We start from the raw sequence: 225,347 nt of genomic DNA on the forward strand, positions 1-225,347 counted from the left end.
AGCGCGCGCAAGGTGGTCAGCCAGTCGGTGGGCAGCAGTTCCTTGGCCTGGGCGTAGCCGTTGCCTTGCACCGGGGCGCCAGGGTCGAGCTGTTCGCGGATGCCTCGATGAATCCCGGCCAGGATCGCAGCAGCCGCCAGGTAGGGGTTGGCGTCGGCACCGCAGATGCGGTGTTCGATATGCCGGGATAGAGCCGGGCCACCGGGCACGCGCAGGCTGACGGTGCGGTTGTCCACGCCCCAGGTGGCAGCGAGCGGCGCATAGCTGTTGGTTTGGAAGCGTCGATAAGAGTTGGCGTTGGGGCAGAACATCAACAGTGAATCGAGCAAGGTACTGAGCATGCCGCCCACGGCTTGGCGCAGCAGTGGCGTGCCGTCGGTCGCTTCACTGGCAAACAGGTTATTGCCCTGGGCATCGGCCAGGCTGACGTGCATGTGCATGCCGGTGCCGGCCAGGTCGTCGAACGGCTTGGCCATGAAACAGGCGGTCATTCCATGTTTGTGCGCCACGCCCTTGACCAGGCGTTTGTAGCGCACGGCTTCGTCCATCGCCTGCAGCGCGTCGGTGCGGTGTTCGAGGGTGATTTCCACTTGGCCCGGCGCGTACTCGGAGATAGCTGTGCGCGCCGGAATCCCTTGCAGTTTGCAGGCGCTGTAGAGGTCGGCAAGAAACGGCTCGATCTGCTCCAGTTCGCGCAGGCCGTAGACTTGCGTCGAACGCGGGCGATTGCCATCCACATCCCGCGCCGGTTGCGGGCGGCCGTTGCTGTCAGGCTTTTGGTCGAGCAGGTAGAACTCCAGCTCCGCCGCCATCACCGGGTAATAACCGTCGGCCTTGAGCGCCTCGATAACATTGGCCAGCAGGTGCCTGGGGTCGGCCACGGTGGCGGGCAGGCCTTCGGTGGGGTGCATGCTGACCTGCACCGCTGCGGTGGGGATCAAGCGCCATGGCATGCGCTGCAAGCTGCCGCTGATCGGGTAGGCGCGGCAGTCAATATCCCCCACCTCCCAGACCAGCCCGGAGTTTTCTACGTCATCGCCATTGATGGTCAGGCCGAGGATGGTACTGGGCAGAGGCCGGCCACTTTCGTACACCGCCAGCAGTTCGTCGCGGTGCAGCAGCTTGCCGCGCGGTACGCCGTTGTTATCGAGGATAAACAGCTCGAACATTTCAATGTCGGGGTTCTGTTCAAGGAAGGTCTGGGCTTCATGCAGGCTGGCAAAAACACTCATGGGAATTCTCATACGTTTGCGTCAGGCAAGCGCGCAGGCGCCGCCGGGCAGATGCGCACAGGTGCGCGTCATCCTTGGGGTAGATCAACGTAGGAGAGAGGTATCTGGCGGGCGCGCGTGTCGGCAATGGAACAAGGCCCAGAACGCAAGCGCAGACGGCAATGTCGCGGTGTGAGTGTCGGGGCAAGCGTGCATGCGCGGTCCACAGTGATAGAGAGACTGAAGCGTCACACGCGAGGATACGCGAGTAAATTCAGGCTTGATGGAGTTTGGTTGCAGTTTGGCTAAACATTCTGTCTGGAGGAGCGAGCTTGCTCGCGAAGATCGTTAACGATAACGCGGATGCCTGGTTCACAGCGGCGCACACAGCTTTTTCGCGAGCAAGCTCGTTCCTACCAAAAACGGGCATTATGGCTGCTTCAACCGAGCCCCAAGGATTCGACTCCATGAAAGCGCCTCTGGCCCTCTGTGTACTGGCAAGCCTGGCCAATGTCGCCCAGGCCGACACCGCTGCATCTCGCCTTGACGACGTGATTGCGCGCGGCACCCTCACCGTGTGTACCACCGGCGACTACAAGCCTTACACCTCGCTGCGCAGCGACGGCGGCTATGAAGGTATCGACATTGCCATGGCCGAGTCCCTGGCCAAGAGCCTCAACGCCAAAATCAACTGGGTGCCCACCACCTGGAAAACCCTGATGCCGGACTTTCTGACCCAACGCTGCGACATCGCGGTGGGCGGAATTTCCGTGTCGTTGGAACGTCAGAAAAAAGCCTTCTTCAGCCAGTCTCTCGGGGTCGATGGCAAGATCCCACTGGTGCGCTGCGCCGATGTGCAGCGCTACCAGACGGTGGAACAGATCAACCAGCCCCAGGTGCGAGTGATCGAGCCCGCCGGTGGCACCAATGAAGTGTTTGCCCGTGCGCACCTGGGCCAGACGCAGATTCGCCTGCATGACAACGTGACGATTTTTGATGAACTGCTGGCGGGCAAAGCCGATGTGATGATTACCGACGCCAGCGAGGCGCGTTATCAGCAGAAGCTCAAGCCTGGGTTGTGTGCGGTCAACCCGGAGCAACCGATGCAGTACAGTGAAAAAGCGTTTTTGTTGCCGCGCGATGATGTGGCCTGGAAGAGTTACGTGGATCAATGGTTGCATTTGAGTGTGGCGACGGGGGCGTATGCGGGGATTGTGGGGCAGTGGTTGGCTGCGCCTTGAATGTGGCCCCCGCGATCTAAATGTGGGAGCTGGCTTGCCTGCGATAGCTATAAGTATCTACACAACGCTGTAACGGTCGACGGTAACCACGATGCGAAGCGAGTCGCTCTTGATCTTGATCTGCTTTTGATCTCAGGCGCCCCGTTAAACCACGCTGGCCGTAATTCGACAGTGATTTGGGGGGTAAACCGGCAGGGATGCCGGTTTAGCCGCCCCGCGCCATGGATGGCGCGTGGCGGCGCCCCCCCAAATCACTGGCGGATTACGGGCACACCGAGCCTAAGCGAGGTGCCGAGTGGTGGGGCAAGAGCCCTTTGGTTACTTTGGGGCTCTTTTCCAAAGTGACCCGCCGTCAGGGCGGAACCCTAGGTGGCCGTTACCGCAGGAATGGATATGTACACAATCCACGGTGTTGACTGTCAGGCCGTCTTCGCAGGCAAGCCAGCTCCCACATTTGAATCGCGGGGCATCAGGTAGAAAGGCGTCGGCTGGCGGGCCGTCATCGCGGGCAAGCCAGCTCCCACATTGGGATCCTGGGGCGTCAGCCCGGTCCTACGCCTTGATCAACGCTACAAACGCCGCACACGCAGCGCTGCGATACGCGCCCTTGCGACTCAGGAGTGCCGCGGTGCGCTGCGGCAACGGTGGATTGATCACCACGGCATGCAGGCCTGCCTGGGCCTCGGCCAGTGCGCGGGGCAGGATGGTTGCCAGGGGCGTGCTGCGCACGATTTCGATGATCGCGCTGATGGAGTTGGCCTCCATGGCAATCTGCGGTTTAACCCCTTGTTGGTGGCAGTAGTCGTCGATATAGCGGCGGGTGGCGAAGCCTGTGTTCAGTAGCACCAGGGGCTGTTCGAGCCAGGCTGGTTGTGTGCGTTCTGGATGGCTGGCACTGACGACCAGGCTCAGCTCTTCGACAAACAGCGCCTCACAGTCGATCTCCAGCCCATGCTCGCCGGTAAAGCCGATGCCGATATCCAGCAGGTCCTCGCCCAGGGCGGCTTCGATGCGGTCTTGGGTCAGTTCCTCAATGCTCAAGGTGATGCCGGGATACAACGCATTGAAGCGTGCCAGCAGCGGGCCGATCAGGTAGGCGGTGAAGGTCGGCGTCATGGCCAGGCGCAAATGCCCCCGGCGCAGGTCCTGCACGTCATGTATGGCGCGGGTGCCGGCCTGTAGATCCTGCAAGGCCAGCCGCGCATAACGCACATAGGCCTGCCCCGCGTCGGTCAGGCTGACACTGCGCCCGGAACGGTCCAGCAGTGGCGCGCCCAGGCTTTCTTCCAGTTGCTTGATCTGTTGCGACAAGGTCGGCTGCGACACGTGCAGCGCCTCGGCGGCACGCGTGAAATTGCGATGCTCGGCAACGGCCAGCAAGTAACGGATATGACGCAACAGCATGGGCAGCGCTCCAACTATAGGCATGACTTATAGAAAGCATAATAAACCGGTCTTGGACGCTATAACCGAAAACTTCCATCCTTGCCCCATCAGCGACGCAAGGAGAACCACCATGCAGCATCTCATCGACGGCTTTCGCAAATTCCAACGTGAAGCCTTTACCCCTCGCAGTGACTTGTTCAAACACCTGGCGACCACGCAAAACCCCGGCACCTTGTTCGTGTCCTGCTCTGACAGCCGCGTAGTCCCCGAGCTGTTGACCCAGCAGGAACCCGGTGACCTGTTCGTCATCCGTAACGCCGGCAACATAGTGCCGTCCTACGGCCCGGAACCGGGAGGCGTGTCGGCCACAGTCGAATATGCCGTAGCGGTGCTGGGCGTCAGCGACATTGTGATTTGCGGGCACTCGGACTGCGGTGCAATGACTGCAATTTCTACCTGCAAATGCCTGGACCACCTGCCCGCCGTGGCCAACTGGTTGCGCCATGCCGAGTCGGCCAAGGTGATCAATGCAGCCCGTACGCATGCCTCGGACGCTGCCCGCCTGGATGCCTTGGTGCGCGAAAACGTGGTCGCCCAACTGGCTAATCTCAAGACCCACCCTTCGGTCGCCCTGGCGCTGGAACAAGGCCGGATGAACCTGCATGGCTGGGTGTACGACATCGAAACCGGCGGCATCGACGCTTTGGACGGGCACACCGGGCGCTTCGTCTCCCTGCTCGACCACCCCAGCACCCGCGCCCACGCCGCCTGAACCTTATTCAACCCAAGAGGACGTCACCATGTTGCAATCCCAATTCGCCCAAACCCCACGCCTGGCCCTGGCCGACACCGTTATCGACCTCAAGGCACGCAAAAACCTGTCGTGGCAGGACCTCACCGACGGCACCGGGCTGAGCCTGGCATTCGTCACCGCAGCCCTGCTCGGCCAGCACCCGCTGCCCAAGGAGGCGGCCGACATCGTGTGCGGCAAACTCGGCCTTGACGAGGACGCCAGCCGACTGCTGCAAAGCGTCCCACTGCGCGGCAGCTTCCCGAGCGGTGTGCCGACCGACCCAACCATGTACCGTTTCTACGAAATGCTGCAGGTCTACGGCTCTACCTTGAAGGCCCTGGTGCATGAGCAATTCGGCGACGGCATCATCAGCGCCATCAACTTCAAGCTGGACATCAAGAAAGTCGAAGACCCGGACGGCGGCTCCCGTGCGGTCATCACCCTGGACGGCAAATACCTGCCGACCAAACCCTTCTGATTTGCCGCCAACCGTCTACGCTCTTGGCACACCAACAAGAACGAGGGACGGGTAAATGAAGAGACTGCTCCGATTCACCTGGCTGCTGCTGTTGTGTTGCAGCCAGGTGCATGCCGCCACGGCACAGGAAGCGGATGCCCAAGCCGCCAAGGCCCTGCTGGAAAAAGCCTTGGCGTACTACCACAAGCAAGGTGACAAGGCCTTCGCCGCCTTCAGCCGTCAGGGCGAGTTCATCGACCAGGACCGCTATGTGTTTGTGGTCGATACAAAAGGCGTGCTGTTGGCCAGTGGCGGGCCCTCCTCCGCGCTGATCGGTCGCGATGTGTCCGAGGTGCTCGGGCCCGACCTGCAAGCCTCGTTCAAACAAGCCCTTAGCGTGCCCGAAGGCCAGGGTATCCAGCAGGCTGACTATCGCTGGCAGAACTGGAATGACGGCAAGGTCGAACACAAGCATGTGTTTTATCAGCGGGTGGGCGAACGCATCCTGGCGGTCGGTTATTACTTGCCGCGCGCCACGCCGGAACAGGCACGGGCGCTGCGCAACAAGGCGGTGGAGGCGTTAGTCAAGGATGAAACCGGCACGCTCAAGGCGATCAACTCTTTGCAGGGTGGCTTCCTGCAAGATGACCTGTACGTGTTTGTGGTGGACCTGAACACCCGGCGCTACGTCGCCCACGGCACCAACCTGCGCCTGATCAACACCGATTTTGCCAAGATCAAGGACCCGGATGGCAAACCGGTGGGTGTGCCGATCCTCCAGATGATGGCCGAACAGGACCAGGGCGAATACAAATACCGCTGGAAAAACCCGGTGACCGGCAAGGTCGAGAACAAGCATGCCTATGTGCGCAAGAGCGGGCATTTCATGGTTGCGGTGGGGTATTACAGCCCCTGATCCTGATCGTTCCCACGCTCTGCGTGGGAACGCCGCCTGGGACGCTCCGCGTCCGCTTATCTAACTTTGTCTTCACGGCCGCGCAGTACCCGATTCGGCATCGCTATCGCAGCGGCCAACCCCAGCAGCGACACCGCCGCACTCACCATCAGCAAATGCCGGAACGTCACCGCCAACTCGTCGCGCAACGCATCCTGCGCCGGGCCGGGTGCGGCGTTGAGGCCGTCGAGCAGTACGTTGCCGGAACTGCCTTCGGCCACCAGTGCGCCGCTCGTCAAATGGGCGAAACTGGAATCGTGCAACAGCGCCAGCAGCAACGCCGACATGCAAGCCACCCCCACTGCCCCGCCCAGGGAGCGAAACAGGTTGGTGGTGCTGGTGGCCACACCGATATCCCGTTGCTCTACCGAGTTCTGCGTCCCCACCAACGAGGTCGGGAACTGCATGCCGGCGGCGATACCGCACAACAACATGAAGACGCTGGTAAGCGCCACCGCCTGGGGGGCGCTGTAGGCCATGCCGAGAATCGCCAGCGGGCTCAACACCGCGCCGCTGAGGATCATCGGTTTATAGCGGCCGGTCACCGAGGTCATGCGCCCGGCGAAATACGCGCCCATCGGCAAGCCCATCGCCAACGGCAGCAAGTGCAGGGCTGCGCTGTCGGCACCAGCGCCGGTCACGGTCTGGTAGCGCAGGGGCATCAGCACCGTCAGGGAAATCGCCTGGAAGCTGGTGACGAAAATCGTGCACCAGCACAACACCGCACTGCGGTTGGCAAACAAGTGCATCGGCAACAGCGGTTCCCGTGCGCGGCGTTCGTGCCATACAAACACGCTCAAGGCCAACAGGGCACAGGCCAGCAACCCCAGCACTTGATCGTCACGCCACGAATGGCCCTGGCCGATTTCAGTGATGCCCAGCAACAAGGCGGTGAGGCCGACGATCATCAGCACCGTGCCGAGGTAATCGATGATCGGCTTGCGCTGCGGCACCGGCAGCCCCACCAGAGTGCGATGGGCCACGTACCAGGCACCGACGCCCAGTGGCAGGTTGATCAAAAACACCCATCGCCACGACAGGTACTCGGTCATATAACCGCCCAGTACCGGCCCGGCCACGCTGGCCACCGCGTACATGCTGCTGAAATACCCCTGATAACGTCCCCGTTCGCGGGGAGGAATAATGTCGCCAATGATCGCCTGGCTCACCGAGACCATCCCGCCAGCGCCGATACCCTGCAGAACCCGCGCCAGCACCAGTTGCTCCATGCTTTGCGCAAGGCCGCAGAACAGCGACGCGAGGGTGAACACGCCCATGCCGATGAGCATCATGGGGCGGCGCCCATACAGGTCACCGAGCTTGCCGTAGATCGGCACCGCCACGGTCATCGCCACCATGTAGCCGGAGATCACCCAGGCGAGCAGGTTGACCTCATGGAACTGTGCGGAAATGGCCGGCATGGACACGGCGACAATGGTCTGGTCCAGGGCACCCAGGAAGATCGCCATCATCAGCGCGACCAGGATACTGCGCACGGCGGGAACGGTTGGAGCGGGCTGATTGAGGTGTGTCACGGCAGAACCTTCGAGCAGGGCCCACAGGCAACGGTCACCGGTGGGAATGCTCGATACGATAGCAGGCTATTCGATAGGCTCGTAAGGAAGGCCGACGTAATTTTCTGCGATGGTTTTACGCCCAGCCTCGGAGCGAATGAAATAGTCCAGTTCGCTTTCGGCAATACGCTGGCTGAAGTCATCCGCCTGGGGAAACTGATGCAGCATCGAGGTCATCCACCAGGAAAACCGCTCGGCTTTCCACACTCGGCGCAGGCAGATTGCCGAGTATTTTTCCAGCAAGTCCAGGCGCCCTTCGCGGTACACCTTGAGCAAGATGCGGAACAAGGTGCTCACATCACTGGCCGCCAGGTTCAAGCCCTTGGCACCGGTGGGCGGCACAATGTGCGCGGCATCGCCGAGCAGGAACAGGCGCCCGTACTGCATGGGTTCCACCACAAAGCTGCGCAGCGGCGCGATGCTTTTCTCGATTGACGGGCCGGTCACCAATTGTTCGGCCAATGAGTCGGGCAGGCGGCTTTTGAGTTCATCCCAGAAACGTTCATCCGCCCAGTCTTCCAGCTTCTCTTCGACCGGCACTTGCAGGTAGTAACGGCTGCGGGTCGGCGACCGCATGCTGCACAGCGCAAAACCCCGCGCATGTTTGGCGTACACCAGTTCGGCATGTACCGGCGGCGTGTCGGCCAGCACGCCCAGCCAGCCGAAGGGATAGACCCGTTCGAACACCTTCAGCGCTTGCGCCGGTATCGACTGGCGGGCCACGCCATGGAAACCGTCGCAGCCGGCAATGTAGTCGCACTCCAGGCGACAGGCTTGGCCTTCATGCTCGAAGGTCAGCCATGGCTGTTCACTTTTCAGGTCATGGGGCTGAACATTGGAGGCTTCGTACAGGGTAATGGCACCCGCGGCTGCGCGGGCGGCCATCAGGTCGCGGGTGACCTCGGTCTGGCCGTAGATCATCACCGACTGGCCGCCGGTCAAGGCCTTGAGGTCGATGGAGGTGAGTTGGCCATTGAGGGCAATATCAAACCCGTCGTGCACCAGACCCTCGGCGTCCATGCGTTGGCTGACGCCGGCTTCGCGCAGCAGGTCGACCATGCCCTGTTCCAACACACCGGCGCGGATACGGCCTTGTACGTAATCGGCGCTCTGACGCTCTAGAACGAGGGTCTGGATGCCAGCGTTGTGCAGCAGTTGGCCGAGCAGCAATCCGGAAGGACCGGCACCAATAATGGCGACTTGGGTTTTCAGGGTTTTCATTATTTTTATGACCTTCAAGCTTCACGCGAACGTATGGAGTGAAAGAGTTGTCATTGCTCTTGTGGCTGACATTTTTCACTTGAGTGAGGCTCATAAGAAGGTGAAAACTGCGTCAAAACCTGTGCTTTTCGCCAATCGGGGCGATTACCGAACCATTATCCTGAGTATCGGATTGAAACCATGACCAAAACCGCGATTCCGGTCTTCAAGCTTTACGGGGAAAGCCAGCAGTGGCCGACTCCCGATTTGTTGCACTGCGAAACCATTTCCCGGCGCAGTCGGGAATACCAGTGGGAAATCCAGCCCCACCGGCACGCGGACCTGTGCCAGTTGCTGTATGTGCACAAAGGCCAGGCACAACTGGAAATCGAGGGCCAGCGCACCACGCTTAACGAGTCGAGCCTGCAAGTGCTGCCACCGCTGTGCGTGCATGGCTTTCGTTTTTCCGAGGATGTGGAAGGGTTTGTGGTAACGCTTTCGGCGCCGCTGGTCAGCCACTTGCAGGCGCAACTGGGCTCTACCGTCGATGGCCTGCACACACTCGGCAGCTACCCGGCGGGCAAGGACAGCGATTACTTGAACAGCCTGTTCGTACGCTTGCAGGACGAATACGCCGATGACCAACCGGCACGGGACATGATGCTGCACGCCCTGGTCAGCGTGTTGTTGGTATGGGTCAGCCGCCAGGCGATCCAGCGCCGCCATCCACGCGCGCCGCGGGGTCGTGAGTACTTTCGGCGGTTTACGCAACTGGTCGAACAGCATTACCGCGAACACCCGAAGATTGAAGACCTGGCCCACAAGCTGGGCATCTCGGTCTCACATTTGAACGGGACGTGTCGGGAATTGGGTGGGCAACCGGCATTGCAGATCATGCATGACCGCCAACTCCTGGAAGCCAAGCGCCTCCTTACCTACACCAGCATGACCATCAATGAAATGTCCGAGGTGCTGGGTTTTTCCGACCCGACCAACTTCTCACGGCTGTTTCGCCGCAGGGTCGGGTTTTCACCCAAGGCGTTTCGTGAACAACTGAAGGCAGAGCAGCCTACCTGAGCGCACTGAAACTGCCGGTGCGGGGAACGCATTGGTCCTGATGGCAGCTGATAGCGAACGCCGCTGGCTGCATGCGCGTTTGCTCGACGCGGTAGGCGGCAGTCCCATACAGCGCTGTTGCCAATGCGCAGAGGGTGAAAATTGTCAGGTACTTTCTGGTTTTAATGCTCATGGCACAGACCTCTGAACGGATCTACAGGGTGCTGTTTAAAGCATAGGTCAACTTGCCCTGATGCGATGCCATTCAGCGCGCTTATTTCAGCTCAAAGCCCGACATCCCAACCCGGCTCTTCAGGAAAGCGCAGCACCAGGAAATCCAGGAGGCTACGCAACGCCGAAGGCATGTGTTTGCGTGAGGCGTACACCGCATAGATGTTCATTTGTCGTGGCTCGGCGTGCGGCAGCAAGCGCACCAACTCCCCACTGCGAATCAGCTCGCCGGCCTGATAACTGGGCAGCATTGCCACCCCTGCCCCGGCCAGCGTCACGCGCATTAACGTGCTGGCCTCGTTGGCCGTGATATTGCCGTGGACCGGCACCGACACGTGCTCTCCGTTTTCTTCGAAATGCCACAGGCTCTTGCCGAAGTAGGAGTGAGTCAGGCAATTGTGCCGGGCCAGGTCTTCGACTTTCTGCGGCGCCGGATGCTCGCGCAGATAAGCCGGTGTGGCGCACACCACCGAGCGACATACGGTCAGGCGCCGGGCGATCAGGTTAGGGTCCAGATCATTGCTGGTGCGGATCGCCAGGTCGATGCGCTCGTCCACCAGGTTCACCGTGCGATCAAGCATCTGCAAATCCACCGTCACCAGGGGGTAAAGCTTGACGTATTCGGCAATCGCCGCGCCCAGCTGCGCTTGGCCGAACGAGGTGCTGACGCTCAGGCGCAACAGACCTCGGGGTGCATCATCGGGTTCGCTGACGGCGGCCTGCATATCCCCACACAAGTCCAACAATTGCCGGCAACGCGGTAGTGTTTCACCCCCGGCGGCAGTGAGGCTGAGCTTGCGCGTGGTGCGGTGCAGCAGGCGTGCGCCCACCCAGTCTTCCAGCTCCGCCAGGTAACGCGAGACCACCGGGCGCGACAGGTCAAGGTGGTCGGCGGCGGCGGATTGGCTGCCCAGGTCCACCACGGTGACAAACACGCGCATTGCTTGAAGACGAACCATGATTTGCCCGATTTTAGAAACAAACTATGTCCCAGCATCGCATTTTTTGTCGCGTTTTATGCAACTAAGCTCTGTGCATCCCTTATCTATGGCAGGAGCTGCCCGATGTTCTCGACCTTCAAACGCTTGACCCTGGCTACTGCCGCCCTGGCATTCGCTGCCCACGCAGCGGCGGCAGAGCTGAAACTGGACGTGTACAACCCAGGCGAAGCCGCGATCTTCCCGGTCAGCTCGGTGCTGGTGAGCGGCGAGAAAGACGCGATCCTGGTGGATGCGCAATTCGGCAAAGGCCAAGCCGAGCAACTGGTGCAGAAGATCCGCGCCAGCGGCAAACGCCTGACCACCATCTACATCAGCCATGGCGACCCGGACTACTACTTCGGCCTGGACACCCTCACCGCCGCTTTCCCCGACGCCAAGGTGCTGGCGCCGCAGCCGGTGGTCGACCATATCAACGCCACTGTCGCCGACAAGCTGGCCTTCTGGGGCCCGAAAATGGGCGCAGACAAACCGGCCAAGACCCTTGTACCGCAGGTACTTAAAGGCCACAGCCTGACCCTGGAAGGACAGCAGCTTGAAGTGGTGGGCCTCGACGGCCCGCAGCCAGATCGCAGCTTTGTGTGGATCCCGTCGATCAAGGCCGTGGTTGGTGGTGTGGTTATCGCTGAAAACATCCACGTCTGGATGGCTGATACCCAGAGCGCGCAATCCCATAAAGACTGGTTGGCCACCCTCAAGCGCATTGAAGACCTGAAACCGAACACCGTGGTGCCAGGCCATTACCTGGGCACGCCATCGCTGGCCTCGGTCAACTTCACCGCCGATTACATCAAGGCCCTCGACCTCGAAACCGCCAAGGCCAAGGACTCCGCCGCCCTGATTGCGGCCATGAAAAAACGCTACCCCACCCTCGCCGACGAAAGCTCGCTGGAACTGAGCGCCAAAGTCGCCAAGGGCGAAATGAAGTGGTAACTGGCTTTAAACCTTAACCCTGTTGGAGAACATCATGAGCAAGATTGCAATCATTGGTGCCACCGGCCGCGCCGGTAGCCAACTGCTGGAAGAAGCGCTGCGTCGCGGGCATACCGTCACCGCCATCGCCCGCAATACCGACAAGCTGGCTGTGCGCCCAGGCGTTACGGTCAAACAGGTTGATGCCCTGGATGCCGAGGCCTTGCAACACGCCATCAGCGGTAGCGACGTGGTGGTCAGCGCGGCGCACTTCGCCACCCTTCCCGCCAGCGCCGTGATCGGCCCGGTGAAAAAGGCCGGGGTGAAACGTTTGTTGGTGGTCGGCGGCGCAGGTTCGCTGTTGTTGCCCGGTGGCGGGCGCGTGATCGACAGCGAAGGGTTCCCGGCTGAATATAAAGCTGAAGCCAGTGCCGGGGCTGACTTCCTGGAAACGTTGCGTCAGGAAAAGGAGCTGGATTGGACCTTCCTGTCGCCATCGGCCCTGTTCGACGGCACCGAGCGCACGGGCAAATTCCGCCTGGGCAAGGATGATCTGCTGGTGAACAGTGACGGCAACAGTTCGATCAGTTTTGCCGACTTCGCCATCGCCATGCTGGATGAAGTGGAGACACCGAAGCACTCGCGCCAGCGCTTTACGGTCGGTTACTGACCCAACGCTGGCTTGCCTTTTTTGTAGGAGCGAGCTTGCTCGCGAAAAACTCACAGGCGCCGCGTTCATTCAGGATGTAGGCGTTATCGTTGACGTTTTTCGCGAGCAAGCTCGCTCCTACATAGGGCGATGTACGGGCAAGCCAGCTCACGCACTGGCCTCACTGACCAACCAATCCATCAGCGCGACCAACCCAACCGACGGTTCCTTCCCCGGCGGATACACCAGGAAATACCCCATCCCCGTCGACACCCGCAGTTCAAACGGCATCGCCAACCGCCCCGCCTTCAGATCCTCGCCAATCAGCGCACTGTCGCCCATCGCCACCCCGGTGCCCTGGGACGCTACGGTCATTGCCAAGTCCAAGGTTTCGAAGTGGTGCCGTTGGATGGGATCGCTCAAACAGGCATTTGCAGCCTTGAGCCACAACGTCCAATCGCGCTCGTCTCGGGTCGGGTGCAACAGTACCTGATGCTGCAAATCCTGCGGCGTACGCAAACTGCCCAGCAACCCAGGCACGCAGACCGGCGTTAGGCGCTCGTCGAATAAGTGCCGCGCCTCGGCGGACTGCTCGGCGATGGGCCCATAGATCACCGCCGCGTCAAACGTCTCACGACGAAAGTCGACGTTATAGGCCACCGTCGTGGTGAGCTCCACCGGCACATCCGGGCGTTCTTTTTGCCATTGCAGCAAGCGCGGCAACAACCAGCGCATCACGCAGGTGGACGCTTTGAGCTGCAAGGTGCGGCGCCGGTCACCGATGTGCTCCACCGCGTCAGCGAGCAAGCCAAACACCTGTTGCGCGCACGCCAGCCATTCGCGCCCCTCCTCCGTCAGGCTCAAGCCCCGCGCCTGGCGCTGAAACAAGGCATAGCCCAACTGGCTTTCCAACCCGGCCACCTGCCGGCTCACCGCGCCCTGGGTGATGTGCAGGTGTTCGGCGGCACGGGTGAAGTTGCAGCACTGGGCCGTGACCCAGAAGGTGTGCAACGCAGGTAACGGAGGGAGGCGTTTCATTGGGGCGCAGCCATGACGGGAGAACATGGCGAGTATGACTTTTTATCGATTGTTGCCGCCACCGGCCAACCGCTCCAATAGCGCTTCGAATCCATCACAAGAGCGACCTGTATGGCGACCTGCGGCGAAGTATTGGTGCACCTCCTGGAACGCTACGGCGTGGACCACGTGTTCGGCATTCCCGGCGTACACACCGTGGAGCTGTACCGGGGCCTGGCGCGGTCCAGCATCCGACATGTCACCCCGCGCCACGAACAGGGCGCCGGCTTCATGGCCGACGGTTATGCGCGCACCTCTGGCAAGCCCGGTGTGTGCTTTATCATCACCGGCCCCGGCATGACCAATATCACCACCGCCATGGGCCAGGCCTATGCCGACTCGATTCCGATGCTGGTGATTTCCAGCGTGCAGGCACGCAGCCAGTTGGGCGGCGGGCGCGGCAAGTTGCATGAACTGCCGAACCAGAGCGCGCTGGTCGCCGGGGTGGTGGCGTTCTCCCATACCTTGATGTCAGCGGCCGAACTGCCCGCCGTGCTGGCGCGGGCGTTTGCGTTGTTCCAAGCTGGTCGGCCGCGCCCGGTGCATATCGAGATCCCCCTTGATGTGTTGGTGGAAAATGCCGACGCGTTGCTGGGCAGCACGCCTGTCAGCGTCACCCGTGCCGGCGCAGCCCCGGCTGCCATTGAGCAGATGCGCCAGTGGCTGGCTGCGGCCAAGCGCCCGCTGATCCTGGCCGGTGGCGGCGCCATTGACGCCGCCACCGAACTGACCCACCTCGCAGAAACCCTCGGCGCGCCCGTGGCCTTGACCATTAACGCCAAGGGTATGTTGCCCGCCGCGCACCCGCTGCTGATCGGCTCCACGCAAACACTGCCCGCCACCCGTGCCTTGGTGGCTGAAGCTGACGTGGTATTGGCGATCGGCACCGAGTTGGCGGAGACCGACTACGACGTCACCTTCGCCGGCGGTTTCAACATTCCCGGAACGCTGCTGCGCATCGATGTCGACCCGGACCAGACCGTACGCAACTACCCGCCCCAAGTGGCACTGGTGGCCGATGCGCGCATTGCCGCCCAAGCCCTGCTTACCGAAATCAACCGCCAGCCGCTGGCGCCGCGCACTGCCGACTGGGGTGCAGCACGCGTCGCCCGTTTGTGGGCCGAGCTGGAACCTGCCTGGGACGCTTCGACGCGTGCGCAAACCCGGTTTCTCAACGCCGTTCTGGAGGAATTGCCCGGCGTGGTGTTCGTGGGCGACTCCACTCAACCGGTGTACAGCGGCAACCTGACCCTTAACCTCGACCACCCACGCCGCTGGTTCAATTCCTCCACCGGTTACGGCACCCTGGGTTATGCCCTGCCCGCCGCCATGGGTGCCTGGCTCGGGCGCGGCGATGGCCAACCGGTGGTGTGCCTGATCGGCGACGGCGGCCTGCAATTTACCCTGCCGGAGCTGGCCAGCGCGGTGGAAGCGCGTACACCGGTGATCGTGCTGCTGTGGAATAACCAGGGTTATGAAGAGATCAAGAAATACATGGTCAACCGTGACATCGAGCCGGTGGGTGTGGACATCTACACGCCGGACTTTATCGGCGTGGCCACGGCCTTGGGTTGCGCGGCAGAAAGCATCCGCGGCATCGAACATCTTCGCACCGCATTGCATGCTGCTGATCGCCAGGGGCCGACGCTGCTTGAAATCGACCAAGGGCGGTGGGAGTTGACGAATCTGTAATCCCGCAACGCTGGACCTGTGGCGGGGGAGCTTGCTCCCGTGACGCCCTGCCAGCCAACGCCCTATGCGCGCTTACCTCACCACTCGGCATCCGCATTTTTTCAATAGCCCCTCCGACTTTCTGATTTGCCCTGCTGCACGCTCCATGGCCTGATTCGCCCTTGTTCATTCAAGGCAGGCCCATGGAAAACGTTCAGGCAAAATCCACCTCGGCACTATGGCTGATGATCAGCGTAGTGCTCGTCGCTCTCAACTTGCGCCCCTCGATGGCGGCCGTGGGGCCCTTGCTGGCGTCGATTCGTGCGGATGTGCCGCTAAGTTTCAGCAGCGCCGCCTTACTGACCATGTTGCCGGTCATGGCCATGGGCCTGGCGATGTTCTTTGGCATGGGCCTGGCCAAGCGCGTGGGCGAGCATCGCAGCATTGTGCTGTCGCTGCTGGTGATTGGGCTGGCGACCTTGTCGCGGTTGTTCCTGGATTCGGCACTGGAGCTGATAGTGAGTGCCATCGCGGCGGGAGTCGGCATTGCGCTGATTCAGGCATTGATGCCGGCGCTGATCAAGTCGCGGTTCAGCGCCAATGTCTCGTTATTCATGGGCCTGTATGTCACCGCGATCATGGGCGGCGCGGCCCTGGCTGCTTCGTTCTCGCCGTTGGTGCAAGCCCGGACCGGCAGTTGGCGTATCGGCCTGGCTATCTGGGCACTGCTGGCGTTGCTGGCCCTGGTGTTCTGGTATGCCCAGCGTGCGGCACTGCCGCCGTTGCCTCAAGCCGGCTCGGGCCCTCAGGAGGCTTTTTTCAGCAATCGCCGCGCCTGGTTGCTGGCGATCTTTTTTGGCCTCGGCACCGCGTCCTACACCTGTGTGCTGGCGTGGCTGGCGCCCTACTACGTCGAGCAGGGTTGGAGTGAACAGAATGCCGGCTTGCTGCTGGGCTTCTTGACCGCCATGGAAGTGATCTCCGGCCTGGTCACCCCGGCCATCGCCAACCGCCGCCAGGATAAGCGTGGCGTGGTGGCGGTGTTGCTGGTGCTGATCATCCTGGGTTTCTGCGGGCTCATTCTCAGCCCGCAACACTGGAGCCTGTTGTGGCCATGCCTGCTCGGCCTGGGGATTGGCGGCCTGTTTCCGATGAGCCTGATCCTGTCCCTGGACCACCTCGACAACCCGCGCCGCGCCGGTGGCCTTACCGCGTTTGTGCAGGGCATCGGTTATCTGATCGCCGGCCTGTCGCCGCTCATTGCCGGCATGATCCGCGACCACTTGGGCAGCTTCGAATGGGCCTGGTGGTCATTGATGGCAGTGAGCGGGCTGATGCTGCTGATCGTTATGCGTTTCAACCCGGCGCATTACGCACGCCATATCCGCTGACGTCGTATTACAAACATTTTTTGTCCCACACAAAACATTGAAGGGTCCTACAGAGCTTTCTATTGGTACGAGCGTTCCGTTAACATTTTGCTCAGTCTTGTACTGAGTTCGGTACAAAGGGTTTACGGACGAAACCGATGCTAAACAGTAACTTGCTCAGAAAGCTCGATATGCAGGATTTGATGGTGTTTATCGCCGTCTACGACCAGAGCAGCGTTACCGAGGTGTCTGAAACGCTGTTCGTCAGCCAGTCCACCGTGAGCTATAGCCTGAAGAAGCTGCGCACCAGCTTTGAAGATGAGCTGTTTATCAACACCCGCGCAGGCATGCGTCCTACGTACAAGGCCACCACCATGTACGAGCACGTGCACAAGATTCTGGAAAGCATCAACCTGTGCCATGCCGGTGGCCAAGCTTTTGATCCGACCCAACAGGCCGTGACCTTCAATGTGTGCGCGCCGGAATATTTCGAACAGTTGATCCTGCCGCGCCTGCTGAAGCGCTTCGACCATGCCGACCTGCCGGTAATCGTCAATGTGCAGAAGCTGGAGACCGACATCCCCGCCGACGACCTGCGTGAAGGTCGCCTGGACCTGGTGATCTGCTTCGGCCCGCACTTTCACCGCGCTCACAAAGACTTCAAGACCCAGATGCTGTTGGAGGACGACTTGGTCTGCGTGTGCGACCAACGCTCAGCGCCGAGAGAACAGGCGTTCAGCCTGCAATCCTTCGTTGAGCGGCGCCACGTATTCCCTACGCCGTGGACCTCCGACACCAACATGATCGATGGCTGGCTTGCGCGCCAGGCCCGCAAGCGTCAGGTGATTGCACGGGCCAACAGCTACAGCGCGGCATTGAAGATGATTGCCGGCACCGACTTCATCGTCACCTTGCCCCGCCGCGTGCAAAAGTTACTGGCACCGGCGCCGGCATTCGGTGTTTGCGAAGCACCTAACGGTTTGCCGGGGTTCACCCTGGATATGCAGTGGAACGAAACCAGTGGGCAGGACAGCGCCAATACCTGGTTTCGGGAACAAGTGGTGAAGGTGTGTGCGGATCAGGGTTTGTTATAGGAACGCGCCTGATCAAGCTCTCCACACCCTAATCAGATAGCCAGTGACGTTCGGCGCTTAGTGACAGCCTGTGACGCGACATCCCGAGCGACAGGGCAATCGATATGGCAGTCTGCTATTACTTTGACCATCCACGCCAGAAACTGCTTTACGGCACCTGAACGCTCACGCCCCGGCACGCATACAGCTGAAAACTGCGCGCCCGGAATCTTGATGTCGGGTCTGTAAGGAATCAGCAATCCATTCGCAACATAGTCTGCCGCCAAGACCGTGCTCGCCAGCGTCAAGCCATGCCCGGCAATAGCGGCCTGGAGCGCAAAATGCTCATCGTTGTATTCACGATAGACCGCGTTTGATAGCCAACTTTCATGATTCGCAGCCGCGCACCAGGACGCCCAACTAATTGAAGCGGGCGATGACGTCGCCCAACGTATATTTATAAGTTTCAACGAAGTTTTAACTTCCTCTTGCCTCCAGTGGGCATGAGAGAAAACACCAAACTGTTCGCGCATAAGCGCGTGGCTGTACAAGTCTGGAAAATCGCGAAACCCACAACGAATAGCTAAATCAACAGATGAGTCACGAAACAAATCCACCACTTCATTACTGGTTTCAACACTGACATGAATGTCTGGATGTTCGCTATAAAATTTCGCCAGCCGAGGGATCAACCATAAAGACGCAAATGCCGGCGTGGTAGAAACTCGGAGTGTGTTGGAGTCGGCGGGTGGCTTGAGCGAAGACATACTACCGCTTATATCCAGAAACGAAAGATGCACCTTTGAATATAGCCTCTCACCGTTCGCTGTGAGTTGAACACCGTGGGGAGTGCGTACAAAAAGCATACTGCCCAGTAAGTTTTCAAGTGTTTTTATTTGTTGTGATACTGCCGCTGGGGTAACAAACAACTCCGCGGAGGCTGCTTTAAATCCACCGAGTCTTGCGGCAGATTCAAATGCACGAATGGCTGTCAACGGCAATTTTGCGAACATTAATCAATCCCCCTTCCATGGTAAAAAAACTAAGCCAGGCTTACTTTATCTGATTTGCCTTCGCTTTCATAGAAGTGAATTCTAGGCTACGCCACCTAGCCGGTAACAGGAGGCGCGTCGATCGAGAATGTCGAGTCCATACTGACTGCGCTTGCGGATTGACGAAATTCTTTAGTCTAACTAAATGACACTGGCCTATATACGGTCTATCCCTGAGTGCACTTCAGCGTTCATGGAGTAGGTCTCGTTGCGCCTTTTTTAGAGCAAGTGGTGCATTCATGGAAAAGAACATACCTATCATTGACGTCGGTAGTTTGACGCAGGGAGCAGAGATATCACCACGTCTAGTAAAGGAGATCGACAACGCGTGCAGGGAGGTCGGATTTTTCACCGTCGTCAATCACGGTGTAGATAACACGCTTATTTCAACTGTCTTCTCTCAAATAGAATCGTTTTTTGACCTGCCTGTTCAGGCCAAGGAAAAAATCGAAATTCATAAATCCCCCTATATGCGTGGCTACTTTAGCGAAGGCGCTGATAAGTCGGATGGCATATTGGGCGATGTCAAAGAGGGTTTTGACATGGCCGCGGACTTGTCGCTTGACGACGAGTTCGTAAAAGCCAAATTACCTTTTTACGGCCCCAATGTATGGCCAGAGGAATTACCCGACTTCAAGCTTGCGATGAGGGAATATCACTCGCAAATGCTTGCGTTCGGAAAAAAACTGCTAAACGTGTTTGCCCTTGCTCTCAATATGCCGATCGATTACTTCGATGATAAATTCAAGAAGCCGATGGCCCAATTGAGAGTCCTGCGTTATCCCTCCACCCAATATACGCAGGGAGCGCCGATGGGTGCTGGAGAGCATACAGACTTCGGCTGGATAACCATGATCTCGGAAAGTGCCACCGGGGGGTTGGAGGTACAGAGTGCCAACGGCACCTGGATCAAAGTCAAACCCATCCCAAATGCCTTTGTCGTCAATGTCGGGGATCTAATGTCTCGCTGGACGAATGACCGTTACAAGGCAACGCTGCATCGAGTGATAAATACCTCCGGCAAATTACGCCATTCGGCGGCGTTCTTTATGGACCCAGACTACACCGCCAAAGTGGAGTGCCTGCCCAGCTGTTGCGCAGACGGCAGTCCTGCGAAATACGGAGCGATCATCGCGGGTGAGTACATGGACCAGAGGTTCTTGGAAACCACCAAATTTCGTGAACTTGAACCCAACTAGTAGGAGTATTGAACGTGCTAGGTAAAGAATACACATTCTATCTATCAGCGATCGTAGCGATACTGGGCACCGTGGGCTATCACATGCTCATGAAGAAAATACCGTCTACGATCAACCCCTTGGTTTCAATTGTCAGTATTTATGTGGCGATCGTTATCCTGTCCACCTTGATGTTGCCGTTTTTTTTGGGCAGTGGAACGTTACTCGCGGGCTTGAAGCAAATGACCTGGCTTCAGGGAGGCATCGCGTTTTGCATCTTGATGATGGAAATCGGCTTTTTGATGATGTATCGCAGTGGATGGGACCTCAGTACGGGCAATATCGTTACCGGCGCAATTATCAATATTGCGCTCGGCTTCATCGGGGTATTTCTGCTTAAAGAAGGACTCTCTTATTTAAATATTGCCGGTGTTTTATTGTGCATCGTCGGCGTGATACTGATCGGCTACAAATCCAGTAGCAGCGAACAACCCGTGGACGCGGATACGCACGCTACGGTCTCGCTAGTACCACCTTCACTGGTGCCAGATGCAACACCAAAAGAACCCTAGCCAGCCGTACACCTGCAATACATCTCTGGCATTGTGTATGCACACATATTCAAACCCCGCCGTTAGTTCCACATGCGCACGGAAGTGATTACACCTGTCCAGGCATGATCGGTTGTTCAATGCTAGCCCCCAAACCAGCTCAATAAGCGTTTCAGTGATTTTGCTCTTGAAGGTGATGAGATGTCTTTACTGTATGCTGATAATTATCTGCGCGCCATCAAAGACGCCAACGTGAAAACCCTGCTTATTTCAATAGCTAAAGAGCGAAGACTGTTGCCATCGGTGATGATACTAAGTGCAATAGCATCCTTCACTGTAGGGGGCATATTCCTGGCGTATACTCAACAGATCGTTGCGGTACTCGGTGCGATTATCTTGATTGCCCTTGCCAAAATCTGGTCCTGGTACCTGAGCCACGATTGCGCGCACAATTCTGTTTTCAAGTCGAAGAAAGTCAATTCTGTCATCGGAGAGTTGCTGTCTTTCCTTAACGGCCTCTCTTTCTTTTCATTTGAAGCCTATAGAAAAGATCATGTTCGCCATCATGCCGAAAAAATTGATATTGGTGGGTTCGATAGTGGTCACTTTGCTGTCGCTCATCCGAGGCTATTCAGTGCAATCATTATTGCAGAAAAAATATATCTTCCCGCCTTCTACTATGTGATCAAGCTTACCAATATTTACTCCGTGATATTCAGCGGCAGCAGGCGCGAATTTGCAAGGGGTATTGGAAGCCTGTGCATTTACATTGTAGCCTTCGCTACGTTTGCCCGGTTCTCCCTGATACTTGTGGTGGTATGGCAAGCCTCCTCCTTCCTTAGGATACACATCGTACGATTCGTCGACTGTTTCCAGCATTCTTTCCAGCAGGTGTATACGGCGGGAGAAAAGCTAACCCATGGAAAACACTACGAAATCCAGAATACCTTCTCCGTACCGGTGGCAAGAAAGTTTACCTTCCTCAATCTGATTATTTTGAATTTTGGTTACCACGCGGCCCACCACTGCTTTCCAACATGCCCTTGGTATATGTTGCCACAACTGGAAGCTGCCATAACCAAACAGTTGAGGCTTTACGGAATAACGGACACAAGAGAAGAAAGCACGCCATTCTTCAACTTCATGACTGCCTACCATCGTGGGCGGTTATCAAGAATCATCAGCACCGATGAAGGACAACCCTACGATGCTGATGGCCAATTTAACACCCACCATTTCACCGGTGCGTACACAGATAAGCTCTTAGGTTGAGTCACCCACTCAGGTCGGGCCTTATCAAAGCATGGACACTGTCAGGTCGTGGATACGGAGACCCCCACCTCAGCGCTTGAAAGTCGTAACTTACTTATAACTCAACTCATGACAAATCAATCAGATCTATAAAGGAGTGCGTGTGGACGATTCATGTGCAGACGCCAACAGCTTCTGGCTGACGGCTGTTGAAAAAGAGAGTATTCGGGACGCGCTCATAGACATTTGTTACGAGCCAACGGGAGGGCGAGACTACATCCACCTCATTCGCATGACCGCTTATCAAAAGTTTCCCGCGCGACTTCTAAAAAAGCTTGAATCACTTAAAGATGACGATGCTTCTTATTGTGTATTTGAGAACCTTCCGATTGATGACACATTTGGCAGCCCGCAAGGCGACGCTAATAGCTTGAACTTCAAAAGTGGTTATCTTTCTGAAAATGTGCTGGTTGCCCTGGGCAGTTTGATAGCGGAGCCCTACTCCATCAAGCATGAGGGGCCAAAACTGGTCAATGACTTGGTACCGCATCCGGAGGCCGTAGGCGAGTATACCGGCAACGGTTCGGACCTGGAGTTGGACCTGCACACCGAAAATGCCTTTCAGGCTTATGACTCCCGTGGAGACACCTCGCCGCTGGCTCTTCTGCTTCTCGGCGTTCGCGGTGACCCTGCCGGGGTGGGCCCGAAAACCTGGGTGGCCGATGCGAGGGAAGCCCTTCAGGTTCTGGAACAGGCCGATATTGAAATCCTATATGGCAAACATTTCATCATTCGTCAGCCCTACCGCTGGAGGAACAGTGCCGCAGGCGCGAAAGAAACTCATGTGTACCCAATTCTGAGCGGCCCGCTGACTCACCCTAGAGTCACTGCTGCGTTTTACCCGGACATGGTAATTGCCGCTGATCACGAAGCACAAAATACCCTGTTGAGGTTTTACAACGCGCTTAAAAGCGTAGCGCGGCCGCTGGACATTCAACCTGGCAAGTTGGTGTACATCAACAATCGTTTCATGCTCCATTCGCGTGACAAGTTCACCCCCAGTTTCGATCCAGAGGGGCATGAGTATCGTTGGATCCAGCGTTTGTTCATCACGAACAACTTGTGGAACTTCCGTTCATTCAACAAGTGTGGCGCGCGGATATTCGAACCCGTTACTCGATGATATAAAGAGATAAATTAAATGTCGAACCATAAGCCATATACATCAATTATTCATAATATAGGCACTTTCCTCACGGGTGATCTCGCGTCTCCACTCATTACAGCAGATACCCTCGTCAGTGTTGATGGAATGATCACCTACGTGGGTCAGGCAGCAGATGTGGATTTTTCACACGCAGACCTGGTGATTGACGCCAAGCAGAGCACGGTCATGCCAGGTTTGATCGACAACCACACTCACCCGACCCTGGGTGAGTACAGCCCGCGCTCTGGCAACCACAATTGGATCTGGCACTCCTTGCAGGGCGGCGTGACGACCATGATCTCTGCCGGGGAAGTGCACGTTCCGGGGCTACCGACCGACAGGGTCGGTACTATCGCCATGGCAATCGCAGCGCAGCGCTCTTTCTCCAATGCGCGCCCTAGCGGAATAAAAATGGAAGCCGGCGCGCCACTGCTCAACGATGAATTTTCGGATGAGGATTTCGCCGCAATGGTTGCTCAAGGCATCAACCAACTGGGAGAGGTCGGGATAGGCCCGGTCAAGTCAGTCAGTCGTGCAGCTGAATTGGTCAAGATGGCTCGCAAACACGGCATGACTTCCATTACCCACACGGGCGGTCCTTCAATTTCTACCTCCCAGAGCATGGGTGCAGAAGAGATCCTTGAAATTGCGCCCGATATCATCGGGCACATCAATGGCGGCTATACCGCACTGGCACCCAGCCAAATCAGATGCCTGTGTGAAGGCTGTCTGGGTGCCCTGGAAATCGTACATAACGGCAACGAGTTCGCGGCGGTCACCACCCTGAATTACGCACGAGAAATGAACCAACTGGACCGTATCGTCATTGGCACGGATTCCCCTGCCGGATGTGGGGTTCCCGCGCTTGGCATGCTCAGGGCAATTGCCTTGCTCAGTAGTTTCGGCGACGTTCCACCGGAAAAGGCCGTCTGTTTCGCAACGGGTAACACCGCCAAGGTGAGAAAGTTGAATCGGGGGATTCTGGGCGTCGGAAGAGAAGCCGACATACTGATCGCCTGTGGGCCTTTGGGAGGAGCGCAACCCAGCGTACTTGGAAGTTTCAGCAGTGGTGACCTTCCAAGTATTACCTCGATTCTGATTGATGGGCGCCTGGTCGTGAGGCAATCCAGGAACTCGCCACCGCCATCTGTCACACCTGAAATAACTCTGCGTACCTAATAGCAGCGTCCCGAAAGGGACGTCGCCTCGAGAGCACTCATATGCATAGAATTCTGCCCGAAATTACGCGCAGAGGGCCTACCGTACTCGCATGCGGTTGCGCAATTGGATTGGCTATTCCCTATCTTGCAGACTTGGCGAGGCCATTGCTCCCCGTCATGGTTTTCATATTTGTTCTGGGCACTCTCCTGCGTATTAACAACGCTGAAGTCATCACTGCAGCCAGAAACTTGAAAATATCCCTGATATTTCCAGCCCTGATGGTGGTGGCTTGCCCTTATATTTTTGGAATGCTTTCGCTTTACCTCACCGGCAATCAAGAACTTTCCCTTGCGATAGCCATCGCTGTTGCCGCCCCGCCCGCCAGCGGAAATGCAGCCGTCGCGAGAATGCTCGGGCTTGACCCTTCCATGTCACTGGTGACTGCGCTCTGCTCAATGGCAATTATCCCTGTCACCGCTCCGCTGATACTCCACCTATTCGCTGATGGCCTTTCACTCTCCTTGAACCCCGTTGATCTAGCGATCAGACTGGCCGTGTTGATAGGAGGCGCCGAAGGCGCTGCTATTTTGATACGTCGTTTTTCGCACACCTTCGTCGCCACGCACGGCCTGGCTATTGACGGTATTGTCGTCATCGCGCTTTTCCTCTTTGCAGTAGGCACGATGGCGGGCATGCAGCAGGTAATTCTGGAGACCCCGTCGTTGGCCATCTCGATGATCGCCATTGCCTATTGCATCAACGTCTGCCTGCAGCTCCTCATGGGCTGCTTATATCCCGGGTCATTGATCGCCAAGTTCACCATGGCACTCAACGGTGGCAATAGAAATGTTGGACTATTATGGTCTGCTCTTGGTGTCAGCTTATCGCCCACAATGGCGTTGTATTTTGCATGCTGCCAACTGCCTATTCACACCATGCCGAAGATACTGCAGTTTGTTTTACCCAGAGTTGAAAGCTATTTGAATAAACTGGTTTTAAGCAAGAATCGAATCTGAGCTATTACTGCCTGGAACTGCATAAAAATGATACTCACGCCAGAAAATATCAGGCAGATTGCCGAACGCTCTTCGCTGGAGACTACTGCCTGCTCTTGTATTCGGGGCTTGTCGCAGGGGTGGGAAACCTTACCCAAAACACTCGAGGCGAGCAGCCTGTTGCGCTTCATAGGCGAAATCCCGACCGATAGGGCACAAGAACTCAGCCTTGAGGAATACCACCCGAACGGTACCCATTTCTGGTCTGAAGACGCGCCTATCTGCTTTGATTTCTTTCCTTATAATATTTCAAGCGTCTGGGGCTGTAAGTGTTGCGCGCGAGCATTCCTCAGGTTTACGGAAGCAGGCGCCTATCACTCCGAACAACGCATCCGTATTTTGCGTGCGTCGCTGATTGGCAACCCCGTTCAAGAAGAGCACGTTCAGGATTAGCCGTTCTTGAGGCGCCCCCCTCCTTCCCCTAGCACGGGTATAAACCTCAGGCTTTATTCGCTACCAACCCGCGATCACTCATGAATGCCTCCAGCCGCGAGCGCATCCAGCGTTCCGCCGGGTCTGTGTCAACGTGGCTGAGCCACACCATGGACAAATCCAGGGTCGGGGTTTCGAACGGGAACGGCTCGCAGAACAGATTCCCGCTGGCGGCCATAGCCTGGGCGGTGTAATCCGGCAGGCTGGCGATCATGTCGGTGCCGGCAAGCAAGGCCGGCAACGAACTGTATTGCGGCACCGAGAGCACTACATGGCGTTTGCGGCCCACCTCTGCCAGCCACTCATCGGCAAACCCGGCCACATTGGCGGTGTGGGACACCAGCACGTGGGGCCGTGCGCAATATTCGTCAAGGGTCAGCGGGGTGTCCGAGGCATCGGCGCGCAGCAGGCACGGGCGGATGTGCCGCAATAGCTTGCGCTTGGCATTGGCCGGCAACCCGCGGGTCTGGGTGATGCCGACGGTAATATCGCCAGAAGCCAGCAGGTCGGGAATGCGCCAATAATCCACATGCTGCACCACGAACACCACCTGCGGCGCTTCCTGACGCAAGGCCCGTAGCAAGGGTGGCAGCAGGCCGAACTCAACGTCATCGGACAGGCCGATGCGGAAAGTCATGGTGCTGATGGACGGGTCGAAATCATGGGTCAGGCTCAGGGCCGAAGACAGCGAGTCGAGGGCCGGCGACAGGTGCTGGATGATCTCCTCGGCGCGCGCCGTAGGCTCCATGCGATGGCCGACACGAATAAACAGTGGGTCGTTGAACAGGGTACGCAGGCGGTTGAGGGCCGAACTGATGGTCGGTTGGCCGAGAAACAGCTTCTCCGCCACCCGCGTCACATTGCGCTCGAGCATCAGTGCTTCAAAGACCACCATCAGATTGATGTCAGCCTTGCGTAATTCATTGCGATTCATCGGCGCCTGCCCCTTTCCCCAAGACAAGCGGCAGTTTAGGAAGGCTGCGGGGCTGCGTCTATGTGCGTACTGCTCAATAAACGGGTTGGGGACGGTAAATCTGCGTTTGAAGGTTGCCGCTGCGCTTAAAAATGTGGGAGCGGGCTTGCTCGCGAAGGCGGTGGATCAGCCGACGACTCCGTTGACTGACACACCGCCTTCGCGAGCAAGCCCGCTCCCACAATTAGACCGCGGTTACCTGACTCAAGGCTTGAGCGGAAACTCCTGGTCACGCTCGGAAAGCTCGGTGCCGTCGTCCGGATGCTTCCAGGTTTGCGGCTTTTCGTCTTCGCGCTGCCGCCGGGGTTCTTCACGCTCCGGCTCGTTGTGCTGCTTGTGTTCGTTGCCCATAACGGCCTCCGCCCATAAGAATTGGAAACAGCTTCAAGCATAGGACACGGCGGGTTGTCTTGAAGCCGGAATGGATTGATAGCCAATACGCATCAATTCATCCAAATTAGTCACTTATCATTTCTAAATGTGTCAGCCACTATCCCAAGTCTTAAGCGAAACAAGCACTTTAAAAAGAACGCTGGAGACACAAAACCATGACGACCCCTTCCCGGCCTGCGGCTGCCCCCTCGAAAGTAGGCGCGGTATTGCGCGTTACTTCGGGCAATTTTCTCGAACAGTTCGACTTCTTTCTGTTCGGTTTCTACGCCACCTATATCGCTGCCGCGTTCTTCCCGGCCGCTAATGAGTTTGCGTCATTAATGATGACCTTCGCCGTGTTCGGCGCTGGCTTCCTGATGCGTCCATTGGGCGCGATTATTCTGGGTGCCTACATCGATGACGTGGGCCGTCGCAAAGGCTTGATCGTGACCTTGTCGATCATGGCCAGCGGTACGCTACTGATCGTACTGGTGCCGAGTTATCAGACCATCGGCCTGTGGGCGCCGTTTCTGGTGCTGTTGGGGCGCCTGCTGCAAGGTTTCTCGGCCGGTGCGGAGCTGGGTGGCGTGTCGGTGTACCTGTCCGAAATGGCTACGCCGGGCCGTAAAGGCTTCTACACCAGTTGGCAGTCGGGCAGCCAACAGATCTCCATCGTCGTCGCCGCGGCCCTGGGTTATGGCCTGAACGTGTGGATGGAACCTGCGGTGGTGGCCGATTGGGGCTGGCGTATTCCGTTCGCCGTCGGCTGCGTGATCATTCCGTTCATCTTCGTGCTGCGTCGCAACCTGCAGGAAACCGAAGAGTTCGCCAACCGCAAGCATCGCCCGACCATGCGTGAAGTGATGGCGACCCTGGTGAAGAACTGGACCGTGGTCATCGGCGGCATGCTGATGGTGGCCATGACCACCACCGCGTTCTACCTGATCACCGTGTACGCGCCGACTTTCGGTAAAACCGTGTTGCACCTGAGCACCTCGGACGCCTTGCTGGTGACCTTGCTGGTCGCGATCTCGAACTTTTTCTGGCTGCCGATCGGCGGCACGTTAAGCGACCGCTTCGGCCGTAAACCCGTGCTGATTGCCATGACGGTGCTGACTGTCCTTACGGCTTATCCGGCATTGTCCTACGTGGTCAACGCACCAAGCTTTGCGCACATGCTGGAAACCCTGCTGTGGTTCTCGTTCCTGTATGGCATGTATAACGGCGCGATGATCCCGGCGTTGACTGAAATCATGCCGGTGGAAGTGCGTGTGGCGGGTTTCTCCCTGGCCTACAGCCTGGCGACAGCAGTGTTCGGTGGCTTCACGCCAGCGATCTCCACCTGGTTCATTCACATCACCGAAGACAAGGCTTCACCTGCGTATTGGATGATCTTCGCCGCGCTGTGTGCATTGTGTTCGACCCTGGCGTTGTATCGCCGCGCCAATACCCGCGGCCAAGTCATGCAGGAGGCTGCGCAATGAAGCCGCTGTTCAAGACCCTCGCTGCTGTCGTCCTCGGCACCCTGGCGCTATCAGCCCAGGCCGAACAACTCAAGGTCATGACCTCGGGCGGCTTCACCGCCGCGTATAAATTGCTCGGCCCGCAATACGCCGAGCAAAGCGGTGACACCCTCGACACCATCCTTGGCCCGTCCATGGGCAAGGCGCCGGAAGCGATTCCCAACCGCCTGGCCCGTGGCGAACAGGCCGATGTGGTGATCATGGTCGGCTATGCCCTGGATGAGTTGATCAAACAAGGCAAAGTCGATCCCGCGTCCCGCGTGGAGCTGGCCGACTCGCGGATTGGCCTGGTGGTGAAGGAAGGTGCGGCCAAACCTGTGATCAATACAGACGCCGAGTTGAAGGCCGTGCTGAGCAAAGCCAAATCGGTGGCCTATTCGGATAGCGCAAGCGGCGTTTATGTCGAGAAGGAATTGTTCAAGAAGCTCGGCATGCCGGCCAAGGGCACCATGATCCAACGCGTGCCGGTGGGCGAACAGGTGGCCAAGGGTGATTACGAGGTCGGCTTGCAACAAGTGGCGGAATTGTTGCCAGTCAAGGGCGTGACGTTCGTAGGCAAGATCCCGGAAGACGTGCAGTCCGTTACCCGTTTCGCCGCCGGTATTCCAGTGAACGCCAAACACCCTGAGCAGGCCAAGGCACTGTTGCAGTTCATGGCATCGCCCGAGGCCCAGCAGGAGGTGCAATCCACCGGCCTGGACTCGGTGTCACGCTGACCGGAACGGCATCTCCCGTACCAGTCGCTCCAACTCCAGCGCCGCCGGTGGCAACGTCCGCCCGCGGCGCTTGATCAAGCCCACATTGCGCAGCACCTGGGGCTCCACCAGCGGCACACTGACCAGAATCGGGTGAATGTGCGCCGGCATCGCAATCGACGGCACCATCGCCACTCCCAGCCCCGCCTCCACCAGCCCGATCATGGTGGTCACGTGGTGCGTCTCGCAGATACTCGGCTTTTTCACCCGCACCCCACGCAAGGCCTGGTCGAGCAGGAAGCGGTTGCCCGACGTCTTGTCCACCTCGATGTAGTCATGCTCATAGGCCTCGGTCCAGCTCACGCTGTCACGCCCAGCCAGAGGGTGATCACGCCGGCAGGCCAGCACGTAGCGCTCCTGCAGCAGCAACTCGAATTCCACCTCATCGGCCAGGCTACCGCTGAAACTCACGCCAAAGTCCGCCTCGCCGCTGGCCACCGCATTGCACACCTCGCCGGCACTGGCATCCAGCACCCGCAGGCGAATCTTCGGATACAGCTTGTGGAACTCGGAGATTACGTGGGGCATGAAGTAGTACGCGGTAGACGGCACGCAGGCGATGGTGACATTACCCATGCGCGTCGAGGCGACGTTGCTGATACCCATCAGCGCGATGTCGAGATCGTCGAGCATGCGCTCGACCTGGGGTAAAAATGCACGCCCGACCATGGTCAGGCTGACCCGTCGCGTGGTGCGTTCGAACAGCTTTACATCCAGCGCGGATTCGAGCTTTTCGATACGCCGACTGAGGGCCGGTTGCGAGATACGGATGGCCTCGGCAGCGCCACGAAAACTGCCCTTGTCCACCACGGCGCGGAAAGCTTGGAGGTCGTTGAGGTCGAAGTTGATGATCACGGGAGGCAGGCCAAAGGTGGTCGAGGTGGCGAGCATTATCGTATGGGAGCCGGTGGGACGCCATGTGTGCCTAGATGGTTTGCCGAGATCATCCTGTTACACATATGAAGTCATACATATCAGCAGGTTATCAGCCACCTACGGCAACGCGATCGCCAAAACGGGTCAATACTTTCGGCCTGACCTACACAACTGGAGACGTAGCAACTCATGGAAACCTACCCCTTCTGGATGGACGACGAGGCGCCGGGCATCGGCATCGATCAGTTGCTTCTTGCATCGCGCCAATGGTCGAGTAGGATTGAATCCCACTCACCCCAGGCGGATACACCCATGCGCTCAACCCAGCAAATGAGCATCACCTTGCCCCTTGAAATGGCGGCTCTGGTCAAAGCCAAGGTGGCTGCTGGCGAATATGCCAGCGAAAGTGAAGTGATTCGCGACGGCCTGCGGGCGTTGCTGGCGCGTGATCGTGCCATGGAGGATTGGCTCAGAGCCGAAGTCATCCCCGCAGCGACCGCCCTTGAGGCGAAGCCTGAGCTTGGGTTATCGCCAGAACAGGTCCGCGAACATATGGCCGCCAGACGTCAGCGCAAAGGCACAGGGGAAGCGTGAGCTACTCGGTAGTTTTTTCGCCCGAGGTCTTGGCGCAACTCGATGCCCTTGAAGACTACATCAGCGATGTCGGCTCCCCTCCTGTAGCGGCGCGTTTTATCGACAATCTTGTCAGCTACTGTGAAAGCCTTGCCCTGTTTCCCTTGCGTGGCATGCGCCGTGACGACCTGCTGAAAGACCTGCGCATCACTCACTTTCGTCGCAGCACCACTATTGCTTTCAGGGTGAAGCCTGACTTCAAAACGGTGTCGATAGTGGGGGTGTTTTACGGCGGGCAAGACTACACGGCGTTGTTGCACGCAGATCAGAACGAGCACCCGACAAGGGCTGAAAAGCCTGCTGAAAACTGATCAGCAGGCTTTTAGCGTTCAAACATCCTTTAATGAAGGGCCTGATAGCGCGTTCCAAGCCGCTGGTGCACCGAAAAACGCCTGGGCATTACTGTCCAACGTTTCCAAGTGATACCCGCCTTCCTGCACGATCACGCAGGGCAACCCCAGCGCACGGATGCGGGCTCCCAACCGCGCAAAGCCTTCCCGCGTCACCGCGACTTTGCTTTGTGGGTCCAGCTCATAGATATCGAAGCCCAGTGACAACACCAGCACATCCGCCGAGAAGTCCTTCACCGCTGCCAGGGCCTGCTCCAGGTTTTCAAAGAACACCGCTTCGCTGGCACCATGGGGCATCGGCAGGTTGAGGTTGTACCCCTCGCCGGCGCCGTTGCCTTTTTCCTCGCCAAAGCCTGCGACGCCAGGATAGAAGTTGGTCGGGTCGCCGTGGATCGACACATACAGCACGTCGTCGCGGTCGTAGAAAATTTCCTGGATGCCCTGGCCGTGATGCATATCGGTATCGAGCACCGCGACACGCTGGAAACCCTGGCGCAGCGCTTGCGCAGCCACGGCCGCATTGTTGATGTAACAGAAGCCACCGGCCGCGTCGAAGCGGGCGTGATGGCCCGGCGGCCGGCACAAGGCGTAGGCGGCAGGGGCGCCATCGAGGATTTCTCCCGCTGCGGCGATGGCGCTTTGGGCTGACCAATAAGCCGAGCGCCAGGTCAACTCACCGATGGGGCAACTGCCATCGGCCAGGTAGCGTGCCGCCTGGGCCAGGATGCCGCGCAAGGCATTGGGTTCACGCACGAAGATGTTGGACATGACTTCGTCGCCCCAGTCTTCGGGGATTTCTTTCCAGCGCTGGTGAGCTTCTTGAAGAAAAGCCAGGTAGTCGCCGCCGTGCACGGCGAACAACGGATCCATACCGTAATCAGTCGGTTGCTGGATATCGAAGCCCAGGGTTTGCGCAGCCAGCAGCAAGTTGCGCGCTCGCTCGGGAACCTCCTGGGGCGTGCGCATCTGGCCGCGGGAATAGTAGCTACGCGGGTGATGCAGGAGTTGTTCGGGGTGAAAAAACGTCTTCATGAGTTGCTCCTGGATAAACACAGAACCTGTGGGAGCTGGCTTGCCTGCGATGGCGGTGAATCAGGCAATACATTGCTCTCTGACAGTGCGCAATCGCAGGCAAGCCAGCTCCCACAGGGGTGCGGCGTCGGCCTTTAGAAATGAACATGCCCGGCGCGTTTCAAGACGGCGTTTAGCAAGACATCGGTACCCTGGCGCACATCGTCGGGCAAGACATCCTCGGCTTCGTTGTGGCTGAGGCCGCCGACGCAGGGGATGAAGATCATCGCGGTGGGGCAATAGCGCGCCAGGTGAATCGCATCGTGGCCGGCGCCGCTGACGATGGTCTGCTGGCTGTAGCCCAAGCCGTCCACCGCAGCCTGCACGCAAGCCACGCACTCGGCGTCGAACGGCGTAGCCGGGCTGATCCATTGAGGCGTGATGGTGACGCTCAGGCCACGGTTGTCCGCGATAGCCTGCAGGCGTGCACGCACTTGCTGCTCCATGGCGTCGATGTCGGCGTCGCGGTGATGGCGCAGGTCGACGGTAAAGTTGAGCAAGCCGGGGATGGTGTTGCGCGACGACTTGGCGATGCTCAGTTCACCCACAGTGGTAAGGCCCTGCGGGGCAAAATCGGCAGCGAGGTTTTCCAGGGCCTGGATCATTTTTGCCGCGCCGCACAGCGCATCTTTACGCAACGGCATCGGCGTGGTGCCAGCGTGCGCGGCCATGCCTTCGACCCGTACATCGAGCCAGCGAATCGCTTGACCACCGGTGACTACGCCGATGCTGTTGGCGTTGTCTTCCAGAATCGGGCCTTGCTCGATATGCGCTTCGAAATACGCATCCACTGCGCCACCCAACGGGCGCTCACCGTTGTAGCCGGTGGTGCGCAACGCCTCGTTCACGCTGATACCGTCTACATCAGCGGTTGCCAGTGCCATGTCCAGGGCAAGCGTGCCGGTGAACACTGCCGAGCCCAGCATCGCCGGGGTGAAACGGGCGCCCTCCTCGTTGGTCCACACTGCAATTTCCAACGGCTTGCGCGTCTGGATGCCGTGGTCGTCGAGGCTGCGGATGACCTCCAGGCCAGCCAACACGCCGTACACCCCATCGAAGCGTCCGCCTTCGGGCTGGGTATCCAGGTGGCTGCCCATCATCACCGGGGCGGCGTCATTGTCGGTGCCCGCGCGGCGGGCGAACAGGTTGCCGATGGCATCCACGCTCAACGTCAGGCCGGCTGCTTTACACCAGTGGCTGAACAGCTCACGACCGGCCTTGTCTTCAGCGCTCAACGCCAGGCGGCAGCTGCCACCGCGTGCGGTCGCGCCGATCTCGGCCATGTCCATCAGGCTACGCCACAGGCGCTCGCCATTAATCTTCAACATTGCTGACTCCCTCAACTGTGTGCCATTTCCAGGCGGTGGGCCGTGGCATGGCGGCGGGACAAGGCCAGTACGCACACCAACGAAACCGCCGCGATCACGCTGTAAAACACTGCCATCGGCCACCATTGGCCCAGGTATTGATGGGCCAGCCAGGTGCCGATCAACGGTGTCAGGCCGCCGGCCAGCGCGCCGCATACCTGGTAAGCCAGGGAGATCGCGGTGTAGCGCACACGGGTTTCAAACAGGCCGCTGACAAAACCTGCGATGACGGCGTAGAACGACGCCATGCACACCACCGCCAGGGCAATGCCGAGGATGATCAACGGTGCCTGAGCGCTGCTGACCAGGACGAACATCGGGTACGGCGAGGCCATTGCCAGCACGCACATGGCGCACAGAAACCGGGTAGCGCCGACCTTCTCCGCCACCCAGGCGGCCAGCGGCTGGACGCAGAACTGAATAATGGCGACGAAGAACAGGCACTCCAGAATCAACGAGCGCGGCAGGTTAAGTTGCTGAGTGCTGTAGGCAATCATGAAGGTGTTGGTGAAATACACGCCGGCAATCCCCAACGTATTGGCGCCAATGCACAACAACAGTGGACGCCAAGCGGTCTCCAGCACTTCCAGCACGGGGGCTTGGTCCTGCTTGATCGCTCGCGCTTTTTCCGCCAGAGCCTTGTCTTCGAGGAACTCCGGCGACTCGTTCACACCCAGGCGAATCGCGAGGCCGACGATCAACAGCAAAGCACTGGCCAGGAACGGCAGGCGCCAGCCCCAGCTGAGCAGGTCCTCTTCAGGTAAACGAGTGACGGCACTGAACGCCAGCAAGGAAAGAATCAAACCGGCCGGGCTGCCCAACTGCGCGAAGGATGCAAAGAAATTACGCCGCCCTTTCGGCGCGTGCTCGCCAGCCATCAACACCGCCCCACCCCACTCGCCGCCAACCGCAATACCCTGCACCACCCGCAACAGGATCAACAGCACCGGTGCGGCAGCGCCGATCTGGGCATAGGTCGGTAACAGGCCGATGCACACCGTGACCACGCCCATCATCACGAGGGTAATCACCAGGGATTTCTTGCGGCCGATGCGGTCGCCGATATGACCGAACACGATGCCGCCCAACGGCCGCGCAAAAAAGCCGACGGCGAAGGTGCCGAACGCGGCCATGGTGCTGAACAATTTATCGTCGGAGGGGAAGAACAGTTGACCGAACACCAGCGCTGCAGCGGTGGCATAGATGTAAAAGTCGTACCACTCGATCATGGTGCCGATAAAGGCGGCGGCCGCAGCACGGCGAGGCTGCGGCGAAGCGGAAGGCTTCATGGGGCTGGCTCCTTTGTTTATTTTTTTGGCAGGAGAAAGTCAAACCGGTGCGCTCTGGTGGCGCTCGTTAAACCCGATTTTTCGGCCAGGGACTATGATTAGTCAATTTTCTATTTATTATCTTGATTATAAGAACTACTTATTATCGAGCGCCGCCATGCCCGAATTCCGCCGCGATATTCACCCTCTGCTCAATGACCGCCTGGACTGGAACCTGCTGCGCACCTTCCGCGTGATCGGCCAGGAACTGAGCATCAGCCGCGCCGCCGCCCGCCTGCATCTGACGCAACCGGCCATCAGCCAGGCGCTGAAGCGCCTGGAAGAACAGCTGGATTGCCAGCTCATCCTGCGCCGAGGCCCGCGCTTCGTGCTCACCGAAGCCGGTGAGCAGATCTTCGCCATTGCCGGAGAGATGTACGGCCAGGTCTCGCAGATGAGCAACGCCCTGCAAAAGCCGGGTGATGAAGTGATCGGCAAAGTGCGCTTGCTGATGATCAGCCGGATTAATTCCGACACTTTCGATGACTTTCTCGCGGGTTTTCATCGCGAACATCCACGGGTCGATCTGGAAGTCGAAGTGATGCGCAGCTCCGACATTGTCGCCGCGCTGCTGGAAAAAACCGCGACCCTGGGGCTCAGCCTCAATCGCCGGCCACAACCGCGCCTGGAACAGCATCTGTTTCTGCGTCAGCGTTATGCGTTCTTTTGTGGAAAACACCACCCATTGTTCGGACGCACAGGGTTAGTCGAAGGGGATCTGCAATCGGAGAATTTCGTGAGTTTTACCAGCGACCAGATTGGCGGCATGTTGTCGCCGCTGACTATTTTCCGTGATCAGCAAGGGTTTGGCGGGCGGATCGTGGCGTCATCCTCCAGCCTGGAAGAAGTGCGGCGATTGGTCATTGCCGGGTTTGGCTTGGGCTGCTTACCCACTCATGTGGTGGCGGACGATGTGGAGCGCGGGCTGCTGTGGCGGTTGCCGCCGGATGAGGGGATTGCGGATGTGGATATTCATCTGTTGTGGAACCGGGAGCAGAAGTTGAGTCGGGCGGAGGGGGTGTTTATTGAGTGCCTTCTGGAACGGTTGGCCGAAAAATGATTGCTCACATCGATAGCACTGATGATTACTATCGAAACGAGCGCCTGAACGATTGCCGACACTGATTCCTATAATCGCCCCACATTCCCTCCTCGCCTGGCTTCAGGCGACATTCCTCCCGGAACCCAATCCCATGCCAAGCGCGAGCCAGGCCCCTAGCGGGCATCCTGAACATAATCAACAAAGCGTCAAACAGCAGTGGTTGGCGATTCTTTCGGTCGCCGTGGGTGCCTTTGCCCTGGTGACCAGTGAGTTCCTACCGGTGGGCGTACTCAACGACGTCGCCAGCGATCTGGGCATCAGTGCCGGTCACGCCGGATTGATGGTGACATTGCCCGGCATCATGGCTGCCCTCGCCGCGCCGTTTCTGTCGGTCAGCATTGGCGCCATGGACCGTCGTTACTTGCTGATCGGCCTGACATTGGTGATGATCATCGCCAACTTGGTGGTGGCCTTCGCTAATGATTTCAGCCTGCTGCTGTTCGGCCGCGTATTGCTCGGCATCAGCATCGGCGGCTTCTGGGCCACGGCCATTGCCCTCAGCGGGCGGCTGGCGCCCAAGGGCGTGGGCGTAGCAAAGGCCACCTCGATCATCATGATGGGCGTGACCCTGGCCACCGTTCTGGGCGTGCCTGTGGGTACCTGGCTCAGCGGCCTGATGGGCTGGCGGATGACCTTCCTGGTCACGGCGTTGGTGGGCATTCCGGTGCTGTTGGCGCAAATCTTCCTGCTGCCGCGACTCACTCCTGAGAAAGCCATTCAGATCCGTGACCTGCCAGCTTTGTTTATCAACCCACAAGCACGGGTCGGGTTGATCGCCGTACTGCTGATCGGCCTGGCGCACTTTGCTGCGTATACCTATGTCGCGCCGTTCTTTAAACACAGCTCCGGCTTCGACGGGCCAACGATTGGCTCATTGTTGCTGCTGTATGGCGTGGCGGGCGTGCTGGGCAATGTGTTCGCCGGCTTCGCCGCCAACCGCAGCGTACGCAACACCCTGCTGCTGGTCGCGCTGATGATCGGTACCAGCACTGCACTGTTCCCCTACTTCGCCACCGGTATGACAGGCGCCGTGGTGCTGATCGCGCTCTGGGGCTTTGCCTTTGGGGCTTTCCCGGCCTGCGCCAGCATCTGGATGTTCGTGGTGGCGCCCAAGGATGTGGAACGAGGCATGCCGCTGTTCGTGGCGCTGTTTCAGGTGATCATCGCCCTGGGTTCATTCTTTGGCGGGCGGATCGTCGACCAAATGGGCAGTTCGGTGTTGTTGAGCCTGGCTACGGTGTTGGTGGGGTTCGGGTTTGCGACCGTGCTGGTGTTGGGGCGCAAGGTGAGTAATAGCCTGGTGGCGCAGCCTGCCTGACCGGGTTGTAGGCGCAAAAAAGCCTGCTGAGCGTTGAGTTCAGCAGGCTTTTTTCGTTTCGGGAGCAGGTATTTATTTGGCCGTGGGGAAATCACGCTCCAAGACAGCGTCCACCAAGGCTTGCGCGTTCTCAATCAATTGAGCCAGGGCCATGATCACGGGCGACTGCGTGCTGACTGGATCTTCGGCGCATTGGTAGGCGGATTGAAGGGCGGATGAGAGGGTTTCGGTGGCGTTTATAAGGGTTTCTTCGGTGCCGACATCATCGGCTACGCAAAAGATTTTGCGTGCATGCCCTTCGGTAGAATCAGCGGTGATCTTATTCATGATGTAACCCCAGCCAACGCAACCCTGCACGAAAACTGCCGAACCTGCACAACGTAAGTACCTGTTTCGGAAAAGCTTGGTAACCAGAACCCCACCAGGAACCTTGTGTGCATAAGCCTGCAAGCTAGCCTCAAAAGGTCGCCGCGGTGGCGACATACTGTCAAGGGTGCTGATATGCCAACGAGATATCGCGATGCGGTCACTGGTGAATACGTAACAGAGCAAGAGGCGAAGAGAAGACCAAGGGAAACGGTGAAGGAAACCGATAAAAAGCGCCCGGCAAAGCCGACGGCCAAGAAGTAGGATTAACAGATGAGAGCGACTGCCGTATGTCCAGACAGACTTGCCAATGAAACCCGACTGCTCCAATGTAATGACCAACGTCATTACACAAGGAGCTATCTCTTGGCATCTATCAACATCCGTATCGATGACGACCTGAAAGCTCGTGCCTACCTAGAGCTGGAGAAACTCGGTGTCACACCTTCTGAACTGATACGTCAGGCGTTGCAATATGTTGCCGAACGCGGCCAGTTGCCATTTAAGCCTGTGCTGATGACTGAAGAGGATGAAGCCTTGATGGCGACCGTACGTGAGCGTCTTGCATCGCCTCAACGCGTAAGGGTTTCTTTGGATGACCTATAGCCTTGATTTTGATGCGCGTGCATTGAAGGAATGGCAGAAACTCGGCGACACCCTCCGTCAGCAACTCAAGAAGAAGCTGGTCGAAGTCCTGAACAACCCACGTATTGAGGCTAACCGCCTACATGGGCTGCCTGACTGCTACAAGATCAAACTGCATAGCAGCGGATACAGGCTGGTGTATCAAGTGATAGATCAGGAAGTTACGGTGTTCGTGGTCGCCGTCGATAAACGTGAACGAGATCAGGCTTATCGCAAAGCGTCTGAGCGCCTTGTTCAGCGTTAGGCAGGACTACAACAATTCCCTGAAGCAGCCGTTAATAAAGGCTGAAAACGAAAAAGCCCCGCAGTTTATTCAGCTACGGGGCTTTTTCTATGTAATGGCGGAGAGATAGGGAAAATACGCCACCTTCTCTACAGCCCTTATACCCCCAGCCCTACGCGGATTCCGCTTCATTTTGGTACAAAATACTGGTACAAAACAGTATCTCCACCGAAAAAGGCGTGCCCTAGCATGGCAGCGGACAATCTTATCCTCAAAGCGGGCACATGGCACGCCAGATTCGTCATCCCAGAGGACCTACGAGAATATTTCGGGAAGAGTCAGTTTTCCCAATCCTTGAAGACTGGCTCCAAAGCCGATGCTCAAAATCTCAAAATCCCTCACATCAAGCGGTGGAAAGCTGAGATAGAAACGAAGCGAAAATTGCTGCGTGACGAAAGCGGTGATTTAAAGCTGAATATGGATTTTGAAGAGGTTAAAGAAGTAGCCGTGTCGTACATGGCTACAAAGGCGGAAAAAGAAAAGGATTATTTAGCCAAACTGGTAAACGACCTGATCGGCAATGGCGCTGAATTTGGCGAAACCGAATTAGTAATGAAAAGGGATGAACAAAAAGAAAGGGTTATGCACCTTCATATTCAAGGCTATATTTCTGATCAGGAATATGAAGACCTTATAGAAGAGTTTGATGTCTGGTACGTCAAACACAGCATGATCATTGAAAAGGAAGGTAAGTTAGGATTTGAAACCATCGTCGCCGCAGTAAAGTACTTAAACAGATTAACCACTCAGCTTGATTTAAAAATGCTTATGGGAGAACTTTCCGAAACAGATGAGTTCACCATTACAGAGCGAAAGGATGTGGTGGAATCCGCTAAACATTATGAAGCTCACGCACCAGAAACGCCCTTCACCAAAGCAAACCTAGAAAAGTTTTCAGATTATCAAAAGAAGATTCGGAAAGTCATTGACAAGACAGTAGACATGCAAGTTAGCCGCTTGGAGAAGATTAACGATTGGCTAAAAAAAGAAAAATTGCCGTTGGAACATAAAAGCGTGCGTCTCTATCTTGAATCGCAAACATCCCTTTCACCTAAAACAAAGAAACAATACGTTTTGGCAGGCAATACATTTTACAAATGGGGAATGAATAACCTTACACGTTTCGAAGCTAAATATCAGAATATTAAACCCCCATTCCAAAACCACGAATTCCCTACATCACGTAAAGGTAAAGCTCAAGTAGAAGCAGAGCGTAAAAATTACACGGTTAAACAAGCCGAAGAAATTTATGCCAAAGCTAAAGAAGTTAAAGGCAAAAACCGGCAACACTTGATGGATGCGATTCGCATTGGTGCTTTCACAGGCATGAGAATTGAAGAAATATGCCAGCTAGAAATTCAACGAGATTTGGTGGATGACGAAGGTGTTTACTGTATTTCTTTGGATGATGGTAAAAACCGTTCCTCAATTCGTAAGGTGCCGATCCATCCTGATTTACTCCCAATCATTAAGCGTATGAAAGAAAACTCCAAGGATGGGTTCTTGGTGCCCTCCCCGGCTGGAAACAAGTATGGAATTAGGTCAGATTTTTTGAGCAAGGCTTTTGGGCGATTGAAAACTTCGATGGGTTTCAACGAACAGTACGTTTTTCACAGCTTTCGTGGCACGGTAATTACACAACTCCAACGCGCTGGCGTTGCAGAATTGACCGTCAAATGTATTGTTGGGCATGAAACTGGTGAAGTGACATGGGACATCTACAGTGATGGTGCGTCTCCAGAACAGAAATTTGAGGCGATAAAAAAGTTGAAATATGACTTTGCTGACTAGGTAGAGGATCTTCTATTCATCACTACCCAAAACCCCGCTACCACTGGCTCCGTTCAGCCCACGTCTCAGTATTCAAAAAGACCGGGCTGAAGCGCCTTTTTTTGTTTTTCGAAACCCTGCATCTACTCATCACACCCGGTAGGCAAATATCCCCGCGCAGCGGAATGCGTCAAATGCTAGATTCTCGAATCGCCCGAGGACTTCTACCAACATGCTCATGCAGTTCCTGACCAGCCTCTTGCCTTCCCTGACGCCCGATAACACCAAGATCCATTTGGCACAGCACAACGGGATCGAACACCCAATGGACGTGTACCTGGCTGGTGACTTTGATGAGTGGCAGTCGTGGCAGTCAAGGAAGAATTTCGAGTGCCGATACGTCATCGGCCTTGTTGAGATCCCAGAGTCCAAGAAATGGCTCCTAGCTGGGATCTACGATTCGTTGAAGGTGAAGGAGGCACGCCAAGGCAAGCTCAATCGTGACTACGTTTACGAATACCGCCGTGTGCCAGAGTTCGAAGAGCTGGCGGGACGTTTGGTCTTGGAGTACAAAAAACCAAGGGCCAACTACCTGTACCTCAAGACATGCATACCCACGATGATGCTGTCCGAAATCTTAGAAAAGAAAATGACCGTGGGGGGATTCCCCGGTTTCAAGGATGTAGACATTAGCTTTCAAGAACTGAAAACCATTGCCAGGGAAGGGATCGTGTCGTGGCAGACTGCTTTGAGCAGCGTTTCAGGGGTCTACCTGATATCCGACCGCACCGAGGGTGAACACCAGCTCTATGTAGGCTCTGCTACGGGCACAGGTGGCTTGTGGGATCGCTGGGTAACGTACTCAAAGAATGGGCATGGCGGTAACGCCCGCATACGTGACCTTCACCTGAAACGTGGTGAGTCGTTTTCTGAAAATTTCAGATTCAGCATCTTAGAAATTGCCGATAAGCACACCGGCGTCGAAGAGATGAAGCTAAAGGAAATTCATTGGAAACAGAGGCTTTTGACTCGTGACAGTGGATTGAATGCCAATTAATTATTACCTTTAGAATCGTCAATCTACGACTTCAAGTGAGACCTATGCACCCACTATCAGAAGAAGCAGAAGCACTCCAGAACATTCTTGTCTCACAGGCGACAGGAGGAAACGAGGACGATACGTCTTACGTCATGCTTCGCCGCGCAATTTTGGATGATCCAACCCTCAACACATTGGCGCCGCGCCTGCTCAACACTTGCAGGAGCCTTGGGCAATTCTGGCAGTTTATAAAGAACAAATACGGAACATATGCTGAGCGCAGAGCGTATCTATGGGATGAATTTCGTCCACTTCTTGATTTTGTAGAGAAAGGCGGTTTTTCACCCGCAGACCACGTTGTATCTGGCGCTATCGACAGGTTTGACTCGGAGCATGTTAGGAACGCGTGGACTAAATCTCTTGAGCGACGCACTACTGATCCAGAGGGCGCTATTACAATGGCTCGCACTCTTCTCGAGTCTGTATGCAAACATATTCTTGATGATGCAGGATCGAAATACGAGGACAGTCCCGACTTAAACAAACTATATAGGCAGACAGCTGAGCTGCTGAACCTTGCACCATCTCAACACACTGAACAGGTTTTCAAACAAATTCTTGGAGGATGCACAGCGGTGGTGGAAGGTTTAGGAGCCCTACGGAATCGACTCAGTGATTCCCACGGCAAAGGGAAAACTGGTATTAAACCCGCACCACGCCATGCAGAACTGGCAGTAAATCTGGCGGGCTCTCTCGCTCTATATCTTCTAGGCACCTGGGAAGTCAGATTAGCAACTGAAGAGGACAATTAAAAACCTGTGTCTTCCACCCGCAATTCATACTGCGGTAAGATAGGATAAAAAACCACTCCAATCATGAGCTTTATACTTTTCCAACATGGCTTTGTTTAAATTTATTTGTGACAATTTCCAGGAAATGGAATGAGACCAAAATACCTCTTCAAGTATTTGCTGTGCTGTAAAGTACCTAAACTCATTAACTGTATAATTATAGACTAGATAAATTCGAGTGGGATTGGCCTCTAGAACCTCCTTTTTGAAACCACGCTGATTTACCCAATTGGCCCCGCTTTTTATCTGAATCTCGAAATACTTACCGTTTGCACCAACAATACCGTCAATCCCTTTATCATCGACAAGGGAAGGATAGACGTCAAAACCAGCCTCAATAAGCTTAGCCCACACCAAAAATTCATTTCGTTTGCCAATGGACATTTTACTCACGAATCCCCCCTTTGAGACTGCCAAGCAGCCTCGACGTGTAATACGATAAATTATAAGATTGAATACGGTTACAAAGTGCTAGATGCCTGTACCCCTTTCACTATACCTTTATTTGTTTCCGGCTGATTACGGCACCTTTCAGGAACAGCCATATCATTTTTTCCGTCAACAACCTCTCCCTTCAGCCCATTTGCTGAAGCTCGCCCATACTGAACCCCTATGTCATAACACGACGTTGGAAGTGCTTTCTTGCTGCTTAATCGTGCAAGCCGCTCTTCCCATATCTGCTGGGATCTTTGAACGTCATAAGCTGTATAGCCCACTACTCCAGCAATAGCACAACCAGCAAAAACACCAGCTATGACTCTGCTGTTTAACTGTTTTTTATATAACGTGAAAGAAGTTTTTGTGTTTTCTAAATTTGTGCATATACGGTAATACGCGTAAGCCAAAGCAATAACCAACGTTACGCCAAGCGAATAGTACTTCGCGAACGAAACCGTTTGCGTAAACCAGAAAAATAGATATACCGGAACGAATAAGCAAAGCGAAGCTGCAACCGCATAGCCAATGCACTGTAAAATAATTGCGATTCCTTCCTTCATCCCGCGCGTCCCCGCCTCCTTGAATTAGCTCATAAAGCTATCGAATCGCCATCATTAGATCAACCAGTAGATTTCTTCATGGTAAATTGCTGCTTGCCCTCCCCCCTCCAAGTTGAAGCGTATGCAACCACCTAAGAAATACCTGATAGTGAAAGCAGGGCAAGAAGGAGCCAACGACCTCTTCCCTATGAAAGAGTGGTGCAGGCAGAACCCAACTGAAGCCCCTCCAATGAATCCTAATGAAGCTAACTCACAGCAGCTTCGCAAAGGGTTTGCCCGCATGGGTTGGGTCATAGAAGAAACCGAGACACAGGTTTTGATTCTTCACCCAGGAACGCCGCAAACGGCACTTAAAGACCTAGAAGACGAAGAGCTAGAGCAGGAAGGTGGTGAAACGCCTGATGATGCTCGGGGCAGCGTCTTTGAGCTGGAATGGCAGTTGCGAGACTTCATTGCCCATAACATCGAATCACTGTCTGTTGATGGTAAAAGCTTGCGCCTATACGTCGATGACCAAGGACGAGACGGGGTTGAATACCCCACTGGCGTTGGCCCTATAGACATTCTGGCAATAGACAGCGACGGCGCCTATGTCGTCTTTGAGCTGAAACGCGGTCGCGCAGCCGACAAAGCCATAGGCCAGATAAGCCGGTACATGGGCTGGCTGATTACGAACAAGGAAGAAGGAGCGAAGGTGAAGGGAGTCATTGTCGCAAAGGACATTAGCCAGAATTTGCGTCATGCCGTGGTAGCTGTGCCGAACGTCTCGCTTTTCGAGTATCACATCAGCTTCACATTGAACGAGGTCAAAGCCGCCAATTTCAGGGGTTGATGAAAACCAGCTCTACCAACCGAACACAGATCAGCGTCTATGCTGCACTCATCCCTTCGGCCCGAGGTGTTATGGATGCGCCTGCTCTCTGCCATTTTGATAGCTCTGGTACTTGTAGGCTGCGATAAGCCCCCTACGCTCGAGCAAGGAATGTCTCTGTACACGCAGAGCCAATTTGGCCCAGCCGTATCCGCCCTTCTGCCTTATGCCGATAAAGGTGACTACCGTGCGCAGCTCGTCTTGGGCATGGCATACCTCCAAAAGGATCTAAAGAATGATGCCAAATCAGCCCATTACTTCAAGCTAGCTGCTGACCAGGGCGACGTTGATGCAATGTATTTCCTTGGAAGAGCTTACCTAGATGGAAATGGCGTGCCTCAAAACAAGCCACTAGGTGAAAGCTATCTAATCAGAGCCAGTGAAGCAGGCTCAATTGCAGCCTTTCGAGATTTAGGGAATATGCATGCAGATTCCTACAGAGACAGTAATTCTTCTGTTGAAGCGCTCAAAGCAATTCACTTCTACGAAAAAGCGTTTTTGTTGGGAGAAGGTAATGCCGCACTTATGATTTCTACAACGTACGGCAGCGGATCGATCAGTAATAGATATCTAGCATCGGTATGGGATGGGGTATTTCAATTAACTAAAACAAGCCAAAAGACATCCGATGCTTTTCGATTCTTGCCTGCAGATCAGAAAGACAAGGCTATGATGGATTCTTACGCCTTGTATTCAAAATACTCATCAATGAAACCGGTAAAAAGCTTTCTAGATGAGGTCAGAAAATATAGAAAGCCCGTCGAATGATTTTCGTCACGGTCTTAGAAGCCAGCACCTGAAGGTGGTGCTGAACCAGCCACTTCTTTTGAAAGGGATTTGTGCGTGTATGTCAGGCAAAGGTACTTGACGTTCCCACACGGGGCCTCAAGCGTGATAGCGGAATCCGGCTTGTTCCAGCTCAGCGTGGTAGCCTTGATTTCTTGCCCTAGACCGTTGGTTGCTGTTGAAACGACTGATTTGCCAGCTCCCCATTTTTGAGTAAGACCCGACTCAGCTATCGGATAATTTCTACGGTCAGCCATGACCATAATCATGTAAAGACGAAGCTCGCCGCTTTTGTCTTTGTCGAAGTGATAGTCACCAATTGCAGGGCCGTAGATTTGCCCAAATGGATCATCACCAACGCGGTGACACACCAGCTTCCTTATCTCTGGTCACACCACCCGGCCTTGCCGTCAGGAGTCAGTCTCCCATTGATAACAGGAAGGGCCTGAAACTCAGTGAGCTTCATTCCTAACACAGCACCATTGAAGTCAAATTCTTGAGCTTGAGAGGCAGCGCAGAAAAAAATCCATAGAAAAGCCGCTGTGGCCTTGTTCATCCTTGTCGTCCCCCTGTTCAAACGCAATGAGAATGGGATAGTACACTCAATCACGCCATCATAGATTTAGGCAGAAGGAGAACAGGTGAAGCACATGCCGCCGTTGCGGCGGCATGATAGCTGGTGTTACTTGCTCAACCACGATTCAACGGTGTCAGCACCGAACTCGCTCTTCCATTCTTTCAACTGACGGTGGTTTCCACCTTTGGTTTCGATTGTTTCGCCAGTGTGCGGGTTCTTGTAAACCTTTACCACGCGCTCGCGGCGGGTTGCTTTGGCAGCTACAGGAGCAGCAGCACCTTTGCGGTTAAGTGAAGCTGGATCGAGGATTGCGATCACGTCACGCAGGCTTTTGCCATATTGACCTAGCAGATTGCGCAGCTTCTCTTCAAATTTTATTTCTTCAGCCAAACCAGCGTCACCTTTCAAGGCTTCCAGTTGGGCCATTTGTTCTGCAAGGTGTTTTTCAAGCTGACGGAATTCTGCAAGCTTAGACATCGTGCGTTACCTTTAAATTGGTTGTGACTTAATCATACATGAAATTAATTAAATCTGAAAAGTGGTCAATCCATCTTCACAAGAAAAGGTTTGGATTTGGCTACAAGTTCAAATTTCTTTGCCTTTTCATTCCAAAGCACAACCCCGTCATTTTGCATCATGTCCGGGCTACCAGCTTTGTAGTAACGCAGATCACTCATGAAAATCGCATTGCTACTGGCTTTGTGGGCAACCCCACCATTAGCTGGGGCAAGCGCGTCCGACTCGCTTGGGAATTGCATTGGGGCTTTGTAGACCTTCCCATCATTCACATCGACGAAGACCGTGGCTTGGCAGCCAGTTCCGCAACCATAAGTAGCAACCACAAAGTGCCCTGCAAAATCGGCTTTCTTGCCAACTGTGCCTTCAATGGATTCTTTGATACGCCACTGCCCTGCCAGAGCTTTGTTACTCGACCAATCGACCTTTGCCAGAGCCTTGTTGGAAACCGTAGAAGCTGGGTATTTCTCAAAGCTGAATCGGTCATCTGCATGGCTTGCAGAAGCTACGCACATGACAAGAGTTACAGCAGTCAAAATCCTTTTCATTTGAATCACTCGTTGTATGTTTGAGGCCAAACCATAGCTCCAGTCTTGAGTATCAATCAAGATCAATCAGAGAAATATTTTAGTGCCTACAAAACCCGGCCGATATTACTTAAAAATTGCTTTTCCCTGCAATGCCTAACAGTTCCTCTAAACACAGCTTCCCTGCCTTTATTTCGCGTAGCGAATGCCTTCTAAAAATCAAATGGTAGAATCACTCATATAACAACCTGAATTTAAATGGCAATAGCTAAACGAAAATCATACAAAGAAAAAAAGGAGTACATCGACAACAGTAAAGAGAAGCTCGAGGGATTCCTTGCGGATAAGGTCGATAGCATCCACGCAATGCTCAAGTCTGAAAATCCAGACGTGCCGGTGTGGAATTCGCCGTGCTTCAAAATCCGATACCTGAATCCCATGTCAGGAACAGTCTACAACCTCGAAAACTCCATGCTTCTGTCCATGCTAGGGAAAGAGAAAGGCTTTGAACTGCCCTACTACCTCACAGCGAAACAGGGCTACGACGCTGGCCTGTCAAACAAGGGCGAGAAGGGAGACTTCGTTGTTCACCACTTCGGCATGCAGATCGGCTTTGTAAAAGACGGCGAAAAGCCAGGTACTGGGGGTAACGATGACCAGGAGCCCAATGGGGAAGGCAAAGCCATCTATAGACGTGCTTCAAAGCTATCCCCTGTCTTCAACCTGCAGCAATTTACAGGCGAGCTACCCGAGAAGATAAAAGCGCAGATGGCGCAACGCGCCAAGATCCCAACACCAGCCGAAGTACAGACGGTGCTTCAGTCAGTCATGGATACGATGCCCACACCGCTCAAAAGGCACGCAGGGGCGGAACACAGCAATTACTTCTCACCAATTGAAGACACCATCTACATGGCCCCGTCTGGCTACTTCAAGAGCGACCTCCACGAGCTATCGACGCTTCTCCACGAAGTCAGCCACTCATACGGCGTAGTAAGCCGCAAGAACCGTGAAAGCCTCGCAAAATATGCAGAAAGCGATGAACACCGAGCTTATGAAGAATTGGTAGCAAATCTCTCAGCACAAGGTGTCATCAAGCACCTGAACTTCAACCTCACAGACGGTATGCGCGAACAGTTAGACGATGCCTTTTTCAAGAACCACCAGACCTACGATGTGGGTTGGGCTCTCAAGGGCTTGAGGGACAAACCTGACCAGGTATTCAAAGCTGCCGCAGACGCAGACCGCACAGCGAACGAGATTATCTACAAGCTTGAGAATGACCTTAAAGCAAAGTACGAACTCGACCCCACCCTACCCGTCTCTGACTTCATCAAACAGCGCCTATCTCGCTCTGAAGTGGATTCCACGCCACAGGTGAAGCCGCCGACCATCAGCAGCCACGACATCCAGGTAGAGACTGCCACACCCATACAACAAAAAAAGAGGACATTGAAAATATGAATAATTTCGAGAAAACCAGAAAACAAGCTTTTGAAGATCTAATCGATGGAGACGTAGAGCTGATAGATCTTTACGAGCAAGGAATGCTTACGGAGGAATGCTTTGTGGAGGAATCCACAAATGAACCGTATAAAGAAATTCCGCCAGAAAGGATTTACTAAGAAAATAAAATGTGATTTTAGAAAATAAACAGGAAGAAATTCCTGTTTTTTTTGATTTTGATATCCGCAAATCAGTAAATGAAAGGTTTTGATATCCCTTCAGTCTAAAAACCATGGATCAATCATTTTACTGAAGCCAAAAATTAATTCATGATCCACCACGTTATTAAGCACTTCACAAACACTTATGAAGCACCTCATAAGTATTTCATAACTATTTATGAAATATTTCACACTAACGGCTTGTTTTCTTTTTTCAAATGTTATTATTTTAAAAACAAACCAAAACCAAAGGAATTTAATCATGAACCAACCAGCTAAAATTTTGGCCTTAATCAGTCATAAAAGCATTACTAAAACCACGACCATTTCAAATCTCAGCCACTCCTTGGCGCTTCAAGGTTATCGCACGCTGATTATCGACACTGATGGCGTTCCAGCTATTCAAATGCATATCGAGCAGAACAAAGAAGTAACAGAAAAACGCATTATCAAAAACAAAGCCAAGGTGGAATTGCTTAAAAATAAAGGTAGAGCTATAAACCAGTCCTTGCTGGATCAACTTGAGTACGATGAATTCGCACTTGAAAACCGTCCTATCGTTATTGCCCGCAGCCTTTATGAGCTGGACGCACAATTTGATGTAATCAAACGTGACTACGCTCACTTTGACTTTATTATTGTAGATGTCCCAGCCAAGGTTCTCGACTCGAAAAACAACCCAATCAAGGAAATTAAAAGGCTTATCAGCTTTAGTGACTTGGTGATTACACCTTACAAGGGCGACACGCAGAACGCAGTGACTGCCGTTACCGTGTCGGGAATCATTGAGGATTTGAAATACGACGCTGTGAGCCTAGGCGGAAAATTCACCACAAAGGTACGCTCTCTGTTGGCTTTCGATCCAGCACGCATCAAGGCAAACTCCAAAGAGGTCAGCGCTAACCTCACCTTGACGGATACATCCACGACTGCAGCAAGACTTGCCCGTAATGCAGAACGTAAAGCCTTGAAGGAAATCGACCGTAAGAACCAAATTGATGCAGACATTAGGGCATTCGGTGATGCGTTTGGTGAACACCAGAAGCCGTTGGAAGCACCTTTGATTTTCCGCTCGATATACCCTAACCAATTCAACAAAGGGCAGACCATTTATAACGCCACGACTGAATCGGCCAAAATTGCCCAAGCTGAATTCAATCTTGTGGTGAAAGCGATTCTTGAAGCCATTGATGAAACATCAGTGGTCGCCACTGCCCAAAACGAATCAATCACAAACTAACTAACAAACTAAAAGGAGATAACAATCATGACATTTGACTTACAAGCAGCAAAAGCCCGTGCAGAAGCTAAAAGAGCGGAAGCACCTACTACACCACCAGAATCTGAAATCACTTTGGTAGAGATAGCTTCAAAATCACCAGAACAGATTCAAGCAGAGATCGAGCAAGCAGCCGCTGAAAAAGCTATCCACGATCAAAAGGTATTGGCTTTCAAAATCGACCAAGCTTTGAAGGAACACAAAGCCCTGCCAGAAGGCAACAAATTGAGCGTTCGCAGCTTTGCGTTCACAGACAAGACCGATAGCGCTATCAAGGCTTTCGAGTCCATCACCAACAACAAGCGCTATGGCAAAGGGTACGTGAGCAGTTCAGTCAGCGTTGACGTTGAGCGCATGTGCATTCTGCGCTTGAAGGCTCTGACAGACCCTGTTCTGAAATCCTACCTGGATGACGTAGACGCAGAATTCAGACGCACCATCGACTGATAGAGACTCAAAAAACCCAAGCCCCTTAACCGGGGTTTTTTTTCGCCTGGAGGTTCATAATCACCGATCTGAACTCTGATCTACATCATAAGCACTTCCTAAACACTTATGAAACAGTTCTGACGTGGTTAATAAATCCTTATGAACCATTTCACATGCGTTTCATCAACAGCTCAGAACCAGCTCATAGCCATTTGCTCAATGCTTATGAAGAGCCTCATAGGGGTTTCACATCTACTTCATAAATGCATCAGAAACAGATTTTAGCGTTTACCGCTACCGTAACTCCCAGGTAGCCGCGCCCAGGAATCAAGCATGTCTATTTTCTTGGGGCTCTTCTTACCCTTCTCGACCGGCTTGGTGTCGTGGACTAGCTTTTTCGCGGGCAAAGCAATCTTGAATTTCCTTGCCGCGAACTCTTCAAGACTTACCTTCCAGCTCATGCGCTCGTTCGGCGGATTCCCACTACGAGCAAAGACAGCTCCGTTCGGTCCCATCTTGCTCAACAACCCAAGCCGTTCACAAACCCAACCTGACACGAACAATTTGTAGTCGCGGGTATCGAAGACCTCAACCAAAGCTACGAATAGCGTGTAGTCACGGTGCTTGGTCGCGTGGTCAATGCAGTGCGCTATTGCCTGACTGTACAAACTAGATAGCAGGATCTTCTTCTCATCCAGCAAAGGGCGAAGCTCGTTTTTGTTGAGTGTCACCAACAGCTTGTACGACTCCTTCATCACTCACCCTCTCCTTTTCAACCGTGGAAACCGCCTATTAGCGCTCAAGCATAGGCGCTCTGTGTTGAATTCTGGTCTTTTTTGCGTGGCATTGCCCTGCCAATTTCAACACAGGACGTGTGTGGAAGCCTCACCAAGCCGTATCCAACCCGTAAAAACCCAATAATTTAAGAAATGCTTAATAAATATTTCATAACCACTTATTAAGTAATTCATATCCACTCCATAAACATTTAATAAATAATTATGAATATTTTCGCTAATGGCAAATAAGGAAAAACCAGAATGGTATAATTAGACTAAACAAACCATTGCCACTATGAACAACTCACATGAATTGATTTTACCTAACCAAGCCCGATTAATACTACCTGACCAGAAATTGATTATCCCCAATGAACAAGTGTTGATTCTGTCTAAAACGCCGATAAATGCATTGTTGGATTTTTACTGTACTTCCCTACCAACGAGCGCACTCAATAAATTATCAACGTGCAGAACCAGATAAATCTCTCATCTACGGCAAAGCCGTAATGCACCTCGAAAAATCATCCCCCAATAAAAAAGCCACTGAAGAGTGGCCTTTTCATATCCAAACATTTGTATTCATGCTGTTCTTCTACTGTCGTTGCGTAAGCTTCTATTCTTCATCAGCACCAAAGTGAACATTCCAACCAGGAGAGTAATCGGCCAGATTATTGTAAACGCAAACATAGAGCCGAACATTGCTGATGGATCGCTCAAGGAGAATTCTGCACGAGCATGGACAATTTCGCTTGTGTAATAACCATGGAGAAGGTACGTCACGGCAGAAAGCTCGCCAGTGAAATCCCAAAACCTAATACCGAAGAAGAAGACAACCATTGATCTGTAAATGAACACCCAAACAATGACACTCATGATGAGCTTAAACGTCTTGATGCGCTTGTCCCACACGTCAGGATTGAAGTAGTTAGGCTTGTAGTCCATCTGGTTGATCAGATAGAAAACAGGTAACGTCACGTAGAAGAAGATCATCGGCCCGAGACGAATCAGCGTAAGGTGATCATCGAAATAGGTAGAGTTTATTTTAGCCATGCCGCTATAAAGCAAACCATTGAGCAACGGTAAAAAACCAATGACAGCATAAAAGAAAATAAATCTTTGTAAGAAATTTAACCTTATCTTTTCCTTCTTCACCCATTTCATGTCGCTCACCTTCTTCTAGTTATTGCCATTATAGCATTTACTCTCACAAAGAAAAGAGTTAGCCGACAAACAGATCTAACTCTTTAGAAATATATGAATCAAAGGATATAACCACTTTACCTTGTTCGTTGTAACGGTAGCACACCTTTAAATTTCTCGCTCATTGAGTTAACTTTAGTATTCGCTTGCTCACCCATGGTTTTATCTGTAAATAAATCTTTTGCAACCAACATATCCTTGAATGCAGCCGAGATAGATTTAATTCCACTGTATAAAACGATGAACATCATTATAGTAATAGTACAATGCAAGAAAAGCATCACGAACAATCTCATCACATCGAACATGAACCCTGTTCCACCCGAGAAAAATATCGAAGACAAATAAACAACAAACTCGTTTACTATCACAATGACAACTGACACTAACGTCATCCCGACAAAGAACAAGGTGGCTACAATTGTTCCACTGAAACAAATCCAAACCAGTTGAAGCATAATATTTTTCAGTACGTCAAATGCTTCCTGTTCATTTCTATTAATAAAAATCGACTTAACCAGCCTGACGCTCATTGTCACTATTATTTCAAGCGCACTAGCAACCACCACGCCAATCTCACCCAAAAGCAATAGAAGAGGTAGCAGACCTATTAATATCTGGTTAGCCATGAAGAAAGCATACATAAACATCGAAGCTGTCGATATATATGAAAGAAGGTTTGTCATGTACCTTTCGTTTTTATTAAATGTCAAAATTCCGTTTCTTATTATTTCAGAACCATAGTAAACAACCAATGAGACCTGTGTATATTCTGACGCATTGCTCCAAAGCGATGCTGGGACGTTTAGAACCGGGGATACACAATTCGAATCTGTATTAAAGCAAGACTTAAATTGAAACCCCAAATTTTCGTAATAACGCGCCGTTAATTTATTTAGCAGTGCCTGAATACCGTCCAATGCGAGAGCACCAAGTTTATTTTCTGCCTGCGAAAAATAGACTTCATAAATGGACTTATTTATATCAAAGAGCTTTTGCACCTTCATAGTGTCTATCATTTCTTGATTCATTTGATTCTTATCATTTTCATTCAAAGCTTCTGCTGAATCCGAAGCGTTGAAATTCTGATTAACGCTGATTTTGAAAATTGAGTATTGAGCATCAATGGCGTTAGTCATTTTCTTTTGATAGTTATTGAGGTTCATCAAGCCTATGAATGAAGCAAAAATATCTGACGTGAATTTTTCTGGTGTGATTCCCTGCAAGAGGACTTGAACCACAGGATCAACAGTGGCCCTCACAACATTCAGCATTTGGTCACGCCCATTGTGAAGCTCTTCTATAGAAACGGTGTCTCTAAATTCATGGACGAACGAATCCTTGCCTTCCACGGTTCCATCTTCATTCATATCCAGGCAGTCATTTAGCAGCAATTCACTATCAGCGTATCTCACGCGATTATCAGCCTTATCAAGCCCTGTGCTGCACATGAACATCTGCATTTTTCTAGCTTCTTTATAAGCCATGTCAAATATTTTAAGGTTGGCATCTTTGATTACATCTAATTGACCTGATGAATTGATGCTACCGGCGCTATAAACATTCACTTGCAGCTTCGTTAGGCACTGGGCTGTCTTAGTAATCTCACCAACCTTTAAAGAGCTTCCATCATATTTAGATGCTGGTGCTTGATTTTCTAGACAGCGAGAAAAATCAGTTTCTACGAATCTAAACTTGCCAGACTGAACGTCTTTAACCAAATTGTGCTTTACCAAAAGCTGTCTACGAAGCGCCAAGTCATTTGACGCCATCTGAATGGCATTGATAATCTCCATTTTATAAATGCTTTCAGCCTGAACAACACCTCTAGTGACGTAGGCCGATTCATCTTTGATAGAAGCGTTTATGTAGAAAGGCATGAAAAACATAACGGTCGATTTCAACAAGACGAAATTGACTATCAAGGCCGCAAGCACCAAATGAATAATCCAGCCATTCCCTACTAAAAACAAAACCGCACCCAAAGTTAAAAAGACCAGGAATCTATTCTCCTTTAGGCCATATTCAGCATTGGCAGCATTCTTGAATAACCTAGCCAATATGTTTAAACCACAAACGAATATAGAGACTATCCCAAATATCCCTACTGCGTCTTTCATGACTCCTTGTATTGCGACGCCCTCTTTTGACTTGTCAGCTACAATTGACAATGTGTCGTTATCCCCGAGATATGGCGCAAGGACCAGCCCAGCTACCATTATTGATTGAGGCGTAATCATCTTTGCAATTGAGCTAAATGCGAAATCTCGCTTACTCTCATGACCTGCGCATTTGCCAACCATGTCAGAAGTGGCGTAGTAGCAGTCAGCTTGTTGGGCGTCTTGATACGTTTCTGCTTGGGATAATGGCGAAATAAATGCCATAAGCAGAAATATCAAAGAAATAATCTTTTTGGAGTTCATTTATATAGAGTTCGTTTTACTTAATTATACCATTTGAAAACCTTTCTTTAAGAAGCTAAATGGTATACTTCAAACATAACAACCAACACCAACATGGATATAGTAAAAGAACTAAAAGATCTGAGAGCAAAATTCGACAACCAACCAGGTCAAAAGTTTGTTCCCGAGTTCATAAAAACGAGCTTTATAAAGCTGGGATTTCAAACAAGCGACATTCAATCTGTTCAACCATTTAAGAACCTGAATATAAATGGCAACGACTTTGCTGTATTTGACAGCGTGGATAACACCAATACTTTGCATAAAGCCATACAAACAATAGCTGATGCTATTGGTCGCAACGCTTACTTGACTAAACAAGCAGTTCGCGCATTAGCCAATTTACAGCACACAGACAATATCGAAGGAATCACCGCTAATTATTTCAAGCAATCAGGAATCCCCCACACTGGCTTTTGGGATTTGCAGAGAAAATATGAACAAAAAGGGGATGACTACAAGGCGATTATCAAGGCTGATAAAGCGTTTGCCGACCGAGTGTTTGACGGTGTTGGTCCATTCAAAATTGCTTTAAACGACTTTTTCAAAATGAACAATCAACTCACCGTTGATATATTCGACCAGGCAATTGATAAAGAGCTGACCAATGCCAATTCAAAAAACCGCCGAAAAATGAAGCCTTAAAGGCTTCAGCATTTAACCCTTTTGAGCTGATTCCAGTCAGTGACAAAACTATCTGACAGATAATCCCTTTTCATTCCCCATTGGGGAATGGGTGGCTCTACAGCGAGCCTGATGCTACCCCGGCCATACCTGGAATTGATCCCATCCAACACCTTCATCAAGGTCTCAGAATTGCGCCGTGGTTCCGGTGCGAACAGATCCGGCTGATAGCCGTCACCACTGACGAACTGGCTCAACACGATCCCGGCCTTGGCGTACCTATATCCAGGCACGTAGATCTTCTGTAGTCCATCAAGGGCCAACGCAACGAACTCCCGAGTGTCGTTACTCGGAACCGGCAAGCCACAAATCACAGCACGGCTGTACGGCTTGTCATCGAAGCGTGAGGTTTGGATGAAGACCTGGAGACAGGAAGCAAGCTGCCCTTCCGACCGGAGCTTTGCACATGCCCTACTCGCATATGTGGCAACAGCTTCACGCAGCCCCTGCAGCGTAGTAACACGCTCACCAAAGCTTCTGGTACTGGCTATGGTCTGCTTGGGTTCAGGGGAGTCTTCAAGCGCGTAGCAGCTTACCCCTTCAAGCTCCATCGAAGTCTTTTCCACGTTCACGTTGAACATCTTACGCAGGCTCTTTCGGTCATACCGTGCAAGGTCAATAGCCTTATGGATTCCCATACCTTGAAGGCTCGCAGATAGATTCCGTCCTATGCCCCAAATCTCATCAACTGGCATCCATTTAAGAAGCTTGTCACGGCGCTCTGCGTCCATGAGAACAACGACACCGCCAGTCTCCTTCCGCCATTTCTTCGCGCTGAAATTGGCAGCTTTTGCCAAAGTCTTGGTCGGCCCAAACCCTACCCCTACCCCAATTCCGGTTTGCTTTTTCACCGCAGCCTGGATCTCACGCCCAAGCTTCTCCAGGTCGCCTTGGACGCCGGTGAAATCTAGCCAGCTTTCGTCAATCGAATACACCTCGATCCGAGGCGCAAACGTCTCTAAAACCCGCATCACGCGGTTACTGACTTCTTGGTACAAGGCGTAATTGGAGGACACCACACGAAGCCCATGGGACTTCATCAGGTGCTTAATTTCGAAGAACGGCGCGCCCATTTTTATGCCCAATCCACCAGTGCTGGAATCCTTGCTTTTGGCTACCGGGCAGCGGGAAACGACGCAGCCATCTGAGTTGGACAATGCAACGACAGGGACACCTATCAACGTAGGGTCGAAAAGACGCTCTGCGCTAACGTAGAAGCAGTCACAGTCAACCAAACAGAAGACGGCCATGAGTTACCTCCCCGTCAACACAAGGTCGGTATGCTTCATCACAAAGACAGAGGCAACACCGGCAAGATGATTCACTGTCTGAGCTAGATCTGACGTAGGTGGGGTGTATTCATCATCCTTGCCATGAGAGACGCTTTGGGCGTTACGGATGGTCCCTACGCCAAGGAAGATGGTGCCTACTCCACGCATCATTTGCGAGGTAGGTTCGTCCATAACCGAGGACTTTTTCAGGATGTCCAAAACCTTGCTACCAAGCTTCTCAATCGCGTCTTTCTGGTAGCCCGTTTCACCTAATGATTTCAGGCACGCTTTCAGTACTGTCTCAATGTGGCTGCAGCTCAAGGTGATAGAAAGCTCTGGATCAGTCAGTACACAACCCCTTGCCTTCATCCAGGACTCCAGGAGCATGGTATTGCCGCTAAACAGCGTATCCAGATCGGCGTCAATTTCTGCCTTCTCGACCGTGACAAACTGAGAAAGGGACTGAACCACAGAGGCCGTTTTCAGGTACTCCCTATCCAGGTTCACCTGCAGGTCAGCTACCAGCGAATTCAGAACCTTGTGGTCACTGACGCGCCTCTGCATATCAGTGCCAGCTTCCTCCAACGTGCAGTAATTCCAGTAATCAAACTCACTTGGTCGAGGCGCCTCTTTCCAGCAGATTTTCAGCTCTCGGCCAGTGAAAGTGAGATAGCACAGCGTGTGCCCAATGGGCTCACCTTCTTGGTCAAGAATTTCATCAAAAACTATGGTTTCACTGTTGCCACCACACCCAAGACCCTCAACCAAATCGAGAAGCTTTCGCTCGAAAGCTCTCAACCCAAGCAGCAGTTGCAGGTTTTCGTTTTTGACCTTCGCTGATCGAGCTGCCAGCTCAGAAAATCCGTCATCACTCATTTTCTGCAACCATCCGCTCTTTAAGCTTTTCCAGAATGTAGATAGCCACTGCACCCGCTAGATTATTGGACAGGCGCGCCTCATCAGCATTGGCGGTTTTATCTCCACCATGGGCCGTACCCAAATGTGTTCTTAAAGCCCCGGCACTTTGTGATATTCCCTTAACGCCGCCAAAAAAGGCTTTAATATCTGCTGTATGGTCTTCGCCGTTTGGAAATTTCAGCGGGGGGAAATCGGCTACGACAGCATTTATGAAATCTGTAATGGTTTTCTTGTTACCCAAAGGGATTTTACGTTTTTCCAGGTAATGGCGGCAGACCGATTCAAGGAATTGGGTTGTGCGCGTTAAGGAGTCACTTGCATCTGTCTCAATTGCAAGTCTTGCGCGAACCCATTGCCTTTCAAAATAGTCGCCATCCATCAAGTTTACTAATTCTTTATGGATGCTCTCACTTTGAACATCCGAAAATTCGGACAGGAGTTTAGCGGAGCTTTTAGCCTCACCAAGCATCTCCTTTGCCTGATCTTCCAATGCGTTCCAAATAGAGTTTATTGAGTCAGGAGAAGTTAGTTTAATAATCGCATTGTCGTCTTTGATCTCGCTCATATGCCGCGAAGTCATGTGCCCCTCGTAAGGCGTTCCGTAATTTTGACCATCCTCCATAGTTGTGGAAGTAAGAATCCTTAAATTTTCTCCGTCGAAATGCAACATTCCATATTCCCAGTCCCATTCGTCGATTCTATATAGATCTATTCTTTTACCGGTTGCGTATATTCTTAGACCATTAACTGACTCACGCAATTCTATCTCTACAGATTCCAGACCTGCTCGTACCTCACTTCGCGTTTCCAGTACCTGCTTGGTCAAACGGGAAAGAGCTTCTTTTCTGCTAGTCATAAAGCACTCAATTATCGAGACACACGGTGTAGGTTGTGCAGGACGATACCCCACAGCTCGATGTCTTCCCACTCTCCCACCTCAATGCTTGCATTGAGGGGATTGTGAGCCAGCAGAACGGGCGATTTTCCTAGGCGTTCTCTGTACTCCTTGCAGCAGAAATCTGAGCCAATGACCACGACCACGATGTCACCATTGAGGGGTTCCAAAGCTTTGTCCACGACCAGCACGTCACCGTCGTAGATCCCAATCCCCTGCAAGGAATCACCGTCAGCACGTAGCAACCAACGCGAAGGCTCACGCAGGCACACCAGTTCATCAAGGCTCAAAGGCGGTTCAGAGTACTCAAGCGCAGGGGATGGAAACCCACACGAAACCCTGCCCACGATGGGCTTTCGCAGAGGATCTACAGGGGGATTGATAGGACCGAGGATGGAAAACATGGGGGCTTGCTCATACTGTACATACAAACAGTATGGCTTCAGGTGCCAGCAGGCCACAAGCGGCCTACAGATCCATCCGACAGACGAGCTTCGAAAAAGCCTAACAGACTCATTCAGACGAAACGCAAACAGCGTTACCAAAACTGAAATGAATAATTGAAGATAGATTATTTCCTTAACACAAAAAATCAAAAAACCTAAATGGTATAATATGCCTACAAAAGGAATAAACCTTTTATCAACAGGCCGGAGATAAGAATGATAGTTAGCACACAAGAATCATCAAAAAAAATTAAAGCACCAAAGGAACTTGAACCGTATTTAAACATACGAACCGACAAAGAAGGAAAAATAGCAATTACGATTTTAGATTCAAAAATACTTGGAGAAAAATACACACTTGAATTCATGAGACTAGTTAAAGAGGTATCAATATTAAACCACCATAACAATCATAGAAGCATAGAGCTACGTGAATATGATAGCGAAGACTACAAACTACAAAAGACCGCATATCAGAAGTTTTACCAAAGCAAAATTAAATAAGCCCTGTAGGGCTTTCTTATAATCAAACGCCGAACCAATACTATAATAATAATCTTGACAACTACATTTAATTCGATCTATATTTTCGCCGTCATTACTGAATAGGTGAAAAATGAATGAATTAAAAAACCAAATCGAAACCCTTAGAAAAACCATATTTAAGATTTACGAAAATCGTCCTGAAAACGATAGAACAAACCAAGAAGACTCATTCAAGCTGTTCGTGAAAGGCGCACTGAATATTCAGCTAAAGCTCTTCATCGAACGGTACAAGCGATTGGGTTTGTCAGACGCAGAAACTATGCAATGCATAGTGATCCACCCTTCCCTTTACGAAATCTCTTCAAAACAGATCGATGATTGCGATTCCGAAGCACTCAGTATCGCAGTGGCACAGTACTTTGAAATCGTGTCTATAGCTCCTGCATACACTGACGTTCTGTCACTTCTCCTAGAAAGCATACTGCTCGTGGGCAAGCGCGGGAAAGGACTCGGGCAGTGTCTGACACCTCCAAGCCTCGCAAGCGGATGCTCCGAACTCATGCCTATGCAGACAGACCAGCCATTCAAGGTCATGGAAATGTGCTGCGGGGCTGGTGCATTAGTGTTGGCACCACTGCAGCAAATGATGAAGCGAAATCCCCATCACGCGAAAAATGCCACTGTCATAGCGAACGACATTGACCCTTTCATGTGCTGCACCACGACCCTCCAGATCATTGCCAACACAGTGATTAACGACATAGACCTTTGCGAGTTCACACAACACGGCTCAAACGTGATTACAGAGTGGACTTCTGGAAATCCTTACCTCTTCAGGTTCATAACCCCTGCCAAGGTTTATGAATCACGCGCCAGGACTCGTGAAGAGAAGCTTCGTGCGTGTGGCTATTACGAGATATTTGGCTACCCGGCGAATGTCACACCTCTTATAGATAGCGAGGCCTGGAGAGTACACAGCGATTTACCATCAGTTGCTGAAGCATAAATTTGTGAGCCAAGAATTAGGAAAATAAAAGACAGGGTTATTTTCGTCTAACCCTAACAATTTCAAAATCAAATGGTACGATAATTAAAACAACCATTAAAACCATGAACCTATATGACGAGATTGTAAATCAAGGCTACAAAATAGAAGAGAGGTATTCCAATAAAGGGTATATGCGTGCCTACATCACGAATCAGAGCGATGAAAGGATCGGTTATTACACCGAGTTGAAAAGGACAAGAACCAAAACAGTGCTTACGAAAGACCCAATATTTGAAGAGTACTCAACAGGAATTGGGATTGAAGAAAGCTTAAGGTTTCCAAGAAAAATCAACGGGAATGCTGACCGAGCAATAAAAGAACTTTACCGTAAATTCTTGGCATGGAAAGAAACAGAGACTCTGAACATTAACTTTGAAGAAAGCCTAACCCAGCTATTGAAAATAAAATCAAATTAATTAGGGTTTTTTGCTCTTAACCCTAATTTTTTAAAAAGAAAATGGTACTATATTTATATGGAAGGAAATTACTCATTCCAAAAAAACAGGAGAACAAATCATGAGAACCACAAAAGAACAAAAAATTAAAAACTACATCAATGAAGCGAAACCTGAACACACCAACTTGTTCGACAGCATCGTAGGCATCCAAGATATTTATTATAATAGCCAAAAGACAATGGTAGTAGAGTACGCTACATTTATAAACGATGACAAAACCATAACAACATGCAGAAAGATATTAATCAGAGACGCTGACCTTATTAGACACCATAAGGGGAATTTGTCATATGATCATTTCGACAGAAACATAATTGAAGAATGATAACCTGCAGGCACTTGCCTGCTAACAATACAACATGGGAGCAATTAAGCTACTCAAAACGGAGACAACAACATGAAACCACTAAAAACAATAAATATTCAAGACCTTGCTGATACCAAGTACATTTGCACAATTAGATTTTACGATCAGCAAACGCACTGTTCAAATAACGCACTTTTTGGTACATGCACCTTGACTCATGGCCACAGAAGAGAGGATGTGCACTTTGAGCTGTTTTACGAATTCATAGTCATAATTGATAAGGAAACCGGCCTGTTAAAGAATTGTGAATATTCAGATTTATTGCACAGAGCCGAATTAACACACAATGAATCCAAAATTGAATTTTATGATTATGAAAGGGAGGTTAAGGTTGAGGACATTATCGAGTACGAAAGTATTTTAATAGAAACATTAGAAGCATCAAGCTTCCTAGATGAATTGGAAAAGCTAGATTTACTTCATGAGCTTGAGTATTTCAAAATGATAGAAGAGTCAAATGACTAATTCATCCCGATTAAAAACAGCCCTTCAGGGCTTTTTTTGGCTTAACAGAAGGAGCTGTAAACTATCCGTCAGATCACATATCAGACCATAGCTTCCAAAACACTTGCTCAGATGGCACACCAAAACCGAGCAAGGCGAGTCGATTTTTCTCATACGAGTCAGGAGACCGGACGGCAACCGTCCAGACAACGCCACGGTCTTTCAGTCCTTTCACAATGGCCTTGAAATACATCTGATCGACTTTCGACAGGCCATGACCGAGTACCACCACTTCCTCCACAGAATCCAATCTCTCAAAGAAATCAGCGTTTTCAGCAATGATTTTTTCGGAAGGTTTGAAGGTCTTTTCAAAGTAGCTATCCAGCTCGTCCAGGGCCTCGGTTAGCCGCGTATCTTGCGTTTCCAGATCAGAGCTATGGTTCAGAGACTGGCGCTCACTAGGTGCCCAACCATGTCCAAGAATCAGGTCCGCATTTTCGTCATCGCCCCTTCCGTGAATATGCAAAATACGACTGTCATCAATTTCGTACACCATCGATAAGGTTGGTGTGTAGTTGAAGGTGAGGTAAAAGCCTTGCGAGTCGAGGCTACCAAACCGTACTGGAGCGCTCGCGGCATCTGGTATTGGCAGACCCCTTATCCACTCAGCAAAAAGCGTTTGCAGCCTTGATGACAGGCCGGATGCGACACGCTCAACCTCATACTGGAAATCATGGTGGCCCGAATCACTCCATTCATCCGAGCTATACGAGGGCATGAAATGCTCGAGGCTCTCGATGATGGAACCTGTGTCCAATTCAGCCAACGCAGTTTCGAGATGCGCCCAGTCTTCCCCCGCAGGTACGAATTCCTCAACCCATCCAAAAACGTCGTCGTCATGAAGCTCAACGAATGCTTTGAAGTCCAGGTAGTCAGAGGGAATTCCATGCTGTTTGTCGAAGCCGTTGCCGATGATGTAAAGCGTCTTGGCATCCATACAAGGCATCCAGAAAAATTGAGAAGAACCGCATTATAGGCTTGCAGGCATTCGCGGAACTGTGCCCGCGTTGCCCGAATCACTCCCGACTAAAACGACCTTTCACCCATTGCCAAAAGCTCTTCTTTTTCTCAACGACAAGCTGCTGACGGGCATGCTGCAATTCCAGCTCCTTGCGATCAAGCGTGGCTTTCAGGTCGGAAGTTTTTCCCTCCAGCTCAGTGAGTTCTGAACTCGATTTCTGCCAAAGGCCATGAGCTTTTACAAGCCTGCTGTGAGTGACATTAAGCTCTTCATCCTTGGCAGAAATCTTTTTCTCAAGGAGCGCACAGGCAAGTTGGGCGTTAGCCACCACCCCCTTGAGCTTGTCAGATTGGGCAGAGGCAAATTCACGATGGTATTTGGTGCTGACCGGATCAGAAATAATCTTGGCGAAGACCTTTTGAGAAAGCAGCTCTTTTGTCTTGGCAAATCGTCTCTCAAGGCTACCTTCAATATCGTCCTGGCGAATGTGCTGCTCGACTCTCAAACCTGGCCCCACCTTTACCTCAATGATGGGTACGCAATGCGCCTCAAAATCATTGATTTTAGGACGTTCGCACTGGTGCTCCACCCACACCTCAATGGCGACCTTCCCACCCCATTTTTCATAGTAGGGGTTGTCCTCTGTGAACTCTCCGTAGAGGTCAGGGTAGTAAGTGCGTCCATTGCCAAAGCGAAGCTCTGCTTCGTCAGCCACGAGCCTTGTGAACTTGAACGGCACCATCTGGTTGCCAAAGACGAAATTGATGGTTTCGAGCTGCGCCAATGCAGCGATTACGAAAGCATGGGAAATGGACTCGCCGTCACTATCCGAATTTCCACCAGGTGCCTTGTCGAGGTTTTTATATCTGAACCAACCGTTTTTAACAGCCACCATCGGCTTCCGCTTATGCTCGCGTGAGTGAGTGCTGTAGAAGGACAAAGACTCAAAATACTGGTAGTTCTCACGCTTGATCTTCAACGCTTGCCAGATGAAAAAAAGCTTGTATCTGCCATCTTCACGATTGATAAATCCATTCACATCTTTTGCACAAGCCCAAATTTTCATACTGAACCCAGGGGTTTCCTTTCCAAAAATGACTAGCTGTTGCGGGACTGTACAACACCAGGGCGAGCCCTTACAAAAGGGTGAACGGGAGCTTACCTACCAGCCACGGTGAAGGGTTCAACATCTTCACCAAGAAGCGCCCGCAACACGTTTGTCTTCTTCCCTTCATGCAGAGTGTAAGCATCCGCAGAACAGCTCACAGGCCATGCCACCAGGTTAGCAATGGACAAGGATTCCAGATCCACAGCGCTAGGCATCACAGCAACAGGAAAAGGCTGTATAACCGCGCTGGAGAGTCGATGACTGCCAGCACTGGCGGACGGCAAGCTCAAGGCAAGGAAACCGCACAGAAAGGCTCTGGTGAAACCATTAACGTGCATCACAAATCACCTATCCCAAGCTTTTCCAGTTTCTGCCTTTTGATCTCATTCTTGCGCGCCATTTCCAACCCTATCAACTTCTCATTGTGGTCAATCACAGCTCGATTTTTAGCATCATGCTCTTCAATCTTTTTGTCTAAATTCTGATTGATGCGTACACCAAGCAGAAAGACCAAAAACAATATCGCGCAAGCGAATGCCGTAATCAAAGCGGGACCAACACTGAAGACCTCCCACACCTTCAAAACACCTAGAAAAATTATAAATATAAAAAGGCCATATTGCTTTGGTTTTGTTTTCTCACTCATGCTTCACCTTCTGTTGTTGTAGAGTTTTTACGTTCTTCTTCTGAGAACTGCTTGCGAATTTCTTCCTTTCTTTTTCTACTCTCTGCATCATAGCTTTTAGCCCATGCGTTATTCTTTACCACTTTATCAAATGCGTTACCTAACATGGGTATGCCTGCGTGAAGAGCATTTTGCAATTGTGGGTGCATGATGAAAGCTTGCATTCTAGAAACAGAATCATCGTGAATGGCATCTTCATTCGATATAGTTTTCATCACTCTATTGAATGAGTCGATTCCGTGCTTATAAAGCATGAACAACGTGTAGATTGCGTAAACCACAACCATGAGAATCGAAAGAATATCCCCAATGAATGTTCCGTCGCTCATGCCAAGGATTCCCCAAATCACGGCTCTAGCGTCTAGATTATTACCCATGAAATTCATAACCAGCATAAACAACATCAGGATCATCATGAACGAAATAAGGTAAACGAATTTCCAGCCCATTATTTTGATGAACTTACTGTCGCCGCTTATGGTTGAATAGCTGAGAAGAACCGGCACTTCTATAAATTTGAAGAAAATCACGAAATAGACGAACTTAATCAACTGCCCCAAAATCATGAAAAACATGAGCATTGGCATTATGTATTTGCAAAAGAAACCCAAAGCAGCAAAGACATATCCAAGTGGTAAATATGCCGACATGATAATATCCATCGACTTAACGACTATCTGAAGGGTTTTACCACTTAACGCTCCTAAGAACTTCGCAAGCTTACCTGTGAATTTACTTGTGTTAATTCCTGCAGACGAAGACGAATCACTATTACCAATTAATTCCATCAAACCATCAAGCGCACCATCAGCAGCCCCTGTAAGTGCCTTGATTAATATAATGTTCACACCGAAATCAAACATTTCAGAGCCAAGCTTGTACATTCCCGCAGCCAAACCAATATGATAGTTATTCTCGCAGCTTTGAGGATTTGAAGCACATTGAGCGCGCCCTTTAGGAATAGACAAGCTGGGATCGAAACCGGCCATTTCCTTAATTGACGTAAAATCTAATCCAATCATCTCAAAAATGAGTTTATATAAATCGATCTTACTAAGAAAACTGTCGTTTTCCGTCAACGTCGAAGGCGTGATGTTCATGATCGGAGAAAGGTAAAGACCTTTGTAATCGACTGGTGCGAAAGGTGTCAGGTTACAGGCACCATCTGCGCCATTAGGCTTAACATCAGTGATTCCACACAAGATCTTTTTGTTTACATAATCATAATTCTTCACATCAGCATTATCCCAATACACAAAGAAAGAATTCTTGAGTATTTGTGAACTGAGATTTTTATTGCTTTCGAATTGGGTAATTGCTTGAGTAGACAAAGCAGCACCTAATATTCCCCTTTGAACATTTGAAAGCACTTCATAAGTGAGAATATCCAAGCCTTCTTTATTTTCCTGTAGGGCCTTCTTCACGCCAATGTAAAAAAGATCATAGGCACGATTAAATGCCGTCAAATAGGCTAATTGTTTTGCTTTGAATTTTTTGGCATCAGATTCGTTTGGGCTACCGAGAATTTCTATCTTTAATGATGAGGCATTGAGGGTCGCGCACTGCATATCAAAATCTATGCCTTGCATACGATTTAAATCACGCCCTTTCGTGTCATTTGGCAATTCATTGAATACTGCTATCGCACGTCTAGAAGCCTCATGCTCAAACCAATGTGTAGTGCAATACTCATCAAGCTTCGCCCGGACAATAGTGTTTTTAAACGCATTGAGGATATTTCTAAACGAAGCACCATTTTTATCAAAATCATGCCCCATATATCCAGACAAAATATTGGCTGCAAACTTAGCTTTTATGACTTCGGCATCTGCTGATTTACTAACACCTATTTGATCAATCTCAAGAATACCCATCAGCTCTTTGGTTTTAGCATAAGAATCATCTACTATAGATTGTTCTTCTACCTCAAATTTTCCATCAACAACATTCATTGATGAGGTTTGAAAATAATCATCATTGATTTGAGCGTAGTATTTTTTACCAAGCTTGAAAGCGTTATTAAGATATGTCGAAGAACCTCCCAACATCTCTGTACTAGCCTTTGCCCCTTTTTCGAACATCGACTTCATCGTGCCGTCATTAAGACTTTGACCAGTAAGAGTTTCAACATCACCACCATTTGATCCAATAACGAATTTACCTACGCTCGCTGGGTATCCTTTCAATGCCCTATCGCTCATAGAGTAATCAGCAGTCTTTCTCATTGGATAGTTGTGGACTTCATTTACCAAGTTAACGATATTTTTTATATTTGTAGTAACATCAACATTGACACTATCAATCCAAGAATTTTCTTCTTTGGAAATTTCCAATCCGCTTCCAGCGATTATTTTAAGCATCCCTTCTTTCGTATAGCCTGCCTCTCCAAGAGCAATACGATTATTTGCGAAAAGGGCATCTATTGTTCTTGTGTCTTCAGTTGCAATATCGTTAATACGTTCGACGTTTGCAGAAAAAACCATTTTTTCTTCGGGTCTGATTACGTTGTAATCATCGACCTTTGAAAGCTTGCCCAAACTGTCTGCAAGCAATTCTTTGTTGGAAAACATAATTGATATTGTTGCAAACAGCAGTGCAAACATGCTAAATGTCCAGGGCGAGACTATTAACATGACTATGGAGACGATACGGGTAGTGTTATTCTTCAACGATGCTTGAATGCTTTGGCTTTGATACCAGTCAACCAAAAAACTATACACAATATAACCAGTTAAAGCGCCAACAATGATTATTATCATGTTCCACATATAAGACGTAAACGCATCAAGCACTGGGTTTGGTGTGGAAAAATGATCTTCACTCATACCGCCGCTTTTAAGAATCGGCTTAATGGTAGATAAGGCGGTAGAGTTCCCACCTTCAAGAGAATAAATAACGCTTAAGGCTTGGTCTTCATTACAGCTGAATATTCCAGGTGTGATTTGTGAGGCAAGCCCTTTAGATTGAGGGGTTGCCGTTTTCATCACTTCACAAAGGTTTGAATATTCGAAAGCATGTGATTGGGAGCCAATCAGCATGAGGAAAAGCATTGCCAGAATTTTGAATTGACGCATTAGGTTTTGGATTTGTTTTCTTAATTATACCATTTCGGACTCTTGAGTTAGCTGTTAGGCATATTCTTTGTTTTTATTCATAAAAAAAGGCCGCACATGCAGCCCATTGATTCCATCGCACATTACTTAGTAGTGATGCTTACAATCTGCCTGTATGCCTCTGCCTGGACACCATTGAGCTTTGAAGACCAGAGGCACACAGCAACGCCTAATACGATCAAGCTGACCCAATAAGGCAATCCTGCGAACCCGACAGCAGCGACAAGCAGTGAAGGGGCAAGGAAGCACACAGCAGCATCCTTGATGACCAATTTCCTTTCGTTGAAGTACTCACCAGGTGAAAGAATATCTCCCGATAGGATCTCGCCAGACTGCTTCAGAGCGCCACTGAATCCGCCTGTATACGAAGCATCCTTGATAGCGCATTTCGCTCTGAGAGCAGCCAAGGAGAACACACCGATCAAGCTCAATAGGAACGTCATCGTGAATATGTAGAAAAAGAAGCTTGGGTTCAAGGGTTCTTTTATGAAGAAAGAGATATTGGACTTGATAACGAATCCTCCTAAGAACGCTATAGGCAAGATACGAACAAGGTTCATGCCTACACCTTCAAGGAGATTCCTTTTGACGTGTAGTAGAGTTTTTATTTCAGAGTCTGTTGGTTGATTTTTCATTTGTAGTAAAGTTTGTTTATGCTCCAATTATAACATAATCAAAGTCACAGATTGGTTTTCAGTAAAAAATAAAACTCCATTACTTATTAATAAAACCTTTCCCACCTGGAAGACCCGACTTAAATCTCAGCTGACTTAATTTCGCATTGAAGAATCGGGAACTCATACCCTGAAGAATAGACAAAACCTGTTCAATTTTCTCTATCTCTTTAAGGTTAGATTTATTTTTTAACACTGAATCAATCTCTTTGATATTGTCTTTAACGAGACCCTCAAGCAGCTCTTTATTGTAAATAGCACCAAGAGTGCTATGCGATTTAAAAATAGCATCCAAATGCCATTCCAATAAATTTAAAACACCACAATCTATCAAGTGTATTTCTTTAACAAGAACATACACATTATGAATAGAGTAGAGATCGACATCGTTAAATACAACGTATGGTTCCATTCGAGCAGATGCACGTGAATAGAACTTTAGAAATCCAAATCTTACTCGCTCATCGGAATCAAGATACTCAATAGGTTTAATTCTAGAAGCGCCAGAAAAAAACAACAAATCATTAAATATTGTAAACAATCTAGAAATACTCGAATCCAGCGAGTAAATATTTAGACCGAGATGGCAATCGGCAAACAATACATCACCATCCCGATGCTCATAAATATAGTTGATTTGTAACCAATCTGAGATCCCATCGACACAACCAACTATATCCAAAACCTCATATTCATCCAGCTTACCCTGGAATAAAATAGTTAGCTCATTGAAAGAGTTGTAGATTTTAATTAGATCCTTATTTTCATAGTCCGATGAAAGCTTAAACTCGCAAAAACTTGAATTATTTCTTGGAAAGAATTTATTGTATAAATAGTCAGGATTGCGAAACTTAATCTGGCCTGGATATAGGTCTGAAATCTCGTCAAGCCTAGTAATAAAAAGACTTCGATGATTTTTATATTGCTCAAACGTTAAGGCTTCAATTTGTTTTGCTGTGACTTTCTGTTGCTCTTTAAATTGCGCACTCAAGAACAACAGAGTAGCTATAGTTGCCGTGGTTCCAAACAAGGTAAAAACACCGGACAACATCGAGCCAAAGCTACTCCACGCTCCATGCTTGTGAGAGAGCGGCCCGAGGGTCACGCCATAGGTAATGAATATACCTAAAATGAACAGCAGGCCAACACCGATGACACCGGAGATCCATGGGTACTCACAGATGTTAGCCCAAATTTTTTTAATCAATTTAGCTTACCTTCAAGAATCATTCCTTTGAGAAAATAAACTAGAATCACTAGGATGATTATTGAGAAAACCCAAATAAATACTCTACTACCGTTTGACATTTCCACATGAGATATTTGGTAAAATGCGCGATTAATGCCTAACCAATAACCCAATCCCGCTAGAGCCATAATTGTTAGCTCAGTTGTCCATCCAGTTTTAGAGTAAAACATTAAACATGACGCCAAAGAAAACAAACCTATCCCGACAAACAGATTAGTTGCTTCAAGTATCTTTTCGACAACAGCTGCCTTCAACAATTTAGCAGGAATAAAGCTTAATATTAATGCGACAAACATGGTAATCGCACCAATCACAGCGCCCCACTTCATTAACAGAAAAGATGCATTTTCTTGGACAAACCCATCAAACTTAAAATGCACAAAAAAACAACCAGCAATGAGTCCAATTAAGAAAGACTTCGGACTAACTGGCATATATTTTTCTAAATCTTTATATGATTTCATAACCATCCCTAGCTTGAGTGAAATTTTCAGCATTCTACCCAAGGTAATGGCACACCGATAGCACATCTCTCATCGCCCTGGAGCAAAGCAACTCACGTCTCCCACCATCCCATCCAAGGGCACCCCAGCGTCACACAGTCCTACCTCTAAATTGGATCTGACGGAAAGCTCTTACCGCTTCTGTATGACGTACACGAACCATCCAGACACAGCCGATCCCGGCCACGGCCAACAGACCAGGTAGGGATGCTGATTCCGGCTGCGCAGCGGTCGGATGCCTCACTCACTCCCCTCCCCCCGTTGGATAACCACGATAGCGGGAATTCCACCAAGATCTATGCGTCATTGGGTAAGTATTGGTTATTCAATAAAGCTATTTTTAAGCATTTTTTAGAGCAGGCAAGGTCAGGTTGGTAATGGACAAGTCCATTTCAACAATCTATCGCGCTCCGCTTGTTTAGATACCGCATTTTATAAAGCTTTCAGTGAATCAGTGTTATCGAAAAACAGGTTTGAATCATTAAAAAAGTGAAAGCACCAAAATGGTATCTTATAGAAAATTGAGCGCTACCCAAATGCTATAATCTGAGAACAACAACCTGATAACACGATGATATACAAACACCTAAAAACCTATTTCCGATTTCTCAAGATAGCTCGAAAATTAAAGCAAGGTGAAATATACAAAATTCTCCTAGACCATAGAAACTCTGTAGAAGACAGCATGCGGTTATGCCTTAAAGAAATCGAGCGTACTCAACCCACGAAATTCAGGAAAGCTCTGTTCAAATCAGTGCGAAGCAAGGCAGAAGATTACACTCCACAGGCAATGAATTTAGCGAGACTGAACACCTCAAAAATAGAAATCGACAACGCTATTTATGAGTACAAACAGATCTATCTTTCGAACAAGGTTAAGCAAAGGGCATTGACCTACGGGAACGACTTTTCAGATTTTCTAAAACTGAATTTCAGCTTTACAACAATCATGATTGTTCTCGCATACACAGCACATCAGAACTTAGACGAACTGATCGTTTTCACCATAGTCAGCGCCGTCGCCATATACCTTTTTCAAATGAAATCCAATCGAACGATTTGCGAAATAAAAAATGCTATAATAGATACAAACAAACAACATTAAAAATGAATATTTCCAAAAAGATTACAGACCTAAAAGTAAAGATTAAAAATAAGCAGGCCGCTTTTGACAGGTTAGCTGCTGAGATTAAAAAATTCGAAGATCAAGAAAATACTATTCGATCTAAACGAGACAAGGCCAACGAAATATTAAACAAGGTATCGGCCAGCGACAGCGCGAAATCTACCGCCAAAAAAACCTATAATGACTTAACTAAATCTATTGAAAAGAATGAGTCGTCAAAAAAGTCAAAGGTCGATGCCAGAAGTAAAATATCCTCAGAAATTTCCGAGTTGGAATATTCAATATTAGTAATTGAGGCTTTAGATTTTGTAGAAGAAATGAAGAACCTTACTAACATCCGAGACACCTCCAAATTAAAAGAAGCTTTCAAAACAAAACTTCAACCTCAAAATAATAATTACCCTCATCAGCAGTGAGGGTTGATTTATGAAAACGTATCTTAGATTTAGGTGTTCTGAACGGTTTAAAGCCGACTTGCAAAACCTTGTATTTGCCTGTGGCTACACCCGGCTTCCAGAGGTCGTGAATGAGATTGAGATCGTCGCCAAGTATCGTAAAGGCGTGAGCCTTTTCTTGACCAATCTCCACAGGGATAAAGACATTTACATTCCTCTGAAAGATCAGAAAAGCGTTGCGGCGTTGAAGGACACGTTCAACAGGAATCAGAGCAACATCCAGCAGCTTTTCAACCTCTGTGCAGGCCAGCAGTACACATCCAAGCAAGGCAAGACGGTCAAGCTCCCCAACGTGCTTACGATGCTTCTGAAGCATCACGTTAAGGTGAACCAGCTCAGTGAGAAATTCACCTATGTCCACGTCGAATACGTCGAACAAACCACTGGTGTAGAGGCCGTAGCCAAACGCAAATTCTTACGCAGCGCCGAGCTTTATAGGGAGAGCGAAACGCGCCTATCTGCGCTGCTGGAGGACGAACCATACTGGTTTTTTAAACACGATGACGATCCATTTACTCAGATTGTGAGGGCAATCGAAGAAGCCAAGATATTCAAGATTGGGGTTAGCTCAAAGCACCCCTTCTTCGTCGAAAGAAAGCGCATTTACGACCTTCTGAATCGACGCGTCAGAGACGTGAATGAGCTTGTGAAAATCGGAAAGGACTACAAAGAATTGTTGGTTCGCACAATGCTTGAAGCATCAAAAGCGTTGGAGCTTTTACACATGAAATATAGGAATAATAAAACGATAAGAATACGAGAGTAAAAATGATAATTGCCGCACCGCTTAAACTTAAATTCGCAAGCATTACATCAAACGCAAAAATTAAGTACGTTGAATCCTCTGATCCTGAAATAAGAGGAAAGGTTAGGATCAAAGGAGCAGTTGCATACCTGTATCTCCCAAAAATAAACGATGACGGAATGGACACTCACGTAGGAGCCCAATACGCAGAAACTAATCTGGACGTACAGTTAGATTCACCATACAAAATGAAGAAACTTGGCCTCTTTAAAAACGACTTTGAAGAAAAGAAATACACGTTAAAATTTGCAACTACTTGCGCACATGAATTCATGGAACATTCTAACCAAGGTAAAAAGTCTTCCTCCAAAGCAGCGGATGCTTTTTCGTTCATCGTTTCTTGTACAGACAACGAGCTAGCCACACTAAAAACTGACGAAGAAAAAGCAAAATTCCTTATCAATTCTGCCAAAGAAACTTTACTTGAGCTGTCTAATTCCAAAACGGATATTGCATTTAAATACATGATTGTTCCGCATTTGAAAGACGGGAATCCGCACGTACACGTCCTAATGTCTACACGTAGACTGGATGGGTACAGACCAAGCTTTTTCCGTGGCAAAAAACACAGCGGCATCATCAAGAAAATGAGAGACGTAAAATTCCGTCTCGAAGAAAAATATCCTTTCCTTTTACAGATGGAGCATGAAGACAGAGCTAAAACTATTGATGTCTCAACAAACCCAAATACAGGAGAAGTCTTTGGAAAAGACGTTGAGCTAGTAAATAGAATTGAGTCAATCACCTCAAAATTCATCGGGCAGAATTTCTCTTATCCACAATTCACACAAGCCCTCCAGGACAGTGGTTTTGAAGTGGTGGATGATTATCTCAAAGGGAAACAACACATCAAGATAAAACACAAGGATTATGGTGATGACTTCCTATCTATAGACACCCTTCCTGCTCATACCAAGGGTGTGCTCGAGTTGCATGCAGCTTACAAATACAAAGCCAATCAAACGAAAACAGATGTGTCCCTGATCGTCTCAAAAGCAGTGGCGCTAATAAACGCCACCGACATGAGCGATGGGGTTGAAGAGCTGAACAAAAAACTGTACCAAGAGCTAGGCGCGAGGCTTGTGCCAAATATCAGCAAAAACAAAAGTGGCGAACGTAAAGTCAGCGGCTGGTCCATCTACCTGGACGAATTCGACTTCAAAATCTCTGCCAAAAAATCCGGGATCGTCATAGATAGCCAAATGAAGATTGACATGGAAGAAGTCGAATCTATCAACAGTCTCTACCAGATGATCAAGAAACAGAACATCCAAAAGCAGGTCACAGAAGCCACGGCGAACGGCTCAATCTCCATTGGGGACGGCAGGAAGAAGAAGATCAAGTTCAGGTTCATAGACAACACTGAAACCCTCCAGGACTTCATCACAAGGTTCAACGAGAACAGTAGATACGGCCCATCCATCACCAAGCAGATGATCTTGGGGAACACCGTTGTGTCGAAATTCAACCAAAGAGACGTATGCACAATCGTTGGGAATGCCGTAGAGACTTACCAGACTGACCTGAATTCAGCTCTCATCACTATGAGTATCCACGTTGCCAAAGGCCACACCAAGATCCGCTGCACAGGGGAGCCGAACCCGAGGACGCAAGCGAATCTCTACCTTGCATCACGTATCTGCGGGACAACGCTTCTGGACTACACGCCTTCTCCAGAGCTTGTCAGAGAAGCAGATGCAATGATGGACAAAGAGTACAAGAAGCTCGTGATATCTAACCGTCAGCGCGTGAGGGACGCGGTAGCCATGAGAGCAACAAACCCAACCAACAAATCGAAGAAGGTGTTCATACAAACGAACAACAGAATGGATCGTGAGGTTGATGCCCGACCGAAGCTATATGGCTTCCTCTATGGCATACACAAGGGGATACCCTTCCAGGACTTCACCTACGTCCAAAATCTGAACGATCTGCCGAAGGCAGTGAAGAAGCGTGTCATTGACGACCTACGCAAGGATGAGCAGCTTTCGGCCAACGAGATGGACAGCATCCTCATAAGAGCAGGGATAACCCTGGAGGACGCACCACCGGCAAAACCACCAGCCCATGTGCCGGCACTTGCTGCGCAAGATCAAAAGCCAGCCCTTGCAACGCATTCAGCTCCTGCGGACACAGAGCAGGAAAAGCCGGATCAGCCAGGTTCTTTAGCATTCGGTAAGCCTAGAGGCCCTATACGTCAACCTAGCAAACCGGGTAAGACATGATGTTTCTCATCGGCCGCCCGGCCTTGTCTGGTGGGACGCTTCAAAGATGAATGCAGCTGAAGCTGTGCCAGGATCTTGAGGTTTTTAGGTAGATAATCCTGAACATGGCTCAATGTTAGTCACCGTTAACATCAAGGTGTCTGACTTCATGATCATAGGGGTCTAATAGCGGTATAACATCCGGCGCAATTATCTCTTCAATGTATATTGAGTGATCAATTCTATCTGAATAGCCTATTACCAACTCAGCAGAAAAGTTAGCTCGAAATGATTTTGCATGAATACTTTCAAGAACAAAGAAATACCTATCATCCTCTCGATCAAATGGGCTTCTATCGTAGTCCTTAGTTATTTCAACTGTATCGACAGAAACTGAAAATAATAGGCTGTAGGTACAGTATTCTTTATCGACGGAAATTAAATTACTATCAACCAGATTTAGGTCTCTAAATTTTACATCTTCAAGCGAGGCCTCATCGTATCTGCCAAAGTCAATTATATCGATAGTGATATCATTCAAAGAATCACTTATTCGCTTTATAGCTTCGTCACGTACTTTCATGAAGGCGGTAGCGGCAAATTCAGAAGGTTCTATGGAAATTATTTTATTTATCGAATCCATTAGCACATCTATGGACTCACTACATATTAGATTGGAGTGAGTCTCCGAAAACCTGAACATATCCTTGTCTTTTGTGATTATGTGTATTGGCCAGCCCCGCGTTCTTGAAAGTGCATCCAGCGCTAAAAGCACGTAGGCGTCAGGGAATTCTTTTCTCTTTTCGCCATTTGCGAAAGGCGCTCTCAGATTGAAGTACATATCGAAAACTATCGATGCGCTCACATTTTCAATCGTGACATGCTCAACATTATCCCCGTGTAAAAACTCGTCGAAGTTTCTGCATAGCCTATCCTCTACCGCTTCAACAGTTAATTCCTCAAATATCCCATGCACAGCAAAATCAGGAGTATTGCGTAGCAGCATCGCAGAGCGCCTTACTTTTTTTATTTCTTTAACCGCCTCCTCAGATTTAGTTCTAATATGCTGCCTAACTTCTTGAATTGTAGGATCGGTTATGAGAAGCCTAATCTCCTCATCGTCAACAAGCTTCTTAAAAGCCTTTAGACTATGATTATCAAACTGAAAATTTTTACTTTCAAAAATATTGGTATCTAGAAAAACTAGCCGTGACTTGATTTCCATCCTAGCTCCCTAAAGCATTTAATGATTCTTGTTTTGCCGATCTTGAGCGTCGGTGCTTTGGTATAAAAATACCACTCGCTGTATTGCTTTGCATACTACGTTTTAGGCCCCATGTCTGAAATTACGATACGCCCCCCTTGCTGGGGCCGCTTTGGAAACTATTATTCCCAGCCACATTACCGCAGTGGATGCCGATGAATGCTCGATCGAGGATGCATGGAAAAGGGAAGAGGCCTGGCTAGTAAGGAATTATCTTTGTTCCTTGAGAGCCGTTATGGGCCGTTTTCTTTTTCTCACCATGGACAGAAAATAGCCGAAACAGCCGTGCTACGCATCTGCTGATAGGCAGAAGCGCTCAATTTGCTTCTTAGCGCTTCTGCCATTCGCCAGAGGAGTCGGGGAAACCCCAGTTAGGTACTCAGAGACAAAAATGGACGAGCTGATGGCCACCTGCTAGCCTTGTAAATTGTACAACTATGCAGAATTTATTTGAAATCTAAAGGGATGTTATGGACAAAATATGCGGCGTGGAATTGGCAGGCTCTGAAGCAGTAATCGTGCTGCTGGAAAAAGCCAATGCGGACTATGTATTTCTTAGAAATGAGTCACAAAAAATCAAACTTGGTGATGACGAATCTAGTGATGACATAAAGTCATTTTTTGAGACATTTCAGAATTTTGTAAGACAGCACAACGTCGAGCTAGTAGTTATAAAGAAGCGTCCTCAAAAGGGAAAGATGGCTGCTGGTGCGGTATCCTTCAAGATGGAATCACTTATCCAGCTAAATGGAGTTTCAGAGGTCACATTTGTGACCGGTCAAGGAATGTCTGCATCTGAGAAAAAAGTTCCTTTCAACTTGCCAGTCGGGCTTAGAAAATATCAGGAAGACGCCTTCAAAGCCGCTGCTTTTTACATTCGGAAGCAGGGCCTATGACTGGGATACTAATTGAGACCGTCGGTGCTCCTCGGCAAATAAAGGATCAGCTCAGATTTTTGAGTAAAGACATAATATTTACGAGAGAAGGAAACAAGGGGGCAAATGGTTATTTATTTTTCGGCCGAAATCGAATACTGAATAACGAAGTAGCTGTAAAGTTTTACTACTGGGGAGGAAACATTAAGTATCATGCTGAACCCAGTACTTTGGCGTTGATTGAAGCGCCAAATATCTTGCCGGTAAAGAGTGCCGGCCTTCTTGACGGGGAGTGGGCATATTTTGTTACGCCTCGCTTGGATGGCGATCTTGACGATGTGCTAGAAAAGACTGAACACAGCAATCTGCGAGCGGTTGAGCGAGTTAGGCAAGTTTTGTGTGGCGTTGTTCATTTACACCAGCGGCGATATCTACATAGAGATTTGAAACCTTCTAACATTTACGTGGGTGATGATGGTAGGTCGATCATCGGCGACTTTGGATCAATTAAATATATACCCGAAGATCTAGATTCAATACCTGCATCAAGCCACGCTGTTCTTTATAGACCACCGGAGTCTCTTGAGGCAGGGTCTTACGGGTTCGCAGGCGATCTGTATCAATGCGGGGTAATGCTCTATCAACTCTTGGGTGGCTATTTGCCCTATGAAGAAATGGCGTGGCTAAGTCAGAGACAAAGGCGTGAGCATGATTTGCTTTCGTCGAGAGCTGATCAAGCGATCTTTGTTGACAAGTGCATAAAAGAGCGTATTCAACGCGGGAAGATTCTTGATCTCTCTACGCTCCCCCCTTGGGTTCCAGATGTCCTTAAGAGAACAATAAGAAAAGCTACCCATATAAATCCAGAAAAACGATTTGCATCTGCTTCTGCTTTTCATACTCACCTTAATAATATCAAAAATAATATCCCAGATTGGTCAGTAATCGAAGGACGCCCAGTTTTGATCACCCCTACTATTTCTTTTAGAATTCTCGAAAAAGATAATCATCTTTATGTGCAAAAATCAAAAAATGGCGGTGTTTGGCGGCGAGATAATTTGATTATTGGCACTAGCCTTAGTGATATTGTTTGTGAACTTGAGGGGAAAATCTAATCATTCTCGGTATCCATTTGTCTTCCACTTTGGGTTAACTCCACCAAATAGCCGGCAGCCCTTATGAGCTTTAGTTTTTAGCCAACTCCAGAACCGTCAAACCTACATTGTCAGCCAATTTTCGACGGTTACGAATGGCAGCTATTGGGTTCTTGCTGCCCCTCACTACAGGCGGCAATCGGCCAACTCTGTTGTAAACGGTCGACTTTCGGTAAGGTCCATAAAGGGGATACCATTCTGCTTACATTCAGTGGCGTGCTTGATGCCGTAAGCACAAGTTCCCAAGAATCTAGGCGTCGGGGAGCCTGACGCACATAAAGGATTAACATGTTCCACAAAGCTCAAATCATTACCTTCCCGGCTTTAATCGCGACGGTGCTTTTACTGACCGGCTGCCCGCCGTCCCCCGAATTTACGAGGTGGAAACGCCCTTCGACCTCTGTTGAGGGTGTCAAAGCCGCAATGAAGGAATGTGGCGACCCGGTAACCACTTCGATGACGCATTTGCCCATCAACGAACAGGTGCTGCAATTCCAGTGTATGAAACGTCATGGTTTCATCCGAAAAGACGGTTTTGAATACTGTGACATTATGAAAGACATGCCCGCCTGCGTCGAAGAGAGGCAGGGGCATCCTCTAAGCCTGTCCCAGCTCGAGGCTTTGCCATTTGTGGAGGACGAAGCATTTCACCCAATCAAGCCTAATTCAGGTCGGGATGAACGCATGCAAGTCACCTGGCGCAAGGCGGGAGCATCACCGCATTTCTCAGTCCAGATAGCCAATGATAGTGAAGCCCTGCCGGTGATGTACGCATGCGGCTATGCAAAACCACTGGGGTCAAATCTTGACGTTGCAAGCATCGGAGACACAGCCAAAGCGCAACGCTGCATGATTGATCACGGCTTTGAGCCAAAGCATAAATCAACGCTTGTTTGCCTGATCTATCCCCAAGTGACGGGCTGCAAGTCAACGAAACTGCTGAAATAACCTCGTTGTCAAGTCATTAGGTCGACTTACTGGAAAAACAGAATCGCGCTTTGAACATAGTAACTCAACATCACAACAATTAAAAACAGCTTGTGATCTAGCGGCACTCGACATAAATGCCGCTAAGATGCGATCGTGCAGCGCACTGTGTGCAATTGTGATTATGAATTCCTCACCATAGTTCTGGCAAACTCAAGGTGAACTACATTATCGCCATTGATAGCGTATAAAGGTTGACTCATCCGTCCATCGTTAGTCAAAATAGTATAATCAGAAACCAATCCAATTAACGAAGTATCAGTTAGACCATAGGTGCTGAATAACTTCGCTGCGGAGTCTGCGGAGATATTTGAGTCAATCTGCTGAAACTGTGAAAACAGCAATTGAGCTGCTTCAAACGCCATTATTCTAGCATACCCATTCAAGTCAATGAGATTGGATACTTCGGTCGCAATATATGGAGTTATGTAAACATCTGTAAAACGGCCCATGAACTTTACTACAACCTGATAGTCTTCTTCGTTATAACTTTTAAGCCTACTAGAGTTTGAGATATGTCGCCCTTCTTCGATAGCTCCGATTACAAGAAGAAGCAAAAGATTGGTATCAATAATTAGTCTAGGGCTACTCAAGACTACTTCTCCTTATAGTTTCTAAACCCCCTAAAACTATAACTATCAGCATCAACTAGAAAAATCTTATATTCCCTTCGACGCCCCATTAAGCTAGCGAGCTTTGAGATGTTGTCCGTACCAACGCCGAACAGATTATCTTCTCTATCAATGTCGTAGCTGAAGGTCACCTCATAAAGCCTGCCGTCAGCCGATGTCATTGCTTCCTCCAACGTAACATTCTTAGCTTTCGGAACTAGCTTCTCAACATTACCTCTAGCAACCTTTACAGCTCTGTCGAAATCGAGTTCAGCCATGATTTATCCTCCATGTGATTCTCACATTATAGGGTAGATAGAAAAGAGAAAACAGCAGGAGGACAGATGCACATTTTGCTGGGCCTGGCTTGATAATCCCATACACCACGGAAAACGAGAGCCTTCCGTTAACTCGCCCCCTCCAGATTTCTTGATACCAAAACAGACGGTTTGGCCCTACCTAAAGGAGCTGCAGAAAGGAGTTCTATAGGCTAGCCCATTTCTCGCAACAGGTAGAGTTTGGCAAAAAAGAAGCCTAAAAACCTTTTACCCACCACCATATCTCGCAACCGTCAGAAACAGAAAAGCCCGGCAAACCGGGCTCCCTGAAACCGAACGCTGCATATTTAGCAGTTTTCAGCTTGATCATGTCACCAGAGACAGCGGTGGTGTAGCCGTTCAGAACCCAAGCCCAGACCCACTTTTTTTGCACATGAGTATTGATCAGTGCATCGCCCCGTTTGACTGACAGTGCTGAAGTGAATGCATGGATTGGCACCCACCAGTCAATTTGCTAACGTCACGCCACGCTCGCTGACATTGAGGGATGGTGGTGAGAACAGAAGCCCCGGAGGTATGGCGAATTCGGGGCTTCGCCTTAATCAGCATTCAGATCCCCGATCTCATACAAGACCATCGATACAACGAATGCCCAGGATGCGGTCAGTAACACCGCCATCCATAGCGCGCAACGCGCCCGTTCTTCCTCACTAGCTTCGTAGCGACAAACGCAATTGATCAGGGTGGATTCTTGAGATCGTCATTCTCCCTTGGTCATACTCACCAGGAACTGAAATCAACGGATAGCACCATGCCCCTCACGCAGCCCAAACAAGCATTGCGCGACGATCTTAAAGAAGCAGCAGCCACCCTCAAATGGGCTGGCGTTGATCTGGTCGCAGTAGCTGACCGTATGAAGGCAACTGGCGATGAGCAAGCAGCAAGCGAGCTGCTGGAGATAGCTCGCTCATTCCAAGAGGTTGAAGACAAGTTAGAAGGTGATCCAGAGAGGGTGAAGGCTGGCTTATAAAACACTGCCCAGGAACACTCTAGGGCTTCGGCGCCTTACGAGCTTTCCCTACCAACGCAACGAGCCGCCGCAGCTCTTCAGCATCTGCGTTGTGGATAACCTCAAAAAGAAACGCCCTCTGCTCAATCTCGCCTTCAAGGTCAGCAAAAAAATCCTTCACCGGCACACCTAGAATTTCAGCAAACTTGTAGACAGCCTCGACCGTTGGGACGTACTCGCCCGTTTCAAATCGACTGATCGTCTTTGGGTCGAACCCTGACCGATTGGCTAGCTCCGCTTGTGTGATTCCCTTCCCTAGGCGGTATTTCTTAATCGCTTTTGCAAGCACCACAGTTTTTCAGCCTGTTCGTATTTCAAACAAGCACTTCACAGTAAAAATCCTTGTCTACAAACGCTCTGTGCCATCGGATTTTTTGCTAAGAATACGATGGCTGGCGTAGACTCCGCTTCAGGTATCAGACGGCCACCACGCCGTCTGTCAGGGGCTCTACGTTCGGTATGTTTGAGGATTCAGGGAATGGCAGATCGCGATGAGGATGACAAATGGTTGTCGTATGACGGCCAGAAGCACGAAACACATTTTCAGGCCAATGAGCGTGACAAAACCCACGGCAAGGAGATGCGTGAGACTTTTCAGAAAGAAGTCAGCCTGAAAGGCAACCTTGTCCAGATTATCTACCTTTTCGCCTGCGTCCTTGTGTTTGCGGGTGCGCAGGGCTTTGAGAGTGGCTTGGGCTACATACTCCTTATCCCGATGATTTGGGGTTTGTATGCGCTCACCAAATTCGTCAACAAATTTACCCAAGAACAAAGGGACCGGGTATTTATGTGGACACTCATCATCATTGCAGTCGTTTCAATAACGATGATGATCAAAGGAATCGTGAAATGAAAATCACCACACTAGTACTTTCAGCTTTGATTTTCTCCACTGCGCCCCTTGTTCATGCTGCCCCTAGCTTTTCGAAGAATGAAAGCTACAAAGACAATCAGGTCAGCGTTGACATACAAGGTTTTGGGAATCAGATTTTAGATCAAGCAGGCAAATCAAAGTATCTGAAATTCGATTTACAAGGGACCGAATATGCTTATGTCATCGAACGTATGGCTTCAAATTCAGTGAAATATACTGGAAACCCTAATGACATCAAGGGTGTGGTTTTCTTGCTTGTAAGAGCTTTCAAAGATGGGTTTGAGCTTCCAAAACAGGTCAGTACTTATACACCTAGCAAATATAATAGTGCGATCAGAATCGTGAAGTTGGATAGAAACGACGAGCGCCCTTACGAGTTCGACCTTGGAATGGATGAAGACAAACAGTTGTTCTTAATCGACGGCCCTACGTCTACGACCCACCTAGAGCAGGTCGATTCAATCAAGAAGCACGTTTCAAGAAAAGACAAAAAAAGCCCATACGCTTTCTAAATGGAATTTCATACCGTGATCAAACAAATCAGCAGTCTCGTATTTACAGCTATGCTGTTTTCAACAGCCACAGTCGTACAAGCTGACACAAGCTTTTCGAAAAACGATAGCTACAATGAAAACCAAGTCAGCGCGGATATTCAGGGCTTTGGTAACAAAGTCATCGATCAGGTTGGCAAGTCGAAATACATAAAGTTCGACCAACAAAAAACCGAATACGCATATACCATTACTCGCTATGCAGAAGGTGATATTCAGTACACGGGCAACCCTTCAGACATGAAGGGCGTGCGCTTTATTAAGGTGCAGTTATTTGTGGACGGTACACCAGGGCGAACTCAAGTGAGTACATTCACACCCAGCAAATACAATAATGCAATCAAAATCGTTAAAATGGATAGAGACGATGAAAGACCTTACGAATTCGATCTAGGTATGGATTCAGACAACAAGCTTTATATGATCAATAAAAATGGAAGCACAACACCGCTCCAACAGGTCAACGAAATCAAACGAGATATACCACTCACAGAAAAATACAAAGACAGGATTTTTTAAGAACAAAAAAGGCAGTAGAACAAAGCTACTGCCTTCTAAAAAGCAACGAGATTAAGCCTTATCCACCGATGATTTTCAACCTGATGATTTTCTTCTCATCGGGTGTTAAATTCATTTTAGACAGTTTACCTACTGCAAAAAGGTAAGCGTCCTTGGTAGATGGAAGGCTTTGAGCAAATTCATCTTCAAAATTGTGGAAATATAGATTAGCTAATCTGTCAGCTTCAACAACCAAGTCATATCTAGCCAATTCCTCTGCTAATCGTCTTCTTTTGGCTTCTTGATTGTGAAGCCTCACAGCCTTAACGTAGTCATTATCTTTCTTATCTTCCAGCTCTAAAGCAATCGTTTCATATGTATTCATTTTTAGTAAAGTTTGTTGTTAAGCGAATTATAGCATTTCACTTCAACCAAATTTACCATTAAGAAAAAATAAAAAAAACAGACTCAAAGGTCTGTATTAATAGGTTTTCAATTCTCTCTAAAATCTTGATGCTTTTTCCGCTCAAGCTGGATATTCAGATCCAGACTCAAACATTCGTCAATCTCATCATCTGTTTTTTTATGTTTAATCGGCTCTAAATCATCATCGTAATAATTAAATGGTTTCTTTTTCCCTATTTTCATTTAACAGCCTCCTTACTGATAAGCTCAAGACTTAAGTCATGGAGCGCAGAAACTGCTGACTCACTGAAAGTGATAAATATAGGCGTTCTGAAATTCATCACTTTGATTTTTGTTATCTTCTGCATTTTCTTAGTAAAGCTTAAAAACTTATCCCCCTTGATTCTGGCTTTCACCAGGATCGACAGTCTCTTTAGCTGATCACCTTCGACCTCAAGACTAAAAGCATTTAGCGCATTTACATCATCGACAGTTATTTCCTTTTTCATTTTTGGCTTGTTTGTATTTATTATAGCATTTTAAAAATGGTATAATTTGAGAAACAAACCTTCTTAAACAATGAAAACAATAAAAAGATGGCTAATGATTCTTTTAGCAATCGTCGCCATTTCACTTACAACAATCCCCAATAGCTTTGCAGAGCCAATAACAGGCCAAACAGCATCAGATCGAACAAGCAGTTTTGTAGGAACAGATGACAACGACGATGACTATGACGCAGTGATGGATAATTCCAACGAGGACGAATATCAATATTTAATTTCAATAATAATCTGGCTAACAAAAACAATCAGTGTATTAGGAGGACTAATATTTATAGTCATAGCCTTTAAAAATATGGTTCTTTACACTGAAGTAGGCGCACAGGGCAAACACGAAGTTAAGAACAAGATGATTTTCGGTTTGATCATTGGTGTTTTAATTCTCAACATCACTTCTACCGTGGATTCTGTCGTTAAAACCTTCAACTCAGAATCTAAAGGGGCTTGCTATATAACCAATGAAGATGCATTTGAAGATTGGAAAATCGGTAAAAATAAGGATATGTGCTGGAGTGTTGCAAGCAGTCAAATATCAGGACCAACCTTTGATAAGGTGAAATCAATGATTGATTCGCAACATTCAGGAGAGCTAGAAGGGAATCTTAAAAATGTAATATCCGGTTTACAGATGGTGGGCTTTCTATTTTTCGTGAATGCTTTATTTGCCCTTCATAAAATTTCCACGGGTTCAGGACAACGTAGCTTTATAGGCGTTATGGGACAACTCTGCGCTTCTACATTAATAGTCGATTTAGTTCACACCATTGTCATAGTTCAAGGGACTATGACCAAGCTAGGGCTTCAGGTGTAAAAAAAGCCCCATATGGGGCCTTTATTATTTTTAAGCTTATCACTCACTTATGAATTGGTCGAACAGACGCCTTGAGATTTCATGTCTACATTCGTTGTAGACTCCCCGTTTGATAAAAGCCATTTTCAGCACATTCTCTAAATAATCGAATTCTGTTGCCGTAGGGTCAAAATCGTAACTGACTAAAATCTGTGCTGTTTTAAAAGCATCACGCAAAAGCGCTTCTTCTTCTTTCTTGTACTCAAGAGCCCAGCGCTTGTAATCGCTCAAAGTCCCGCCTTTCTGTTCCACAGGCGCAGCCGGTGGCGTTGCTATGCATACATCCAGCTTTACATCCTCTTCAACCTGGACGTGCCCCACAGGCTCATAAGATTCGCTCACACCAAGGGGCACAATCACGTCAGGCACAACGACAGGCCACTCATCATCCCCGATGCCTTGCGAAGGCTCAACAGAGGCTACTGCAGGCGCTACGATGGGTGCTGGTGCTGGTGCTGGTGCTGGTGCTGGTGCTGGTGCTGGTGCTGGTGCTGGTGCTGGTGCTGGTGCTGGTGCTGGTGCTGGTGCTGGTGCTGGTGCTGGTGCTGGTGCTGGTGCTGGTGCTGGTGCTGGGAGCTTCATCCCTGCGAGTGATGCATTCAAGCCACGACTCTCTGTTATTGAGCTTAAAGCCTGAATCAGTGAGTCAGTTCTTTGCGCGACGTTCTCTTTTGTTTTTTCAGTTCCGAATAGATCTGGTAAATCAATCTGCACTGTCGGTTCGTTAAAGTTTAATTCATTCATGTTTTACACAGTTGTTTTTGTCATTATAGCAAATGCGATTAGCTCAAATGGTATAATAAATTAAATAAATAAATTCCTGCACATGCCGAATTCAAACCTTCACGTATTAAAGCCAGCCACGAGACTCACTTTTCAAGACTTTACAGCAAACGGAAAGCCATCAATCAATAAAAATTTAATTCAAGCCCTTGCGAAGCTTCATCAAGTAAATACCAGTGAGTTGATGATATACACGTCACAAAGAAAACACTTCAGCACAAAGATACAGGTGCATTTCACTAGAGACTTATTACTAGAAAGACACATCTGCATTACAGCCCCTGAAGCTATTCGCATAGAACACGAACAACACTGCTGCTTTGATTTCGACATTAGCCATAATGGTAAATATGAAAAATCCAATGAAGAATATTTAAAGCTACATCTTTGCCGTTTTTTCAAAGTAGTAGTGAATTACGACAACTGGGAATCCTTCACTAACGAAGACTACAGCAAAGCGTATAGGAAATTAATGCCGTACAGGAGCAGTTCAGAAACGCCAATTGGTGTAAGTAAAACAGACCTCTTAGAAGGTTTACGCTCAATAACAAAAGACCTTGAAAGCCCAGTCATCAAATACATCCAAAATGGAGAGGAAGAATTTGTAGAGTTAACGCAAGATATAGAATCAAGAACGCATAAGCTATTCGTAGCAATTGAAAGCAATACAGGGGAATTACATTCGATGGCTGCAGTTGACGCGGCCACTTGTCAGATTTTTGCACACTATCCTAAATCAAATCTCAAAGACCTCGCTTATTTTAGTAACGTCTTCCTTAAAGAATCATCCTAACAAATGGTATAATTTATAAAAACAAACTTAACAATCATGCAAAACTCAAAACCATCTACAACTCAAGCTTATGCTAAATACTATAAAATTGAACGCTTCTTAAAATTTGCAATACTTGCGTTTGCCATATTGATAGCTTGCTCAATTTTCATGAGCCATTCCATGGGCAATTTTAGCTTCATAAATTGGCTGGAGGCAATTTCTCGATCTAATGTCACTCAAATTATGTGTGGCTCAATTGCTTACATCGCCGTACCAATAACCCTATCCTATCTAATAATTTACAGAAGAAAAAACCGTCAGGCTCAATACCTGACTTTGTTTATCCTATATGTAAATTTTTAGCGCTCTCAAATGGTATAATTAGATAAGAAAAAACAAACAATGCCACTATGTTTAAAGCCAGCCTAACTAAAGGTCGAGAGATTCCGATCAATGATTTTAACGAATTGCTTTACAGTAAGACTTTCGATTTCGATCCAAAGCCCAATACCCTTGACGAGATCAATAGTGCCAAAAATTACACAGAGCTGAGTAATCCTTTTATCCTTTACAAGTACAACAAAGAAATTGAATTTCTACTTTTCTTTTCTAGCTGCCCAACGCGAAATGACTTAATTAGTGCGCTTATCTTTGACGATTACTCGCAACGATTGGCTAACAAACCTCTGCTTTTTCGGTTGAAGTGGTTCTATGAAAAAGACCTCAAAGGCTTTCTAAAGGTTCTATACGCTTTTCCTACTGACGCACTCAATGTCAGCGGCTATAGAGCTAACAGCCGTTGTACAGATCATCGTTTTAAAATCAGACATGATTGGGCACAGATTCCAAACGAAGAATCACTTAACAACTTCACTACGAATGAAGAAAACTGGCTGGCCTTTGATGCTTTTCAATTATGCCAATTTGATGAGTGGGCTGAAAACGCTAGACCAAACAGCATTAATGAATACATCGCTTTTTTGCTAAAGAAAAACCATGCACGATACTTTACCCATTACGTGAATAAACCGGAATGGCTTAGATACCCAACAGACTATATGACGGAACACCCTACGCTTCATAAAGACTTGTTAATCAGTTATGAACCCTTTCTGAGAAAATACGGGCACCTGTTCCAAAGGTACAACGAGAAATATCTCAATAAAAAAGCAAAGTCTTACAGAGCCTTTCTTACGGCTAGTAAAGCTCAACAAAGAATAATGAAAATACTTTCAATACCAACCAATATCATGAGGATATTATGACAGACGAATATGACGAAGACGCGATAGACCAAATGATGCAAAACCTTGATTCAGGGATAAACGGGGATGATGAAAAAGATATACCCAATCCGAATTCTGACATTCTTGATCAAATTTTTAACTCTGACCCGCCACCAGAGGACAAATCTTATTCAGGGATTAAAAAGAAATTAGGCGCCCCGCTGGATAAATATTGCACGGCTTTCGACCAAATCATTACAAGCAATTTTCTAAAACAACCGATTGAATCCTGTGCATCTCTAATGTTTGTTACGAGCATGATTAGGACTTACACGAAAATCAAACCCGGCTCCCCTGAATGGAAAACATGCTTTGAGGAAGTAAAAGCTTTTGTTAAACATATGGACGACTACTATAGTATTTTTAAGTATACCCATTTCGAAAACAACAAGGTCAACACTCACTTTGTAGAAAATCTATTCGAGCTGGATAGGATTATTTTCAAGATGGGTTATTCAAAGGTCAAATGGGAATACAGACAACCCATGGAGATCCTAACAATCTGCCTAAAATTTCCAACGAACAAATCGGCTTTGGCAGAGATATTCACAGATTTACAAGGCGACCTTTAATCGCCTTTTCTGTAGGTGCTTGTCGTATCAAAGATGTAAAGTTCATCGAATAGAACATCTGCATTCTTCTGTAGTTTCTTATCCAGAAAGCTTTTCAAGTCTTCATCACCCACCAGGTGAGGCGCCTTCAAGGCTTCATGACGAGCTACAGCTAACGGGATGCGCAGATTGTCAGCGAAGTACTGCCCAAGAGTCGAAGCAAGCTTACGCGCAATCACAGCATAAACCTGACCCTCCACGGCATCACGTCCAGCTTCCATGACCGAATCTGGCAGATCTAGGCACGCATTGTGGATTACGTCAGTGATGAGCCTTACAAGGCCCCCTTCTGGCGTTACAGCTTCATCTGCTACCAGGGAGAGAATGATCTGGCCTTCGTTCGTGGCTCCCACTGAGAACTCATGGTGTATGTCCCTTATGACGGAAAGAACAATCTCTGCAGACTGGGTACGCACGTCCAGGACACAGAATCCCTTGGCCTTCATGTGAACAGAAGCCAAGCCGTTGGCCGTGGCTGTCAACTGTTCACCATCATGGGAAACAACAAGCGGCAAAGACCGTGACGAGCGAATCATGGTGCTGATCAAACGTTCTCGACATCTATTGAGGAATTCAGGCTTCGCCACCAGCTCATCTGCAGCTTTGGAAGCCTCCTTGCTTCTTGGCCTTTGAGCTTGGTTAGGTACGAAGAAGGAGAACAGCCCCTTCATCGAAATCATGGTTTGTACCCCCTTTTAACTGCCTCCCTCACCGTGTGGTCGTCTTGCTCATTCTTTTCAAGCTTGTGCATTTCTGAAAGAATTTTACCTCCATTAATGCCATTTAGTTGTAATGATACTTTGTGTAGATTTCCGTCTTTCGCTTTTTCACCAACAATATTTTTAGAATCTTGTGAAATAGAAATATCAATACTTAAATCATTTGAAGCCTTTCCTGTTAAATCTTCAAAAGTGGATAGGTTGCCTTTAGAATTCATAACAATGCTACGAATTGAATTGCTTATCTCTCTCGTGCTTAATTCCTGAAGATACCTTTCTCCTTTTTCTACTGTTTTTGTAAGAAAGGTTGCAGATAGCTTTTTATCAACAGTCGAACCTGTGACATGCTGACCATCATCGCTGAACGTAATGTCTAAATTATGTTCACTTGCGAGGACTGGTCTTTTGCTATCCAAGAAATCCAAATCACCACCGAAAACCTTCAGCATTCTTAACGTGCGTTGTTCTAATGCTTCTTGTGCAGTTATAGTTTTAACACCACCAGTCAGGGGCGGGGCTTGCGAATTCACTGGCTTTGCGTTGTTAGTTGATTCCGCACCAACCTTGACGGGTTCAATTTTCGGCTTTAATTCATCCATGAGGTATCTGAAATCCTTATCAAGAATTACGATTCTTTTGTGGTCAATACCAGCATCATGCAGCGTTTTATAACAGGACACAAAATACTTTTTACGCTCTGCATGGCTTACCAATTCTGGATCTGTGGAAAGCTCAATGCTTTTTCTGTTCCCGGAATAGTTATGCCTTGCTTCAAAATCAACTATCTCTTGAACCCATGGCCCATTGATATTCACATAAAACCTAACCCCACCTGTTCTATTGAGGTCAAATTGAGTTCTATTTCTTTCATCCGCTATCTTAATCTTTGAGTTAGAAAACTCCATTATAGACATATTGTATTTTTCTAGAATTACCTTCAACTCAGCTAGATAATCTTTTGCCTCAACCATTGAGTTTTCAGGGCTTTTAGCCAGCTCAGACTCTGGTACGCGCTTTACATTTATACTAGCAATAACTTTGTCACGGAAGGCCCCGTCAGTATCAGTCAGATAATCATATTTAGTTTGACTATTGCTTCCCACACCAAACGTCTTAGATTCTTCTGCGAAAGCCTTTAATATATCATCGCTATATTGTTCTTGGTTTTCAGGCAAATCACTAATGACACTAGGGGTAGAATCTGCATCTTGAAAAGACTGAATTACATCTACTGTATTCTCTGAGAATCCCGTGTCTTTTTTTCCGCCAAAAACCTCTTTGAGGTTATCTTTAATTTTGTCTATAAACTTCATTTTAGATTTGTTTGTTATTGCTTTAATTATACCATTTAGCAGTCATCAAATTATGCGCAAAAAAAAGAACCCGCAGGTTCTCTTATTATTTTTACATCGAAGGTTTATTTCTTCGACTTGTTTGCCTCTCTTCCACATCCACAGGTTTTGGCTCAAACAAAGCATCCGCGTTTGCTGCTTTGGCTGCATTGCTTGGCTTTATTTCTTTAAACTGATTATCTGCGCTTGAAATATTATTCAGTGCGTTGAACAACCCCGCCCCTAATTTTGAAGTCCCAACCACGATGCTACTTAGAGGAAATGTCTCCCTCTCTTTTGTATTACCATTTACGTTCGAAACAACCACGTCTTGGTAATCATCTGAAAATGACAAATCAATCCCATTTATCTTTAGATAAGATTTTTGCTTAACAAAATTTTCGAGATTCATCCCTGATCTTATGATTGCCAACTGACCTTGACCTTCAAGCGAATTGAAGACCCTTCTGTATTCTTCAGCATCAGGCATCTTTGAAGTATCAAATTGAAAATTTCGATCTGGAATGCTCGCATCACCCCCAATCTTTGTGACATTAAAGGTACTGCCATCTTGTGATATTTTAATCTTAATCCCTTCTGCTTTATCTAATTCTATCCCTCTATTTATCATATCCAATATAGAATCTCCCCTCCTAAACAACCCTTCGCCCAAAAAGATCTCTTCAATTCTATTTTTCACTACATCGGCGCTCTGCTCCGCAGAAATTTCTTCTTTCGGTTGAGCGGCATTTTGAGAGGATTCAGCCACTGATGCAGCAGGTTCAATTGGCTTTTCAATAGGCTTGTTTTGACTCACGACATTAACACCAGCTACAGCGGGCTCTTTTGGATTAGCTGCTTGTGCGTCTGTTTTGTACTTCTCAAGAATAGAGTTGAATTGCTCGTTTTTTAAAATAATACGGTCGAGTCTAACGCCAGACTCTATCAACGTGCCAATAGTGTTCTTAATGAATTCCTCTTGCGCAGCAATTGCTTCTGGAGTTTTTTTGGAATCATCTACCCACACCTCAAGCACGGTGTCAGGCTGGTGAAATTTGAAAGGAGCTACAGCTCTCACAATGTCTTGGTTCATCTGGCAATTCAATTCGCCTTCATTGAATCGTATATCACCACCATGCTTTACGCTCACATCAATAGCGCGTTCTTGCCCAACTTTGATGAAGAAAAGGTCTACGCCATCATGAATGTCGTCTTTCTTCTGCATTACTTTTCTATCGTATTTTTTACCTATTTTCAGTAGAGCAGAAACGAATTCATCCACTGGTAGCTGTTCTTCTTCCTCTTCATTAGACAGCTTTGTTAAAGGAACTGCGCGTTTAACATTCACTCCCCCGCTTATTATGCCTTGCTGTGTAGCGATTGGTTCTGGTAACTTCTGAGCAACACCTTTCTTGACGAGCATGTCATCAATATCTTGGATTTGCTTTGCCTTATCTATTTGAACTGCTTGATCTCTTTTTGCCTGTGCCTGCCTTTCTTCTTCTTTTGAATACTTCATATTAGATTTGTTAGTTATATGAACAATTATATCATTTTCTTTTGTAAATCCCCGCAAAACAATTTGACAATAGATTTTGCATCAATTAGCTTCAGTTAATTGTTTTAAAAATACCCACACGCAAGGAATGAGTGAATGACTGACAAAGCCTCTCAAAATGAATATGAAGCTGCCGTTACTGCTGATCTCCACGCAGCTCCTGCTAAAGAGCTGGGCGCAAAGGTTTTGAAGCACCTGCTGTCTGTCACGACTTCATCAGCCCTGACTGACATCCACGCTCAAATCGCTACTGCAGCATCTTCAGGCGATGACGAAAAGCTGGTTAAGCTTTTTGAAGAATTGAAAAAGCTAAAAGATGCGGAAAAAGCCAACCTTAAGTCACTGGCAGAATTGAAGAAAAGCACATCTTTTGAACGTGTTCTGTTGGCGTTCCAAGACGAATTCAAAGCCTTGGCATATGAGATTTCGCTTGAGGTCATCAAAGGCACACACGTAGCGTTGAAGAACGCCGGTAGCAAAACAAAGGGCACTCGCAAAACTAGCGAGAAAGACCCATCCGGCGAGCCGACATTTCACACCCTGACGCACAAGGGTAAGTCTGAAAAACTGTTTTCCCGCCGTGGCCGTGCTGCTGCGAACCTGACCCAAGACGAACCAGCATTCACCTTCTTGGGCTTTAAGATCGTCAAAGATGCTGCCGGCAAGGAAACGCTCGATCCGGCCACTATCAAGCTTGGAGACGGGTCCGAGGTTCCAGCTACACGACCAAATATCATTAAGGCTATCACCGAGAAAACCGCTTTCGATGGGTACACCATCGCTTGATGGTTCCAAACTGCTAGCATGAAGCCCCGGCCTATCGGGGCTTTTTTTCGTCTGCCATTAGGGACTGAACATGGAAGAAGATTTCCCAGTGTATGAGGATTACCAGCACCACCAACGGCCCACGTTGGTGGACGACAAGAGCCATCAAAATCATTGGCGGAATCGTGCTAACGATCTTCATGCCTCTGCCGGTGCCGTTTGGCTTTCCATGTCAAACGGACGTGGTCATGACGCAGTTAGGGAGCTTGGATTAGGTGAAGGGTTCGACATGCACCTTGCCTGTTCCCACGTCTACCACATGCTCTGCGGGCTATCGCTGGAAGTTGCGATGAAGGCGGCGCTTGTTAGCCAAGGAACTACCCCACCAGAGCATCACGACTTGAACCTGTTGGCTCATTTGCTTGGTGTGAAGAGAAACCCTGCGCAGAAGAAGATCCTCAATTTCTATCAGCACAGCGTTGTATGGGCTGGGCGATACCCTGTACCCGTAAACGCCACTGATGAAAAGCTCATCGACTATTACGACATGGCCAACACCATCTTATTCAAAGGCAAGACGGCGATTAAGGGAACGTCCATCAAGACCTACTCACCGACCGGGGCAACGTCATGGAAACGGTATGACGCTCTCTACAAGAGCTACACCGCCCTCTTCGATCATCGCTACCCAGCCAAGGCCAAATAAAATGAGCGAGTGGGAAGAATTCTGTGAGTCCCGTGGCTTCTCCACGGGGGAAGACGACTATGAAAAAATCATCGACAGTCTTGAGAAAACTCCGCGCCAAAAATCTTTGAGCCAACCGCCTCCCTGTGATTTTAACCAGGAGGAAGTGAACGCTTTGATCAAGCTTGATGCACACGGCATCCCCAAGCATTCCGAAATCTCTCTTATGGTTTGGACGGGCCAAACGGCTGAAATCGGTCAGTGGTCATTGGATGGCATGATCGCGGGTAAAGATGAAGGGCTGATTGTTCGCTTCCGAGAAAAGGACGGTGATTATTTCGCGCCTTTGCACATGCTCATCGAGGCACTCCGCTCAACGTGCTTACCTCTGCAATTGGAGGACCAGCTTGTTATCTGGGATTCCAAAAACGAGTGCTTGGATAGCTGGCAGGGCCTTTTTAAAGAGTCATTCTTGGTCCAACGTACCGATAGGGTTCCCTCGGGACAGGACGATCTGAACATGCTGCACCTTCTGGATCGTGCAAAAGGCGCTGACCATTCTTTAAAACCACTACTGGTAGCAGCAACTGACCTTGAACGGGCGTTGGCCGGTGGAGTTGTTGAGTTCATTGATGGTAGCTCGCTGTCATCAGAAACCCTGTCTGATGCTTTCCTTGTTTACATCACGAGCAAGGGCATACCTGTCAGCAAGCCGCTTCGGTCGATGGATGAGTTCGTGATGGAGCTTCACACGCGAAATGGCACCTACAAACTCTCAGATGGCAAGGTTCGCACGGTAAACGGCCCCGCTCGACTCACTGCCGGTGCAATCCTTCTCGACAAGGAAACGAAGTACCCAACGTACTACCTGCGGGCCGACCATGGGACGATCTACCAGCCTGTGTACAGGAAGATTTCCGAGGACGATATCCAGGACCACGACCCAAGCAACATTTTCGCAACTGATGGTGCCCACCCTCTTGAGCTGAACGGAACGCATAGCGCTGATCGGTACGTTACAACACTGCTCTATGCAGAGCGTTACCAAGGCAGTTTATTCAACGGCATAATGGACGAGGATATTTTTCGATAGCGCGAAAAGCATACCACTTACAAACAAGTAAAATACGCCGCACTACATGGATCTATTAGAGGTTTTCAATGGAATATTTGATCGGTGCAATCGTGGCCGGAATTATCATTTTTGTTGTCTTGGTAAAATCCAAAACAGACAAATTTAATAAGCTCACACGGATGCACTTTCCGAATTGGTTTGCATTATTTTCCAACAGTCAGATGCCTGAAAATCACGGGATGGCGCTTGCGTTGATCCTTCAAACCTTCCACCTTGCAGAAGAATTCGGAGCCATCACCCCGACCGAGAAACGCGAACTCGACGCCGGATGCATGAAGGAAGATCCTATAGAGATTCTGAATGGGTGGTTGGAGCATGCTTTGCCGGTCGTAAGGAGAGAATTTGGGGATGCTGAAATCGCCACTTCGGAGGCTCGATTAATCGGAGTTTTGATGTTGGTTAGCGTCAAAGGTGTACGTCCAGAACGTGACCTTAACGAATTTCTAAAACGGTTCAATTAGGAACGTCAGCATGGATGAAATTGACCCTCAAGCCCTCCAATTTAAAGAGGTCTGCGCCTACTACGGTGCAGCCATGCACATGGCGCAGGTGCTTGAGCATGGGATCGTGAACGCCCTCTTCTTCCTCGACTTCTTGCCTCGCAAAAGATCAGAATGGACTGACACAGAGTATGAGGAATTTTTTGAAGGAAATTTCTCCAAGACGTTTGGCACTCTGGTTAATTCGTTGAGGAAAGTGACGACCGTACCGGACGCCTTTGATGACTTGATTCGCAGATCCAACAAGCGCCGGAATTACCTCGCCCATACCTTTTTCCGTGAAAATATGGACGTTCTGTATGCAGGTGGTTTTGATGAAGTCGTCACCAGATTAAACGATGACATTGGGCTGTTTCGAGAGGCAGATGCTGCTCTCACAACCATCCTTGAACCCTTGTGGCTCAAATTCGGATGGACGATAGAACGGATCGAAGCAGAGGTTGAAAAATACCAAGCTGAATTGCGTAGGTCCAAGCCGGACGAGGTGGTCTGATGTTCAGAAGCAATGGTGATGATTCATTTCGTGCTTACCTCACTGCCGGGAGCGAAAACCTAGACGAGATCCTTGAAGCAGGTTCCCCGTTCCTGACCATGATGGACGACCTCGATTCGTTCCTAAATCAGTATGTGGTTGGTCCAAACGTCAAGATCGACAATCCGATAATCCACATTATGCGTAACAATGCCAGGTATCTACTGATGACCGGCTTTCGCATTGGTCTCACAGGTCACGTTTCAGGCATCTTCCCCATTCTACGCACGGCATTGGAAACCGCCTGTTATGCACTGCTGATGGCGAATGATGAAACCCTGCCAGAGAAATGGATAGGTCGGCACAGTTCCCCCGAAGGGATGAAAGCCTGCAAAAGCGCCTTCAAAAAACCGATAAAAGATGCACAGAAATTGGTTGATAAGCATGACCCAGTACTGGGTACTTGGATGTATGCACTGTACGAAAGCACCATCGACTTCGGCGCGCACCCTAATGCCAAGACCGTGACCTTACACACCCGCATTTCATTCGAAGAGGGAATGACCCGCTTAGAAAATGTGGGGCTTTATGCCGTGGGCAATTATGAGTACGAGGGTGGGCTCCTAGCTTGTGTAGAACTGGGGCTAGCCACTGCAATGGTTCTCTACATGACCTATAGCACGGTGTCTCCTGAAGCAGTAAAAGCGCTCCAGATACTAAACAATAGGAAGAATGAGCTGGAAGATATGATCGACGAGAGACATTTGAAGAACTGATCAAACAATGTTTATCCTCCCGAATTCGACCTGAAGGATAACCATAAGAAAAATGCTTTTAGGAGGCTTGCAGTTCCATTTCTTTTAAATACTTTATCTGCTTATGAGTTATTACTGTCTCACCACGGTAAAGCAGTACCTCTTTGTCCTTGAATCTGCGCACAGCAACGCCTACGTCCTTAACCACATTCCAGCTCACTAGCGAATCAAGTTTTACATCATAGTAATCTAATGAAATTATTATTTTTCCTGAATAGTCCTTGAAGGACAAACCAGATGAGCTGTAACCATAATCAGTAGCTATGCGCCTTAAAGAATCGAGCAACCATTCGAAATGCGTTAAATATTCGTCGTCAGATTTGAATTTAATTTTACTCATAAAAGTATAGGTTTGTTTATGAGTCAAATTATACCATTTAGGTGATCGACTTTATGAGATAAGCCCCTTTGTTTTTCACGTTCCCAACATCCTTACTGACCGGATACCACTCAAAATCTTCTGCAGGTTGCCCAAGATCGCGGGCAATTTCCTTTGCTCTATCCTTCGTCAGATCAGGAGAAAGCCATTCCCGCGCAAGCTCGGGAGAAAGAACCACGGGCCTGCGGTCATGAACGTCTACCATGCCCCCGGCAGCATCAGCAGTGATGATCAAAAAGCCCGGTGGCTCATCAGGTGATGGACCTGGCTCTACCTGGGCCAGTCCAGCGAAGAACATAGGCTTGTGGCTCTTCAACCTGATGAAGAACGGCTGCTTCTTCACATCACCAGGTTCTTTGACCCATTCGTACCAGCCGTCAGCCATTACCAAGGCCCTGTGGCCAGGAAACAGATCCTTGTAGAACCTACCCTTCGCAATGGTCTCTATGCGTGTGTTGATAGGCTGCACAACCTTCGGCTTCGGCCAAGACACCTCCCTCTTCCAACCCCAATGCACTGGCGAGATCTGCGGGCCGTTAGGCTCGGCATGGATGATTGGCACATCAGTAGAAGGGGCGATGTTGTATCGCTCAACAGGCGTGGTGTCAGCGCTTGTGAAGAGGTCGCGTTGTGGATCAAGCTCCTGCACATCATCAAGGCTTCTAAACATCACGAATCGACCACACATAAACCTTCTCCTGATATTAGAGGTTAGGTCACTCACCCTTCCCCCATCTGACTGCAGATAGAAATTTGGATGACTCCAATGCTGAGAAATTCATTAAAAAATGAAGGCACCAAACTAATATTTTAGTGAAGGTGGAACGGTCCAAGAAGGGTTAACCCGGCCTTCGCCTAAAATGATCGCGAGTTCTTCTAACTCCGTCTCGGAAACTGGCAATAACTTTTGGTGAAGGCCAATCATCTGCTGACCAGGGCTTGATGGATCTGCAAAGGTAAGCCCCATCCAAAAGAAGGCCAAATTTTTATCGCGAGTGACAAGAGTGACCTTTAGCTCTGGGGCTTGTGTCTGGAGAACGTTAGTAAGCATAATCAAAAAAAGATCATACATAGAGTTGTACGCATCTTCTTCTGTGTAACCTACTTTCGGCTTAATAAGCTTCTGTGCTGGATTGAAGCTTTGATTAGCAGATGAAGCGCTTAAACAAGCAAGGAACGCAATATTGTTGACTGAAATATTTTCAGCTTTAGCTATTGCAGCCATAGCTTTCCATTTTTCCACCTTTCTATTTCGAGCAGGTGAATTCACAATTAAGGGTGCTAATTTTATAAGTAACCGTACCCCTTCGGAGAAATACACACGGTACTTATCAGCAATATCCAGTAAGTACTGTAGATCAGCATCAGATTTCGGCCAGATTTTCACATGGGGCAAAGCTTCGGAAAGAGTCTTAAAAGCTGATTTATGTTGCTCAATAATTTTCTCAGGCGATGGTAATTTACGTTCATTACTTTCCAGCGCATAAGATATTGTATGAATAGTGCATGAACAGTTCTTGTCACAGATGTAATCTAAAAAATCGTTATGCTCCCTTTCAGAAGACATTTCACCATTTGAAAATCTAGCTTGGATTTCAGAAACCAAATTTCTGTCGGCAATTATATTCCCTTTAGAAAAAGCATAAAATATAGGCACCCATCCGCCTTTAACCAAAGCAAAACAAGAATTTTTTAAACTTGGCCCGACCGCAAAGTCAGCTTGGAATCTATTGCCAACGGGAGGAAATGTTTTATCCCAATCAGGTTTTCCAGCAACGACACCAGCAATTTTAATCTTTAAGTCTTTCGAATCAGAAAAAACCAACCAATCATCGAGTGTAAGTGGATGGGGTTGAACGTCCTTGAAATATACGATTCCATTAGAACCAGTTTCATCACAATGAATAGGCATTTTCATGAAAAGCTGGGTGTCGAGAGCGGCGCTATGCATTTCTATCCCTTTAAATGTAGTGGCTGGAAGTCGATAGTAGCCTATCCTCCCTTACCTCCACCGGTTAGCACTGACCAATAATTTTATGCTGCATGTACGACCTCTCAATGCCCCGTCGAATGACGCCGGGGCATGTTGAAGGTTGAGCCTATGAATAGCTCTTAGAGCTGCTTTCAGCTCGGAGGGTGCGGATTCAGAACGAGCTGTAAGGACAGGGACCGACCAAGACGAATTTATCAATCTCCATCGATGAAAATCCCTGAACAGATTCTTGAACCATTTCAGGAATGATTAGCCTTTTCGGATCGCATCCAAAAGCTGATCTCGCAACCCTCGACCCTGATCGTCCTTTTTCTGCGCCATAAGGTAAATCCCCTTACCCCCGGATTTTTTAGCCCAAAGCTCACCGATGAGGCGCTTCTCTTTACTGTCATCATTGCTCACACGGTCGCCTCCCTTGTACTCAATCACGAACAGGCGCCCGTCCTTGAGACGAGCTACAAAGTCTGGATAGGTCCGTTGTGTCGCTGTCGGCATCCAGAATTGGGTAGCGTGAACAAGATTCCTTACCCAAAATTCGACTTCATCCAGCAGCTCAATTGCCTGCGCACAGAGGTATTCCTCTGCATCCTCCCCCTTCGACGTTTTCCAAGGAAGCATGCCGGGGAACGGGTAGTAGTGCTTCTTGAACTTGAATGATCCAGAGTAGTACGAGGTAGCAGGATACAACGCCATGTCAGCAGGATAAGTAAACGCATGGTCGGGTTCTGAGGACGTTACCAGCTCCAAATCATCATGGAACAAAGCCTGTTGAAAGCCCTTGTCGTAGGCGTTTTTCTTCGCAAGCAACAGTTGCTCACCAAGCTTCCTACGAAGGATGAACTGTCCTTTCAACAGTTGGGATAGCGAGAATCCACGATCATCAATCAGTCCCATTACTGCACGGCGTAACCACTCGCGAAGCACAGGCTGTTTGATAGATGGCTCACGGATTTCTTGATCCAACCAACCAATCAGGTCCGAAACGGTACGGTCCTGCGCAAATCCAGGAAGATAAGTACCGACATCGTCTTTCACATTCTGGAACTGAACTGTTTTGTCATCGAGATAAACCTCAAAAGTCATACTCGATTCATCAAACCGGAAAGACGACAGGTCTGGTGGTGACGACAGCAGATCCCAACTGAATGAGGCAGAGACAGCCCCACGGTCTACAAGCTCAAGCTCCCCCTGCTCAACTGAGTAAAGGCGTGGAACCTGAAACACGACGCCCCGCTCACTAGGAGCTTTTGCAGCGACGGTCATTTGTTGGTGCCGTTCAACTTCAGCGGCAATTGCAGCCTTTTTTTCCTTGCCAGAAACGCTAGAAACGATGGCTTCAACAGTCAGTAAATCCAACTCGTCCGTCAGCTCAATCGTCCCACCAGGTCCATCAGATGAAAGCACGAAAACGACTCGCTCGTGGTCGCGCTCTGGGATCTTGGTGAAATCAGGGGCTTTGGAGACTTCAACCTTCGTGACCGGTAATTCTGGCGTACCGACTTGCCCACCTTGCAGAGGAAGTTCTGCAGTCTTTTCCTTACGGATTGCAGCCGCCGCTTCCATCGGATTGAAGCCGATACTGATGAGCGATTGGGTCAATTCGCCAGCAGCACGGCCAAACGTATCTGTAGTGACATGAGCATAGGCTTTGCTCATTGCTTCCTGACGCCGAGGTACTGCATATGGCATGCGCAGGACACGACCAAGAAGCTGCTGAATATCTTTGTCAGATTTCACCTGCGCGACGGAACAGAAAACGTAGGCAAACGAGCAGTCCCAGCCTTCTTTCAACGCCTGTTTGGTGATGATGACTTCTATGGGACAGTCTTTGGCAAATAGGTCAATCCCATCAATTTCCCGCTGTGTGCCGGTCGCGATAGCAATAGCTTTTTCGTCCACCCCATCAGTGTCGATGAGGTGCTGCTTTACCTCTTCAACCGTCGCTTCGCTCTTAGCATTTTCAGCCTGGATCAGCAGGATTGGACGAATGTATTCCGGTTCACCGAGTGCGGTCTTCGAAAGGGATTTGCGCCGAGCTACTGCACTGCTCACTGCAACCTGCCATTCCCCATTATGTTCCTTCAGGATCACAGGGAATTTGATCATGTTTTCTGCTTTTAGCTCGAATGCAGAAACACTGACCAGTACGTTCGAGCTGGACACATCAGGGGTAGCTGTAAGCTCTACCACAGCCTTTGGACCTAGACGCTCATACACAGTGTACGAAAGCGGTGTTGTGGCGTTGTGCGCTTCATCCATGATGACCAATGGACCATGAAGCTTGAGAAGGTTAGCGAAAGAGGCAACGGCTTTCCCGTCTTTCCCTTTATCAAGATGTTCGAGCTGTTTGGCAGATCCTGTGAAATGCCCCTCAAGATCCTCGTGATGCTCGTAGACCTTTCGCCCTTCTTCTTTATCGACACGTAAAGCAGCCACTGTGGAGATCACCACGCAGACCTTCGTGATCAAATCTGCCGGACGTATACGGGTGAATTCTGCCACATCGAAAACCGCGACCTGCCCACCAAAAGCATCATCAAGTTCCTGGCGATACGGGTGGCGATGGTCACGAAAAGCTTCAATCGTTTGATTCTTAATCTGTGTAGTCGGCACCATCCAGAGAACAACTGGGTATTGGCGCTCGAGGTAAGACGAACCGCAGATTTGGATGATATGGGCACCCATCACCGTCTTGCCGCCACCGGTAGGAATCCGCAGACAAACGTAAGGTATTTCAGGCAAACCAGGCATCAGTTTGTATTCACTGACAAGCCCAGCATCAACAGTTTGCTCAAACGCCTTCGATGGTCCTTCTAAACGAGCCGCGTCGAGAAATTTTTCAAGGCTAGACAATGCGCGGTTTTGATACAGCTTTAGAGTTAGAGCCATGGTCAGCGAGCCTTAATGTCGTATGGGGTTTGCCGGAAAGTAATCTTCGATTCCAAAAGAAGCTCAGACGGAATTGCGCACGCCTCCCCGTAAATCACCATAGGACCATCAGTCTTTGGCAAAGCTTTGAGTATTCGCTTGGTCAGGACATTGCCTCCTGCCGCAGTCAGATCACCGAGTATGCCGTTGAACAGCAGAAAATAAGACGTGCCCTGATGCTCACCAAGGAAGGGAGATTTTTCAGCGGATGACGACCGAGCCGTGCCTGTTTCAGCAAACCATACGTGAGCCGCTAACTGCTCAAAGGAAATACCTTCTCTGATGTGACCAGCGTCATCGAAAACTGGAACACCCAACTTGTAGTAACGGTAGCCTCCGCCGCCATTCCAGCCCAAGGCTTCTGAGATACCACCCTGTTCCCCGTTCACAACCTGAAGCAAGCGTGGACCGCAGAAAAGCCTAGCGTTTGCGGACATCTCAATGCCAATCCAATTGCGCTTCATTTTGTGCGCCACAGCAGCCGTGGTGCCGGAACCAAGGAAGCTGTCGAGTACCAAATCACCAGGCTTGCTCGCCACTTCCAGAACCTGTCGTAGAAGGCGTTCAGGTTTCGGTGTATCAAAGGCTTCAACATCCTGGAACAGAGCCAAGATTTCCTTTTTTGCTTCCTCTGTAGTGCCAGCGTCCATGGCATGCCAAAGCGTCATGGGCACAAGTCCTTCGTCCTCCCAGGGAAACCGCTTCAAGCGAGGTTTGCCCTTGCCGTCCTTCGGGAAATAGACACGGTTTTCGGATCGATACCGATTGAATTCTGGCTCCACAGATCCCCAGCAACGCCCTTTCGGAGGCAAGTGAACATCACCTGAATCGCTAGTGATTGGATACATCTGGTTGGGTCTGAAACCTTGAGCCGAGAACGGAATCGACCGCCACGGACCACGTGGGTCATTATCTGGATTCCCGTAACCCTTATCGTTGGAAGGAAGCAGGTTCCGATACTTCTTCCACTTGGAAGCTTCCATTTTTGCGTACACAAGCATCGTGTCATGAGAGGAGCCTACAGCCGCCCGGTTTTCGCGAGACGTGCGTTTCTGCCAAATGATCTCCGCAATGAAATTTCTACGACCAAAAATCTCATCGCAAATGACTTTCAGGTAATGGGCTTCGTTATCGTCAATTGTTATCCAGATCGAGCCTTCTTGACTCATCAGCTCACGTAGAAGCTCAAGCCGTGGATAGATCATCGACAGCCATTTCGAATGTTCTAGGTTGTCATCGTAACGTTCGAAGGCGGATCTCGTGTTGTAAGGTGGATCGATGAAGATGCATTTCACCTGACCAGCGTAGTACGGAAGAAGCGCCTTGAGCGCGTCGAGGTTATCGCCTTCGATCAGCATGTTCGGAGAGTCAGGCTCTCCATTAGACAGTTCAGCAACCGGCTCAAGCAGACGGTAAGGCGCTAGGGCAGCTCTCGTCAGGTCGGCATCACGGTTAAACCAAGACAATAGAGGCATTCGAAAAGGGTTCCAAGGACGGCTAAATCAATCCCCTACTTTACCTTCTTTAGATGACGGCTAGCCATCGCATCAGCCCCAAGATAGCGGAATGCGGGTCGGTTAAAGACTGCATGTTGGTACAAACCCTGAAGGATCAACCAGCCCCCAGACTCGTTCTCGCTGCCAGGGATGGGCGGCCCCCTGAACGACTGGGACACAGTGAAAGGGTTTAGCTCAGCACATGGCCAAGCTCATTCCTGATCGCTTTTCAGCCGTATCAGGCCCGAAAAATCGTGTAGGCAATAAAGGGCGCGAACATGTGGAACATACACAACCTCCATGAACGTCTTGGCGAGCTTGGGGAAGACCCATGGAAGGACTACGGCAAAATAAAACAAACGATCACTGCTGATATGCGTCGAATGATTGGACTCAAAAAATAGGAGGCTTCATGGATAACTACCACATCACAAAGTCTGGCGACCATTGGATTCTCAAGAAGCAAGGTGCTGAACGGGCGTCGAAGACTGCTGATACCAAGGCTGAAATCATCAAGCTAGCGGTTGATTTTTTAGAAGGCAAAACGGCCTCCCTGAAAATCCATAAAGAAGATGGGACCATCCAGGAAGAACGCACCTACCCGCGTAGCGCTGACCCTACGAAATCGAAGGGATGAAAGCAAAGTAAAGCTCTCTCGAGGGCTTTACACCAACATCAACAAACCGCGTTGTTAGCGGTCTGTTTTTGCATCATGAGATTTCTTTTTTACGTTTTTAAAAAAAGGAACATGGTTATTTGACTTTAATGCTGCTTTGTAAATCCTGCTGAAAGCTTTAAAGATCTTCTCAAATTCTAAATCCTGGACTTTACGACGAAAGCACTTTTTAAAAATATCGTCACATAGATACCTTGCTTGAACATCGCAGCAGTCGTTATCAAATCTTAAATATTCATTCCACGTAGCGAACATTAATCTCGAAATTATTTCGTAGACCGGCTTGCGTTTAGGATGAATCATAAAACCTGAAGTCCTATTATTGAAACCGGCGAACATTGGAAACGATGACTTATGCGTTTTTAATTCTGCTTCACATTCCTCCCTGCTCATAAAACCGAACAACACTGCATAATCGTCTGTAGTAACCATTTTGGAATCCCTCCAACTCAAATATATTAATAAAACAGTAGATCATTTATTCTTGTGCAACACATGTAGATATTCAGTCACGTAAATTTCATTAGCAGCTTCTTTACGTGATTTGAATTTCTTGTACTGCATTTCCTTTCTTTGGTAATTGCCGTAACTACTCATCACATCAGCAATCAGATCCATCGGCATGATGCTTTCGTTGGAATAGCTCATGACCAGGTATTCAAAATTGGCCGAATCAACAAGCTGCCTGAATTCGGCTTCAACCTTCGGCCTGCTAGCCCATGGAGAGACGTTCCGGCCTTCAGGCCGACCGCTGATTCCGTGGATCGTCGGACGCTCGTTCTGCGCGATGGTGTTAAGAACGTGATAAGCATTGCTGTATTGCATTGATGTGTAAGGTGGATCGAGGTACAGAACGTCACCACTAACGCGCTGCAACAGCTCGTTAGCGTCTGCCAGGTACACCTCATTGCTTGCCACGGGCTCTTTCAGGTCGAAACCTCTGAACTCGATGGGTTTGAGCGAAGCAGCATTGAATTTCTTGAGGAAAGATGAGTACAGCCCTGTCGTGTTGCTCACCCTGTCAGCAGCCTCTAGGACAGAGCAGAGGCAGTAGTAGAACTGCCCATCAGTCAGCTCTCCATTTCCATATAGCTCGTACACCAGAGACACCCCAGCGTCGATCCTCATAGCGTTGGCATTGGTGAAGAAGGTACGGCCACCAGCTTCGCTGTAATTCTGAAAAATGAAGCCTTCCACACCATCCATACAGTGGTTCATGTAGTCGATGATTGGCTGACATTCGTAGACGGTCGAAGGGTCATTGTTCAGCAGGTTTTCCAAGGTCGCATATGAGTAGTACTCCAGGTCATTAGCTACCACCTTGAAACGATTTTTAAAGTGGTGAGCTACCCTGCCCGACCCGCTGAACAGGTCACACAGAACAATCTCATTTGATGGCTTTGAAATTGTAGAAACGCAATCACTAACTACAGAATCAATGAAGTTAAGCAGTTTGGCTTTTGAGCCCAAATATTTCACACGCGCACAGAGCGATGCACGGATTCAGAATGAACCAGCGGAAAAGACTTTAACTTTTCGGGCTTGCACTGCTGAACTCAATCAGCCTTTAGAAATAGAGCTATTTCAAGTAGTGCAAATAAGGTGTACTTTAGCGATTATCGTTAGGAAACCTTAAAACGTGGACGCAGCTCCTCAAGCGAAACACCGTAATGAACCTTTATATAGGTATTTCCTATTTTTAAAAAACCACGCTTTTCAAGGTTTGGCTTGTTCGAATAACCCCATAAATATTTGGCTTCATGTTTTATGTGTTTTTTCCATTTTCCACCATCATCACTCCACACATGACATTCACAACCAATGCCTTGAAAGCGGGAATCTTTAACGAAACGAACCGCCTCAATAAGCATTTCACAACATGAACGAACATTGAAAGTAAGATGAGAGTATTTATTCATCAGTGCAAAGCATACGTTGTGAGGTGTACCGCTATTAGTATCAAACCGAAAAACAATCTTAGTTGAACTCATGTGACACAGTTGAAAATTGAATGCTTCACTTTCGCTTCCCCAGACGGTATCCATTTCTTGCCCATCCAAAGGAATAATCTTCTCCAAATCGAAATATTGACGTTCAGTTACACCATCGCCTATAACCTCGACAATAAACCTCTTAATTTCTTGCTCTGTGCCTTTTACTTCATATTCTGTGCGGTATACGTTAGCCATTTTGTTTGCCTCATATTTTCGAATCCCTGTGATTCGATGAAGCGAACTTTAATGATTTTAAAAACATTGTCAAACAACCAAAATTAAGAAAAAACAGGCATTTAATCAGTCGGAAAATATTAAATCCAAAATGATGATTTTGATAAATAACACATAGATGCTCACACATCGATGCAGCACTTAGTTTCTCAGGGCTGGAGGTCATTAACAAAAAGGAAATGACTTTTTTCGAAAAAAATAAAAATCGGATTTTTAGGGAAACGCTATTCCCCCGTGTCATTTCTGATAGTCAAACTCGATCAGGTGCATGGAAGTCGATTAAAACGATTTTGAAAAAATATGTGGATCACAGCTTGAGAACAGGGAACAAAGCAACCTAACAACGTCTGATCTTTCTCACAGCTCACCAGGCGCTTGCTTGTCTCCCCGGCACAGTAGGCCACAAGCTATCCAATGTGATGGGGTAGGAAGCAGAACGAGAGCTACACACTATCTAGCCAAGGACAGTGGAAGATCCACCAGGAGAATGGCAAATGGGTAAAAAGGCAATCGGCTTATCAGCCGAAATCACGAAGCCAAATGGTATAATTTAGAAAACCAAACCTATTACTAATGCGTCAATTAGCTCTCGCCATTCTTCTATTGCCATTTCTGTATATGTCACAAGCATCTGCAGCAGAATGTGGATTCAAATCAGATAACAAAACAGTAGATCCAAACTCATCAACGCTTTGCCCTGAAAATATCGCCATGAAGCTAATGAGCAGTTCAGTGGGCGAAGGCGTTCTTCTTCTAGGCAATGATCAAGATGCACAATACGCAAAGATCCAAGAGACAAAAACGGATTCACAGTTACGTTTTGATGAAGCGAACCAAGATCATTTTATAAGAGACAAGCAATACACAAGGGATTTAGCTTCCTACCTAATAATAGCCATATTTATTATAATATGGTTAATCATGGCGCTCAAAGCTTGGAAAACGGGTGAATTTCATGACTCAAAAAATGATCATGGAAAACAGGTAAAAGCCAGATATAGCTTCTTGAATAACCTATTCATAGCAATAGCGGCGGTAGGGATATTTGGGCTAGGGATGGTCGGACAGAAAAACTCTTTATCCATAGCAGACGCAGTAATTATAAGGCTTGACGTAACATCTGAAATCGCAAAGCAGAAATTCATACAAATGGTAAGTTGGGTTAGACAGAAAGGATATTTGGAAACAACGGTTAAAGACTCTGAAACAGGCGTTGTAGATGATGTAACAAAGGGACAAGCCGCTTTTACGGCTTCGGCATTGTCAAACCAATTAATTTCAAAAGCCATTGTCGTAAGGCTTTCCAGCCAACTCTACAACGACATTTTCAACAAGAGTGACTCATCGAACTGGGTTATATCGAATTCGCTAACTGACATCTCAAAACAGGAAAACAATACTTTCACATTTAAGAAGTTTAGCAATAACGGAGAGCTATTGTTCAAGCTTGATCCAGTGACCGTATTCAAATCAGAGCTTGATGCAGGTGCAGCAACACCTTATCTAAAGGAAGTCAGATACAACGAAAGGTTCAGGGACGAAGCTGACATTGGCACAGTAGAAGCTACTGCAAACCAGTTGAGAAATGAACTGCGTAACGGTCCATTTGAAAACAAGAAGGCTGAATACGAAGACATCAAAAACAACGTAATGGTGATGTTCTATAAAGACACGAGAGCAAACACCTATCTCAAAGAATTACCAAACGATTTTAAGCTAGCTGACGATGTGGCTGTAACAGTTTTGAATATGGTATGTGCCGAAAATAAACAACTGCGCCTTTCCGCAAAGACCTACATTGATGCACATAAAGGTATTGGGACAAGAGGCACGGGCTCAATTGAATGCGTGGGAAACGACTGGCAAGTGATGGGCGAAGACCCAATAGCGACTTACAAAACAAAGCTCTACGAAACAAGAAAGAAACTGGAAGATACTTATCGTGACAGAATTTTAGCCTTCAACGATGCGTTCAGCACGGCTTTGGAAAGTCCTTCGATTCTGGACCAGTTGAAAAAAATGATTAAAGAGGGGGAGCTGAATTTCTATTTCAATTACCAGAATCTTGTTGAAGAAACTACTTTCACGAGCATCAATCAAAACCTTTTCAACACTAAAGTCTTGCAAATCTCAGAAAGAAAGGCAGTGGATTTCTTCATAGATGATGAATGGGCACGAGCGCACGGATATGAAGCTGACTACAATAACCGAGTCAACATTAGCCAATACGTCAGAAATTACTTTTTAAAGACTGACCGTGCAACATTGCCAACTATCACTGATGCAGAAGCAATTACTCAGAAGCTGATCTTCGATAATGGTACGTCTGCTGGAATGCACAATGACTTTGAACAGGGCGCAGGAATAGGCTTTGAATTGCCTTCTACTGCCTTAAAACGCTGCAAGCTTTCAGTTACCCACCCGATCAAATGTTATCAATTGTACGCAACTAGCTTAAGCAATACGGCTAGCGATTTGAGAGCCTTCGGACTGACCCTAGCTATTACAGGGCAAATTGCTAACGATTATGCCAAGTCAAAAATTGAAATGCCTAAAACCGATAGCGCAGCTAACATTGGAAAGCCGAATAAAATCCAAGCTGGAAGCTCATTAGCACAGACAGTAACTTTCATAGCAGCAGGTATTGGTTCAAGCATTGTGTCTTTGAGCCTGACACTTGACATGATTAGTAATGGTTACAGATTTTTGCTTATCTCAGTAACTATATTGCCGTTCTACACAATGGCGGTCACACAAAAATACTTTGTTATTGCGCTCATCAAATTCTCACCATTCTTCCTTTTCGCTTTCGTGAGGCTGAATGACGCTGACAATTTCGCCGCAATGCGCAGGAATATTTTTGCGTTTGCAGTGAGCATTGCAGTTTTCCCTATACTGCCTCTTATTGCATATACAATAAATTGGGAGGTAATCAGGGTCGTTTTAGTATACACAGATGCATCGTTCTATTATGAAAGGGGCGGTATCTTTGACAACATTGTTGGATTCTTTATTGAGTGTATAAGACCGTTCATAGTGACATTGGTTTCGACAAGCATTTGTCTGCACTTTATGCAAAACACCCTTAAATTACTCGGAGGACACATGATGTTTGCAGAAGCGGGAATCAAGGTTATAGGTTGGATGATGACAATCGTAAACGTTTTATCAATCGGCTCAATAGGTATGATTAACAAGTTAAGCACAGGCTTTATTTCTTCATTAACATCTTACAAACGAAGCTGATTACGCGTCATTAGGAAGGGCTTGAAATGGTATAATACTTTAAAACAAGCCCACCTTTAATGAAATTCTCAACTTATGCATTTCTGCTTCTATTAACCCTATTCCCACAATTTGCTAATGCAGAGTCTATTGGTTCTAAAGCAACTGCATATATACAATCTCAAACAGATGAAGAAAGAAGGTCTGGATTCACAGAGCCAGTATTAGACTCATTGTATGGCTGTGAAATGACACAGAGCATTGCTCAAGGGACAGAGACTGGCAAATATAACTGCATAGGAAAGAACAACAAGTTTAATAGCGGCGTATCCAAGATAGTAAATCAGTCTATCTGGAAAATGCTCACAGTGATTACCACTCTTGCGTTTTTAATTCTTAGCAGGTGGTTTTATATTAAAGTATTTGCCGCAGCCTCTCAAAAAATGAACGAGAAAAACTCTGCATTAACGGCCACATTAATCACCTTACTATTTTATGCTTTTGCTTTTCCCGTTTTCGTGAATGAACAGGGGATTAGATACAACATATTTACAAAGTTAGCGATAGGGACGTTTTACAAAGCTCACTCCATAGCGGAATATTATTTATTCAACGATGCTCAACAAACCAAAATTGAATACCCAAAGCGCTTTATCCCCGCTGTGAATTCAGGTGGACCAGCTAACGAGTACAACGCGATTAGCTTTCAATTGTGTACGTCGAGTATGTCAGAGCAAGAAGCCTCAAAAAAACAAAAAATCTTCTTCAACTTTAACGAGTCTACAGGTGAATTCTCAGCCTTTCACCAAGTGGGGAGCTGCATACTTGATGTCAGCTTCACTATCGACATGAATACTGAAAGCATTGCAAAACGTTATGGCTTACCCAGCTATGTGGATAATTCGATTGAGACAATGAAACAAATCATTGAGAAAGAATATATTCAGAAGGCACAAGGAATTGCTGAGAACGTAATCAAGGCAGGTAAACCTAGATTGGGAGTACCTGACACATACACACAAGGTCAGCTCGTTTGCAGTGACGAAGAGAATTTCAATCTTAGCGGTATGAGCCCTAATAGCATCAAAGACTACGCCTACGATGCCGCAAAATGCATGCACGGGCGCGTGATTGATGACCTCAACAGGGTTCCAGGATACACAGAAGCGTTGATGCCCAAAGACCGAATGGTAAGAGTTTGCTCAACTGTTGACCACAGCGCCGGGTCAGAAACCAATTTAGATCGTGATGCCAACTCAACCACCTTTACTAGCAATTCGACTCTTGAATCAACGTTGAGAGCTTGTGCAGAAAGGGCTTGTGCAAATGATTCAAGCCCAAAGAACTGTGCTGACTCACTGAATTTTTACAACCTTTATTTCAAAAACAGATACATGACCAATCCCAACATGGTTACTTTTTTGGCAAAGATATTGAATACCGATTTCAAAAACACCCTATTCTCTGGACCAGGTGAGCAATTAGCTTCAACGTTAAAATTAGACATGTATCAATCCTCAAGCATACTTACATCTGAAATTAAGGACAAAGAAGCCTTTACAGTTGAATACGAAAGGATTCAGTCGAATATTAATTTACAGTACTTCATAAACAATAGTCTTGATGCAAGCCAGTTATCACCAGTTGCAAAGGATTGGGACACAGCATTTTTGAAATCCATTACAATCGGAAATGACGGTCCTTTAAGTATAGATAGAGTTGTTGACTGCTTGCAGTACTCTAGCTCAACGTCGCCAAGTGGCAGAGAATGTGGTTCTGTGTTTTTAGAAATTGAAGGCTTTGGGCAAAACCTTCTTGCAGTAGGTATGATCATCAAGGCAGAACTCAGAGTAAATGATGCGATCAGAAAGAACACGTTTAGCAGAACTAAAGAGTCAGCAGGATTAAACGCTAGCAAAAACATAATCGACCTTGCATCAAGCTTCTTTGGATCATTCACAGGTAAGATTGCAATCCTTGCAACAGGCATAACAGCCACAACAGGCTTCAATGAGATCTACAACCCCGTAGGATTAAGCGTTGGCCCTGAAGCTCTCATAGCGCTAGCTATAATTGTCAAGGTTCCGCAAATGGCTGCCTTCCTGGACACTTTTGCTAACTCCCTGATTTTGGGTGGAAACGCTTTGATTTGGGCAATTCCTCTTGCAATTGTTCTGAGTGGTTTGAGCGTAATATATACATCTATAAAATCCATGATAGGTTTTTCTGTCACCGCCCCGACTACAATTCTTCAAAACATCAATGGAACAACAGTTGATAAGCATACGGATATGTTTAAATTCATTCAAGAATTGGTTTTACTTTTTCTCTCAATAACCTGTTATGCCATGATGCTGTACCACTCCTTATGGTACATAAAAGCGCTATTTATCTATAAGGTTATCGACATAGAAAAGATAACCGGCAGTTTAAATATCGGATACAGAATCACCGGAATTGGTGACATTTATTCAACCTTGATGGGAATCAGTATCTACCTTTGTATTGTCTTGATGTTATGCATTCACATAATTCGCAGATCCACCCAAATCAAAGAATTCATTGGAGTGATTCTGTATTCAACAGAAAGAAATCTCCCTGAACACGCCCAAGGAATAGAATTCTCTTCAAGCAAATTCGGAAAAAACAATATATAAGTTGGCCTTATGGCCAACTTGAGATTGTGCAGATGCTATAATTAGGAAAACAACCTAACACTATAATGTCAATCAAATTATCAAAAAATGAATCTCAGTATTCAGATGAAGAGAAAAGCGCTATTCAGCAACAATTCGATTATGCAATGAGCCAATATTGTGAAGTAGACAACCTCTACAAAATAGCTAAATTGACAGCGCTATTTTTCCCATATGGATTATTAGCGACTTTCTTTCCAATACGAAGGCTAATGCAAGCAGATCACAGCCTTTTTAGGTATTGGATGATTCTGCCAACTTTGTTGGTTATCACGTTCATTTCAGTAAACATCTATGTTTGGTATGCATATTTTTCTGTTCGCAGCACACCTATCTCCGACATGTTCCCGTTCCATTTAGTAATAATCTGTTCGATTTGCTTATGGACAATCGGATTGTTCGCACAGAAGATTTCAAAAGTAGCGTGGCTAATCAGAGAACTCATCTATTACAAACAAGTCAATCGGTACAATCACTATAAACGAATCGTAGCTAGCCGCTTCACCACGTCAGGAATGAAAGGTCTATTCAATAAATTTGCAGGTAGGATTAAATAAAGCTCAATGCCTGCGGCAAATGGCAAGCACTAAAGCTCAACCCATTTGCCATTGACTACCATCACACTGAAAAGCCCGTGAATAAACCCAAAAAGCCTTATGCTTTGTACCGCCGAACCATTCAACGAGAATCTACTTATCCAATCATATAAGCCAAACAAGGTGCTTCTCGCGCCAGCGGATGCTCTACCAGGTACTCAACCTTCCCTAGAACGTTCCTAGGCCATTCCGAACAGAATCCGAAGCCTCTATTACGCCGATAGAATATGTCCAACTCCAGGGCACCACACCGCAGCGTATACTCATCCATACAGTAGGTTCAGGGAGTTGACCAGATGGACAAGGAATTCAGCTACAACCCTCAAATTCCGTGCATTGTGCTGCACAATGGCCAAGACGTTGGGGCCATGGTGGACGGAAAGCTCTATAGGTTCGATTCTAGCCTCACTGCGCAGAACCAGCATGCAGAGGCCGGAATCCTTATTGATAACGTTCTGTTCCATTACGGAGAGCCCATAGGCCACCTTGAAGGTCGAAGGCTCATCATTGATAGCGGTAGTGAAATCCTAGAACTGGTTGAAGCCTAATGACCCTTCTCTGCTCCACCGGCAAGCTGACTACGAGCAGCATTGAGTGATTCCAAAAGGCTCTGTGAATAGCTGACGGCATCAGCTAGAGCTACTTCTGCAAAGCCCTTATCAACGTCTACAAATTTCTCCATAAACGCCCTGCAGTACTCCTGCCATTCCCCATCCTCACCCAAGCCATAAAGCCCAAACCAGCAGGCGATGATCTGGTGTACGTGCATAGCATTCCTTGCAGCCTCTCCTAATGTCCGTAGAAAGGTTTCGCGGTCATCAGAGACCGAGAACTCACGGAAAGCTTGTAGGTGCTGATTCAGGGTCAGGACACACGCAGCAACGTCAAAATCTAGCTGAATGCGCTCCCTAGGGTTGTACCTGTTGCGGATCGGTCGAGACATGTCAGTGCAGCCCTGGAGGAAGTCGATCTGATCCTAACTCCAGATCTCGCAGCAAAGCCACTTAGTAATCACAGAAAGCGAAAAGCCCGCAAGATTGCGGGCTTCTCTAAAAACAAACCTAACTACAAGCAGCGGACTTTACTACAAGAAGAACAACATGCTGCTTGCTTTTATAGTTTACCATTTAAAACCTAAAACGAAGCCTTAACGAAGATTTTTTTTTCAAAAAATTAGATTTTAGTTTTGTAAATGCTATTATCTAATAACAACAAACCTTTACTAAAATGAAAATCAGATTATTTACCTTTGTAGCTTTAGCGTTGCTTTCGAGTTTATCCCATGCGAATGACTCAACTCATAACAAATCAGGAAAACAGAATATAGATGAACAAAACCTGATTGAGGCCACGAGACAAATTGTTGACTCAGTGGGTTTCGTTGATATTGATGCACAGTCACGTTCTTTTTTAAGCACAGACTTCAAAGGAATTCCTATTGAAGATTATGAAGACACAAACGATTACGACGCCCATATAGACGCTTCATGATTAACCACTTATCAATTAGTGCCTCATCAGAGGCTTTAATTTTGCCCAAAGGAAAAGTATGCAAACGGCAAAATGGTATAATTAAGCTAATAAACAAACCTTTAAATCATGCAAAAATCACTAATAGCCATATCAACACTTTCTGTTTTGTTGATAGCAAACACAGCATCAGCAATTACATGGCCTGCTGAACAAACATACGAAGAATCGCTAGGCGCAGAAGAATGGTCAACAGGCGGGGGGTGTAAGTCGGGGCAACAAATCAGTATGAGAAGAGTCTTTTTTATGAATAAAGATGGTAGTAAAAACTATGTAAATAAAGGAAATGGGGTTTTTGTTAAGGGCAGTGAATCCTACGGAGACGGATTTGAGATTTTGTCAAAATGCTATGATTCGACAAACACAGGAATTGAAGAAGCCAAAATATCTCAAGTTGTATCAGAAGTAATTTCTCAAAAATGCGAAAACCCATTAGAAACCGGTTCAATAAATAAGCGTCGTGCATATACGTTATGGAGTCCTGATAGAGTAAATAGCAACTTCAAAACAGGTTTTAACGTGATGGTTACTAGCACTTGTCAATTAAGAGAAACAAAGGTTTTTGATAACCCTGTTTGTGCGACTAAAAATCCAGATTATCCACTTGGCGCAATTTATGGAACGTGGACTAGAACTATAAAAGACGGTGTGCCGAGCGAATGGGCTTTAAACCAATTTTACCCTAATTCAAATAATTGTTTCAAACCCGTAACTGAAACTAATAATCTTGTATGCCCTACGGGATACGCGGGGAAAAAGGTAGAATCAAGAACATACGACCTTTGGACAACAGGCAGCAAAAAAAACGATTCAGGGTATGTAATAACCCAAGACACTTGTTCAAAAACTGAAAGCAAACAGCTTGTTCAAGAAAATTGTGCAGTTGTGAATCCGGCTTACCCTTTGGGAACAACGAACGGACTTTATTCAAGGACGGTGACACCATCAGGAATTGCCAGCGATTGGAAATTAACTGTGCTTATTTCTAATGCCTGCTACTACATGAAAGACACAGTAACAAGCACAAATGAGGTTTCATGCCCAACAGGCCAATCAGGAAAAATCATAAGAGAAACGCACTTAAAATTAAAACAATACATCTCTTGGTCACAAAACGATTCTTCATACATTGTTGAAACTGAAAATAGCTGCAAAGCGTCACGCCCCGTCACTGTTGAAGTAAAACCCGGTAGCGAAACCGTAAGCTGTGATTCGTATTATGGAACACAAGCAGGAACGTACACAGGAAACGTTACCAAGACTGGAGACAACATCACAATCTTTGACCCTATAAGCGGAGCGACAAACACAACGTTCCAAACGAAAAGCGAAGACACAACATCGTGCATAAAAGAAATCACAACGACTACGAAAGAAATCATTGAAGAAGAATGCCCAGCCGGATTTATAGGTAAAATCACAAAGTATTTAGTAAAAGCTGAAAGCTCCACTGGTACTGTTTATCCATATGGAACCACGCCAATTCTTGATTCAAATACCTGCACTGCTGTTTCGGTCAGCGATGAAATAAACGCTCCTAGCACTGAACATTTGCAAGATTCAGTTCTTTCAAACTTGAGTTTCACTACAACCTCTATTTCAAAAAGCGATTTGATAATCGACCAACTCAACAAAATAGACACATCAAAGCTTGAAGGCAAAGCCTATGTGATGAATATCAATGCAGACAATTTAAGCGCCGGGGCTTTCGATAAAAACAAAATAACTAATCTTGTAAAAAAATTTAAAACAAAATTAGGTCAATTAGCTAACGTAAAAATATCGTCAGTGCCAGTGACATTGGATAAATACATTAATCAAGCTGGCTTAACACAATCTAGAATTCGATTAGAAAGACTATCGCTTTCTGGCACAAGCGTTAACAATGGCACAGTCACTGTCAAATACGTTTCTCTCGCCAAATCAACACCTGAACATTTCAGCTTCACAGTAAAGGTCTTTGATTAATATAAGCCACCAACAGAAGCCCTACGGGGCTTTTTTTGTACCTTGAAATCACCGCCATGAAGCCGTCCTAACCTTACCCACCACACAGGCACATCCCAACCTTTGAAAGCTCTCAAATCAATCGACAACCATCCTAAATAGGAACTCTGCAATTTTCATTGCTTACGGGCTAATTTGCAAAACCAAAATGGTATAATTCGATTAACAAACAAACCTTTACTAAAAATGAGAACAACATTAGTCCAAACCATAAAAAGATTAAATTTAAGAGCTGACACCAACCCTCTATACATGATACTTAACCTTTGCATTAACATATTCTTAGCAGCTCTTATACTCTCGTTCATCAAAGAAGAATTGTTATCACCTAATAAGGACTCCACATATTTATTCATTCTTCATAATGTGTTTCTTTTGAGTTTCGTAAGGGTTATTTACACTATTGCCTGCTTCACCATATATTCTTTAAAGCTATACACATTATTTAAAAACACCCGCAAACATGAAAATAAGGTTATAAGAAGACTCGCAAAATCGGGTTCAAATTTAAAAGACCCAAGAGTAATATCAAAAATCTCGGAGAGTTTCAGAAAGACCAATGCTAAAAAAGACAAGTTATTTCTTGCAAAGAAAAAATCCGAACATAAAACACACGCTGCGAACCAAATAGAAGACAGAGAACTCTTGAATAAACTTCATGAAGACTTAAGAAAACAAGAACACCTCAACAGCCTTGAAGTAAAAAGGATTCATGATGAGTACGAGGCTTCAAAAAACAAATGATTTTGTAATCGCTGAATTAATGATAACGCCAAAAAGAGTTATTTCTTTATCAAAAAAATTTTTCAAGCCGGCTTTTGGAATCCAAATCGCCTGCGTAGGGATTGAAATCGCGCCCTGATAATGGCCCATTGCCAGTTGAAGAATTTGCTATTGTAGAAACGTGCATGGCAGCCATTAAATTAAATTGACTTTAAACGCGAGCATACTTTGTCTCTAAAATACTACTTTCAGAACTTTATAATTTCGGCAGGCATTTTCATTTTATTCTTTACCGATTGGTTTGGAGGGGAGGCATTCGTAGAAAGGACAAACCCAATTTTTCTAACGCTGGGTGTATGCAGTGCTTTTTTATTCCCCTTTTCGCGGATGATAATAGAAAAAACGGCTCTTCGCTTCACTACGCGAGAATTCTGGACTACAGGCTTATTTACTGAGTCACCAGGAAAAAATGGTCTGTATGCTATCTTTTATGTAGCCTGCACGATCCTAGCAGTCCCAATTTTTTGTATGTATTTAATTTATATGGCATTAAAAAAAGTGGCCTAAAAAGGCCACTTTCCCCCTTCTCATTTAAGGCAGAATTGCATCAAGTGCGTCGTTGAATTGCTTCACATGCGCGTCATCAATATAAGCACTGACAAGTGCCATAATAAGCGCAAAAGCTACGATACCAACTGGTGTGGATACGGTAACTCCGAAAGCAAAAGCAATTAGACCTGTAGCTGCATTGCCAGCAAAAAGAGTTTCCACTTTCAGCACGGTATTGTTCCAGTCACCCGATGCGTAGCTTTTCTTCACCTCTTCAACCAAGTCATACGCATCCAAAGCTTTGCCTGTATACCCAAACCCTTTTGCGAAGAGGTTGAGGTTTTTTGCCAACTCAGCTCGATCAAGCGAATCCAGAGCGTTCACGATTGCTGCACGATCTGCAGCACTGAATTTCTTATCCAGATGATCCTTGTATTGATCAAAAGCCTTCAAAGCCTCTTCAGCACTGCGAAGCGTTTTACCCTTTGCAGTTTCAGCCAAATCTGTGGCTAATGCCGACATCTGAGCACTATATTTTTCACCGATTTCTTTGTAGAAATCAGCAGTGAATTTAATAGCCCCCTTAATTTCCTCTTCTGCCTTTGCTTGTTCTTCGGCAATACGTTTTGCTTCAGCTTCCTCTGCAGCTTTTTTTGCTGCGGCTTCAGCCGCAATACGTTCATCCTCTGCAGCTTGTGCTGCTGCAACAGCAAGGGTCAAAGCGTTAGACTTTTCAGTGAGGATCCGGATTTTTTCAGACAAAATTTTACTTGTATAAACCGCTGAAATTGAAGCAGAGAACGCACGATAGATTTCAATCGGAGTGCCTGGACGCTTTCCGTTAACAATATCTGTTGCGAGAATTGCGGCATTCTTTTTCAAATCAACCGCAAGAGGATCTCTCCCAAAATAAGAGTTTGCGACAGCATTACTATTAATAAGTAGCTCTTGTGTTTGGGCAACCAGCCCTTCTACTACCGCTTTCTCTCTTTGTGCTTTTTCTAATTCCGTGAGAAGGCTGACATCACCAAGCGCAGCGATTACTTCGCTTTCAGTTTGGGTTGGAATATTAGGCACATTTGCGTTGTACGACGCTTCCGCATCCGCTTGGGATCGAGCCGCTTTACCCGCAATAGGCAAAACATAACCCGAAGAGGAACGGATTCCTGGAAGGCTCAGAAGTGTTTCAATGTCAGTACCAACAGGCACGTCTACTGAATGCGGAGGCTGGGCACCAGGTACACCCGGTACAACTACTGGTACAGGTGGTAGAGGAGGAGGAGGAGGCGGAAGGGGATCGGGTGTGATGATGATAGGGGGTAGCTCAATTCCATTTGTAGACATATGAATCTCCATGTGACTTGGCATAAATGAGAAATGCTCAAATCTTAAATTTCAGCAGTCCAAAAGCAGACTGTGTCCTGTTTTGTCTACATACGATCCTAGACGCCAGGCAAAACAACTGTACATAAACCCAGCTATTTGCGCAACCCGACATATGCATTAATGCATTTTTCTTGTTGTGTTACCTTTTAAAATCAAAAGGTTATGATCTTCACGGCATGCTCAAATGCATTTTCCCTTGCTTTGACGTGTCCCTGGCTCATCAGGAAGGCCAACACGTCATCACCGCTGTAATGCTCTGCAAATGCTTGCCTAGCGACCTTCCTATCGATCACATCGTCAACCACAGCGTCACCAAGAAGCCTTGATTTGTACACCAGCGTTTCACGTAACGCATTTAGGTAGAAAGCGGTGTCATCAGGATTACCAGTTCCAACAGCAGGCGCTGTGAGCTTCATTCCCCTTACCTTCTGTATCTGAGCCACACATTCAGTGCAGGAACGCTTTAGAGAGCGATTGCAGGTCACGAATGACCCTGTGCCGTGGTGCTTGAATCCAGCAGCGTGAATAGGTGCTTCAAGGCTCTTTGGACGAGGTACGCGCAGCGTGCTGACACTCTTGTTAAGAGCCCACACGAACATCTGTGCGTTGTATGCGTACTGGTCATCTGCTTTATCCTTATCAATCCTACACGCCAGGTCGTAAAGCTTGCTGTGAAGGCTTCCCTTGATGGTTGTTACCATAGTGGGGGCAAAGCCAAGGCTAGCCAGGTCTTTGAGCTTCAAAGACGTGACAGAGCTGATAGTGAGGTAGTGGTAGGTCTTAGACTTCGGGACAATCGTTACGTCATACCCTTCTATGTTTTTTGCGCTCATCAGCTTGAAAAGCTTGTCGGTCAGCAGGTCATCAGCAGTGAAGAACTGATCCTTCACCCCCTGCGCATTGAATGCTTTCAAGCAGAAAGCCGCCTTCTCTTTGGCAATCAAGGTTTCTGTAGCGGGGTTGAATATGACTTGGAATTTGTCAGCTTCAAATGATGCTAACTGATTTTTAAAATGGTCGATTCTAGCTATTTTTGTTTTTGTCATGTTGTTCTCGTTTTTTGTTATTTCTCCTTGCGGAATATTATTGCCAATTAGAATGGGATGAGCCCATCAACACCTTCTTGCTTCATATCATTATTAAATTGCTTATATTTCTTGAATTTATCTTTACAAATCTGCCCATTTACCAAAGCAGCAGATCTAAACGATTTGTTCAATGCGCTAGGCATCTTCATTTTCTCTTCAATACTACCTTTGCAAGCAAACTGGACATTCACCTTAAAAGTCGTTTCACCACCAGTCCTATTACTATTTTTAGTTTCAATGAAATTCATATACCTCAAAACATTTAGGGATTTCTTACGAGTATTTTCAGAAACGTCCAAGTACTTATCAAGATCATGAAGGTTAACTTTGCATTCATTAAATCTATCCATATTTTCGACTGCATCCATCAGGATTTGCCCAGCCACTTTATCAAAACCAACCACCGCAATATAATAAGGCATTGCGCTCGTAAGAATCTGCGCGTAAAAATTCTTTTCTAATTTATTAAATGTTATACTATTAAAAGGGTTCTTCATCTCAACCTCAACTCATTAATTAGACTGTTTGCCGCAGTCTTTTTATTTTTCTATCAATTAAAGGTTAAGGAACTTAACTTCAATCCACATCATTCCATGGGCTTTATCATGCTCAACAGCAATTAATTTCTGCTCAATTAAAACGTTCATGCATCTGCGTACATTTTCGCTTGTGCAATCCATCCACTTCATAATCTCTGCTTTGTCCGTATAAACGACATGCAAGCCAGTTTCTGTTTTATCAGCAGCAGTGCAGAGTTTTATCAATAGCGTATGCGCGGAGTGTTTTGTCAAAGCCACTTTACAAAGAGCTTCCAAGGCGTTGTCAGAAGTAGGCAGTTTTATATATCTTCTATTCTCAATTTTCATGTTGATTATTATTTAGTTTGTTTTAATACGATAGCATTTGAAAAACACAAAATTGTGGTTTAAGCACAAATTTGTTGAAAAATATTTTAGTATGAGAAAATAAAGCAAACTTTGGAGTACAATTTTTTGTACTGCAAAAAGAGAAATTCCACAAATATGTTGCAAAACACCGCTTTAGAGTACAGTTTTTTGTACTCTAAAATACCTTTACAGTACAATTTTTTGTACTGTAAAGTCTCTACAGGCCACGGAAATCAAGGACTAAAAACCTATAGCGCGCGCGTATAATTTTAGATCTCTTTAAAAACCTAAAGGCGTCAGCAAACCAGCTATCGATAACTGGGTATTGGATCATGTGTTAACCATTAAAATGTATTAGACAGTGCAATGTCTTTGGTTGATCCTTGAAGCTCATTCTTTTGTTTACCGTCCGGGCACTCGCTGCGCGAAATTGTTCAGCACTGCAAGCCCAAAACTTTGGATCATGCGTTTGTCGTTCAGCTACCCGCCAAGATACTTTTATAATTAAAGCTATTCCTGCATTTCTGATGGTGGATTATTTGGCCTTGCTGATTGGTCCATTGGGCTGAATCTCGTTCAGCTCAACACGATCAGATTATTTTCCCATGAGAAGGGCTGTGAAGCGTTTTGAGACGCTTACGACCCACCAACCTACCCGTCTCTCGTTTTCCGTACAAACTTCCCAGCACAGGTGTCCTAGGACGGAACAACCGTGGGTGACGAAAGGAAGTCGAGGGTTAAAGCATTACCAGCTCCGTAGGCACAGCAACTGAACAAATTTTGGTCAAAAAAAAGCCCCAATCCGAAGATCAGGGCTATTTTTTTTGGTACAAAGCGTTGGTACAAAACGCTTTATGTGACCTCTCGTAAGTGCTTGATTTACAAGAGCGTCAATAAAATGGCGGAGAGATAGGGATTCGAACCCTAGGTACCGGTGAAGGTACAACGGATTTCGAATCCGTCCCATTCGGCCACTCTGGCATCTCTCCAACGGCGCGCATCATAACAGCATGATTGATGGATGCAAAGCGCCGAAGCGATTTTTTTCCGTGCTATCAGATGCTTGCGTCGATTACAGCGGTACGCCGAGGCGCTTGGCGACTTCTTCGTAGGCTTCGATCACGTCACCGAGGCCTTGGCGGAAGCGGTCTTTGTCCATCTTCTTCTTGGTGTCCTTGTCCCACAGGCGGCAACCATCCGGGCTGAACTCGTCGCCCAGGACGATGGAGCCGTCGTGGAACACGCCGAATTCGAGCTTGAAGTCCACCAGCAACAGGCCGGCGTCGTCGAACAGCTTGCTCAGCACGTCGTTGACCTTGAGGGACAACTCCTTCATGCGCGCCAGTTGCTCAGCGGTGCCCCAGCCGAACGCCACGACGTGGGATTCGTTGATGAACGGGTCGCCCTTGGCGTCGTCCTTCAGGAACAGTTCGAAGGTGTAAGGGTTGAGCTTGAGGCCCTCTTCCACGCCCAAACGCTTGACCAGGCTGCCGGCGGCGTAGTTACGCACGACGCATTCCACCGGGATCATGTCGAGCTTCTTGACCAGGCACTCGTTGTCGCCCAGCAGTTTGTCGAATTGGGTCGGGATACCGGCCGCTTCGAGTTTCTGCATGATGAAGGCGTTGAACTTGTTGTTCACCATGCCTTTGCGATCCAGCTGTTCGATGCGCTTGCCGTCGAACGCCGAGGTGTCGTTGCGAAACAGCAGGATCAAGCGGTTGGCGTCGTCGGTCTTGTATACCGACTTGGCTTTGCCGCGGTAGAGTTCTTCACGTTTTTCCATGATGGGCTCCGCTTTGAGTAAGGTGGGCTAGGCGATGTGTCGCCAGTCGAGCCCTGAATCTTGATCGGCCAGTTGCAGCCAGTCCGGGTCGCACCCGAGGGTGTCGACAAAACATTGCCGGGCAAGCGTCGGCAGGTTGTTCTTGCTGCTGAGGTGAGCCAGGACCAGGTGTTGCAGGTCTTGCCAGCCCAACTCATACACCAGGTATGCGGCCTGGTGGTTGTTCAAATGTCCCAGCTCGCCGCCCACCCGTTGCTTGAGAAAGTAAGGGTAGTGACCGCGTGCCAGTAGATCCCTGCAGTGGTTGGACTCGATCATCAAGGCATCGAGGTCCCGGTATCCGTCCAGCACCCTGGCGCAATAGGAACCCAGGTCGGTCAGCACGCCGAAACGCCGCTGGCCGTCACTGAATACGTATTGCGTGGGCTCCTGGGCATCGTGGGCAACCGCGACGACATTGATGCTCAGGGCACCGATTTGCAGTTGCTCGCCACCGGCCAGAAAACCTGCCGGCTCAATGGGTTTGCGCATCCCGCGCAACGTGCCGCGACTCAAGTACACCGGCAGATTGTAGCGCCGAGACAGCAAACCCACGCCATGCACATGGTCGGCATGTTCGTGGGTTACCAGAATCGCGCTCAGTTGCGTGGGGTGAACCCCCAGGCGCAACAGGCGCCGCTCGGTTTCCCGCAAGGAGAAACCACAATCGACCAGCACGTACGTGTCATCATGGGCGACCAGCGTACCGTTCCCTTGGCTACCGCTGCCGAGAACGGCAAAACGCATCGGATCAGCCCAGGTTGTCTTGAATCACGCCCAACACTTTGCGCGCTGTTTCAGCTGGCGCGACGGTGTTGATGTTCTTCTCGACGGTGACTTGCACGCTTTCGCCCACCTTGCTCAAACGAACCTGATAACGCTCGGCACGGGTTTCGATCTCTTCCTTGGTCGGCGCGCTGCCGAACAATTTGCCGAAGAAACCTGGCTCGTCGTCCTTCTTCTCAGCCTTTTCAGCCACGTTGATGTAGTACAGGCCCAGGCTGCGGTTGATGTCTTCAACGCGCCAAGGGCCCTGCTCCAACGCGCGGCCAACACTGGCCCAGGCACGATCGAGGTCTTCACCCAGGTTCAGCACGACGTTGCCACTGCCGTCTTCGGTGAGGCTGACGCGGCTAGGGGTGTCGTAATCACGGGCGGCGAGCAGGGAAACGGAACCGCCCTTCTCGGAGATACGGCTCATGCTGGCCAGCATCTCGTCGACCAGCGCGGCGTCGACGCCGGTGTTAACCGAGCGCGGCGTGAAGTCGACGTCAGCCGTGCTGCCGGCAGGCCGCTCGGCGCTGACGACATAGACTTCGCTGGTATTGCGCTGCACGCCGGGCTCGATGCGCACACGCACACGGGCTTCGCTGTCGGCGGCTACACCGCCCGCCAGCAGGCGCTGGGCCATGTTGGCGGACAGCTCGCGACCTTGCTGCCATGCGGTGGTGAACTCACCGGTCTGCGGGCGTTGCTGGTCGAGGCGGAAACCGTTGTCCTGGAAGAACTGCACCGCCACCGGCCAGACTTCGGCAGGCGGACGCTGAGCCACGATCCAGCGGTTGTCGCCGCTTTTCTGCAGGCTGTAGTCGCTGGCATCGGCCACGGCCATAATCGGCTGTGGGCGTGGCACTACGTACTCACCCTTGACCGTGTCGTCGGCGACGTTGCGTGGAATCGGCAACAATGGGTCAAGGCGCTTGGCGACATTGACATCAGGCGGCAGTTGCATCGGTTTGGTTGCTTGCGCTTCCAGGTAATCGCTGCCGCGGTCACGGAAGTAGCCTTCCGGGCCCCATACCCAACCGCAGCCACTGGTGCTGGAGATAATCAAGGCAAGTGCGGAAAGTCCGGCCAATCGCTTCATGCGTAGTGCTTCCTCAATTAAACCAGGACGCCGGACTGGCGCAGGGCCTGTCGCAGCGGTTCGTGACAGGCTTCGCTGAGGGGGGTGAGCGGCAGACGGATACCGTCCGGCATCAGGCCCATCTCAAACAGCGCCCACTTCACGGGAATAGGATTGGATTCGATAAACAGTGTCTTGTTGAGCGGCATCAGCTTTTCGTGGATGGCGCGAGCGGTGGCTGCATCGCCCGCGATGGCGGCGGCACACATATCGCTCATGGCGCGCGGGGCCACGTTGGCGGTCACGGAGATATTGCCCTTGCCACCCAGCAGGATCAGCTCGACAGCGGTGGCGTCGTCACCGGAATACACCAGGAAGTCGCTGCTCACGCCGGCCAGGATGTCCTTGGCGCGTTGCAGGTCGCCAGTGGCTTCCTTGATGCCGATGATGTTCGGCACGGTGGACAGGCGGATCACGGTCTCGGCCTTCATGTCGCACGCGGTGCGACCCGGTACGTTGTAGAGGATCTGCGGGATCTGCACGGCTTCGGCGATGGCTTTGAAGTGCTGGTACAAGCCTTCCTGGGTCGGCTTGTTGTAGTACGGGGTTACCAGCAGGCAAGCGTCGGCGCCAGCCTTCTTGGCGTTCCTGGTCAGCTCGATCGCTTCACGCGTCGAGTTGGCGCCCGTACCGGCGATCACGGCAATGCGGCCCGCAACGCGCTTGACCACGAACTCGATCACCTGGATGTGCTCTTCCACATCGAGGGTGGCCGATTCACCTGTGGTGCCGACCGCCACAATGGCGTTGGTGCCCTCTTGCAGGTGGAAGTCCACCAGTTTGCCCAGGCTGTCCCAGTCGAGACGACCTTGTGCATCCATGGGTGTGACCAGTGCCACCATACTGCCCGCAATCATGCAACCGCTCCTGCCGGAAAAAGAGAGCCGTAATGGTACTGGCGCCAAGATGCTTGTACAAGCGAAGTACCGCGTGAGGATGCGTTCTGGCGCAACTAAACGTCGGGCAATGACATCATCGGGCCAAAGCACCGCCCGAAGCCGGCTGATCACGCAATGAAAACGCCACCTCCTAGCCCTTGGCGACGCTTTTCGCTACCCTTGATCCTTTGATCGATACAGCCCACACGGTATCGACCGCTCATCGCTTTAGGAAGGCTGCATGTCCACCCCCACAGTTCGCGAACAATTCCTTGTTATCAGTGCCCTCGGCGCCAACCCCATGGAGCTGACCAACGTCCTGTGCCGCGCCAGCCATGAGAACCGCTGCGCCGTCGTGACCTCCCGCCTGACCCGCCACGGCGAGTGCAGTGCGCTGGTCCTGCAGATTTCTGGCTCCTGGGATGCCTTGGCACGCCTTGAAACCGGCCTGCCGGGCCTGGCCAAAAAGCACGACTTTACCGTCAACGTGGTACGCAGCGCCGCCCTGGAAAATCGCCCACAGGCTTTGCCTTACGTGGCCTATGTCAGCTCGGCCTACCGTTCGGACATCGTCAACGAGTTGTGCCAGTTCTTTATCGACCATAACGTCGAGCTGGAAAACCTGACCTGTGACACCTACCAGGCGCCACAAACCGGCGGCACCATGCTCAATGCCACCTTTACCGTGACCTTGCCGGCCGGCGTACAGATCAGTTGGCTGCGCGACCAGTTCCTCGATTTCGCCGATGCCCTGAACCTCGACGCCTTGATCGAACCATGGCGCCCACAGAACCCCATGTAAGGAAGTACCTCTCTATGCCGGTAGCCATCGACACACCCGTGGCCGATTTCGAGGCCCAGGCCACCAGCGGCCAGACCTTCAGCCTCGCGGCCCTCAAGGGCAAGCAAGTGGTGATCTACTTTTACCCGAAGGACAGCACCCCAGGCTGCACTACCGAAGGCCAAGGCTTTCGTGACCAGTACGCCGCATTCAAGGCCGCCAATACCGAAGTGTTCGGCGTGTCGCGTGACAGCGTGAAGTCCCACGAGAACTTCAAGGGCAAACAGGAATTTCCTTTCGAGCTGATCAGCGATAAGGACGAAGCGGTCTGCCAGCTGTTTGATGTGATCAAGTTGAAGAAGCTGTATGGCAAGGAATACCTGGGTGTGGATCGCAGCACATTCCTGATCGACAGCCAAGGCGTGCTGCGTCAGGAATGGCGCGGAGTGAAAGTGCCGGGGCATGTTGATGCCGTGTTGGCGGCAGCGCAGGCGCTGAATAAGGCCTGATTCTGCGTCGACAAGGCCGTCAGGCCTTGCGCAACCAATAACGGTACACACCCTCGGCGGCGTCTTCATGCTCCAGGGTGTGGCCGGCCAGCTTGGCAAAGGTGCGAAAATCACGCTGGGAGCCGGCGTCGGTGGCAGTCACCTTGAGCACGGCACCGCTGGCCATTTTATTGAGCTCCAGCTTGGCCTTGAGCAACGGCAAAGGGCAGTTAAGACCGCTGGCGTCGAGTTCGGCGTCACAGGCTACAACGTCGGTCATGGTGCTACTCCAGGCAAACATTCGGGCCGCTTAGAATATCTGGTCCCAAGCTCAGTGTCCGGCTACAGTAAGCTCTTTGTCGAAAGGCTTTGTGCATGACTTTTTTGCGCCCTACCCTGCTGACGCTGGCCTGCCTGCTGGCCTCCCCGGCCTTTGCTGACGACCTGCCGTCACTTGGTGACGCCAGCTCTGCCATAGTCTCGCCGCAACAGGAATACCAATTGGGCCGCGCCTGGCTGGCCTACCTGCGCGGCCAGGTTTCGCAACTCAATGATCCGCAACTCAAGGATTACGTTGAAACCAGCGTGTACAAGCTGGTGGAGACCAGCCAGGTCAATGACCGGCGCCTGGAATTCATCCTGATCAACAGCCCACAGCTCAACGCCTTTGCGGCTCCCGGTGGGATCGTCGGGGTCAACGGCGGCCTGTTTCTCAATGCACAGACCGAAGGTGAATACGCGTCGGTACTGGCCCACGAACTGGCGCACTTGTCCCAGCGTCACTTCGCCCGAGGCGTGGAAGCGCAATCACGCATGCAACTGCCGATGATGGCCGCCCTGCTTGGCGGCATTATCGCCGCCGCTGCGGGTGCCGGCGATGCCGGTATCGCCGCGATTGCCGGCTCACAAGCCGCCGCGATCCAGGAACAGCGCCGCTTCTCTCGCCAGAACGAGCAAGAGGCCGACCGCATCGGCATCCTCAACCTGGAGAAAGCCGGCTACGACCCGCGCTCCATGCCCACGATGTTCGAACGGCTGATGCGCCAATACCGCTTCGACGCCAAGCCACCGGAGTTCCTGCTGACTCACCCGGTAACCGAATCGCGTATCGCCGACACCCGCAACCGCGCCGAACAAGCCAAACCTGGCGGCAAGGAAGACAGCCTGCGCTATCAACTGATTCGCGCACGGGTGCAGCTCAAGTACGAAGACACACCAGGTCTGGCCGCCAAGCGCTTCCAGGCCCAGCTGGATGAGAACCCTAAAAATGACGTTGCGCGTTATGGCCTGGCCATCGCTCAGATCAAGGGTACTCAACTCAAGGAAGCGCGGGAAAGCCTGGCGCCGCTGCTGGCCAAGGCGCCCAACGACATTACCTACAACCTGGCCCAAATCGAACTGGACATCACCAGCAACCGCATGCCGGATGCGCAGCAACGTACCGACCGCATGCTCACCCAGTACCCCAGCAACTATCCGCTGAACCAGGTGCGGGTAGACCTGCTGCTTAAACAGAACCGTACCGCCGATGCAGAAAAGGCACTGGATGGGCTGCTCAAGTCGCGACCGGACGATCCGGACGTGTGGTATCAGGTCGCCGAGACTCGCGGCTTGTCCGGCAACATCATTGGCCTGCATCAGGCTCGCGCCGAATATTTCGCATTGGTGGGGGATTTCCAGCAAGCCATCCAGCAGTTGGACTTTGCCAAGCGGCGCGCCGGCAATAACTTCCCGTTGTCCTCACGCATCGACGCCCGTCAGCGTGAGCTGATCGAACAGGAGCGCTTGGTGAAAGGCATGATGAGCTGAACCCGCCGCCCACAAAAAAGCCCCGCTGCCGGTAACCGGCAGCGGGGCTTTTTTATAGGTCTAGCGGATTACTCGGCCAGTTTGAAGGTGATGAAGCTGGCACGGCCTTGACGCAGGACGCGCATCGATACCGAGCGATTCTTCGGCAACGCCTTGGCGATGTCGGCGAATTCCTTGGTGGTATCGATTGCCTGGTTGTTCAAGTGGGTGATCACGTCACCCGGTTGCAGGCCGATCAAGGCGGCTGGGCCGTCCTGCACTTCCTTGATCACGACACCGCTTTGCAGGTCGAAGGTTTTCTTCTGCTCGGCGGTCAGTTCAACGACGGCGATACCCAGGCGGTTACTGCTGCGCTCGGCGCCTGGCTTGGCGTTGCCCAGGGCGTCCAGGGTCGCGCCTTCTTCCGGAATTGCCCCAACGGTCAGTTCGACGTTCTGGCGCTTGCCATCACGAATCACTTCCAGCTTGGCTTTGCCGCCGGCCTTGAGCGCGCCGACCAAGTGAGGCAAGTCCGCCGACATGATGATCGGCTGGCCGTTCATGCTCAGAATTACGTCACCGACTTTCAGGCCGCCCTTGGCCGCAGGGCCATTGTCCTGAATCTGCGCAACCAGGGCACCGGCCGGCTTGTCGAGACCGAAGGACTCAGCCAGGTCCTTGTTCACTTCCTGGATTACCACGCCCAACCAGCCGCGGCTGACCTTGCCGCCGCTTTTGAGCTGATTGGAGACGTCCATGGCCACATCGATCGGGATCGCGAAGGACACGCCCATGAAGCCACCGGAGCGGGTGTATATCTGCGAGTTGATCCCCACCACTTCGCCGGCCAGGTTGAACAGCGGACCACCGGAGTTGCCCGGGTTGATCGGCACGTCGGTCTGGATGAACGGCACGTAGTTTTCGTTTGGCAGGCTGCGACCGATGGCGCTGACAATGCCTTGGGTAACGGTGTGGTCAAAGCCGAACGGTGAACCGATCGCGACCACCCACTGACCAGCCTTCAGATCTTGGGACTTGCCCAGTTTAAGCACCGGCAAGTCCTTGCCATCGATTTTGAGCAAAGCCACGTCGGAACGTGGATCGGTACCAATCAACTTGGCCTTGAGTTCACTGCGGTCGGCCAGGCGCACGAGAATCTCGTCGGCGTCGGCAATCACGTGGTTGTTGGTGAGGATGTAGCCGTCAGGCGAAATGATGAAGCCGGAGCCCAGGGACTGGGCTTCGCGCTGGCCACCGCCGCCCCGAGGAGAGCGAGGTTGCGGCATCCCGCGTTCGAAGAACTCGCGCAACATGGGCGGCAAGCCTTCCAGGTCGGGCATCTGCTGGTTCGAGACTTTGCGATCCGGCAGCTTCTGCGTGGTACTGATGTTCACCACGGCAGGCGAGGCCTGCTCCACCAGTTGGGTGAAGTCAGGCAGCTCGACCGCTTGCGCAGGTAAGGCCTGGCCCAGCACCAGCACTGTGGCGACTATGGATAAGTAAGACTTCAAACGTGGTATCGACATACAGCTCCCGTTACGACGAGCAGGGTTAAGCGACAGGGTTCAATAAACGCCGGATACTGCGAGCGGCATTTTTGTTCCGCGAACAAACAAGGCCAGAGCCATCAAACCCTGACCTATAAAAAACATGGGAAGTTTTTGCAAGTGAAAATGCTGATCCAGAGATTTCATACGCCCAGCACCCAACGAAATTTGGGCCCAGATTGATAGACCAGGATGAACATAAGATTAACAATCTCAGGGCTTGGCGGCGGCCTTTTCACCACGCACCGACAACGCGATGCGCTCAGCAGTGCCAATGGGAATTTCGCCCACCACCGTGACCATCATTTCGCCATCTACCGTATTTAAACGCCGGGATACTGCCACGGTCGGCCCAAGCTGAGCGCGGGTTTCATTCACATCGGCGCCGTTGGCTGACTCAAGAAACACCGAAAAACGCGCGAGCCCATCGTCATACATCAGGCTGTCGACGGTAGATTTCGTTTGGGCATCTTTGCGCGTAGCGCTGCTGATCTGTTGGAAACCAGGCGGTAGCCAGTCCAGATGCCACTTTTGCGTGGCAGACAGCTCAGGTGCTTTAGCGGCGGACATCGTTACCGGCGAACAGTCGCCGCTGGGCTGCAAGTCCTGGTCAGAAGGAATGGCCGAAGCATCCAGACGGGTGAACTGAAAACGCTCCAACAACTGCCCTTGGTCATTCAGCAGCAAGGATTTAAGCGGCAGCGCAGTTTCACGGTCCAGGTGTAATTCAAACCCATAACGGTAGGGATCACGGGGGCTGATCGACACAATCACCGCATGACGACCGGCCACGCGCGATTTGCCAATAACGGCCAGGTCATAGAATGAAGTGAGTTTTTTTGGATCAAGAATACGCGAGGGTGCCTCAGGTGACTGACCGAGACCAGCTGCCAACGTGCCACTGACACATTGTGCCCGACCATCAACCCTGACCGCTTCCTGGGCGGAGCCGTCAAGTTGCAACAAGCGTTCACGGACATGACCATTCTGGACACGGTGCCAGATGTCATGGGTAGAAAAACTGCCGTTACGTTCGTAGACAAACGTACCTTCAAAGCTTTGCTGCTGCTCTGCACGCCCAAGTCGAATCAGCCAGTCTTGGGCTTCATCGGCATGGGCGGATAGTGCAAACCAACTACTGAGCAAAAGCGTAAGGAGCGGTATGGCGCGCATAGGGCTCCTTAGCGAATCAGCGGTTTTCCTGGCTTGCTGCACGAGCGTATGGCAGAGCGCTGTCAGTGCCTTTGGCAGCCGATTCCTGCGCATGTTGACGCAGGTAGCCTGGAAGGCGCTGATCCTGCCAGCCGGATTGCCCCTGAAGTACACCATTAGCCATAGGGCCGGTGGTATCAGTGCTTTCCTTGTAGCCAGCCAGCACGGCCGGACCTTTGACTTGCGGACCGGCCATGACCGGTTGCTGAGTCTGTTGGGCCAGCTCGTTGCCTGCGATCTCGTCCTGGTTGTACAGGCGAACACCTGCCAACACAGCAACAGTCACCGAAGCGGCCACTGCCAGACGACCCAGGCTGCGCCACGGACCACGCGAGGCTTTTGCCGGAACGGCTTCATCAGCCAGTGCAGCAGAAACGGCCGCAGCAATATCCAGACGAGGGATTAGGAGATCCTTGTGCATCACCGCCCGAGCGACTTGGTAACGAGACCAGGTATCACGGGTTTCGGCGTCATCAAATGCGTTGAGCACTCGACGAAGTTCCAGTTCATCCGCTTCGTTATCCATCACTGCGGACAGCGATTCCTGCAGGGCATCACGACTCATGGCGGTTCCTCTCTTGGCTGTCGCCGCTGTCTTTAGTTTTCCTGCAACAACGGTTGCAAGGCTTTGTCGATGGCTTCCCGGGCCCGGAAAATCCGCGACCTCACAGTCCCCACCGGACATTGCATGACGCTCGCAATGTCTTCGTAACTCAGACCATCGAATTCACGTAAAGTTAACGCCGTACGCAAATCTTCTGGCAGTTGCTGAATAGTGCGATGGACGGTGCCTTCGATCTCGTCGCGCAGCAATGCACGCTCCGGCGACTCGAGATCTTTGAGGCCGTGATCACCATCGTAGAATTCAGCATCTTCTGAACTGACATCACTGTCTGGTGGGCGGCGACCGCGTGACACCAGATAGTTTTTCGCCGTGTTGATGGCGATGCGGTATAGCCACGTGTAAAACGCACTGTCACCGCGGAAATTTCCAAGTGCACGGTAAGCCTTGATAAAGGCTTCCTGCGCAACGTCCTGCGCTTCATGGGTGTCGTGCACAAACCGCACGATCAACCCGAGAATTTTGTGCTGGTATTTCAGCACTAGCAGATCAAATGCTCGCTTATCACCGCGCTGTACGCGCTCGACCAGCTGCTGATCCTCTTCCTGGGTTAGCATGAACACTCCTCGTTGTACTTGAAGGAGGCTTGCATAACTAAACGATCAGGCTTGCAAACATAGACTCGGGCTTTTCGCAAAAGTTCTCCCCCTTCAAGCAAGTTTCCGGCATGCACTGATTTGGCACACACGAAAAACGCAGCACGGTCGGTGCCGGCTGCGCGAATAATCTTGTCGCCGGTTTCGTGACGCGTCCAATGCTCCCGACGGGCCAATAAACTCAACGTTTTCCCAGCTTTCGGGCAACCTGCTATTGAGTCGGGGCTTATGCAAAAAGTTCCCGTCCCGCCAACCGGCCGTTTCCCAAAGCTGCGCAGCATAATCTCACAATGCCACGAAGGCGTGGCTATTGTGCCGCTCCACCCCTCTATATACTAGTGGCCCGTGTGACCCTTTGATTCGCCGATCCAGGCGTCCTGTTTGCGCCCCCCTTTGGATCGCTTTTTGCGGAATCCGTCAAATGAGCCAACAGTTTCAACACGATGTCCTCGTAATCGGCAGCGGCGCCGCCGGCTTGAGCTTGGCCCTGACCCTGCCCAGCCATTTGCGTATAGCGGTTTTGAGCAAAGGCGACCTGGCCAACGGCTCGACCTTCTGGGCTCAGGGCGGCGTTGCTGCGGTGCTGGACGACACAGACACCGTGCAATCCCACGTCGAAGACACCCTTAACGCTGGCGGTGGCCTGTGCAACGAAGACGCCGTGCGTTTCACCGTCGAGCACAGCCGGGAAGCCATCCAATGGTTGATCGACCAAGGTGTACCCTTCACCCGCGATGAACATGCCGGCAGCGACGACGGTGGCTTTGAGTTCCACCTGACCCGCGAAGGCGGCCACAGCCATCGCCGAATCATTCACGCTGCCGATGCCACCGGGGCCGCGATTTTCAAGACCCTGCTCGACCAGGCCCGCCAACGTCCAAATATCCAATTGCTGGAGCAGCGCGTCGCCGTCGACCTGATCACCGAAAAACGCTTGGGCCTGCCGGGCGAACGCTGCCTGGGCGCCTACGTACTCAACCGCACCAGCGGTGAAGTCGATACCTATGGCGCACGCTTCACCATTCTCGCCTCGGGCGGCGCCGCCAAGGTCTACCTCTATACGAGCAACCCCGACGGTGCCTGCGGCGACGGCATTGCGATGGCCTGGCGCTCGGGCTGCCGGGTCGCCAACCTGGAGTTCAACCAATTCCACCCCACATGCCTGTATCACCCGCAGGCCAAGAGCTTCCTGATCACCGAAGCCCTGCGCGGCGAAGGCGCACATTTGAAGCTGCCCAATGGCGAACGCTTCATGCAGCGCTTCGACCCACGCGCCGAACTGGCACCACGCGATATCGTCGCCCGCGCCATCGACCACGAAATGAAGCGCCTGGGTATCGACTGCGTGTACCTGGACATCAGCCACAAGCCCGAAGCCTTCATCAAGACCCACTTCCCGACCGTCTACGAACGCTGCCTGACCTTCAACATCGACATCACCAAGGGCCCGATACCCGTGGTACCGGCCGCGCACTACACCTGCGGTGGCGTGATGGTCGATCAGCATGGCCGCACCGACGTGCCGGGCCTGTATGCCATCGGCGAAACCAGCTTCACCGGCCTGCACGGCGCTAACCGCATGGCCAGCAATTCATTGCTTGAATGCTTCGTGTATGCGCGCTCGGCGGCAGCGGACATTCTTGAACAACTGGCGCGCATCCCGGTACCGGCCGCCCTGCCCCGCTGGGACGCGAGCCAGGTCACCGATTCGGACGAGGATGTGATCATCGCCCACAACTGGGACGAGCTGCGGCGCTTCATGTGGGACTATGTGGGCATCGTGCGCACCAACAAACGCCTGCAACGGGCGCAACATCGGGTGCGCTTGCTGCTGGATGAGATCGACGAGTTCTATAGCAACTATAAGGTCAGCCGCGACCTGATCGAGTTGCGCAACCTGGCCCAAGTGGCCGAGCTGATGATCCGGTCCGCCATGGAGCGCAAGGAAAGCCGCGGCCTGCATTACACCCTCGACTACCCACAGATGCTGCCCGAAGCCCGGGACACTATCCTGGTGCCAACCACCTACGGCGGCTGAACTTCAGGCGTACCCGCAGGCGCCGATGCACATCGGTGGCCTGCGCATCCTTTGGCACGCAGATGGACCGCACTCGCCGTTCACCCTGCACTCGGTAACGCAACACCACGATCAGCGGCAACGCCAGGCTGTCGGGCCGCAGCTGCACTGGGTGCCACCCGCGTGCGGCGCTCCATAATTGCCAACCATCGTCGTCACGGCGCAGGCCACGAATCGACGAACGGTGAGTGAGTAGGATTTGCCGCGGCAATACCCAGGCACAATGAGCCAGGCATAGCAGGATGCCAAGGCTTGAATAAGGCAGGTCGAGAGCCAGCAGGCTGCCCAGTGCGACCATCTGGGCAAGCACATAGGCCGCCAGCAACAGCCGCGAGGCCTGCCAGCGGCATTCGAAACGATTACTTGGGCTGGACACGATCCAGGATCATCCGAACCATGCGCTGCAGCTCCGGGTCTTCGGATTCGGCGCGCTCCATGAACCAGCCAAACATGTCCTGGTCTTCGCACTCGAGCAACCTGACGTAGAGGTCGCGGTCCACCTGATTGAGCGTCGCGTATACCTCTTTGGTGAAAGGCACCAGCAACACATCCAGCTCCAGCATACCGCGACGGCTGTGCCAGTAGAGGCGATTGATTTCTACATCTTCGACCATGGAGCCCTCCTAAAATAGAGCGCAAGTATACAGCCCCGACGACACTGGAACAGTCGGCTTTGGTCGCCCTATATGGAAACTATGCATTTGCCGGACGCCCCTCTATGATGCACCCATGACTTTTTGACCTGCGATGACCCATGGCTGACTCCGCTTTTTTCTGCTCCCTGTCCCACGAAGGCGTTCTCGCCGTCCGCGGCTCTGATGCTGCCAAGTTCCTGCAGGGCCAACTGACCTGCAACCTCAATTACCTGAGTGATACCCAGGCCAGCCTGGGCGCGCGCTGCACGCAAAAAGGCCGGATGCAGTCGAGCTTCCGCATCCTGCTGCAGGGTGATGGCGTGCTCCTGGCCATGGCCACCGAGTTGCTTGAGCCGCAGTTGGCGGATTTGAAAAAGTACGCGGTGTTCTCCAAATCCAAGCTCACCGACGAAAGCGCTGCCTGGGCGCGCTTCGGCCTGGCGAACGCAGACGCGGCCCTGAGCGCCCTGGGCCTCGCGCTGCCGGTCGAGACCGATAGCGTGGCGCGCAACGAGGCATCGATTGCCGTCCGCGTTTCCCCGGGCCGGGCCGAACTCTGGGTACCTGCCGAACACGCCGACGCCGTGCGCAGCCAATTGGCCGCGCAGTTGCAACAGGCTGACTTGAATGCCTGGTTGCTTGGTCAGATCCGTGCCGGTATCGGCCAGGTGATGCCCCAGACGCGCGAGCTGTTCATTCCGCAGATGCTCAACCTGCAGGCTGTGGGCGGCGTCAGCTTCAAGAAAGGCTGCTACACCGGCCAGGAAATCGTCGCGCGCATGCAGTACCTGGGCAAACTCAAGCGGCGCCTGTATCGCCTGAGCCTGGAGGCCAACGAGCTTCCCGAGCCAGGCACTCCGTTATTTTCCCCGAGCCATAACAGCGCGATCGGCGAAGTGGTCATCGCAGCAAAAGCCGACCAGTCGATTGAACTTCTCGCCGTGCTGCAAGCCGAAGCTGCCGACAGTGGCGACGTGCGCTTGGGCACCCTCGAGGGCCCGGGCTTGAATCTGCTTGACCTACCCTACCAACTGGACCGTGACCGCGAGATCCAGCGTTAATCGCCGTACTTTTTGCAGCACCCTAGAGAGCATGAATGAACAAGCTGGCGGAAAAAGTCCAACAAGCGTTGGTAACGGCCATCGACAACGATGACCTGGTTCTGCCGACATTGCCGGAGGTGGCCCTGAAAATTCGCCAGGCCGCCGAAGACCCGGACATCAGCATCAGCCACCTGAGCAAAGTGATCAGTCGTGACACGGCCCTGTCGGCCCGCCTGATCAAAGTGGTCAACAGCCCGCTGCTACGGGCCAGCCAGGAAGTCACCGACCTGCACACCGCCATCACCCGGCTCGGTACCAACTACAGCAGCAACCTGGCTATCGGCCTGGTGATGGAGCAGATCTTCCACGCCCGCTCAGAGGTGGTCGAACAGAAAATGCGCGACGTGTGGCGCCGCAGCCTGGAAGTGGCGGGCGTGAGCTACGCCTTGTGCCGTCGCCACAGCCAGCTCAAGCCAGACCAGGCGGCCCTGGGTGGCTTGGTGCATCAGATAGGCGTGCTGCCGATCCTCACGTATGCCGAGGATCACTATGAGCTGCTGGCCGACCCCGTCAGCCTCAACCACGTCATCGACAGCATCCACCCGGTGCTGGGGGACAAGCTGCTGCGGGTCTGGGACTTCCCTGAGATGCTGGTGAACGTGCCGGGCCAATACCTGGACCTGACACGCGACTCTGCAAGCCTGGACTACGTCGACCTGGTGCAGGTCGCCGCGCTGTACTGCCACCGCGGCACCGACCACCCCCTGGGGACCGTGCCGATTACCGCCTTGCCGGCCCTCATGAAGTTGCGCATAGACCTGCACAGCGACGCCCTGCGCAGCGAACTGGACGAAGCGCGGTCGATGTTTTACTGATCAACCCGCGATAAAACTCACGCGCACCTTAAGCCCCGCCAGCTCGCCATCATGCAGGCTGATCTGCGCCAGGTGCGCACGGCAAATCTCCCCGACAATCGCCAGCCCCAAGCCCGACCCCATGCCCTGCTGGCTGCGTCGATAAAAGCGTTCAAACACCCGGTCCCGCTCATCCAGTGGGATGCCAGGGCCGTCATCCTCGACTTCCAGCACCGCCGGGGCCGTCACTCGCAAAATCACATTGCCGCCAGGCGGGGTATGGGCCAAGGCGTTATCCACCAGGTTGCTGAGCAGCTCATTCAACAGCGTTGGTTCGCCGCGCAGCCATACCGGCTCGTCGGCCTCCAGTGCCAGGGCCACGCCCCGCGCGTGGGCCAGCGGCGCCATGGCCATACCGAGCTCACGGGACAATTGGCTTAAATCGAGCAGTTGCGCACCGCCTTCGGCAATGGCGCGGGCACCGTTTTCGATGCGGGCCAGGGACAACAATTGATTCGCCAGGTGCGTCAGGCGGTCGGTGCCCTGGGCGGCCGTTTCCAGGGTGCTGCGCCAGGTGGCCGGTTCTTCGGCACGCAGGCCCAGTTCCAGCCTGGCCTTGAGCGCCGCCAGGGGGGTGCGCAGCTCGTGGGCAGCGTCGGCAATAAACTGTGCCTGGCGCTCGAACTGCCCGCGCAAACGTTCGGTGAAATGGTTGAGCGAGCGCACCAGTGGGCCGAACTCATCCTGAACTTCCACTAATGGCAGAGGCCGCAGGTCATCAGGCTGGCGCTCTTCCACCGCCGTACGCAGGCGTTCCAGCGGGCGCAGTGCGGCGCTCACCGCGAACCACACCAGCAATAACGCACCGATGGCGAGCATGCCCAGACGCAGCAGTGTATCGGCCATCAGGCTGCGGGCCATGGCCACCCGGGCTTCGTCGGTCTCCGCAACACGAATTTCGGCCATGCCGTTCATGTTCGGTTCCGAGACGGCCTTGAGCAGGCTCACCACGCGCACATGCTGGCCCAGGTACATGGCGTTATAGAACCGCGCCAAGGCTGGATAATCGTCGGTGCGGGGCGTGCCAGGCGGCGGGCCAGGCAGGTTTTCGTAACCGGAAATCAGCTTCTGATCAATATCATTGACCTGGTAATAAATGCGCCCGGCACTGTCGTAGGCAAAGGTGTCCAGGGCCACATAGGGCACATTGGCGCTGAGGGTGCCGTCCACCTGGGTCAAGCCGGCGGCAATGGTGCGTGCCGAGGCCAGCAGCGTGCGGTCATAAGCGGTGTCGGCGGCTTCGCGACCGTTCCAATAAGCGCTCATGCCGCTGGCGAGCATCAACAACACCAGCAATAACGCAAGGTTGCACAGCAAGCGCCAGCGCAGGCTGCTGGGCTTATGCATCACGGGCTTCCAGCAAATAGCCAAGGCCCCGGAAGGTGACGATGGCGATGGGTTGGCCATCGAGCTTCTTGCGCAGACGATGCACGTAGATTTCGATGGCGTCGGGGCTGGCCTCCTCGTCCAGGCCGAATACCTGGGACGCCAATTGTTCCTTGCTCATCACGCGCCCCGGCCGGGCGATCAACGCTTCGAGCACCGCTTGTTCTCGGGAGGTCAAGGTCATCAGCTCGCCTGCGACCGTGAAGCGCCGGGTGTCGAGGTCGTACACCAGCACACCGCAGGTTTGCTGACGCTCGCCGCCCAGCACGCTGCGCCGCAACAGTGCCTTGACCCGTGCTTCGAGTTCCGTGAGTTCAAACGGTTTGGCCAGGTAGTCATCGGCGCCCAGGTTCAGGCCGTGCACGCGGTCTTTTACATCACTGCGAGCAGTCAGCATCAGCACCGGCAGGTTTTTTCCACGTGCCCGCAAACGTGCGAGCACCTCGAAACCATCCAGGCGCGGCAACCCTACGTCCAAGATCACCGCGGCGTATTCCTCGCTGCTCAAGGCCAGGTCCGCCGCCACGCCGTCATGCAACACATCAACGGTCAAACCCATGCTCTTGAGCGCTTGGGCCACGCTTTCGGCGAGCTGCAAATGGTCTTCAACCAGGAGGACACGCATGGATTTCTACCTCGTTCAGGGGTGGTCGACGCCACGCTTTGCCCGGCAGTTTACAGCCGCAACCTGGCCTGTGAAGCCCGAAAACATTGAAAGGCGATTGAAAGGTTAGTGAAAGCTTCGCCCTTTAGCATCCAACCACGGTGGTCTATGCCCGCCGAGTTGCCTGACCCGTAGCGCCCGAAAAACGCCTCGAAGCGTTTTCGCCAGAATAAGAACAATAACGGAGTACACCACGATGCTGTCGACCCAGCCACAGGCTTGCCCGCCTGTTCGTTCTTCCCGCCTGACCCACACCGCCCTCGCCAGTGCCGCTGCCCTTGCCGGCTTTTCGCCGCTCAGCCAGGCTGCCTTCTTCGAAGACAGTAGCGCGACCCTGGAAACCCGCAACATGTACTTCAACCGCGACTTTCGCGACGGTACCAGTGCCCAGCAATCCAAGCGCGACGAATGGGCCCAGGGCTTCATGCTCAACGTGCAATCGGGCTACACCGACGGCACCGTCGGCTTTGGCGTGGATGCGCTGGGCATGCTCGGCGTCAAGCTCGACTCCAGCCCCGACCGCACCGGCACCGGCCTGCTGCCGACCCACGATGACGGCCGCGCCGCCAACGAGTACTCCAAGCTGGGCCTGACCGGCAAAGTGAAAATCTCCGCCACCGAGCTGAAGATCGGCTCGCTGATCCCCGAACTGCCGATCCTCAAGCCCAACGACGGGCGCATCCTGCCGCAGACCTTCAACGGTGGCTTGATCACCTCCAAGGAACTCAAGAACCTGGTATTCACTGGTGGTCGCCTGGACAAAGCCAAGGACCGCGACGACACCAACTACGAAGACATCGCGCTCAATAACAAGAACAGCCGCTTCCTCAGCGGTGCCACCGGCAAGCACTTCAACTTCGGTGGCGTCGACTACAAGTTCGCCGACAAGATCACCGGCAGCTACCACTTCGCCCAACTCGACGACGTGTATCGCCAACACTTCCTCGGCATGGTCGCCTCACGCCCGATGGGCCCTGGCACTTTCGCCGCCGACCTGCGACTGGCAATCAGCGATGACACCGGCTCGGCCCGCGGCGGCAATATCGACAACACGTCCCTCAACGGCCTGTTCAGCTATGCCCTCAATGGCCATAAGCTCAGCGCCGGCTACCAGCACATGTCCGGCGACAGCGCCTTCCCGTATGTGGATGGCAGCGACCCATACCTGGTCAACTTCGTGCAGATCAACGATTTTGCCGGCGCCGAAGAACGCTCCTGGCAGGCACGCTACGACTACGACTTTGCCAAGCTGGGCATTCCTGGTTTGAGTTTCATGAGCCGTTACCTCTCGGGTGACAACATCAAGCTCAAGAACGGCGAGACCGGCAAGGAGTGGGAACGCAACAGCGAGATCAAATACGTGGTGCAAAGCGGCACGTTCAAAGATGTGGCCGTGCGCCTGCGTAACGCCACCTATCGTTCCAACTATTCGGCCCGTGACGCAGATGAAATGCGCTTGCTGGTCAGCTACAGCGTCGCACTTTGGTAGTAACCCCCTCATAACAAAAACGATGGAGATCACCATGACCCTTTCACTGCGTAAATTTGCCCTCGCCGCTGGCTGCATGCTGTTCGCCGGCCAACTGCTGGCCGCCGACGAACCCAAGCGTCCGGAATGCATCGCCCCGGCCTCCCCAGGCGGCGGTTTTGACCTGACTTGCAAACTGGCGCAAAGCGCGCTGGTGAACCAAAAGCTGCTGACCAAGCCGATGCGTGTGACCTACATGCCAGGCGGCGTGGGCGCGGTAGCCTACAACGCGGTCGTCGCCCAGCGCCCTGCGGATGCGGGCACGTTGGTTGCCTGGTCGAGCGGTTCGCTGCTGAACCTGGCCCAGGGCAAGTTCGGCCGTTTTGATGAAAGCGCCGTGCGCTGGTTGGCGGCAGTGGGCACCAGCTATGGCGCCATCGCGGTGAAAAGCGACTCGCCCTACAAGACCCTTGATGACCTGGTCAAAGCCCTGAAGAAAGACCCGGGCAGCGTGGTGATCGGCTCCGGCGGCACCGTCGGCAGCCAGGACTGGATGCAAACCGCACTGATCGCCAAGGCCGCCGGGATCAACCCGCGCGAACTGCGTTACGTCGCCCTTGAGGGTGGCGGTGAAATCGCTACGGCTCTGCTGGGGGGGCATATCCAGGTGGGCAGTACCGACATCTCCGACTCCATGCCGCATATCCAGAGCGGCGATATGCGCCTGCTGGCGGTGTTCTCCGAGCAACGCCTGGATGAGCCGGAAATGAAGGATATCCCGACCGCCAAAGAGCAAGGCTACGACATCGTCTGGCCGGTGGTGCGTGGCTTCTACCTGGGGCCAAAGGTCAGCGATGCCGACTACGCCTGGTGGAAAGACGCCTTCGACAAACTGCTGGCTTCCGAGGAGTTCGCCAAGCTGCGTGACCAGCGCGAGCTGTTCCCGTTCGCCATGACGGGCCAGGAGCTGGACACCTACGTGAAGAAACAGGTGGCTGACTACAAAGTGCTGGCCAAAGAGTTCGGCCTGATCCAGTAATCGCCCCTCTTTTGTGTAATGCCCCTGTAGGAGCGAGCGTACTCGCGAAGAACCCAAGGACATCCACGTGCGTCCAGAGAGCACGCGTTATCGTTGACGTTTTTCGCGAGCAAGCTCGCTCCTACAAGAGGGGCCTTGGAGTTTTCTATGCTCTTACAACGCATTTTCGCTGCCGTGCTATTGCTGGCCTGTATCGGCCTGGCGCTGATGGCCTGGCCGTATCAGGCGGCTTTTTCCTACGAACCCGTAGGGCCAAGAGCCTTCCCCCTGCTGTTGCTCGGGCTGATGGGCCTGGCGCTCATCTACATGATGATTCGCCCGCAGGCGACCAAACACACTGACGATGAACCCGCGCTGGATCAACCCACGTTGATCAAGATCGGCATCTGTGTGGCCCTGCTGCTGGTGTTTGCAGGCACATTCGAATCCTTGGGTTTCATTCTCAGCAGCATGCTGATCGGTATTCCGATGGCACGGCTGTACGGCGGCCGCTGGTTGCCCAGCGTGGTGATCATCACCTTGATGAGCGTCGGTCTTTATCTGCTGTTCGATAAAACCATGGACGTACCGTTGCCCCTCGGCCTGCTCGACGTTCTGGAGAACTGATATGGATACTTTTGGCTATTTGGGCCAGGGTTTCGGCGTTGCGCTGAGCCCCTATAATCTGGTGACCGCGTTATGCGGCACCCTGATTGGCACCGTGGTCGGCCTGTTGCCGGGCCTGGGCCCGATCAACGGCGTGGCACTGCTGATCCCCATCGCCTTCGCCCTGGGCTTGCCGCCAGAGTCGGCGCTGATCCTGCTGGCAGCCGTGTACCTGGGCTGCGAATACGGCGGCCGCATCAGTTCGATTCTACTGAACATCCCGGGCGAAGCCTCCACCGTCATGACCACCCTCGACGGCTACCCGATGGCCCGCAAAGGCCTGGCTGGCGTGGCACTGTCATTGTCGGCCTGGAGTTCGTTCATCGGCGCGTTTATCGCCACCTGCGGCATGGTGCTGTTCGCCCCGCTGCTGGCCAAGTGGGCGATTGCGTTCGGCCCGGCGGAATATTTCGTCCTGATGGTGTTTGCGATTGTCTGCCTGGGCGGCATGGCCGGTGACAAACCGCTGAAGACGTTTGTTGCCGCGCTGATCGGCTTGTTCCTTTCCTGCGTGGGCATCGACGCCAACAGCGGTGTATACCGCTTTACCGGCGACAATATTCACCTGACCGACGGCATCCAGTTCGTGGTGCTGGTACTCGGCCTGTTCTCCATCAGCGAGATCCTGCTGCTGCTGGAAAAAACCCACCGTGGCCAGGAAGCAGTGAAAGCCACCGGGCGCATGATGTTCAACGCCAAGGAAGCCTTGTCGGTGCTCACTGTGAATCTTCGTTGCGGCGTGTCGGGCTTTATCATCGGCGTGTTGCCGGGCGCCGGTGCAACCATGGCCTCGGCCGTTGCCTACATGACCGAGAAACGCATCGCAGGCGCTAGCGGCAAATTCGGTCAGGGCGACATGCGCGGCCTGGCCGCCCCAGAAACCGCGATCGGCGCATCGGTCTGCGGCGCCATGGTACCCATGCTGACCCTCGGCGTTCCTGGCTCAGGCACCACGGCGGTGATGATCGGCGCCCTGTCGCTGTACAACATCACCCCCGGCCCACTGCTGTTCCAACAGCAACCGGACATTGTCTGGGGCCTGATAGCCTCGTTGTTCATTGCCAACATCATGCTGGTCGTGCTCAACATCCCGATGATCCGCATCTTCACCCGTATCCTCGCCGTGCCGAACTGGGCGCTGGTGCCGGTGATCGCCATCATTACCGCGATTGGCGTGTACGCCGTGCATGCCACCACCTTCGATCTGTTCCTGATGATCGCCATCGGCATCTTCGGCTACATCCTGCGCAAGCTGGACTTCCCGCTGTCGCCGCTGCTGCTGGGCTTTATCCTCGGCGGCCTGATGGAGCAGAACCTGCGCCGTGCGCTGTCGATTTCCAACGGTGCGCTGGAGATTTTGTGGTCGAGCCCGATCACCTTTGGCGTCTGGGTACTGACCGCAATCATGCTGCTTGTACCGCTGCTGCGTATCTGGCGTAAACGCGTGCAACAGCGTCGTGCCCTGGCCGATGTCTGAGGTCACCTTTAAACATTGGTGGGGAACACCGCTGGTCGGCCTGGCCGGCGGTTACCTGGCCAGCCTGGTCGGCTGGCCTTTGCCGTATATGGTCGGCTCGTTGCTGGCGATCATCCTGGTGCGCTGCCTGACGCCCTGGCAATTGGCAGAGATTCCCGGCGGGCGCAAATGCGGCCAATGGGTGGTGGGCATCGGCATCGGCCTGCACTTCACCCCGGTGGTGATCGAGCAGGTGATGAGCCACTTCGGCCTGATTTTCTTCGGTGCACTGGTCACCAGCTTGTCGAGCGTGGTGGGCGTGTGGTTGATGCGCCGCAGCGGTGAAGACCGCGCCACGGCGTTTTTCTCCAGCATGCCGGGCGGTTCAGGGGAGATGGTCAACCTCGGCGCCCGCAATGGCGCGGTGCTCAGCCGGGTTGCGGCCGGGCAAAGCCTGCGTGTGCTGGTGGTGGTGCTGTGCGTGCCAGCGATCTTCAAATATTTGCTCGGAGGCGGCGCACCGCAATTCCATCCGGCGCCCGTGGACTGGGCGTGGCTGGCCGTGCTGTTTCCGGTGGGTGCGCTGGTTGCCTGGGGCTGGCAACGCTTGCGCCAACCCAACCCTTGGCTGTTCGGGCCATTGCTGGTGAGCGCGATCGCCAGTGTGACCTGGGATTTACACATCGGCCTGCCAGACGGCGGCAGTCAGATCGGCCAATGGTTGATCGGCAGCGGTTTGGGCTGCCACTTCAATCGGCAGTTCTTCCGTCGCGCGCCATCGTTCATGGGCCGCACCTTGATTGGCACGGCATTGACCATGCTGCTGGCGACGTTAGCGGCGGTGGGCTTGAGCGCCCTCACTCACCTCGACCTGCGATCACTGACCCTGGGCATGATGCCAGGCGGTATCGCTGAAATGAGCCTGACAGCTGAAACCCTGCAGCTGTCGGTGCCCTTGGTGACGGCGATGCAGGTGATGCGCTTGTTGTTCGTGCTGTTTTTGGCCGAGCCTTTGTTTCGGCACTGGAACCGTCAGCCAGCCCCCCTCTAAAACCTTCCACATGTTGAATGTGCCAGGCCTCACACCGGCGGCAAACGCCACTCGATAGGGGCCTCGCCATTCTGCTCGAGAAACTTGTTGGCCCGGCTGAAATGCCCGCAGCCCAGAAACCCGCGATACGCCGACAACGGCGACGGATGCACCGAGGTCAGCACCAGATGCTTGGTGGCATCAATGAGCTTCTGCTTGCTTTGAGCATGAGCGCCCCACAGCAGGAACACCAGGTGCGGCTGATGCTCGCTGACCACTTCGATAATCCGATCGGTGAAGAACTGCCAGCCCTTGCCGGCATGGGCGTTGGCGTTGGCGCGCTCCACGGTCATGGTGGTGTTGAGCATCAGCACGCCCTGGTCGGCCCAGCTTTGCAGGTAGCCGTGGTTGGGGATGTCGATGTTCAGGTCGCGCTTGAGCTCTTTATAGATATTGACCAGCGATGGCGGCGCCGGCACGCCCGGTTGTACCGAGAAGCACAGGCCGTGAGCCTGGCCAGGGCCGTGGTACGGGTCTTGTCCGAGGATCACGACCTTGACCTTGTCCAGCGGCGTTGAATTGAGCGCGTTGAAAATCAACGGGCCGGGCGGGTAGATCTCTTTGCCAGCGGCATGTTCCTGGCGCAGAAATTCGCGCAATTGCGCCATATAGGGCTTCTCGAACTCCTCCCGCAGGGCGTGTTTCCAGCTGGGTTCGAGTTTGATACGGTCGCCATCGGTCATAGTTGAATTGTCTTGTAAAAAAGAATGAGGCGAACCCTAGGAAAGCCGACCCCGCTTGTCAATTGATCTGACACAGCACCGGCACTTTCTCACGAAGGGATCATACTCATCCTTCACCTTCTCGATTGAGGCCACGATGAACCTGCATTTCGAAGAACTGACCGGCAGTGGCGGCGCTCGCATCGGTATCGCCAGCCTGGACGCGCCAAAGTCCCTTAACGCCCTCTCCCTGCCGATGATTGTAGCCCTGGATGAGCGCATGGAGGCTTGGGCCAAAGACCCGCAGATCGTCTGCGTGCTGCTGCGCGGCAACGGCCCCAAAGCCTTTTGCGCCGGTGGCGAAGTGCGCAGCCTGGCTCAGGCTTGCCGTGAACAGCCGGGCGAAGTTCCGACCCTGGCCGCGCAGTTTTTTGCCGCCGAATATCGTCTTGACTACCGCCTGCACACCTACCCGAAGCCGTTGATCTGCTGGGGCCACGGTTATGTATTGGGCGGCGGCATGGGCCTGTTGCAAAGCGCCGCCGTGCGTATCGTTACGCCAAGCAGTCGTTTGGCCATGCCCGAAATCAGCATTGGCTTGTACCCGGATGTGGGGGCCAGTTGGTTCTTGTCCCGCTTGCCGGGCAAGCTCGGCCTGTTCCTGGGCCTCACCGGCGCCCATATCAACGGTCGCGACGCGCTGGACTTGGGCCTGGCCGACCGTTTCCTGCGTGATGACCAGCAAGACGATCTGCTCGATGGCCTGCTGCAACTGAACTGGCAGGAACAGAGCGCGATGCAACTCAACAGCTTGCTCAAGGCCCTGGCGCAGGAGGCAAACAGTGATCAACCCGAAGCGCAATGGCTACCGCGCCGCGCACAGATCGACGAATGGCTTGATGTAGGAGATGTGCGGTGTGCCTGGCGCGCCTTGAGCCTGCTGCGCGACCACAGCGACCCGCTATTGAGCCGGGCCGGCAAAACCCTCAGTGAGGGCTGCCCACTGACGGCGCATCTGGTGTGGGAACAGCTCCAGCGTGCCCGTCACCTCTCATTGGCCCAGGTGTTCGAGATGGAATACACCCTGAGCCTCAACTGCTGCCGTCATCCGGAATTCGCCGAAGGGGTTCGGGCGCGCCTGATCGACAAAGACCAGGCGCCTCGTTGGCACTGGCCGGATATCAACACACTCCCGGAAACGGTGGTGCAGGCGCACTTTGACAAGGCCTGGGAAGGTAGGAATCCTCTGGCGGATTTATCTGACTACTGACAGGTCTGTACGCTTGTCGTTGACCTTGAAAGCGCAATTGTCCGGCTGGCTGTCCTCGCACGTATACACCGGCAACTCGAACGCATCGGGCTGCAGCCTCCAATACAAGGTGCTGGTCAACGACATGTTGATAACCTCATTTCCGCTGCTTGGCCTCAACGCTACAACACCGTTCCAACTGGTGCGGTAGATGCACTTGTCCATGTAGCCGTTTCCTCTCTCCTCGCCGTCGCCCGGCATGAAGATTGCGCCAATGAACCCGTCGACAACACCACGCGACGCTACCTTCGGGCTTTGCCAGCGCAGGCCATTGTCCTGGGCGCGATAATGGCCGTCTGCATACGCGACCTGCGACGGATAAGGACAGCCTTGCTCCGCTCTTGCCGATGCAATGAAGCAGCTCATCAGCAGGAGCACGCAAATCAATTGTTTGAACATAGGGTTTCCATCTGCTCAGTCTCACCACGCAAAAGCACAAGGCTCCTCGTTAGTGAAGTACAGCTAGCGCCTCAAAGATAGCTGTTAAATCTGACAGTACGGACATACGGTACCTATAAAAAACGGCGCATGATGCGCCGCTTGTTTTTCAAGATATTTAACGGTGACCGCCGCGGCCACCTCCGTGGTCGGAACCGCGTCCACGCCCGCCATTGCCCCAGCGGTCGCCCCACCCCTGGTTTGGGTAGGGCCGGTACCCGGCGCGGGGGTAATAGCGCGGGGCCGGTTGGTAGTAGCGCGGCGCCGAATAGTAGCGAGGCTGTGGCGCATAGTAGCGAGGCGCTGGCGCGTAATAGCTGCGCCCAGAAGGGTAATAACGCGGGCCGCCGTAGTAATAGGCTGGCGCCGGCGCGGTGTAGACCTCGGAGCGATAGTAGGTAGCGCCTCCATCGTAATAGGGCACGCAGGCTGAAAGGGTCAGGCCGAGCAAAGCGATGAGCAGCAGTCGTCGATACATGGCGGCCTCCTGGACCGCGGAAGAGCTCCTCCAGCGACGCTGGCGAGCGGCATTCAGCTTTCACTGAATGACGAAACATCTGACATCAAAAACCGAATCTGGTGCGTTCGCGACACAACTGGAAACACCTGTTTCAGACGAAGTGAAAGCCCGCCAAAACGCCATGATGATGGAATGCCGCGCAGCCGCGCTGTATCGTGCAACAACTAACGCGCCCTACCCGATTCCCTTCTGAACCGACCCATGATCACACCGACCCTTTGCCCCGCCTGTGGTGCCCGCAACGACTGCTCCCTGGCCGATCCGCGCACTGCCGATCAAGCCTGCTGGTGCTACGGCGTCATCATCGACCCGGCGGTGCTTGAAGCCCTGCCGGATGAGTTGCGTGATAAAGCCTGCCTGTGCCCACGCTGCGCCCAGGTGGACGAACAGTTGCGTAACCGCAATGCGCGTTGATCGTTTCCTCAGCAACCTGCCACAGTTCAATCGCAAGCAAGTGCGCCTGTTGCTGGTGGAACGCCGGGTGACCGTTGAAGGGGTTGCGGTCAGCGATCCTCACCATGACGTACGTGAATTCAGCCAGGTCTGCGTTGACGGTGAAATCCTGCAAGCGGGCAAGCCGGCGCGCTATTTCATGCTGCACAAACCCCGGGGTTGCGTCAGCGCCACGTCGGACCCGCAACACTCCACGGTCCTTGACCTGCTGGACGAACCGGACAAAGCCGAACTGCATATCGCCGGGCGCCTGGATTTCAACACCACCGGCCTTATCTTGATCACCAACGACGGCCAATGGTCGCGGCGCCTCACGCAACCGCAGACCAAGTTGCCCAAGGTGTACCACGTGCAAACCGAACAGGACATCAACCCGCAGTACGCGGTGACGTTCGCGGCGGGCGTGTATTTCGCTTTCGAAGATCTCACCACCCAACCTGCCGAACTTGAACTGCTGGGCCCCAGGACAGCGCGGTTGAGCATCATCGAAGGCCGATATCACCAGGTCAAACGCATGTTCGGTCATTTTGATAACAAGGTGATCGGCCTGCACCGCGAGCGAATGGGGCCCTTAGTGCTCGATGCGTCGCTTGCGCCGGGTCAGTATCGGCCACTGACTGACGAAGAGATCCTAAAAGTCTGACGACCGTTCAGCCGATGATGGCAAAAAACCAGCCCGTCGCCTTGCGACATGCGTTCCGTACTGTTTGAATCAGGGCTTCAGCCAGATAATGACTGATGAGTCGCCTATAACCTCCAAGAAACACCTTGCCTCGCCCGCGCTTGATCCATGGGCCTTCCCGGCAAACCGCCCGCCATAACAACACCCGCCGGCCAGCCGTCATCGGACCGACATGGGCCCTCATTTTCCAGGCGTATGCCTACCTGTCATAAAGCTCGTGCAGAGTGATCTGCGCGCACTACCCGCTTGCCAGGAGTCTTACGACATGAGGCCAGAAATCGCTGTGTTGGATATACAGGGTCAGTATCGGGTGTACACGGAGTTCTATCGCGCGGACGCGGCGGCAAAGACCATCGTCCTGGTCAACGGCTCAATGGCGACCACAGCGTCCTTCGCTCAAACCGTGAAAAGCCTGTACCCGCAATTCAATGTGGTGTTGTACGACCAGCCCTACGCTGGCCGTTCCAAAATCCATAACCGTCATGAGCAGATGCTGACCAAGGAAGTCGAAGGCCAGATCCTCCTTGAACTGCTCGACCACTTCGCCGCTGAACACGTGTTGTCCTTCTCCTGGGGCGGGGCCGCCACGTTGGTTGCCCTCGCACAGCGCCCCCGTCGGGTAGAAAAAGCCGTGATCAGCTCATTCTCGCCGGTGATCAATGCGCCGATGCGTGACTACCTCGAACGCGGCGTCGACTACTTGGGCAACCTCGACCGCGACCGCGTCGGCCATCTGGTCAACAGCACCATCGGCAAGCACCTGCCTTCGCTGTTCAAACGCTTCAACTACCGCCATGTCAGCAACCTGGCCGCACACGAATACGGGCAGATGCACTTTCACATCAGCCACGTGCTCAACAGCGACCGGCAGTGCTACCTCAAGGCAGCCAGGCAGATCGATATTCCAGTGCTGTTCTTGAACGGCGAATGGGACGAATACACCAGTGCAGACGACGCCAAGCTGTTTGGCCAGCATGTGGCCAAGAGCAGCTTCAGCACCATTCAGGCGACGGGACACTTCCTGGACATGGAACATAAAGCCGCGTGCCGCGACAGCCGTGAGGCCGTGGTGGGCTTCTTGAAAGGCCAACGGCCCGCAAGCCCGTTACGGTATAGCCAGGGCCAGGCGCAGCATGCATGGGCGCTTTGAAATCAGGCCTGACACTGTGGCGAGCAAGCTCTGTCGCCACACGCAACTCTCACATTTTTCAAAGAAAAACTTCAAATCCAGCTGAACATCTGGTACAAAGTCAGCCGCTCTGAGCGGGTATAGTTTAGTGGCAAAACGAAAGCTTCCCAAGCTTTAGTTGAGGGTTCGATTCCCTCTACCCGCTCCACTCAGATTTGCACTTGCGTCAGGGGTTTCTGGCGGAGGCTGCACAAAAAACCGGTCCTTGGTGACCGGTTTTTTTATGCCTAAAATTTAGTCTCCAGCACTCATCTGCTGCTCGGCTATCTGTTGAATCGCATCGTTGAATACGTGTTGAATCATCCACAGGAAAAAGCTGCTCGGGGTTTCTGGCATTCGCAGCGCGAAAAGTATTACAGCAGGAGCGATAGGTACGCCCAAGCAAAGTCTTACAGGAAGACCGGCAACACCTCACGATAATGTAGGCTCATCGGCCCAGAGTTCGGAAACATGGCAATGCTGGACACCAAAAAAGCCACACCCAAAATCATCCTGTGCCAAGTAGCCGGCTGGGTGTTGGTTTTGCCGCTGCTGGTCTCGTTTGTACGGCTGCCCTTCCCCCTCGGATTATTGCTGGAGTCAGGAGTGATTGCCTCCTCAGCGTATGGCGTGAGGTTTGCCTGGCGTCACGCAACCCCACGCGTGGCTGTGTTCGCTTTGTTTGTCACCCTGCTCAACGTCATTTCTATGGTCATGTTAAGTACAGCGTCCGTACTCAAGGCCCTTTACATTATCGCCTGGCTCTACTGGTACCCCTATTATTCCAACTGGGTTTACTGGAATGTCTAGTTGGGCAAGAATTTGACCGCAAGAAACGTAGTTCCCAGCCCCCTTGGTGGAACTACAGTGGCGTCGTCCCCATCAACGCCCTTCAAGGAAACTGCTCATGGCCTACCAGTACAAGCTCATGCCTTCCCCTGTCGGTGAACTCACCCTGGTGGCGCGGGATGGCAAACTCAACGCCATCCTCTGGGAAGTGGAACGTGCCAATCGTGTGCGCCTGGGTGAATTGATCGAAGCCGACGACAGCCCAGTGCTCTTGGAAACCGAGCGCCAACTGCAGGAATACTTCGCCGGGAAGCGTAACCAGTTTGAACTGGAACTGGACTTCACCGGCACTGACTTCCAGAAGCAAGTCTGGCAAGCACTGCTGACCATTCCCTTCGGCGAAACCCGCAGCTATAGCCAGATCGCACAGCAGATCGGCAACCCCAAAGCCGTGCGCGCCGTCGGCGCCGCGAATGGGCGCAACCCCATTTCAATCATTGCGCCATGTCACCGGGTGATCGGCGCCTCGGGCGGACTGACCGGGTTCGCGGGCGGGTTGGCAGCCAAGCAGTATTTACTCGCACTTGAAGGCACAGGTCAGACGGAACTGGCGTTATAGGCGGCATTGACCCATACCCCGTCTAAAACCCGGCATGAAAACGGCGGTGGGAGTCCCCTCCCACCGCCGTTTTTCAGATCGGGCAGCGGCCTCAACCGTCGCCTTGATGGCCCTTACCGTAGGTCGACGCCAGGGCCCGGGCTTTTTGCAAGCGCTCTTCAAGCTTGGGTAGCGTCTCATCCACCAGTGCCTTTATCTCTGGCACATCCGACGCCGCGCCTTCCTTCTGGAACAGGGCGATGGCGTCTTCGTTTTCCTTGACCTGCTGCGCGGTATAGGCAGCGTCAAACGAATCGCCGTCCTTGAGTTCAGGCATCAGGGTTTCGGCTTTATCAACGATCTTCTCCCGTGGGGCCACTGGCAAATCAAGCTTCTTGGCGATCGCCGCCAAGTGCTGGTTGGCCAGCGTGCGCTCGTTGATGACCTCAATGGTGTAGTCCTTGATTTCCTGGGACGAGGTCTTGGCGTGGGCCATGCGACTGGTTTCGATATCGGCCATGCCTTTGGCCGAAGCCTGCTCGATGAATTCTGCAGGCGACTGGGCGAAAGCATTGCTGGCGCCGAGGCCCAGCAGCATCGCGAAACTGGCGGTGCGTAACCGGATAGCCATGCGGCTCATGATGGGTTCCTCCAGGGCAAAAATAGGCGCGGGAGCATACAACCCGCCCTGAATTCGAATTTTCAGGACGGTAAAGGTTTAGAAAAAACTTACCTGGGCGACGAACGGTCGTCGTCGCCTCAGGCCGCTTTGCTGCCGAACAGGCCCGGCAATGCGTGCGCCAGGGCATTGAGGGCGAAGCCGATAAACATCACGCCGCAGAGCTTGGTGATCAGGATTTCATGGCGTTGATACAGCGTGCGCACCCGTTGGGCACCCACCACGCCAATCAGGATCGCGTAGGCCAGCAAGCCACCGATAAAGCTCAACAGAATCAAGGTCGGCAGCATCGACCAAGTCAACAACTCGGCCCGGCTGGACAGCAACGCGGTGAACGTCGCCACGGCGACCGGGTAGGCCTTGGGGTTGGTCAAGCCAAACAGAATACCGTGCCAGAACGGATGGCGCGCCGCGCCCTGAGGGGCATCGCTATTGCGGCGCTGGGTGCGGATCGCACGCCAGCCGAGCCAGAATAAATACACCCCGCTGAGTACGCCGAGCACATCAAAGGCACTGCTGCCGACTTCTCGCGCACCGACGATGGCAATCAGCGCCGTGCTGCACCACACCACATCGCCGAGCAAATGACCGCACAAGAATCCTGCCCCGGCACGCCGGCCACGGGCCGCACCGATGCCGAATACGGCCAGGACACCGGGGCCAGGGGTAATGCCGTAGATAAAACCCGACGCCAGTACGGCGAACAGCAAGGATGGGGTCATGGTAGACGCTCCGACAGACGCTTGAAGGTGAACGATTTTGCATGTTTCAGCGCGGTGGGTAAAACTTCATTCCAGCATAGGGCCGGGCGCGACAGGCTTGCAGCCGCGAGGCCAGATCGCCGACATGAGCCTCCAGCTTATGGCCGTCGGGATCGAGAAAATAAAACGATGCGCCTTCACTGCGGTTGTCTCGCCACTCCTGTACGCCGGCGGCGCGCAGGCGTTCGACCAAGGCAGTGAAATCAGCAGCATCGACAGTGAAGGCATAGTGGGTGTAATCCATCGCCGGAGCAGCCGAGCGCAACGGGTCCAGCGACAGGCACAGCCAAAGCCCAGGCAGTGAGAGGTAAGCACCGTTATCCCAGGTTGCGTCGAGCTGCAGGCGCAGCAAGTCGTGATAGAAACTGACGCTGCGCGGCACATCGGTGACGGCCAGGGTCAGGTGGTTGAAACCGCTGAGCATCTAGGTGTTCTCGCGTTATCGTGGGTCTGCGGACAATACACCCACCACCCTGCCAATCAACCACTGCAACCCCACATCCCCACCCCGCCGCGTATGCCAGGCCAGCTCAAAGGCAAACGACGGAATATGAAACGGCGGTGGCACGGCCAGCAATTGCCGAGCGTCGATATTCATTAAACCACGGGACGAGACCGTCAAAATCAGGTCCGTGCCCTGGATCAACTGCGGCGCCACACCCCAGTGCGGTAGGCTTATAGCTACATGGCGGCGTTCACGAATGGCCGTCAGCGCCCGTTCGATTTCTGGCGTGCCGCTGCCGCGCATCTCCAGCAGCACATGGGGGCGTGACAGATATGTCGGCAGGTCCAGCACTCCGTTGGGCGCAAGGCTGGTGGGGTCGACCAGGCAGGTGTAATGCTCTTCGAACAGCGGCGTAGTCCGCAGTTCGGCGGGCATGTCGGGGAATACGCCCGCAGCCAGATCGAGATCGCCATTGAGCACACCCTCAACCATGCCTTCGCGGCTGGCCTGGATGATCTGCAAGTCGATACCGGGCGCTTCATGGCGTAGGACGCGAACCAGGCCGGGCAGGAATATCGCCGCGCTGTAGTCCGACATCGCCACGCGAAAGCGGCGCTTGGCCGAGGCGGGATCAAAACGATTCGGCGCCAGTAATGCCTGCACCTGGGCCAGAGCTTCGGTCAATGGCGCCGCCAATTCCAGGGCGCGGGCGGTTGGCACGAGTGTGCCGCCCTGACGCATCAGCAGCGGGTCGCCCAGCATATCGCGCAGCCGTGCCAACGCATGGCTGACCGCCGGCTGGCTCAGGTGCAGGCGCTCGGCGGCGCGGGTGACGTGTTGCTCGCTGAGCAAGGCGTCGAGGATCACCAGCAGGTTAAGGTCGACGCGGCGCAGATCATTCATCAACTGCATGTCCAGCATAAGAATTTGGAATTTAAATTTGCGCGACGAATACCCTAGAGTCCAGCAAAACCTTTGGGAGCGTCGAGATGACTGTGTTGCATTGGGTAGGTTTGTTAGCGCTGGCGGTGTTAGCCGGCGCGGTAGTGCCGTTTCAGAGTGCGATCAACGCCAACCTCGGGCGCGGGCTCGGCCATCCGTTGTGGGCCACCCTGGCGTCGTTACTGGTGAGCATCATCGTGCTGCTGCCGGTGATTGTGGCGCTACGTTTACCTCTGCCGAACATGGCGTTTATCAGCAAGGCACCGTTGTGGATGTGGGCCGGTGGTGCCTTTGGCGTGTGTTTTATTTCATTGGCGTTGATGCTGCTGCCCAAGCTCGGCGCATCGGGCTTCATTGCGCTGGCCATGGCCGGGCAGATTCTCGCGTCGTTGCTGCTGGACCATTTCGGCCTGTTCGGCCTGGTGGAACGTCAGTTGACAACCTCCCGGGCGTTGGGCGCGTTACTGCTGATCAGCGGCGTTGCGCTGATTCAGCTCAGCGGCGCTCAGCCGCCAGGCGATTGATCTGGGCCTGCTCCACCACGGGCTGCGGCGCGCCTTGGCTGGCCGCCTGCAACATCGCACGGCCGACGGTCTCGGTGCTCACCACCCAATCCGGTTTCAGTCGCCGCACAAACGAAAGCACCGGCCCAAGCACGCTGTAGAAGGATTGGTACAACGGCGTCTTCGAACGCACACCGTGCAACGGCTGGATGATCCCGGGGCGGAACAGATACACCGCCTTGAACGGCAAGCGCAGCAAGGCATTTTCGGTCTTGCCCTTGACCCGCGCCCACATCGACTTGCCGGCTTCGGAACTGTCCGTGCCGGCGCCGGACACATAGATAAAGGTCATCTGCGGATTGAGCCGCGCCAGGGTGCTGGCCGCCACGAGGGTCAGGTCATAGGTGAGGTGGGTATAGCGCGCCTCCTTCATGCCCGCCGACGAAACACCCAGGCAGAAGAAACATGCATCAAAACCCTGCAACAGGTTTTCCAGGGGCTGAAAATCCAGCATGTCGTTGTGCAACACCTGATGCAGCTTGTCGTGCTCTTGGGTCAAGGGCGTGCGGCCGACGGCCACCACTTCCTGCACATCGGCCGCCAGCAGGCACTCGCGCAGCACACCCTGGCCCACCATGCCGGTGGCGCCGAATAACAGAACTCTCATGAAGTGACCTCAGCGGCACGCCGCACGCTTGATGCTTGAATGCATTGAGCGTGTAGCTTACCGCGTGCTGCCAAAGGCTGCCCCTATCAAAAAGCGCTACGAAAGATCTCCTCAATCTGACGCTGGTCCGCCCGCCGTGGGTTGGTCAGCCCGCAGGCATCTTTCAACGCATTGCTGGCCAGCAACGGAATGTCCTGCAACTTAGCGCCAAGCTCACGCAAGCCCGCAGGGATTTCCACGTCCTGGGACAACCGACGAATCGCCGCGATGGCAGCCTGGGCGCCCTCCTCGGCGGTGATGCCCTTGATATCTGCACCAAGGGCCCGGCCCACGTCGCTCAGGCGTTTGGCGCAGACACTGGCATTGAAGCTTTGTACATGGGGCAATAGCACCGCGTTGCACACGCCATGGGGCAGGTCGTACAAGCCGCCCAATTGGTGGGCCATGGCATGCACGAAACCCAGGGATGCATTGTTGAAGGCCATGCCAGCGAGGAATTGCGCGTAGGCCATGTTTTCCCGTGCGGCCTTGTCAGTGCCGTCGCGGACCGCCAGGCGCAGGTTGGCGCTGATCAATTCGATGGCCTTGATCGCGCAGGCGTCGGTAATCGGAGTCGCAGCGGTGGACACGTAAGCTTCGATGGCGTGGGTCAGCGCATCCATGCCCGTGGCGGCGGTGAGGCCCTGGGGCATGCCGACCATCAGGGCCGGGTCGTTGACCGACAGCAACGGCGTGACATTGCGGTCGACGATGGCCATTTTTACGTGGCGGCTTTCGTCGGTGATGATACAAAAACGCGTCATCTCGCTGGCCGTGCCAGCGGTGGTATTGATGGCTACCAGCGGCAGTTGCGGCTTGCTCGATCGGTCCACGCCTTCATAGTCGCCGATACGCCCACCGTTGGTGGCGCACAGGGCAATGCCCTTGGCGCAGTCATGGGGCGAACCGCCGCCCAGGGACACGACGAAATCACAGGCGCTCTGTTGCAGTAACGCCAGGCCTTTTTCGACGTTTTCCACGCTGGGGTTGGGCTTGGCGCCGTCGTAGATCACCGAGTCGATATCCTGCATCGCCAGCTTCTCGGCGATCATGCCGGCCACACCGGCTTTGGCCAGGCCGACGTCGGTGACGATCAACGCCTTGCCAAAGCCGTAGTTGCGGATGGCGGTCATCGCTTCGTCGAGGCAATCGATGCCCATGATGTTGACGGCGGGGATAAAGAACGTGCTGCTCATGATCAATCCTCAAAGGCTTTATGCCGACAGAATCAACCTGTACCGCGTGGCGCATCTTGATCAGGATCAATGCCGGCTCGTGATAAAGTCACCCCCCAGCCGATTTCGAGTAGACCCGCCGCAATGAAGGATTTCCAGGATATTGACGCCCACCTTGAAGACTGGAGCGCCCTGCGCGCTGCCGTCGACTTCAGCGGGATTCTGATCGGCAACGGCGCCAGCCGCACGATCTGGGAAGACTTTGCCTACGACTCGCTGTTCGAAAACGCCCGTACCGTCGAAGAAAAACCCCTGAGCGCCTCCGAACTCAGCGTGTTCGACGCCTTGCAAACCCGCAGTTTCGAGCAAGCCCTGGGCGCCTTGAAAACCACCAGCCGGGTCAACAAGGCCCTGGCGGTCAGCTCGGCGGCGCCGCGTAACCGTTACTACGCGATCAAGGAAGCACTGATCAACACCATCCATGCCGTGCACATTCCCTGGCGCCTGGTGCAACCGTCGACGCTGGCGACGATCAACGCGGAGCTGGCCACCTACGCCACCGTCTTCACCAGTAACTACGATTTGCTCAACTACTGGGCGACCCTGCACGCACCGGGTATCGACGACCTGTTTCGCAGCGCCGACTCAAGCTTCGACCTGCGCAATACGCGCACCGACATCACCCGCATCCTGTACCTGCACGGAGGCCTGCACCTGGTGCGCAACCTCGACGGCACGGCGCGCAAATTGCCGTCCACCGACAGCACCCTGCTCAGCAGTTTTGCCATCAACAACACGATCAAGACCCTCGACGAGGTGCCGCTGTTTGTCAGTGAAGGCAAGGTGCAGGAGAAACTCAAAAGTATCCGCAGTTCGGATTATCTGTCGTTCTGTTACGAACAGCTGTTGAGCCATGAAGGCGCGCTGTGCATCTTCGGGCATGACTTGGGGCCGCAGGATAAACACCTGGTAGAAGCTATCGGCCAGGCCCGCATCAGCACCCTGGCGATCTCGGTGTCGGGGCGCAGTGATGGGTTTGTTCGTCAGCAGAAGCGGCGGTATATGGAGCTGTTCGAGGGCTCTAATGTGGAACTGAGGTTCTTTACCGCGCGTACGCACCCACTGGGCAATCCGGCATTGTCCGTCCCTGTAGAACGCTGAGCAAAATGTGGGAGCTGGCTTGCCTGCGATGGCGGTGGGTCAGCGACAGATTGGGCACCGATAAACCGCTATCGCAGGCAAGCCAGCTCCCACATTGAATGCATTTCAAGTCGGGCTCAGTCTCACTCCTCAGCGCTGTGCACCACCACCAGCAACTGCGCCCGCACCTCTCCCACCGAGCGAATCCGGTGGGGTTTCTGCGCGTTGAAATGCAGCGCATCACCGCGCGCCAACAGCACGCGCTCGTTCATGAAATCCACCTCAACCTGGCCTTCATGCACGAATAAAAACTCCTCCCCCAGGTGCTCCTTGAAGGTCTTGTCGGTGAACTCCGCCGGCGGATAAATGATGAACGGCAGCAGGCTGCGCTCGCTGACTTGATGGGCCAGCACCGCATAACCCGGCGAGGTGTCGGGCCGCTCATGGCTACGCACCAGGCTGTAGCTGTCGAGGCTGACGTTGTCTTCGCTGAACAGTTCTTCGACCTTCACGTTCAACGCCTTGGCAAGTTTCAACGCCGCAGCGATGGATGGCGTATTAAGCCCGCGTTCGACTTTCGACAGGTAACTCTTGGTCATCCCGGATTTTTCGGCCAAGGCCTCCAGGGTCACGCCAAGTTTTTTTCTTAATATTTTCAAGCGGATAGACATGTGCTGCGGTTAATCCCTGCAGAAAGCGATGAGACAGGCTTGCCAATGACACAAAGTGTCATATAGCATCTTTAGTGTCATTTGCATTCACCCAACGACCTTGCGAGCAGCGGGCGATCAGCAAATCCGACGTCCATTGAACCACCCAAAGGACACCGATATGGCCAAGACATTAGCACTCCCAAAAGACCAACTGGTCAAGCAAGCACTGAGCCAGATGCAAAACAGCCTGGCAGATAATACGTGGACCGACCGGCAAAAGCTGGCGCTGACCTGCCGAATCCTGTTCGAGTACGGCCACGACTCCGGCCTGGCCGGGCAGATCACCGCACGTGGGCCGACGCCCGGCACCTACTACACCCAGCAACTGGGCCTGGGTTTTGACGAAATCACGGCCAGCAATCTGTTGCTGGTCAACGAAGACCTCGAAGTACTGGAAGGCCATGGCATTCCCAACCCCGCCAACCGTTTTCACACCTGGGTGTACCGCGGCCGCCCGGATGTAAACTGCATCATCCACACACACCCCACGCACATTGCCGCGCTGTCGATGCTGGAAGTGCCGTTGCAGGTGTCGCACATGGACCTTTGCCCGCTGTACGAAGATTGCGCGTTCCTGGAGGCCTGGCCCGGCGTACCGGTGGGCAATGAAGAAGGGGAAATCATCACCGCGGCCCTGGGCGACAAGCGCGCCATTCTGCTCTCGCACCACGGCCAGTTGTCCACTGGGGCCAGCATCGAAGAAGCCTGCGTGATTGCGCAGTTGATCGAACGGGCTGCCAAGTTGCAGTTGCTGGCGATGTCTGCTGGTACCGTCAAACCGATCCTGCCGGAGCTGGGGCGCGAGGCCCACGACTGGATCTCCAAACCCAAACGCCACGGCGCCGCGTTCAACTATTACGCCCGGCAAAACCTGCGCAAGCACGCCGATTGCCTGAACTGATTGCCCCCCTTTTCGACCGGAGTTTCCCCCATGTCCAACCCAACCATTCACGGCATCATCGGCTACACCATCACGCCCTTCAGCGCCGACGGCCAGCGCGTTGACCTCGACGCCCTCGGGCGCTCCATCGACCGCTTGATCAACAGCGGCGTCCACGCCATTGCGCCCTTGGGCAGCACGGGCGAAGGCGCTTACCTGAGCGATGCCGAGTGGGATGAAGTCAGCGCCTACAGCATCAAGAAAGTCGCCAAGCGCGTGCCGACCATTGTCAGCGTGTCCGACCTGACCACCGCCAAGGCCGTGCGCCGCGCCCGCTACGCCGAAGAGCACGGCGCCGATGTGGTCATGGTGCTGCCGGCCTCGTACTGGAAACTCAGTGACGCGGAAATCCTCGCTCACTACGCCGCCATCGGCGACAGCATCGGCGTGCCGATCATGCTCTACAACAACCCGGCCACCAGCGGCACCGACATGTCGGTGGAGCTGATCCTGCGTATCCTCAAGCAGGTCGAGAACGTGACCATGGTCAAGGAGAGCACTGGCGACATCCAGCGCATGCACCAGTTGAAACTGCAGAGTGACGTGCCGTTCTACAACGGTTGCAACCCGCTGGCGCTGGAAGCCTTCGCGGCTGGCGCCAAAGGCTGGTGCACCGCGGCGCCGAACCTGATCCCGCAACTGAACCTGAGCTTGTATCAGGCCGTACTGGCCGATGATTTGAGCAAGGCGCGGGAGCTGTTCTACCGACAGTTGCCATTGCTGCAATTCATCCTCAAAGGCGGGCTGCCGGCGACGATCAAGGCCGGGTTGCGCTTGACCGGGTTGGAGGTGGGTAATCCGCGCTTGCCGGTGTTCCCGTTGGGTGAGGCAGGGATCGGACAGCTCAAAGCGTTGCTGTCATCGGTATAAAAACGCCCGGCTCTCGCGAGCCGGGTGCAGGTCTTCTTGCACAACTGTCAGGTCTTGTCCTTGATAGTGACACTGGGACCATTGGTCTTGACGCTGGCAATGCCATTGTCTCGTGCGGCTGTAGAGGTGTACTGCTCACTGCTGCCGATCACTTGATGATTGGCCGCCTTGAGGTTGAAGAACGGTTGGCCGTTGCTGGCCACTTTTTTCTCATAACGTTCATCATGTGGGCTGTTTGTCTGCACTGAAGCAATGCCGGCTTCAGTAGCACCGCGGGTGGTGTAAAGCTCGCTGGTCAATATGGTTTCTGCGTTCGCCGCCTTAAGCACGAAACGAAACTGCCCGTTACTGCTTTTACTCAACTCATACCATCCAGCCATGACTTTCTCCTTTGAGTGGGATATCGCTCCCAAACTTGTAGGATTAAAGGCCATGCCCCAATTTTTTCCAGCCAAACACGGGAGATCTATTTAGCTGGAGACAAATGACAATAATTCTCGATATCATTCGCGACTTTTCCACGTCGTACTTCGTCAAGAAGGGTATCCATGTCTCGTCCCCAGCCCGACCCGTCGGCGGCCGATGCCTGTCGCGGGTTTTATGCAGACATTCTGTATTTCCTTCGTAAACGCACGGACAACGCCAGCGACGCGGCGGACATGGCCCAGGATGTGTTTACCCAATGGCTGGGCTACCGCGACCGTGCCAAGGTCGAGCAGCCACGGGCGTTTCTGTTCCAGATGGCGCGCAACCTGCTGCGCGATCACTGGCGCAAACAGAAGGTACGGCAAACCGTCCACCCTGATCACGCCGAAATGGATGCCGAGCCGGTCACCGACGAGCACAACGACCCCATGGCCGCCGCCCTTCGCCTGCAACGCCTGGAACAGTTGAAAGAAGTCCTTGCCGAACTCTCGCCGCGCCGACGAGAAGCCCTTATGCTGCACCGCTTCGAAGGCTTGAGCCAGGCGCAGATAGCAACGCGCATGGGCATATCCACCAGCATGGTGGAAAAGCACATCGCCTTTGCCCTGCTGCACTGCAAGCGCCGCCTTCAACCCGCCCCCGGCACGGAGCAGCCAGAATGAACCGCCCGAGCGACACAGACGCGCTGGACAGCCAAGCGAGCGATTGCATCGACGCCCAAGCCGCCAGTTGGTTTGCACGCAACCGCAACGAAGCAAGCCGCGCCGACCGTAAAGCCTTTGCCGACTGGCAGGCGGTGCCCGCGCATGCGCGCGCCTATGCCGAATTCGAACAGCTGTGGGCCGACCTCGCCCAGTTGCAACAATTGAACAAACCGTTGGCACTGCCCAAGCGCAAGCCCAGCCTTTGGCGCCCTGCCCTGGCGATGGCGGCTGCTCTGCTCTGCGCCGTGCTGGCGACCTCTATCGGCGCACCGCGCGAGCTGTATCACAACCAGGTTGCCACCCATGCCAAGGGCATGCGCACTTTGAATCTGCCAGATGGCAGTACCTTGTATGTGAATGCCAACACCCATATCCGCGTGGACTTCAGCGCCCATCAACGGGTGCTGCATCTGGACAAAGGCCAGCTGTACATCGAAGTGGCCGCCGACAAGGAACGCCCCCTCTACGTGCAGGCCGGCGAGTCGAGCGTACGGGTGGTGGGCACGGCTTTCGATGTGCGCCGTGGGCAGCAGCAATTGGTGGTCAGCGTTGCCCATGGCCAGGTCGCTTTCGCGCCAAATGGCGAAAGCCCCGTCACCCTGCTCGGCGCCCAGCAACGGGCCTCATACAACTACGCCAAAGGCACCGTGCAATCGCAAAGCCTCAGCGCCGAAGAGATCGCCGATTGGCGCAGCGGGCATTTGTCGTTTCGCAATCGAGAGCTGGCCAGCCTGATCGACGAACTGAGCCTCTACCGTCCACAGGCGCCGTTGCAGGTCAGCAAGGCCGTCGCGCAGCTCAAGGTGTCGGGCAACCTTGATGTGAGCGACCCGGACGCCCTGCTCAACGCCTTGCCCGCGCTGTTGCCAGTGAAAACCGTGCTTTCGGCGGATGGCATCATGAGAATCGAGCCGAGCAAATAAACGGCAGAAACCACACATGAGAATATTTTGCATTCGCATGTGTGGTTTTTTTTGCCTGCCCCGTCTTCCTCCTGTCTGTGTTTGATACGCACACCTTTTTGGCTATTTAGCCGCTCCGGGGGATTTCATGTTTCGCGCGCCTTGCCACGCTTCGCACCTGTTTCTTCGACCGACACTCATGGCTACGTGCCTGGCCTTGAGCCTCAGCGCCGAAGCCGAATCGCTCAAGCTGCACCTGCCGGCCCAGTCGCTGGCCACGTCCCTGAGCCAGGTGGCCCAGCAAGCGAAAATCCAGCTGCTGTTCGATGAAACCCTGCTCAAGAACGTGCAGGCCCCAGCGCTTGACGGTAACTACACCCCGGAAGTGGCCATCCGTTCCCTGCTCAAAAACGGTGAGCTCAACCTGATCAAGGTCGGCAGTACCTATGTGGTGCGCCCCGACGAGGGCAAAACCACCACCGGTGGCGCGATCCAGTTGGACACCCTGAGCGTGATCGGTACCGGCAATGAGGTAAACGCCAGCACCGTCAACCGCTCCACCCTGACCCAGGCCGACATCGACCGTTACCAGTCCAATAACATTCCCAGCCTGTTGCAGACCTTGCCCGGTGTCAGCCAGGGCGGCTCGCTGAAGCCCGGCGGCCAGACCATCAACATCCGTGGTTTCGGCGATGCCGAAGACGTGCCGCTGACCGTTGACGGTGCCACCAAGACAGGCTTTGAGCGTTACCAGCAAGGCACGGTGTTTATCGAGCCCGAGCTGATCAAGCGCATTGAAGTGGAAAAAGGCCCCAACTCGCCGTTCACCGGTAATGGCGGCTTCGGCGGCACGGTCAACATGGTCACCAAGGACGCTCCGGACCTGCTCAAGGATGGCCGCAACAGCGGTGCGATGCTCAAATATGGCTACTCCAGCAACGACCATGAACAGGTCTACAGCAGTGCCATCTATGGCCGTACCGACGACGGCCGTTTCGATGCGCTGGCCTACCTGACCCAACGCGACGGCGGCGATATGAAGGTGGCCGCCAAATTGCCCAACGACAACAATGAGTACCCAATCAACCCCCAGCGCTTGCCCAACAGCGCCCAGGATGTGGACGGCAAGCTGTTCAAGGTCAACGCGCACTTTACCGATGAGCACAGTGTCGGGCTGTCGTACTCGCGCTCCCACAGCAACCGCTGGACCCCGTTTTCCGCCGCCAGCTACCCCACGCCACCGACCCAGTTCAACATCGACCGCTACGGCTACGAAGGCGCGTTGAAGCGCTTCCTCGCCCACCGTGACACGGTCGACACCACCTGGTCGGGCAAGTATGAATACCAGCCGCTGGACAACCCGCTGGTGGACTTGACCATCAAGTATTCCCAGTCCAACACCGAACAGACCGATGAGCGTGACGCCACGGCGTTTTTCCAGTTGGCCACCGGCGGGCGCAAGATGGACACCGCCTACACCGACAAGCTCCTGGATATCCGTAACGTCAGCCTGTTTGAAACCGGCCCCTTGCAGCATGCCGTGACGGTCGGCGGGCAAATCCGCAAGCACACCCGCGAAACCGAGATGTGGATGCCCGGCGCCACCTACAACACGCCGCGCTACAACTACGGGCACTTTCAGCCGGGCTTTATGCCCCACGGCAAAGTCGATACCAACAGCTTCTTTATCCAGGACGCGGTGACGTTGGGCGACGTGACGATCACGCCGTCGCTGCGCTATGACCATGTGCGCAACCGCGGCGAAGGCAACGATGCGCCCTACTACAACAACCCGGCAGTGGGTCACGACTACAGCGACCGCACCTACACTGGCTGGTCGCCACGCCTGGCGCTATTCTGGACCGTGACGCCGAGTGTGGGGCTGTTCGCCAACTGGAGCCAGACCTGGCGCGCCCCGGTGATCGACGAACAATACGAAGTGCAGGGCGTGGGCAGTCGCACCGCCACCAGCGTCGACCTGGACCCGGAGCGCATCACCTCGATCACCCTGGGCAACATCACCAGCTTCGATAACCTGCTCGCCCAGGACGACAACTTGCAACTGCGCACCACCCTGTTTCACAACAAAGTCGAAGACGAGATCTTCAAGGCCACCGGCGTGGGTTGCCAGAACCAGGCTGTCAATGGCGGCAGCATCGCTTCAGCTTGCCCGCCTGGGCCGATGTCCAACTACCGCAATATCGGCAGCCTGACCATCAAGGGCGTTGAGCTCGAATCGATCTACAACTCCACCTACCTGTTTGGCTCGGTGTCGTTCGCCTATGCCAAGGGCCAGCACCAAGGCGCCTACACCAATCCCTGGGGCCCGGACGTGGCCGCGCGGGATATTCCGCCGACCAAATGGGTGCTGGTACTGGGCACTCACATCCCGGCCTGGGATGCCCAGGTGGGCTGGATGAGCCAATTCATCGGCGCCACCGACCGCCTGCCCAGCGACAAATACTCTGGCGGCCCGGGCTCCAGCATCGGCGATGTGTTCTACGACCAGTACGGCAACAAGCGCTACAACACCCAGGGCCTGTTCGCCAAATGGGCACCACAGCAGGCATATCTCAAAGGCACCGAGGTGAACTTCACGGTGGACAACCTGTTCAACAAAAACTTCCGCCCGGCCTTGAGCGGCGACCGGGCGTACACCAAGGGGCGTGATGCGAAGATCAGCGTGACGCGGTTCTTCTAAGCACACACCCAACTGTGGGAGCTGGCTTGCCTGCGATAGCGGTGGTGCAGCCACCATGGTCATCGCAGGCAAGCCAGCTCCCACAGGGAACCGCGCCCATTTCAGGCCAGGTAGCCATCCCCGCGCAACAGGGTTTCCAGGCAGTGCTCGGTGATGTGATAAAACGCCTTGAGCTCCTGGATTTTTGCCAATAGCTGCGCGTTGTCCACAGGCTCGGCACGTTTGACCGCCAGGATCATCTTGTTCTTGTTGGTGTGTTCCAGCGAGATGAACTCGAACACCTTGGTCTCATAGCCACAGGCTTCAAGGAACAATGCGCGCAGGCTGTCGGTGACCATTTCCGCCTGCTGGCCCAGGTGCAGGCCGTATTGCAGCATCGGCTTGAGCAACGCCGGGCTCTGGATCTGCAGGCGGATCTGTTTGTGGCAGCACGGCGAGCACATGATGATCGACGCACCGGAACGGATGCCGGTGTGGATCGCGTAGTCGGTGGCGATGTCGCAGGCATGCAAGGCAATCATCACGTCCAGCTCACTGGGCGCCACGCTGCGTACATCGCCGCATTTGAACACCAGCCCCGGATGCTCCAGGCGCGCAGCGGCGCTGTTGCAGAGGGTGACCATGTCTTCACGCAACTCGACACCGGTGACCTCGCCCTCGGCCTTGAGGGTATTGCGCAGGTAATCGTGAATAGCGAAGGTCAGGTAACCCTTGCCCGAGCCGAAATCGGCGACACGCACCGGGCGGTCGAGTTGCAACGGCGACGACGTCAGCGCATGGCTGAACACTTCGATGAACTTGTTGATCTGCTTCCACTTGCGCGACATCGAGGGGATCAGCGCCTGCTTGGCGTCGGTCACGCCCAGGTCGGAGAGGAACGGCCGGCTCAGGTCGAGGAAGCGATTTTTTTCACGGTTATGCTCGGCTGAAGGCGCTTCGCGCAGTTGCTGCGGTTTGCTTTTGAACAGCGAACTTTTGTTCTTCTTGCTGTATTCCAACTGGGCTTCGTCGGTCAGCGCCAGCAAGTGCGCGTTCTTGAACGAGCTGGGCAACAGCTCGGCGATCGCCGCCACGCCGTCGGCCAAGGGGAAGTTCTTGGTGATGTCGCGGGTCTTGTAGCGATAGACGAACGACAGGCAAGGCTGCTCCTTGACCACCACCGGCTTGATGATCAGCCGCTGCAACTCGGCTTCCTCACCGACGTACTTGGCCAGCACCAGCTTGATAAAAGCGTTCTGGGCCAAGCTTGCGCTCAACAGTTCGATGAACTGGGCATGATGATCCGGCGCAGGGCGGGCAGGTTGAGCGGTGACGGACATGAACAAAAACGCCTCGGGTAAAGAATGCCGGGCATTTTAGGCGGGATGGGGGTTCAGGGCACGGGGTTATTTGATCAACGGTCAATCAACCCGAATAAGGATGCTGCCTTGTGTAGGAGCGAGCTTGCTCGCGAAAAACGTCAACGATAACGCGGGTGTCCTGAATGAACGCGGCGTCGATGAGTTTTTCGCGAGCAAGCTCGCTCCTACAAAAAAGCAGTTATTCGAGTACAACCAGGCGATTGGGCAGTTCGTTGCGGGTTTGGGTAACGGGCACATGCACCTTGAGCAACTCGCCACAGGCTTCAACGCAGGCGATGAACCCGGCCAGCGTCTGCCCCTGTTTAACTTGCTGGGTAAACGCCTGGACAATAGCGTCCCAATTGCTGTCATCCAGGCGCTTGGAAATCCCGTCATCCACCAGGATCTCCACATAACGCTCGGCCTCGCTGACAAAAATCAGCACCCCGGTGCTGCCCACCGTGTGGTGCAGGTTCTGCTCCAGAAACTGCCGCCGCGCCAGGTTGGACGCACGCCAGTGGCGTACCGAACGCGGGATCAGCCGAGTAGTGACCTTGGGCAAGCGGAACACCAGGCACAGCACAATGAACGTCGCCCACTGCGCCACCAGCAAGGTGTACATGGTCAGGTAGCCCGACAGGTAATGCACCACACCCGGCACCACCAACGCGATCAAGCTCGCCCACAGCAACGGAATGTAGGCGTAGTCGTCGGCGCGCGCCGCCAGTACGGTGACCAACTCCGCGTCGGTGGTTTTCTCGACCCGGGCGATCGCTTCGGCGACTTGGCGCTGCTCGTGTTCAGTCAGTAATGCCATGGTTGTAGATGCTCTATTCTCGTTATTGTCATTACCAGCTGCCCGAAGCCCCGCCACCGCCAAAACCACCGCCGCCGCCGCGGAAACCACCGCCACCGCCGCCCCCACCGCCGCCGCGCCCGCTGCTGTTGAGAATCGCCAGCAGGATAGCGCCCACTGGCAAGCCCATGCGATTGCACAGCCACAGCACGCCGATCAGCAGAATAAACAGGCCGATGGAAAAACCGGGATTATCCATGGCGAAGTTCGCATCCGCCACATGGGCCGGCACCGCCAAGGGCTCACCGCCCACCACCTGGATCATCGCGGCCACACCGTCGCTGATGCCCTGGCTGAAATTGCCGGCCTTGAACTTGGGCAGGATCACCTGGTTGATGATCACCCAGGATTGCGCATCCGTCAGCACGCCTTCCAGGCCATACCCGACTTCGATGCGCAATTGGCGGTCATCACGGGAGACGATCAACAGCGCGCCGTTGTCCTTGCCCTTTTGGCCAATGCCCCACTGGCGGCCCAATTGATAACCGTAGTCCTCAATAGGCACGCCTTGCAGGTCGGGCACGGTGACCACCACCAACTGGTCGCCCGAGGTCTGCTCCAGCGCCTGCAGTTGCTGGGTCAGTTGCTCGCGCACCGCCGGGTCGATCATCTGCGCGCTGTCCACCACCCGCCCGGTCAGCGCCGGGAAGGTGAGCGCCGCCTGGGCCACGCCCACGCAGGCCAACAGCCACAGCGCCAGGCCTATCCGTAATAAACGCATCGACACCTCAGTGCAGCCTTATTTGAACTTCACTTGCGGCGCTTTATCGGCATCGGCGCTGGTGGCTTCAAACGTGGCGCGGATCGGCAAGTCGCTGTACATCACGCTGTGCCACAGGCGGCCCGGGAAGGTGCGGATCTCAGTGTTGTAAGCCTGTACGGCCTGTATAAAGTCACGGCGAGACACAGCGATACGGTTCTCGGTGCCTTCAAGTTGCGATTGCAAGGCCAGGAAGTTCTGGTTGGCCTTCAGGTCCGGGTAACGCTCGGACACCACCATCAAACGGCTGAGTGCGCCGCTCAGGCCATCCTGGGCTTGCTGGAACTGCTTGAGTTTTTCGGGGTTGTCCAGGGTGCTGGCATCCACCTGGATCGAGGTGGCCTTGGCCCGCGCTTCAATCACCGCGGTAAGGGTTTCCTGCTCGTGGGCGGCATACGCCTTCACCGTTTCTACCAGGTTGGGGATCAGGTCAGCACGGCGCTGGTACTGGTTCTGCACCTGGCCCCAGGCGGCCTTGGCCTGTTCGTCCAGCGTCGGGATGTTGTTGATGCCGCAACCGCTCAGCACGCTGCTGATCAGTAACAGCGCCGCAGCCTTGAAGCCCCAGCGATAAGTGTGTGCTGCTTGCATAGTGTTTCTCCTGCCCGATCTGATGGAATGTGACGACTAACCCTATAAACCACGCGCTTGGGGCATAATCCGCCACCACTGGAATGCTTTGAGCCAATCAGCTACAAAGATGCCCAGCGCGAAAAAGAGTTCAGAGTGTGCTGCATTTATCTGAACAACACCCGAACAACAATAGACGTTCCCCACATTTTGGCCGACAGCATCTCTCTGAATGCTGCGCAGTCGCCGAAAAAGGATATTCATGAAAAAGCTGTGTTTGCTCGGCCTTGTTGCCACTCTGGCCAGCCACCCCGTATGGGCAGAAACAAAGCCTGCTGCGCTTAACGACAAGGACGCCTTCGTCAGCGACCTGCTCAAGCAAATGACCCTGGATGAGAAGATCGGCCAATTGCGCCTGATCAGCATCGGCCCGGAAATGCCCCGCGAGCTGATCCGCAAGGAAATCGCCGCCGGCCGCATCGGCGGCACGTTCAACTCCATCACCCGCCCGGAAAACCGTCCGATGCAGGACGCGGCCATGCGCAGCCGCTTGAAGATCCCCATGTTCTTCGCCTACGACGTGATCCACGGCCACCGCACCATTTTCCCGATCAGCCTGGCCCTGGCCTCCAGCTGGGACATGGACGCCATTGGCCGCTCCGGGCGCATCGCCGCCCAGGAAGCCGCCGCCGACAGCCTCGATATCACGTTTGCACCAATGGTCGATATCTCCCGCGACCCGCGCTGGGGCCGCACTTCCGAAGGTTTCGGTGAAGACACCTACCTGGTGTCACGCATTGCCGAAGTGATGGTCAAGGCGTTCCAGGGCACCAGCCCCGCGAATGCCGACAGCCTCATGGCCAGCGTCAAGCACTTCGCCCTCTACGGCGCGGTGGAAGGCGGGCGCGACTACAACGTGGTCGACATGAGCCCGGTCAAGATGTACCAGGACTACCTCCCGCCCTACCACGCGGCGATCAAGGCTGGCTCCGGCGGCGTGATGGTCGCGCTCAACTCGATCAACGGCGTGCCTGCCACCGCCAACACCTGGCTGATGAACGACCTGCTGCGCAAGGACTGGGGCTTCAAGGGCCTGACCGTCAGCGACCACGGTGCGATCGTCGAGCTGATCAAGCACGGCGTGGCCAAGGACGGGCGTGAAGCCGCCAAGCTGGCGATCAAGGCCGGCATCGACATGAGCATGAACGACTCGCTGTACGGCAAGGAATTGCCGGGGCTGCTCAAGTCCGGCGAGATCCAGCAGAGCGACATCGACAACGCCGTGCGCGAAGTGCTCGGTGCCAAGTACGACATGGGCCTGTTCAAGGACCCGTACCTGCGCATCGGCAAGGCCGAGGATGACCCGGCCGACACCTACGCCGACAGCCGCCTGCACCGTGCCGAGGCCCGCGACATTGCGCGCCGCAGCCTGGTGTTGCTGAAAAACCACAACGATACCCTGCCGCTGAAAAAATCCGCGACCATTGCCCTTGTCGGCCCGCTGGCCAAGGCACCCATCGACATGATGGGCAGTTGGGCTGCTGCCGGCCGGCCTGCACAATCGGTGACCCTGCTCGACGGCATGAACGCCGTGATCGGTGAAAAAGGCAAAGTGATCTATGCCCGTGGCGCCAACATCACCGGCGACAAAGCGGTGCTCGACTACCTCAACTTCCTCAACTTCGATGCCCCGGAAGTGGTGGACGACCCGCGCCCTGCCCAGGTGCTGATTGATGAAGCGGTGAAGGCGGCGAACAACGCCGACGTTATCGTCGCCGCGGTGGGCGAGTCCCGTGGCATGTCCCACGAATCGTCGAGCCGTACCGATCTGAACATCCCGCAAAGCCAGCGCGACTTGATCAAGGCCCTCAAAGCCACCGGCAAACCGCTGGTGCTGGTGTTGATGAACGGCCGTCCGCTGTCGATTCTCGAAGAGAACCAACAGGCCGACGCGATCCTGGAAACCTGGTTCGCAGGTACCGAAGGCGGCAACGCCATCGCCGACGTGCTGTTCGGTGACTACAACCCATCGGGCAAGCTGCCGATCACCTTCCCTCGTTCGGTGGGGCAGATTCCGACCTACTACAACCACCTGACCATCGGCCGGCCATTCACCCCAGGCAAGCCGGGCAACTACACCTCGCAGTACTTCGATGACACCACCGGCCCCCTGTTTCCGTTTGGCTATGGCCTGAGCTACACCACGTTCAGCCTGTCGGACATGGCGCTGTCGTCCACCACGCTGAACAAGACCGGCAAGCTCGACGCCAGCGTCACCGTGAAGAACACTGGCAAGGTCGATGGCGAAACGGTTGTGCAGTTGTATATCCAGGACGTGGCCGGTTCGATGATCCGCCCGATCAAGGAGCTGAAGAATTTCCAGAAGGTCATGCTCAAGGCTGGCGAAGCGCGCACGCTGCACTTCACCATCACCGAGGACGACTTGAAGTTCTACAACGCCCAACTCAAGTTCGCGGCGGAACCGGGTGAGTTCAATGTGCAGATCGGCTTGGATTCCCAGGATGTGCAGCAGCAAACCTTCGAACTGCTCTGATCTGAAGCTGTAAACACGGTCGCTGTGGGAGCTGGCTTTTGTGGGAGCTGGCTTGCCTGCGATACAGGCACCTCGGTTTGTCAGGTGTACCGAGGTGATGCTATCGCAGGCACGCCAGCTCCCACAGTTGATTGAGGTGGCCCGACTAACCGCGCCGATCCAGCAGGTTCACCACCAACCGATCAATCCAGCCCCACACCCGCTGCTTCACCCGCCGCCACAATGGCCGCGCCTTCCATGCCTCCAGGCTCACCGCCTGGCTTTGGGCAAAGTCCGCTTCGAAACTGCCCACCACCGCTGCCGTCAACTGCGGGTCCAGCGCTTCCAGGTTGGCTTCCAGGTTGAAGCGCAGATTCCAGTGGTCGAAATTGCACGAGCCAACGCTCACCCAATCATCCACCAGCACCATCTTCAGGTGCAGGAAACACGGCTGGTATTCGAAGATCTGCACGCCTGAACGCAGCAGGCGCGGATAATAACGGTGCCCGGCGTAACGCACCGACGGGTGATCGGTGCGCGGGCCGGTGAGCAGCAAACGTACGTCCACACCGCGCCCTGCCGCCCGGCGCAAGGCACGGCGCACGCTCCAGGTTGGCAGGAAGTACGGGGTCGCCAGCCAGATACGCCCCTTGCTGCTGTTCAAAGCACGAATCAACGATTGCAGGATGTCACGGTGCTGACGCGCATCGGCATACGCCACGCGGCCCAGCCCCGGCCCGGTGGCGGGCACCTTGGGCAAGCGAGGCAAACCAAAGTGGGTAGCCGGTTTCCACTCACGGCGCGCGGCGTTAGCGTGCCATTGCCGGTCGAACAGGGCCTGCCAGTCCAGCACCAGCGGGCCGCTGATCTGCACCATCACTTCATGCCAGTCGGCGGTGTCTTGCCCCGGCGTCCAGAACTCGTCGGTGACACCGGTGCCGCCGACCACCGCAATGCGCTGGTCGATCAGCAGTAGCTTTCGATGGTCGCGGTACAGGTTGCGCATCCAGCGCCGCCAATTCAGGCGGTTGTAAAAGCGCAGCGCCACGCCGGCATCGGTCAAGCGCTTGCGCAGCCCCAGGGTAAACGCCAGGCTGCCGTAATCGTCAAACAGGCAACGCACCTGCACGCCGCGTTCGGCGGCCAGTACCAGCGCCTGCACCATGGCCTCGGCGCAGGCCCCGGCTTCGACCAGGTACAACTCAAGGTCAACCTGCTGCTCGGCCCGGGCGATGCCCACCAGCATCTGCGGGAAGAAATTCGGCCCGTCGATCAGCAATTCGAACTGATTGGCGCTGCGCCACGGGAACACCGCGCCGCTCATGTCAGCGCGCCGTGAAGATCAGCACCGCACCCACCGGCACCGACAAACTGATCGATTTGAGCCCTGCCGCCTTACGCAAGGTAGCCACACCGGGCGCCAGGTCGAAATCCTCGGCATGCAGCACCACGGGCTCCAGGGTTACCACCTGGAAACGCCGCTCATCCAGGCGCGTGGCCAGCAGTTCGGCGCTGTAGGTCTGGGTCTTGCCGTGCAGCGTGACGCTCAAGGGCAGGCGCAATTCCAACTGCGCGCCGGACGCCAGGTCATTGATGGGCTGCAGATTGATCTGTGCGCTGATCTGCGCTTCGGGGAAGGTCTTGATCTCGAACAGCTCTTTACGCATGCGCTCGTCGCGCAGCGGAATACCGCTGTTGATTGAGTCCAGCTCCACTTCCAGCCGAGCCGCGCCTTTGGCGTCGACTTTGCCGTGCAGCACCAGGAAACGCTGGACTTCGGCAATCTCGGTGTTTTTGGTGGTGACGAAAGACAGGCGCGAGGATTCGTTATCCAGGTACCAATCGGCGTGGGCGGGCACAGCAGCAAAGGCCAGCAGCGCGAAGACCAGAGGTTTGACATTGAACATAAAGACTCATGGGGCAAAAAACCTGGGCGAACCTTAAGCGCAATCTCACAACCGGCGCAAATTCAATGTGGGAGCTGGCTTGCTGTGGCGAGGGAGCTTGCTCCCGTTCGACAGCGCAGCTGGAGCCGGCTTTTTGGGGGCGCTACGCACCCCAGCGGGCGCAAGCTCCCTCGCCACAAAGCCAGCTCCCACAGGGTTTTTGCTGTGTTTTCAAACCAGCGTTCGCTGCACTTCGCACACCGCCTGTTCAAGGCTGCCCATATGCAAATTCAACACCCGCTCCACCGGCGCCTGATGCATCGGCCAATGCAGCGCCATGCTCCCCACCAATCGGCCGTTGGCGCGCACCGGCAAGGCCACCGCCCGGATCAGGAACGGCAAACGCACCGGGTATTCCCAATAGCCCTCGGTACGCTGTCCGAAGCCCTGGTGCTGGGTTTGCTCGCATGCGCGATAGTGCTCGTCTGCCGCCACATGATTGCGGCCTGCCAGGCGCTGTACTTCGTCAGCCGGCAATTGCGTCAGACAAGCCTTGCCCATCGCCGAGTGGAACAGGCTGGCGTACTGGCCGACGATCTGGCAGTTGTTCGGGTACAGCTTGCGCAACACGCTGGGGATCGCGCTTTCCATGACCTCCAGGCGCTCGCCATCGAAGCACGACAAGTCCACCACCAGCCCAGTGCGCTCGCTGAGCTCCAGCAACCAAGGGGCGGCGCTCTCCACCACCTGGCGCTTGAAGCGTTGCTGGGTATCGCCAAACAAGCGCCGGGCACGCAGGCGGTAACGCCGATCGCTCAGGCCGCGGTAGACCCACCCCTGTTCCTGCAAGGTCAGCAACATGCGCGACACCGTGGCCTTGGGCAGCTGCGTGAGGTAGTGCAGTTCTTCCAGCCCCAGGGCCTGGTGCTCGCCCAGCAACTCGACGATTGCCAGAGCGCGCTCAACCGAGCGTACGGTGCCTGTCTCCATATTCGATCTCCCTGTTGCCGGTGGATGATCTTTTTTCACAGCAAGATACAGGCCCGGTCAGCGCTCAACGGGTCGTTGCAAGGCACGCCGGTGGCCGGCGTTGTACCCATTGGGTCAGTTGTTCATGGGCATAGGCCAATTGCAGCACGGCCCTGTCGGCCTGGGCCGGGCCAATGATTTGCAGGCCCATGGGCAAGCCCTGGGGGTTGAAGCCCGCCGGGATGCTCATGCTCGGCAAACCGGCGAGGGTCGGGCCGATCACCACTTCCATCCAGCGGTGATAAGTGTCCATTTCACGCCCGCCGACGAGGCGCGGCCAAGGCTGTTGTGCATCGAAAGGGAACACCTGGGCGGTGGGCAACAGCAGGAAATCGTAACGTTCGAACAGCTTGCCCAAAGCGCGGTACCACTCACTGCGGTCCACCGACGCCTGGTAAACCTGCTGGGCACTCAAGCCCTGGCCGCCCTCCACTTCCCATTGCGCTTCGGGCTTGAGCAACGCGCGTTTTTGCGGGTTGGCGTAGGCCGCGCCGAGGTTGCCGTGCACCAGCCAATGGCGGTGTACCAACCAGCAGCGCCACAGGCGCGCCATGGAAAAGTCCGGTTGGCAGCTGTGCACTTCACAGCCCAACCTGGCGAAATCATCCAGCGCCGCTTCGCACAGGCTCATCACGCCATCATCCATCGGCAGATAACCGTTGTAGTCCCCCAGCCAACCGAGGCGTGCGCCGTTGAAGTCGCGTCGCAACGGCTGGCCCAGCACAGCGGGATCGTCCCTGGATGACAACGGCGTGCGGGGGTCGTAACCGGCCTGGATGCTCAGCAACCGCGCCACATCCGTCACGCTGCGCCCCATCGGGCCTTCGGTGCCCAGTTGCTGCACGAACAGTTCCGGCATCGGCCCGTGAGGCACCCGCCCCTGGGAGGGGCGCAAGCCGAACACGTTGTTGAACGCCGCCGGGTTGCGCAACGAGCCCATCATGTCGCTGCCGTCGGCCACCGGCAGCATGCGTAGCGCCAGGGCCACCGCCGCCCCGCCACTGCTACCTCCGGCCGCCAGGCGCGGGTCATAGGCATTGCCGGTGGTGCCGAACAGCGTGTTGTAGGTGTGAGAGCCCAGGCCGAACTCCGGCACGTTGGTCTTGCCGATGATGATCGCGCCACTGGCCCGCACCCGCGCCACGCTGATGGCGTCTTCGTTCGGTACATGCTCGGCGAACAGCGGTGAGCCCAGGGTAGTGCGCAAACCCTGGGTGGCCGCCAGGTCCTTCATGGCCTGGGGCATGCCATGCATCCAGCCACGGGAATGGCCCCGGTCCAACTCACGATCACAGGCTCTCGCCTCGGCCAGCACGGCCTCGCTTTCGCGCAACGACACCAGCGCATTCACGCCAGGGTTAAAGCGCTGGATCTGCGCCAGGTACGCCTGCATCACCTCTTCGCACGACACCTGCCGCCCATGAATGGCCCGCGACAGCTCAGTGGCATCCCAATCAACAATACTCAAGGCTTCACCTCTCTGGAAAACGGCAGCGGCTTGCTCGCCCGGGGCGCCTCGCGCATGCAGTAAGTGCCCAGCAGCGTCAGCACACACGCAAACAATACATAGAACGACGGCGCCACCGGCGTGCCCAGCACCTTGCTCAGCCAGGTCACGATCAACGGCGCGAAACCACCGAACACCATTACGGCCACGTTATAGGCCACCGACACGCCGGTCGAGCGCACCTCGATAGGGAACTGCTCGGCCAATGCCGTCGGCGCTGGCCCGAAGAACCCGCCAATCGCCGTGCACAACATCACCTGCATCACCAGCAGGCGCTCGATGGACGGCGCGGCGGCCACCCACACATACAACGGGTAGACCATCACGAAGAACGCCAGGGTGAAGGCCATCAACACCGGTCGCCGTCCCAATCGATCCGAGAGCAGGCCGGACAAGGGGATCACCACGGTCATCAGCGCCACCGCAAACATCTGCACCATCAGCACCTGGTCCAGCGGCAGGCCGAGGTTCTTGTGGGCGAAGGTCGGCATGTTCACCAGCACCACGTAGAACGACACCGTCGCCCCGCAGGCCAAGCCCATGGACACCAGGATGCTGCGCCGATGGTCACGCAGCACTTGCATGAGGCTCGGCGCCGGGCCGGTGGCGTTTTTACGCGCCTGGATGAACTCTTCCGGGTCTTCCATGTGCCGACGAATCCACAACCCCACCGGGCCGATCAACAAGCCCAGCACAAACGGCAGGCGCCAGCCCCACAGGTCGAGGGTTTCGGGCGAAAAGAAATGCGTGACCAACGCCACCATCGCCGCCCCGCCGAACACCGCCAGGCATTGCCCTACCAATTGCCAGGAGCCATACAAGCCCTTGCGATGGGCAGGTGCGCTCTCCACCAGAAATGCCGTGGCGCTGGCATATTCACCGCCGGTGGCAAACCCCTGAAGCATCCGCGCCACCACAATCAGCAACGGCGCACCCATGCCAATGGCGGCGTAGCTCGGCGCGAAGGCGATCAGCGCAATGGACACGGTCATTAGCCGGATAATCAACTGCATCGCGGCTTTGCGGCCTTTGCGGTCGGCATAGATGCCCAACAGGATGCCGCCCACCGGACGCATGAAAAAGCCCACGCCAAAGGTGGCCAGGGCCATCAGCAGCGACGCGTATTCGTCTTCGGAGGGGAAGAACTGCCGGGCGATGATGCTGGCGAGAAAGCCGTAGACGATAAAGTCATACCATTCCAGCGCGTTGCCGATCACCGCCGCCACCACTTGGCGGGTGCGGGAAACGCCGAGTTTTGCAGTCTGCATGAGGAACACTCCATTCAACCGATACAGGGAAAGGGTCCAGCGGCAGAAAAAGGCGTTGCTGTAGGAGCGAGCTTGCTCGCGAAAAACGCGCAGGCAACACGGGCTACCTCAAAGCGCTGCGTCAGCGTTGACGATTTTCGCGAGCAAGCTCGCTCCTACAAGGGGTCGGGTTATCCGGCTGGCTTGAGCCAGCTCTCGGCTAGCGCACCCCAGTAGGCTGCGCCGGTCAGCAGGATGTCGTCGTTGAAGTCATAGGCGGGGTTGTGCACCATCGGTCGCGACACACCGTTGCCGATAAACAGGTAACTGCCGGGGCAGCGTTGCAGCATCCAGGCGAAGTCTTCGCTGCCCATCAGCGTGCGGGTGTTGCCATCCACAGCGTCGGCACCGAGCAAGGCCACACCGACCTGGCGGGCGAATTCGGTTTCTTCGGCGTGGTTGACCAGCACCGGGTAGGCCGGCCGGTGTTCGATCTGCACGGTGCAGCCGAAGCTGGCGGCCTGGGTCTGGATGATCGCGTTGACCCGTTCCAGCATCTGTTCGCGTACCTTGGGGTTAAGTGCGCGCAAGCTCAGGCGCAACAGGGCTTGCTGGGGAATCACATTGGCGGCTTGCCCTGCTTGAAGGGCGCCGACCGTGACCACGGCAGCTTCCTGGGTGTCGATATTGCGCGCCACCACCGTTTGCAAGGCCATGACCATGCTCGCCGCCGCCACCAGCGGGTCCACGGTCAAATGCGGCATCGAGCCATGGCCACCTACGCCTTCGAGCGTCACGGTGAGCAGGTCCTGGGAGGCCATCATCGGCCCCACTCTCAAGCCCAGATGCCCAGCCGGCAAGCCTGGCATATTGTGCATGCCGAACAACCCGTCGCAGGGGAAGCGCTCCAGCAACCCATCTGCAAGCATCGCCTCGGCGCCGCCCTGGCCTTCTTCGGCGGGTTGGAAAATCAGGTTCAAAGTACCGTCGAATTGCTGCGTCGCCGCCAAGTAACGCGCGGCACCGAGCAACATGGTGGTGTGGCCGTCATGGCCGCAGGCGTGCATGCAGCCGGCATGTTGGCTGGTGTAGGCCGCGCCGGTGTTTTCGATGATGGGCAAGGCGTCCATGTCGGCGCGAATCCCCAACGTGCGCGAGCTGTTGCCATTGCGCAACACACCGACCACACCGGTCCTGCCGATGCCGGTGTGCACCTCGTAACCCCACTCCTTGAGTGACTGTGCGACCAGCGCTGAGGTGCGGTTCTCTTCAAAGCCGAGTTCGGGGTGGGCGTGGATATCGTGACGCACAGCGTGCAAGTCGCTGGCAACGTCGCTGAGCCAATCCAGGATGTGCTGGTGCGGGCGCATGGTGATTCTCCTCACAGGCGGGTGGTCCCGTTCTTGTTGGCGACACATCGACAGCTAAGCGCGATGTACGCGTGAGGACAATCAAAGGTGGTTCCACCCTGTGGAACCTCAGGGCCGGTTCTTTTTCCGAGAACCCACGCAGATAATCTAAATGTGGGAGCTGGCTTGCCTGCGATGGCGGCGGCACAGGCACCAGTGATGTTGGCTGACCTGGCGCTATCGCAGGCAAGCCAGCTCCCACAGGGGAATTTGGGTGTGTCAGGGGTTGAGGCGGCAGCCTTGACGGTCGCCCAACCACCGCGCTGTATGGGTACGCCCCAACCCACTCGCCGTGACTTCACTGCGTTCCGGCGAGTCAGTGAACGCACTGGTTGGCACGTACTGCTTCACATACCCCAGGCAATACTGCGCCGGGTTGTTGGCCACGTACCGGCACGAGCAGTACTCCTTGGCGGTGTACGCCGCGATGATGTCGGGGAAGGCTTGCAGGTTGACGCGCTCGTGCCAAACCCAGCCGAACAATGCGAAAAGCAACACCAGTAAAACGCTGATGAACGGATGACGACGGATCATGAGCGCACCGCCGCCAGCACGCGTTTGAGCAGTTCGTTATGCCGGTAACTGCCATCCCGATCATCGCCGTAACGCACGATCACCAGGTGTTCGTCGGGCAGCACAAACAGCGCCTGGCCCCAGTGCCCCAGCGCGGCGAAGGTAGTGGCCGGTGCGTCGGGCCAGGGTTGGGGGGCGCCGGTATTGAGCCACCAATGGCCGCCCGGCACGGCTTCATCCTGGCCGGCTTTGTAGCGGTCGAAGGGCCGGCGGTTGAAGGCGACCCAGTCCTTGGGCAGCAGTTGCCGCACGCCCCAGCGCCCATCCCGCGCCATCAGTAAACCTACTCGTGCCAGATCCCGGGCCGTGAGGTAGGCATAGGACGACGCGACAAACGTTTCATCGGCATCGGTTTCCCAGGTTGCGTCGCGAATGCCCAGGGGCTGGAACAGCGCGTCCCACGGGTAGGAGATGTAGGCCTTGTGGCCAAGCATGCCCTTGAGCGCAGCGGACAGGATAGTGCTGTCGCCACTGGAATAACGGAAAGCCTGGCCAGGGGCGGCGACCGCCTCGGTATCCGCTGCGAATTGCGCCATGTCGGTGTGGCCACGGGTGTAGAGCATCGCCACCACCGAGGATTTCAACGGGGCGTACTCGTAGTCTTCCTGCCAGTCCAACCCGGAGGCCCAGTGCAGCAGGTCGGCCATGCTCACTTTGGGGTGCTGCTTCATCGGTGGGTAGAAACGTGCGGCGGGGTCGTTGAGTTTGAAGCGGCCTTGCCCATAGGCCACGCCCAGCACGGTAGCCATCAGGCTTTTGCTGACAGACCAGGTCAGGTGCGGCGTGCTGGCAGTGGTGGGCGCGGCGTAGCGTTCATAAATGATTTCGCCGTCACGAATGACCAGCAACGCGTCGGTGCGAATACCGTTGCGGGTGGCATCGTCGCGGGGTGGGAAAGCGTAGGCGTCCAGGGCATCGACAGCGGGGCCGGCGAGAGATGTACCCACGGCCCACTCCTTATCAGGCCAGATTTCAGCGCGGGCATTCACGGTGACAAACAGCAGGGCAACGCACAACAGGCCTCGGACCATGGACGCAAACTCAAGGGGGCATTCAAGCCCGCGAGCCTAGCTCACGCCAGTGACAGATTTGCGACAAGGGGGCTGTCATCCAACCGTCACCGTAACTTCATGGAGCTGACACCGAGGCTACATAGCCTGACTTTGGACAACAAAGTCGACTGGCCGCAACCTGGCCGGCACCCGGAGACTCGCTATGACTCAGATCGCCCGCATCAGCGACAAAGGCAATGAACGCCGTCTGCAAGCCGAACGCCTGGTAGGCGCACAGGCATTGCAGGAAGCCCAGGCCCTGCGGTTCAACGTGTTCAGCGGCGAGTTCAACGCCAAGCTGAAAGGCGCGGAATTGGGTCTGGACATGGATGACTATGATGTTCACTGCAGCCATATCGGCGTGCGGGATTTGAACAGCGGTCGACTCGTCGCGACTACCCGTCTGCTCGACCACCAGGCCGCCAGCACCCTGGGCCGGTTCTACAGTGAAGAAGAATTCAGCCTGCATGGCCTGCTGCACTTGCAGGGCCCGATCCTGGAGATTGGCCGCACCTGCGTCGACCCGGCCTATCGCAATGGCGGCACCATCGCGGTGTTGTGGGGCGAGTTGGCCGAAGTGCTCAACCAGGGCGGCTACAGCTACCTGATGGGCTGCGCGAGCATCCCGATGCACGATGGCGGCATCCAGGCCCACGCGATCATGCAGCGCTTGCGCGAGCGCTACCTGTGCAACGAACACCTGCGCGCCGAACCGAAAAAACCACTGCCGGCCCTGGACCTGCCGTCCAACGTCATCGCCGAAATGCCGCCGCTGCTCAAGGCCTACATGCGCCTGGGCGCGAAGATCTGCGGCGAGCCGTGCTGGGATGAAGACTTCCAGGTAGCAGACGTGTTTATCCTGCTCAAGCGCGACGAGTTGTGCCCGCGTTACGCGCGCCACTTCAAGGCGGCCATGTGATGAACCGCCTGCGCATTTACGGGCGCATCGCCCGCGTGCTGTTGGTGGTGGGGCTGGGGTTGAGCATGGCCAGTGTGTTTGGCCTGTTCGAGCGCCTGGGCGTGGCTAACTCGATGGTGCGGCGCCAGCGTTGGTCGCGCTTCTTTATGGCGCGACTGACCAACGCCCTGCCCTTTCGCGTGACGGTGCATGGCGAGTTGCCGCAAACGCCGATGCTGTGGGTGAGCAATCATGTGTCGTGGACGGATATTCCGTTGCTGGGCATGGTGGCGCCGATGTCGTTTTTGTCCAAGGCCGAGGTGCGCACCTGGCCGGTGGCCGGCTGGCTGGCGGCCAAGGCTGGCAGCCTGTTTATTCGTCGCGGATCAGGTGACAGCCAACTGATCCGCAAGCAAATGACCCGTCATCTGGAGCAACAGCACCCCTTGCTGATGTTCCCCGAAGGCACCACCACCGATGGGCGCGGCCTGCGCACGTTCCACGGGCGCTTGCTGGCCAGCGCGATCGATGCGGATGTATCACTGCAGCCGGTAGCGATTCGGTATCTGCGCGACGGCCAAGTCGACCCGCTGGCACCCTTTATTGGCGATGATGATTTGCTCTCGCACCTGATGCGCTTGTTTTCCAATGACCGCGGCGATGTGGAGATTCATGTGCTCAAGCCGATTGCCTGCGCCGGGCAGGAACGTGCGGCGTTGGCGTATCAGGCGCAGCAGGCGGTGCAGAAGGCATTGTTCGGCCCGGTGCCGGAAACCGAGCAAGTGGCCGCTCGGCCTGCATTCGCAGCCTGAAGCAATGTGAACTCAATCCAAATGTGGGAGCTGGCTTGCCTGCGATGGCGGTGGGTCAGCCATAACATCAACCGGTAGGCCGCTATCGCCGACAGGCCAGCTCCCACATTCAGATCTCAATAGTCAGTTGAGATTGCGCAAATTTCTGCAACTCTGGGTAGAACAGTCGAAAGTCCTCACTCAACGGCTCATACAAAACCCGCAACTCCTGCATCGCATACCCCAGTTCCTCAGGCTGTGTCAGCCGCCGCGAAATCCCGCGCAGCACCTGCTCAATCACCGCAAACTCGCGGTACGAGCCCAACCAATCATCCGCGGCCATATACGGCGCAATCTGCGCCAGCCGCCCCGGTAGTGCGGGTTCGGCGGCCAGTGCCCGATATACCCGAGAGGTGAATAGCTCCAGAGGCTGGTCGGCATACAGCGCCCAATCCCGCGCCAGGCAATGGTCGAAAAACACATCGAGGACGATCCCAGCATAGCGCCTGCGGGTCAGACTGAAGCGCGACAACGCCTCGCCCACCAGCGGATGGCTATCGGTAAAGCGGTCGATGGAGCGATGCAACTGGATCGCCGCTTCGATTTGCGGGCTGAACTGGCCCTGCAGGCGGCCTTTGACGAAGTCGCCATAGAGGCTACCCAGCAATTGCGCAGGAAGTTGGCCGCCCAGGTGCAGATGTGCGAGATAATTCATGCCGCGCAGTCTACCACTGCCACCCGCATATCGTTATAACCCGATATACCGATTCGACCTGATCTCAGATCAAAATCATATTGGTATATCGGAATATTACGATTTAAGGTTCGCCTCATCGCGATATAACGCTTTACGACACCGAGCACCCTGCCATGTCCATCGACCTCGACGAAATAATAAAAGCCCTGGCGCACCCAGTACGACGAGACATCCTCACCTGGCTCAAAGACCCGAAAGTGCAGTTCCCCGAGCAATTGCACAACCACGAATACGGCATCTGCGCCGGGCAGATCGACCAACGCTGCGGCTTGTCCCAGTCGACCGTGTCGGCGCACCTGGCCACCTTGCAACGGGCGGGTTTGATCAGCAGCCAGAAAGCCGGGCAGTGGCACTTTTTCAAGCGCAACGAGGAAGTGATCCAAGCCTTTCTCGCTGCGCTCATTACCGAACTCAGCGCACCGTAATCATCAAGGACACGTCCATGCCCCTCTCGCTACTCATACTGGCCCTGAGCGCCTTCGCCATCGGCACCACCGAGTTCGTCATCATGGGCTTGCTGCCCGATGTGGCGGCGGACCTGGGTGTGTCGATTCCCGGCGCCGGCTGGCTGGTCACCGGCTACGCCCTGGGCGTGGCCATCGGCGCGCCGTTCATGGCACTGGCCACCGCCAGGCTGCCACGCAAGGCGGCGCTGGTAGCGCTGATGGGTATTTTCATTATCGGCAATCTGCTCTGTGCCCTGGCAAGCGACTACAACGTGCTGATGTTTGCCCGTGTGGTCACAGCGTTGTGCCACGGTGCCTTCTTCGGCATTGGCTCGGTGGTGGCCGCCAACCTGGTGCCGGCCAACAAACGTGCGTCAGCCGTCGCGTTGATGTTCACCGGGTTGACCCTGGCCAACGTGCTGGGCGTGCCCCTGGGTACGGCGCTGGGCCAGGAAGCCGGCTGGCGCTCGACCTTCTGGGCCGTGACCGTGATTGGCGTGATCGCCTTGATCGGCCTGATTCGCTTCTTGCCCGCCAAGCGTGACGAAGAAAAACTCGACATGCGCGCTGAACTGGCCGCCCTCAAGGGTGCCGGTATCTGGTTGTCGCTGAGCATGACCGCGCTGTTCGCCGCGTCCATGTTCACCCTCTTTACCTACGTCGCACCGCTGCTCGGCGATGTCACCGGCGTGTCGCCCAAGGGCGTGACCTGGACCCTGCTGCTGATCGGCCTGGGCCTCACCGTGGGCAACATCATCGGCGGCAAGCTGGCGGACAAACGCCTGACGGCCACCCTGGTCGGCGTGTTCATCAGCATGGCGGTGGTGTCCACGGTGCTGAGCTGGACCAGCATTGCGGTGATACCGACTGAAATCACCCTGTTCCTGTGGGCCACTGCCTCGTTCGCCGCCGTGCCGGCGCTGCAAATCAACGTGGTGACCTTCGGCAAGGCCGCGCCGAACCTGGTGTCCACCTTGAACATCGGCGCCTTCAACATTGGCAACGCCCTTGGCGCCTGGGTCGGCGGCAGCGTGATTGCCCACGGCTTCGGCCTGACCAGCGTGCCCCTGGCCGCTGCAGCACTGGCGATTCTCGCGCTGCTGGTGACCCTTATCACTTTCCGTCAGGGCGGCAACGCCGACCTGGCCCCCGCGACCAACTGATCAACTTGAAAGAGAAGGTGTTTTTTCCATGACGACTATTTTCGATCCGATCACACTGGGCGACGTGCAACTGTCGAACCGCATCATCATGGCGCCGCTGACCCGCTGCCGCGCAGACGCCGGGCGCGTGCCCAACGCGCTGATGGCCGAGTACTACGTGCAACGCGCGTCCGCGGGGCTGATCCTCAGCGAAGCCACTTCCGTGACGCCCATGGGCGTGGGCTACCCGGACACCCCCGGCATCTGGTCCAACGATCAGGTGCGCGGCTGGGCCAACATCACCAAGGCAGTGCATGGCGCGGGCGGCAAGATCTTCCTGCAGTTGTGGCACGTTGGCCGCATCTCCCACGAGTCCTACCTGAACGGGGAAACCCCGGTGGCTCCGAGTGCGGTCCAGGCTAAAGGCCACGTCAGCCTGGTTCGCCCATTGGCCGACTACCCAACCCCGCGCGCCCTGGAAACCGCTGAAATCGCCGACATCGTCGACGCTTATCGCACCGGCGCCGAGAACGCCAAGGCCGCCGGTTTCGACGGCGTGGAAATCCACGGCGCCAACGGCTACCTGCTTGACCAGTTCCTGCAGAGCAGCACCAACCAGCGCACCGACCAGTACGGTGGTTCCCTGGAAAACCGTGCGCGCCTGTTGCTGGAAGTCACCGACGCCGCCATCGAAGTCTGGGGCGCCGGCCGCGTGGGCGTGCACCTGGCACCGCGTGCTGACGCGCATGACATGGGCGACGACAACCTCGCCGAGACCTTCACCTACGTCGCCAGCGAACTGGGCAAGCGCGGCATCGCCTTCATCTGCTCCCGCGAAAAAGAAGGTGCGGATAGCCTCGGCCCACAGCTGAAAAAAGCCTTCGGCGGCGTATACATCGCCAACGAACGTTTCACCAAAGACAGCGCCAACGCCTGGCTGGCGGCGGGCAAGGCGGATGCAGTGGCCTTTGGTATTCCTTTTATCGCCAACCCGGACCTGCCGGCGCGACTGAAGGCCGATGCGCCGTTGAACGAGCCGCACCCTGAAACTTTCTATGGCAAAGGCCCGGTGGGTTACATCGACTACCCGACGCTGCCGATCTAACCTAACCCGCAAACCCAATGCTGTAGGAGCGAGCTTGCTCGCGAGAAACTAAGAGGCGCCGCGTTCACTCAGGAAGCACGCGTTATCGTTGAAGTTTTTCGCGAGCAAGCTCGCTCCTACAGTGTCAGGAGCAAGTCCCCTCCCACATTTGTGCCTGTCTGTAGCCCCCCTGGAAACATCGCTTCACAGAACGGCAACAATATCGCTACAAAATACTTAGCCGGCTACCTATCAACCGCCCGCCAGGCCGTATATAAAGTCACCCCACAAATCAGCCAGAAGGACGATTGACCGTCCTTAGGCTTTACTGTTGACACAACGGGTTGCAATTACGCATTTTGTTTCAATTGCGCAGGCTGGGGCTCAGGCGCAGCATGTCCAGCCCTATATCAGCCCAGCGCTCGGCGTCCTGGTGCAGTTCAAAGCTATCGGGGACCAGCAGCCACTGGCCGATCAAACCGTGGATGAAGGCATGTATGCAGACAGCCCCACGGGTGGTGTCGAGATTTTCAGGCAGTTGCCCGCGATGAACCGCGTTACGCAACGTCAGGCTGATACGCAGGTTGCATTCCAGGCTGTGGGTCTGGCGTTGGCGGCGCATGTCACACATTTCATCGGTGAACTCGCACTTATGAAACAGAATCTCGTTGATGCGCCGGGTTTTCGGGTCCAGGGCCACTTCATGGTAGAGATGAATCAGCAGCTTGCGCATACAGCCCAGCGGGTCGACTTCATCCTCGCTTTCACTCGCCCGGGCCAATTCGTCCAGGGGTTCGTGCAGCGTATCGAGCAAGGCCTGGAGCAAATCGGACTTATTGCTGAAATGCCAATAGATAGCCCCACGCGTCACGCCCGCCAACGCGGCGATGTCCGCCAGGGTGGTACGCGCTACGCCACGCTCATAAAAGGCTTGCTCGGCGGCTTGGAGAATCTGGCTGCGCGTTTCCTGAGCTTCCTCTTTGGTGCGACGAACCATGGCAGTAAAACCTCAATCGGGACACTGTGGACGGTACTTGACCGTCATCTGAATAATTGTGGGACGACGCCGTCATGGGCGCCGAACGTACTAGAATCGAGGCTTGCGGCGGTGCTTTGTCAACATTGCGCGAAGCCTGTCAAGAGTTTACAAACAACCATGAACGTAAGTATATTGCGTAGCAAGCTACTTATCCACTCACGGCTTGTTTTTTACCCTTCCACACTTCTTGTGCGCACTCTGCGCGCCTGACCCGAGGATCTTCATGCAACTTAAGCCAGCTGTTACCGCTCTGGTCACTGCCGTCGCCCTGGCATCGCTGCTCAGCGGATGTAAAAAGGAAGAAGCGGCACCGCCCGCTCAAACCCCTCAGGTCGGCGTGGTCACCATTCAACCGCAAGCCTATACCCTGACCACCGAGCTGCCAGGCCGCACCACGGCCTTTCGCATTGCGGAAGTCCGGCCGCAGGTCAACGGCATCATTCTCAAGCGCCTGTTCAAGGAAGGCGCCGACGTGAAGGAAGGGCAACAGCTCTACCAGATCGACCCGTCGGTGTATGAAGCCACGCTCAAAAGCGCACAAGCGAGCCTGACCCAGACCAAGTCCATCACCGATCGCTACAAGCAATTGGTCGAGGAGCAAGCCGTCAGCCGTCAGGAATACGACACCGCCGTTGCCAACCGCATGACTGCCGAGGCAAACGTTCAAACTGCCCAGATCAACGTGCGCTACACCAAGGTGTACGCGCCGATCTCCGGGCGTATTGGCCGTTCTTCGGTCACCGAAGGCGCACTGGTCAGCAATGGCCAGGCCGACGCCATGGCGGTGATCCAGCAACTGGACCCGATCTACGTCGACGTCACGCAATCTTCAGCTGAAATGCTCAAGCTGCGTCGCGACCTGGCCAGCGGCCAACTGGAAAAAGCCGGCGAAAACGCTGCCAAGGTCAAGCTGACCCTGGAAGACGGCACGGCCTACGCCCAGGACGGCAAGCTGGAGTTTTCCGAAGTGTCGGTCGACCAGACCACCGGTTCCGTGACCCTGCGCGCCGTGTTCCCCAACCCTGACCACGTGCTGCTGCCGGGCATGTTCGTACACGCCCAGTTGCTGGCCGGTGTGAACAGCAAGGCCATCCTGGCTCCGCAACAAGGCGTGACCCGTGACCTGCGCGGCATTCCGACCGCGCTGATCGTGAACAAGGACAACAAGGTCGAGCAACGCGAACTGGTTGCCAACCGTACCGCCGGTGCCTACTGGCTGGTGGAAAAAGGCCTTAATGCCGGTGATCGCGTCATCACCGAAGGCTTGCAGTACGTCAAGCCAGGCGCCGAGGTGAAGGTCACGGAAGCCTCCAACGCTAAACCCGCCGGTACTGCCGCAGCGCCTGCTGCCGCTGCTGGTCAAGGGGAGTAATCCATGTCGAAATTTTTTATCGACCGTCCCATTTTCGCCTGGGTAATTGCCCTGGTGATCATGCTGGTCGGGGCACTCTCGATCCTGAAGTTGCCCATCAACCAATACCCGGCCATTGCGCCAACGGCCATTGATATCCAGGTGACCTACCCAGGCGCGTCCGCACAAACCGTGCAGGACACCGTGGTGCAGGTCATCGAGCAACAGCTCAACGGTATCGACAACCTGCGTTATGTCTCCTCGGACAGTAACTCCGACGGCAGCATGACCATCACCGTGACGTTCAACCAGGGTACCAACCCGGATATCGCTCAGGTCCAGGTACAGAACAAGCTCAACCTGGCCACCCCACTGCTGCCGCAAGAAGTGCAGCAACAGGGTATCCGCGTGACCAAGTCGGTGAAGAACTTCCTGATGGTGATCGGTCTGGTGTCGGAAGACGGCAGCATGACCAAGGACGACCTCTCCAACTACATCGTGTCCAACATCCAGGACCCGATCTCCCGTACCGCGGGGGTGGGTGACTTCCAGGTGTTCGGTTCGCAGTACGCCATGCGTATCTGGCTCGACCCGGCCAAACTGAACAATTATCAGCTCACGCCAGTGGACGTCAGCAATGCCATCAAGGCCCAGAACGTGCAGGTGGCCACCGGCCAACTGGGCGGCCTGCCAGCCCTGCCAGGCACCCAGCTGAACGCCACGATCATCGGCAAGACGCGCCTGCAAAGCACCGAGGAATTCGCCAAGATTCTGATGAAGGTGAACACCGACGGCTCCCAGGTTCGCCTGGGTGACGTCGCGCGCATCGAACTGGGCGGCCAGAACTACAGCATCAGTGCACAGTTCAACGGCAAGCCGGCTTCGGGTATGGCGATCAAGCTGGCGGCCGGTGCCAACGCACTGGACACCGGCAAGGCCATCCGCGAAACGGTCAAGTCCCTGGAGCCGTTCTTCCCGCCTGGCATGAAGGCGGTGGTGCCGTATGACACCACCCCGGTCGTGACCGAATCGATCTCCGGTGTGGTTCACACCCTGGTCGAAGCGATCGTGCTGGTGTTCCTGGTGATGTTCCTGTTCCTGCAGAACTTCCGTGCCACCATCATCACCACCATGACCGTACCGGTGGTATTGCTGGGTACCTTCGGGATCCTGGCGGCGTGCGGCTTCACCATCAACACCTTGACCATGTTCGGCATGATCCTGGCCATCGGCTTGCTGGTGGACGATGCCATCGTCGTGGTGGAAAACGTCGAACGGGTAATGGCCGAGGAGCACCTGTCGCCCAAGGAAGCAACGATCAAGTCCATGGGCCAGATCCAGGGTGCCCTGGTGGGTATTGCCCTGGTACTGTCGGCGGTACTGCTGCCGATGGCGTTCTTCGGTGGTTCCACCGGTGTGATCTACCGGCAGTTCTCCATCACCATCGTTTCGGCGATGGCGTTGTCGGTGCTGGTTGCCCTGATCTTCACCCCGGCTTTGTGCGCCACCATGCTCAAGCCGATTGATCCGGAAAAACACGGCCAGCCCAAGCGCGGCTTCTTCGGCTGGTTCAACCGCACCTTCGACCGTGGCGTACTCAAGTACGAGCGCGGCGTGGGCGGCATGATCAAGCACAAGATCCCGGCATTCCTGGTGTATGCGCTGATCCTGGCCGGCATGATCTGGATGTTCACCCGTATTCCAAGCGCGTTCCTGCCTGAGGAAGACCAGGGTGTGATCTTCGCCCAGGTGCAGACACCGGTCGGTGCTTCGGCTGAGCGCACGCAGAAAGTCGTCGACGACATGCGCGCCTTCCTGCTGAACGACAAGGAAGGCGAGCCAGGCGAAGGCAAGGCGGTGAAGTCGGTGTTTACCGTGAACGGCTTCAACTTCGCCGGTCGTGGCCAGAGCTCCGGGCTTGCGTTCGTGATGCTCAAGCCGTGGGATGAGCGTGATTCGAGCCAGTCGGTGTTCGAAGTGGCCAAGCGTGCCCAGGGTTACTTCTTCGGGGCCTTCAAGGACGCCATGGTTTTCGCCATCGTGCCGCCTTCGGTGCTGGAGTTGGGTAACGCCACGGGTTTCGACGTGTTCCTGCAAGACCAGGGTGGCGTCGGCCACGACAAGCTGATGGCTGCACGTAACCAGTTCCTGGGTGCGGCGGCACAAAGCAAGGTGCTGGCCGGCGTGCGTCCTAACGGCGTGAACGACGAGCCGCAGTACGAGCTGACCGTTGACGACGAGAAAGCCAGTGCCCAAGGCATCAGCCTGGCGGATATCCAGCAGACCCTGGCCATTGCCTTGGGTGGTAGCTATATCAACGACTTCATCGACCGTGGTCGCGTGAAGAAGGTGTATGTACAAGGCGACGCCGCCAGCCGGATGTCGCCCGAAGACCTGGACAAATGGTACGTGCGCAGCAACGACGGGAAAATGGTGCCGCTGTCGGCCATCTCGTCGGGCAAGTGGATCTACGGTTCGCCCAAGCTTTCGCGATACAACGGTGTAGCGGCGATGGAAATCCTCGGTACCCCGGCACCGGGCTACAGTACCGGTGATGCGATGGCCGAAGTCGAACGCATTGCCAAAGAACTGCCGGCCGGTATCGGTTATGCCTGGACAGGCCTGTCGTACGAAGAACGCCTTTCCGGTTCCCAGGCGCCAGCGCTGTACGCACTGTCGCTGCTGGTTGTGTTCCTGTGCCTGGCAGCACTGTACGAAAGCTGGTCGATCCCGATCGCGGTGATTCTGGTTGTACCTCTGGGTGTGATCGGTGCACTGATCGCCACCAGCATGCGCGGTTTGTCCAACGACGTGTTCTTCCAGGTGGGCCTGTTGGTGACGGTGGGCCTGGCGGCGAAAAACGCCATCCTCATCGTGGAATTCGCCAAGGAACTACATGAGCAAGGCAAAGGCATCGTCGAGGCGGCTATCGAAGCATCCCGCATGCGTCTGCGCCCAATCATCATGACCTCGTTGGCGTTCATGCTCGGCGTATTGCCGCTGGCGATCTCCACGGGCGCCGGCTCAGGCAGCCAGCATGCGATCGGTACCGGCGTGATCGGCGGTATGATCACGGCCACTGTGCTGGCGATCTTCTGGGTACCGCTGTTCTACGCAACGGTATCCGCCGCTGGCGAACGCAAAAAGAAAGACACTACTGAAACTCCTAAAGAGGCTGGCCAATGAGCAAGTCGCTACTTTCCCTAGCCGTCACCGCCTTCGTGCTCAGTGGCTGCTCGCTGATACCTGACTATCAGCGTCCCGAAGCGCCGGTGGCCGCGCAGTTCCCGCAGGGGCCGGCGTATTCGTCGGCCCAGGCGCCGAGCCAGGCCGCTGCCGAGCAAGGCTGGAAGCAGTTTTTCCATGACCCTGCCCTGCAGCAATTGATCCAGACCGCGTTGGTGAACAACCGTGACCTGCGTGTCGCGGCGCTGAACATCGACGCCTATGCAGCGCAATACCAGATCCAGCGTGCCGACCTGTTCCCGGCGGTATCGGCCACCGGTAACGGCAGCCGTTCGCGCACCCCGGCCAAGCTGTCGCAGACCGGCGAATCGACCATCGCCAGCCAGTACTCGGCGGGCCTTGGCATCAGTTCGTATGAGCTGGACCTGTTCGGCCGCGTGCGCAGCCTCAGTGAAGAAGCGCTGCAAAAGTACTTCGCCACTGAAGAAGCGCGCCGCAGCACCCAAATCAGCCTGGTGGCCAGCGTGGCCAATGCCTACCTGACCTGGCAGGCCGACAAGGAGCTGCTCAAGCTGACCCAGGACACCCTGGCCGCGTTCGAGCAAAGCTACAAGCTCACCTCGCGCAGCAATGAAGTCGGCGTGGCCTCGGCCCTCGACCTCAGCCAGGCACGCACCTCGGTGGAAAACGCCCGTGTGCAACTGGCGCGTTACACCCGCCAGGTGGCCCAGGACGAAAACAGCCTGACCCTGCTGCTGGGCACCGGCCTGCCGGCGAATATCGCCAGCAAGCCGCTGTCCGATGACCTGCTCAGCGAAGTGCCTGCCGGGTTGCCCTCGGACCTGCTGCAACGTCGCCCAGACATCGTGCAAGCCGAGTACAACCTCAAGGCCGCCAACGCCAACATCGGCGCGGCCCGTGCGGCGTTCTTCCCGAGCATCAGCCTGACCGCCAGCGCCGGTACTGCCAGCCCTACCCTGGGTGGCCTGTTCAAAGGCGGTTCGGGGACCTGGGCGTTTGCCCCGCAGATCAACATCCCGATCTTCAACGCCGGTAGCCTGCGCGCAAGCCTGGACTACTCGAAGATCCAGAAAGAGATCAACGTGGCCAACTATGAGAAGGCCATCCAGACCGGCTTCCAGGAAGTCTCCGACGGCTTGGCCGCGCGTGCGACCTACAAGCAGCAACTGGATGCCCAACGCGGCTTCGTCGAGGCTAACCAGGATTACTACCGCCTGGCCGAGCGTCGCTACCGCATTGGTGTCGACAGCAACCTGACCTTCCTCGACGCCCAGCGCCAACTGTTCAGTGCCCAGCAATCGCTGATCACCGATCGCCTGGCGCAGCTCACCAGCGAGGTCAACCTGTACAAGGCCCTCGGCGGTGGCTGGAACGAGCAGACTGCGAAGAACGAGCCGTTGAAAGAACAAGCGCCGCCGTTGAAGTTGTTCTGATAGCGCAGGTGTGAAAAACCGCTTCCCTCACCGGAAGCGGTTTTTTTATGCCTGCATTGTTGCCCTCACAACTTGCGTTCGATCATCGCCCACAACCCACCTTCCCCTACTTTCATCGCCCCCGCACCGCCGCGCACCATGGCCGCCACCTGCATAAACCCAATAACAACAGGTTCACACCATGAGCACTTTCCAACCGCGCCAGCTGTTGCTGGCGGCTGCTATAGCCAGTTCTGCCCTGCCCGTTCTCGCCCAGGATCACGGCTTTCTCGAAGACGCCAGCGCCAACCTCAACCTGCGTAATTTCTTCTTCAACCGCAACTACACCAATCCTACGAAGGCTCAGGGTGGCGCGCAGGAGTGGACGCAAAGTTTCATTCTCGACGCCAAGTCCGGGTTCACCCAAGGCACAGTCGGTTTTGGTGTGGATGTGCTGGGCTTGTACTCGCTCAAGCTTGATGGCGGGCGTGGCACGGGCGGCACGCAGTTGCTGCCGCTGGACCATGACGGTCGGCCAGCCGATGAATTTGGTCGGCTGGGCGTGGCATTCAAGGCGCGCTTTTCCAAGACCGAGTTGAAGGTGGGCGAATGGATGCCGGTGCTGCCGATCCTGCGTTCCGACGATGGCCGCTCCCTGCCACAGACCCTGCGTGGTGGGCAGATCACCTCGAAGGAAATCGACGGCCTGACCCTCTATGGCGGCCAATTCCGCGCCAACAGCCCGCGGGACGACGGCAGCATGAGCGACATGTCGATGTTCGGCAAAACCGCCTTCACCTCCGACCGTTTCAATTTCCAGGGCGCCGAATACGCGTTCAACGACAAACACACCCAAGTCGGCGTGTGGAATGCCCAGCTCAAGGACATCTACAGCCAGCAGTTCGTCAATCTGATCCACAGCCAGCCTGTGGGCGACTGGACCCTGGGCGCCAACCTGGGCTTCTTCTACGGCAAGGACGACGGCAGCGCCCGTGCCGGGGACCTGGACAACAAAACCTGGTCCGGTTTGTTCTCGGCCAGGTACGGCGGCAACACCTTCTACGTCGGCCTGCAAAAACTCACCGGCGACAGTGCCTGGATGCGCGTCAACGGCACCAGCGGCGGCACCCTGGCCAACGACAGCTACAACTCCAGCTATGACAACGCACAGGAAAAATCCTGGCAGGTTCGCCACGACTACAACTTCGCCGCCCTCGGTGTACCGGGCCTGACCCTGATGAACCGCTATATCAGCGGCAGCAACGTGCACACCGGCACCATCACCGACGGCAAGGAATGGGGCCGCGAGACCGAAGTAGGCTATACGGTGCAAAGCGGCACGCTGAAAAACCTCAACGTGCGCTGGCGCAATTCGAGCATGCGCAGGGACTACAGCAACAACGAGTTCGATGAGAACCGGTTGATCGTCAGCTATCCGATCAGTCTGCTGTAAACCGGCATAGCACTTACTGTATGGTGCGCGCCTGCCGCTGCTGATCCCCCCAGCAGCGGCCTTTACTCGGGCCCTGCACGGCATGAAATCCTTCGCTACAGCAATCGTACTGTTTGCCCTGGCCTTGAGCCTGGGGGGCTGCATCAGCGCCCCCATCGCCCTGACGCCACAGACCGAACAGCGCCTGCTGGCCCAGGCGCCGATCCGCTTTTTGCTGACCTTCGATGACGGCCCAAGCGCCTCGGGCTACAACAATCCGAGCCGTTCGGTAGTGGCGGACCTGGCCAACAACCCGGTGCTGCCGGGAATCAAGGCGGTGTTCTTCCTGCAGACCGAAGCCGCTCGCTCCGGCGGCAGTGCCCGGGGGCGCAAGACCATGGAACGTGAATTCGCCGCTGGCCATGTCCTGGCCTTTCACACCGCCACGGCGTTTCACACCAATCATCGCTGGCTGAACGATGCCACCCTGGAACACACCCTTACCGAAGGGGCCGCAGACATTGCCGCCATCACGGGGGCGCGCCCCGTGCTGGTACGCCCCCCCTTCTGGAACTACGACAAGCGCACCTTCGCCGCCTACCAACGCCACGGCATGCACGTACTGCTGACGGACCTGAGTGCCAATGACGGCAAGATCTGGGGCTTCAACGCCAGCCCGCGTCGGCGGGCCAACCTGGATCGGCAACTGTCGGTGGTACGCGAACGCATCGCCTTGGGTGAACTACCGACAGTGGAGGGTGTGATCCCGGTAGTGGTGACCTTCCATGACATCAACCGCTACACCGCGCGGCATATGCAAGAGTACTTGCAGATCCTGATGGACAGCGCGCGGGTCAACGGATTGAAGACAGCGGCAGAGCCGTTCTATACCGACCATGCCGCGCTGGAACGTGCAGCGCTGGCCCGTACGGTCAAGGATGTGAACGCGCCGGTGCATCTGCCGGGGGTGTGGAATTGGGTGTGGGATGCTGATTCCCACTGATACCCTAAACGTGTGACGATCCACTGTGGGAGCTGGCTTGCCTGCGATAGCAATCTGTCAGTCAGCCCAATATTGACTGGCCCACCGCAATCGCAGGCAAGCCAGCTCCCACATTTGATCGCCTTCACATTCAGTCTTGTTGGCGGGACTCCACGCCCAACTCATCCCACACTGACTCCGCCAGGTGAAACGTCGCATTCGCCGCCGGGATCCCGCAGTAGATCGCACTCTGCATCAACACCTCCTTGATCTCGGCGCGGGTCACGCCGTTGCTGGCGGCGGCACGCAGGTGCAGTTTCAGTTCTTCACTGCGGTTCATGCCGATCAGCATCGCGATGGTGATCAGGCTGCGGGTATGCCGAGGCAGGCCGGGGCGGGTCCAGATGTCACCCCAGGCGTGGCGGGTGATCATTTCCTGGAACTCGCTGTTGAACTCAGTCAGGGCATTGAGGCTGCGGTCGACATGGGCATCGCCCAGTACTTCGCGACGCACCTGCAGACCCTCGGCGTAACGTTGTTTTTCGTCCACAAATAGCTCCTCAGCGGGCCAGCAGAAATTCGATCACCCGGTCGCTGAAAGCAGCACCGGCCTGCACGTTGGACAGGTGCGCCGCATAGAACTCGGCATACTCGGCACCCTGCACATGGTTCTGGATAAAGTGGCCGCCGGCTGGCGGCGTCACTGCGTCTTCGGTGCCGGCAATCACCAGGGTCGGCACCTTGATCGAGGACAATTGCTCACGAAAATCCGCATCGCGCACGGCGCCGCAGTTGGCGGCATACCCCTCGGGTGACGTGGCCGCGAGCATGTCGGTGATCTGCTTGGCCTGATGCGGGTTGGCAGCGGCGAAATCCGCGGTGAACCAGCGCGCAATCGACGCATCGCGCAGCGCCACCATCGCGGCTGCGCCATCACGCAGGACCATTTCGATACGCGGGTTCCACACCTCGGGCGTGCCGATCTTGGCCGCGGTATTACACACCACCAGGCGGTGCAGGCGCTCGCCGGCATGAATGCCCAGCCATTGGCCGATCAAGCCGCCCATGGACAGTCCGCAAAAATGCGCCCTCTGGATATCCAGCGCATCCAGCAGCGCGATCACGTCTCGGCCCAGTTGCTCGATGCTGTAAGGCCCCTCGGTCACCAGGGATTGGCCGTGGCCACGGGTGTCGAATCGCAGCACACGAAAATGCTCGGTAAAAGCCGGTATCTGGATGTCCCACATATGCAGGTCGGTACCCAGGGAATTGGACAGCACCAATACCGGTGCGTCGGCGGGCCCCTCGAGTTGGTAATGCAGTTCGCCCTCGGCGAGTTGTACAAAAGCCACAGCGGTCTCCTCAGGCAGTCAAAGCAAAATGTTCGGTCACCGCACGCGTGACCCAGGTAGACGCCTGGCCCAGGTAGTGGGCAGGGTCGAGCAGGCGATCCAGTTCAGCCGCCGACAGCTCGGCGGTGACGTGCGGCTCATCCGCCAGTACCGCGCGCAAATGGCGCTGCTCGGCGACCGCACGTTTGCAGCACTGTTCCAGCAGATGGTGCGCGGTGTCACGGCCCAAGCGTTGGGCGAGCACGATACTCACCGCTTCGGCCAGTACCAGGCCTTGGGTCAGGTCGAGGTTCTGTGCCATGCGTTCGGCATTCACCTCCAGCCCTTCACTGACCAGAATTGCCTGATGCAAGGCACCGGATACCAGGCGGCAAATTTCCGGCAAGGTTTCCCATTCGGCATGCCACAAGCCCAGGCTGCGTTCGTGCTCCTGGGGCATGGCGCTGAACATTGTCGCCACCAGGCCGGGTACGCGGGTGGCTGCGCTGATCAGCACCGCGGCGCCCACCGGGTTACGCTTGTGCGGCATGGTGGACGAACCGCCCTTGCCCGGCGCCGAAGGCTCGAACACCTCCGCCGCTTCGGTCTGCATCAACAGGCTGATATCGCGGCCCAACTTGCCGAGGCTACCGGCGATCAGACCGAGCAGGCTGGCAAACTCCACCAGGCGGTCACGCTGGGTGTGCCAGGGTTGCTCCGGCAAGCCCAGTTGCAACTCGGCGGCCAAGGCCTCGGCCACAGGCATGGCGTGTTCGCCGAGGGCCGCCAAAGTGCCCGACGCGCCGCCAAATTGCAGCACCAACAGGCGCGGTTTCAATTCGGCCAGGCGCTGGCGACTGCGCGTCACCGCGCCCAGCCAACCGGCGATTTTCATCCCCAGGGTGACCGGCGTCGCGTGCTGCAACCAGGTACGCCCGGCCAACGGCACGGTGGCGTAACGCTGAGCCTGGGCGGCCAACACCTCCCCCAGGCGAGCCAGGTCGGCCTCGATCAACTCCACCCCACGGCGCAGTTGCAGCACCAGGCCGGTGTCCATCACATCCTGACTGGTTGCGCCCAGGTGTACATAACGCTCGGCGTCGGCGTCCTCACTGGCGATCAACTTGCCCAACGCCTTCACCAGTGGAATCGCAGAGTTGCCCGCCGTGGCAATCGCGCTGCCAAGGGCATCCACGTCATACAGCGACGCCAGGCACGCCTGGGCAATCGGTGCGACGGCGGCCTGGGGGATCAACCCTACCTGGGCCTGCGCCCGAGCCAGCGCGGCTTCGAAATCCAGCATGCCCTGCAAGCGCCCCTGGTCACAGAACACCTCGGCCATGCTGTCAGCAGTGAAATAAGCGTCGAACAGTTGATTGCTCGTGCGCAACGTCATAACTCATCCCTTACAGATCGTGATGCAGGTACGCCGCCTGTTTCGGCAGGCGCAAGCTGAACAGGAAGGCCACCGCCATCATCGCGGTGACGTACCAATAAAAGGTGTTTTCCATGCCGATGGATTTGAGGCTCAGCGCGACCACTTCTGCCGAACCGCCAAACACCGCGTTAGCCACCGCATAGGCCAGGCCCACGCCCAAGGCACGCACCTGCGGCGGAAACATCTCCGCTTTGACCAGGCCGCTGATGGAGGTGTAGAAGCTGACAATCGCCAAGGCCAGGGTGATCAGCACAAATGCCAAAAACGGGCTGGTCACGGTTTTCAAAGTCAGCAGGATCGGCACTGTGAACAACGTGCCAAGGCCGGCAAACCAGAGCATCGAATTACGCCGGCCGATCTTGTCGGCCAACATGCCGAACAGCGGCTGCATGCACATGTACAGGAACAGCGCGCCGGTCATGATGTAGCTCGAGGTCTTGGCGTGCATGCCGACGGTGTTCACCAGGTACTTCTGCATGTAGGTGGTGAAGGTATAGAAAATCAGCGAGCCGCCGGCGGTGTAGCCCAGCACCGTAATGAAAGCTTTGCCGTGGTCGCGAAACAGCGCGACGATACTGCCGGCGTCCTTGTCTTCGCGCATTTCCTTGCTGGTGGTTTCTTTCAGGGTGCGACGCAGCAGCAGGGAGATCACGGCGGCTATGGCGCCGATCACAAACGGGATGCGCCAGCCCCAGGCACGCAGTTCTTCTTCGGTGAGGATCTGTTGCAGGATCACCACCACCAGCACCGCCAGCAACTGGCCGCCGATCAGGGTCACGTACTGGAACGAAGCAAAGAAGCCACGCTGGCCCTTGAGCGCGACTTCACTCATGTAGGTGGCCGTGGTGCCGTATTCGCCGCCCACTGACAAGCCCTGGAACAGTCGTGCCACCAACAGCAGCGCCGGGGCCCAGGCACCGATGTCGTTATAAGTGGGCAGGAAGGCGATGACCAGGGAGCCGCCGCACATCATCAGCACCGAGATCATCATCGAGTTCTTGCGCCCGTGCTTGTCGGCCACCCGGCCAAACAACCAACCACCGATCGGTCGCATCAGGAACCCGGCGGCAAACACACCGGCGGTGTTGAGCAACTGCACCGTGGGGTCGTCCGAGGGGAAAAACGCCGGGGCAAAATAAATCGCGCAGAAGGCATAGACGTAGAAGTCGAACCATTCGACCAGGTTGCCGGAGGACGCACCGACAATCGCAAAGATCCGTTTGCTGCGTTCTTCTCCGGTGTAGTGGCTGGTTTTTGTTGTCATGTTTTTTACTCAGTGGGAACGGTTATAGCCTAGACATACTTTGCAACAACCCTGTTCCGCAAGCAGACTTTTGGATAGGTGGAGCCTGGATGATCGTTCCCACGCTCTGCGTGGGAATGCCGCATGGGACGCTCCGCGTCCTGCCGTTCGCGGGTGACGCGCAGCGTCACGGGATGCATTACCACGCAGAGCGTGGGAACGATCGTCAACAGCCAACTCAATAGTCGAAGAACACCGTTTCCTTATCTGTGCCCTGCAAAATCACATTCCACTGATATACCCCTGCCGCATCCGCCTGGGCAATCAAGGTGCCACGACGTTCTGCCGGCACACACGCCAGCAACGGGTCATCGCCGTTCAAGGCCTCACCGTCAAAATAAATCCGCGTCAGCAAGTGCTTCACCAACCCACGGGCAAACACCAGCACCACCAAATGCGGCGCCTGGGTGGTGCCCTTGAGCCCCGGCACACTGCCCGGCTTGATGGTGGTAAAACGAAAACGCCCTTCGGCATCCACCGGCACGCGGCCGAAGCCTTCGAAGTTCGGGTCGAGCGCTTTGTCCTGCTCGTCTTCGGGGTGAGCATATTTGCCGACGGCGTTGGCCTGCCAGACTTCCAGCATGGCGTCGTTGACGACATCACCGTTGCCGTCCACCACTTGCCCGCTGATCGCCACGCGTTCGCCAAGGGTGGCGGTGACGGTCAGGTCTTCACGGTTCAGCCAGGTCAGGCCAATGTGGTAATACGGCCCGACGGTGTGGGACGTGGTCGCGTTGAGTGTCATCTCATTTCTCCATCGGCGTGGCGTCGCGGCCGCGCAGGACGATGTCCCAGCGGTAGCCGAGGGCATAGGAAGGAATGGTTTTTTCCAGGTCGAAGCTAGCGATCAAGCGTTGCTTGGCGCTGGTATCCGGCACGCAGTTGTAGATCGGGTCGTACTCCAGCAACGGGTCACCCGGGAAATACATTTGCGTCACCAGGCGCGTCAGCACGCTGGGGCCGAACAGCGAAAAGTGGATATGCGCCGGGCGCCAGGCGTTGTGGTGGTTGCCCCACGGGTAGGCGCCGGGCTTGATGGTCTGGAACTGGTACCAGCCATCGGCGTCGGTGACGGTGCGCCCGGTGCCGGTGAAGTTCGGGTCCAGGGGTGCATCGTGCAGGTCGCGCTTGTGGTTGTAGCGGCCGGCGGCATTGGCCTGCCAGATCTCCACGAGGATGCCCGGCACTGGCAGGCCGTTTTCGTCCAGCACACGGCCATGAATGATGATGCGCTCGCCTTGCGGCTCGCCCTCATGCTGGGCTGTCAGGTCGTTGTCCTTCTCATTGATACGTTCGGCGCCGATGGTCGGGCCGGTGATTTCCGACAAGGAATGGGGCAGGAACACCAAAGGCTGGGACGGCGAACGCAGGTTCGTCGACTGGTAGGCCGGGTGCAGGTAATCAGGTTGAGTGCCCGCTTGCGGGCGCCGGTAACCGGGCTTGTCACTCATGGAGCAATCCTCTTTTATTGATCAGACGCGTTCAATCGCCAGGGCCAAGCCTTGGCCGACGCCCACGCACATGGTCGCCAGGCCTTTGCTGCCGCCGGTTTTTTCCAATTGGTGCAGGGCCGTCATCACCAACCGCGCACCACTCATCCCCAAGGGATGGCCGAGGGCAATGGCGCCGCCGTTGGGGTTGACCTGGGGCGCATCGTCCGCAATACCCAGCTCGCGCAGCACCGCCAGGCCTTGGCTGGCGAAGGCTTCGTTGAGTTCGATCACATCAAAGTCGGTGACAGCCAACCCAAGGCGCTCCACCAGTTTGCGCACCGCCGGCACCGGGCCGATGCCCATCACGCGCGGGGCTACACCAGCACTGGCCATGCCCAGCACACGGGCGCGGGCGGTGAGGCCGTGTTGCTTGACGGCCTCGGCGCTGGCGAGGATCAGCGCGGCGGCGCCATCGTTGACGCCCGAGGCATTGCCAGCAGTGACGGTCTTGTCCGCGCCGTTGACCGGCTTGAGCTTGGCCAGGGCTTCCAACGTGGTGTCCCGTGGGTGTTCATCGTGTTCCACCAGGGTTTCGCCTTTTTTATGGGCGACCCGCACCGGAACGATTTCCTCGGCAAAGAACCCGGCGGCCTGGGCAGCGGCGGTGCGTTGCTGGCTGCGCAGGGCGAAAGCGTCCTGGTCGACGCGGGAAACCTGATAGTCATCGGCCACGTTATCGGCCGTCTGCGGCATGGCATCCACGCCGTACTGGGCCTTCATCAGCGGGTTGATAAAGCGCCAGCCAATGGTGGTGTCTTCCAACTTCATGTTGCGCGAGAACGCCGCGTCGGCCTTGCCCATCACAAACGGAGCGCGGGACATCGATTCGACGCCACCGGCAATCGCCAGCTCCATTTCACCACTGGCAATCGCACGAAAAGCGGTGCCGATGGCATCCATGCCCGAGGCGCACAGGCGGTTGAGGGTCACTCCAGGAATACTTTCCGGCAGCCCCGCCAGCAGCAACGCCATGCGTGCCACGTTGCGGTTGTCTTCACCTGCCTGGTTGGCGCAGCCGAGGAAGACTTCGTCTACGGCGCTCCAGTCCACCGACGGGTTGCGCTCGATCAGCGCCTTGATCGGCAGCGCCGCCAGGTCGTCGGCACGCACCGTGGACAGGCCACCGCCGAAACGGCCGATAGGTGTGCGAATGGCATCACAAATAAAAACCTCGCGCATCAGGCTTCTCCCGGTGCTTGGCCGTGGGCAGCCGCGGTGCGCGCTTCGAGGTCACGCAGGGCGGTCAGTTCGGTCTCGGTGGGTTCAGCGGTGGTGCTCACCTGGTCGGCAAAGCGAATCGCCCAGCCGGTGGCGGCGACCACTTGCTCGCGGGTCACGCCCGGATGCAGCGCAGTGACCACGAACTCATGGCTGCCCTCCTCCGGCTCCATGATGCACAGGTCGGTAATGATGCCCACCGGGCCGGCGCCGGGCAGGCCCAGACGCTTGCGTGAGTCGCCACCTTCGCCGTGACCGACGGAGGTGATGAAGTCCAGTTTGTCCACAAACGAACGGGACGATTGCTTAAGGATGATCAACACGCTCTTGGCTGAACCTGCGATTTCCGGCGCGCCACCGGCACCCGGCAAACGCACTTTGGGCTGGTGATAATCACCGACCACGGTGGTGTTGATATTGCCGAAACGGTCGACCTGGGCCGCACCGAGAAAGCCGACATCAATGCGCCCGCCCTGCAACCAGTAGCGAAAGATCTCACCGGTGGGCACCACGGTGTCGGCGGTCTCCGCCAGCTCGCCATCGCCGATGGACAGCGGCAACACACTGGGCTTGGCCCCAATCGGGCCCGACTCGTAGATCAGCACCACATCCGGCGACGATGTCAGGCGCGCCAGGTTGGCCGCCTTCGATGGCAGGCCGATGCCGACGAAGCACACCGAGCCGTTCTTGAGGCGTCGTGCGGCGGCGACGGTCATCATTTCATTGGTGGAATAAGCCATTACTTAGCCTCCTGCGCGGCGGCCAGCTTGGCCTGGAATTCACTGAAGTCGGCAGTGCCGTGGATGTATTCGTCGATCCAGGCGGTAAAGGTGCCACGGTCGCGGGCAATCGGGTCCCACGCCTGGTAGAAACGGTTATCCCGCTCGTTGTAGCCGTGAGCGTAGGACGGATGGGCACCACCGGGTACGTGACACACCGCCGTCAGCGCCCAGGTCGGCAGCACGCAGCTGTTCATCGGCGCATTCAGGTCGTCGACGATTTCCTCGACGGTGACGATGCAGCGCTTGGCCGCCAGGGCCGCTTCCTTCTGCACCCCGAGAATGCCCCAGAGCAGCACGTTGCCTTTGCGGTCGGCTTTCTGCGCATGAATCACGGTAATGTCCGGACGCACCGACGGCACCGCCGCCAGCACTTCGCCGGTGAAGGGGCAGGTGACGGTCTTGATCAGCGGGTTGACCTTGGGCAAGTCGGAACCGGCGTAGGCACGCAACACCGCGAACGGCAGGCCGGAGGCACCGGCGACGTAGGCATTGGCCAGGTCGGCGTGGCTGTGCTCTTCGATCTCCAGCGCTTGCGGCCATTGTTTCTCTACCGCGTCGCGCAGCCGATGCAGGGAACCCACGCCCGGGTTGCCGCCCCAGGAGAAAATCAACTTGCGCGCACAGCCGGCACCGATCAACTGGTCGTAGATCAGGTCAGGCGTCATGCGCACCAGCGTCAGGTCTTTCTTGCCCTGACGAATGATTTCATGGCCTGCGGCCGTAGGGATCAGGTGGGTGAAGCCTTCGAGGGCGACGGTATCGCCGTCGTTCACGAAGCGCTTGACCGCATCACGCAGGGTGAGGATTTCAGCCATGGGGTTGGGCTCCCGGTGTTGATCGAAAAAGGCGCTGAGGTGGCGCCGAAGTGCTTGAAGGTTAAGCCGGGGAAATGGGCCGAACAATCCGATAATCGACTGAGTGTTCGATTATCGAACCGATTGTTGCTTAACTAACCATTGTAAGGAACAGGGTCAATGTGGGAGCTGGCTTGCCTGCGATGGCGCGAGTGGATTCAGCACCGATATCGCAGGCAAGCCAGCTCCCACAGGGGTAGCGATTGGTTTCAGGTGGCATCGGCATGGCTGACCATGCCCTTGATCACCACCGCTGCCGTGGCCAATGCCGCCGGAATCACCAGTGCCGTAAGCACCTGCTCGAAGTTCCAGCCCAGGCCCAGCAAAGTAGCGCCCATCCACGCCCCCAGAATCGCGCCGAAGCGGCCGATGCCGAGCATCCATGACACCCCGGTGGCACGGCCTTGGGTGGGGTAGAAACGTGCTGCCAGGGATGGCATTGCCGATTGCGCACCGTTGACGCACATCCCGGCGACCAGCACCAGGGTGGCCAACAGCGTGATGTTGCCCAGGCTCTGCCCCACCGCGTAGGCAAACACCCCGGCCAGCAGATAGAAAGTGCCGATCACTTTGTGCGGGTTGAACCGGTCCATCGCCCAGCCCACGCCCACCGCGCTCAATACTCCACCAAACTGGAACAGCGCGCCGATAAATGCGGCCTGTTCCATGCTCGCGCCGCTGTCACGCATCAAAGTGGGGAGCCAACTGGTCAGCAGGTAAACAATCACCAGGCCCATGAAGTACGTGAGCCACAACAGCAACGTGCCAGCGCTGTAGGTGCCCGAGAAGATCACCGCGAACACATTGCGGGCCTTGACGGTTTTTTGCTCCGGTACGCTGAACTGAGTGGCCTGGGCAACGATGTTTGGCTCGATGGGGGCAAGGGTCTTGCGTACCTTGTCGGTGCCTCGATTGCGTACCACCAGGTAGCGGGCAGATTCCGGTAGCCACACCAACAGCACCACCGCCAGGATCAACGGCAGGATGCCGCCTATCAGCAACAGGCTGTGCCAGCCGAACGCGGGAATCAGCTTGGCCGAAATAAACCCACCACCGGCCATGCCGAGGTTGAAGCCACAGAACATGCTGGTCACCAACAAGGATTTATGCCGCTCGGGGGTGTATTCAGACAGCAAGGTGGTGGCATTCGGCATGCCGGCGCCCAGGCCCAGGCCGGTGAGAAAGCGCAGCACCAGCAACTGGTCGACATTGGTGCTGTAGGCCGACGCCAGGCTGAACGCACCAAACACCAACACCGCGCCGACCAGCACGACTTTGCGGCCAAAGCGGTCGGCCAGCGGGCCGGAACCGAGTGCGCCAAACACCATGCCGATCAACGCGGCGCTCATCACCGGGCCCAGGCTGGCGCGGTCGATGCCCCAGTCCTGGGACAGTGCCGGCGCAATAAAGCCCATGGCGGCTGTATCGAGGCCGTCGAGAAAGACAATCAGGAAACACAGGATCACCACGCGCCACTGATAGCGCGAGAGTGGCTGGGTGTTGATAAAGGACTGTACGTCCAGGGTGGTACCGACAGAAGGCTGATTCATTATTTTTATTCCACACCGATGGCGGGCTGACGACCTGGGGCCGTCATTCTTATTGGGCAGCTCCTCAGAGCGCTGCCGCACATTAATAAGCCAAGGGAAACACCGTCAATCGAGCCCGCCGGGATCTGTGCGGTCACCGAACAGCTTAGGCAAACAGCTGCGCACTCAGCTCACGGCTGGCGCTGAGCATGCTCGGCAAAAAGCGCTGCTCCAACTCGCTGCGGCTGACCCGACCGGCGTGGGTGCTGACATTCAGCGCGGCCAATACCTGGCCGGACGCGTCATACACCGGCACCGCGATGGAGCGCAGGCCCTGCTCCAGTTCCTGGTCGACAATGCACCAGCCCTGCTGACGCACCTGTTGCAGGCATTCGAATAACGCTTGCGGTGTTGTCAGGGTGCGGCTGGTCTTGGTTTGCAGGTCGGCATGGTCGAGATAATCCTGCAGCGAGGCATCGTCGAGGGCGGCCAGCAGAATGCGACCCATGGACGTGCAATACGCAGGCAGGCGCCCGCCCACCGACAGGTCAACCGAGATCAGCCGCTGGGTGGTGGCGGAACGGGCGATATAGAGGATGTCATCGCCTTCCAGGGTAGCCATGTTGCAGGCTTCATGGAGCTGCTCGCTCATGCGGTCCAGATAAGGCTGTGCCGAAACGGCCAGCGGTGTGGACGACAGATAGGCGTGACCGAGGGTCAGCACCTTGGGCAACAGCGAGTAGGTGCGCCCATCCGTGGTGGCGTAGCCGAGCTTGATCAAGGTGTGCAGGCAACGGCGCACGGCGGCGCGGGGAATTTCGGTGCGGTGGCTGATCTGGGCGATGGTCAGGTGACGCTTGCGCTCCTGGAACGCCTGCACCACGGCCAGGCCACGGGCCAGGGACGTCATGAAATCCGGATCACCGGTGAATGCCTGGATGCGCTTGGCCGGTGAAGCCACGATCGGCGGCGCCACTGATGCAAAGGAGTTGCGCAATTGATCGTTCATTTCAACGGGCCTTCTCTTGTTATCACCACGGGAGGGTTGGCGGCTATTACAAGCCGTGCCGGCCGCCCTGCACAAGTCAACGCCGGTAACATTGGGCGATTATCGGACAACCATGCGATTATCGCAATTTGGCCGGCATGGGTGCAGATCCCGCAGATAACGTTCGAGATTTAGCTGATGTCGCCGAAAAGTGTAGGCATTTACCCTTCTATCAGTATGAATACAGATATGAAGATGACGCTGTTCACAAATACGTCGGCGATATGTAACAAAACCCAAGCACGCCGTTGACGCTTTTTAACTTCATGATGATAGTGTTCTTCAAATGCGCCGCTATAATGCAACCTGTGCAGAGGTCAGCCCGGTATCACTATCGGGAGGGGAGCTCACCAGGCATTGCAGGCTGCAGGCAACGCCGGCCACAAGTACTCGCTTAAAAGAACGGCCCTCAGGCCCGTATACCAACTTGAACGGTTCTACTGTTCTATTTGGAATCGCCCCGAGCACGACTTTCAGGCATGACACTGCGCAATCAATAACTCAACTCAATTAGGTAATACTGTGACGAAAGATGAACTGCGCGCGGAACTTGAGCGCCAGGAGCAACGTTACAAGGACGTCTACGGCGGGGAAGTCACCACCTACGCCGCGCAACCTGAGCCGGAACGCAAACCATGGCGCAAACGAGCCAGCCTGCTGGATCAGGCATTTGCCCAGGAAATCCAAAAAATCGAGCAGGAACTCAAGACCGAGGAGCCCTGAGCACTTTGGTCGAGTTCAGCGCCTTGCAGTCGCTGCCGGTCAACCACTGGTTCAGCGGCCGCTGGTCAGTAACCTACAGCCACCCACGAAATTTCATACAAATGTTTCAGGCATGGCATTTTCATGACAAAAGCCCGCCTTCCGCGGCCCGCGCTTTATAAATCAAAGACTTGCCAAAGCCCCGAAAACCCTGGGATACGTGTGTCTTGCCGGTTTTTTTTCCAGGAAGATTGTTACCGATGAGCAGCTAATGCATCGATTACTGATGTTTTCTGGCATAATCGCGCCCCCTTACGACCGGGTCAGAAAACCTTCATGATCGATTTATTCAGCGGACTGGATGCTTGGGTTCTCGTGAGCCTGTTGCTCGCCCTGGCCTTTGTCCTCGCCTTCGAGTTCATCAATGGCTTTCATGACACCGCTAACGCGGTGGCCACAGTCATCTATACCAAAGCCATGCCGCCACACCTGGCCGTGTTCTTCTCCGGGGTGTTCAATTTCCTCGGCGTATTGCTCGGCGGTGTCGGTGTCGCCTACGCCATCGTGCACTTGCTGCCGGTGGAGTTACTGATCAATGTGAACACCGGCCACGGCTTGGCAATGGTCTTCTCGTTGTTGGCGGCGGCGATCACCTGGAACCTGGGCACCTGGTACTTCGGTATCCCCGCCTCCAGCTCCCACACCCTGATCGGCTCGATCCTTGGTGTCGGCCTGGCCAACGCGTTGATCAACGACATCCCCCTGGCTGACGGTGTGAACTGGCAGAAGGCCGTGGATATCGGCGCCTCCCTGGTGTTCTCGCCGATGGCGGGCTTCCTGGTCGCCGCCCTGGTGCTGATCGGCCTGAAGTGGTGGCGCCCGCTGTCTAAGATGCACAAGACCCCGGACCAGCGCCGCAAACTCGACGACAAGAAGCACCCGCCGTTCTGGAACCGCCTGGTCCTGGTGATTTCGGCCATGGCTGTAAGCTTCGTGCACGGCTCCAACGATGGCCAGAAAGGCATCGGCCTGATCATGCTGGTACTGATCGGTATCGTGCCGGCGCAGTTCGTATTGGACCTGGGCAGCACCACTTACCAGATCGAACGTACCCGCGACGCCACCCTGCACCTGAACCAGTTCTACCAGCGCAACCACGAGACCCTCGGTGAGTTCCTGGCCCTGGGCAAAAGCGTGAAGGATGACCTGCCGGGCAAGTTCCGCTGCAACCCGCAGCAGACCGAACCGACGATCAACGCGCTGCTGGGCACCCTCAAGGGCGTTTCGGACTACCACTCGCTGACGGCCGACCACCGCATCGAAGTGCGTCGCTACCTGCTTTGCCTGGATGACACCGCGAAAAAGGTCGGCAAGCTGCCAGGCCTGGACTCCCGTGAGAAGTCAGACCTGGACAAGCTGCGCAAAGACCTGACCGCCACCACCGAGTATGCTCCGTTCTGGGTGATTCTCGCGGTCGCACTGGCCCTGGGCCTGGGCACCATGGTGGGCTGGAAGCGCGTGGTACTGACCATCGGTGAGAAGATCGGCAAGCAAGGCATGACCTATGCCCAGGGCATGTCGGCGCAAATCACCACGGCCACCATGATCGGCTTTGCCAATATCTTCGCCCTGCCAGTGTCCACCACCCACGTCCTGTCTTCTGGCGTGGCGGGCACCATGGTTGCCAACAAAAGCGGCCTGCAAGGTGGCACCGTCAAGACCATCCTGATGGCCTGGGTATTGACCTTGCCAGCGACCGTAGGCCTTTCGGCCGGGTTGTTCTGGTTGGCGTCCAAGGCTTTGGGCAACTGATAGCCAGCCGGCAATAAAAAAGGTGCGATCCGCGAGGGTCGCACCTTTTTTTATGCTCGTTCCCACGCTCTGCGTGGGAACGAGCCAAAAAAAAGGGCGACCGAAGTCGCCCAAAATGCCTTGCGTGCTCATGTAACCTGGAAAGACTTAAGGTTTTTTACGCTTGTTCGCGTCTTTCCAGATAAAAAATCCAAACCCTACAAAAAACAGCACCATGAGGCTAACAGTCAGCACTCCGGCGAAAACCACATTATCGAAAAACATGACCGGCCTCCTGCACTTGCCCTGTTGCGATAGGGCTAAGTTAATGGAGAAGGCGCAGTGGGAAATTGACCAGGATCAATGTCGCCCACAACGGGGCGTAAAGAAGGGGAATAACTGACCTGCATCAATGGATGCAGGGCGTTTCAACGCTTTTTCGGCTTGTTCTTGGACTTTTTCTTGGGCTTGCCCAAGGGCATGGCTTGTTCAAAGGCTTGGCGCACTTCATTCAAGCGTTTGTCATTGAGGTCGTGCACGCGCTTGGCACGTTCGGCGTTCAGGTCGATCAGCTTGTCGTCATCACTCATGGCTTGGCTTACGTCGTGGCGGGAATGCCTCAATAATGCGGCCTGCCCCGCCCGACGGCAATTAAGCGGGCGACAAAATGCAGGCCATCGACCAAAATCGGCACTTTCTACCCTGCCCAGGAGGCGCATCCAGGTGGCCTTGCACAACGACCTTCCACCGCTTCTGGCCCTGCGCGCCTTCGAGGCCGTGGCGCGGCACTTGAGTTTTATCAAGGCGGCCAACGAGTTGTCGGTGACCCAAAGCGCGCTGAGCCACCAGGTACATAAGCTCGAACACCACCTGGGCAAACCGTTGTTTATCCGGCGAACCCGTGCGATTGACCTGACGTTGGCCGGGCAAGATTACTACGCGCAAATCCGCCCTGCCCTGGACGCCATCGCCGCTGCGACGCGCAACCAACGGGGTGCGCCCAGCGCCAGTGTGTTGCGTATCGGCTTGCTGGCATCCTTTGCCACGTTATGGCTGGCGCCGCGCCTGGCCGAGTTTCTACGGTGCTACCCGCATATCCAGGTGGAGTTGCTGCCCGCCATTCAACTGGCCAACGTCGCCACGGCCGAGGTTGACCTGGCCATCCGCTACGGCAAGGGCGACTGGCCCGACGTGCGCGCCACACGCCTGATGGCCGAAACCCTGTCACCGGTATGCAGCCCTGGGTTCAAAGCCAGGCAGATCGCCAGGGGCGCGCTGTTGATGGCGACCTCCCACCGCCCTTTCGAGTGGACCGATTGGTCGGCCCATTACCAGGTCAACCTAGATCACCACCCCCGCGTGATGCTGCATGACTACAACATCGTGGTCGAAGCGACCGTGGCCGGCCAGGGGATCGCCATGGGCCGCCATCGCCTGATCGAACGCAGGCTCCAGGACGGCAGCCTGGTAGAGGCCTTTGACTGGCCGCCCTATCACAGCGATATCGGCTATTGGCTGATCGCACCTCAGCGCCCGCTCAGTGAGGCGGCTGAATGCTTCAGCCAGTGGTTGAAGCAGGCGTGTGCCGACGCGTGAGGTTTTTCGATACGTCGGATGAGATCTATCCGTTTGTCGCCCCTCGCCACCGCCAACATGCTGGAACCTTCTGACACCAGAGGATTTCACCATGACCAATTCCATCCGCCAGCGCGTACACGCCCTCGGCCTGACACTGCCCACGCCCAGCCAACCCGCTGCCAACTACGTCAATCATGTGATCAGCCAACACCAGCTGTTCATCTCGGGACAAATTCCCATGGCCGATGGCAAACCTGCCTACCTTGGCCGGCTGGGCGATTCTCTCAGCGATGAAGATGGCGCCCAAGCGGCGGAATTGGCGGCGCTGGGCCTGCTGGGGCAATTGAGCGACGCGTTGGGCGATGACCTGTCGCGGGTGGTGCGTATCCTGCGCCTGGGCGTGTTCATTGCCAGCAGCGCCGACTTCCAGCGCCAAAGCCTGGTCGCCAATGGCGCTTCGAACCTGCTGGTCAATGCCCTCGGCGACAAGGGCCGGCACGTGCGCACCGCCGTAGGGGTCTGCAGTCTGCCGGCTGGTGTCGCCGTGGAAGTGGACGCCATTTTCGAGCTGCAGCCATGACCCCGCTGCAAGTCCAGCACTTGCGAGAAGCCACGCCCGGTTGCCAGTCCGGCATCGTGCACTTCAACCACGCCGGGGCGTCCTTGCCCAGCCAGGCGACGCTCGACGCCATCATCGAACAGCTGCAACGCGAAGCCCGCGACGGCCCGATGGAGGCCGGAGAACAGGGTGCCGTCTTAGTGGAAAAGGCCCGCCGAGCCGCCGGCCAACTGCTCAATGCGCCCGCCTCATCGATTGCCTTCGCCAGCAGTGGCTCGACGGCCTGGAGCATGGCCTTCCAGGCGCTGGGGCCATGGCAGCCGGGCGATCGTATTCTAGTGGGGCGCCACGAATGGGGCGGTAACCTGGCGAGCATGGAACTGGCCGTTCAAGCCGGGGCGCGGGTGGAGGTCATCCCGTGCGATGCCAGCGGCGCGGCCTGCCCGGTGGCGTTGGAGGCGATGCTGGATGCCAAGGTGAAGCTGATCGACCTCACCTGGCTGCCGGCCAACGGTGGCTTGATCAACCCGGCCCAGGCCATCGGCGATGTGGCCAGGCGGCATACCATTCCCTACTTCATCGACGCGGGCCAAGCCGTCGGCCAGGTGCCGGTGGATGTGCAAGCGTTGCAGTGCGATGTGCTCAAGTCCGCCGGCCGCAAACACCTGCGCGGGCCTCGCGGTACCGCGCTGCTGTATATCAGGCCGGATTTTCTGCCGCATCTGAACCCGGCCCAACGCGACGTGTTTTCAGCGCCCTGGACCGCCGAAGGCTTCGACCTGCGCAACGACGCCCGGCGCTTTGAAACCAGCGAAGTCTCTTTCGCCCTGCTGGCCGGCCTGGGCAATGCGTTGCAAGAAATCAATCACTTGGGGATTGAGCAAGTATGGCAAAGGGTCTCGAAGACCAGCGCGCGAATCCGCGAGGCACTGCGTCAGATACCGGGAATTACCTTGCATGACTTAGGCAGAACGCATTCAGGCTTGATCGCGTTCAACCTGGCCGGCTGGGACAGCTTTGAACTCAAGCAACGCCTGGCCTGCAAGCGCATCAACATCGGCGCCAATGGCGTGGCCTACACCCCGCTGGATATGCAAGCACGTGGGTTGAACAGCATTGCGCGCATCTCCGTCAGCCCGCTCAACACCGATGACGAGATTGAGTTACTGGTGAAGGCGCTGCGCGAACTGAACGATTAAACCTCGATATCCACCCACAGGCCCTGGCGCGGCGCGTCTTCGATCAGCGGCGCCACGGGCACGGTGTTGTCAGCGTTGAGCAAGTCGCCGGGAATCGGCAAATGCTGCTCCGCGTCGTCGTCGGCTTCGCGCCGGCGTTTCTGCTGCTCCTGCTGGCGACGCTGCTCTTCGCGCAGCAGAAAGGTCGATTGCTCGGCATCGCCTTTTTTCAGGTCGATCGTGCTCTCGTTGGAGCCCGGCTGAACGGGCACCACCGGCGGAATATCCGGTTTCTGGCGTGCCGGGTCGAGTTGCGACGTGACCGGCACAACACTGACGGGCAGCATGGGTGGCAGCATGATAATTATTCTCCTGATCAACAGGCTGTCGGCGGGTGGCAGGGCGACTTGAGCACCCGCGTGCCAAGCTGTGACTCAGTCGACACTCTCAAGTGCCCGCCACCCGTCGATTCAATTTCCGCCTGCCCGTACAAACAGCGTAGTTTTTGTCAGAGTTCTTGGGCGCCGGGCCGTGTTCCGTTAACATAGTCGGCTTTTTCACGGCGGGAGTCAGGCAGCATGGCGCAGCAGTATCAACCGGGGCAACGCTGGATTAGTGACAGCGAAGCAGAGCTGGGGTTAGGCACCGTTCTGGCACAGGACGGCCGCTTGTTGACCGTGCTCTATCCGGCCACTGGCGACACTCGCCAGTATGCGCTACGGAATGCGCCCCTCACTCGCGTGAGGTTTTCGCCGGGTGACACCATCACCCATTTCGAAGGCTGGAAAATGACCGTACAGGAAGTCGACGACGTCGATGGCCTGCTGGTCTACCACGGCCTCAATGGGCAGAACGAGCAGGTCACCCTGCCAGAAACCCAACTGTCCAACTTCATCCAGTTCCGCCTGGCCAGTGATCGCCTGTTCGCCGGGCAGATCGACCCGCTGGCGTGGTTCTCGCTGCGCTACCACACCCTGGAACACACCAGCCGCCAGTTGCAGTCCTCGCTGTGGGGCCTGGGTGGCGTACGCGCCCAACCGATTGCCCACCAACTGCACATCGCCCGCGAAGTCGCTGACCGTATCGCGCCACGCGTGTTGCTGGCGGACGAAGTGGGTTTGGGCAAGACCATCGAAGCAGGCCTGGTGATCCATCGCCAACTGCTCTCGGGCCGTGCCAACCGCGTACTGATCCTGGTCCCGGAAAACCTGCAGCACCAATGGCTGGTGGAAATGCGCCGCCGCTTCAACCTGCAGGTTGCGCTGTTCGATGAAGAGCGCTTTATCGAAAGCGATGCCACCAACCCGTTCGAAGACACCCAGCTTGCACTCGTTGCGCTCGAATGGCTGGTGGACGACGAGAAGGCCCAGGACGCGCTGTTCGCCGCCGGCTGGGACTTGCTGGTAGTCGACGAAGCCCACCACCTGGTGTGGCACGAAGACAAGGCCAGCGCCGAATACTCGCTGGTCGAACAACTGGCCGAAGTGATTCCTGGCGTGCTGCTGCTGACCGCCACTCCAGAACAACTGGGCCAGGACAGCCATTTTGCGCGCCTGCGCCTGCTGGACCCGAACCGCTTCCACGATCTGCAAGCCTTCCGCGCCGAGAGCGAAAACTATCGCCCGGTGGCCGAAGCCGTGCAGGAGCTGCTGGACAAGGGCCGCCTGTCGCCGACCGCGCACAAGACCATTCAAGGCTTCCTCGGTGACGAAGGTGAAGCCCTGCTCACCGCCGTCAACGATGGCGACACCGAGGCCAGCGCACGCCTGGTGCGTGAACTGCTGGACCGCCACGGCACCGGCCGCGTGCTGTTTCGCAACACCCGTGCTGCGGTGCAAGGCTTCCCCGAGCGCAAGCTGCACGCCTACCCGCTACCGAACCCGGACGAATACCTCGAACTGCCCCTGGGCGAACACGCCGAGCTGTACCCGGAAGTCAGCTTCCAGGCGCAACCGGACATCGAGGAAGAGAACCGCTGGTGGCGTTTCGACCCTCGGGTCGAGTGGCTGATCGACCAGTTGAAAATGCTCAAGCGCACCAAGGTCCTGGTGATCTGCGCCCACGCCGAAACCGCCATGGACCTGGAAGACGCCCTGCGTGTGCGCTCCGGCATCCCGGCCACGGTGTTCCACGAAGGCATGAATATTCTGGAGCGTGACCGCGCCGCTGCCTATTTTGCCGATGAAGAGTTCGGTGCCCAGGTGCTGATCTGCTCGGAAATCGGCAGTGAAGGCCGCAACTTCCAGTTCTCCCATCACCTGGTGCTGTTCGACCTGCCGTCCCACCCCGACCTGCTGGAACAGCGCATCGGGCGCCTGGACCGGATCGGCCAGAAACACGTGATCGAACTGCACGTGCCCTACCTGGAAACCAGCCCGCAAGAGCGCCTGTTCCAGTGGTACCACGAGGCGCTCAATGCCTTCCTCAACACCTGCCCGACCGGCAACGCCTTGCAGCATCAGTTCGGCCCACGCCTGCTGCCCTTGCTGGAAGCCGCCGACGACGGCGAGTGGCAAGCCCTGATCGACGAAGCCCGTGCCGAGCGCGAGCGCCTGGAGCAGGAGCTGCACACCGGTCGCGACCGCTTGCTCGAACTCAATTCAGGCGGCGCTGGCGAAGGCGATGCACTGGTCGAGGACATCCTCGAACAAGACGACCAGTTCGCCCTGCCGATCTATATGGAAACCCTGTTCGACGCATTCGGCATCGACAGCGAAGACCATTCGGAAAACGCGCTGATCCTCAAGCCCAGCGAAAAAATGCTCGACGCCAGCTTCCCCCTGGGCGACGACGAGGGTGTAACCATCACCTACGACCGTAACCAGGCGCTGTCGCGCGAAGACATGCAGTTCATCACCTGGGAGCACCCGATGGTGCAAGGCGGCATGGACCTGGTGCTGTCCGGTTCCATGGGCAACACCGCCGTGGCACTGATCAAGAACAAGGCGCTCAAGCCAGGCACCGTATTGCTTGAACTGCTGTATGTCAGCGAAGTGGTCGCCCCGCGCTCCCTGCAACTGGGTCGCTACCTGCCACCGGCCGCCTTGCGCTGCCTGCTGGATGCCAACGGTAATGACCTGTCGGGCCGCGTGTCGTTCGTAACCTTGAATGACCAGCTGGAAAGCGTGCCACGGGCCAGCGCGAACAAATTCGTACAGGCGCAGCGCGACCAACTCACACCGCGCATCAACGCCGGTGAAGAGAAGATCGCCCCGCGTCACGCCGAGCGTGTAGCCGAAGCCAAGCGTCGCCTGGCGGCAGACACCGACGAAGAGCTGGCGCGCCTGACCGCGCTGCAAGCGGTCAACCCGACCGTGCGTGACAGCGAGTTGGTCGCCTTGCGCAACCAGCGCGAGCAAGGCCTGGCCATGCTCGATAAAGCGGCACTGCGACTGGAAGCTATTCGGGTGTTGGTGGCGGGTTGATAATCCGCTGAACGTAAAAGGCCCGCGCAATGCGGGCCTTTTTATTGGCCTTGCCGGCCTCATAGAGATCGTTCCCCCGCTCGGCGTGGGAATGCATCATGTGACGCTCTGCGTCACGACTTTTAAGCGGACGCAGAGCGTCCAGAGCGGCGTTCCCATGCAGAGCATTGGAACGATCACTCTGTCTCACGCCGTTGCCGCCGCTGCCGGCACCTCAACCGCACTCAACCCTTCCTTCATCCGCTTGGCATCACGCACAAAACTGCGCGAGGCCTGGAACAGAAACAGCATGGTCAAGAACAACGCCACTGGAATCAGGTACATGGCGTCATGCAAGCCTACCGCTTTATAAGCCTCTGTCATCTGCTGCGCCCCAGCCGCATACATCGCTGAATGGGCAAAGTGATCGGACAACGCCCCGACCACCACCGGCCCCATGCCACCGCCGAGCAGATACAGCCCGGCAAAGAACAGCGCCATCGCCGTTGCGCGCAAGCGTGGTTCGACTACGTCCTGGATCGCGGTATACACGCAGGTATAGAAGTTGTAGGCAAACAGCCAGCCCACACTGAACAGCGCGACAAACACCCCGATTTCGACACGCCCGGCATGCAATGCCCAGGCGGTGGTGACCGTGGAGATGATCAAGCTGAAGGCGGCGAACAACAGTCGGCCATTGGCGACCCGCTGATGAATCTTGTCGGCAATCCAGCCCCCCAGCGTCAAGCCCACCAAACCGGTCAGGCCGACGATGACACCCGTCGCGACGGCCGCGTCCTGCAACGGCATGAGGAAATAGCGCTGCAGCATCGGCACCAGGAACGAGTTGCACGCATAGGTGGCAAAGTTAAAGCACAACCCGGCCAGCACCAGCCACAGAAAGGTCGGCACAGCAAGCACGCGACGGATCGGGCGGTCGACGCGCTCTTGGGGGACTTGCACGGTTTCCGCCGCACCACGCTTGGGTTCTTTTATGTAGAACATAAACACCGCAAGGATCAGACCCGGCACCGCCGCGATAAAGAAGGGCGCGCGCCAGCTGTCGAACGCCTTGACCATCGCACCGATCGTAAAGAACGCCAGCAACAGGCCCAACGGCAGGCCAAGCATGAAAATCCCCATGGCTCGGGCACGGCGGTGGGCGGGAAAGAGGTCGCCAATCAGCGAATTGGCCGCGGGTGCATAGCTGGCTTCGCCGATGCCAATGCCCATGCGTACCAGCAGGAAGGTCCAGAAACTGCCGACCATGCCGTTGACCGCCGTCAGCCCGCTCCAGGCGAACAGGCCCCAACCCATCAACTTGCTGCGTGAACCGGTGTCGGCCAGGCGCCCGAGCGGCAGCCCGGCAATGGCGTAGACGATGGTAAAAGCGGTGCCGATGATACCGAGCTGGAAGTCGCTCAGGTGCCATTCCATGCGGATGGGCTCAATGATGATCGCGGGAATGGTGCGGTCAAAAAAGTTGAACAGGTTAGCGAGGAACAGCAGGAACAGAATGCGCCAGGCATTCGCCGCTTGGGTCGAGTTCTGCATGGGTCCGTCTCTTTTATTGTTATGAGAGCTGCGATGCCCGATGCATCCTGCTCAGGTCATTGCAACATAGTCAGGCTGTCAGTGATTGTCTGTAATGATTCGTAAAGCTGATAGGACATGATTTCACCCAGGCAACAGCGGATTTTGCCCACGAAAATATAAGTGCGTGCCCCTCTTCCCAATGGCGATGGCACGGATAGAATGGCGAGCCTTTCGTAGCACCCTCCTCCTACTTTTCTTATTGATGACGCCCATGTCCGAAGCCAGTCCGTGTCTGAATTGCGGTGCCTGCTGTTCACACTTTCGCGTGTCTTTCTTCTGGGGTGAGTGCGCCTCGTCCGGGGGCACGGTGCCCGATGACCTGGTGGTGCAGATCAACCCCAGCCGCGTGGCGATGATCGGCACCGATCAGAAACCTGCACGGTGCTGCAGCCTTGAAGGTGAAGTCGGACAGGCCACCAGTTGCTCTATTTATGAGCAACGCTCCAGCGTATGCCGTGAGTTCGACTCGTCCTGGAGCCAGGGCGTGCAAAATGTCGATTGCGACGCCGCCCGTGCCGCATTCGGCCTGGCGCCGCTGGAAGCCCCACACTTCGAACTCGACCTGCCCATCAGCGCTTAGCACCAAACGCTATGGAAGGCATGTCAAAATAATTTGAGATCAAAACGCCATTACTCATGGCAAATCTTCGGAGACTTCTATACTCGATCTCATCGGTCATCGCCTCTGGCAGTGACATGGCTCTATGACGGGATACGCTATGGAATGGCTGGGGCAGCACTTTTTTACCGACCTTCCAGACAGTGGGCATTTATTACTCAATTGCAGTCATAACCCCTTTCTGGTGCTACTGGCGTACCTGGTCGCCTGCGCGGCGGGCTTCGGTACGCTGGACATGGCCGAACGTGTGGGCCATGTCGAAGACCCCACCGCCCGCCGCCATTGGCGCTGGCTGGGCGCGGGTTGCCTGGCAGGCGGAATCTGGTCGACCCATTTCATCAGCATGCTGGCGTTCCAGGCCCCCATCGCCATTCACTACGAATTGATCATGACGTTCGCCTCGCTGCTGATCGCCCTGATCGCCTCGCTGCTCGCCATGCAGACCCTCAGTCATACCCACCTGCGCTTTCATCAGTACCTGGTGGCTTCGGTGTGGATGGGACTGGGTATCGCGCTGATGCACTACGTGGGCATGTCGGCCATGCGCTCCCAGGCCCAGGTGTACTTCGAAACACGGCTGTTCCTGGCCTCGGTGGCGATTGCCATCGGCGCCAGCCTGGCGGCATTGTTGCTGTCCAGCTACCTGCGCAACGGAGCCGGCGTGTTTCACCAGTTGCTCAAATACGCCGCCAGCCTGGTGCTGGGAGCCGGGATCCTGAGCATGCATTTCACCGGCATGGCGGCCATGCAAATGCTGGTGCCCGCTGGCGCGGATCTTTCATTGCCGGTGGATGGCAGTCCGATTCAACTGGGGTTGTCGGTGGCGGTAATTACCTTGCTGGTGATCGGCAGTAGTGTCAGCGCAGCCCTGGCAGATAAAAAGCTGCAGCACAAAGAGCGGGACCTGCGCCGGGTCAATGCGCTGCTCAGCGAACTCGACCAGGCCCGCGCTTCACTGCAACAAGTGGCCCACTTCGATGCACTGACCAGCCTGCTCAACCGCCGTGGTTTCAATCAGATCTTCGCGGAAAAGGTTGCGGAAAAAACCCGAAGCCAAGGCATGCTGGCGGTAATCTTTCTCGACATTGATCACTTCAAGCGCATCAATGACAGCCTTGGCCACGATGCGGGCGACCAGTTGCTCACGGTGCTGGCCGGGCATATCAAGGGCTCGATACGCAGCCATGAAGATGTAGTGGCACGCTTTGGCGGCGATGAATTCTGCATTCTGATCACTATTCATCACCGCGACGAAGCCCGGCAGATGGCCCAGCGCATCATGCAGAAGATGAAAGAGCCCATCGAGCTGGCTGGCCGGCGCATGGTGATGACCACCAGCATCGGCATCAGCCTGTTTCCCGAGGACGGCCACACCTGCGAAGAGCTGCTGAAAACTGCCGACCTGGCGCTGTACCAATCCAAGGACGCCGGGCGCAACAGCTTGCACTTCTTCAGCTCCAACCTGAAAACACGCGCGTTCCTTGAGCTGCAACTGGAGGAGGAACTGCGCGCCGCCTTGCGTACGCGCAACCAGCTGGTGCTGTTTTATCAGCCGATCTTCGACATGAAGCTGGGCAAGGTCACGCGCCTGGAAGCCCTGGTGCGCTGGCAACACCCCCAGCACGGACTCCTGGCTCCGGACCGCTTTATCGGCATTGCCGAGAACAACGGGCTGATCGCCGAGCTGGACCACTGGGTATTGCGCCAGGCCTGTCACGACCTGAGCCTGTTGTCTGACCGGGGCTACACCGAGTTGATCATGGCGGTAAACTGCTCGGCGTTGAACCTGGCGCGTGACGAACTGGCCGATGAAATCGAAGACGCCCTGCGCTTCGCCGGCATAGGCACCAACCGACTTGAACTGGAAGTCACTGAAAATGCGCTGATGGGCAACATCAGCAGCACCCTGGCACTGTTGCGGCAAATTCGCGCCCTGGGTGTGTCACTGGCCATCGATGACTTCGGCACTGGCTATTCGTCGCTGGCTTATCTCAAGCGCTTGCCGCTCAACACCTTGAAGATCGACCGCTCGTTTATCCAGGACATTCCCAAATCCACCGCAGACAGTGAAATCGTCCAGGCGGTTATCGGCATGGCCCACACCCTGCACTTGCAGGTGGTTACCGAAGGCGTGGAAACCCAGGCACAGTTCGAGTTGCTGCTCAAGCATGGCTGTGACTACATCCAGGGCTACCTGCTCAGCCCGGCGGTGCCTTTCAATGACATCATCGGCGTGATGCAGGGGATTGCCATGCGCAACCCGCTATACCCGCTCAGCGTAGAGAACAACGACGCTCCACAGCCAAAAGACCCGGCGCCAGGGCGTATCGGCCCGCCGTCTATTGTCAGGCCGATTCGCTGAGACGCAGGCACGGGGAGTGGTGGTGTAATCGCTGCTTCTCTTCACGCCGGGTCATACCTGGAAACAATTGCGCCACTCATTCCTTCGGACCTCAACTGTTCCCGTGACGCTTACGTCACCCTCGGCTGTGACCTTTCTCTACGGCAAGGTGCCATCACGCGTTCAGCGGTTACTCGGCTACACACTTCAGCGCGTGAAAAATACGCACCTTTTTCGTGCGCGCCATTCTTATGCTGCCCTTTCCTGGATCAGGATCCATGGCGAGACCACCACTGCCCATAAGCTTGGATCCCGTTCGACCAGGTCCAATGCCCGCGTCGCAGACACCTCGCCAAGGGTGCCTGCAGCCAGCCAGGCGGCGACTTTGTCACGGTTGTCTTCGGCCATTCCTTCGGCGGCCTCGATCAAATCCAGGCCGGCATCGACCCACAATAGGGCACCCTTGGCAAAGAACGGTTCAAGCTCCTTCCAGGAAATTTCGGCGGTTTCACCGAGCAGCTTGGCATAGAGGGTGCTTGGTTCTTGCGTCATGGGAATTCACCTGAGTAGAAAATCGGCGCAATCATAGCCCCGTCGCTCAGGCAGAAAAACCCAGTAGCAAATGAAGTAGCGATTGAAACTGCCAGGAAAGCCAAGGAATGCCTTGAAAGCTGTTAGGAGCCCGGCGCAATTCTGTCTTTTTCTTTCACTTAAGCGACATACCCAGGTTTTGCCCCCAGCTGCCAGCTTTTCAAGCGATCAGCCGGCGCTCTACACTGTACCGGTACAGTTGCCAGGGCAATGCCGGGGGATATCCGCGATATCTGATCCGGTTCTGCAGCTCACAAGGCCGCTAGAACTATAAAAAATACAACAGTAAGAGTGGAGCACTATGAATAAGGCTACTAAGCAGATTTCCAAACTGTTTGCCGCTATGGTCCTGGCTGGGGTTGCCGGCCATTCGTTCGCAGCCGACACCATCAAGATCGGCATCGCCGGTCCCAAGACCGGTCCGGTGACGCAATACGGCGACATGCAATTCATGGGTGCCAAGCAAGCCATCAAAGACATCAACGCCAAGGGCGGCGTAGACGGCAAGATGCTTGAGGCCAAGGAATACGACGACGCTTGCGATCCAAAACAAGCCGTGGCCGTTGCCAACAAAGTGGTCAATGATGGCGTCAAGTTCGTCGTCGGCCACCTCTGCTCCAGCTCCACTCAGCCAGCGTCGGATATCTATGAAGACGAAGGCGTCATCATGATTACCCCAGCCGCCACCAGCCCGGAAATCACCTCCCGTGGCTACAAGCTGATTTTCCGCACCATCGGCCTGGACAGCGCGCAAGGCCCAGCGGCCGGCAACTACATCGCCGACCACGTGAAGCCGAAAATCGTTGCCGTCCTGCACGACAAGCAGCAATACGGTGAAGGTATTGCCAGCGCCGTGAAGAAGACCCTTGAAGAAAAAGGCACCAAGGTTGCCGTCTTCGAAGGCCTGAACGCCGGTGACAAAGACTTCTCCTCGATCATCCAGAAACTCAAGCAAGCCAACGTCGACTTCGTCTACTACGGCGGTTACCACCCTGAGCTGGGCCTGATCCTGCGCCAAGCCAAGGAAAAAGGCCTGAACGCCAAGTTCATGGGCCCAGAGGGCGTGGGTAACGACTCTATCTCGCAAATCGCCCAGGGCGCTTCCGAAGGTCTGCTGGTGACCCTGCCGAAGTCCTTCGACACCGACCCTGCCAACAAAGCCATCGTCGAAGAGTTCGCCAAGAACAAGCAGGACCCAACCGGTCCGTTCGTGTTCCCGGCCTACTCGGCAGTTGAAGTCATCGCCGGCGGTATCGCTGCCGCGAAGAGCGAAGACACCGCCAAAGTGGCCGAGGCCATCCACGCGGGTACCTTCAAGACCCCTACCGGCGATCTGAGCTTCGACGCCAAGGGCGACCTGAAGGACTTCAAGTTCGTGGTCTACGAATGGCACTTCGGTAAACCAAAAACCGAAGTTTCCCCTCAGTAAGCCAGGCGTTACTGGTCAACAAGCCCACTGTGCAAGCAGTGGGCTTTGTTTTACGAGGTTTATGGGCCATGTCACCCGCGATCCGGGCGCTGGCTCACCTGAAAATCTTAAAACCGTCACCAGCGGTTCGCTGGCAAACGCTTTGTGCAACCTGGTCACAGAACAGGGCACCGAGCCGGAAATGACTCCACCAGTGAAATGCGTATCGGGTTTTTAGGAGCGCTGTAATGCCTGAGATCTATCATTTTTTCCAACAGCTGGTTAATGGCCTGACCATTGGCAGCACCTATGCCTTGATAGCCATTGGCTACACAATGGTTTACGGCATCATTGGAATGATCAACTTCGCCCATGGCGAGGTGTACATGATTGGTTCCTACGTGGCCTTCATTGCCCTTGCCGGGCTGGCCATGATGGGGATCCACTCCCTGCCGCTATTGATGACCGCTGCGTTCCTGGCGTCGATCATCGTAACCAGTGCCTATGGCTACAGCATCGAGCGGGTTGCCTACCGCCCCCTGCGGGGCAGCAACCGTTTGATCCCGCTGATTTCCGCGATCGGCATGTCGATTTTCCTGCAGAACACTGTATTGCTGTCCCAGGACTCCAAGGACAAGTCCATTCCCAACCTGATTCCGGGGAGCATCTCCTTCGGCCCGGGTGGCGCACAAGAAGTGCTGATTTCGTACATGCAGATTCTGGTTTTCGTGGTCACCCTGGTGGCCATGCTGGGCCTGACGCTGTTCATCTCCCGCTCCCGTCTGGGGCGCGCCTGCCGGGCCTGCGCCGAAGACATCAAGATGGCCAACCTGCTGGGCATCAACACCAACAACATCATCGCCCTGACCTTCGTCATTGGTGCGGCGCTGGCGGCCGTGGCGGCCGTGTTGCTGAGCATGCAATACGGCGTGATCAACCCCAACGCCGGCTTCCTGGTGGGCCTCAAGGCCTTTACCGCTGCGGTATTGGGCGGCATCGGCAGCATTCCGGGCGCCATGCTCGGCGGGCTGGTGCTGGGTGTGGCCGAAGCCTTTGGCGCCGATATCTTCGGTGACCAGTACAAGGACGTCGTCGCGTTCGGCCTGTTGGTTCTGGTGTTGTTGTTCCGTCCGACCGGCATCCTGGGCCGTCCGGAGGTTGAGAAAGTATGAGCAGATATCTTAAATCGGCGTTTTTCAGCGCCTTGCTGGTGTGGGCCGTGGCCTTCCCGGTACTCGGCCTCAAGCTGAGCATTGTCGGCATCAACCTGGAAGTGCACGGCACCGGGCCTGTGACCCTGACCGTCATCGCCCTGTGTTCGGTGCTGATGTTCCTGCGTGTACTGTTCACCCAGCAGGTCGGTGCCTTGTTCAAGGGCAACCGTGGCCCGTTGGTGTCGCCCAAGGTCAGCCAATTTCTGACCCTGCCGCGCACCCAGCGCTACATCATCATCGGGTTGATCATCGCGGCGCTGATCTGGCCGTTCTTCGGCTCGCGCGGCGCGGTCGACATTGCCACGCTGATCCTGATCTACGTGTTGCTGGGCCTGGGCCTGAACATCGTGGTGGGCCTGGCAGGCCTGCTCGACCTGGGTTATGTGGGCTTCTACGCCGTGGGTGCCTATACCTACGCGCTGCTCTCGCATTACCTGGGCTGGAGCTTCTGGATCTGCCTGCCATTGGCGGGTATGGCGGCGGCCACGTTCGGCTTCCTGCTGGGCTTCCCGGTGCTGCGCCTGCGCGGTGACTACCTGGCCATCGTGACCCTGGGCTTCGGCGAAATCATTCGCCTGTTCCTGCGTAACCTCACCGATATCACCGGTGGCCCCAACGGTATCAGCAGCATTCCCAAGCCGACGTTCTTCGGGCTGTCGTTCGACCGCACCGCCGCCGAAGGCATGCAGACCTTCCACGAGTACTTCGGGATTGCCTACAACCCGGTGAGCAAAGTGGTGTTCCTGTACCTGGTGGCGCTGCTTTTGGCGTTGGCGGCACTGTTCGTGATCAACCGCCTGCTGCGCATGCCCATCGGCCGTGCGTGGGAAGCGCTGCGCGAAGATGAAATCGCCTGCCGTGCCCTGGGCCTGAACCCGACCATCATCAAGCTTTCCGCATTCACCCTGGGCGCTGCATTCGCCGGTTTTGCCGGCAGCTTCTTCGCCGCTCGCCAAGGCCTGGTGACGCCGGAATCGTTCACCTTTATCGAGTCGGCGATCATTCTCGCCATCGTGGTACTGGGTGGCATGGGCTCGCAACTGGGCGTGATCCTGGCGGCCATCGTGATGATCCTGCTGCCGGAAATGATGCGTGAGTTCAGCGAATACCGCATGTTGATGTTCGGCGCCATGATGGTGCTGATGATGATCTGGCGCCCTCAAGGCCTGCTGCCCATGCAACGTCCACACATGGAGCTGCGCAAATGAGCCGCGAGATCCTGAAAGTCGAAAACCTGAGCATGCGCTTCGGCGGTTTGCTGGCGGTCAATGGCGTGGCCCTGACCGTCAAAGAGAAACAAGTGGTAGCACTGATCGGCCCCAACGGCGCCGGCAAGACCACGGTGTTCAATTGCCTTACCGGTTTCTACAAGCCGAGCGGTGGCAGCATCCTGCTGGACGGCCAGCCCATACAGGGCCTGGCCGGCCACGAAATCGCTCGCAAGGGCGTGGTGCGTACCTTCCAGAACGTGCGGTTGTTCAAAGACATGACGGCGGTCGAGAACCTGTTGATCGCCCAGCACCGTCACTTGAACACCAACTTCTTCGCTGGCCTGTTCAAGACCCCGGCGTTCCGCAAGAGCGAACGCGAGGCCATGGAATACGCGGCGTACTGGCTGGACAAGGTCAACCTGACCGAGTTCGCCAACCGCCCGGCAGGCACCCTCGCCTACGGCCAGCAACGTCGCCTGGAAATCGCCCGCTGCATGATGACCCGCCCGCGCATCCTGATGCTCGACGAACCTGCCGCGGGCCTGAACCCCAAGGAAACCGAAGACCTCAAGGCGCTGATCAGTGTGCTGCGTGAGGAAAACAACGCCACGGTGCTGTTGATCGAACACGACATGAAACTGGTCATGAGCATCTCCGACCATATCGTGGTGATCAACCAGGGCACGCCGCTGGCCAACGGGACGCCGGAGCAGATCCGCGACAATCCTGAAGTGATCAAAGCCTACTTGGGGGAAGCGTAAAATGCTGCAATTCGAAAACGTTTCCACTTTCTACGGCAAGATCCAGGCCCTGCACAGCGTCAATGTGGAAGTGCGCCAGGGTGAGATTGTCACCCTGATCGGCGCCAACGGTGCCGGCAAATCGACCTTGCTGATGACCTTGTGCGGTTCGCCGCAAGCCTACAGTGGCAGCATCCGCTACATGGGTGAAGAACTGGTGGGCAAGCACTCCGCCGAGATCATGCGCAAGAGCATTGCGGTGGTACCGGAAGGCCGTCGAGTGTTTTCGCGCCTGACCGTGGAAGAGAACCTGGCCATGGGTGGGTTCTTTACCGACAAGGGCGATTACCAGGAACAAATGGACAAGGTGCTGCACCTGTTCCCCCGCCTCAAGGAACGCTTCAGCCAGCGCGGCGGCACCATGTCCGGCGGCGAGCAGCAAATGCTCGCCATCGGCCGGGCGCTGATGAGCAAGCCCAAGCTGTTGTTGCTGGACGAGCCTTCCCTGGGCCTGGCACCGATCATCATCCAGCAGATCTTCGACATCATCGAACAGCTGCGCAAGGACGGTGTGACGGTGTTTTTGGTGGAGCAGAACGCGAACCAGGCGCTGAAAATCGCTGACCGTGCCTATGTGCTGGAGAATGGCCGGGTGGTGATGCAGGGCACGGGAGAGCAATTGCTGACCGATCCGAAGGTGCGGGAGGCGTACCTCGGCGGCTAAGAAAGAGTGAGTTCAGAGTGGGAGCTGGCTTGTGTGGGAGCTGGCTTGCCTGCGATAGCATCACCCCGGTGTATCTGAAAAACCGAGGCGTTTGCATCGCGGGCAAGCCCGACTCCCACATTTGCTTTGTATAAGTCATTAAACAGGTGTTGTTTGCAGTTTTTTTCGATGGCTTTGTAACGAACTCCCTCCCCCTTTCTCTAGTGGTGCATGCAGGCAATCAAGCCTGCGCATTCAACCACTGCTGGAGACACACCATGACCACCAAACTGTCCGCCGCCACCCTCGTTCTGGCCCTTGGTTCTGCCCTGAGCCTGTCCGCCCTGACCACCACCGCCCACGCGGCCGACGACATGCAGAAATGCTTCGGCGTGGCTGAAGCCGGCAAGAATGACTGCGCCGCGGGCGCCGGTACGTCCTGCGCTGGCACCTCCAAAACCAAAGACCAGGCCAATGCCTGGAAGCTGGTACCCGCCGGCACTTGCACTAAGACCCCAAGCACCACCTCGCCGACCGGTTTTGGCCAGGAAGCGGCCTTCACCGCCAAATCCTGAACCCCGCGCAGCCTGAGTACTGATGATGACGCCTACAGCCCAACACGCGGTCTCACCGGCTCAGGTGCCCGGCCTCCCCTATCGGGCCGGGCTGGGGCTCAAGACCGAGCACTTCAGCGAGGTTCTCGAGACCCGCCCCGACATCGGTTTTTTCGAAGTACACGCCGAAAACTACATGGTGGCCGGCGGCCCGTTTCATCACTACCTGGGGTTGATTCGTGCGCAGTACCCCCTGTCACTGCACGGCGTCGGCCTGTCCATCGGCGGCGAAGCCCCCTTGGATCGCGAGCACCTGGCACGCCTGGCCACGCTGATCGAACGCTATCAACCCCAG

The 225,347-nt window shown here is 54.0% G+C and carries 230 protein-coding genes, 2 tRNA genes and 2 pseudogenes (2 of these 234 running past the window's edge); 121 read left to right on the plus strand and 113 right to left on the minus strand.

What is annotated here, in order from left to right; all coding sequences use genetic code 11:
- On the minus strand, positions 1–1,232 hold the 5' portion of the coding sequence (locus FXO12_RS09945) for a glutamine synthetase family protein (protein WP_034126616.1). Its footprint begins 139 nt before the window's first position; 1,232 of the gene's 1,371 nt are visible here — the first part of the coding sequence; the start codon lies at positions 1,230–1,232; its stop codon lies beyond the left edge, outside the window.
- 446 nt (positions 1,233–1,678) lie between these two features.
- Between FXO12_RS09945 and FXO12_RS09950 the strand changes: the two genes are divergently transcribed.
- Positions 1,679–2,452, plus strand: a complete 774-nt coding sequence (locus FXO12_RS09950) for a transporter substrate-binding domain-containing protein (RefSeq protein ID WP_034126615.1) — start codon at positions 1,679–1,681, stop codon at positions 2,450–2,452.
- A 552-nt stretch (positions 2,453–3,004) separates the two neighbouring features.
- On the opposite strand, the gene cynR is transcribed toward FXO12_RS09950, so the two are convergent.
- Positions 3,005–3,856 (minus strand): transcriptional regulator CynR, encoded by an 852-nt coding sequence (cynR, locus tag FXO12_RS09955; RefSeq protein ID WP_057975678.1) that lies wholly within the window; start codon positions 3,854–3,856, stop codon positions 3,005–3,007.
- A 112-nt stretch (positions 3,857–3,968) separates the two neighbouring features.
- Here cynR and FXO12_RS09960 point away from each other — a divergent pair, with 112 nt between their 5' ends.
- The 3 genes from FXO12_RS09960 to FXO12_RS09970 are packed head-to-tail and all read left to right on the plus strand — an operon-like array spanning position 3,969 to position 6,004.
- Positions 3,969–4,610 (plus strand): carbonic anhydrase, encoded by a 642-nt coding sequence (locus FXO12_RS09960; protein WP_003189587.1) that lies wholly within the window; start codon positions 3,969–3,971, stop codon positions 4,608–4,610.
- 28 nt (positions 4,611–4,638) lie between these two features.
- Positions 4,639–5,109: a cyanase gene (cynS, locus tag FXO12_RS09965; RefSeq protein WP_014717475.1), complete on the plus strand. Its 471-nt coding sequence runs from the start codon at positions 4,639–4,641 to the stop codon at positions 5,107–5,109.
- Between the two features lie 55 nt (positions 5,110–5,164).
- A complete protein-coding gene (locus FXO12_RS09970) occupies positions 5,165–6,004 on the plus strand; it encodes a cache domain-containing protein (RefSeq protein WP_034126612.1) in 840 nt (279 codons plus the stop codon).
- Positions 6,005–6,060: 56 nt separating this feature from the next.
- On the opposite strand, the gene FXO12_RS09975 is transcribed toward FXO12_RS09970, so the two are convergent.
- Together FXO12_RS09975 and pobA are read right to left on the minus strand one after the other, a co-directional pair.
- A complete protein-coding gene (locus tag FXO12_RS09975; protein WP_057975677.1) occupies positions 6,061–7,578 on the minus strand; it encodes an MDR family MFS transporter in 1,518 nt (505 codons plus the stop codon).
- 66 nt (positions 7,579–7,644) lie between these two features.
- Positions 7,645–8,829 carry a 4-hydroxybenzoate 3-monooxygenase gene (gene pobA / locus FXO12_RS09980; RefSeq protein WP_173647468.1) on the minus strand — a complete coding sequence of 395 codons (1,185 nt, stop codon included), beginning with the start codon at positions 8,827–8,829 and terminating at the stop codon, positions 7,645–7,647.
- Positions 8,830–9,018: 189 nt separating this feature from the next.
- Here pobA and FXO12_RS09985 point away from each other — a divergent pair, with 189 nt between their 5' ends.
- Positions 9,019–9,894, plus strand: a complete 876-nt coding sequence (locus FXO12_RS09985) for a helix-turn-helix domain-containing protein (protein WP_014717471.1) — start codon at positions 9,019–9,021, stop codon at positions 9,892–9,894.
- On the opposite strand, the gene FXO12_RS28960 is transcribed toward FXO12_RS09985, so the two are convergent.
- Together FXO12_RS28960 and FXO12_RS09995 are read right to left on the minus strand one after the other, a co-directional pair.
- A complete protein-coding gene (locus tag FXO12_RS28960; RefSeq protein ID WP_003189580.1) occupies positions 9,887–10,066 on the minus strand; it encodes a hypothetical protein in 180 nt (59 codons plus the stop codon). The genes FXO12_RS09985 and FXO12_RS28960 overlap by 8 nt on opposite strands.
- Before the next feature lie 91 nt (positions 10,067–10,157).
- The gene (locus FXO12_RS09995) at positions 10,158–11,063 is read right to left on the minus strand and encodes a LysR family transcriptional regulator (RefSeq protein ID WP_160049612.1); all 906 of its coding nucleotides are present in this window, start codon (positions 11,061–11,063) and stop codon (positions 10,158–10,160) included.
- Between the two features lie 105 nt (positions 11,064–11,168).
- Between FXO12_RS09995 and FXO12_RS10000 the strand changes: the two genes are divergently transcribed.
- Together FXO12_RS10000 and FXO12_RS10005 are read left to right on the plus strand one after the other, a co-directional pair.
- Positions 11,169–12,035 (plus strand): MBL fold metallo-hydrolase, encoded by an 867-nt coding sequence (locus FXO12_RS10000; protein ID WP_057975676.1) that lies wholly within the window; start codon positions 11,169–11,171, stop codon positions 12,033–12,035.
- Between the two features lie 34 nt (positions 12,036–12,069).
- On the plus strand, positions 12,070–12,684 hold the full coding sequence (locus FXO12_RS10005; RefSeq protein WP_057975675.1) for an NAD(P)-dependent oxidoreductase: 615 nt from the start codon (positions 12,070–12,072) through the stop codon (positions 12,682–12,684).
- A gap of 147 nt (positions 12,685–12,831) precedes the next feature.
- Here the strand turns inward: FXO12_RS10005 and FXO12_RS10010 are convergent, their stop codons facing one another.
- A complete protein-coding gene (locus tag FXO12_RS10010; RefSeq protein ID WP_054898841.1) occupies positions 12,832–13,701 on the minus strand; it encodes a LysR substrate-binding domain-containing protein in 870 nt (289 codons plus the stop codon).
- A 111-nt stretch (positions 13,702–13,812) separates the two neighbouring features.
- On the opposite strand from FXO12_RS10010, the gene FXO12_RS10015 reads away from it, so the two are divergent.
- The 3 genes from FXO12_RS10015 (at position 13,813) to FXO12_RS10025 (ending at position 17,875) form a co-directional block, all read left to right on the plus strand.
- Entirely contained in the window at positions 13,813–15,432 is a 1,620-nt protein-coding gene (locus tag FXO12_RS10015) for a 5-guanidino-2-oxopentanoate decarboxylase (protein WP_057975674.1), read from the plus strand.
- 182 nt (positions 15,433–15,614) lie between these two features.
- Positions 15,615–16,802, plus strand: a complete 1,188-nt coding sequence (locus tag FXO12_RS10020; protein ID WP_060773069.1) for a cyanate transporter — start codon at positions 15,615–15,617, stop codon at positions 16,800–16,802.
- 137 nt (positions 16,803–16,939) lie between these two features.
- Positions 16,940–17,875: a LysR family transcriptional regulator gene (locus tag FXO12_RS10025; RefSeq protein ID WP_034126603.1), complete on the plus strand. Its 936-nt coding sequence runs from the start codon at positions 16,940–16,942 to the stop codon at positions 17,873–17,875.
- 32 nt (positions 17,876–17,907) lie between these two features.
- On the opposite strand, the gene FXO12_RS10030 is transcribed toward FXO12_RS10025, so the two are convergent.
- Positions 17,908–18,867 (minus strand): LysR substrate-binding domain-containing protein, encoded by a 960-nt coding sequence (locus FXO12_RS10030; protein WP_080757711.1) that lies wholly within the window; start codon positions 18,865–18,867, stop codon positions 17,908–17,910.
- A gap of 278 nt (positions 18,868–19,145) precedes the next feature.
- Between FXO12_RS10030 and FXO12_RS10035 the strand changes: the two genes are divergently transcribed.
- The 7 genes from FXO12_RS10035 (at position 19,146) to FXO12_RS10065 (ending at position 25,702) form a co-directional block, all read left to right on the plus strand.
- Positions 19,146–20,105 (plus strand): isopenicillin N synthase family oxygenase, encoded by a 960-nt coding sequence (locus FXO12_RS10035; protein WP_160049613.1) that lies wholly within the window; start codon positions 19,146–19,148, stop codon positions 20,103–20,105.
- A 14-nt stretch (positions 20,106–20,119) separates the two neighbouring features.
- The gene (locus FXO12_RS10040; RefSeq protein WP_057975672.1) at positions 20,120–20,656 is read left to right on the plus strand and encodes a hypothetical protein; all 537 of its coding nucleotides are present in this window, start codon (positions 20,120–20,122) and stop codon (positions 20,654–20,656) included.
- 180 nt (positions 20,657–20,836) lie between these two features.
- On the plus strand, positions 20,837–21,907 hold the full coding sequence (locus FXO12_RS10045; protein WP_057975671.1) for a fatty acid desaturase: 1,071 nt from the start codon (positions 20,837–20,839) through the stop codon (positions 21,905–21,907).
- Between the two features lie 142 nt (positions 21,908–22,049).
- On the plus strand, positions 22,050–23,069 hold the full coding sequence (locus tag FXO12_RS10050; RefSeq protein ID WP_160049614.1) for a TauD/TfdA family dioxygenase: 1,020 nt from the start codon (positions 22,050–22,052) through the stop codon (positions 23,067–23,069).
- Positions 23,070–23,087: 18 nt separating this feature from the next.
- Positions 23,088–24,272, plus strand: coding sequence for an amidohydrolase family protein (locus FXO12_RS10055; protein ID WP_054897596.1), 1,185 nt, complete (start codon positions 23,088–23,090; stop codon positions 24,270–24,272).
- Between the two features lie 41 nt (positions 24,273–24,313).
- Positions 24,314–25,270: a hypothetical protein gene (locus tag FXO12_RS10060; RefSeq protein WP_054920028.1), complete on the plus strand. Its 957-nt coding sequence runs from the start codon at positions 24,314–24,316 to the stop codon at positions 25,268–25,270.
- A gap of 27 nt (positions 25,271–25,297) precedes the next feature.
- Positions 25,298–25,702, plus strand: a complete 405-nt coding sequence (locus FXO12_RS10065; protein WP_054920030.1) for a hypothetical protein — start codon at positions 25,298–25,300, stop codon at positions 25,700–25,702.
- A gap of 46 nt (positions 25,703–25,748) precedes the next feature.
- Here the strand turns inward: FXO12_RS10065 and FXO12_RS10070 are convergent, their stop codons facing one another.
- Together FXO12_RS10070 and FXO12_RS28760 are read right to left on the minus strand one after the other, a co-directional pair.
- Positions 25,749–26,675: a LysR substrate-binding domain-containing protein gene (locus FXO12_RS10070; protein WP_003189553.1), complete on the minus strand. Its 927-nt coding sequence runs from the start codon at positions 26,673–26,675 to the stop codon at positions 25,749–25,751.
- A 243-nt stretch (positions 26,676–26,918) separates the two neighbouring features.
- Positions 26,919–27,065 (minus strand): hypothetical protein, encoded by a 147-nt coding sequence (locus FXO12_RS28760; protein ID WP_164919346.1) that lies wholly within the window; start codon positions 27,063–27,065, stop codon positions 26,919–26,921.
- Between the two features lie 197 nt (positions 27,066–27,262).
- On the opposite strand from FXO12_RS28760, the gene FXO12_RS10075 reads away from it, so the two are divergent.
- Complete coding sequence (locus FXO12_RS10075) at positions 27,263–28,570, plus strand: MFS transporter (RefSeq protein ID WP_003189550.1); 1,308 nt, start codon at positions 27,263–27,265, stop codon at positions 28,568–28,570.
- The gene (locus FXO12_RS10080) at positions 28,567–29,325 is read left to right on the plus strand and encodes a substrate-binding domain-containing protein (RefSeq protein ID WP_034126595.1); all 759 of its coding nucleotides are present in this window, start codon (positions 28,567–28,569) and stop codon (positions 29,323–29,325) included. Before FXO12_RS10075 ends, FXO12_RS10080 begins: the two co-directional genes overlap by 4 nt.
- Here FXO12_RS10080 and FXO12_RS10085 read toward each other — a convergent pair.
- Positions 29,317–30,219: a LysR family transcriptional regulator gene (locus FXO12_RS10085; protein WP_160049802.1), complete on the minus strand. Its 903-nt coding sequence runs from the start codon at positions 30,217–30,219 to the stop codon at positions 29,317–29,319. The two genes, FXO12_RS10080 and FXO12_RS10085, sit on opposite strands and share 9 nt — an antisense overlap.
- A 333-nt stretch (positions 30,220–30,552) precedes the next feature.
- Here FXO12_RS10085 and FXO12_RS10090 point away from each other — a divergent pair, with 333 nt between their 5' ends.
- Together FXO12_RS10090 and FXO12_RS10095 are read left to right on the plus strand one after the other, a co-directional pair.
- Positions 30,553–30,834, plus strand: a complete 282-nt coding sequence (locus tag FXO12_RS10090) for a type II toxin-antitoxin system ParD family antitoxin (protein ID WP_034127030.1) — start codon at positions 30,553–30,555, stop codon at positions 30,832–30,834.
- Positions 30,831–31,184 (plus strand): type II toxin-antitoxin system RelE/ParE family toxin, encoded by a 354-nt coding sequence (locus FXO12_RS10095; protein ID WP_057975669.1) that lies wholly within the window; start codon positions 30,831–30,833, stop codon positions 31,182–31,184. Before FXO12_RS10090 ends, FXO12_RS10095 begins: the two co-directional genes overlap by 4 nt.
- An 18-nt stretch (positions 31,185–31,202) precedes the next feature.
- Here FXO12_RS10095 and FXO12_RS10100 read toward each other — a convergent pair whose 3' ends face one another.
- From FXO12_RS10100 to FXO12_RS10110, 3 genes are all read right to left on the minus strand, one after another.
- Complete coding sequence (locus tag FXO12_RS10100) at positions 31,203–32,255, minus strand: histone deacetylase family protein (protein WP_057975668.1); 1,053 nt, start codon at positions 32,253–32,255, stop codon at positions 31,203–31,205.
- A gap of 134 nt (positions 32,256–32,389) precedes the next feature.
- Positions 32,390–33,622: a Zn-dependent hydrolase gene (locus tag FXO12_RS10105; protein WP_057975667.1), complete on the minus strand. Its 1,233-nt coding sequence runs from the start codon at positions 33,620–33,622 to the stop codon at positions 32,390–32,392.
- An 11-nt stretch (positions 33,623–33,633) separates the two neighbouring features.
- Positions 33,634–34,950, minus strand: a complete 1,317-nt coding sequence (locus FXO12_RS10110; RefSeq protein ID WP_057975666.1) for an MFS transporter — start codon at positions 34,948–34,950, stop codon at positions 33,634–33,636.
- 157 nt (positions 34,951–35,107) lie between these two features.
- Here FXO12_RS10110 and FXO12_RS10115 point away from each other — a divergent pair, with 157 nt between their 5' ends.
- Together FXO12_RS10115 and FXO12_RS10120 are read left to right on the plus strand one after the other, a co-directional pair.
- On the plus strand, positions 35,108–36,049 hold the full coding sequence (locus FXO12_RS10115; RefSeq protein WP_034126590.1) for a LysR family transcriptional regulator: 942 nt from the start codon (positions 35,108–35,110) through the stop codon (positions 36,047–36,049).
- A 133-nt stretch (positions 36,050–36,182) separates the two neighbouring features.
- A complete protein-coding gene (locus FXO12_RS10120; protein WP_057975665.1) occupies positions 36,183–37,409 on the plus strand; it encodes an MFS transporter in 1,227 nt (408 codons plus the stop codon).
- 72 nt (positions 37,410–37,481) lie between these two features.
- On the opposite strand, the gene FXO12_RS10125 is transcribed toward FXO12_RS10120, so the two are convergent.
- On the minus strand, positions 37,482–37,736 hold the full coding sequence (locus tag FXO12_RS10125) for a DUF6124 family protein (protein ID WP_019818461.1): 255 nt from the start codon (positions 37,734–37,736) through the stop codon (positions 37,482–37,484).
- A 405-nt stretch (positions 37,737–38,141) separates the two neighbouring features.
- Here FXO12_RS10125 and FXO12_RS10130 point away from each other — a divergent pair, with 405 nt between their 5' ends.
- The 5 genes from FXO12_RS10130 (at position 38,142) to FXO12_RS10150 (ending at position 42,324) form a co-directional block, all read left to right on the plus strand.
- Positions 38,142–38,381, plus strand: a complete 240-nt coding sequence (locus FXO12_RS10130) for a type II toxin-antitoxin system RelB/DinJ family antitoxin (RefSeq protein WP_014717442.1) — start codon at positions 38,142–38,144, stop codon at positions 38,379–38,381.
- The gene (locus FXO12_RS10135; RefSeq protein WP_034126587.1) at positions 38,371–38,664 is read left to right on the plus strand and encodes a type II toxin-antitoxin system RelE/ParE family toxin; all 294 of its coding nucleotides are present in this window, start codon (positions 38,371–38,373) and stop codon (positions 38,662–38,664) included. The genes FXO12_RS10130 and FXO12_RS10135 overlap by 11 nt, the downstream gene beginning before the upstream one ends.
- Positions 38,665–38,892: 228 nt before the next feature.
- Positions 38,893–40,494, plus strand: a complete 1,602-nt coding sequence (locus FXO12_RS10140) for a tyrosine-type recombinase/integrase (protein ID WP_160049615.1) — start codon at positions 38,893–38,895, stop codon at positions 40,492–40,494.
- A 211-nt stretch (positions 40,495–40,705) separates the two neighbouring features.
- A complete protein-coding gene (locus FXO12_RS10145; protein WP_124399794.1) occupies positions 40,706–41,530 on the plus strand; it encodes a GIY-YIG nuclease family protein in 825 nt (274 codons plus the stop codon).
- A 44-nt stretch (positions 41,531–41,574) separates the two neighbouring features.
- A complete protein-coding gene (locus FXO12_RS10150; protein ID WP_122767689.1) occupies positions 41,575–42,324 on the plus strand; it encodes an abortive infection family protein in 750 nt (249 codons plus the stop codon).
- Positions 42,325–42,348: 24 nt separating this feature from the next.
- On the opposite strand, the gene FXO12_RS10155 is transcribed toward FXO12_RS10150, so the two are convergent.
- Positions 42,349–42,756, minus strand: a complete 408-nt coding sequence (locus FXO12_RS10155) for a hypothetical protein (protein WP_177324604.1) — start codon at positions 42,754–42,756, stop codon at positions 42,349–42,351.
- Positions 42,757–42,824: 68 nt separating this feature from the next.
- Positions 42,825–43,361, minus strand: a complete 537-nt coding sequence (locus FXO12_RS10160; RefSeq protein ID WP_138739343.1) for a hypothetical protein — start codon at positions 43,359–43,361, stop codon at positions 42,825–42,827.
- Positions 43,362–43,482: 121 nt separating this feature from the next.
- Between FXO12_RS10160 and FXO12_RS10165 the strand changes: the two genes are divergently transcribed.
- Both FXO12_RS10165 and FXO12_RS10170 read left to right on the plus strand, forming a co-directional pair.
- Positions 43,483–44,193, plus strand: a complete 711-nt coding sequence (locus FXO12_RS10165) for an endonuclease NucS domain-containing protein (protein WP_256678950.1) — start codon at positions 43,483–43,485, stop codon at positions 44,191–44,193.
- A gap of 75 nt (positions 44,194–44,268) precedes the next feature.
- Positions 44,269–45,000 carry a tetratricopeptide repeat protein gene (locus tag FXO12_RS10170; protein WP_160049616.1) on the plus strand — a complete coding sequence of 244 codons (732 nt, stop codon included), beginning with the start codon at positions 44,269–44,271 and terminating at the stop codon, positions 44,998–45,000.
- Between the two features lie 14 nt (positions 45,001–45,014).
- Here the strand turns inward: FXO12_RS10170 and FXO12_RS10175 are convergent, their stop codons facing one another.
- From FXO12_RS10175 to FXO12_RS10185, 3 genes are all read right to left on the minus strand, one after another.
- Positions 45,015–45,389, minus strand: a complete 375-nt coding sequence (locus FXO12_RS10175) for a hypothetical protein (RefSeq protein ID WP_160049617.1) — start codon at positions 45,387–45,389, stop codon at positions 45,015–45,017.
- 311 nt (positions 45,390–45,700) lie between these two features.
- Positions 45,701–46,072, minus strand: coding sequence for a histone-like nucleoid-structuring protein, MvaT/MvaU family (locus tag FXO12_RS10180; protein ID WP_108538174.1), 372 nt, complete (start codon positions 46,070–46,072; stop codon positions 45,701–45,703).
- A gap of 65 nt (positions 46,073–46,137) precedes the next feature.
- Positions 46,138–46,659, minus strand: a complete 522-nt coding sequence (locus tag FXO12_RS10185) for a hypothetical protein (RefSeq protein WP_160049618.1) — start codon at positions 46,657–46,659, stop codon at positions 46,138–46,140.
- Between the two features lie 237 nt (positions 46,660–46,896).
- Here FXO12_RS10185 and FXO12_RS10190 point away from each other — a divergent pair, with 237 nt between their 5' ends.
- The 3 genes from FXO12_RS10190 to FXO12_RS10200 all read left to right on the plus strand — a co-directional run bounded on the left by FXO12_RS10190 (position 46,897) and on the right by FXO12_RS10200 (position 50,031).
- Positions 46,897–48,102 (plus strand): zincin-like metallopeptidase domain-containing protein, encoded by a 1,206-nt coding sequence (locus FXO12_RS10190; RefSeq protein ID WP_160049619.1) that lies wholly within the window; start codon positions 46,897–46,899, stop codon positions 48,100–48,102.
- Positions 48,103–48,567: 465 nt separating this feature from the next.
- Positions 48,568–49,545 (plus strand): AAA family ATPase, encoded by a 978-nt coding sequence (locus tag FXO12_RS10195; protein WP_160049620.1) that lies wholly within the window; start codon positions 48,568–48,570, stop codon positions 49,543–49,545.
- 27 nt (positions 49,546–49,572) lie between these two features.
- Positions 49,573–50,031, plus strand: a complete 459-nt coding sequence (locus tag FXO12_RS10200; protein ID WP_160049621.1) for a hypothetical protein — start codon at positions 49,573–49,575, stop codon at positions 50,029–50,031.
- A 263-nt stretch (positions 50,032–50,294) separates the two neighbouring features.
- Here FXO12_RS10200 and FXO12_RS10205 read toward each other — a convergent pair whose 3' ends face one another.
- The 3 genes from FXO12_RS10205 to FXO12_RS10215 all read right to left on the minus strand — a co-directional run bounded on the left by FXO12_RS10205 (position 50,295) and on the right by FXO12_RS10215 (position 54,418).
- Positions 50,295–50,768, minus strand: coding sequence for a hypothetical protein (locus tag FXO12_RS10205; protein ID WP_124399789.1), 474 nt, complete (start codon positions 50,766–50,768; stop codon positions 50,295–50,297).
- Positions 50,769–51,374: 606 nt separating this feature from the next.
- The gene (locus tag FXO12_RS10210; protein ID WP_160049622.1) at positions 51,375–51,956 is read right to left on the minus strand and encodes a hypothetical protein; all 582 of its coding nucleotides are present in this window, start codon (positions 51,954–51,956) and stop codon (positions 51,375–51,377) included.
- A 116-nt stretch (positions 51,957–52,072) separates the two neighbouring features.
- Entirely contained in the window at positions 52,073–54,418 is a 2,346-nt protein-coding gene (locus tag FXO12_RS10215; protein WP_160049623.1) for a hypothetical protein, read from the minus strand.
- Positions 54,419–54,511: 93 nt separating this feature from the next.
- On the opposite strand from FXO12_RS10215, the gene FXO12_RS10220 reads away from it, so the two are divergent.
- Positions 54,512–55,102, plus strand: coding sequence for a hypothetical protein (locus tag FXO12_RS10220; RefSeq protein WP_160049624.1), 591 nt, complete (start codon positions 54,512–54,514; stop codon positions 55,100–55,102).
- A gap of 5 nt (positions 55,103–55,107) precedes the next feature.
- Here FXO12_RS10220 and FXO12_RS10225 read toward each other — a convergent pair whose 3' ends face one another.
- The 4 genes from FXO12_RS10225 to FXO12_RS10240 are packed head-to-tail and all read right to left on the minus strand — an operon-like array spanning position 55,108 to position 58,629.
- Positions 55,108–56,391, minus strand: a complete 1,284-nt coding sequence (locus tag FXO12_RS10225; RefSeq protein ID WP_160049625.1) for a Y-family DNA polymerase — start codon at positions 56,389–56,391, stop codon at positions 55,108–55,110.
- Positions 56,392–56,394: 3 nt separating this feature from the next.
- The gene (locus tag FXO12_RS10230) at positions 56,395–57,288 is read right to left on the minus strand and encodes an abortive infection family protein (RefSeq protein WP_160049626.1); all 894 of its coding nucleotides are present in this window, start codon (positions 57,286–57,288) and stop codon (positions 56,395–56,397) included.
- Positions 57,281–58,186, minus strand: a complete 906-nt coding sequence (locus tag FXO12_RS10235; RefSeq protein ID WP_122752496.1) for an abortive infection family protein — start codon at positions 58,184–58,186, stop codon at positions 57,281–57,283. Before FXO12_RS10235 ends, FXO12_RS10230 begins: the two co-directional genes overlap by 8 nt.
- Positions 58,187–58,197: 11 nt before the next feature.
- Positions 58,198–58,629, minus strand: coding sequence for a LexA family transcriptional regulator (locus FXO12_RS10240; RefSeq protein WP_256678951.1), 432 nt, complete (start codon positions 58,627–58,629; stop codon positions 58,198–58,200).
- Positions 58,630–58,887: 258 nt separating this feature from the next.
- Between FXO12_RS10240 and FXO12_RS10245 the strand changes: the two genes are divergently transcribed.
- The 4 genes from FXO12_RS10245 to FXO12_RS10260 all read left to right on the plus strand — a co-directional run bounded on the left by FXO12_RS10245 (position 58,888) and on the right by FXO12_RS10260 (position 61,495).
- Complete coding sequence (locus FXO12_RS10245; RefSeq protein ID WP_160049628.1) at positions 58,888–59,175, plus strand: hypothetical protein; 288 nt, start codon at positions 58,888–58,890, stop codon at positions 59,173–59,175.
- Between the two features lie 112 nt (positions 59,176–59,287).
- Entirely contained in the window at positions 59,288–60,163 is an 876-nt protein-coding gene (locus tag FXO12_RS10250) for an N-6 DNA methylase (protein ID WP_160049629.1), read from the plus strand.
- Positions 60,164–60,267: 104 nt separating this feature from the next.
- Positions 60,268–60,621, plus strand: coding sequence for a hypothetical protein (locus FXO12_RS10255; protein ID WP_160049630.1), 354 nt, complete (start codon positions 60,268–60,270; stop codon positions 60,619–60,621).
- Between the two features lie 439 nt (positions 60,622–61,060).
- Positions 61,061–61,495, plus strand: coding sequence for a hypothetical protein (locus tag FXO12_RS10260; protein WP_160049631.1), 435 nt, complete (start codon positions 61,061–61,063; stop codon positions 61,493–61,495).
- 73 nt (positions 61,496–61,568) lie between these two features.
- On the opposite strand, the gene FXO12_RS10265 is transcribed toward FXO12_RS10260, so the two are convergent.
- The 7 genes from FXO12_RS10265 to FXO12_RS10295 all read right to left on the minus strand — a co-directional run bounded on the left by FXO12_RS10265 (position 61,569) and on the right by FXO12_RS10295 (position 69,788).
- Positions 61,569–62,471, minus strand: coding sequence for a bacteriophage abortive infection AbiH family protein (locus FXO12_RS10265; protein WP_160049632.1), 903 nt, complete (start codon positions 62,469–62,471; stop codon positions 61,569–61,571).
- A 79-nt stretch (positions 62,472–62,550) separates the two neighbouring features.
- Positions 62,551–63,561 (minus strand): hypothetical protein, encoded by a 1,011-nt coding sequence (locus FXO12_RS10270; RefSeq protein WP_160049633.1) that lies wholly within the window; start codon positions 63,559–63,561, stop codon positions 62,551–62,553.
- A 379-nt stretch (positions 63,562–63,940) separates the two neighbouring features.
- Positions 63,941–64,249, minus strand: coding sequence for a hypothetical protein (locus FXO12_RS10275; RefSeq protein WP_160049634.1), 309 nt, complete (start codon positions 64,247–64,249; stop codon positions 63,941–63,943).
- Positions 64,246–67,362, minus strand: a complete 3,117-nt coding sequence (locus tag FXO12_RS10280) for a hypothetical protein (RefSeq protein ID WP_256678952.1) — start codon at positions 67,360–67,362, stop codon at positions 64,246–64,248. Before FXO12_RS10280 ends, FXO12_RS10275 begins: the two co-directional genes overlap by 4 nt.
- Positions 67,363–67,484: 122 nt before the next feature.
- Positions 67,485–67,961, minus strand: coding sequence for a hypothetical protein (locus FXO12_RS10285; RefSeq protein ID WP_256678953.1), 477 nt, complete (start codon positions 67,959–67,961; stop codon positions 67,485–67,487).
- Between the two features lie 154 nt (positions 67,962–68,115).
- Entirely contained in the window at positions 68,116–69,282 is a 1,167-nt protein-coding gene (locus tag FXO12_RS10290) for a hypothetical protein (RefSeq protein ID WP_160049636.1), read from the minus strand.
- On the minus strand, positions 69,279–69,788 hold the full coding sequence (locus FXO12_RS10295) for a hypothetical protein (RefSeq protein WP_160049637.1): 510 nt from the start codon (positions 69,786–69,788) through the stop codon (positions 69,279–69,281). The genes FXO12_RS10290 and FXO12_RS10295 overlap by 4 nt, the downstream gene beginning before the upstream one ends.
- Before the next feature lie 1,146 nt (positions 69,789–70,934).
- Here FXO12_RS10295 and FXO12_RS10300 point away from each other — a divergent pair.
- From FXO12_RS10300 to FXO12_RS10310, 3 genes are read left to right on the plus strand one after another with little or no spacing between them, the layout of a single operon-like run.
- Positions 70,935–71,369 carry a hypothetical protein gene (locus FXO12_RS10300; RefSeq protein ID WP_160049638.1) on the plus strand — a complete coding sequence of 145 codons (435 nt, stop codon included), beginning with the start codon at positions 70,935–70,937 and terminating at the stop codon, positions 71,367–71,369.
- Positions 71,370–71,379: 10 nt separating this feature from the next.
- Positions 71,380–72,174 (plus strand): hypothetical protein, encoded by a 795-nt coding sequence (locus FXO12_RS10305; protein ID WP_160049639.1) that lies wholly within the window; start codon positions 71,380–71,382, stop codon positions 72,172–72,174.
- Between the two features lie 2 nt (positions 72,175–72,176).
- Positions 72,177–74,438, plus strand: coding sequence for a hypothetical protein (locus tag FXO12_RS10310; RefSeq protein WP_160049640.1), 2,262 nt, complete (start codon positions 72,177–72,179; stop codon positions 74,436–74,438).
- 115 nt (positions 74,439–74,553) lie between these two features.
- Here FXO12_RS10310 and FXO12_RS10315 read toward each other — a convergent pair whose 3' ends face one another.
- A complete protein-coding gene (locus FXO12_RS10315) occupies positions 74,554–75,642 on the minus strand; it encodes a PIN domain-containing protein (protein ID WP_122767662.1) in 1,089 nt (362 codons plus the stop codon).
- 509 nt (positions 75,643–76,151) lie between these two features.
- Here FXO12_RS10315 and FXO12_RS10320 point away from each other — a divergent pair.
- The 3 genes from FXO12_RS10320 (at position 76,152) to FXO12_RS10330 (ending at position 78,658) form a co-directional block, all read left to right on the plus strand.
- Positions 76,152–76,577, plus strand: coding sequence for a DUF3010 family protein (locus FXO12_RS10320; RefSeq protein ID WP_065948938.1), 426 nt, complete (start codon positions 76,152–76,154; stop codon positions 76,575–76,577).
- Positions 76,574–77,671, plus strand: a complete 1,098-nt coding sequence (locus FXO12_RS10325; protein WP_083221289.1) for a protein kinase — start codon at positions 76,574–76,576, stop codon at positions 77,669–77,671. The genes FXO12_RS10320 and FXO12_RS10325 overlap by 4 nt, the downstream gene beginning before the upstream one ends.
- Positions 77,672–77,998: 327 nt before the next feature.
- A complete protein-coding gene (locus FXO12_RS10330; RefSeq protein ID WP_160049641.1) occupies positions 77,999–78,658 on the plus strand; it encodes a hypothetical protein in 660 nt (219 codons plus the stop codon).
- Positions 78,659–78,819: 161 nt separating this feature from the next.
- Here the strand turns inward: FXO12_RS10330 and FXO12_RS28965 are convergent, their stop codons facing one another.
- Positions 78,820–79,290 carry a hypothetical protein gene (locus FXO12_RS28965; RefSeq protein ID WP_244697901.1) on the minus strand — a complete coding sequence of 157 codons (471 nt, stop codon included), beginning with the start codon at positions 79,288–79,290 and terminating at the stop codon, positions 78,820–78,822.
- Between the two features lie 2 nt (positions 79,291–79,292).
- Entirely contained in the window at positions 79,293–79,586 is a 294-nt protein-coding gene (locus tag FXO12_RS10340; RefSeq protein ID WP_073452621.1) for a hypothetical protein, read from the minus strand.
- 811 nt (positions 79,587–80,397) lie between these two features.
- Between FXO12_RS10340 and FXO12_RS10350 the strand changes: the two genes are divergently transcribed.
- On the plus strand, positions 80,398–80,616 hold the full coding sequence (locus tag FXO12_RS10350) for a hypothetical protein (protein ID WP_056788923.1): 219 nt from the start codon (positions 80,398–80,400) through the stop codon (positions 80,614–80,616).
- A gap of 19 nt (positions 80,617–80,635) precedes the next feature.
- On the opposite strand, the gene FXO12_RS10355 is transcribed toward FXO12_RS10350, so the two are convergent.
- Entirely contained in the window at positions 80,636–80,944 is a 309-nt protein-coding gene (locus FXO12_RS10355; protein ID WP_160049642.1) for a helix-turn-helix transcriptional regulator, read from the minus strand.
- Between the two features lie 189 nt (positions 80,945–81,133).
- Here FXO12_RS10355 and FXO12_RS10360 point away from each other — a divergent pair, with 189 nt between their 5' ends.
- From FXO12_RS10360 to FXO12_RS10370, 3 genes are read left to right on the plus strand one after another with little or no spacing between them, the layout of a single operon-like run.
- Complete coding sequence (locus FXO12_RS10360) at positions 81,134–81,508, plus strand: hypothetical protein (RefSeq protein ID WP_160049643.1); 375 nt, start codon at positions 81,134–81,136, stop codon at positions 81,506–81,508.
- Positions 81,505–82,041 (plus strand): hypothetical protein, encoded by a 537-nt coding sequence (locus FXO12_RS10365; protein WP_160049644.1) that lies wholly within the window; start codon positions 81,505–81,507, stop codon positions 82,039–82,041. The genes FXO12_RS10360 and FXO12_RS10365 overlap by 4 nt, the downstream gene beginning before the upstream one ends.
- A 15-nt stretch (positions 82,042–82,056) precedes the next feature.
- Positions 82,057–82,599, plus strand: a complete 543-nt coding sequence (locus FXO12_RS10370; protein WP_256678955.1) for a hypothetical protein — start codon at positions 82,057–82,059, stop codon at positions 82,597–82,599.
- Between the two features lie 58 nt (positions 82,600–82,657).
- Here FXO12_RS10370 and FXO12_RS10375 read toward each other — a convergent pair whose 3' ends face one another.
- The 3 genes from FXO12_RS10375 to FXO12_RS10385 form a co-directional block, all read right to left on the minus strand.
- Positions 82,658–82,963 (minus strand): hypothetical protein, encoded by a 306-nt coding sequence (locus FXO12_RS10375; RefSeq protein ID WP_115487633.1) that lies wholly within the window; start codon positions 82,961–82,963, stop codon positions 82,658–82,660.
- 107 nt (positions 82,964–83,070) lie between these two features.
- Positions 83,071–83,226, minus strand: a complete 156-nt coding sequence (locus FXO12_RS10380) for a hypothetical protein (RefSeq protein WP_160049646.1) — start codon at positions 83,224–83,226, stop codon at positions 83,071–83,073.
- On the minus strand, positions 83,223–83,492 hold the full coding sequence (locus FXO12_RS10385; RefSeq protein ID WP_097191561.1) for a hypothetical protein: 270 nt from the start codon (positions 83,490–83,492) through the stop codon (positions 83,223–83,225). The genes FXO12_RS10380 and FXO12_RS10385 overlap by 4 nt, the downstream gene beginning before the upstream one ends.
- A gap of 94 nt (positions 83,493–83,586) precedes the next feature.
- Here FXO12_RS10385 and FXO12_RS10390 point away from each other — a divergent pair, with 94 nt between their 5' ends.
- The gene (locus FXO12_RS10390; RefSeq protein WP_160049647.1) at positions 83,587–84,357 is read left to right on the plus strand and encodes a hypothetical protein; all 771 of its coding nucleotides are present in this window, start codon (positions 83,587–83,589) and stop codon (positions 84,355–84,357) included.
- 39 nt (positions 84,358–84,396) lie between these two features.
- On the opposite strand, the gene FXO12_RS28765 is transcribed toward FXO12_RS10390, so the two are convergent.
- Positions 84,397–84,765: a hypothetical protein gene (locus FXO12_RS28765; protein ID WP_178119860.1), complete on the minus strand. Its 369-nt coding sequence runs from the start codon at positions 84,763–84,765 to the stop codon at positions 84,397–84,399.
- Between the two features lie 71 nt (positions 84,766–84,836).
- Here FXO12_RS28765 and FXO12_RS28770 point away from each other — a divergent pair, with 71 nt between their 5' ends.
- The 4 genes from FXO12_RS28770 to FXO12_RS10410 all read left to right on the plus strand — a co-directional run bounded on the left by FXO12_RS28770 (position 84,837) and on the right by FXO12_RS10410 (position 87,812).
- The gene (locus tag FXO12_RS28770; RefSeq protein ID WP_178119861.1) at positions 84,837–85,124 is read left to right on the plus strand and encodes a hypothetical protein; all 288 of its coding nucleotides are present in this window, start codon (positions 84,837–84,839) and stop codon (positions 85,122–85,124) included.
- Positions 85,125–85,222: 98 nt separating this feature from the next.
- The gene (locus FXO12_RS10400; RefSeq protein ID WP_160049648.1) at positions 85,223–85,972 is read left to right on the plus strand and encodes a hypothetical protein; all 750 of its coding nucleotides are present in this window, start codon (positions 85,223–85,225) and stop codon (positions 85,970–85,972) included.
- A 392-nt stretch (positions 85,973–86,364) separates the two neighbouring features.
- Positions 86,365–87,219, plus strand: coding sequence for a hypothetical protein (locus tag FXO12_RS10405; RefSeq protein WP_160049649.1), 855 nt, complete (start codon positions 86,365–86,367; stop codon positions 87,217–87,219).
- Positions 87,216–87,812 (plus strand): hypothetical protein, encoded by a 597-nt coding sequence (locus FXO12_RS10410; protein WP_160049650.1) that lies wholly within the window; start codon positions 87,216–87,218, stop codon positions 87,810–87,812. The genes FXO12_RS10405 and FXO12_RS10410 overlap by 4 nt, the downstream gene beginning before the upstream one ends.
- Here FXO12_RS10410 and FXO12_RS10415 read toward each other — a convergent pair.
- From FXO12_RS10415 to FXO12_RS10425, 3 genes are all read right to left on the minus strand, one after another.
- Positions 87,809–88,531, minus strand: a complete 723-nt coding sequence (locus FXO12_RS10415) for a hypothetical protein (RefSeq protein WP_160049651.1) — start codon at positions 88,529–88,531, stop codon at positions 87,809–87,811. The genes FXO12_RS10410 and FXO12_RS10415 overlap by 4 nt on opposite strands.
- On the minus strand, positions 88,528–89,883 hold the full coding sequence (locus FXO12_RS10420; protein ID WP_256678956.1) for a hypothetical protein: 1,356 nt from the start codon (positions 89,881–89,883) through the stop codon (positions 88,528–88,530). Before FXO12_RS10420 ends, FXO12_RS10415 begins: the two co-directional genes overlap by 4 nt.
- Positions 89,884–89,974: 91 nt before the next feature.
- Positions 89,975–91,420, minus strand: coding sequence for a hypothetical protein (locus tag FXO12_RS10425; RefSeq protein WP_160049652.1), 1,446 nt, complete (start codon positions 91,418–91,420; stop codon positions 89,975–89,977).
- Positions 91,421–91,555: 135 nt separating this feature from the next.
- On the opposite strand from FXO12_RS10425, the gene FXO12_RS10430 reads away from it, so the two are divergent.
- The 6 genes from FXO12_RS10430 (at position 91,556) to FXO12_RS10455 (ending at position 95,792) form a co-directional block, all read left to right on the plus strand.
- The gene (locus tag FXO12_RS10430; RefSeq protein ID WP_256678957.1) at positions 91,556–92,245 is read left to right on the plus strand and encodes a hypothetical protein; all 690 of its coding nucleotides are present in this window, start codon (positions 91,556–91,558) and stop codon (positions 92,243–92,245) included.
- Between the two features lie 70 nt (positions 92,246–92,315).
- Entirely contained in the window at positions 92,316–92,930 is a 615-nt protein-coding gene (locus FXO12_RS10435) for a HEPN domain-containing protein (protein ID WP_160049653.1), read from the plus strand.
- 1 nt (position 92,931) lies between these two features.
- Positions 92,932–94,002 (plus strand): hypothetical protein, encoded by a 1,071-nt coding sequence (locus FXO12_RS10440; protein ID WP_160049654.1) that lies wholly within the window; start codon positions 92,932–92,934, stop codon positions 94,000–94,002.
- Between the two features lie 68 nt (positions 94,003–94,070).
- Positions 94,071–94,505, plus strand: coding sequence for a hypothetical protein (locus FXO12_RS10445; protein ID WP_160049655.1), 435 nt, complete (start codon positions 94,071–94,073; stop codon positions 94,503–94,505).
- 10 nt (positions 94,506–94,515) lie between these two features.
- Positions 94,516–95,037, plus strand: coding sequence for a hypothetical protein (locus FXO12_RS10450; RefSeq protein WP_160049656.1), 522 nt, complete (start codon positions 94,516–94,518; stop codon positions 95,035–95,037).
- Positions 95,037–95,792, plus strand: a complete 756-nt coding sequence (locus FXO12_RS10455) for a hypothetical protein (RefSeq protein ID WP_160049657.1) — start codon at positions 95,037–95,039, stop codon at positions 95,790–95,792. Before FXO12_RS10450 ends, FXO12_RS10455 begins: the two co-directional genes overlap by 1 nt.
- A gap of 58 nt (positions 95,793–95,850) precedes the next feature.
- On the opposite strand, the gene FXO12_RS10460 is transcribed toward FXO12_RS10455, so the two are convergent.
- The 5 genes from FXO12_RS10460 to FXO12_RS10480 form a co-directional block, all read right to left on the minus strand.
- Positions 95,851–96,171, minus strand: a complete 321-nt coding sequence (locus FXO12_RS10460) for a hypothetical protein (protein ID WP_160049658.1) — start codon at positions 96,169–96,171, stop codon at positions 95,851–95,853.
- Between the two features lie 37 nt (positions 96,172–96,208).
- Positions 96,209–96,898, minus strand: a complete 690-nt coding sequence (locus FXO12_RS10465; protein ID WP_160049659.1) for an SOS response-associated peptidase — start codon at positions 96,896–96,898, stop codon at positions 96,209–96,211.
- Positions 96,899–97,012: 114 nt separating this feature from the next.
- Entirely contained in the window at positions 97,013–98,161 is a 1,149-nt protein-coding gene (locus FXO12_RS10470; RefSeq protein ID WP_160049660.1) for a hypothetical protein, read from the minus strand.
- A gap of 291 nt (positions 98,162–98,452) precedes the next feature.
- Positions 98,453–101,092: a DEAD/DEAH box helicase gene (locus FXO12_RS10475; RefSeq protein ID WP_103451232.1), complete on the minus strand. Its 2,640-nt coding sequence runs from the start codon at positions 101,090–101,092 to the stop codon at positions 98,453–98,455.
- Between the two features lie 2 nt (positions 101,093–101,094).
- Positions 101,095–102,606 carry a site-specific DNA-methyltransferase gene (locus FXO12_RS10480; protein WP_160049661.1) on the minus strand — a complete coding sequence of 504 codons (1,512 nt, stop codon included), beginning with the start codon at positions 102,604–102,606 and terminating at the stop codon, positions 101,095–101,097.
- A 211-nt stretch (positions 102,607–102,817) separates the two neighbouring features.
- Here FXO12_RS10480 and FXO12_RS28970 point away from each other — a divergent pair.
- Positions 102,818–103,031, plus strand: a pseudogene (locus FXO12_RS28970) (hypothetical protein); the annotation flags it as partial.
- 8 nt (positions 103,032–103,039) lie between these two features.
- Positions 103,040–103,264, plus strand: coding sequence for a DUF2188 domain-containing protein (locus FXO12_RS10485; RefSeq protein ID WP_122749022.1), 225 nt, complete (start codon positions 103,040–103,042; stop codon positions 103,262–103,264).
- A gap of 54 nt (positions 103,265–103,318) precedes the next feature.
- On the opposite strand, the gene FXO12_RS10490 is transcribed toward FXO12_RS10485, so the two are convergent.
- The 3 genes from FXO12_RS10490 to FXO12_RS10500 form a co-directional block, all read right to left on the minus strand.
- Entirely contained in the window at positions 103,319–103,735 is a 417-nt protein-coding gene (locus FXO12_RS10490; RefSeq protein WP_160049662.1) for a hypothetical protein, read from the minus strand.
- Between the two features lie 42 nt (positions 103,736–103,777).
- A complete protein-coding gene (locus FXO12_RS10495) occupies positions 103,778–104,782 on the minus strand; it encodes a DNA adenine methylase (protein WP_160049663.1) in 1,005 nt (334 codons plus the stop codon).
- Between the two features lie 143 nt (positions 104,783–104,925).
- Positions 104,926–105,492 carry a hypothetical protein gene (locus tag FXO12_RS10500; RefSeq protein ID WP_160049664.1) on the minus strand — a complete coding sequence of 189 codons (567 nt, stop codon included), beginning with the start codon at positions 105,490–105,492 and terminating at the stop codon, positions 104,926–104,928.
- A gap of 657 nt (positions 105,493–106,149) precedes the next feature.
- Between FXO12_RS10500 and FXO12_RS10505 the strand changes: the two genes are divergently transcribed.
- From FXO12_RS10505 to FXO12_RS10515, 3 genes are all read left to right on the plus strand, one after another.
- Complete coding sequence (locus tag FXO12_RS10505; protein ID WP_256678958.1) at positions 106,150–108,777, plus strand: hypothetical protein; 2,628 nt, start codon at positions 106,150–106,152, stop codon at positions 108,775–108,777.
- Positions 108,778–108,836: 59 nt separating this feature from the next.
- Positions 108,837–111,413 carry a hypothetical protein gene (locus FXO12_RS10510; protein WP_256678959.1) on the plus strand — a complete coding sequence of 859 codons (2,577 nt, stop codon included), beginning with the start codon at positions 108,837–108,839 and terminating at the stop codon, positions 111,411–111,413.
- Between the two features lie 931 nt (positions 111,414–112,344).
- Positions 112,345–112,596 (plus strand): hypothetical protein, encoded by a 252-nt coding sequence (locus FXO12_RS10515; protein ID WP_160049665.1) that lies wholly within the window; start codon positions 112,345–112,347, stop codon positions 112,594–112,596.
- Here the strand turns inward: FXO12_RS10515 and FXO12_RS10520 are convergent.
- On the minus strand, positions 112,593–112,991 hold the full coding sequence (locus FXO12_RS10520) for a hypothetical protein (protein ID WP_160049666.1): 399 nt from the start codon (positions 112,989–112,991) through the stop codon (positions 112,593–112,595). The two genes, FXO12_RS10515 and FXO12_RS10520, sit on opposite strands and share 4 nt — an antisense overlap.
- Positions 112,992–113,275: 284 nt before the next feature.
- On the opposite strand from FXO12_RS10520, the gene FXO12_RS10525 reads away from it, so the two are divergent.
- From FXO12_RS10525 to FXO12_RS29395, 4 genes are all read left to right on the plus strand, one after another.
- A complete protein-coding gene (locus FXO12_RS10525) occupies positions 113,276–113,539 on the plus strand; it encodes a hypothetical protein (RefSeq protein WP_160049667.1) in 264 nt (87 codons plus the stop codon).
- A gap of 108 nt (positions 113,540–113,647) precedes the next feature.
- Positions 113,648–115,546: a hypothetical protein gene (locus FXO12_RS10530; protein ID WP_160049668.1), complete on the plus strand. Its 1,899-nt coding sequence runs from the start codon at positions 113,648–113,650 to the stop codon at positions 115,544–115,546.
- A 414-nt stretch (positions 115,547–115,960) separates the two neighbouring features.
- Positions 115,961–116,329 (plus strand): hypothetical protein, encoded by a 369-nt coding sequence (locus FXO12_RS10535; RefSeq protein ID WP_160049669.1) that lies wholly within the window; start codon positions 115,961–115,963, stop codon positions 116,327–116,329.
- A gap of 366 nt (positions 116,330–116,695) precedes the next feature.
- Entirely contained in the window at positions 116,696–116,875 is a 180-nt protein-coding gene (locus FXO12_RS29395; RefSeq protein WP_372241995.1) for a hypothetical protein, read from the plus strand.
- Positions 116,876–116,899: 24 nt separating this feature from the next.
- Here the strand turns inward: FXO12_RS29395 and FXO12_RS10545 are convergent, their stop codons facing one another.
- The 9 genes from FXO12_RS10545 to dapA form a co-directional block, all read right to left on the minus strand.
- The gene (locus FXO12_RS10545; RefSeq protein ID WP_160049671.1) at positions 116,900–118,201 is read right to left on the minus strand and encodes a colicin-like pore-forming protein; all 1,302 of its coding nucleotides are present in this window, start codon (positions 118,199–118,201) and stop codon (positions 116,900–116,902) included.
- Positions 118,202–118,395: 194 nt separating this feature from the next.
- On the minus strand, positions 118,396–119,289 hold the full coding sequence (locus tag FXO12_RS10550; protein ID WP_160049672.1) for a hypothetical protein: 894 nt from the start codon (positions 119,287–119,289) through the stop codon (positions 118,396–118,398).
- A gap of 47 nt (positions 119,290–119,336) precedes the next feature.
- On the minus strand, positions 119,337–119,828 hold the full coding sequence (locus FXO12_RS10555; protein ID WP_160049673.1) for a hypothetical protein: 492 nt from the start codon (positions 119,826–119,828) through the stop codon (positions 119,337–119,339).
- Between the two features lie 57 nt (positions 119,829–119,885).
- Positions 119,886–120,197 (minus strand): hypothetical protein, encoded by a 312-nt coding sequence (locus tag FXO12_RS10560; RefSeq protein ID WP_160049674.1) that lies wholly within the window; start codon positions 120,195–120,197, stop codon positions 119,886–119,888.
- A gap of 920 nt (positions 120,198–121,117) precedes the next feature.
- A tRNA-Ser gene (locus tag FXO12_RS10565) sits at positions 121,118–121,207 on the minus strand.
- Positions 121,208–121,290: 83 nt separating this feature from the next.
- Positions 121,291–122,004 carry a phosphoribosylaminoimidazolesuccinocarboxamide synthase gene (gene purC / locus FXO12_RS10570; protein ID WP_027604309.1) on the minus strand — a complete coding sequence of 238 codons (714 nt, stop codon included), beginning with the start codon at positions 122,002–122,004 and terminating at the stop codon, positions 121,291–121,293.
- A 27-nt stretch (positions 122,005–122,031) separates the two neighbouring features.
- The gene (locus FXO12_RS10575; protein WP_054897606.1) at positions 122,032–122,790 is read right to left on the minus strand and encodes an MBL fold metallo-hydrolase; all 759 of its coding nucleotides are present in this window, start codon (positions 122,788–122,790) and stop codon (positions 122,032–122,034) included.
- A gap of 4 nt (positions 122,791–122,794) precedes the next feature.
- On the minus strand, positions 122,795–123,910 hold the full coding sequence (gene bamC, locus FXO12_RS10580) for an outer membrane protein assembly factor BamC (protein ID WP_032892980.1): 1,116 nt from the start codon (positions 123,908–123,910) through the stop codon (positions 122,795–122,797).
- Positions 123,911–123,927: 17 nt separating this feature from the next.
- The gene (dapA, locus tag FXO12_RS10585; protein ID WP_054897607.1) at positions 123,928–124,806 is read right to left on the minus strand and encodes a 4-hydroxy-tetrahydrodipicolinate synthase; all 879 of its coding nucleotides are present in this window, start codon (positions 124,804–124,806) and stop codon (positions 123,928–123,930) included.
- A 262-nt stretch (positions 124,807–125,068) separates the two neighbouring features.
- Between dapA and FXO12_RS10590 the strand changes: the two genes are divergently transcribed.
- On the plus strand, positions 125,069–125,629 hold the full coding sequence (locus FXO12_RS10590) for a glycine cleavage system protein R (protein ID WP_003189463.1): 561 nt from the start codon (positions 125,069–125,071) through the stop codon (positions 125,627–125,629).
- A gap of 14 nt (positions 125,630–125,643) precedes the next feature.
- On the plus strand, positions 125,644–126,117 hold the full coding sequence (locus FXO12_RS10595) for a peroxiredoxin (RefSeq protein WP_003189461.1): 474 nt from the start codon (positions 125,644–125,646) through the stop codon (positions 126,115–126,117).
- Positions 126,118–126,136: 19 nt separating this feature from the next.
- Here FXO12_RS10595 and FXO12_RS10600 read toward each other — a convergent pair whose 3' ends face one another.
- Complete coding sequence (locus tag FXO12_RS10600) at positions 126,137–126,376, minus strand: sulfurtransferase TusA family protein (RefSeq protein ID WP_054897608.1); 240 nt, start codon at positions 126,374–126,376, stop codon at positions 126,137–126,139.
- A gap of 95 nt (positions 126,377–126,471) precedes the next feature.
- Between FXO12_RS10600 and FXO12_RS10605 the strand changes: the two genes are divergently transcribed.
- Complete coding sequence (locus FXO12_RS10605; protein WP_003189458.1) at positions 126,472–127,905, plus strand: M48 family metalloprotease; 1,434 nt, start codon at positions 126,472–126,474, stop codon at positions 127,903–127,905.
- Between the two features lie 68 nt (positions 127,906–127,973).
- Here FXO12_RS10605 and FXO12_RS10610 read toward each other — a convergent pair whose 3' ends face one another.
- The 4 genes from FXO12_RS10610 to rpoE all read right to left on the minus strand — a co-directional run bounded on the left by FXO12_RS10610 (position 127,974) and on the right by rpoE (position 131,822).
- On the minus strand, positions 127,974–129,410 hold the full coding sequence (locus FXO12_RS10610) for a DegQ family serine endoprotease (protein WP_014717365.1): 1,437 nt from the start codon (positions 129,408–129,410) through the stop codon (positions 127,974–127,976).
- 234 nt (positions 129,411–129,644) lie between these two features.
- Positions 129,645–130,604: a MucB/RseB C-terminal domain-containing protein gene (locus FXO12_RS10615; RefSeq protein WP_057975664.1), complete on the minus strand. Its 960-nt coding sequence runs from the start codon at positions 130,602–130,604 to the stop codon at positions 129,645–129,647.
- A 16-nt stretch (positions 130,605–130,620) separates the two neighbouring features.
- Positions 130,621–131,208 (minus strand): sigma-E factor negative regulatory protein, encoded by a 588-nt coding sequence (locus FXO12_RS10620; protein ID WP_034126575.1) that lies wholly within the window; start codon positions 131,206–131,208, stop codon positions 130,621–130,623.
- A gap of 32 nt (positions 131,209–131,240) precedes the next feature.
- Entirely contained in the window at positions 131,241–131,822 is a 582-nt protein-coding gene (gene rpoE, locus FXO12_RS10625; RefSeq protein ID WP_003172477.1) for an RNA polymerase sigma factor RpoE, read from the minus strand.
- Between the two features lie 460 nt (positions 131,823–132,282).
- Here rpoE and nadB point away from each other — a divergent pair, with 460 nt between their 5' ends.
- Positions 132,283–133,899, plus strand: coding sequence for an L-aspartate oxidase (nadB, locus tag FXO12_RS10630; RefSeq protein ID WP_057975663.1), 1,617 nt, complete (start codon positions 132,283–132,285; stop codon positions 133,897–133,899).
- Here the strand turns inward: nadB and FXO12_RS10635 are convergent.
- Together FXO12_RS10635 and FXO12_RS10640 are read right to left on the minus strand one after the other, a co-directional pair.
- Entirely contained in the window at positions 133,868–134,314 is a 447-nt protein-coding gene (locus FXO12_RS10635) for a protein YgfX (protein ID WP_057975662.1), read from the minus strand. The two genes, nadB and FXO12_RS10635, sit on opposite strands and share 32 nt — an antisense overlap.
- Entirely contained in the window at positions 134,298–134,552 is a 255-nt protein-coding gene (locus tag FXO12_RS10640) for a succinate dehydrogenase assembly factor 2 (protein ID WP_003189444.1), read from the minus strand. Before FXO12_RS10640 ends, FXO12_RS10635 begins: the two co-directional genes overlap by 17 nt.
- A gap of 140 nt (positions 134,553–134,692) precedes the next feature.
- On the opposite strand from FXO12_RS10640, the gene FXO12_RS10645 reads away from it, so the two are divergent.
- Both FXO12_RS10645 and FXO12_RS10650 read left to right on the plus strand, forming a co-directional pair.
- Positions 134,693–135,634 carry a folate-binding protein YgfZ gene (locus FXO12_RS10645; RefSeq protein WP_057975661.1) on the plus strand — a complete coding sequence of 314 codons (942 nt, stop codon included), beginning with the start codon at positions 134,693–134,695 and terminating at the stop codon, positions 135,632–135,634.
- 35 nt (positions 135,635–135,669) lie between these two features.
- Positions 135,670–136,491 carry an HDOD domain-containing protein gene (locus FXO12_RS10650; protein ID WP_034126564.1) on the plus strand — a complete coding sequence of 274 codons (822 nt, stop codon included), beginning with the start codon at positions 135,670–135,672 and terminating at the stop codon, positions 136,489–136,491.
- Here FXO12_RS10650 and FXO12_RS10655 read toward each other — a convergent pair whose 3' ends face one another.
- Together FXO12_RS10655 and FXO12_RS10660 are read right to left on the minus strand one after the other, a co-directional pair.
- Positions 136,492–137,877, minus strand: coding sequence for a sensor histidine kinase (locus tag FXO12_RS10655; RefSeq protein ID WP_057975660.1), 1,386 nt, complete (start codon positions 137,875–137,877; stop codon positions 136,492–136,494).
- Positions 137,870–138,541, minus strand: coding sequence for a response regulator (locus FXO12_RS10660; protein ID WP_014717358.1), 672 nt, complete (start codon positions 138,539–138,541; stop codon positions 137,870–137,872). Before FXO12_RS10660 ends, FXO12_RS10655 begins: the two co-directional genes overlap by 8 nt.
- A gap of 235 nt (positions 138,542–138,776) precedes the next feature.
- Here FXO12_RS10660 and FXO12_RS10665 point away from each other — a divergent pair, with 235 nt between their 5' ends.
- The 5 genes from FXO12_RS10665 to FXO12_RS10685 all read left to right on the plus strand — a co-directional run bounded on the left by FXO12_RS10665 (position 138,777) and on the right by FXO12_RS10685 (position 144,239).
- Positions 138,777–140,069: an OprD family porin gene (locus FXO12_RS10665; RefSeq protein ID WP_054897614.1), complete on the plus strand. Its 1,293-nt coding sequence runs from the start codon at positions 138,777–138,779 to the stop codon at positions 140,067–140,069.
- 28 nt (positions 140,070–140,097) lie between these two features.
- The gene (locus FXO12_RS10670; protein WP_161793218.1) at positions 140,098–141,087 is read left to right on the plus strand and encodes a tripartite tricarboxylate transporter substrate binding protein; all 990 of its coding nucleotides are present in this window, start codon (positions 140,098–140,100) and stop codon (positions 141,085–141,087) included.
- A gap of 147 nt (positions 141,088–141,234) precedes the next feature.
- Positions 141,235–141,693, plus strand: a complete 459-nt coding sequence (locus FXO12_RS10675) for a tripartite tricarboxylate transporter TctB family protein (protein WP_003189430.1) — start codon at positions 141,235–141,237, stop codon at positions 141,691–141,693.
- 1 nt (position 141,694) lies between these two features.
- Positions 141,695–143,209, plus strand: a complete 1,515-nt coding sequence (locus FXO12_RS10680) for a tripartite tricarboxylate transporter permease (protein ID WP_003189428.1) — start codon at positions 141,695–141,697, stop codon at positions 143,207–143,209.
- A complete protein-coding gene (locus tag FXO12_RS10685; RefSeq protein WP_057975659.1) occupies positions 143,202–144,239 on the plus strand; it encodes an AbrB family transcriptional regulator in 1,038 nt (345 codons plus the stop codon). Before FXO12_RS10680 ends, FXO12_RS10685 begins: the two co-directional genes overlap by 8 nt.
- 29 nt (positions 144,240–144,268) lie before the next feature.
- Here FXO12_RS10685 and ung read toward each other — a convergent pair whose 3' ends face one another.
- A complete protein-coding gene (gene ung, locus FXO12_RS10690; RefSeq protein ID WP_020301023.1) occupies positions 144,269–144,961 on the minus strand; it encodes a uracil-DNA glycosylase in 693 nt (230 codons plus the stop codon).
- A gap of 136 nt (positions 144,962–145,097) precedes the next feature.
- Here ung and FXO12_RS10695 point away from each other — a divergent pair, with 136 nt between their 5' ends.
- Complete coding sequence (locus FXO12_RS10695; protein WP_057975658.1) at positions 145,098–146,210, plus strand: enoyl-CoA hydratase/isomerase family protein; 1,113 nt, start codon at positions 145,098–145,100, stop codon at positions 146,208–146,210.
- Here FXO12_RS10695 and FXO12_RS10700 read toward each other — a convergent pair.
- Both FXO12_RS10700 and FXO12_RS10705 read right to left on the minus strand, forming a co-directional pair.
- Positions 146,196–146,648, minus strand: coding sequence for a DUF3757 domain-containing protein (locus FXO12_RS10700; RefSeq protein WP_054897618.1), 453 nt, complete (start codon positions 146,646–146,648; stop codon positions 146,196–146,198). The genes FXO12_RS10695 and FXO12_RS10700 overlap by 15 nt on opposite strands.
- 157 nt (positions 146,649–146,805) lie before the next feature.
- A complete protein-coding gene (locus FXO12_RS10705) occupies positions 146,806–147,165 on the minus strand; it encodes a hypothetical protein (protein ID WP_019818497.1) in 360 nt (119 codons plus the stop codon).
- A 67-nt stretch (positions 147,166–147,232) separates the two neighbouring features.
- Here FXO12_RS10705 and FXO12_RS10710 point away from each other — a divergent pair, with 67 nt between their 5' ends.
- From FXO12_RS10710 to FXO12_RS10745, 8 genes and pseudogenes are all read left to right on the plus strand, one after another.
- Positions 147,233–147,400, plus strand: a complete 168-nt coding sequence (locus FXO12_RS10710; RefSeq protein WP_155290838.1) for a hypothetical protein — start codon at positions 147,233–147,235, stop codon at positions 147,398–147,400.
- An 8-nt stretch (positions 147,401–147,408) separates the two neighbouring features.
- Positions 147,409–147,621 carry a cysteine-rich CWC family protein gene (locus FXO12_RS10715; protein WP_034126556.1) on the plus strand — a complete coding sequence of 71 codons (213 nt, stop codon included), beginning with the start codon at positions 147,409–147,411 and terminating at the stop codon, positions 147,619–147,621.
- Positions 147,611–148,303, plus strand: a complete 693-nt coding sequence (locus tag FXO12_RS10720; protein ID WP_054917624.1) for a pseudouridine synthase — start codon at positions 147,611–147,613, stop codon at positions 148,301–148,303. The genes FXO12_RS10715 and FXO12_RS10720 overlap by 11 nt, the downstream gene beginning before the upstream one ends.
- 304 nt (positions 148,304–148,607) lie before the next feature.
- On the plus strand, positions 148,608–149,492 hold the full coding sequence (locus FXO12_RS10725) for an alpha/beta fold hydrolase (RefSeq protein WP_054897622.1): 885 nt from the start codon (positions 148,608–148,610) through the stop codon (positions 149,490–149,492).
- Positions 149,493–149,605: 113 nt separating this feature from the next.
- Positions 149,606–149,679 (plus strand) — tRNA-Gly (locus FXO12_RS10730).
- A 107-nt stretch (positions 149,680–149,786) separates the two neighbouring features.
- A pseudogene (locus FXO12_RS10735) lies at positions 149,787–149,902 on the plus strand (type II toxin-antitoxin system HicB family antitoxin); the annotation flags it as partial.
- 85 nt (positions 149,903–149,987) lie between these two features.
- The gene (locus tag FXO12_RS10740; RefSeq protein ID WP_054898755.1) at positions 149,988–150,320 is read left to right on the plus strand and encodes a hypothetical protein; all 333 of its coding nucleotides are present in this window, start codon (positions 149,988–149,990) and stop codon (positions 150,318–150,320) included.
- A 97-nt stretch (positions 150,321–150,417) separates the two neighbouring features.
- Complete coding sequence (locus tag FXO12_RS10745; RefSeq protein WP_054917615.1) at positions 150,418–150,918, plus strand: methylated-DNA--[protein]-cysteine S-methyltransferase; 501 nt, start codon at positions 150,418–150,420, stop codon at positions 150,916–150,918.
- A 91-nt stretch (positions 150,919–151,009) separates the two neighbouring features.
- On the opposite strand, the gene FXO12_RS10750 is transcribed toward FXO12_RS10745, so the two are convergent.
- From FXO12_RS10750 to FXO12_RS10765, 4 genes are all read right to left on the minus strand, one after another.
- Entirely contained in the window at positions 151,010–151,537 is a 528-nt protein-coding gene (locus tag FXO12_RS10750) for a DUF4142 domain-containing protein (RefSeq protein ID WP_003189402.1), read from the minus strand.
- A 119-nt stretch (positions 151,538–151,656) separates the two neighbouring features.
- Positions 151,657–152,298: a LysE family translocator gene (locus tag FXO12_RS10755; protein ID WP_034126551.1), complete on the minus strand. Its 642-nt coding sequence runs from the start codon at positions 152,296–152,298 to the stop codon at positions 151,657–151,659.
- 46 nt (positions 152,299–152,344) lie between these two features.
- A complete protein-coding gene (gene fos, locus FXO12_RS10760; RefSeq protein WP_057975657.1) occupies positions 152,345–152,761 on the minus strand; it encodes a fosfomycin resistance glutathione transferase in 417 nt (138 codons plus the stop codon).
- 15 nt (positions 152,762–152,776) lie between these two features.
- Complete coding sequence (locus FXO12_RS10765) at positions 152,777–153,703, minus strand: LysR family transcriptional regulator (protein WP_060772933.1); 927 nt, start codon at positions 153,701–153,703, stop codon at positions 152,777–152,779.
- 68 nt (positions 153,704–153,771) lie between these two features.
- Between FXO12_RS10765 and FXO12_RS10770 the strand changes: the two genes are divergently transcribed.
- Positions 153,772–154,248: a DMT family transporter gene (locus FXO12_RS10770; RefSeq protein WP_057975655.1), complete on the plus strand. Its 477-nt coding sequence runs from the start codon at positions 153,772–153,774 to the stop codon at positions 154,246–154,248.
- On the opposite strand, the gene FXO12_RS10775 is transcribed toward FXO12_RS10770, so the two are convergent.
- Together FXO12_RS10775 and yiaY are read right to left on the minus strand one after the other, a co-directional pair.
- Positions 154,220–154,894 carry an NAD(P)H-binding protein gene (locus tag FXO12_RS10775; protein ID WP_034126547.1) on the minus strand — a complete coding sequence of 225 codons (675 nt, stop codon included), beginning with the start codon at positions 154,892–154,894 and terminating at the stop codon, positions 154,220–154,222. The two genes, FXO12_RS10770 and FXO12_RS10775, sit on opposite strands and share 29 nt — an antisense overlap.
- Before the next feature lie 86 nt (positions 154,895–154,980).
- Positions 154,981–156,129: an L-threonine dehydrogenase gene (gene yiaY / locus FXO12_RS10780; RefSeq protein ID WP_034126546.1), complete on the minus strand. Its 1,149-nt coding sequence runs from the start codon at positions 156,127–156,129 to the stop codon at positions 154,981–154,983.
- 123 nt (positions 156,130–156,252) lie between these two features.
- On the opposite strand from yiaY, the gene FXO12_RS10785 reads away from it, so the two are divergent.
- Positions 156,253–157,269, plus strand: coding sequence for a DUF4917 family protein (locus FXO12_RS10785; RefSeq protein WP_057975654.1), 1,017 nt, complete (start codon positions 156,253–156,255; stop codon positions 157,267–157,269).
- Between the two features lie 122 nt (positions 157,270–157,391).
- Here FXO12_RS10785 and FXO12_RS10790 read toward each other — a convergent pair whose 3' ends face one another.
- Entirely contained in the window at positions 157,392–157,919 is a 528-nt protein-coding gene (locus tag FXO12_RS10790) for a helix-turn-helix domain-containing protein (RefSeq protein WP_057975653.1), read from the minus strand.
- A gap of 160 nt (positions 157,920–158,079) precedes the next feature.
- On the opposite strand from FXO12_RS10790, the gene FXO12_RS10795 reads away from it, so the two are divergent.
- Both FXO12_RS10795 and FXO12_RS10800 read left to right on the plus strand, forming a co-directional pair.
- The gene (locus FXO12_RS10795) at positions 158,080–158,862 is read left to right on the plus strand and encodes an aldolase (protein WP_034126544.1); all 783 of its coding nucleotides are present in this window, start codon (positions 158,080–158,082) and stop codon (positions 158,860–158,862) included.
- 30 nt (positions 158,863–158,892) lie between these two features.
- A complete protein-coding gene (locus FXO12_RS10800) occupies positions 158,893–159,771 on the plus strand; it encodes a dihydrodipicolinate synthase family protein (protein ID WP_057975652.1) in 879 nt (292 codons plus the stop codon).
- A 47-nt stretch (positions 159,772–159,818) separates the two neighbouring features.
- Here the strand turns inward: FXO12_RS10800 and FXO12_RS10805 are convergent, their stop codons facing one another.
- Positions 159,819–160,151, minus strand: coding sequence for a YegP family protein (locus FXO12_RS10805; protein WP_034126542.1), 333 nt, complete (start codon positions 160,149–160,151; stop codon positions 159,819–159,821).
- A 168-nt stretch (positions 160,152–160,319) separates the two neighbouring features.
- Here FXO12_RS10805 and FXO12_RS10810 point away from each other — a divergent pair, with 168 nt between their 5' ends.
- From FXO12_RS10810 to FXO12_RS10820, 3 genes are all read left to right on the plus strand, one after another.
- A complete protein-coding gene (locus FXO12_RS10810) occupies positions 160,320–160,859 on the plus strand; it encodes an RNA polymerase sigma factor (protein ID WP_034126541.1) in 540 nt (179 codons plus the stop codon).
- A complete protein-coding gene (locus FXO12_RS10815; RefSeq protein ID WP_057975651.1) occupies positions 160,856–161,824 on the plus strand; it encodes a FecR domain-containing protein in 969 nt (322 codons plus the stop codon). The genes FXO12_RS10810 and FXO12_RS10815 overlap by 4 nt, the downstream gene beginning before the upstream one ends.
- A gap of 127 nt (positions 161,825–161,951) precedes the next feature.
- A complete protein-coding gene (locus FXO12_RS10820; RefSeq protein ID WP_057975650.1) occupies positions 161,952–164,504 on the plus strand; it encodes a TonB-dependent receptor in 2,553 nt (850 codons plus the stop codon).
- Positions 164,505–164,605: 101 nt separating this feature from the next.
- Here the strand turns inward: FXO12_RS10820 and FXO12_RS10825 are convergent, their stop codons facing one another.
- From FXO12_RS10825 to FXO12_RS10840, 4 genes are all read right to left on the minus strand, one after another.
- Positions 164,606–165,823, minus strand: coding sequence for an SAM-dependent methyltransferase (locus FXO12_RS10825; RefSeq protein ID WP_034126538.1), 1,218 nt, complete (start codon positions 165,821–165,823; stop codon positions 164,606–164,608).
- 220 nt (positions 165,824–166,043) lie between these two features.
- Positions 166,044–166,661 carry a TPM domain-containing protein gene (locus tag FXO12_RS10830; protein WP_034126537.1) on the minus strand — a complete coding sequence of 206 codons (618 nt, stop codon included), beginning with the start codon at positions 166,659–166,661 and terminating at the stop codon, positions 166,044–166,046.
- Positions 166,662–166,692: 31 nt separating this feature from the next.
- Positions 166,693–167,421, minus strand: coding sequence for a YgcG family protein (locus tag FXO12_RS29285; RefSeq protein WP_054917592.1), 729 nt, complete (start codon positions 167,419–167,421; stop codon positions 166,693–166,695).
- An 18-nt stretch (positions 167,422–167,439) separates the two neighbouring features.
- Positions 167,440–168,051, minus strand: a complete 612-nt coding sequence (locus tag FXO12_RS10840; protein WP_014717327.1) for a LemA family protein — start codon at positions 168,049–168,051, stop codon at positions 167,440–167,442.
- Between the two features lie 241 nt (positions 168,052–168,292).
- Between FXO12_RS10840 and bglX the strand changes: the two genes are divergently transcribed.
- The gene (gene bglX, locus FXO12_RS10845) at positions 168,293–170,584 is read left to right on the plus strand and encodes a beta-glucosidase BglX (protein WP_054898726.1); all 2,292 of its coding nucleotides are present in this window, start codon (positions 168,293–168,295) and stop codon (positions 170,582–170,584) included.
- Positions 170,585–170,729: 145 nt separating this feature from the next.
- Here the strand turns inward: bglX and FXO12_RS10850 are convergent, their stop codons facing one another.
- From FXO12_RS10850 to FXO12_RS10885, 8 genes are all read right to left on the minus strand, one after another.
- Positions 170,730–171,887: a phosphatidylserine/phosphatidylglycerophosphate/cardiolipin synthase family protein gene (locus tag FXO12_RS10850; RefSeq protein ID WP_057975649.1), complete on the minus strand. Its 1,158-nt coding sequence runs from the start codon at positions 171,885–171,887 to the stop codon at positions 170,730–170,732.
- 1 nt (position 171,888) lies between these two features.
- Positions 171,889–172,470 (minus strand): YceI family protein, encoded by a 582-nt coding sequence (locus FXO12_RS10855; protein WP_054898725.1) that lies wholly within the window; start codon positions 172,468–172,470, stop codon positions 171,889–171,891.
- A 210-nt stretch (positions 172,471–172,680) separates the two neighbouring features.
- On the minus strand, positions 172,681–173,439 hold the full coding sequence (locus tag FXO12_RS10860) for a helix-turn-helix domain-containing protein (protein WP_057975648.1): 759 nt from the start codon (positions 173,437–173,439) through the stop codon (positions 172,681–172,683).
- Between the two features lie 64 nt (positions 173,440–173,503).
- Positions 173,504–174,946 (minus strand): amidase, encoded by a 1,443-nt coding sequence (locus FXO12_RS10865; protein ID WP_057975647.1) that lies wholly within the window; start codon positions 174,944–174,946, stop codon positions 173,504–173,506.
- Positions 174,943–176,253, minus strand: a complete 1,311-nt coding sequence (locus tag FXO12_RS10870; RefSeq protein WP_034125986.1) for a citrate-proton symporter — start codon at positions 176,251–176,253, stop codon at positions 174,943–174,945. The genes FXO12_RS10865 and FXO12_RS10870 overlap by 4 nt, the downstream gene beginning before the upstream one ends.
- 170 nt (positions 176,254–176,423) lie before the next feature.
- A complete protein-coding gene (locus tag FXO12_RS10875) occupies positions 176,424–177,602 on the minus strand; it encodes a M20 aminoacylase family protein (RefSeq protein WP_057975646.1) in 1,179 nt (392 codons plus the stop codon).
- A 258-nt stretch (positions 177,603–177,860) separates the two neighbouring features.
- On the minus strand, positions 177,861–178,175 hold the full coding sequence (locus FXO12_RS10880) for a hypothetical protein (RefSeq protein WP_057975645.1): 315 nt from the start codon (positions 178,173–178,175) through the stop codon (positions 177,861–177,863).
- Entirely contained in the window at positions 178,172–179,245 is a 1,074-nt protein-coding gene (locus FXO12_RS10885) for a serine hydrolase (protein ID WP_060772889.1), read from the minus strand. Before FXO12_RS10885 ends, FXO12_RS10880 begins: the two co-directional genes overlap by 4 nt.
- A gap of 184 nt (positions 179,246–179,429) precedes the next feature.
- On the opposite strand from FXO12_RS10885, the gene olsB reads away from it, so the two are divergent.
- Together olsB and FXO12_RS10895 are read left to right on the plus strand one after the other, a co-directional pair.
- A complete protein-coding gene (gene olsB / locus FXO12_RS10890; protein ID WP_003189352.1) occupies positions 179,430–180,185 on the plus strand; it encodes an L-ornithine N(alpha)-acyltransferase in 756 nt (251 codons plus the stop codon).
- The gene (locus FXO12_RS10895) at positions 180,185–180,976 is read left to right on the plus strand and encodes a lysophospholipid acyltransferase family protein (protein ID WP_032893104.1); all 792 of its coding nucleotides are present in this window, start codon (positions 180,185–180,187) and stop codon (positions 180,974–180,976) included. The genes olsB and FXO12_RS10895 overlap by 1 nt, the downstream gene beginning before the upstream one ends.
- A gap of 109 nt (positions 180,977–181,085) precedes the next feature.
- Here the strand turns inward: FXO12_RS10895 and FXO12_RS10900 are convergent, their stop codons facing one another.
- Positions 181,086–181,670, minus strand: coding sequence for an ACP phosphodiesterase (locus FXO12_RS10900; RefSeq protein WP_057975643.1), 585 nt, complete (start codon positions 181,668–181,670; stop codon positions 181,086–181,088).
- Between the two features lie 155 nt (positions 181,671–181,825).
- On the opposite strand from FXO12_RS10900, the gene FXO12_RS10905 reads away from it, so the two are divergent.
- The 3 genes from FXO12_RS10905 to FXO12_RS10915 are packed head-to-tail and all read left to right on the plus strand — an operon-like array spanning position 181,826 to position 184,405.
- Complete coding sequence (locus FXO12_RS10905) at positions 181,826–182,137, plus strand: helix-turn-helix transcriptional regulator (protein WP_054899009.1); 312 nt, start codon at positions 181,826–181,828, stop codon at positions 182,135–182,137.
- 17 nt (positions 182,138–182,154) lie between these two features.
- The gene (locus tag FXO12_RS10910) at positions 182,155–183,321 is read left to right on the plus strand and encodes an MFS transporter (protein WP_057975642.1); all 1,167 of its coding nucleotides are present in this window, start codon (positions 182,155–182,157) and stop codon (positions 183,319–183,321) included.
- Between the two features lie 28 nt (positions 183,322–183,349).
- On the plus strand, positions 183,350–184,405 hold the full coding sequence (locus FXO12_RS10915; protein ID WP_054921969.1) for an alkene reductase: 1,056 nt from the start codon (positions 183,350–183,352) through the stop codon (positions 184,403–184,405).
- Between the two features lie 343 nt (positions 184,406–184,748).
- Here FXO12_RS10915 and FXO12_RS10920 read toward each other — a convergent pair whose 3' ends face one another.
- A complete protein-coding gene (locus FXO12_RS10920; protein WP_034125975.1) occupies positions 184,749–185,381 on the minus strand; it encodes a TetR family transcriptional regulator in 633 nt (210 codons plus the stop codon).
- 265 nt (positions 185,382–185,646) lie between these two features.
- Between FXO12_RS10920 and FXO12_RS10925 the strand changes: the two genes are divergently transcribed.
- The 5 genes from FXO12_RS10925 (at position 185,647) to FXO12_RS10945 (ending at position 193,828) form a co-directional block, all read left to right on the plus strand.
- Positions 185,647–186,795 carry an efflux RND transporter periplasmic adaptor subunit gene (locus tag FXO12_RS10925; protein ID WP_057975641.1) on the plus strand — a complete coding sequence of 383 codons (1,149 nt, stop codon included), beginning with the start codon at positions 185,647–185,649 and terminating at the stop codon, positions 186,793–186,795.
- Between the two features lie 3 nt (positions 186,796–186,798).
- Positions 186,799–189,960 (plus strand): efflux RND transporter permease subunit, encoded by a 3,162-nt coding sequence (locus FXO12_RS10930; protein WP_057975640.1) that lies wholly within the window; start codon positions 186,799–186,801, stop codon positions 189,958–189,960.
- Positions 189,957–191,414: an AdeC/AdeK/OprM family multidrug efflux complex outer membrane factor gene (gene adeC / locus FXO12_RS10935; protein WP_003189337.1), complete on the plus strand. Its 1,458-nt coding sequence runs from the start codon at positions 189,957–189,959 to the stop codon at positions 191,412–191,414. Before FXO12_RS10930 ends, adeC begins: the two co-directional genes overlap by 4 nt.
- A gap of 181 nt (positions 191,415–191,595) precedes the next feature.
- Positions 191,596–192,846, plus strand: coding sequence for an OprD family porin (locus FXO12_RS10940; protein WP_057975639.1), 1,251 nt, complete (start codon positions 191,596–191,598; stop codon positions 192,844–192,846).
- An 82-nt stretch (positions 192,847–192,928) separates the two neighbouring features.
- Positions 192,929–193,828, plus strand: coding sequence for a polysaccharide deacetylase family protein (locus FXO12_RS10945; RefSeq protein ID WP_057975638.1), 900 nt, complete (start codon positions 192,929–192,931; stop codon positions 193,826–193,828).
- Between the two features lie 130 nt (positions 193,829–193,958).
- Here FXO12_RS10945 and pcaC read toward each other — a convergent pair whose 3' ends face one another.
- From pcaC to pcaR, 11 genes are all read right to left on the minus strand, one after another.
- Positions 193,959–194,357: a 4-carboxymuconolactone decarboxylase gene (gene pcaC / locus FXO12_RS10950; protein WP_003189316.1), complete on the minus strand. Its 399-nt coding sequence runs from the start codon at positions 194,355–194,357 to the stop codon at positions 193,959–193,961.
- Positions 194,358–194,367: 10 nt separating this feature from the next.
- Positions 194,368–195,159 carry a 3-oxoadipate enol-lactonase gene (gene pcaD, locus FXO12_RS10955; RefSeq protein ID WP_057975637.1) on the minus strand — a complete coding sequence of 264 codons (792 nt, stop codon included), beginning with the start codon at positions 195,157–195,159 and terminating at the stop codon, positions 194,368–194,370.
- Between the two features lie 10 nt (positions 195,160–195,169).
- Positions 195,170–196,534 carry a 3-carboxy-cis,cis-muconate cycloisomerase gene (locus FXO12_RS10960; RefSeq protein ID WP_057975636.1) on the minus strand — a complete coding sequence of 455 codons (1,365 nt, stop codon included), beginning with the start codon at positions 196,532–196,534 and terminating at the stop codon, positions 195,170–195,172.
- Between the two features lie 10 nt (positions 196,535–196,544).
- A complete protein-coding gene (locus FXO12_RS10965) occupies positions 196,545–197,840 on the minus strand; it encodes an MFS family transporter (RefSeq protein ID WP_032893116.1) in 1,296 nt (431 codons plus the stop codon).
- Between the two features lie 217 nt (positions 197,841–198,057).
- Positions 198,058–198,624, minus strand: a complete 567-nt coding sequence (pcaG, locus tag FXO12_RS10970) for a protocatechuate 3,4-dioxygenase subunit alpha (RefSeq protein ID WP_057975635.1) — start codon at positions 198,622–198,624, stop codon at positions 198,058–198,060.
- Position 198,625: 1 nt separating this feature from the next.
- Positions 198,626–199,330 (minus strand): protocatechuate 3,4-dioxygenase subunit beta, encoded by a 705-nt coding sequence (gene pcaH, locus FXO12_RS10975; protein ID WP_019817832.1) that lies wholly within the window; start codon positions 199,328–199,330, stop codon positions 198,626–198,628.
- Positions 199,331–199,351: 21 nt separating this feature from the next.
- Complete coding sequence (gene pcaF, locus FXO12_RS10980) at positions 199,352–200,554, minus strand: 3-oxoadipyl-CoA thiolase (protein WP_173647467.1); 1,203 nt, start codon at positions 200,552–200,554, stop codon at positions 199,352–199,354.
- Positions 200,551–201,330: a CoA-transferase subunit beta gene (locus FXO12_RS10985; protein WP_003189301.1), complete on the minus strand. Its 780-nt coding sequence runs from the start codon at positions 201,328–201,330 to the stop codon at positions 200,551–200,553. Before FXO12_RS10985 ends, pcaF begins: the two co-directional genes overlap by 4 nt.
- On the minus strand, positions 201,330–202,187 hold the full coding sequence (locus FXO12_RS10990; protein ID WP_014717292.1) for a CoA transferase subunit A: 858 nt from the start codon (positions 202,185–202,187) through the stop codon (positions 201,330–201,332). The genes FXO12_RS10985 and FXO12_RS10990 overlap by 1 nt, the downstream gene beginning before the upstream one ends.
- Positions 202,188–202,435: 248 nt before the next feature.
- Positions 202,436–203,776 carry an MFS transporter gene (locus FXO12_RS10995; RefSeq protein ID WP_054917929.1) on the minus strand — a complete coding sequence of 447 codons (1,341 nt, stop codon included), beginning with the start codon at positions 203,774–203,776 and terminating at the stop codon, positions 202,436–202,438.
- A 145-nt stretch (positions 203,777–203,921) separates the two neighbouring features.
- Complete coding sequence (gene pcaR, locus FXO12_RS11000) at positions 203,922–204,764, minus strand: pca regulon transcriptional regulator PcaR (protein WP_003189296.1); 843 nt, start codon at positions 204,762–204,764, stop codon at positions 203,922–203,924.
- A 561-nt stretch (positions 204,765–205,325) separates the two neighbouring features.
- Here pcaR and FXO12_RS11005 point away from each other — a divergent pair.
- Both FXO12_RS11005 and FXO12_RS11010 read left to right on the plus strand, forming a co-directional pair.
- Positions 205,326–205,526 (plus strand): hypothetical protein, encoded by a 201-nt coding sequence (locus FXO12_RS11005; RefSeq protein WP_003189295.1) that lies wholly within the window; start codon positions 205,326–205,328, stop codon positions 205,524–205,526.
- 315 nt (positions 205,527–205,841) lie between these two features.
- On the plus strand, positions 205,842–207,317 hold the full coding sequence (locus FXO12_RS11010) for an inorganic phosphate transporter (RefSeq protein ID WP_003189291.1): 1,476 nt from the start codon (positions 205,842–205,844) through the stop codon (positions 207,315–207,317).
- A 147-nt stretch (positions 207,318–207,464) separates the two neighbouring features.
- Here the strand turns inward: FXO12_RS11010 and ccoM are convergent, their stop codons facing one another.
- Together ccoM and FXO12_RS28775 are read right to left on the minus strand one after the other, a co-directional pair.
- Positions 207,465–207,581 carry a cytochrome c oxidase subunit CcoM gene (ccoM, locus tag FXO12_RS29290; protein ID WP_019817835.1) on the minus strand — a complete coding sequence of 39 codons (117 nt, stop codon included), beginning with the start codon at positions 207,579–207,581 and terminating at the stop codon, positions 207,465–207,467.
- 143 nt (positions 207,582–207,724) lie between these two features.
- The gene (locus tag FXO12_RS28775; protein WP_005785860.1) at positions 207,725–207,886 is read right to left on the minus strand and encodes a hypothetical protein; all 162 of its coding nucleotides are present in this window, start codon (positions 207,884–207,886) and stop codon (positions 207,725–207,727) included.
- Between the two features lie 133 nt (positions 207,887–208,019).
- Between FXO12_RS28775 and FXO12_RS11015 the strand changes: the two genes are divergently transcribed.
- The 3 genes from FXO12_RS11015 (at position 208,020) to FXO12_RS11025 (ending at position 210,632) form a co-directional block, all read left to right on the plus strand.
- Positions 208,020–208,892, plus strand: coding sequence for a LysR substrate-binding domain-containing protein (locus tag FXO12_RS11015; protein WP_057975633.1), 873 nt, complete (start codon positions 208,020–208,022; stop codon positions 208,890–208,892).
- A gap of 91 nt (positions 208,893–208,983) precedes the next feature.
- Positions 208,984–209,454: a RidA family protein gene (locus FXO12_RS11020; RefSeq protein ID WP_057975632.1), complete on the plus strand. Its 471-nt coding sequence runs from the start codon at positions 208,984–208,986 to the stop codon at positions 209,452–209,454.
- The gene (locus FXO12_RS11025; RefSeq protein ID WP_057975631.1) at positions 209,451–210,632 is read left to right on the plus strand and encodes an aminotransferase class V-fold PLP-dependent enzyme; all 1,182 of its coding nucleotides are present in this window, start codon (positions 209,451–209,453) and stop codon (positions 210,630–210,632) included. Before FXO12_RS11020 ends, FXO12_RS11025 begins: the two co-directional genes overlap by 4 nt.
- Here FXO12_RS11025 and FXO12_RS11030 read toward each other — a convergent pair.
- Positions 210,629–210,970 carry a hypothetical protein gene (locus FXO12_RS11030; protein ID WP_014717286.1) on the minus strand — a complete coding sequence of 114 codons (342 nt, stop codon included), beginning with the start codon at positions 210,968–210,970 and terminating at the stop codon, positions 210,629–210,631. The genes FXO12_RS11025 and FXO12_RS11030 overlap by 4 nt on opposite strands.
- A gap of 219 nt (positions 210,971–211,189) precedes the next feature.
- On the opposite strand from FXO12_RS11030, the gene rapA reads away from it, so the two are divergent.
- Positions 211,190–214,036 carry an RNA polymerase-associated protein RapA gene (gene rapA, locus FXO12_RS11035; protein WP_034125960.1) on the plus strand — a complete coding sequence of 949 codons (2,847 nt, stop codon included), beginning with the start codon at positions 211,190–211,192 and terminating at the stop codon, positions 214,034–214,036.
- 186 nt (positions 214,037–214,222) lie between these two features.
- Here rapA and FXO12_RS11040 read toward each other — a convergent pair whose 3' ends face one another.
- Positions 214,223–215,569, minus strand: a complete 1,347-nt coding sequence (locus FXO12_RS11040) for an MFS transporter (protein WP_060772888.1) — start codon at positions 215,567–215,569, stop codon at positions 214,223–214,225.
- Positions 215,570–215,822: 253 nt separating this feature from the next.
- Here FXO12_RS11040 and FXO12_RS11045 point away from each other — a divergent pair, with 253 nt between their 5' ends.
- The gene (locus tag FXO12_RS11045) at positions 215,823–216,191 is read left to right on the plus strand and encodes a YkgJ family cysteine cluster protein (RefSeq protein ID WP_057975629.1); all 369 of its coding nucleotides are present in this window, start codon (positions 215,823–215,825) and stop codon (positions 216,189–216,191) included.
- A 139-nt stretch (positions 216,192–216,330) separates the two neighbouring features.
- Positions 216,331–218,592: a bifunctional diguanylate cyclase/phosphodiesterase gene (locus tag FXO12_RS11050; RefSeq protein ID WP_057975628.1), complete on the plus strand. Its 2,262-nt coding sequence runs from the start codon at positions 216,331–216,333 to the stop codon at positions 218,590–218,592.
- A 228-nt stretch (positions 218,593–218,820) separates the two neighbouring features.
- On the opposite strand, the gene FXO12_RS11055 is transcribed toward FXO12_RS11050, so the two are convergent.
- Positions 218,821–219,123, minus strand: coding sequence for a DUF2288 domain-containing protein (locus tag FXO12_RS11055; protein ID WP_034125956.1), 303 nt, complete (start codon positions 219,121–219,123; stop codon positions 218,821–218,823).
- A 340-nt stretch (positions 219,124–219,463) separates the two neighbouring features.
- Between FXO12_RS11055 and FXO12_RS11060 the strand changes: the two genes are divergently transcribed.
- From FXO12_RS11060 to FXO12_RS11090, 7 genes are all read left to right on the plus strand, one after another.
- Positions 219,464–220,591 carry a branched-chain amino acid ABC transporter substrate-binding protein gene (locus tag FXO12_RS11060; RefSeq protein ID WP_003193533.1) on the plus strand — a complete coding sequence of 376 codons (1,128 nt, stop codon included), beginning with the start codon at positions 219,464–219,466 and terminating at the stop codon, positions 220,589–220,591.
- 227 nt (positions 220,592–220,818) lie between these two features.
- A complete protein-coding gene (gene livH / locus FXO12_RS11065) occupies positions 220,819–221,742 on the plus strand; it encodes a high-affinity branched-chain amino acid ABC transporter permease LivH (RefSeq protein WP_003193535.1) in 924 nt (307 codons plus the stop codon).
- Positions 221,739–222,992, plus strand: a complete 1,254-nt coding sequence (locus FXO12_RS11070) for a high-affinity branched-chain amino acid ABC transporter permease LivM (RefSeq protein WP_034125955.1) — start codon at positions 221,739–221,741, stop codon at positions 222,990–222,992. The genes livH and FXO12_RS11070 overlap by 4 nt, the downstream gene beginning before the upstream one ends.
- Positions 222,989–223,756, plus strand: a complete 768-nt coding sequence (livG, locus tag FXO12_RS11075; RefSeq protein WP_003193538.1) for a high-affinity branched-chain amino acid ABC transporter ATP-binding protein LivG — start codon at positions 222,989–222,991, stop codon at positions 223,754–223,756. Before FXO12_RS11070 ends, livG begins: the two co-directional genes overlap by 4 nt.
- 1 nt (position 223,757) lies before the next feature.
- Complete coding sequence (locus FXO12_RS11080; protein WP_003193540.1) at positions 223,758–224,459, plus strand: ABC transporter ATP-binding protein; 702 nt, start codon at positions 223,758–223,760, stop codon at positions 224,457–224,459.
- A 257-nt stretch (positions 224,460–224,716) separates the two neighbouring features.
- Positions 224,717–225,013 carry a DUF2282 domain-containing protein gene (locus tag FXO12_RS11085; RefSeq protein ID WP_034125953.1) on the plus strand — a complete coding sequence of 99 codons (297 nt, stop codon included), beginning with the start codon at positions 224,717–224,719 and terminating at the stop codon, positions 225,011–225,013.
- A gap of 22 nt (positions 225,014–225,035) precedes the next feature.
- Positions 225,036–225,347, plus strand: partial view of a DUF692 domain-containing protein gene (locus FXO12_RS11090; RefSeq protein ID WP_057975626.1) — the 5' portion only. 567 nt of this gene lie beyond the right edge of the window; 312 of the gene's 879 nt are visible here — the first part of the coding sequence; its start codon is at positions 225,036–225,038; the stop codon falls past the right edge of the window.

The sequence above is a fragment of the Pseudomonas sp. J380 genome (assembly GCF_009827115.1).
GTDB classification, from domain to species: Bacteria; Pseudomonadota; Gammaproteobacteria; order Pseudomonadales; family Pseudomonadaceae; genus Aquipseudomonas; species Aquipseudomonas paracarnis.

What these genes read in the sequence shown, in the direction of transcription:
- FXO12_RS10160 (WP_138739343.1), bottom strand. Translation starts at nt 43,361, where the DNA reads ATGAAGGAAGGAATCGCAATTATTTTACAGTGCATTGGCTATGCGGTT.
- FXO12_RS10300 (WP_160049638.1), top strand. Translation starts at nt 70,935, where the DNA reads ATGAATATTTCCAAAAAGATTACAGACCTAAAAGTAAAGATTAAAAAT.
- FXO12_RS10685 (WP_057975659.1), top strand. Translation starts at nt 143,202, where the DNA reads ATGTCTGAGGTCACCTTTAAACATTGGTGGGGAACACCGCTGGTCGGC.
- FXO12_RS10150 (WP_122767689.1), top strand. Translation starts at nt 41,575, where the DNA reads ATGCACCCACTATCAGAAGAAGCAGAAGCACTCCAGAACATTCTTGTC.
- dapA (WP_054897607.1), bottom strand. Translation starts at nt 124,806, where the DNA reads ATGATTGCGGGCAGTATGGTGGCACTGGTCACACCCATGGATGCACAA.
- FXO12_RS11025 (WP_057975631.1), top strand. Translation starts at nt 209,451, where the DNA reads ATGACCCCGCTGCAAGTCCAGCACTTGCGAGAAGCCACGCCCGGTTGC.
- FXO12_RS10075 (WP_003189550.1), top strand. Translation starts at nt 27,263, where the DNA reads ATGACGACCCCTTCCCGGCCTGCGGCTGCCCCCTCGAAAGTAGGCGCG.
- FXO12_RS10825 (WP_034126538.1), bottom strand. Translation starts at nt 165,823, where the DNA reads ATGTCCGTCACCGCTCAACCTGCCCGCCCTGCGCCGGATCATCATGCC.
- FXO12_RS10170 (WP_160049616.1), top strand. Translation starts at nt 44,269, where the DNA reads ATGCGCCTGCTCTCTGCCATTTTGATAGCTCTGGTACTTGTAGGCTGC.
- nadB (WP_057975663.1), top strand. Translation starts at nt 132,283, where the DNA reads ATGAGCCAACAGTTTCAACACGATGTCCTCGTAATCGGCAGCGGCGCC.
- FXO12_RS10000 (WP_057975676.1), top strand. Translation starts at nt 11,169, where the DNA reads ATGTTCTCGACCTTCAAACGCTTGACCCTGGCTACTGCCGCCCTGGCA.
- FXO12_RS10005 (WP_057975675.1), top strand. Translation starts at nt 12,070, where the DNA reads ATGAGCAAGATTGCAATCATTGGTGCCACCGGCCGCGCCGGTAGCCAA.
- ung (WP_020301023.1), bottom strand. Translation starts at nt 144,961, where the DNA reads ATGACCGATGGCGACCGTATCAAACTCGAACCCAGCTGGAAACACGCC.
- FXO12_RS10530 (WP_160049668.1), top strand. Translation starts at nt 113,648, where the DNA reads ATGCAAAAATCACTAATAGCCATATCAACACTTTCTGTTTTGTTGATA.
- FXO12_RS10320 (WP_065948938.1), top strand. Translation starts at nt 76,152, where the DNA reads ATGGACAAAATATGCGGCGTGGAATTGGCAGGCTCTGAAGCAGTAATC.
- FXO12_RS10360 (WP_160049643.1), top strand. Translation starts at nt 81,134, where the DNA reads ATGGCAGATCGCGATGAGGATGACAAATGGTTGTCGTATGACGGCCAG.
- FXO12_RS10240 (WP_256678951.1), bottom strand. Translation starts at nt 58,629, where the DNA reads ATGTTTTCCATCCTCGGTCCTATCAATCCCCCTGTAGATCCTCTGCGA.
- FXO12_RS10445 (WP_160049655.1), top strand. Translation starts at nt 94,071, where the DNA reads ATGGAATATTTGATCGGTGCAATCGTGGCCGGAATTATCATTTTTGTT.
- FXO12_RS10595 (WP_003189461.1), top strand. Translation starts at nt 125,644, where the DNA reads ATGCCGGTAGCCATCGACACACCCGTGGCCGATTTCGAGGCCCAGGCC.
- yiaY (WP_034126546.1), bottom strand. Translation starts at nt 156,129, where the DNA reads ATGAGCAGCACGTTCTTTATCCCCGCCGTCAACATCATGGGCATCGAT.
- FXO12_RS10295 (WP_160049637.1), bottom strand. Translation starts at nt 69,788, where the DNA reads ATGAAATCATATAAAGATTTAGAAAAATATATGCCAGTTAGTCCGAAG.
- FXO12_RS10785 (WP_057975654.1), top strand. Translation starts at nt 156,253, where the DNA reads ATGAAGGATTTCCAGGATATTGACGCCCACCTTGAAGACTGGAGCGCC.
- FXO12_RS10590 (WP_003189463.1), top strand. Translation starts at nt 125,069, where the DNA reads ATGTCCACCCCCACAGTTCGCGAACAATTCCTTGTTATCAGTGCCCTC.
- FXO12_RS10920 (WP_034125975.1), bottom strand. Translation starts at nt 185,381, where the DNA reads ATGGTTCGTCGCACCAAAGAGGAAGCTCAGGAAACGCGCAGCCAGATT.
- FXO12_RS10365 (WP_160049644.1), top strand. Translation starts at nt 81,505, where the DNA reads ATGAAAATCACCACACTAGTACTTTCAGCTTTGATTTTCTCCACTGCG.
- FXO12_RS10680 (WP_003189428.1), top strand. Translation starts at nt 141,695, where the DNA reads ATGGATACTTTTGGCTATTTGGGCCAGGGTTTCGGCGTTGCGCTGAGC.
- adeC (WP_003189337.1), top strand. Translation starts at nt 189,957, where the DNA reads ATGAGCAAGTCGCTACTTTCCCTAGCCGTCACCGCCTTCGTGCTCAGT.
- pcaR (WP_003189296.1), bottom strand. Translation starts at nt 204,764, where the DNA reads ATGAACGATCAATTGCGCAACTCCTTTGCATCAGTGGCGCCGCCGATC.
- FXO12_RS10725 (WP_054897622.1), top strand. Translation starts at nt 148,608, where the DNA reads ATGAGGCCAGAAATCGCTGTGTTGGATATACAGGGTCAGTATCGGGTG.
- FXO12_RS10615 (WP_057975664.1), bottom strand. Translation starts at nt 130,604, where the DNA reads ATGCGCGCCATACCGCTCCTTACGCTTTTGCTCAGTAGTTGGTTTGCA.
- FXO12_RS10510 (WP_256678959.1), top strand. Translation starts at nt 108,837, where the DNA reads ATGAAATTCTCAACTTATGCATTTCTGCTTCTATTAACCCTATTCCCA.
- FXO12_RS10805 (WP_034126542.1), bottom strand. Translation starts at nt 160,151, where the DNA reads ATGGCTGGATGGTATGAGTTGAGTAAAAGCAGTAACGGGCAGTTTCGT.
- FXO12_RS10995 (WP_054917929.1), bottom strand. Translation starts at nt 203,776, where the DNA reads ATGAATCAGCCTTCTGTCGGTACCACCCTGGACGTACAGTCCTTTATC.
- FXO12_RS10650 (WP_034126564.1), top strand. Translation starts at nt 135,670, where the DNA reads ATGAACAAGCTGGCGGAAAAAGTCCAACAAGCGTTGGTAACGGCCATC.
- FXO12_RS10860 (WP_057975648.1), bottom strand. Translation starts at nt 173,439, where the DNA reads ATGGAGACAGGCACCGTACGCTCGGTTGAGCGCGCTCTGGCAATCGTC.
- FXO12_RS10925 (WP_057975641.1), top strand. Translation starts at nt 185,647, where the DNA reads ATGCAACTTAAGCCAGCTGTTACCGCTCTGGTCACTGCCGTCGCCCTG.
- FXO12_RS10200 (WP_160049621.1), top strand. Translation starts at nt 49,573, where the DNA reads ATGACATTTGACTTACAAGCAGCAAAAGCCCGTGCAGAAGCTAAAAGA.
- FXO12_RS10905 (WP_054899009.1), top strand. Translation starts at nt 181,826, where the DNA reads ATGTCCATCGACCTCGACGAAATAATAAAAGCCCTGGCGCACCCAGTA.
- FXO12_RS10745 (WP_054917615.1), top strand. Translation starts at nt 150,418, where the DNA reads ATGGCCTACCAGTACAAGCTCATGCCTTCCCCTGTCGGTGAACTCACC.
- FXO12_RS11080 (WP_003193540.1), top strand. Translation starts at nt 223,758, where the DNA reads ATGCTGCAATTCGAAAACGTTTCCACTTTCTACGGCAAGATCCAGGCC.
- FXO12_RS10400 (WP_160049648.1), top strand. Translation starts at nt 85,223, where the DNA reads ATGCCGAATTCAAACCTTCACGTATTAAAGCCAGCCACGAGACTCACT.
- ccoM (WP_019817835.1), bottom strand. Translation starts at nt 207,581, where the DNA reads ATGTTTTTCGATAATGTGGTTTTCGCCGGAGTGCTGACTGTTAGCCTC.
- FXO12_RS10105 (WP_057975667.1), bottom strand. Translation starts at nt 33,622, where the DNA reads ATGTTGAAGATTAATGGCGAGCGCCTGTGGCGTAGCCTGATGGACATG.
- FXO12_RS10145 (WP_124399794.1), top strand. Translation starts at nt 40,706, where the DNA reads ATGCTCATGCAGTTCCTGACCAGCCTCTTGCCTTCCCTGACGCCCGAT.
- FXO12_RS28960 (WP_003189580.1), bottom strand. Translation starts at nt 10,066, where the DNA reads ATGAGCATTAAAACCAGAAAGTACCTGACAATTTTCACCCTCTGCGCA.
- FXO12_RS10750 (WP_003189402.1), bottom strand. Translation starts at nt 151,537, where the DNA reads ATGAGCCGCATGGCTATCCGGTTACGCACCGCCAGTTTCGCGATGCTG.
- FXO12_RS10475 (WP_103451232.1), bottom strand. Translation starts at nt 101,092, where the DNA reads ATGGCTCTAACTCTAAAGCTGTATCAAAACCGCGCATTGTCTAGCCTT.
- FXO12_RS10900 (WP_057975643.1), bottom strand. Translation starts at nt 181,670, where the DNA reads ATGAATTATCTCGCACATCTGCACCTGGGCGGCCAACTTCCTGCGCAA.
- FXO12_RS10010 (WP_054898841.1), bottom strand. Translation starts at nt 13,701, where the DNA reads ATGAAACGCCTCCCTCCGTTACCTGCGTTGCACACCTTCTGGGTCACG.
- FXO12_RS10910 (WP_057975642.1), top strand. Translation starts at nt 182,155, where the DNA reads ATGCCCCTCTCGCTACTCATACTGGCCCTGAGCGCCTTCGCCATCGGC.
- FXO12_RS10390 (WP_160049647.1), top strand. Translation starts at nt 83,587, where the DNA reads ATGATTCTTTTAGCAATCGTCGCCATTTCACTTACAACAATCCCCAAT.
- FXO12_RS10260 (WP_160049631.1), top strand. Translation starts at nt 61,061, where the DNA reads ATGAAACCACTAAAAACAATAAATATTCAAGACCTTGCTGATACCAAG.
- FXO12_RS10125 (WP_019818461.1), bottom strand. Translation starts at nt 37,736, where the DNA reads ATGAATAAGATCACCGCTGATTCTACCGAAGGGCATGCACGCAAAATC.
- FXO12_RS10700 (WP_054897618.1), bottom strand. Translation starts at nt 146,648, where the DNA reads ATGTTCAAACAATTGATTTGCGTGCTCCTGCTGATGAGCTGCTTCATT.
- FXO12_RS10255 (WP_160049630.1), top strand. Translation starts at nt 60,268, where the DNA reads ATGAACCTATATGACGAGATTGTAAATCAAGGCTACAAAATAGAAGAG.
- FXO12_RS10265 (WP_160049632.1), bottom strand. Translation starts at nt 62,471, where the DNA reads ATGGATGCCAAGACGCTTTACATCATCGGCAACGGCTTCGACAAACAG.
- FXO12_RS10375 (WP_115487633.1), bottom strand. Translation starts at nt 82,963, where the DNA reads ATGAATACATATGAAACGATTGCTTTAGAGCTGGAAGATAAGAAAGAT.
- FXO12_RS10945 (WP_057975638.1), top strand. Translation starts at nt 192,929, where the DNA reads ATGAAATCCTTCGCTACAGCAATCGTACTGTTTGCCCTGGCCTTGAGC.
- FXO12_RS10790 (WP_057975653.1), bottom strand. Translation starts at nt 157,919, where the DNA reads ATGTCTATCCGCTTGAAAATATTAAGAAAAAAACTTGGCGTGACCCTG.
- FXO12_RS10515 (WP_160049665.1), top strand. Translation starts at nt 112,345, where the DNA reads ATGGACAAGGAATTCAGCTACAACCCTCAAATTCCGTGCATTGTGCTG.
- FXO12_RS11060 (WP_003193533.1), top strand. Translation starts at nt 219,464, where the DNA reads ATGAATAAGGCTACTAAGCAGATTTCCAAACTGTTTGCCGCTATGGTC.
- FXO12_RS10940 (WP_057975639.1), top strand. Translation starts at nt 191,596, where the DNA reads ATGAGCACTTTCCAACCGCGCCAGCTGTTGCTGGCGGCTGCTATAGCC.
- purC (WP_027604309.1), bottom strand. Translation starts at nt 122,004, where the DNA reads ATGGAAAAACGTGAAGAACTCTACCGCGGCAAAGCCAAGTCGGTATAC.
- FXO12_RS10990 (WP_014717292.1), bottom strand. Translation starts at nt 202,187, where the DNA reads ATGGCTGAAATCCTCACCCTGCGTGATGCGGTCAAGCGCTTCGTGAAC.
- FXO12_RS10915 (WP_054921969.1), top strand. Translation starts at nt 183,350, where the DNA reads ATGACGACTATTTTCGATCCGATCACACTGGGCGACGTGCAACTGTCG.
- FXO12_RS10720 (WP_054917624.1), top strand. Translation starts at nt 147,611, where the DNA reads ATGCGCGTTGATCGTTTCCTCAGCAACCTGCCACAGTTCAATCGCAAG.
- FXO12_RS10425 (WP_160049652.1), bottom strand. Translation starts at nt 91,420, where the DNA reads ATGAAGTATTCAAAAGAAGAAGAAAGGCAGGCACAGGCAAAAAGAGAT.
- FXO12_RS10415 (WP_160049651.1), bottom strand. Translation starts at nt 88,531, where the DNA reads ATGATTTCGATGAAGGGGCTGTTCTCCTTCTTCGTACCTAACCAAGCT.
- FXO12_RS10715 (WP_034126556.1), top strand. Translation starts at nt 147,409, where the DNA reads ATGATCACACCGACCCTTTGCCCCGCCTGTGGTGCCCGCAACGACTGC.
- FXO12_RS28775 (WP_005785860.1), bottom strand. Translation starts at nt 207,886, where the DNA reads ATGAGTGATGACGACAAGCTGATCGACCTGAACGCCGAACGTGCCAAG.
- FXO12_RS10325 (WP_083221289.1), top strand. Translation starts at nt 76,574, where the DNA reads ATGACTGGGATACTAATTGAGACCGTCGGTGCTCCTCGGCAAATAAAG.
- pcaG (WP_057975635.1), bottom strand. Translation starts at nt 198,624, where the DNA reads ATGACACTCAACGCGACCACGTCCCACACCGTCGGGCCGTATTACCAC.
- FXO12_RS10120 (WP_057975665.1), top strand. Translation starts at nt 36,183, where the DNA reads ATGCCAAGCGCGAGCCAGGCCCCTAGCGGGCATCCTGAACATAATCAA.
- cynS (WP_014717475.1), top strand. Translation starts at nt 4,639, where the DNA reads ATGTTGCAATCCCAATTCGCCCAAACCCCACGCCTGGCCCTGGCCGAC.
- FXO12_RS10545 (WP_160049671.1), bottom strand. Translation starts at nt 118,201, where the DNA reads ATGTCTACAAATGGAATTGAGCTACCCCCTATCATCATCACACCCGAT.
- cynR (WP_057975678.1), bottom strand. Translation starts at nt 3,856, where the DNA reads ATGCTGTTGCGTCATATCCGTTACTTGCTGGCCGTTGCCGAGCATCGC.
- FXO12_RS10840 (WP_014717327.1), bottom strand. Translation starts at nt 168,051, where the DNA reads ATGCAAGCAGCACACACTTATCGCTGGGGCTTCAAGGCTGCGGCGCTG.
- FXO12_RS10485 (WP_122749022.1), top strand. Translation starts at nt 103,040, where the DNA reads ATGGATAACTACCACATCACAAAGTCTGGCGACCATTGGATTCTCAAG.
- FXO12_RS09950 (WP_034126615.1), top strand. Translation starts at nt 1,679, where the DNA reads ATGAAAGCGCCTCTGGCCCTCTGTGTACTGGCAAGCCTGGCCAATGTC.
- FXO12_RS10740 (WP_054898755.1), top strand. Translation starts at nt 149,988, where the DNA reads ATGCTGGACACCAAAAAAGCCACACCCAAAATCATCCTGTGCCAAGTA.
- FXO12_RS10230 (WP_160049626.1), bottom strand. Translation starts at nt 57,288, where the DNA reads ATGAGTGATGACGGATTTTCTGAGCTGGCAGCTCGATCAGCGAAGGTC.
- FXO12_RS10960 (WP_057975636.1), bottom strand. Translation starts at nt 196,534, where the DNA reads ATGACGTTGCGCACGAGCAATCAACTGTTCGACGCTTATTTCACTGCT.
- FXO12_RS10855 (WP_054898725.1), bottom strand. Translation starts at nt 172,470, where the DNA reads ATGTTCAATGTCAAACCTCTGGTCTTCGCGCTGCTGGCCTTTGCTGCT.
- FXO12_RS11085 (WP_034125953.1), top strand. Translation starts at nt 224,717, where the DNA reads ATGACCACCAAACTGTCCGCCGCCACCCTCGTTCTGGCCCTTGGTTCT.
- FXO12_RS10500 (WP_160049664.1), bottom strand. Translation starts at nt 105,492, where the DNA reads ATGGCTAACGTATACCGCACAGAATATGAAGTAAAAGGCACAGAGCAA.
- FXO12_RS10030 (WP_080757711.1), bottom strand. Translation starts at nt 18,867, where the DNA reads ATGTTCGCAAAATTGCCGTTGACAGCCATTCGTGCATTTGAATCTGCC.
- FXO12_RS10655 (WP_057975660.1), bottom strand. Translation starts at nt 137,877, where the DNA reads ATGCATAAGCCCAGCAGCCTGCGCTGGCGCTTGCTGTGCAACCTTGCG.
- FXO12_RS10830 (WP_034126537.1), bottom strand. Translation starts at nt 166,661, where the DNA reads ATGGCATTACTGACTGAACACGAGCAGCGCCAAGTCGCCGAAGCGATC.
- FXO12_RS10235 (WP_122752496.1), bottom strand. Translation starts at nt 58,186, where the DNA reads ATGACTAGCAGAAAAGAAGCTCTTTCCCGTTTGACCAAGCAGGTACTG.
- FXO12_RS09970 (WP_034126612.1), top strand. Translation starts at nt 5,165, where the DNA reads ATGAAGAGACTGCTCCGATTCACCTGGCTGCTGCTGTTGTGTTGCAGC.
- FXO12_RS10605 (WP_003189458.1), top strand. Translation starts at nt 126,472, where the DNA reads ATGACTTTTTTGCGCCCTACCCTGCTGACGCTGGCCTGCCTGCTGGCC.
- FXO12_RS10190 (WP_160049619.1), top strand. Translation starts at nt 46,897, where the DNA reads ATGGCAATAGCTAAACGAAAATCATACAAAGAAAAAAAGGAGTACATC.
- FXO12_RS10045 (WP_057975671.1), top strand. Translation starts at nt 20,837, where the DNA reads ATGTCTTTACTGTATGCTGATAATTATCTGCGCGCCATCAAAGACGCC.
- FXO12_RS10330 (WP_160049641.1), top strand. Translation starts at nt 77,999, where the DNA reads ATGTTCCACAAAGCTCAAATCATTACCTTCCCGGCTTTAATCGCGACG.
- livG (WP_003193538.1), top strand. Translation starts at nt 222,989, where the DNA reads ATGAGCCGCGAGATCCTGAAAGTCGAAAACCTGAGCATGCGCTTCGGC.
- FXO12_RS10550 (WP_160049672.1), bottom strand. Translation starts at nt 119,289, where the DNA reads ATGACAAAAACAAAAATAGCTAGAATCGACCATTTTAAAAATCAGTTA.
- FXO12_RS10875 (WP_057975646.1), bottom strand. Translation starts at nt 177,602, where the DNA reads ATGCGCCCGCACCAGCACATCCTGGATTGGCTCAGCGACGTTGCCAGC.
- FXO12_RS11070 (WP_034125955.1), top strand. Translation starts at nt 221,739, where the DNA reads ATGAGCAGATATCTTAAATCGGCGTTTTTCAGCGCCTTGCTGGTGTGG.
- rapA (WP_034125960.1), top strand. Translation starts at nt 211,190, where the DNA reads ATGGCGCAGCAGTATCAACCGGGGCAACGCTGGATTAGTGACAGCGAA.
- FXO12_RS10520 (WP_160049666.1), bottom strand. Translation starts at nt 112,991, where the DNA reads ATGTCTCGACCGATCCGCAACAGGTACAACCCTAGGGAGCGCATTCAG.
- FXO12_RS09985 (WP_014717471.1), top strand. Translation starts at nt 9,019, where the DNA reads ATGACCAAAACCGCGATTCCGGTCTTCAAGCTTTACGGGGAAAGCCAG.
- FXO12_RS10210 (WP_160049622.1), bottom strand. Translation starts at nt 51,956, where the DNA reads ATGAAATGGGTGAAGAAGGAAAAGATAAGGTTAAATTTCTTACAAAGA.
- FXO12_RS10115 (WP_034126590.1), top strand. Translation starts at nt 35,108, where the DNA reads ATGCCCGAATTCCGCCGCGATATTCACCCTCTGCTCAATGACCGCCTG.
- FXO12_RS10020 (WP_060773069.1), top strand. Translation starts at nt 15,615, where the DNA reads ATGGAAAACGTTCAGGCAAAATCCACCTCGGCACTATGGCTGATGATC.
- fos (WP_057975657.1), bottom strand. Translation starts at nt 152,761, where the DNA reads ATGCTCAGCGGTTTCAACCACCTGACCCTGGCCGTCACCGATGTGCCG.
- FXO12_RS10060 (WP_054920028.1), top strand. Translation starts at nt 24,314, where the DNA reads ATGCATAGAATTCTGCCCGAAATTACGCGCAGAGGGCCTACCGTACTC.
- FXO12_RS29395 (WP_372241995.1), top strand. Translation starts at nt 116,696, where the DNA reads ATGATAATAGAAAAAACGGCTCTTCGCTTCACTACGCGAGAATTCTGG.
- FXO12_RS10885 (WP_060772889.1), bottom strand. Translation starts at nt 179,245, where the DNA reads ATGGTCCGAGGCCTGTTGTGCGTTGCCCTGCTGTTTGTCACCGTGAAT.
- FXO12_RS10675 (WP_003189430.1), top strand. Translation starts at nt 141,235, where the DNA reads ATGCTCTTACAACGCATTTTCGCTGCCGTGCTATTGCTGGCCTGTATC.
- FXO12_RS10775 (WP_034126547.1), bottom strand. Translation starts at nt 154,894, where the DNA reads ATGAGAGTTCTGTTATTCGGCGCCACCGGCATGGTGGGCCAGGGTGTG.
- FXO12_RS10455 (WP_160049657.1), top strand. Translation starts at nt 95,037, where the DNA reads ATGTTCAGAAGCAATGGTGATGATTCATTTCGTGCTTACCTCACTGCC.
- FXO12_RS10660 (WP_014717358.1), bottom strand. Translation starts at nt 138,541, where the DNA reads ATGCGTGTCCTCCTGGTTGAAGACCATTTGCAGCTCGCCGAAAGCGTG.
- FXO12_RS10600 (WP_054897608.1), bottom strand. Translation starts at nt 126,376, where the DNA reads ATGACCGACGTTGTAGCCTGTGACGCCGAACTCGACGCCAGCGGTCTT.
- FXO12_RS10100 (WP_057975668.1), bottom strand. Translation starts at nt 32,255, where the DNA reads ATGAAGACGTTTTTTCACCCCGAACAACTCCTGCATCACCCGCGTAGC.
- FXO12_RS11055 (WP_034125956.1), bottom strand. Translation starts at nt 219,123, where the DNA reads ATGACGCAAGAACCAAGCACCCTCTATGCCAAGCTGCTCGGTGAAACC.
- FXO12_RS10985 (WP_003189301.1), bottom strand. Translation starts at nt 201,330, where the DNA reads ATGGCTTATTCCACCAATGAAATGATGACCGTCGCCGCCGCACGACGC.
- FXO12_RS10710 (WP_155290838.1), top strand. Translation starts at nt 147,233, where the DNA reads ATGACGAAACATCTGACATCAAAAACCGAATCTGGTGCGTTCGCGACA.
- FXO12_RS11030 (WP_014717286.1), bottom strand. Translation starts at nt 210,970, where the DNA reads ATGCTGCCACCCATGCTGCCCGTCAGTGTTGTGCCGGTCACGTCGCAA.
- FXO12_RS10610 (WP_014717365.1), bottom strand. Translation starts at nt 129,410, where the DNA reads ATGTCGATACCACGTTTGAAGTCTTACTTATCCATAGTCGCCACAGTG.
- FXO12_RS10015 (WP_057975674.1), top strand. Translation starts at nt 13,813, where the DNA reads ATGGCGACCTGCGGCGAAGTATTGGTGCACCTCCTGGAACGCTACGGC.
- FXO12_RS10895 (WP_032893104.1), top strand. Translation starts at nt 180,185, where the DNA reads ATGAACCGCCTGCGCATTTACGGGCGCATCGCCCGCGTGCTGTTGGTG.
- FXO12_RS11040 (WP_060772888.1), bottom strand. Translation starts at nt 215,569, where the DNA reads ATGCAGAACTCGACCCAAGCGGCGAATGCCTGGCGCATTCTGTTCCTG.
- FXO12_RS10080 (WP_034126595.1), top strand. Translation starts at nt 28,567, where the DNA reads ATGAAGCCGCTGTTCAAGACCCTCGCTGCTGTCGTCCTCGGCACCCTG.
- FXO12_RS10505 (WP_256678958.1), top strand. Translation starts at nt 106,150, where the DNA reads ATGTCACAAGCATCTGCAGCAGAATGTGGATTCAAATCAGATAACAAA.
- FXO12_RS10180 (WP_108538174.1), bottom strand. Translation starts at nt 46,072, where the DNA reads ATGTCTAAGCTTGCAGAATTCCGTCAGCTTGAAAAACACCTTGCAGAA.
- FXO12_RS10755 (WP_034126551.1), bottom strand. Translation starts at nt 152,298, where the DNA reads ATGACCCCATCCTTGCTGTTCGCCGTACTGGCGTCGGGTTTTATCTAC.
- FXO12_RS10140 (WP_160049615.1), top strand. Translation starts at nt 38,893, where the DNA reads ATGGCAGCGGACAATCTTATCCTCAAAGCGGGCACATGGCACGCCAGA.
- FXO12_RS10065 (WP_054920030.1), top strand. Translation starts at nt 25,298, where the DNA reads ATGATACTCACGCCAGAAAATATCAGGCAGATTGCCGAACGCTCTTCG.
- FXO12_RS10340 (WP_073452621.1), bottom strand. Translation starts at nt 79,586, where the DNA reads ATGGCTGAACTCGATTTCGACAGAGCTGTAAAGGTTGCTAGAGGTAAT.
- FXO12_RS10525 (WP_160049667.1), top strand. Translation starts at nt 113,276, where the DNA reads ATGAAAATCAGATTATTTACCTTTGTAGCTTTAGCGTTGCTTTCGAGT.
- FXO12_RS11010 (WP_003189291.1), top strand. Translation starts at nt 205,842, where the DNA reads ATGATCGATTTATTCAGCGGACTGGATGCTTGGGTTCTCGTGAGCCTG.
- FXO12_RS10555 (WP_160049673.1), bottom strand. Translation starts at nt 119,828, where the DNA reads ATGAAGAACCCTTTTAATAGTATAACATTTAATAAATTAGAAAAGAAT.
- pcaH (WP_019817832.1), bottom strand. Translation starts at nt 199,330, where the DNA reads ATGAGTGACAAGCCCGGTTACCGGCGCCCGCAAGCGGGCACTCAACCT.
- FXO12_RS10315 (WP_122767662.1), bottom strand. Translation starts at nt 75,642, where the DNA reads ATGGAAATCAAGTCACGGCTAGTTTTTCTAGATACCAATATTTTTGAA.
- FXO12_RS10250 (WP_160049629.1), top strand. Translation starts at nt 59,288, where the DNA reads ATGAATGAATTAAAAAACCAAATCGAAACCCTTAGAAAAACCATATTT.
- FXO12_RS10810 (WP_034126541.1), top strand. Translation starts at nt 160,320, where the DNA reads ATGTCTCGTCCCCAGCCCGACCCGTCGGCGGCCGATGCCTGTCGCGGG.
- FXO12_RS10765 (WP_060772933.1), bottom strand. Translation starts at nt 153,703, where the DNA reads ATGCTGGACATGCAGTTGATGAATGATCTGCGCCGCGTCGACCTTAAC.
- FXO12_RS10305 (WP_160049639.1), top strand. Translation starts at nt 71,380, where the DNA reads ATGAAAACGTATCTTAGATTTAGGTGTTCTGAACGGTTTAAAGCCGAC.
- FXO12_RS10245 (WP_160049628.1), top strand. Translation starts at nt 58,888, where the DNA reads ATGATAGTTAGCACACAAGAATCATCAAAAAAAATTAAAGCACCAAAG.
- FXO12_RS10460 (WP_160049658.1), bottom strand. Translation starts at nt 96,171, where the DNA reads ATGAGTAAAATTAAATTCAAATCTGACGACGAATATTTAACGCATTTC.
- FXO12_RS10440 (WP_160049654.1), top strand. Translation starts at nt 92,932, where the DNA reads ATGAGCGAGTGGGAAGAATTCTGTGAGTCCCGTGGCTTCTCCACGGGG.
- FXO12_RS10470 (WP_160049660.1), bottom strand. Translation starts at nt 98,161, where the DNA reads ATGCATAGCGCCGCTCTCGACACCCAGCTTTTCATGAAAATGCCTATT.
- FXO12_RS10220 (WP_160049624.1), top strand. Translation starts at nt 54,512, where the DNA reads ATGGATATAGTAAAAGAACTAAAAGATCTGAGAGCAAAATTCGACAAC.
- FXO12_RS10275 (WP_160049634.1), bottom strand. Translation starts at nt 64,249, where the DNA reads ATGAGTGAGAAAACAAAACCAAAGCAATATGGCCTTTTTATATTTATA.
- FXO12_RS10310 (WP_160049640.1), top strand. Translation starts at nt 72,177, where the DNA reads ATGATAATTGCCGCACCGCTTAAACTTAAATTCGCAAGCATTACATCA.
- FXO12_RS10490 (WP_160049662.1), bottom strand. Translation starts at nt 103,735, where the DNA reads ATGGTTACTACAGACGATTATGCAGTGTTGTTCGGTTTTATGAGCAGG.
- FXO12_RS10815 (WP_057975651.1), top strand. Translation starts at nt 160,856, where the DNA reads ATGAACCGCCCGAGCGACACAGACGCGCTGGACAGCCAAGCGAGCGAT.
- FXO12_RS10575 (WP_054897606.1), bottom strand. Translation starts at nt 122,790, where the DNA reads ATGCGTTTTGCCGTTCTCGGCAGCGGTAGCCAAGGGAACGGTACGCTG.
- bglX (WP_054898726.1), top strand. Translation starts at nt 168,293, where the DNA reads ATGAAAAAGCTGTGTTTGCTCGGCCTTGTTGCCACTCTGGCCAGCCAC.
- olsB (WP_003189352.1), top strand. Translation starts at nt 179,430, where the DNA reads ATGACTCAGATCGCCCGCATCAGCGACAAAGGCAATGAACGCCGTCTG.
- rpoE (WP_003172477.1), bottom strand. Translation starts at nt 131,822, where the DNA reads ATGCTAACCCAGGAAGAGGATCAGCAGCTGGTCGAGCGCGTACAGCGC.
- FXO12_RS10465 (WP_160049659.1), bottom strand. Translation starts at nt 96,898, where the DNA reads ATGTGTGGTCGATTCGTGATGTTTAGAAGCCTTGATGATGTGCAGGAG.
- FXO12_RS10025 (WP_034126603.1), top strand. Translation starts at nt 16,940, where the DNA reads ATGCTAAACAGTAACTTGCTCAGAAAGCTCGATATGCAGGATTTGATG.
- FXO12_RS10820 (WP_057975650.1), top strand. Translation starts at nt 161,952, where the DNA reads ATGTTTCGCGCGCCTTGCCACGCTTCGCACCTGTTTCTTCGACCGACA.
- FXO12_RS28760 (WP_164919346.1), bottom strand. Translation starts at nt 27,065, where the DNA reads ATGGGCAACGAACACAAGCAGCACAACGAGCCGGAGCGTGAAGAACCC.
- FXO12_RS10135 (WP_034126587.1), top strand. Translation starts at nt 38,371, where the DNA reads ATGACCTATAGCCTTGATTTTGATGCGCGTGCATTGAAGGAATGGCAG.
- FXO12_RS10640 (WP_003189444.1), bottom strand. Translation starts at nt 134,552, where the DNA reads ATGGTCGAAGATGTAGAAATCAATCGCCTCTACTGGCACAGCCGTCGC.
- FXO12_RS10205 (WP_124399789.1), bottom strand. Translation starts at nt 50,768, where the DNA reads ATGAAGGAGTCGTACAAGCTGTTGGTGACACTCAACAAAAACGAGCTT.
- FXO12_RS10270 (WP_160049633.1), bottom strand. Translation starts at nt 63,561, where the DNA reads ATGAAAATTTGGGCTTGTGCAAAAGATGTGAATGGATTTATCAATCGT.
- FXO12_RS10055 (WP_054897596.1), top strand. Translation starts at nt 23,088, where the DNA reads ATGTCGAACCATAAGCCATATACATCAATTATTCATAATATAGGCACT.
- FXO12_RS10165 (WP_256678950.1), top strand. Translation starts at nt 43,483, where the DNA reads ATGCAACCACCTAAGAAATACCTGATAGTGAAAGCAGGGCAAGAAGGA.
- FXO12_RS10430 (WP_256678957.1), top strand. Translation starts at nt 91,556, where the DNA reads ATGACTGACAAAGCCTCTCAAAATGAATATGAAGCTGCCGTTACTGCT.
- FXO12_RS10195 (WP_160049620.1), top strand. Translation starts at nt 48,568, where the DNA reads ATGAACCAACCAGCTAAAATTTTGGCCTTAATCAGTCATAAAAGCATT.
- FXO12_RS11050 (WP_057975628.1), top strand. Translation starts at nt 216,331, where the DNA reads ATGGAATGGCTGGGGCAGCACTTTTTTACCGACCTTCCAGACAGTGGG.
- FXO12_RS29285 (WP_054917592.1), bottom strand. Translation starts at nt 167,421, where the DNA reads ATGCGTTTATTACGGATAGGCCTGGCGCTGTGGCTGTTGGCCTGCGTG.
- FXO12_RS10965 (WP_032893116.1), bottom strand. Translation starts at nt 197,840, where the DNA reads ATGACAACAAAAACCAGCCACTACACCGGAGAAGAACGCAGCAAACGG.
- FXO12_RS10410 (WP_160049650.1), top strand. Translation starts at nt 87,216, where the DNA reads ATGACAGACGAATATGACGAAGACGCGATAGACCAAATGATGCAAAAC.
- FXO12_RS10185 (WP_160049618.1), bottom strand. Translation starts at nt 46,659, where the DNA reads ATGAAAAGGATTTTGACTGCTGTAACTCTTGTCATGTGCGTAGCTTCT.
- FXO12_RS11045 (WP_057975629.1), top strand. Translation starts at nt 215,823, where the DNA reads ATGTCCGAAGCCAGTCCGTGTCTGAATTGCGGTGCCTGCTGTTCACAC.
- FXO12_RS10090 (WP_034127030.1), top strand. Translation starts at nt 30,553, where the DNA reads ATGCGCTCAACCCAGCAAATGAGCATCACCTTGCCCCTTGAAATGGCG.
- bamC (WP_032892980.1), bottom strand. Translation starts at nt 123,910, where the DNA reads ATGAAGCGATTGGCCGGACTTTCCGCACTTGCCTTGATTATCTCCAGC.
- FXO12_RS10435 (WP_160049653.1), top strand. Translation starts at nt 92,316, where the DNA reads ATGGAAGAAGATTTCCCAGTGTATGAGGATTACCAGCACCACCAACGG.
- livH (WP_003193535.1), top strand. Translation starts at nt 220,819, where the DNA reads ATGCCTGAGATCTATCATTTTTTCCAACAGCTGGTTAATGGCCTGACC.
- FXO12_RS10930 (WP_057975640.1), top strand. Translation starts at nt 186,799, where the DNA reads ATGTCGAAATTTTTTATCGACCGTCCCATTTTCGCCTGGGTAATTGCC.
- FXO12_RS11020 (WP_057975632.1), top strand. Translation starts at nt 208,984, where the DNA reads ATGACCAATTCCATCCGCCAGCGCGTACACGCCCTCGGCCTGACACTG.
- FXO12_RS10695 (WP_057975658.1), top strand. Translation starts at nt 145,098, where the DNA reads ATGAACCTGCATTTCGAAGAACTGACCGGCAGTGGCGGCGCTCGCATC.
- FXO12_RS10420 (WP_256678956.1), bottom strand. Translation starts at nt 89,883, where the DNA reads ATGAAGTTTATAGACAAAATTAAAGATAACCTCAAAGAGGTTTTTGGC.
- FXO12_RS10880 (WP_057975645.1), bottom strand. Translation starts at nt 178,175, where the DNA reads ATGATCCGTCGTCATCCGTTCATCAGCGTTTTACTGGTGTTGCTTTTC.
- FXO12_RS10285 (WP_256678953.1), bottom strand. Translation starts at nt 67,961, where the DNA reads ATGAACCTTGTTCGTATCTTGCCTATAGCGTTCTTAGGAGGATTCGTT.
- FXO12_RS10800 (WP_057975652.1), top strand. Translation starts at nt 158,893, where the DNA reads ATGTCCAACCCAACCATTCACGGCATCATCGGCTACACCATCACGCCC.
- FXO12_RS10870 (WP_034125986.1), bottom strand. Translation starts at nt 176,253, where the DNA reads ATGCAGACTGCAAAACTCGGCGTTTCCCGCACCCGCCAAGTGGTGGCG.
- FXO12_RS10280 (WP_256678952.1), bottom strand. Translation starts at nt 67,362, where the DNA reads ATGCGTCAATTCAAAATTCTGGCAATGCTTTTCCTCATGCTGATTGGC.
- FXO12_RS10350 (WP_056788923.1), top strand. Translation starts at nt 80,398, where the DNA reads ATGCCCCTCACGCAGCCCAAACAAGCATTGCGCGACGATCTTAAAGAA.
- FXO12_RS10560 (WP_160049674.1), bottom strand. Translation starts at nt 120,197, where the DNA reads ATGAAAATTGAGAATAGAAGATATATAAAACTGCCTACTTCTGACAAC.
- FXO12_RS10850 (WP_057975649.1), bottom strand. Translation starts at nt 171,887, where the DNA reads ATGAGCGGCGCGGTGTTCCCGTGGCGCAGCGCCAATCAGTTCGAATTG.
- FXO12_RS10110 (WP_057975666.1), bottom strand. Translation starts at nt 34,950, where the DNA reads ATGAAGCCTTCCGCTTCGCCGCAGCCTCGCCGTGCTGCGGCCGCCGCC.
- FXO12_RS09960 (WP_003189587.1), top strand. Translation starts at nt 3,969, where the DNA reads ATGCAGCATCTCATCGACGGCTTTCGCAAATTCCAACGTGAAGCCTTT.
- FXO12_RS09995 (WP_160049612.1), bottom strand. Translation starts at nt 11,063, where the DNA reads ATGGTTCGTCTTCAAGCAATGCGCGTGTTTGTCACCGTGGTGGACCTG.
- FXO12_RS10035 (WP_160049613.1), top strand. Translation starts at nt 19,146, where the DNA reads ATGGAAAAGAACATACCTATCATTGACGTCGGTAGTTTGACGCAGGGA.
- FXO12_RS10665 (WP_054897614.1), top strand. Translation starts at nt 138,777, where the DNA reads ATGCTGTCGACCCAGCCACAGGCTTGCCCGCCTGTTCGTTCTTCCCGC.
- FXO12_RS10380 (WP_160049646.1), bottom strand. Translation starts at nt 83,226, where the DNA reads ATGAAAATAGGGAAAAAGAAACCATTTAATTATTACGATGATGATTTA.
- FXO12_RS10795 (WP_034126544.1), top strand. Translation starts at nt 158,080, where the DNA reads ATGGCCAAGACATTAGCACTCCCAAAAGACCAACTGGTCAAGCAAGCA.
- FXO12_RS10770 (WP_057975655.1), top strand. Translation starts at nt 153,772, where the DNA reads ATGACTGTGTTGCATTGGGTAGGTTTGTTAGCGCTGGCGGTGTTAGCC.
- FXO12_RS10450 (WP_160049656.1), top strand. Translation starts at nt 94,516, where the DNA reads ATGGATGAAATTGACCCTCAAGCCCTCCAATTTAAAGAGGTCTGCGCC.
- FXO12_RS10705 (WP_019818497.1), bottom strand. Translation starts at nt 147,165, where the DNA reads ATGTATCGACGACTGCTGCTCATCGCTTTGCTCGGCCTGACCCTTTCA.
- FXO12_RS10215 (WP_160049623.1), bottom strand. Translation starts at nt 54,418, where the DNA reads ATGAACTCCAAAAAGATTATTTCTTTGATATTTCTGCTTATGGCATTT.
- FXO12_RS10480 (WP_160049661.1), bottom strand. Translation starts at nt 102,606, where the DNA reads ATGCCTCTATTGTCTTGGTTTAACCGTGATGCCGACCTGACGAGAGCT.
- FXO12_RS10070 (WP_003189553.1), bottom strand. Translation starts at nt 26,675, where the DNA reads ATGAATCGCAATGAATTACGCAAGGCTGACATCAATCTGATGGTGGTC.
- FXO12_RS10385 (WP_097191561.1), bottom strand. Translation starts at nt 83,492, where the DNA reads ATGAAAAAGGAAATAACTGTCGATGATGTAAATGCGCTAAATGCTTTT.
- FXO12_RS10620 (WP_034126575.1), bottom strand. Translation starts at nt 131,208, where the DNA reads ATGAGTCGTGATGCCCTGCAGGAATCGCTGTCCGCAGTGATGGATAAC.
- FXO12_RS10405 (WP_160049649.1), top strand. Translation starts at nt 86,365, where the DNA reads ATGTTTAAAGCCAGCCTAACTAAAGGTCGAGAGATTCCGATCAATGAT.
- FXO12_RS10225 (WP_160049625.1), bottom strand. Translation starts at nt 56,391, where the DNA reads ATGGCCGTCTTCTGTTTGGTTGACTGTGACTGCTTCTACGTTAGCGCA.
- FXO12_RS10645 (WP_057975661.1), top strand. Translation starts at nt 134,693, where the DNA reads ATGGCTGACTCCGCTTTTTTCTGCTCCCTGTCCCACGAAGGCGTTCTC.